Below are 228,700 nucleotides of genomic sequence, written 5' to 3'. Positions count from 1 at the left end.
CACAATATAATCTTTGGTTTCTTGCGATAATCTTTTTCTTGTTTGCTTTTCCATTTTCGACACGTCCTTTTTGTTCCTTCATCATAAGTCTCTCTTAAGTTCGTGTCCATTTTTTATACTAACAGCCAAGCCGCTCCAAGAGGTGAGAGCCCCCGCTCCAAAAGAGGGTGAAGCCGCTCCAAATGAGAAGGAACCCGCTCCCAGTAAGGAGAAAGCCGCTCACCTAATTCCGTAGTCAGCTTAGGCACGAGAATCAATTCTCCAAAAAGGAGCTAACATAAAATCTACAAAATAAGCCACCATCATTTAATTAGCATAATAAATGCATAGTTTCTCAGTAAAAAGGGAAGGAGGGATGTAGAAGTATTTACTAAAATACGAATTTTAGCAGCATCGTAAAAGGGAATCTAGTTGATTATTACTATTTTATGGCAGGGTTGTTTACTCTATAATAAAAGTTAAATCCTAGCAATTTTTTAGCAAACAAACATGGAAGACATCTAAGGGCGGTGTAGAACAATGAAAAAATTTTTACCCTTTGCCATCGTTTTGACGTTTATGATGTGCATCTTGGCAGGGCAACTTTCAGTAAATGCTGAAGGGTCAGTGGTGATTCACAAGGTAGTCAAAGATACGGTTATTTTTGAAGAAGCTTCTACGAATAGTGCGGAGATCGGGGAACTTTCGAAAGGTAGCTTTGTTTCAGTAACAAAAGTAAGTAAAGGTTGGACACATATTCAAACGCCAGAGCAGGAGGGCTATGTCACATCTGATGCTTTAGTCAAGTTGAAGTCTGAGGGATACCTAGTGATTCAAAAGGGTGGTACAACATTATTTACAGCCCCAAGTCAATATGCCCAGCATGTAGGACAGCTCTATGAAGGACGAATAATTTATGTATATGGCACAGCACCTGGTGGTTGGTCTTTCGTTCAATATGGCGAGGAGATAGGATATGTAGCAACAAACGCATTAAAAAAACCAGCTCCAACGAAGAAAAAAATTAATGCTGTTGCTGGTGCTGAAATGCGTTTAACAGCTAGTCCAAACGGAGAAGTTCTGGGTACACTTCCCAATAAAACAACTGTCCAGTATTACATAACACTTGCTGGTTGGGCTTATGTAGAAGCAGGCGACCTAAAAGGGTATGTCAAAGCTTCTGAGCTAGCCGATATTCAGTTAATAGATAATAAAGTTTATAATAAAGGTGTGCCAGTAGCGAAAGGCGCAAAAAAACGGGTAGCCTTAACATTTGATGATGGGCCAGATGCTAAGGTCACACCACAAATTTTGGCAACGTTAAAGAAATACGATGCCAAGGCTACATTCTTTATGGTAGGTAAAAATGTGTCAAGAAATGCTACAATCGTTAAACAAGTCTATGAAGCAGGACATGAAATCGGCAACCATACCTTGAGCCATAAAAAATTAACGACCTTATCAATAACAGGCGTTAAACAAGAAGTCAATGGCACAAGTAACGCTATTTATACAGCCATCGGGCAGTATCCAACTGTTTTCCGTCCACCCTATGGAGCGACCAATGACCAAGTACGTTCTGTCATGGCAATCCCCTCGATTTTGTGGTCGATTGATACACTGGATTGGAAACATCACAATCCAGATAAAATTTTAGCGTATGTCAAAGCCTCTGTAAAAGATGGGAGTATTATTCTAATGCACGATATCCATCAAACGACAGCCAATGGTTTAGAAAATGTTATTCTTTATTTACAAAAACAAGGCTATGAATTTGTTACAGTAAGTGAGATATTACAATAATAGAAAAGCTTTGCAATCGTCTACTCAGAACGAATGCAAAGCTCTTTTTTATTTAAATAAATTGATAGTTGTAATAATAATAGGAATCCCAAATACGTCAATTAAAAATGCGCCAACAATCGGTACGACAAGAAAGGCTTTTTTAGAAGGCCCGAAGCGTTGCACAACGGCTGACATATTGGCCATGGCATTTGGTGTTGCGCCTAGACCATGTCCTGCAAAACCTGCTACCATAACAGCAGCATCGTAGTTTTTGCCAAGTAATTTAAATAACACAAAAATACTAAATACAACAATAAAGAATACTTGCGCAAAAACAATGATGAATAATGGTAGTGCCAAATCAGCAATTTCCCATAATTTAATACTCATGAGTGCCATGGAAAGGAATACACCTAATGTGACATCTCCAATTAATGAGATGCTTTTCATATTAATGGCTTCAGGTTTGAATTTATCCATAATATTGCGCACTAATACAGCCACAAACATTGCTCCTACATAGCCAGGTAGAACGAAACCTGTTGCTTCTGAGAATAGTGTGCCGACATACGTACCAACAGCCATACAGAAAGTAATTAATAAGACTTGTGTAAAGAACGAATCCGATGTAATTTGCTCATTTTTATTTTCATATTCGACTTCTTCCGATTCTTGTTCATCTGGTGTTAAATTATATTTACCTACTAAATATTTGACAATTGGTCCACCAATTAAGCCACCAGCAACTAGACCACATGTTGCGGCAGCAGCACCAATTGTCATAGCTGAAGAAATCCCTAAATCTTCTAAGGTTTGGCCAAATGCAGCTGCAGCGCCATGACCACCCTCCATAGAAACGGTACCCGCCATCATACCGATTAAAGGATGGATCCCCATAAGTGAGGCCAGAGATACTCCAATGACATTTTGCATTAACGCTAGGAAGCCACATGCTAGCCAGTAAATAATCAGTAATTTACCACCGAGCTTTACAAGTTTAAAGCTTGCACCTAAGCCAATTGTCGTAAAGAAAGTAATCATAAATAAGCTTTGTAAAGAAGTATCAAGTGATATTTCTAAAATACCCGTTGTTTTTAAGATGGTAGCAAGAGCAGCGAACAATAACCCACCAACCACTGGTGCTGGGATACAGAAACGCTTTAAAAAGCCTATTTTATTGATAAGAAAGCTTCCAAATGCAAAGAGTGCAACAGCTAGGAATACCGTTGTAATTTGATTAATTTCGATCATGAACCTTGCCCCCTAAGTAAGTTGTTCAGTGCCTCATACACAAAATAGGCACCTAATTTCACTGTACGTCCGTTTTCATCTAATAACGGATTGACCTCACAAATATCAAATGAATAGGTGTGAGGGTGTGAAGTGACTTGTTGCAAAATTGAGCGTACAGTCGATGGGTCAAGCCCAAAAGGTGATGGAGCACTTACACCTGGAGCAAATGCTGCGTTCAATACATCCATACATAATGTTAAAAGAATATAATCATGCTTATCCATAAAATGGTGTAATGCATCCGTTAATTGTTGTTGATAGGCTACCGTCATTTGATCCTCATAAACATACTTCACGTTTAATTCATCAGCTTTTTCGAAAAGTTCTCTTGTATTGCCGTAGCGTTGAATACCCACAACAAAATAGTCAGCATGTGGATCCTGCTCTAAAATTTGACGGAACATCGTACCTGACGAAGGCTGTTCATCATATGGTCGTAAATCAAAGTGAGCATCTATATTGATGATGCCGATTTTAGCTTCCTTTGGTAGAGCAGAACGAACGCCTAAATAATGCCCATACAGTGTTTCATGCCCGCCACCTAGCACTACACATGATAAGTTTTTTTGTAGGATTGTTGCTACGACTTCACCAAGCTCACGTTGGGCCACCTCTAAAGCATGGTTTAGACAAACGATATTGCCAACATCAATAATTTGCTGATCGTCCTCAAATGTCCACGGTAAACTGGCTAAGCCTTCTCGTAGGGCGTTTGGACCATTTGCTGCCCCTATACGGCCTTGATTTCGACGTACCCCTTCATCGCAGATAAAACCAACGAGAGCTGCACTTTTCTTATCTGAAGCGCTTACATCATTAATCGCGACTCTTTTTACTTGTTGATGTAAACGAAAGCTGCTTGTATTTGTCGTTGAATCTATTCGGCCTTTCCATTGTTTTTGATCTGTCATTGTGTACATAAACTTATCAACCCCATTGTGAATATTATTGTAGTAAAAGTATTGTTGTAATTCATTATATATTCACATAATTATAATTACTAATATATAATTAATATTAATCTATAGCTTTTAGCTATAAATTTAGGAGGTATCTATAGGTGGACATTAAACAATTACACTATTTTATCGCTGTTTCAGAACAGATGAATTTCTCAAAAGCCGCAGAAAGACTGCATATTTCGCAGCCTTCGTTAAGTAATGCGATCAAAAAATTAGAACAAGAGATTGGCTCCCCTTTATTAGAGAGAAATACTAGAAATCTGCAATTAACAGAAGCTGGAGAATTACTTTTTGAACGAGCAAAAGTTATTGTAAAAAATATGGAAGTGCTAAAAATCGAAATGGATGAAGTGATTGTTCATGGCACAAGGGACATTACCATTGGTGTCATGGAATCTATTAAGCATTGGCTGCCAAAGGTAATCGCCAACTATAAAAAAGACTATCCTCACATGAAAATTCACTTAGTCGATATTTTAGGTAGTAAGCGGGTGAAAAAATCCTTGAAAAGCTATAAAACTCATTTAATCATCACCAATCAGCTAATGGATGATCCAGAGTTGGAAGTTCAAACTTTATATGAAGAACGGTTGGTCGCAGTATTACCTTTACAACATCCGTTAGCCCAAAAGGATACTTTAACCATTTCAGATATTTGTGAAGAACCATTTATTATTAGTACCGAGGGCTTTCAAACAAGACGAGATATCTTAACGTCATTTGAACAGGCTGGTAAAAACATCAATATTCAATTTGAAATTGAGCGTTTTGAAACCGCTGTATCGCTTGTACGAGAACATTTAGGAGTGACCATATTACCTGAAAATTACTTGCAAGGACCGACTGCCAAAACGATTGTAAAAAAAGAAATAGAGGGTCTGAATTTAAGTCGCAATGTCTATCTAGTGTACTTAAAAAACCGTCATTTACCATTAGCCATCCGACAATTACTGAAGGATATCGTACAGTTTTTTGAAAATAAAATGATGTAAGTCCATAGTAATGAATTTTCTCCTTTATTAGAAAATTCAAAAATAGAACATTGCTTTACTAGAAAAATAGCGGTAACATTTATTGTAAGAATGAAAATGAACATTCATTCATTTTGCGAAGTTCAAGCAAAGGGGGTATCTTCTAATGAATTTTTCCTATAGTGAAAAAGTTGAGAAGTTACAGGACAAGCTGAAGAATTTTATGGCGCAATACATTTATCCAAATGAAGCCGTTTATGCTGCACAGGTTGAGGCAATGGAGGATCGTTGGGGAGCGATTCCACCGATTATGGAGGAGCTGAAGCAGAAGGCACAACAGGCAGGTTTGTGGAATTTATTTTTACCAGATAGTGAATATGGGGCAGGTTTAACCAACTTAGAATATGCACCTTTATGTGAAATCATGGGCCGCTCACTTCTGGCCCCCGAAGTGTTTAACTGTAATGCACCTGACACAGGCAATATGGAAGTACTTGTACGCTATGGATCGGCACAGCAAAAAAAACAGTGGCTTGAACCATTATTACGAGGCGAAATACGGTCCTGCTTTGCGATGACGGAGCCAGCCGTTGCATCCAGTGATGCTACAAATATTGAGGCAAGCATTGAACGCGATGGAGATGAATACATTTTAAATGGCCATAAATGGTGGACAACTGGTGCTGGGGATCCTCGCTGTAGGGTGGCTATTTTTATGGGCAAGCATAAAGATACAACGGCCCCTATCCACGAGCAGCAGTCTATGATTCTCGTACCGATGGATACACCAGGGGTAAAAGTGGAGCGTATGCTAACGGCTTTTGGCTACGATCATGCACCAGAGGGACATGGTGAGGTTACATTTACCAATGTGCGTGTACCTGTGGACAATATTTTATGGGGTGAAGGAAAAGGCTTTGCCATTGCGCAGGGCAGACTAGGGCCAGGGAGAATTCATCACTGTATGCGTCTTATTGGTGCCGCAGAGCGTGCATTAGAGGAAATGTGTGTGCGTGTACAAGCACGGCAGGCATTTCATCGACCACTAGCAGATCAAGGGGTAATGCGGGAGCGCATTGCGGAATCTCGGATGGATATTGAGCAAGCAAGACTTTTAACATTGAAGGCTGCTTATATGATGGACACGGTAGGCAACAAAGAGGCAAAGGCTGAAATTGCCATGATAAAGGTAGTTGCTCCAAATATGGCACTCAGAGTCATTGATCGAGCTATCCAAGCATTTGGTGCTGCTGGGGTAGGGCCAGATACAACGCTTGCTGCACAATGGGCTAATTCTCGTACATTACGTTTAGCGGATGGACCGGATGAGGTGCATCGTAATACCATTGCTAAACTAGAATTGAAAAAGCATGCCAACAAACAAGAGGAGCTGGTGAAATGACGGTCCTAGAGTTATTTAGCTTAAAAGGTAAAACAGCGATTGTGACTGGTGGCGGACGTGGGCTCGGCGCACAAATTGCACAAGGATTTGCAGAGGCAGGAGCCAATGTGGTCTTATGCTCACGAAAGGTGGAGGCGTGTGAGGAGGTTGCCGCAGGACTCGAAAAGCTTGGTGTTCAAACATTAGCCCTAGCCTGTGATGTCACAAAGCCTGAGGATATTGCCAATGTGGTAGCCCAAACGATTACAACATTTGGTAGAATTGATATTTTAGTCAATAACAGTGGCGCATCATGGGGAACACCTGCCATTGATATGCCCTACGAAGCCTGGCAAAAAGTATTTGATGTCAATGTCAACGGAACATTTTTATTTAGCCAAGCCGTTGGCAAAATTATGCTAGAGCAGAAAAGCGGCAAAATCATTAATATTGCTTCTATTGCTGGGCTAGGTGGTACGCTACCAGCCTTTATGGATACGATTGCCTATAACGCGAGTAAAGGGGCTGTCATTACTTTAACGAAGGATTTAGCTGTCAAATGGGGGCCACAGGGAGTCAATGTCAACGCCATTGCGCCAGGTTTTTTCCCTACAAAAATGTCCAATGTCTTAATCGAACGTGGACAAGACTATTTGATGGGTGTTACACCGTTGAAACGATTAGGCTCCGAAAATGATTTAAAGGGTGTGGCTTTATTTTTAGCAGCACCAGCTTCGGACTATGTAACAGGGGATGTCATTGTAGTAGATGGGGGCATGAGCTCCATTATTTAAGGAGGGAAATAGAATGGATACGATGCAAGTAAGGTCAAGTGAACGTTTAGATATGGATAAACTACATGCCTTTTTAGACAGTTATGTCACTGAGCTTCCACAGGGTAAGCTTGAAATAGCACAATTTAGTGCAGGGCATTCCAATTTGACGTATTGTTTAAAAATAGCTGATTTTGAAGCTGTCCTACGTCGTCCTCCGCTTGGACCAGTTGCCAAAAAAGCGCATGATATGAAGCGGGAATTTACGATTTTATCGGCACTGCATCCATTTTTACCATCTGTTCCAAAACCATATGTCTATGTAGAGGATCGAGACATTATCGGTAGTGATTTCTTTTTAATGGAGCGCAAAAAAGGTATCGTCCTTGATACACATTTTCCAAAAGGCACAGAGCCAACAGAGGAGCTAGCACGTCAATTGTCTGAAATGATGGTCGATTCTTTAGTTGCATTACATGCTATTCCTTATCAGGACACACCGTTAAAGGATATTGTGAAGCCTGACGGATTTCTTGAAAGACAGGTGCATGGCTGGATTGAGCGTTATGAACATGCGAAAACAGCAGAACATGCAGAAGTAGCGGTTTTAACAGAGTGGTTAAAAAACAATCTTCCGTCCAATCATGAGGCAACCATTATTCATTATGATTATAAATTGAATAATGCAATGTTCTCCGAGGACTATACAGAAATGATTGGCCTTTTTGATTGGGAGATGGCAACAGTAGGGGACCCACTTGCTGATGTTGGTGTAGCAATGAGTTATTGGATGCAAGCGGATGACCCAAAAATGCTATTATATGCACTTGGTGAACCACCAGTAACTGTATTACCAGGCTTTTATACCCGACAGCAATTTATTGATCGTTATGCGGAGAAGAGTGGGCGAGATGTGTCAGCTATTCATTATTACTGCACATTTGCTTATTTTAAATTAGCCGTTATTTGTCAGCAAATCTATTATCGCTATGTTAAAGGGCAAACGCAGGATGATCGCTTTGCTCAGATGGATAAAATGGTCGCTGCCCTCATACAACAAGCCTCTAAATCAATATGATTTTATACAAAAACGGTTACTTTTAACAAAGTAGCTGTTTTTTATAGCTCATTATAACAGATTATCCGACATTAATTTATATAATTATTTATGCTAACTCGCACAAAATTAACTCAAAAAACATAGTAAATCACGTACAAGAAATTAAAGGATGGGGAACGTTTGTTCTCTTGGTCAGGAGTGTTAATCAATAATGATTTATTGTTTTTCAATAAAAAATAATTGACTTATAATAAAAATAACGCTATCATCAATACCCACAAGGATTTAATAATATGGAGGAAGAAATAATGAAAAAATATTTACTTGCCACAATTCCGATGATCATGGGGATCGTCTGTTTATTAATAAAAGGCCTTATAGGAGATGAGATACTAGCAGATGGGACGATCGTAGAGAAGAACTTCTTTTTAATACCATTGAGCTATTTATTTATCTTTAGCGGCATACTTACATTCGTGATTATGGCGTTATCTTCTACATTCAAAAAGCAAACTTCCGTATCATAATGCTAAAAACAGGCCCTGAATAGGAGCCTGTTTTTTTATAACCATGTTTGATCTAGCTTATCACTGTAGTCGTGAATAGCTTTTTTATAATCTTGAATGCCTTGATGTTTGGCTGTGCGTAATATAATCATACTTGCCTAGACCTACAAAAATTGGCTTGTTAACTTGTAGCATTTGTTGTAAAAGGTTCTGCTCCGCAAAAGCTACTCCCCATAGATAATCACTAATTTCCATATATATTTAGTAGCCCCTATCTCATTATGGGATGCAGTAGATCATATTCTCAATGTAAAGAAAGTCATTTTTGAAAAAAGTGGTCATAATCCTATGTTTGAAGAACCTGTATGTTTTAATGAACAGCTAATTCAATGGATAAACGAAGGGTAGTCGAATGGCTGGTTATGCTGTATAGCAATTAACCAGCCTATTTTAATAATGAAAAGAGAAAAGCCAGAGTATCAACTACCTCAACAAGTTTTACGTAATGCATCAATGTTTTGACAGTCCATAATGACAGGCCGTGCCCTATCATCGATTTGAAGGAAGTACCCGCAGCAACTTTGCGGAATAAGATGAATAAAGTATAATCCTAGAAATTGGCTACCATCTGAGAGGTATACATCTACTAAAGTCCCTGGTTCAAAACATTCTAAGTGACTACAAATACAGCTTTGACAATGCTTTTTAACTTGATTTTGTTTCTGATATTTTTTTTCAAATTGGGGACTATTATAATATTTTATTTTATAAGAATCTTCCTCAATAATAGGATGATCTACGCTGGGAGAGTGACCAAAGTAAACATTCTTTGATTCACAATAGCATTTAGAAAATTTATGATAATTGTTAAATTCCCAATTCATTCGTGTTAAATATCTGTTTCCATCCATTTCTAAAACGCTCCTTTATGATTACAATGTCATGCTAGCATGAGTCATCTATTTCTAGTCTATGTGAAAGAGCCCTTTAGGAGATGGTAAAATGTCCATTTATCTGTACAATATAAGAAAAGACTAAGCTCATTAGTAGAGTTTAGTCTTTCAAGTCGTAATCGCCTTTCAATAAGCCGTATATCTCTAAATCAACAACACCTTTGCCAGACCATAATGAAGCTTGTCTCAAAAGGCCTTCTTTTAAAAATCCATTTTTTATCAGAACCTTTTTCGAGGGTTCATTTAAAGGCATGACTTCTGCCTGTATTCGATTAACATTTACCTCTTCCAATAAAAATTTTACGATTGTTGCAACTGCCTCTGATGCAATGCCTTTTCCCCAGGATGCTTCAGCTAAATAGTAACCAATTGTTACCATATTTACTTTTTGATTAAAGTCCATTGCTTCGATAATCCCTACTAGTTTTTCACTTTGTGATTTTTCGAAGATTCCCCATTTAATCCTGCCTTTCTTTGTATAATCACGTTCAAAATGGCCAATCATTTTTTGAACGGTTTGAAGGTTGTGTTTTGGGATGATGCCACAATACTCAAATACCTTGTCATTATCATAAATAGCAAATAGCTCTTGTAAATGTGATTCTTCTATTTTTTTAAATTGTAAATTAGCTGAATGTAAGGTTGGGAATTGCTTAAATACTTTCTCAATATTCATCGACCTTGCTCCTTTATTATTCTTTAATGGGAATGTAGATTTTCATTTTCATCTCATGTGGATAGATAGATTGCATGACATCGGTTATTTCAAAATCAGGACCCGTATCGCGCTCATAATTAGAATTCGGCAACCATACTCCGTAAATGAAACGTCTTGTATTTTGAATTCCTTCCGCAGTGCCATTCAATGTAAACTCTGCATATTTACCAGCAGGAATTTCAAGGTGGGTGAAGCCTTCCTCTAAATGCTCCTCAAAGATTTCGACTTCCTCTCCTACAATAAAGGAAAACCGGCCATCCTCCTGAAAGTTTGTAGAAATGCCATACGCCATATTAGGGGCTACCTTATAGGAGATTCGCTCATAGTATTGCTGCTGACCAAAATCCAAATAAAAGCCTGGGATTTCTGTATAGAACTGTTCGTCTTGTAAGGACGTTTTGTATTCATAGCCTGTAATACGTTTTTTAGATAAGTGAAGTATTTCCGGTCGTTGCATAGGGAGTTCTCCTTCCAGTTTATAATCCAAAAAGTTTATTTTGGTTTGAAATGGTATGGAGTTGGCTCCTTTTCGGTATTTAGCAGGTGTGACACCAAAATACTGTACAAATGCCCGTGTAAATGCCTCCTGAGAACCATATTGAAAGTTGATTGCAATGTCAAGTATATTCTGCGTTGTTATTGCTAATAAGGAAGCTGCTTCAGAAAGCCTCCTGTTGCGAATATACTGTTGCACAGAAAAACCTGTAATGGCTTGGAAAAGCCGTTGGAAATGAAATGCTGAAAAGTAAGACTGAGAAGAAATATCTGTAATCGTTAACTTTTCATGTAGGTTTTTCTCAATAAACTCTATAGCGTTTTGAATTCTTTCAAAATAATCCATACCATCATCCTTTCTTAACTCAATGGTACCGCTGAATAGGAAGGGTTTTTTGATAATTTGTGCTAATTTGTACATTAAATTGTACTGTATAGGAAATCAATAGAAATATTGATTAAAAAGGAAAATAAATGTATAATTTATCTAAATATACAAGAAAGTGAGTGATAGATAATGATAGTCAGCTCTGTTTTCCCATTGAATATAATAAAGGTGCGGGAGAATAAATAGATTAGTTGATTTCTTCCGCAAACAATCGGAGGAGAATATATGTACAAAAATTACGGACCGTTAAGCACAGCACTTTATGATTTTACAAAACCAGTTGGATACTCGCTTGGTGGAGATATTGAATATTATCTAGAACGACTGCAAGGTGTAAAGGGGAAGATTCTAGAAGCAGGGGTTGGTTCTGGACGTTTCTATATTCCTTTTATGGAAAAAGGCTTTGATATAGAAGGAATTGATCATTCCCCAGAAATGCTAGCATCCTGTCGAAAAAGATGCCAAGAACGAGGATTGACGCCAGTGCTGTATGAAGGAAATATTTGCCAATTTACCTTAGGTCAACAATACGAAGCCATTGTTATGCCTACAGGCTCATTTTGTTTAATTGAAAATCATCAAGAAGCACTTTCAGCATTAACCTCTATGTATCAGCACCTTGTCCCGGGTGGGAGACTCCTAGTAGATTTATTACTTCCTACAGACTGGAAAACAGGAGAAATTACGACATCTTACCATCAAATTTCACAAGATGAAGGAATTGCCCTTGAAAGAAAATCGATTGCCATGAATTGGGTGGAGCAATATACGTTGATGGTTTTAAAATATGAGAAGTGGCAACAAGGTACATTAAGTGATACGGAACTGCAAAAGTTTTTATTACGCTGGTATGGGATTGAGGAATTTAAGCTCCTATTACAAAGTGTTGGCTTCTCTGCAATAACTTGTTCTGCGAATTATAAGTTCCTTCAACAACCAACTGAAGAAACGTCACTCATAACGTTTGAAGCGGTACGTTAATTAAAATGACCAGTACTCCTTAAAAGAGTACTGGTCATTTTTACGAATTAGTCAAGCTTTAATTTTGTTGCAGTTCCTATTCCTTTTGTATGCACATCGACTTCAATTTGAACTTCAAGATCAGGATAGAGGGTTAGCCAGTTCTTTTTAATTCGATTCCATGCTTGATAGTCCTCTCGGTGTAGGACATTGCTAAATTTTAATAAATCGGCTTGATAAGTTTGTTGAATCGTTTGAAGTGTACGTTCTAACCGTTCCTTGATTTGTCTGCTCGTTTCTTTATTTAAAGCATCGATGGTTTTTGATTTTGTTAAATCCAATGGGCAACTTATCTCTGCAACGTTTTGCTCAATCTCGAGTTTGATGGAAATCGAAGGTATATCATTTTGAAAATGACCTGTCACTTTAGTAGAAGAATTAATAATTTCTGTTGAGATTTTCCCTTCTTCAGGACAAGCAATAATTTCAAAAGTACTTTTTATATTATTATTTAAAAAATTATAGTCTCTGCTTTCTTGTTCTGTTAAATAGCCGATGAGTTTATAATTTTTAAAAATAGCCAGTCCACCATATTTTAATTGTGCAGGGCTATCAATTTTTTCTATATTCGAGCTAAAATCTCCAGCATCCGCATCACCATGTATATGAATAGAGGGTAAGACGGCACTATGATCAATACTGCCTAAAGATTGGATTAAATCATCAAGAATAACAGATTCTGTTGTCCCCCACACTGCTTCAGAAACCTTTAATGATTTAAACATTTTGCTAGCAGGCACATCCTCTAAAGGGGTTAAAACACTTAATATTTCTTGTGCAGTAAAATCATGAGAAACAATAAAGTTAAAATCACTTCGTCCTTCTGGGTCTCTTTGAAATAAATCTAAAACGCTATTCATACCTTCCTTAGCCATTTCTTCACCAATAATAATAATTTGGGCATGCGCATAATAAGGCTTTCTAGGTGTTAGTGCTGTTAATTTTCGAATGGCATCAAATAAAGATTTCCCTTTAGCATGGTAGGTAAAAACAGGGACTTGAATGCCAGTTGCTTTGTTCGAAGCCACTTGACTTGGATTAACAATCTGAACAGAAATTTCGAATAGCTCGTCCGATTTATCCACTCCAACAGCCGTAACAATAGCTAGTTCGTTTAACTCCCGCTTATTCCAGCATCCACCTAATAAAAGAAGTACTGACAGCAATAGGATGAATGATACCTTGTGTTTGATGGTGGACACCTCCTCTAGGTAAAGAAGACATTTCCGATACTATTAAGGATAAACAAAAGACATGCAAAATAATCAATAATAGAAATCTCAATGAATCTTTTTAAAGGAGAATAAAATGAAGAACACAAACTGTGAAAGGGAGGTAAGAAAATGAAACAATCCTTATTTAAAGGTGTAGAGGCCATTTTTATTCCAATAAAAGATCCCAAATTATCGGCTAAATGGTATGAGGAAATACTTGGATTTAAGCTTCTATATATAGAAGCGGGCGCAGCAGTTATGAAGATCACTGAACAATCTCCGACGGTCATTTGCTTAGTAAAAGCTAAGGAGCATCAGCCATGTCATTTTCCAGACAATCACTTTGGTGTGGGGAAATATGTGAACTTTCTCTCTCAAAATATTGAAGAGACTTATTTATTTCTAGTGGAACATCATGTTCAAGTCGAGGCTTTAGAAGGAGAAGAGGACACCAAATTTTTTACCTTCTATGACCCTGATGGGAATCCTTTAGGTGTTTGTCAATCATTATAAGCGGGTCACTGCGTTAACAGTGACCCTAGTAACAAATCTAGGAGGTGTAAGGCTAATTAGCTTTACACTACTATAGTATACTAATTCTCTATATTGAAATAGTTAATTGCCTGGGTAATAAAAAGAAAATTTAGAATTTTGGAAAATTAAATAGGGTGGACCTATTTTTTAACAATATGCATGTAGTGGATAGTTTCAAAAGCACACAAGTAATCTGTCCGATTTTGAAAATACAGCTCTTGAATCGCTGTAGGAGATAGATGTTCATATATAAGCAATCCTAATCGATCTAACATCCTCTCCATGTCCTCATAAGCATAGCATGATTTCATTGGTTCACCACCAAGTGCGACCATTTTGACCATGTTTTCTACTCTTTTGGAGAGTCCTTTTTCCGTGAAGAGAGATTCATCAGCATAATCCAAAACAATGGAACTACCTGCTGGAACTAAGGCAAATAGATGATTGAGTAAACTTGCTAATTCATCTTTTGTTAAATAATAAGAAACACCTAATAGACTAAAAAATGTTTTTTTAGATTGGAAGCCTTGCTCTGAAAATAATTGAGATTGAAATTGCTTTGTAAAATCCATCGGTACAAAATGCAAATGATTCAAGAGGGGGAGAGAGGCTTCCTGTAATCTTCTCATTTTCGATGCCTGCGTAGTGGGATAATCCACCTCAAAAATTTCTAGCCTGGATTGTCCTTGTTGCTGACGATACGGAAAAGTATCGAAGCCAGCACCTAAGATGACATATTGCTCGACACCAAGCTGTATTTCGCTATGCAAGACTCTTTCACAATAAGCAGCACGTGCCAAAGGAGTTGGTGAGAGTTGAACTTGTGTAATCCATTTTATTAATTCCTTTGAATTGTCTTTAAACTTTGTAGCGATATCTTTATTAAAAAATTCAATGCCTTGTATCATAGTAGCTTGAATATTTTGATATTCTTCTTGTGAAATCAATTCTTTGGCTATATAATCATCAAAAATTTTCGGTGTATCAAATTGGCTATGGTAGGCTCTACTAAAGGCAGCCACTAATGAAGTGATACTAGACTCCTGTTGATTCATACCAACACTCCTTAACAAAAAATAGGATTCTCCTGGCCAGGAGAATCCTATTATATATAATATTTATTTAAATGTAAATTTTAGCATAAAAACATTTTTTTGTCAAGTTTTTGATACTGAGAAAGAGGAGTAATATGAAAAAATTTATAATAGCCTTATCTTTACTCTTAGCAGTAATTGTTAGTGGTATGCTCATTATATGGAAAGAGCAAAGCTATTCTGCTACAGATCTGTTGGAAAATGCTAATTTTCAAGTGGAGAATGCCACTATAACGCTCCATCGTATAGATACAGATAAAGAAGATATCTTTTCTGAAATGAAAATATCAAAAGAAACACAGCAAGAATTGATACAGTCTTTTCAACATACAACATTCAAAAAAACAACTATAAAAACTATTGATTACGATTATCGAATGACAATTTCACTCAATACAAGCTATCCGATGTTCATTGATTCTAAAAATAAAATATTGGTTCTCCTTAACACAAATGAAAGCTTTGAGCTGATAAAAGATAATGCTTTTTTTAGTCTTTTAGAAAAAGCAAGGGAAGATTCACAGAAATTAGTTAGTATCCAACACAAGTTAAATGAGTAGGGATACTCCCTGTGAATTATGTAGATGGACCAATTGGGAATGGTAAATTTCACCTCTCCTTTTATAGTGACCATTCTGATGGAACTCGGTATCCGATAGGAAAATAAAGGCACACAATTATTTAGCTGGAGTGTCACAGAGTCAAAAAAATATGGGCTAAAGGTACAGTAGCTGCTGAAGAACAAACATCATTACTGGAAAAAGAAGCCTATATGAGTCTGAGGGAGCGTGTACTATTCAATTAGTTGGTAGATGGAGCTGACGGCGTGTTTGATTTTGCGATTTAATTTGTAGCGTAAAAAATTTTTAAGAATGTGTAACTTTTTAAAACATCAGCCGTCTAACTCATCAGTAGAATACAAAGAACTAAAGCAAACTAGTAACATTCACTTTTCACAAAAGGGCCAGGATTCACATTTTTTCGTGTTTCCTGGTCTTTTTGTGGTGGTGGTCCTATATTTTAAAGAAAAAATAAAGAATTTATGAAACCTTTAGCCTATTCATTCGTATTGTAATTTGAATCTAAAGCTAGACAAAAATTTAGTAAGATTCACTTTCACTTAAAAGACTAGAGCTTACATCATCATGTGAGAATCTAGTCTTTTTTGTATGGTTGTTTAGATATTGTTCAGTATAATATGTTAATCTATGAAAGAAGATTTTTCATAGTCTTCAACCTAAACGCAAAATGACCAGTTCTCTTTAAAAGAGTGACTGGTCTTTTTGTTTAATGTTCCTTTAGCAGACTGTGCTTCTTCAGCATGTTTTATTAATAGCACGAAAAAGTTATGAAAGGGAGAAATTAATTTAAGTATAGTTGCTTCACCTATCATAGTTAAGATCATAGAGACCTATATGTTTGTAACAGAGATGTCTAGCTTGTATTGCTTTCGGTATCACCATGCGAGAATAAAGAAGTAAATTTCATTAATTATTCAGTTAGAGTAGGGGGAGCATTGTTATCAATTTCAGTTTGTAGAAACATAATTTAAATTATGTGAAAATAGCAAACAGTCATCCACCTATTCAATGGGGCTGTCATTGGTAAATGACCATGTGTCATTAGCAAAGGTTAGTCATTTATGAGATTTCATTATTTCTTTTTTAATGAAAGTAAGAAAACTATAAAATTTGATAGAATGATTTATTTTCTCGAAAAAGCATTAATTTCCCCTAAAATCCTGTTGGAAAATATTTTAACTTGTTCAGCGCCTCAAGTTGTCGTAGTATTATAACGAATCAAAACTAAGTAAGTTAGTAAGATTCACTTTCACAATAAAACCAGATGCTCTCTTTTGGGGAGCACTTGGTTTTTTGTTTATATGTGATATTAGCGATACCCAATACATATTGCCTGAGCACACAGTGATTATTTTTTCTCTGCTGCAATGATTAAAAACATAGGTCTCCGTAGTTATCCTGCATGTCCGGAATATTTTTTAGCACTTCCTCTGAAGGCATAGGTTCCTTCACCGTACTTATCGTATAGCTAGCTTGTATTAAGACATTCATATAAGTAGACAGTGTGCGATGGTACTTAATAACATTTTCGGTAAGGTAGGTTGTTTCCCGAATGCCTTCTGTCTGATAGTGATCAACTGCCCAATGCAGGCGGTTGCCATTCTCATCGTAGTATCAAGTCTGGCTTTCCTTAGTAAACAGTATCAAAAAAGCTATTTTCTCGCCTGAATCAATGTGAACCAACTTTTTCCATTGAGTGTGCCAGAAACTCTGTATATGGGTTGATAGAAATCTTTTGTATCGTACATATAAGAGAGCTCTATTAAATCGACAGTAAGTTGATCGCCTTTTTTTATCAATAGTTCTTCTTCCGTTACAAGTGCATTATATTTTATCTGTGGAAATTCGCCATTCTTAATTCGCTCATACACCTCTGCAGGTGACAAAATATTTACTTCACGGATTAATTGATGCTCATGAATATTATACGATAATGAATACATACTACCATCTGATTTCAAACCGAGCTCTACTTCACCAAGCCAATAATCTTGGTTCAATTCAGCTTGGTCAGGAAGCGTCCATTCAAATACGCCATTATCCAAAGCTGTAAACGCCCCATCTTTAGGAAGGAGAGAAAGCTCATCCATCATGCTCTTTGCCTTCTTCACGAGTGTTTCTTGCACAGCTAAAGAAGGTTGCACTGGCGTATAAAGATCGTCTGTTAGCGACCAATTTCCCTCTGAATTAATAAATAACGTATAGGAGTTCTCTGCTTTATCTTTTAATAAAAGCTCACGATCACCACTAATATCCTGCTGATTTAACTCTGCTAAATCAAATTTCTTTTGCAACAAAGTCTCAACTTCATCTGTATGAATAATTTTTTTATACACGGGGGCAACGGTAGATGCTGTTTGTAAATCTAATGAGGTGGTTACATCAACATCCGACATATTTGATTTTGTGTAGGCGTTAATAGCTAAATGACCAAATTCCTGTTGAGCGTAGACAATCATCATGCCAATAAAAATCAAACCCATCATGAGTGGAATGGCTAGGTTTCCGATCAAGCTTTTCACTTTTATTTTTTTATGCTGAACAATAGAAGATCCTAGTCTATATAACTGGTATCCAATAATCCCCCCAAGCGAGTTGTTGATTAAGTCATCAAGCTCGAAAATCCCTGCTCCTGTAAGTGTTTGATACGTTTCAATGGATAAGGTTGCAATCACCACTACAGGAAGAAGCCATTTAAACAGTTTGAATTTAGAGAAAAGTAAAGGTAAGAAAACGCCTAGCGGTACAAACATTAAAATGTTGAAAATACAATTTTGAAGATCACGTAACGAGTATTTCTTCCATGCATCTATATAGCCACTAAATGGTTGAAGATTCATTTGCATGAAATGGGAAGAACCACGCCCAAAAATCGTGAGTTCACACACAAATACAATATAGCCGATAAAGAGTGCTACAAGTATCAGTTGCTTAAAGTTTATTTTTTTCCGATTTGACTGTTGGTTTTTATGATAGAGGAAATAATAAAGTCCAATAAGTAAGAACTCAGCACCAATAATAAGGATGACTGGCAACATTAAAATCCGAATGTTATTCATAATATCTGTAACGCTCAAGACAAGATGCTCCTAACTATGTTAATCTATTGTCGACTTTTCTTATTGTAAATGGTAATTATTAATAATTATTGAGAAAAATTATGAAGATTTCTTAAGATTTTGTAGCATATCTACTTGAGGGAAAGTGCTTATAGTAAATATGCTTTTATTTTCCGTAAAAAAAGGGGAGGAACAGTTTGGGGATTATCAACAAAGTTTGTGGAAATTGCACGTTTAGAGCCGTAGACAAAATAAATAAAACCTCTTGCTGTTTCGAATTATTAGCATAATTTTATGGGCAATAAAGTATAGATAGACGTTTTTTATAAGACTTCCGTTGTATTGTCTTGTCAGTCCTTGTAATCAAAATTGACATAAACAATTGTCAGAAAATATCAATATACCCTATAATAAATAAAAAAGCTGAGAATAAGAGGTGAACTTATGGGGAAACCAGTAGATTACAATCTATTTCCGGGTTATCAAAACACACTTGACTCCAGACTTGATGAACGTAAGGAAGAATTTATTGAAGAACTAGAAAGAGCAAAAGTTGATGGACATATACTTGAATTTGAGAAAACACCAGAAGAATTGCCCCAATAGTAAGATCAAAGCATCTTGAAAAGAGATGCTTTTTTCTTTTACTTGGAGCTTGTTTTTATATGTATAAATTGGGCTTTTCACTTCAAGGAGCTCTTCCTTTTTAAGCGATAATAATTGATAGAAATGTCTATAATCAATAGGATGTAAATTACACTAAATACATTTAAAGTTAACGAAGGCAGAGGGAAAATGACATCTCTGATCAATATTAACCAAATGGTGGTTGATATTAAAACAAAAGCATCCAATACAATAACCATAGTATGTTTGTAGGCTTTAAAAATAAAATTAAATACAATTAATCTTACTAAAATTGGTGTCGTGAAGAAGTAAAATGAATAGATCTGTGTAATTTCTTCTAGGCTCACATGCATCTTCCTTTGGTGTTATTTGTGTTAAATAAGCGGCAGCAAACAAAAATAGGACTATTAACAATAGTCCCATTTTAAGAGTATAGCATATAAATGTCTATTTTTCCATTTTACGTAAATAGGCGAGCTGTCCAATATGATAGGCATTATGAGTAGCGGCATTAGATATGATAGCCCACCATTGCGCTTTCACAGGGAACCCATTTACGATAGATAAAAGTCGCTCTTCCTCAATTAATTCTTGCCACTTAAGTAGAATATGTAATAACTTTTCTTTTAATTCATTGAAAGTTACCTTCTCTTTAACTAGAAACGTATTCGCATTATTTGTTTGCGAAGGGGCCTTCACTTGATTTTCTCGATACCGTATTTGCCAAATTTCATTCCAATAGATTAGATGCTGGACAATTTCAGCCATACTATGGCTAGAAGAATCGGGTTTCCAAAAGGCTTCTGCTTCAGATAGCCCTTCTACGACTTCAGAAAATGAGATATACCAACTTGGGTCATTTGCATTAGCTAAAAGTTGATCTAACAAAATGGTCTTAGCCTCCATCATTCACGTTTCCTTCCTCAAAATATTTTTTGAATAGTATAACATTTTAAGTTTGAATGTACGGATAAAATACTAGTTTGGTGCAACAATAAAAAAGCTGCAGCTTATTAGAGCTACAGCAAATATAGATGAGGATTTTAACACTAGTCAGTTAAAACAGGCAAATCAGCTTCTATTTTCAGCTTTTTTCGATTCTTCTTTTTTACTTCTAAGTAGTAATGCCATGAATAAGAAACTGGCCACCCAAAAGGCAAAGAATAAATTTTCTAGCAAAGCCCAATGACCATTTTTAATATAATTCCAAATGGTTGTAAATAAAAAAATGATGATAAAGAATGCGATATATAAGCATTTTCCGAATGTAGTCACTTCAAGCACCTCTGTTATTAATCATCACACATAAGAAATAAAACCCTCTGTTTCATTCATTATGGGTAATACACTCAAGGTTAGTGTGTGTAAATTTTGGTTACTTATACATCCACCGAAAAGATAGAAGGTAATACTTACCGAATAACAACTTTTTAATAAAATGTAAAAATTAGTGTATTCGCATTATGGTAGACTGAACATGAAGAAGTAGATGGAAGGGAGGGAAATAGAGTGAGACAGTATGCGAACAAAGAAGAATTAATTAGTACGATTGACGAAAAGTATAAAAAATATATTGCCGAATTTAATGATATACCCGAAATCTTAAAAAATAAACGGATTAAAGAAGTTGATAAAACGCCGTCTGAAAATCTTTCTTATCAACTTGGATGGATAAATCTATTGCTTCACTGGGAGCAAAAAGAACAAAAGGGAGAAGAAGTACATACACCTGCAGAAGGCTATAAATGGAATAATCTAAGTGGATTGTATAACTCTTTTTATAAACAATACGGAGAGTACTCTTTGAAGGAACAACAATCCATGCTTAATGAAGCTGTCAATCATTTATGTGAGTGGTTAAATACCCTTTCAGAAAAGGAGTTATTTGAAGTTGACCAAAGACGATGGGCAAAAACACAAGCTAATTGGCCTGTTTGGAAATGGGTTCATATTAACTCAGTTGCTCCATTTACAAATTTCAGAACCAAAATTCGTAAATGGAAGAAGATGAACCTTTAAAAAATTGAATATTCCTTACTATAACAAACCAAACGAATTTACTTTAGCCTTCCACAAATGGAAGGCTTTTTATTATCCACTATGACAACAAGTGATGAGCTATGGTACGTTTTACTGTATCTAGATACTTCATATGAAGGAGGAGGTAGGGAATGAGCAAGAAACAATCTTTCTGTATTTATGCTTGACGGAGCTGAGCAGGTACATTAGCGCTTTTATTCATACGAAAATGTAATTACATAATATAAAACTACTATTCTAATGACTATTGTAAAAGATTAATATGTACTATTTTACATAGAATTTAGAATATTCATATTAAATAACAAAGTATTTATTATTTTTCTGTTAAAATTACTATGTTAAACAATATTTTGGTATTGTTTGATAATTACAAGTAATTGTGTTAATAGGATTTAAAACTTATCTTTATTAAACAGGGAGGGATTACTCTAAGTATGAGTAAATGTATTTAAATGCATTAACAGCTTCAGCGGTAGTAGTAGCACCGATTACAAGGATGTACTGCGCTCGCCATAAGCTTATAAAAAGATTAATAATTTAATGATCGTCCATGATGGTAAATTTAAACTCGAAAAAATCTAATCATCTGTATGTTGGAGAAGCTTTAAATACGAATTTCTTTAATGTACAGGTACTATTTAGGGGGATTTAATCATTTATGCGCCAAATGTACCCTCTCTTTAAATGGGTTAACTGTTGAAGGGAATACAGTAATTGAATAATAACTTCCATGTAAAACCTAAGGAAAAGATTATTTTAGATTAAAATCATAAGGAGCTGAGCGAATGAAGAAATATGAATGTAATGTCGTTACTAAAATAGCGTTATCATTTTTACTTGTAATGTCTATGATTTCACCTTATTTCACAGTTGTAAAGGCCGAAACCACAGAAGCTATTGGTGTGGGGGAAGCGGTCAATCAATTTGTTCCTACTTCAGTTATTAGTAATGTTACTGTAGAAGGATATATAGTAGGGTTTGTCAAAAGTGAAACTTCTTATTCTGTGATAGCAGATAGTGATACAAATATTGCCATTGCCGATTCACCAGATGAAACAGATGTCACGAAAATGCTATATATTCAATTACCAAGCTCCTATAGAGCCAATTTCGGATTATTTACTAACCCAAGTAATCTTGGGAAAAAAGTTAGAATAACAGGTTCACTGGAAAAATATTTTGGCAACCATGCAGGGCTAAAATCGCCAACTTCAATGGACTTTGTTGGGGACGATACAACTGAACCAACTATTCCTTCAGTGAATGAAGTAACCATTGCCGAAGCTCGTGCAGCTGTTGGAACAGACAGCACAGTAAAAATTCAAGGGACGGTTACGACAACACCTGGTAGCTGGGGAGGCAAGGCCTTCTATGTACAAGATGAGACAGCAGGGGTATATGTCTTTTCAAGTTCTGCAGAAGCAGGGAGCTTAGCTGTTGGGGATATTGTCAGCATCACAGGAAAAACAAGTTTATATAGTGGAGAAGTTCAATTTAATTCGCCAACAATTGAACGGATTTCTACAGGGGCATCACCTGCACCGCAGACAGTAAATTTACCGATTGCAGATGATAGCACACAAGGTAGATTAATCACACTTGAAAATGTGAAGATTAAAGATTTAGCGCCATCTGGTACGTATGGTACATTTGAATTTAAAGCAGTCGATGCAGCAAATAACGAACTGTTAATTCGCCATGATAACCGCACAGGCTATCAGTTTTCACAGTTTGAAGCAGATGGCTTCAATAACAATGATGTCATTAATGTGACAGGAGTTGCTTCAATTTTTAACGGGGTTTATCAACTCAAAACATTAAGTACAGAAAGCTTCCAATTGGTACTAAACTATGAGCCAACACAAGTAGAGAAAGTTAAGGCTTTACCAGCAACAGGCGAAGTTTATGCAGGAACAAAAGTAACACTGTCTACAAATACCCCAAATGCAACCATCTATTACACAATCGATGGTTCTGAACCGTCATTAGCTAGTGAGGTTTATGATGCAGCAGCGGGGATTATTGTAAATGAAGCCATGACTATAAAAGCATTTGCTACCGCAACAGGTCTAGACGATAGTGACATTGCATCCTTTAATTATACAGTTAAAGAAGAGCTAACCGTTATATCCATTACTGAAGCTCGTAATAAAGAAATCGGGCAAATTGTTATCGTATCAGGGATCGTGACAGCCAAATTAGAAACAGCTACAGCGCACATTCAAGATGAAGATGGTGCGGCGATAGCCATTTATCCTGTGGATAGTCTTGCCGCAAATGTCGGTGATCGGGTGACGGTGCAAGGACGCGTAGATGAATATAGCGGTCTAAAGCAATTAACGAATATTTCACTTGTCGGTATGCCTGTTCCTTCGACAATACCAGAGCCACATCTTATTAAAAGTAATGAGGTCGCAGAAGACAATGAATCGAAACTAGTTACACTTAAAAATGTTACCATTACTGGTTCGGGTCAAAACTTTACAGGTACTGATGAAGTAGGCCCATTTGCTATTTACGATAAAACACGAGACTCTGGTTTAGTGAGTGGAAAAACGTATGGGGAAATTACAGGAATTGTTGGTCAATATACAAACCACCAATTGCTCCCACTTCGCGTTATTGAAGATGTAACAAAGGTGCAGGATATCAAAGCTTCTCACGTAGGGGGCGTAACAGCTGGCACGAAAGTCTCTCTTTCTACAATGACTGAAGGAGCTACGATTTATTACACAGTGGATGGCTCAACGCCAACAACAGCTAGTGCAAAGTATACAGAGGAAATCCTTGTTAATAAACCAATGACGCTTAAAGCGATTGCAGTGAAAGAAGGTTTAACGAACAGTGCAATTGCTACATTTGTTTATGAAATTATTGATACTAAAAATGCCAAGATTAGCGATATTCAAGGGGCAAGCCATAAATCACCATATGTCGATTTAACAGTAAATGATGTGGAGGGAATTGTAACCTTCGTTTTAAATTCAACTAGCTTTATTATGCAGGAAAACGAGTCGTCATTTGATGGCGTAAAATCAACTGCTATCAAAGTAAATAAGACAGGACATAATGTAGCAGTAGGGGATGTTATTAACGTATCAGGAAATGTAATAGAAGCTGGTGGCAACTCTCGATTGACAGATACACAAATTGCAGCAACAAATATTACAAAAACAGGTACAGCAGGAATTCCAGAAGCCCTTGTGATAGGGGAGGATCTGTTACCACCAAAAAAAATTATTGATAATGATAGTTTTGCAATTTTTGACCCACAAGAAGATGGCATCGATTTTTGGGAATCTATTGAGTATATGCTGGTATCATTCCAAGATGCGAGAGTGATAGGACCGATTTATAATAACGATTCGCCAATTGTTGTACCGAGCACAACAAATAATACATTTAATGTGAATGGCGGTTTAAATATAGCGGCCGATGATTATAACCCAGAAAAAATTATGCTTGAAGGGGTAGCTGGTAAAAATTATGATTCAGGTGATCGTTTTAATGATGCCCTTTTCGGATTTGTAGAAAATTTTACAGATGGCTATCGACTGAACACAAATAAAGTCTTCCCAGAATTAACAAAAGCGAATCTTCAGCAAGAGGTGACGCATCTTGAACCAGTAGCGGACAAGTTAAATGTCGCTTCCTATAATATCGAAAACTTTTCAAATAATCCTGCCAATACATCAAACGAAAAAGTAGCCAGAATAGCAGCGACATTTGTGAATAATATGAAATCACCAGATATTATTACATTAGTCGAAGTTCAAGATAATGATGGGCAAACTGATTCAGGAAATGCGGATGCATCGGAAAGCTACATGCGATTAATTCAAGCAATTAAAGCTGCGGGTGGTCCTGCTTATGATTGGATTGATGTCATGCCAATTAACAATACAGTAGGTGGTGCACCTGGCGGTAATATTCGTGTGGGCTACCTATATAATCCAGATCGTGTTTCATTAGTGTCAGGTATAAAAGGGATGGGTGACCAAACCAATACGTGGACAGCAGATGGAAGCCTTACTTTAAATCCTGGCTTTGTTGATCCATCAAAATTTGTAGATACACGAAAACCAATTGCAGCCGAATTTGAATTTCAGAAAGAACGTGTAGTGATTATCGGAGCTCATCTAAATTCTAAAGGTGGGGATGGTTCACTTTGGGGACCAACTCAGCCACCAGTGCTAGAATCAGTTAAGAAACGTATTCAACTTGCGCAAGCCATCAATGATTTTATGGATGAAGGACTTGCTATTAATCCAGATTTAAATATCATTGTAGCAGGGGACATGAACGACTTTGAATTCACACCAGCTCTTCAAACGTTAAAAGGTGATGTTTTAACGAATATGATAGATAAAGCCCCAGAGCAAGATCGTTTTACGTACTTCTTCCAAGGAAACAATCAAGTGTTGGATCATATTTTAGTTTCAAATAATCTTGCTGATGTTACAGAAATTGACTTGATTCATATAAATGCGAACTTTACAGAAGCACAAGGCCGTGCATCAGATCATGACCCAGTATTAGTTCAAATTGATTTGAAGGCAGACAATGAGGAAATACCCACACCAATAACACCTGAAAATGTATACAACTATGATAACTACAAAACAGGTAAATTAATAATGAATCGCCCAAGCATTTCGCTATCGTTAGGGAAAAATACGAAAATTAAAAATGGAATTGCAGTATTTAGTCAATATGCTGAATTCCATGGGGAAGGATTTGCAGATAAAACAGTAACGATTAGTCCCAAAAAAGGAAATACGATTATTGACTTTAAAGGTACGAAAATTGGTGAAATTATTATCGAAGGAAAAAATATAAAAGAAATACGAAATTTACCTGATGGAGCGACCATTACGTACACTAAAGGGGCTTCGGCAGAGGAAATTGAGTTTAAGTAGAATCTAAAAAACAACCCAGCACTAATCTATATTGGATTTGGTGCTGGGTTGTTTGCTAATTACCTATAACACTGAAAAGTTGTTGAATAATAAAAAATAACCAAGTGTTTATATGAATACTTGGTTATTTTTTACTTTTTATAAAGCCCAAATTAGGAAATAAAAATTTTAAACCGATAATTAAACTAACGAACCCTGAAATCTTTAATGTTATATTTGTAGATGTCTCTCCATTCTCAGTGATATTCATTAGTAAACTGCCAAAGGAAATAAAAATAAATCCAATAAAACCAGAAATATATTTCAATTTATCATCCCCTTATTTAAATAAGCACTAATTTTTACTCCACTCAAAAAGCAGTTTCTTTAAACAAAGAGTAGCATCCAACCTTTCTTTCAATACAATTATTTCAGTTGGAGTGAGGGACTCATTGTATGTATAAGAGTAACTACTCATGCTTACTGTATAAAACTATTTAAAAGTGTACCCCACTTAAAAGTATTTATAGAAGTTTAGATGGTAGTAAATATCATGTTAGAAAAATCGCTATTTATATTAACTATCAAGAAAAGCATCCCTCTATTTTTCACCCTTCCAATTTCCTTAGAGCAAAAACCCGACTGAATCATACTTTTGTGCAGATGAAAGAAGGGACTATGGCAAACGAAAAAAGCATCGCAACGAAGCAATGCTAAGTACGTGGGGTTTTTGACAACTTTACTACATAAAAAACAAAGCCTATAAATCCACAAATAAAGAAAATATATGCTACTAATATGGACATTGCTTCTAAGTTGTTAGTGAATATCCTATATCCTCCTAAAGTAAATAAAGCCAAACTGCCAACCGAACTAAGTAATATTCTATTTTTGTCAGTCAACACACACACCTCCAAATAATGGTATGTATATATGTTAACATAAAATTTATTTTTAGTTAACATATTATGTTTTCATTGGTGAGTGTCATAAAGTTCAATATATGATCATATATTCTCTTTTTTAATACATATTAGATTTATTAACTGGCACAGTTATAGCAAACTTTTATGACTATTTATTTCGAAATGAAGAAGTACAAAATGACATAATGGAAAAGTTAATGAAACAAGTGTTCACTGGAGGTAACAAACATTACAAAAGCTTCTTACACTATATTACTAAAGATAAGCCCTCCACAAGAAACGTACTTAATTTAAATGAACCACGTAAAAAAGTAAATACACTAAGGAAGGAACAAGCACAACAAGCAACTAAGAATATCCGAGATAAGTTCCTGATTCAATTGTTATATGAAACGGGATTTCGTATTGGAGAAGGTCTCGCTCTTTTCATGGAGGATTTCATTTTGATCATGGCAAGGGACATCGAATTCGTTTCGTGCTTTTTGGACGGGTTTATTAGCATTGTTTGTTGTTACTTAGTTCTACTTAGTTGGTGACTTAATTATAAAAATAGTTCTTCCAATGGCTTTATCAATTATATATCTTGTTGATTTAGTTTTTCGTTTTTAAAAAATAAAACGTATGAAAGTAGAGCTTTAAATTTGTTTGTTTATGCATGTCATTTAACAATAACGTTCCCAAATGAAAGTTTGAAAAGAGACCGAAACCCTTAACAATCGGGTGCGATTCTGTAACAAGGATCAGCGCTCGTTTTCATTAAAAGGCCAGATCGTTGAATATCTGATCAATCTTTTAATTGGATTTTTATGTTAAAATTAATAATTAACAATTAGATTAAAATATATATGATGTTGGAAGAAACCATGGGATACATTATGGATTTAAGAAATTTAGTGGGCAGTCGTCCTCTAATTATGGCTGGTGCATGTGTAATTCTTGTAAATAGTAAATAGGAATTACTGCTACAACTTCGTAAGGACAATAATTGTTGGGGATTGGCTGGTGGTTCCATGGAGGTCGGGGAAGCATTAGAACAAGTAGCCAAAAGAGAATTATTAGAAGCGACGGGTTTGCTTGCAAATGATTTGACCTTGTTCAATGTTTTTTCTGGACAAGAATTCTGCTATAAATATCCTCATGGTGATGAGGTACATAATGTAGTAGCAGCTTATTTTTGTAGAGATTATAAAGGGACATTAAAAAGAGAAGAAAATGAAGTTGAAGCCTTAAAATTCTTTAATATGACTGACCTTCCTTCGAATATCAGTCCACCAGATTTACCAATCGTTAATGAATATTTACATAAGTTTTTATAAAGCAAACGGGCGCATTTCTATAGTAAGGAATACGTCTTTCTTGATCTAAGGGCCAGATTGTTGAGGAACATTTTCAACGGAATTTGATATTGTTGTTAAAATTCAGAGTGAGATTGTGAAGTTTCTCACTTAAACTAACGGGTCAGGTTAGTTGAATAATCTTCGGCTCATACAGTTATAGCTGTATGACCGAAGATTAGTAGAGAATAAAGATGGAGACTGTTTAATTTAAGTCGTTTGAAAACGAATGGAAATATAAGGAAATGGAGGCTTGAATCTTGTTATGTTGATTAGCCTCTTTAAATAATGAATTTCTATCAAAGAAATCTATTGATTATTACTACTGTCTGTATGAACAATGATTTTCTGCTTCATTTTTTTTACTTCCGATTGACTATAAAAATAAAATAACAGCCAAACTAGTGCAAAAATTAATACATTAAATAGTAACAATAGAATCGTTAGTTTTATCGAAAATGTTGGAAGCCATTTTAAAGAAAAGGCGACAGCTATAAAGGTCCCTATAGCGATAAAAAAATGACAAGCACTTTGTTGTAAAAATGTTAAACGTTCTGTTCTATAGAGGTATGAAGGTAGTATACAGGCAATGCCAACAGTAACTGATCCGATAACTTGTTGTGGAAAATTAGATATAACAGCTTCTAAAAACAAATCCCCTTTCAACCAATATCCAATAAGATTTACAAAAACAAAAACTGTACAGCCCATACTTATTCCGAACCATAAATTCTTGAAAAAGTTCATGTACTTATACCCCCAAGCGCTCTTTAAATGATTTTTTATAATTGCGTGAAATGACTTCTTTTATTCCTAAAGTAAGCTCGATTTCCATTGTGCCATTAAAGGAAGCTTCAATATTTCTGATTTTTCTAGGATTAATGATGGCAGATTTAGAAATCCGAATAAATCCTTCTCCTAGTTGCTGCTCTAACTCATACAAAGGCTTATTCATAAGTACACGATTACCATCGTCGCTATATAGTACTAAATCTTTGCCTTCCGTCCTAATAGCTATTACAGAATTAGGCTCGATAATATGTACTTTATTGTTAGCGGTCCCTGTTAAAATTTGTTGTTCTTTTTGTTGTAAGAGTGAGATTGCAGCCTGTATAGTTGGCGTTAATTCAGAAACGCAGATTGTTATGTAGGGTTCATCAATTTGTGGATCAATTTTTATGTCTATCTTCATCTCTATCACCTCTCTATAAAAATATACCATAAATTACATATTGAAAAATGCAGGTTGTCTTTCATAAAAAGCATTTCACCTTTCAATAAAGACATGTTACATGTAGCGTATTGTTGCTAAACTTTGATGTCGTTATATTAAGCCTTAGAAACATAAATTTAATTTAAGGGGACAGTTAATATGAACGAGATCACAACGCTAAAAGAGCGAAGAAAGGCAGGATGGATATTAGCAAGCATATCAAGTATGCTTTCATTAAGTGTTATTTATTGGTATGTAACTAATCCTAAAAAATTTGTTGAGAATGGGTTGGGGTTGGGCAATTCACTGGAACTGCACCTGAACTTACCTATGTGGTTTTTCACTGCATTCATTGTAATCGGGTATATTTGCTATACAATGTCTGCAATACCTTTAGTAAAAAGCAATTTGTTTACATTTTCTTGGCTAAAATTGATTGGTATATGGGCTGCTATTGTAAGTGGGATAGTAGAAGAAGTCGTATTTAGACATTTGCTCATGGAGTATGTATTATCTATTGGATTTTCAAATCTTTCACAAGTAACAATCTCAGGAATTGCGTTTGGAATTGCTCATGGCACATGGGTGTTATTGCGAGGAGAGATGAAAATTGCGCTTCCAGCAATTCTTTCAACGACAATCTTAGGTTGTCTACTTGCGATGCTCTATATTTATACTGGAAGGAGCACCTTTGCACCAATTGTAGCCCATATTCTAATCAATATGGTAATAGAGCCATGGTTGATGCTAGCTGCCATTTCAGGGAAATGGCAGCTAAATAAAAAACGATGGTAATAATTAGGGATGATGGTGTAATTTAGCCTCTCGATATTAAATGATTTTATGGGAAAAGGCTATATAATTTACCTCTGTTAGCAAATTTGAAGTTTTTTCAGGATCTATGAGGTTCAGCTGTTTAATCTAAGCTCTTCAATTCCCATAAAAAAAACGGAGTAATCTTTCATTTTATGTGATGAAGCGTCGATTTTACCCGACGTGGATGGCTAACGGAGTGATTTATTTCAACAAGCTATAAGCGATTTTAGGAATAAGCCCATATTTTAGTTAGTCCATTAAATGGTGCTTTCCTAGAAACATGGAAAGTGCCTTTTATATTAATTAGAGTTCAAAATTATCACTATTTTTTAGGTTGTTGAATATCCTTGTATGAAAAAATCTTTCATTGAACATAATAGAATTTAGAATTAATAGATTTATAGATGGGAGAGTGAAAGACACATGTTATCATCCGAAGCATGGACCAACAGGATAAAAAAATCGAGGGATATTCATCGCTTACATTATAAACATATTGTTTTCAATACAATCTATTATTACGATTTTTGGTGATATTGATATGAACGAAATTAATATAGATAGATTAAAAGAATATTTATTACTTTCAGGAGACCACTTAAAGCCTTCTAGCTTAAGATATAGGGTTCGTTGTGTTAAATCATTATTTAGATGGTCACAAGATTGGAGAAGCCTCAAACAAATTAGAATTAATTAGCAAAGGAGGTGTAATAACTGTAAAATAAAAACTTACAATCTGTGTGGTTAAAAATAATGTTAAGACGAGAACTTGAACAACAGGGATCACATTTATCTACTGGGATTGATATTTGTGAGAGCCATTCTATCTGTCGTTATATAAAAAAACAATTGCAATTGTTGAATTAAAAAGTTGAAAAAAATCAATAAAATGCGGTCAGGTATTTGAATTCAAATAATATAAAGTAAGGGCCATATTGTGGAATAAAGGATGTACAGTTTATACCTGAAGAAAATCAAGAAGATAGAGCTGGATTCCTTTATGCTATTACCCTTTATGAAGATGAACAAATGAACTTTTATATTTACTGAAAATGAAGTAACTAATTTTTACTCCTATACAGAGCCTGATATTTATCCAATAGTTGATAGCTTTTATAAAAATCTTAAAGTTGAAGAAGAATAAGTATATCCTTGTGCAACTAATGATGGCTTTTGTTGAAGATTTGAATACTGAAATAAATTAAAATGGCTTGATTCTTTTAGTGAATCAAGCCATTTTCTTTGTCGAAAAAAGTAACAATACATATACTAATTGGGGTAATCTATTTACCTCGATTTACGTAATGTTGTGTGGTATTTCCTGCATTAAATTGATCAGTAATATATTGTACAGCCTCTTGTAGCGCTAATTTACTGTTACAAGTGAAGACATCTATTGCAGCATAGCCGTACTCTGGCCACGTATGAATCGTTAAATGTGATTCTTGTATAATGACTACACCGCTAACCCCGTAAGGTGAAAAATGATGGAAATGTTCGGTCACAATTGTTGCTTTTGCTTTATGGGCAGCTTGACACATAATCTTTTTAATGTGTTGTACGTCATTGAGCAATGCATCATTGCAATCATGCAACTCTAATAAAATATGATGCCCTAATGCGTGCTGGGATTGTGATTTTTTTACTGTTCGCTTAATTTGTGAAAACTTGTTATTTTTGCAATTTGGACAACCACTGGATTGAAGCTGTGTAATCGTAGTGTATTTGTTGCCAGTGCCTACTGTATGGGAGTTCTTACAATGATTACACTGATAAACAACAGATTTCTTCTCAACCTCTCCTGTGTAAATTGGTCGCGTAAATTTACGCTGATTAGGAATATAAGGAATCATTTGCTCTGTAGTTTGTAATACGAATAATTGACTTGTAGCACCTAAAATCTGCGCACCTTCATAGTTGTTTATGTCGTAATGAATATTATTAATCACAAAGCCCATAGCATATAAGCTTTGCTGTAGCTCCCAATGCTTTTGATAGCTACGTTTGGCATAGGAAAAAAACACATGCCGCATTGCTTCTGGCTTTAGTGCATTAATTGCACGTGATAAAAAGAGCTGTGCGCCAATCAAGGTATACGGTGTATCTGTATAAACGCAATCAAACTGGTCAGCATATGTTTCGGGCAAAGGCTCATGAACGTTATAATAATCTGTTGTAATCGAAAGCTCATAGTCTTTAGCTATTTTACTAATAGTACTTAAAATTCGTCTATCAATATCTAATACAACAATTTTAGTTGCAGAGTGTGGAGCGATTTTCTTTATTAAAAATGCTAATGCAATACTGATGAAATCATCATCGCCTAAACACAAAATACGCTTATTGAGTAGCATCGTATAGTCTAGTGCCAGCAATGCACGTTTTAAGGCAGTCTCAACTGTACATTTTGCTTGATCAATTGTCACGTCAGCTATAGGTCTAGCCTCATAAATAGTGCTTATTTCGCTTATATTTTGTGAAATCCATTCTATTCGAAATGCATCATCTGTCGTTAATTGTAGGTAGAGTTCAGCATCGGCACCTGAGAGTTGGAAATATTGCATAACGGCTAGCTGGCCTTTTTTCGTTAAGCTATGTTTACCCCAACCTTGTTTGGCAAATTCTTTCTTCATAGCTGAAACGATAGGTATTGGTAAGGCTGTCATATAAGCTAAAGATTTAGTTGTACAATTATTATGGAAATATAAAGTAAGTAGAGCTTTCTCTAATGTATGGTAATGTTCTTCAAGCTGCATATCAGCTGTAATTTGTTGTAATAGTTTTTGCATTGTAGATTCGTCCTCTCAATTTTAATAAGTAAAAAATTAAAATTGTCTAAATCAACGAACAGAAAAAGCGCGACTAAAATTAGTCGCGCTAAAGGTTTATAATAGCCTACTAATTCTAATCTTGCTTTTTTTTTGCACAACAAATAACACCCATATAAGGTGGTTTTGTTCAACAAAATTTAGCTATAACGTTGATTTAGATTAGAATTCTACAGTAACAAAAAGTTCACCCTTTAATAAAATATTACTTCAACTATAAAATAGACATAGTAATTTCGCAAGTTATATTTTTCGCTACCCCTTATTCAACAATGGCTGCGATTGTGGAAGAAGCGGCGCTGTTCTTATTAAACTAACGGAGTGCTTAAGTTGAACAAGAAAGGGCATAACATATTAGTCATATAAAATATGTTTTACCCTTTAATTTATTTGACTTTTCTCAATTTAGGTCTTGATAAGGGGAGATAGATTTACAATTTCGGATATGCATGGGGATAGAGAGGTTGAAGTAGTTCATAGATTGCTTGATGCGATAGCATACATGCTATTGGAAACCTCATGAAATTATCCAGTATGACAACAAATGATGAAGTAGCCGAGTGACTACTTCTAATAAGAGTATTTTTAAGAGGAATTAATTTATTTAGTATGAGATCTGGATAAAATTAAGTACTTTCAAATAAGGTCTTACAGTCTAAAAATCTGTCAGGTCCTTATTTTTTATGCCATTTCATTGTTTTTTTCAATATCTTCTACTTTGATAAATTTCAAGACAACAAACAAAAGAATAAATCCTAATACACCTGCCGTAATATAGCTGGCATTGAGATAATTTTTCATGACAAGTGACATAACAGGAGGGCCTGCTGCAACGCCTATAAATCGTGCTGAGCTATAAAAAGAGGATACGGTTCCCCTTAACTCTTTTCTAATATTGTCAGTAATAATTGTGTCAAGTGCAGGCAATAGTGCACCAATAGCAATCCCCACTACACTCGTGACGACTAATAAAAGAATCAGTTTTTTGCTTGTAAACCCAACAAAGATAATACTAACAGACATGGCAATCAAGGAGGCAATGATTATTTTTTTAATCCTACCTAAGTTTCCTTTAATTTTTCGACCAGATATAAATGAAGCTATACAAAGTAATAAAAGTGGGATGGCAAGGACAAACCCTTTTTTAATCCCTCTTATATCATGAACTTTTTCGAGGTTTTCTGACAAGAAAAATAGCATACTAAATAATATGAGCATCACAAGGACCCCGTTAAGGAATACGGTATATAGCCATTTTCCTTCCTCCTTGAAAACTTTTTTTGTATTACGTAAAAACTCTTTGAGCTTCAATGGTTCATCATCATCTTTAGGCGCTTTAACAAAGAAAAAAATAAGTGCAATCGAAATCAGACTAAGCGCTGAAATAGAAAAGAAGGGCAGGAACCATAAAAATGCAGCAAATATTGATCCTAAAATGGGACTTAACACTTTCCCAAACGTGTTAGACGTTTCAATTATCCCTAATGTAGAACTTATTTTTTCATCATCATCCTGGTAAAGGTCACCTACAAGAGGCAATACGATCGGCATTGCACCAGCGGCCCCAATTCCCTGAATAATTCTTCCGGCGATAATCATTGCGTATGGGTCATCCATTTTCCAGGAAGCAAATCCAGCAATCAGACCACCGATTAAAGCTAAAATTAAGCTTGGTAATATGACTATTCTTCTGCCGAAGCGGTCTGATAAATAGCCAGCTACTGGGATCAGAAAAATAGCTGCGACTGAATAGCTTGTTATGATCATGCTTGACTGAAATGATGTGATCCCTACCTTATCCTCCAGAATAGGGAGCACGGGAATAAGCATTGAATTTCCAAGTGTCATGATGAGCGGAATTGAAGTCAAACTTACAATACACCAGACACTTACATTAACCTTCTCTTGGTCCATTACCACACCTCGACTAATATTCTTTGAAAGGTATGGTTTCCTTTCGTGTTTATTTTATGCGCTGTTGGTGGGTTTATTGGAATAAGACTTGGTAAGCCTGCTTCCCAAAGTAGATCCCGAAACCAATCATTAATAAGGCTGAGATAAAAGAGACCGTTTTCAAAAGCTGTGTAGATAATAATTTTCGAGCGACACTGGATAAAAAGGCATAAATAAAATCTACAAGAATAATGCCCATCAAAATGGCGATACTTACCAAAATGATTTCATACCCTGTTGAGATACCAGCTGTTTTTGCGAGTATGGAGCCGTATATTCCTAGCCAGAAAAGGATGGTTAGCGGATTCAAAAAAGACATGAAAAATCCAGTCATGAGGGATTGTCTCAGTCGTGTTCTTTTCCCTGTTTTCGAATCCATCTCAATTTTATGTAGAGACAGTAAATTTTCGATACCGGTGTATAAAAGAACAAAACAGCCAAAGGACCAAAGGATTGTTTTCAACCAGATGGAATTGATAAATTGGCCAATTCCAAAATATACGATAAACATATAGATAATGTCAGTCGCTATGGCACCCAGACTAAAAAACCATGCATGAAAAAACCCATTTTTTAAACCTGTATTTAATAGAACAGTCTTAACAGGACCAATTGTTGCAGCCATTGATATGCCTAAAAAGATAAAGGTAAATATAGATCCCATAAAATAGCCTCCAATTATCAAATGTAATTGCATTTTATTCGAAGGCCATAACTTTTAGGACAATCTAAAAGGGCAAAGAAAACATGCTGGAATGAGGATATCTTTAAAACAAATAATTCAATCAAATTCGTTCATAATAATGAAAAGGATGTGATGACAATGCTAAATGAGAAGAAGATATCAAAGCTAAAAAATATGTTAATTGAGCAAAAACACTCGCTCCAACGAAGAATGGATACAGATGATGAATATTTAGAACGAGATAGTTTACGGGATTCAGTTGATGAGTTGTCAACAGTCGATAATCATCCAGCAGATCTGGGTACCGAATTATACGAGCGTGAAAAAGATATGGCGTTAAAGGTCCATGACAATGATGAGTTAGCAAAAGTAAATACGGCCTTACAAAAGATTGAGGATGGTACCTATGGCGTATGTGAAGTTTGTCAACAAGATATCCCATATGATCGATTGGTGGCACTGCCTTATACCTCTTTTTGTATTGAACATACTGCAAAAGACGTTCCAACAGATCGACCAGTTGAAGAGCAAGTGATGCTTCCTCCAGTAGACAATTCTTTTGCTGGCCGAGATGACAAGGATGATATTCATGATTATGAAGATATGTTTCAAGTTGTAGCGAAATATGGAACTTCTGAAACACCTTCCGATTTTGAAGGGGATTTTGAAGATTATGATGAATTATATGAGGACCCTGAAGAAATTGCCGTTAATGACGAATGGGATTCATACCATATCTCTGAAACAGATGAACTAACACGCCAAGTTTCCATTCAGGAAGTAGAACACGCGAGAAAATTTGATTATTTAGAGGATTAAATGTGGGATTCAAAAAGATAGGCACAATTGTTATAAATGAGTGCTTTAATAAAATGTTTAGAACGAATGTAAAACTTGCAGCATGTTTTGTAATAAGAAAAATAGGATGTAAACTCGGAGGTAGGTCCTTTGGTATTTACAATAACCTCAATGTTAGGGAAAAACAGACCAACGACCGACCTACATCCAAAATAACGTGGTGTCGCTCTATCGCGAGTTGCAAGTGAGCTCTCCACAATAGGATTACCATAATATTTAAGCTTTCATCTTAGGATGGAGGCTTTTTCTTTTGCTTCGAAAACTGCACCAAACAGCCAAAACACTATGAGTTGACAGGGCAGAGTTTGGTTAAAAGTTGAATATTTTCGGCAATTGCCGTGAAGTCACGTGTGATTATGTTGGCTACTAGAGATCGGTTTGCACTTGCGACCCTAGTAATAAGAGAAAAAAAGTAATTGATATGGGATTAAGGCAGTTAGAGCAACTTGAATAATATGCTGGACAAGGATTCCCAAGTAACTATAATTTCAGAAATTACGCAAACGGGTCTAAATACCGAAAAAGGAGCAAATAAAGCGTGTCGGAAATAGTGTGTGTGCCTCCTGACTTGCCAGAGGCTGTTGTATGAGGGAATTTACCAGAAATGTGTGCTAGCAGCAGTCGATATGCTGTGAATATATGAAAGAAAATGTGAAGGAGTAAATCAAATTAAAAAGTGTAAGAAGTGGGGGGAAAAGTGGTGGTTACAGGCGATATTATTGTGCTTGCAGATGGATATGAAATTGAGGAATTTAAGTGTAAGAAATGCGAAATCACTTCGAATTAGAAAGAATTTGTGCAGAAAGAAAAAAGGTGAAATTCTTGATTGCGGTAGTATTAGTCAATTTATATTCAAAAGATGCATTTGCCAGCGATGGATGATGAATTACTGGACGAAGCAATTGAAATTGTTCGTCATAGAAATGAAAAATTCAAAAGTGAACATTGTTACGTTCAACGGAGTATTGACTATGTAAGTAAAGAAGAAATTGCCAGAAAAGATTGATAAAACCGTAGCAGAGATTAGTTGAAAAGAAAGAAACGAAAAAGGGTCACTAGGTTGGAAGTGACCCTAAACAGAAGTTTTATGTGAATTTTTTAGGATTAGCAACTTTGAGTGATGCAATCTCTCCGCAGTTTTTGCAAAAAGTCATAAGAATTGGTGAACCAAAAGCCATTTTTGAACCAATCGGTCTTATATTACCCGAACTACTATTACCACCAACTTGACCGCTTATAAAGGAATCCTTACCACAAGTCTTACAAACTAATTTATTATTTTCCATAATATCACCTCTTTATGTAATGTATGTAAATTATAGCATAAAAAACCTGAAATATTTTACACGAATACAACAAACAACTGCACAATATGAACATATTACACAGTAACTAAAAAAAGCACAGCGTCATCACTCGCCACAGCTCAAATTGGTTTATGCCCTTTTAGGCTATTCAGATAAGTAATTATGACAAAGTTAAGAAAGAGGATTTACTTCAGTGGATTGTAAATTATCGTTGGATAGTGGAACAATCGAGGAAGCAAAGCAGCCAGTAGCAAAGGTAAATAACAATAGTTACATTGGGGTGAAAACGGCTATGTATGGGATTGAGGCAACATTACCAAAAGCTAGTGGTGGAATCAGTGATCCAGTGTATACAGCAGTACAATGCCGAGTGTATTCCCTTAATTATCGAATTAAGGGATATGAGCAAAAAATTGCAGAGGTTCAACATCGTATTCTGTAGTACAAGGTATTAGAGAAGTTGATGTGCTTCATAGATTACTTGATGGAGATAGCTTGCGAACAATTGGTAAGCACATGAAATTATCCAGTAAAACGATATTTAGGGCAAGAAACAACATATTGGAACAAATGATGAAGTAGTCTTAGGCTGCCCTTTTATGTTTATTCTAAAAGTAATGTTCTTTTAATTAATCGGGTAGGTTAGTGCAAGAAGGAATAGTAGAAAATAACGTTGAATTGAAAAAGTAGAATTCCAAAGTGTAAATAAATTATTAAAGGAGGAAGTATTGTGACTACACCTGACTATAGAACACCAATTAAAAACCAAATCGGCGGTGTGTTTGTTCCAGTTCGTAACCTAGAGAAAGCAAAAGAATGGTACAGAAAAATACTTGGTTTGGAAGGGGGAGAAGAATATTTTGGACATTTATTCGTGGCACCCATGAAAGGTACAGCTGGATTAATTTTAGATTCCATGCCAAAGTGGAGAAAAGATGATGGTGATATTTCCACTTTCCAAGTTCCATCAATTCAGCTTTTAACCGATGATATTGAAGCTGCTTATCAATTTATGAAAGAAAATAATGTTGAGCTTGTTACAAAGATTCAGGACAATTTTTATTTTGTGTTTAAAGATCTTGATGGAAATTTATTAATGATTTGCAAAGAAGTGTCTTAATATGTGAATGATTGAACTTCAATTAAAAATCTAAATATTAGGGAAAGACAGAACGAAGACCGACCTGCGCCTCACAAATGTGCGAGGCAAGACATACACATTCGGTCCATATTTTTTAAGAGATTAGGTATCTTAATAAATTTAAAGCTTAAATATTTACAATCATTTCCATAACTTCTTTTTTGTTATATGATATTTAAAGAGGAGTGGAATATTATGCTTAACATTTTACAAATTGTTTTTGCTATCATTACTGTCTCTCTTTCAGCTTACCTACTTATAACACGGGATTACGATCTGACTTTTTTAATGGTATTCTTCTCTGATGGACTAGAAAGAAAGGAATTGTTGTTACCCGAGTAGAAGAAAAAATTTAATGGTGAGGTGTAGTAAGACCCATATATAAATGATCATCTGTTGCTTCTTTCAAGGCTGTTCTTGCGATTATAAGTGAAAATAGTGTATTATAGCTTTCATGTTGTAAACAAAAAGGACGGATGTAATGAAATATAATAAGACAATAATGCTAAAGCTTATAAATGAACATCGAGCATTGCATGATGAATTAAAAAAACTAAAAACTGAAATGGGTTTAGAGAAAAATTTCGCAGTAAAGGCATTGTATCATTCGTTCGTTGCAGAAGATGGTCCTTATATGAAAGAATATCAGGATTTAGAGCGATTATAATAAATCGTAGTGCCACTAACAAAATTGTTGGCAAGATGAATAATAATTTTTAGTGCAAGAATTGAATACTAAGCTTGTGATTGAGCCATTCATTTTGAGTGGCTTTTTATTCTGTCTTTTTACTGGCAGACGCTATAAAGAACGATAAGAAATACACTTTTGAACAGTTTAGGAATTATTACAGATCACTAAATTGGGCAAGCAGGAAAATACAAAAGAATAAGTACTTGAAATGTATGAAAATGAAAAGGGTAACCGCCTGAAAGTTGAAAGGGAATTGGAAAACCTTAAAACAATGATTGGCTATGCGAAAACGCAGATACAAGGAGCATTGAACTCAATTGGTTAATGATCACTAGAAAGAAATTGTTCAGTAAAAGATGGGATTCCCATCTATAAGATAGTAGTGTTTAATTCGATTTGCTTTTTTCAAGTTCTTCGATACGTTTCTCTAATTTCTTAATCTTCATGTCATTAAGTAAAGCAATGATTAAAGCAATCATTGCAAAGGTAGAAGCAACGAATAAACTCATTCCGGAACCCCCTAATATTTGTTAATTATATTATACAATAGGTTGTTTAATGGAACAAATTATATTGCTGATATGAATTACTGAACATTTTGAGGAAAGTGTGCACTTAAAAACACTTAAAAACTTTTATCATAAGGTTGGTGAGCCGATAGTGACTGAAAAAACTGTTCAAAAATAAGTAAAAGAAAAAGCAGTAGCGTTTATAGACGCTACAGCTCGAATTGGTTTATGCCTTTCTAGGTTAGTCAGATAAGTAAATATAACTCAACTTAGGGGGGCTAACCTATGTTAAAGGGCAAAAGAGAATTTACTTCAGTGGATTGAGAATTATTGATGGATGGTTGAAATGATGGAGGAAGCACGGCAGCTGGTAGCGAAGGTAGAAGAAGTAGAACGTCGTGTATATTCACTAAATTATCGGATTAAGGAATATGAGCATAAGATTGCAGAGGTGCAGAACCGCATTCCATTTGTGGAAGGGGATAGAGAGGTTGAAGTCTTTCATAGATTACTAGATGGGAATAGCATGCGTGCAATTGGAAAGCAAATGAGATTATCTAGTACGACAATTTTTAGAGTAAGAAATAAAATTTTGAGTCAGATGATGAAGGAGCCAAGGAGTTATTTCTTTTTAATAACATATGTTCAACATTCGGGCCAGATTGTAGAGGAACGTAAAACATATATTAGTATATATAATGTTACTGAATTTTGAAAGTTTATACTAAACTAGCAGGCAGTTTAAATGAAGAAGCAACATAAAAAAGAACGTGTTTTGTAAAAAATTGATCAAAACACGCTCTTAATAATTAAATTGGTTCATTTTTTTATAAAAAGTTTAATCATTTCCTATTTATGTTACTCAACAACCTGATCCTTTAATTTAATGTCTAAATATTCATTGTGGTAAAATCAAGTGCTTACAAGGAATACTTAGCTAATTGTTCACCCCAAGATGATAATTCAGTCTCAATAAATCCTACCTTTTTATATACAAATTTTGCAGTAAGATTTTCAGGATCATATCCAATCATTATTAAAGAAACGTTTGCAGTATTATTTCGTCTTATCTCTTCAATAACCTGATATATTGCTTGTTTACCTATACCTTTACCTTGAAATTCTTCATCAATCATAAGTCTATAAATCCAATAATTATGGTCATCAGGGTCTATTCCAAACATAGTAAATCCTATCATTTTATTTTCAAGATAAATACCTTTTGCATAGAAATTATCTAGAAATTGAACTTCTGCAATAGAATAAAGATTGGATGCAATAAATGTTTGTTGTTCTTCTTTAACAGATAATCTAATTGCTTCTTCCCAATTACTTTTATCAATAGGCTTTAAATAAATTTTCTTCAATCTGGTACGCTCCCTTTGAAGGGGAATCACGTAGTTTATGGGCTATTGAAACGTTATCCCCTTGTTTTTTCGCCCAATCAAGTATAAATAATTTCTCATCGACAACGCCTCCTTAAAAGTACAAAAAACAAGTAATTATATTCAATATCTTACTGTAATTTAGTAAGTGCTATTCAATTAATTGGCCCATAGATGGAACAACTTATTGACACTAAACAGTTCCTTAAGCTTTTTCAATTTAAGATGTTCTTTTCATTTTCACACCAATGCTAGTTATCTGTTTTAATATAACACAATTGAGTTTACTCATTATCATCTTGCTTGATCGTCGTAATAGGCTTCATTTGCAGCCTTATGATTATTGCCTTTTAGATAAGCTAAAATCATACTAGGTCGTTTAAGTAAAATCCAGTCCCCATAATGGTCAAAGCGCCTGCAAGAAGTAATCATACCATTTTTTATTGTTCCGTATTTTTTACCATTTGTTTTACCCAATTGTTTTAATCGTTTTGCAAAATCAGCATCTTCAGCCATCAGCATCTTCTCATTAAAACCTTTTATTGCTTGAAAGTCCTTTCGATAGCACCAAAAAATCCCTACAGAAATCAAACCATATTTAAACAATAAGGGAACAATCAAGAGAAAGGTAGAAACAATGATTCCAAGCGAAATTCTTTCAAAATTTCCGTTTACGCCGCCTCCAATATATTGATTAGATGCTAGATGCTTTTCAGCTTCTGATAACAAGTGTTCAGTCATTCGAGTATCTGCATCAATTGTAATTAGAATTTCTCCTTTTGCTAGTGCTGCTCCTGCATTTCTAATTTTGGATAAATTTTTATCTTCATTAATCAATGTTACACAATTGTATGACTTTGCAATTTCCTCTGTTCTATCTGTACAACGATTAAGCACAACAATCACTTCTACTTGATCTTTATAAAGTTGTGCAGCTTTGACGATTGATTCTAGGCATCCCCCGATGTACTTTTCTTCGTTGTGAGCGGGTATTATTACGGAAAATTTCACATTATTTTCATTTATATCCTTAATAAATTGCTTGCTTTCGGACATAGCAAAATCCCTCTCTCCTATATAATTAGTACTTACAAAAAAAGTATATCATTTACATATAAATTATTTTATGGCAATTTCGTAACAATATATTCAAAATATAGCTACTTCATAACAGCTAAAATCGCTAATCAAATTGTAACCAGAACCAAAAGTGGCGTGGCTAGAGCCAAAGCCCTTGCAAGGTACACTATCTGGAGAAATCGCATTCTCTTGAATGTTAAGAATTGCATTGATAAGTTCAACAAAAATAATCAGGCGCTCATATAAAATTGAGTTCCTAGTATTTATTGTTTACTCGTCATAGGGTTTGTAATTGCCTGATAACCCTTTTGCTTCCTCTTTATTGAAAGGTGGATTTTATTGAGTAACAATAAAGTTGTTTCTCAATCGTGCGCGATTCTATAACAAAGAACAGCGCTCGTTTTCAATTAAGGTCCAGATTGTTGAATAACAAGCTCTTAAGAAATGTTTACCAACGACGCTTTGGGACATTTTTGCTTCAAAATAATGCAGCGTTTCAGTTGAGATTTGATCATTACAATTTTCCTAAAATAATTTATTATAAAGAAATAGAGTAATTAAAGGATGTGTAGCTATGGTAAATCTCGATAGATTAATTTATCCAGCTTTCATACAGCAAGATGATGAAGGAATATTTTGTGTTTATTTCCCTACTCTGTTTCTTGAAAATGGATGGGAATATCCATTAACAAGAAGAGAAACTAGACACAAAGCAATACAAGATGCCAAAAAGGATTTAGCTTACACTTTGGCTGGAATTCTTTATGACAATGAAGAGCTTCCTGAACCTTCCTATCTAAATAGAGATGACCTTTCCGAAGGAATGGAATTAGTGGAGATAGAGACATCATTTGAACCGTATGCTGAAGAAATAAAGGAGCATTTAAAAGGTCGTCATTGGCATATCACTTATTATGACGAAGAAAATGATGATTATATTGAAGCTATTGGGTATAAAAATGAACAAGGAATGTGGGACATTTATTTTGAAGATTATTCTACGAAAGTGGAATATGATAATTTTGATTCTCCCAATCAAAAAAAAATTAAATACCCTATGGACCCTTTGCTCTTTAGTGTCAAATGTTATTCCGATGCAGAGGAGAAATTCAGCCAATATGTTGAAAATGTAATACTAAAGCAACGTGGTAATAAATGATTCAATCTACATGGTTTTCATTGAACTAATAGGTACTCAATTCAACAAGGGAAAAGAAACAAAAGGAACAAATGTAAAACATGAACGATAGTTTGTGATTTAAAGTTTGTATTGTAAACTCGGAGGTAGGTTCGGTAGGAGTAAGGCTGATGTAAAGGAGTAGTGGCGGAATAGAATGTAGTGGTGTAGCTAATGGCTCTTTGTAGAGGGCGCTGAAGCTCAGCAAGATCGGGCATAAACTAGATACCACGAAAATTACCATACAAGGTGCAAATCTACTTTTACTTATTCCTGTCTAAACAAGAACTATAAAAAGCATTGTAATAGCTGTAAAAGCTTTATGATGCTTTTTTCTTTTGCTTTGAAAACTGCGTCAAACAGCCAAAACACTTCGAGTCGAGAGGGCAGAGTTTGGTGTGGTTTTGAGAGCAAACATATACCAATGATTAAAGTTGAAGTAAATGCTCATGCAGCTTTACTTTCGCATTTGGAGATTTCGACAAAATTTTTTTCCATTTAAAAGTAAAACACAATTTATTGTTAGAGAAAAAATCGTTAAACAAATTATTATCAAAACATCCTTCGGAGCAAAGTTTCCTCCCCTTTGATTCGTCAGTGTTCTATGAGCGTAGGTTATTATTATTGATTCATAACAACTACGTTTAAATGTGATTAGGTGAAAAGATTTACAAAATATTAATAACTAATTAAAAAACACATGTTATTTTGTTTAGATAAAAGAATTAATTACCTACAATGAGAGGAGAAGAAATAATGGAAAAAAACATTGAAGTTTTAAGAACAGAGGGGGACATTAATTTAACAAAAACTCGTTCTTTATGGCAAGGAAAACACTTGAGCAAAGAATCATTTGAGCTTTTAAACGATGATTCCAAGTATTATTTACATCAATCTCTTTCTACTCCTTGTTTAAATATTATTGAAAAAAGCTATGGAATTTACATAGAGGATATAGATGGAAGAAAGTATATGGATTTTCACGGAAATAATGTTCATCAAATAGGTTATGGTAATGAGTATGTTATTCAAGCAGTAAAAGAGCAGTTGGATATTCTTCCATTCTCACCAAGACGTTATACAAATAAAGTTGCGATCCAGTTGGCAAAAAAATTAGTTGACATTGCACCAGAAAGTTTAAATAAAGTACTGTTGACTCCTGGGGGAACTTCAGCTGTTGGAATGGCTTTAAAACTTGTTAGAAAGGTAACAGGTAAATTTAAAACTATATCTATGTGGGATTCATTTCATGGTGCATCTTTAGACGCTATTTCAGTTGGAGGAGAAGCACTTTTCCGTAACGGTATGGGTCCTTTAATGCCAGGGAGTCTGCATATAGCTCCTTACAATTCATATCGTGGTTTGTTTGATGATGACAATGGTAGATTTAAATCCCTTGATTATTTAGAATATGTACTTGAAAGAGAAAATGAAATCGGTGCAATTATTTTAGAGCCTGTTCGTTGTACAGACGTGCATATCCCACCAAAAGAGTACTATCAACGTTTACGTAATATTTGTGATAGGAACAATATATTATTGATTTTTGATGAAATTCCAACAGCTTTAGGTCGAACAGGTAAAATGTTCACTTTCGAAAATTTTGGAGTTATGCCAGATATTGTTTTATTGGGAAAAGGATTGGGTGGAGGCGTATTTCCAATGGCAGCGATGCTCGTAAAAGGAGAACTTGATGTTGCCCAAGATATTGCACTCGGTCATTACACTCATGAAAAAAGTTCATTAGGTTGTGCAGCAGCATTGGCTACTCTTAATTATATCGAGGATTTTAAATTAATTGATAAGGCTAATCAATTAGGAAATTATATGAGAATACGTCTTAAAAAGATGCAAGAAAAATATGAAATTATAGGTGATGTTCGAGGAATCGGTCTTTTATACGGAGTAGAATTAGTATTAAACCGGAATTCGAAAGAAAAAGCTATATCTGAAGCAGAGCAAGTAATGTATAAATGTATGGAAAAGGGATTAAGCTTTAAAGTATCCCAAGGAAATGTGCTTACTCTCACTCCACCACTTATCATTAATGAACATGAATTAGAACTGGCAATGGATATTTTGGAACAATCTATCCAGGAGGTTTTAGGACAGTAATATAGATTTATGAAGAATTTATACAATTTACTAGACTGAAGCAACTAAACATCTCATATGAGGTGTTTTTATTATATAAAGAAACTTGATGTAACCATTCCAAAACAAACAAAGGTCGATGGAGGTGGGGGTGTTCAAGGCTGTTCTTGCGATTATAAGTGAAAATAGTGTATTATAGCATTCATGTTGTAAACAAAAAGGACGGATGTAATGAAATATAATAAGACAATTATGCTAAAGCTTATAAATGAACATCGAACATTGCATGATGAATTAAAAAAGCTAAAATCTGAAATGGGTTTAGAGAAAAATTTCGCAGTAAAGGCATTGTATCATTCATTTGTTGCAGAAGATGGTCCTTATATGAAAGAATATCAGGATTTAGAGCGATTACAATAAATCGTAGTGCCACTAACAAAATTGTTGGCAAGATAAGTAATAACTTTTAGTGCAAGAATTTAAATACTAAGCTTGGATTGAGCCATTCATTTTGAGTGGCTTTTTATTTTGTCTTTTTTCTCCCAGACGCTATAAAGAACGAGAACAAATACACTTTTGAACAGTTTAGGGATTCTTATGGATAACTAAATTGGGCAAGGAGGAAATCATGAATGAAAAGTTAAAGAAGAAAATAGAAAAGTATATGGATTACTATAATAACGATCGAATTAAACAAAAATTGGCCGGCATGGGTCCGGTAAAATACCGAGCTTATGCCAGCCGATTAGCTGCATAAATAAAACTCTAACTTTAAGGGTTCACTTCACAGCTACATGCCGTCTTGGTCTATTTTCATTTTATTTAATATTTGTTTGCGTTCTAGAGTCAATTCCATAAACTCCTCTAAATCTTCCTCTAAAGCGTGGTTTTTAATAAAGCTACGCGCTCTTGATCGTGCGCTAATGTATTTTGCACGCTCTTTATTCTTCTCTTGCCAACGTTTATTAGCTTCAGTCTGAAAATTCTTCTCCATTTTAATCCTTCCTTTTTTTAAAATATACTATGATATTTAATATCACTAAGATTAAACAAAAAGAGTAAATAATAATCATAGATACATCGAAGAAGCCTGGTTGTTTCCAATTCACCATATTAATCAAAGCGTAAATAGCAAATGCAAAAGCTACTACATATCCGATATTTTTCATAATACAATGGATATGATAAGATTATAGGGAAGGAGTGGCTAACCTCCTTCGCTTTGGGTATTTGCGACGTTTCCTCTTGGTAGAGGGGCGTCGCTTTTTATTTTGCTTGCCTGTTCGCATGCCTTGAATATTTTTTACTGAGCCTTTCAGCAAATTAATTACAGTAGCGACTGCGACTAAATAAGCTAAAACCTTATCATAATCTACTTTGTTCACATCCTTTCTATACTTTAATTATACTAGTACTAGTATAAAAGGTTAATAAATATTTCATTTATTTTCCTTAAAATAAATATATTCCCTTGAAAAACAAGAACATCTGTTCTATAATGTAAACAAGAACAAATGTTCTTATTGAAGGGAGCTTTCTATAAAATATAAAGGGGATGATTTCTTTGACATTTACAGTCAAAACAGAAGCAGAAAAAATCTTTACTAACCTTATGGGAGATGGTGCAGTACGTTTGGCAGCAGATTCAGGATCAAAAACTAACTTCCATGATATTTTTGGTACATTAAAGAAATCAGCAGGAGTTACACGTCAACGTGCTGGAAGTCAATTGCTATTCTTGACATCACTTTACTCTAATGCATCTTCTGCGACAGTTCGTGGTCAAATCTTGACTCGTATTCACCGGATTTTAATCAACTATAAATCATTTATTAATCCAGCTAACCCAAACAATATTGGTCCAGAAAATCCAATTTTAGCTTTAGGAGCTTATGCAGCATTAGCTTTAGCAAAAGATGCTAATATGGTTTCATATACACAAGCTAGTTCTTCTAACCCAGTAACTCAAACTGAACTTAAATCATTACTTACTAGTTATGTTAGCAACTTCTACACTCGTATCACTGGTGAAGCTGGTTACAAAAATGTAAATCAGCCAAATGGTAAAGGAGTAACAGTTAGTGTTGGTTTATTAGCTGGGACTAAGCATTCTACTACGGCACTTAATGGTACAATCCTTGGTTTAGGAGCAGTTCACTTTATCAATGCTGCTATTAATGGTGCAGGTAATGCAATTTATTCTGATTTAAGTGCTTGGTTCACAAATATGTGTGCTCGTTTACGTGCAAATTACAGTAACTCTCGTGTAAACAATGGTTTAACTGAACTTTGTGTTAACATTGGTGCAGGTCGTGCTGGTGATAACGGTGGTAATATTGACCAAATGCGTGGATACTTCCCTTCTTCTGGTTACAACGCATTTGTTATCTGGGGGCTTAACCTAGCAGCTCGTGCTTACCGAATTGCTGAACTACGTTTAACTACACAAGTTCCTCAATTTAAAAATGCGGTAGCTTTAAGCTCTCATGTTTGTCAACAAACGGCAGCAGAAATCATGAACTACTACAATACTCAAATTTTAAACGAAGGTCGTTCGTTCGAAATTGGTCTTCCTAACTTTATGCAAGGTAGTCCAAACGCAGCTCCTGGTGGTTCAAAAGAACCGGGTAGTTCATCTGCTCCAACGTCTGGTTATGCTTTAGCGGGTTATCAACACTTCACTTCTAAGAGTATTCCTGAAGCAAAATATATTGCTAACTCTAATTTACAGTACAATATTCTCGTAGAACAAAACGGTGACCCAGCTTCAGTAACAGCTTATCTTTACACTGCAGCTTGGTATGGAGGTCACACTTTAGTAACCTCTGGTAAATTGACTTCTGCAATTGCTAACCATGCAGGTTCAGCAGCACTTCCATATAACATTGTTACAACTAATACTGGTGTGAAAGCAGAAGCTGGTGCATCACGTATCCTTCAAGGCTTAGCTGGAGCCATGAACAGTGGTATAACAACACTGAATTAATACAAAAATAATCACTAAGTTATAGAAGAAAGAAATTAAAAAATTTAAGCCCATTAGCTTAATTGGTAATGGGCTTATTCTATTAACTCGGTATTATTTTTTAGTATTTATATTTGGTTAATCCTTGAAAAATATAAAAGTAATAGTTTAAAGATTGAAAGGAGAATGTTTGATGAAACAGGTATTTATAAAACCAGCTGAAGGTATTTATACAAGCCTTTATGGCATGAGAAGTGGTTCAATGCATTATGGAGTTGACATTGCAAATAGTAGCGCCAATGTACCTATACACGCTTCTGCTGCGGGTGTGATTAACAAAGCCGTTGGTGGTTGTTCTAATAATGGCTCTATCGGTAATACATGTAATGGCGGTTACGGAAACTATGTGATAGTTCGACACAGTATTGATGGGAAAACATATGATACACTTTATGCTCATTTACAATCTATTAGTGTCTCTGTTGGTCAAACTATTAATCAAGGTGACAAAATTGGTGTTATGGGGAACAGTGGGAGTTCAACTGGTCAACACGTGCACTTTGAAATATATGAAAAAGCACGAGTGTCTCAATCGGAGGCGAAAGATCCTATGCCTTATTTAAACGGGGACAAGCCAACAGTTAGCTACCATACTTATGATGGAACTTGGGCAACGATTACAATTACTCAGAAAGCAAATGTGTTCAAAAATGTTGGATATGAAATTATCGGTCAACTTGAAGCTGGTGGAAAATACAAAGTGTATGGTCAAAGAGAATATGCAGCTGATGGAACTCTATACTATAATGTTGGATCTGGCTATATCCACAATGCTTATGGAACTATTGCTAATCACCATGCAACTGTTACAACTACTATTCATACGTATAGTTCTCCTAATGGATCATTTAAACGCCAATTAGCACCAGGAACTTATAAAGTACATGCAGCTAAAGACGGTTGGTACAATTTAGGTGCAGAATGGGTTAAAGCTGATCAAGTATTAATAACTAAAAACTAAACTCAAAAGATATTTTAATAAGATTAAAGACTAGCCAAGCAATGATGCAAGGGTAATCTTTTTTTACAGAGGTATTTTTAAAAAATAACCAGGCGCTCGAATGAGTACCTGGTTTTAATCATTTACATCAAATTTTTCTCGTGTAAAAATAGGTACCATTTCTGATTTACAGCACCTGCCCAGTATCTCTTTTATTTTTAAATTGTTGTACCCCAGTGTACCCCAATTAAGTGGGGGGGTACAACGGGTAAAAACGGAAACCAACATTTTTTACCAAATATATTTCTGAATCTAATTTCAAATTTTTGCAAAGTTAAATTTTTTAACCTTTTCTAATCAATAGAGCAAAAACCCCACCAAATCAACACTTTTACGCTATAATGTAGGACGAGGTGAAGAAAATGTTTGTGAGTGAGAAACAAATTGAAATACGGTACGCAGAGACAGACCAGATGGGCGTGGTGTACCATGCGAACTACATCATTTGGATGGAAATTGGGCGTACCCAGCTTGTAAGTGATGCTGGCTTTGAGTATGCTGCATTAGAAAAAGATGGCTATGTATCGCCTGTGATGGATTTATCGATTTCATATAAAGCAGCCATGCATTATGGACAAGTGGCGACGGTGCGCACTTGGGTAGAAAAGCATGATCGTTTACGAACTAAGTATGGCTATGAAATTTTACATGAGGATGGCACGGTAGCAGCCACAGCTCAATCCGTACATATTCTTGCGCATAAGGATTCATTGCGACCGGTATCTTTAAGTAAGATTGACCCTGCTTGGGATGCTAAATATAAAGAAATTGCCCTTGAGGCAAAATAGGAGAACAATAGATGGAAATGTTTCTAGCTTTAGGCGCTATTTTGGCAGCTCTTGGTGTTGTTTTAGGTGCTTTTGGTGCACATGCACTCAAGGATAAGTTTGCCTCGCCGCATTATGCAGCCGTTTGGGAAACGGCTGTGCAATATCAGATGTATCATGCTTTGGGGATTTTAGCCCTTGGCATTCTATCCAATGATGCATTTTTAGGAAGCTCTAGTCTACTTTCCTGGGCAGGCTACTTAATGTTTACAGGGATTGTATTCTTCTCTGGTAGTCTATATGTGCTTGCCGTGACAGGTGTGAAAAAGCTAGGTGCGATTACGCCAATTGGTGGCATGTTATTTATTGTTGCGTGGGTGCTTGTTATAATAGCTGCCTTATCCTGATACAGAAAAAGTAACGAGAACGTTCTGATGATTTATATCATAGGAGCTTCTCGTTTTTTAGTTGAAAGTAAGAAAATGAAACAATTTGTCTGATTTTGCGTATTACATAATATTAAGAGATGTTAAAATAAGCTAAACATCAATGTGAAGGTGGGAATATTTATGGGTTTATTGAAAGCAGGCGTTGGGGCATTAACAGGTGTTTTAGAGGATCAATGGCGTGAGTATTTTTATTGTGAGGCATTATCCTCAGATGTTCTAGTAACTAAGGGTGTTAAACGCACTTCTAAACGAGGTTCAAATAAAGGAAATGACAACATTATTAGCAATGGCTCCATTATTGCCGTCAATGAAGGGCAATGTATGATGATTGTTGAACAGGGGAAAGTTGTAGAGTTTTCTTCAGAAGCTGGGGAATATGTCTATGATACATCAACAGAACCTTCGATTATGTACGGCTCAGATTTATCCCAAGGCATAATAGAAACATTTAAACAGATAGGCAAGCGTTTTACATTTGGTGGGGAACCTGCTAAAGATCAGCGAGTTTATTATTTTAATAAAAAGGAGATTGTTGGGAATAAATATGGCACTCCTGCACCAATTCCATTCCGAGTTATTGATCGTAATATCGGATTAGATATCGACATTGCCATTCGTTGCCATGGTGAGTATTCTTATAGAATCATTGATCCGTTATTATTCTATACAAATGTATGTGGAAATGTAGAGCGTGAATTTACGCGAGAGGCCATTGATAGCCAGTTAAAATCAGAATTAATGACAGCATTACAGCCAGCTTTTGCACAAATTTCAGCAAGTGGCGTTCGTTATAGTGAAATACCCGCACATACGGTTGCGTTAGCAGACGCACTCAATAAGGTATTATCAGAAAAGTGGCTTGCTACACGTGGTTTAGCTGTTGTGTCATTTGGGATTAGTACCCTGAAGGCTTCTGAGGAAGACGAAGCCATGATAAAACAACTACAACGCAATGCGGTCATGCGTGATCCAGGTATGGCTGCTGCCCATTTAACAGGCGCTCAGGCAGAAGCGATGATTGCAGCTGCTAACAATGATGGTGGCGCTATGGCAGGCTTTATGGGGATGAATATGGCTGCACAAGCAGGTGGAGTCAATGCTGGTCAGCTTTATCAAATGAATGAGCAAAATAAGCAAGCGCAAATGGCTCAGGCTGCGATGCTAAATCAATCAGCCAAAGCACCTGGTACATGGACATGTGCATGTGGTCAAGACAACACAGGGAAATTCTGTTCAAATTGCGGCGCAGCAAAACCAGCGGAAGAGGGCTGGTCATGTACATGTGGAGCGGTGAATAAAGGAAAATTTTGTAGCGAGTGTGGCTCTAAAAAACCAGCTGATGCTTTACTCTACGCATGTGATAAATGTGGGTGGGCACCAGAGGACCCTGCCAATCCGCCTAAATTCTGTCCAGAATGCGGCGATGTTTTTGATGAAAAGGATGTCAAGTAAGGAGATGATGACCTATGTCAACGCAAGAAGTTGAACATGTCAAACAAGTAAAGCTTGACTTTGATGCGGAATGTCCATCCTGTAGTGCATCAATTGAGTTTAATCCTGCTACAGGTAAGCTGACTTGTCCGTATTGTGGATTTGAATCTGAAATTGCAACCCCTGAACAAGAAGAGGAAAAGGTTGCTCAGGAAATGGATTTCTTAAAAGCAGAGGAACGTGGGAATTTTAATTGGGGCGTGGAGAAGAAAACAGTTATTTGTAAAGCTTGCGCGGCCGAGACAATTTATGATGCTCTGCAGGTCGCTGACAGTTGTCCTTACTGCGGCTCAAATCAGGTCATGGAAGCGAGCGCTGAAAATACGCTTGCTCCCAATGGCGTATGTGCATTTGAAGTAACGGATAAGCAGGCAGGAGAACATTTTCAGAAATGGATCAAAGGTCGATGGTTTACACCAAAGGCTGCCAAAATAAGTGCAAAGCCTGATGCCTTTAAAGGGGTATACCTCCCGTATTGGACGTTTGATTCAAAAACAAGCTCTAGATACTCCGCAAGATATGGACGACATCGAACGGTTACGGATAAAGATGGTAAAACGCATACTGAAACAGATTGGTATTCAACAAGTGGTTTTTATCAGGAATTTATAGACGATCATTTAGTGAGTGCCACAACACGCTATGATCGGGACATGATGCGAAAAATTGAACCATTTAATCTTCTTAATAATAAGGCCTATAAACCCCAATATGTAGCTGGATTTTTATCAGAGCGTTACAGTGTTGGTTTGCAGGATGGCTGGAGCCAAGCAAAAAGTGAAATCCATGATCATCTCCATGCGCAGATTACGTCCAAAATTCGTTGGGAAAATAGTGCGGATGTAGTATCCAATCTACGTTTTTCCACAAACCATGATGATATTACATACAAATATTTAATGTTACCCATTTGGTTATCTTCTTTCCGCTATAAGGAGAAGGTTTACCGCTTTATGGTGAATGGACAAACGGGTCGAGTTGGCGGCAATGCTCCTATCTCGCCGCTTCGCGTAACAATTGCTGTTATTTTATCCTTAGCAGTAATCGCTCTGATTTGGTATTTCTTTATGTCTGAATAATAATAAACAGTATGCCAGTAGGAGCCTTTTGTTGTCCTTTTGGGATACTGTTTTTTCATAAAATTGTCCTTAAATACTGGGTAAATGACTGAATTAATTGGCTTATATAGGATAATCATCATCCATTATCACGGCTGTCATTGCGTCAAGTTGCATAGATTAAAGGGAGAGTAAAATATTAGAACAGCCTTGGATGGACAAAAGCATAAAGTTGCAAGATGGTGTAAAAAGCAACTTACTATGTAGGAAAATCGTTAGAATTGATAAAAATCAAATAATGCAATGGTGGTTAAAAATGAGGGCGGATTTGCCATAAATGATGAGAAGTGAAGTTGCGATTTTACTTTAAACAACTTATTATACAGTCAGAGAGCATTTTTTAAGCTAGTCATGATAAATGTAATGTTATTTTTGAATAACAACGAAAACGTTATTCATATTGGAGGTTTCGATGATGGACGCAATTGAAGTGTTAACAAATTTAGATCAAATACATGGGTATTATCAACCGATATTTAGCGCAGACGCGCATACGGTGATTGCCTACGAAATTTCCGGATATCTACAAATTCAAGGTCAGCAAATTAATTTAAAGGATTTCGTCAACAATGAAGATATTCCAGAAGAATATCGAATTGATATGGAACACAAAATTTTACATGCGGCATTAGCCAAAATTGATGAAATTGCACCAGAAATTGATATTTATATTCCAAGCAATCCAAATTTATTGATGCAAGATTTTGGTGAAAGTCATTTTAATATTATCCAACAATATATAGAGGAAAAAGATTTACAGCGTATCGTACTTGTCGTATCAGAGCATCGTTTTATAGGGGATATTAACAAATTACATCACGCCCTACGCTATTTTACGACGTTTGGAGTGAAAATTGCCGTACAGGAAGTAGGAGCCGAAAGTCACTTAGAGCATATTGCGCTATTGGCCCCACATATCTTAAAAGTCAATACACGTGATTTAAATTACGATTCTTGGTCCGCTCAATCGGACATGATTTCTGCCATTGGTAGCCTAGCTTATAAAATTGGAGCGAATCTATTATTTGAAGATATTGAAACGGTTTATCAGCTACAATTTGCATGGAAAAATGGTGGTAGATTTTATCAAGGGCCATACCTAGCTAATCCAGCTATGACTTTTGTTGATAAGGATATATTAAAGGAACGTTTTAAAAAAGAATGCCAGCAATTTATTACTTCCGAAAAGAAAATGCTGGAGGCGCAATATTTGCAGTTGAAAAAATTAAGGGAGGAATTAGAGGCGATTGTTCACCGTGTGAAACCAACAAGCGACAATGTCTCCCATTTAGAGTACTTAGCTGAATTATTGGATAACTACTCCTTCCGTCTCTATATTTGTAATGAGGACGGATTCCAGTTAACGCCTAACGTTATGCGAATTGATGGGAATTGGGAGCTACAGCCACGTGCCATCAATAAAAATTGGAGCTGGCGTCCTTATTTCCTTCAAACAATTATCAAAATGCGCAACGATCAAAGTGGGGAAATCTCTGAATTGTATCGGGATATAGAAACAGGAGAAATTACAAGAACATTCTCCATTGCGATCAACGAGCATGAATATTTGTTTGTTGACCTTTCCTATGACTATCTTTATGAGCACAAAATCTTTAGATAATATTAGTAATTTCTTTAGTGACAACATATCAGGAGTACAATTGCAATTCGATATATTTAGTGTACTAGGTATGATGGGAGAATCCTAAAAGCCTAGTAAAATACTGAAGTTGCCTTCTATTTTTGTAGAAGGCAATTTTTTTGATTTCAATCAGGAATGCTATTTAAATTCTCATAGAAAATTACCTACCTCTTTCGAAACAAAAATGGCAAGCAATACATTTGTTAAATTTGTATTGAATGATTTTGTTTTTTCAGTATTTTTTCATTTAGCTTAATTAAGATGGAAATAACATAAAGGAGCTGAAAAAATGAGGATTATCAAAATACTTCTAATTATGATTTTAATTTGGCCATTTGTTGATACCAAAATAGCAAAAGCGGATGATGAAAATGATTATAAAAAATACGAGGGTGATGTTCATAAAAAGCACGATGATGATTATGAAGAGGAAGATGAAGAGGAAGATGATGATTATGATTATGATTATGATTATTATAAAGAAGAGGATGAATACGATTATTATGATCAAAGATACCTTGAAACAAATAGTAATACATGGAATATTTGGACAAGATCGACTTATGTAAATAAAGGAGAGTTACCTTTGAAAGAAGCGAAAGAAATTCAGTTAAAACTAGAAAATAATACACTGTCTCTTTACTTGATTCCTTTAGATGGGGAAATATATGTGCCAGGTAAAATTATTGCTGAACTTTTAGGTGCAAAAGTAATTAATTATGATAATAGTAAAATATTAGAAATTAATAAAGGTGATACAGAATTAATTTTTCGTGCGGGGAAAAATGTTGTGTACTATAACGAGATAAAATCACCGATACCAGCTGTTACATTTTATTTGAATGATAATATATATGTTCCAATTAGTGTAATTTCAAATGGTTTGGGCTATGTGGCTGAATGGCAAGAAATGAATAACTCTGTTGTATTTAAGTTTTTAAAGTAAAAAAGGAGATGACTAAATGAAAGATCAAAAGAAAGCTAAATGGATATTAGGTACCTCTGGAGTAATATTATCTTCTTTACTATTAACGCAATTTAATAATGTTCCATCAGATACAAACATAGCTGATCTAAATTTGACAAATGAACAATCAAAAAAAATGTCAGACCGAGAAAGGGAACTTGTTCAATTGGATTGGACAAATTTTGAAATTGTGGGAGTGAATCAACTACAACAAAATAAAATCCGTACCGATCGAACTACCAAACGATCCTAGACATAGTTTGAAGTGGAGTTGAAGTTGCTTGGATACCCTATCATTAAACACGATGAATACAAACTTTTATATTGAAATTGCTGGAACACAAAAAAATGATTGGAAAGACAAAGTGGTGAAATGGTTGCAATACGTTGCAAGAGAGTGGTCAAGATTTGAGCCAAATAATGAGTTAAATCAAATTAATCAACTAAAGGTAGGAGAAATCGGCAGAATTTCTCCTGCATTATACGATTGTTTAAAAGAAGCAGATAACTATTATACATTAACTAATAATATATTTTCTCCGTATTTAAAATTACATTTAGAACAACATGGGTATGATCGATCCTTTCCTTTTCAAGAATCAACGTATAAGCCAATACAAATAGAAAAAAAGGCAAATAAGCCATTTCTTTTTTTGGATCACAATGAAGTTTTAAAAACGGATAATCAATTAATTGATTTAGGTGGATTTGCCAAAGGATACGTAGTTGAAAAAATAGCTGATTGGCTTAGACAGGTTTCTCCAGAGTTTGGAATTGTAGATGGTGGTGGAGATATGAAAATGTGGTCGTCAGGTAAAAAGACATGGACCATTGGGATTGCTCATCCATTTCATATACACGAAGAGATCAGTACAATTAGAATTCAAAATGGAGCAATTGCCACTTCAAATCGTATATTTAGAAGTTGGAAACAGCAGGGGAAAGAAAAGCATCACTTATTAGATGGAAGAACTGGAGAGGTAATCATTAGCCCTATCCTTCAAACAACAATAATAACAAACTCATTATGTCAAGCAGAAGTGGCAACAAAACTTGCCTTTTTATTAAATGAACAAGAATTACAAGTATGGTTTGACAAACTACAGATGCCTTGTGCTTGCTTGATAGCAAAAGATGATGGAAGTATATATTGGTTGAAAGGAGGAGAAAAGTTAGATGTTATTTAGTACTTGGGAATGGATTCGATTATTAGGGCTTTTAAGTTATTTTTACTTCAGTATGTCCATTTTTTTTGGTTTACTAAGGAAATCTTCTACTCTCAAGTCCAATAAAAACTTGTACTTTCAATTACATCAAATGAGTGGATGGATGGGATTTATAACTGTTATTGTACATTTACTTTTACTAATGATTGATCAATACGAACCCTATACTATTTCTGATATCGTATTACCTTTTAGCGCAAACTATCAGGCATTGTTGTCTGGGCTGGGAACCATAGCTTTTTATTTATTTTTAATAGTTCTTGTAACATCAGATATATGGATAAATAAAATGAAATTCTCACTTTGGAAGAAGATGCATTTTCTTGTTTTACCTGCTTGGATATTATCACTTATTCATGGGCTATTCATTGGTACTGACACTAATCAAATGTTAGTAATTTTATTTTATAGTAGTACGGTAATGGTTATAATTATCGCACTACTTGTAAGGTTGATGAGTGATGGGTTTAAGAAGAAAGATCAAAAGCAAGGGGTTAGCAAGTAAGCGTGCTTGAATGGAGGAAAGGCAGTTTCTCCATGTTAGCTAGGCTGCCAAAGTAGCTCAAAAAATAAACTAGTTGAATGGCACTACTGATTCATGTAATGCCATTCTATGGTTTATCCATCATGTAACGATAAATAGCCTACTATTTATTATAAAGAGGAAATTGAATACAAAATGTTGTACCTTTTTCCAACTCGCTTTGAACTGTTAATGTTCCTCCGTGATCTTGAACAATAGAATCAGCTATAGCAAGTCCCAGTCCTGTTCCGTTTCTGTTTCTCACAGCATCACTCCGGAAAAATCTATCAAAAATAAAAGGCAGGTCTTCCTTAGAAATCCCAATGCCTGTATCTTCAATGTAGATATATATCATTTTATCAGTTTGTAAAAGCTTTAGATAGATAGATCCTTTTTGTGTGTACTGGGCTGCATTATCTAATAATATATAAATTAATTCAGTTATATTATTTGAATTTCCAATAAATTCAACATTAGGTTGGATTTCTGTTTCGAAAACGATTGTTTTTGGTAACGCTCTTTTAAACTTCCTACTAATCGTTATTAGCAACTCTGTTAAGGAGATTTTTTCTTTAGTTGATTTAATACGATTTTTGTCATGTCGGGCTAAAAATAATAGTTTATCTAATAGCTCTTTCATTAACGCTGCTTCATGCTTTAAATCTTCGATTAATTCTTTACCGAAATCACTCATATTATTAGCTTCATCAGATTCTAAAATATCGAGTGAACTATAAAATACACTTAGCGGTGTTCTTAACTCATGAGAAGCATCTGAAACAAAACTTTTTTGTTTTTCAAGTGCATGTTGAATGGGGATCATGGCTTTTCCTGCCATGTAGTAACTTAAGAATCCAATTATGATCGTAAAAATTATAATTAAAACAATAAACAGTAAAATCATTTTTTGAAAAAAATGATATTGTGATGTGGTCGATTTGCCTATAACAATATATCCTAGGAATTCATCGTTAGTCTGAATGGGTTTCGATAAAATTAAAAGATGTTTATCGCGCCAATTTAAATTTTTTACAAAACGTTTAGAAGGATTTTCCGTTTGAATGATTTTTTCTAGATCTTTAAATAAACCTTGATAGTTTTCGTCACCGTGGACTAGTATCTGGTCTTTTGTATAAATATAGTAAAAATACATACCATTTGGGTTAAATTCTAATTTCCCTTCATTATCATTTTTGTGCTCAAAAAAGTCATGATATTGTTCTTCGTAATAAGTTTCTAGTTCTTCTACTTGTTGATAATTCATTAGTTGAACTAATGAAAAATAAAGAATAATAAGAAAAGCAAAGAAAAAGCCTATAAAATAAATGGAGTTAAATAAAGTTAATTTTTTACGAGTTTTCTTAAACATGCTACCTCACTCTGTATCCTATTCCTCTAATGTTTTCAATAATGGATTTTGATCGATTATAATCGATTTTTTTACGAACTAGTTTTACTAACGCATCAAGGTTGTTGTTAGTCATTTCATGATCAAATCCCCATACTTGTGTATAAATTTGTTCTCTAGTAAGAATGATGCCTTTGTTGATAAAAAGGTACTCTAACAATAAAAATTCGTTTTTAGTTAATAGTATTTCTTGATTATCTTTATAAAGTGTCCTGGAATCCAAATATAACTTTAAATCATCAATTTGAATTATTTGATGAATGGATTTATTTTTTCTTCTTAAAATGGCACGTATTCTTGCTAAGAGTTCTTCCATTTTAAATGGTTTAACAACATAATCATCAGCACCTGCATCTAATCCAAGGATGATGTCATTGCTATCATCCTTTGCTGTTAGTACTAAAATGCCACCTTCATAACCATTTCTTCTAGCTTCTTTGCACACATCGATACCGCTTAATTCTGGCATCATCCAATCTAGAATGACGAGATCGTAAGAATGAAACAGTATGTATTCTAATGCATGCTGACCATTATCTACAGCATCGACCTGATGAAATTCTTTTTGAATGATGTGAACAATGTTTTTCCTTAACCGATTATCATCTTCTGCTATCAGTATTTTCAACAAAGCTCCTCCTACCTTTTTTATATTCAATATAACTAATTTATAACAACATTATGAAATCCACCTGAATTTTTTGTGCGACCAATCTTCTACTTATTCTAAGCCAAAAAGAAATTTTAGTTAAATATCGTAATTTTTTCTAGTGCCGTTTTTCAGATTTTTTTCATATTGTTTGCTTAGACTAATGTTGAAACTCAATATGGAAGGAGATCTCCTATGCGATATTTAAAAATTTTTGGGATAGTATTGGTAGTTATATTTTTTATGTATGATGTAAATCCCATTTATGCAGATGATATTTTTGAAGGAAAAGATGAGTATGATTATGAGGATAACGGTAGACAACAACACGAGGAAGGACGTTATGAGGATATTGGTGAATTAATTGGTTGGTGTACATTTATAGGAATTGGTGCAGCTGGTATGATTTTTCCTATTCGAACCTTCATGAAGTCTGTAATTCGTACATTCCCACAATCTAAAGGGCTATATTTATCTGCAGCAAAGTTAATAGGTAGATATCATATTCTTTTTGGCACAATGGCATTGTTGTTAGGTATAGGTCATGGGTTAATCATGTACTTTAATGAGGGTGAATTGGAGAATGAAGGAATTATTGGCTTGATTGCAATTATTCTTTTGTCTATTACTGCTATCGCAGGAATGAATTTTTTCAACTATAGAAAAAATCGAAGCTTACGAACAATCCATATCTCCATAGCCGCATTAAGTGTTATTGCAGGAGGGATTCATATTTTTATCTCTTAGTCATGTAAACATGACTCGGCTCATAATTACTCAGCTTAACATTTTTGTTGCCTATTGTATTCTTTTCTATATTTGTTTTATAAACAATGTCTTAGACAAAGAATCTCTAGTATTTGAGCTAAATGCAAAAAGATCGCACTAGGGAAGTGTGATGTGTAATTATATTTAAGTTTATAGTTCTTGTATTGGTTAAGGTATTTTTCCGTATAAGAATTCTACACCTCAACTCGCTGTAGGTGGACAAAACTTAGTCACCGACACGACCCCAAAATAACGAAAAAACTAGGTACGCCAAAGAGGGGTACCTAGTTCTATTATGCAAAGGGACACTTGGGATGGAGTGACCCTAGTAACAATTTCGGAGGTGTAAGGCTAATTTAGCTTTACACTACTATATATATGTTGTGATTGCTATAGTTGAATAGTTAATTGCCTGAGAAATAATAAATGAAATGATAAATAGTTTGGGTATTTCATTGATTATCTAGGATAGAAATGGTAAAGTAAACATAACTTTAGGGACAAGGAGGAGAATTCACATGAAAAAAAGAGCTATTCGTTTTTTAAGCATGGGTATAGGGTTCTCCACAGCTGTTTTTTTCTAAAATCAACAAACGAGGGATAAGTCTGCCCTTTTTTAGAAAAATACGATCCTAAAGGAGAAAAGAATATGAAAACAAACATAATACGTAAAAATCCAATACAGGTACCTAGCCCTGTGGGGGAATATAGCCACATCACAATCATTCCGAAAGATGCAACATTGTATGCATTTTCTGGACAAATAGGGGTTGATCAAGATGATCAATTGCCTGTAGGATTAATTGAACAAACGACCAATACATTTAAAAATATTGAAACGCTTTTAGCAACTGAGGGATTGGATGCTTCTCATGTGGTAAAGGTGAATATATGGGCGACAGAGGAGATTGATTGGCATCATTTCGATCAGCAATGGGAAGTAATGTTTGGTCATTCCTATCCCTCTATGACTATTGCTTATGTATCAGCATTAGGGCTACCAGAATTAAAAATAGAGATTGAACTTTGGGCTGCTAAATAGCCTAAAAAACGACAATATCCATGTGGTATTGTCGTTTTTGTATAACATGGTATTAACGTAACATCCTTTTTAATTGTTTCATTTCATAATTTAATTCATCAATTTGCTTTTGTAGTTTGTCAATATCATTGCTATTACTTTCATTTTCCTTCAACTCATCTTCTAGCGCAAGACCAGCCGCAATGGTCGCTAGAGCGTCTCCAAGTGTTGTGATCGCCCCTGCAATGACAGCCAGCTTAGCTGCTTGACTCACGGATTCCAATCCCTCACTATTCCGATTATCTTTATTTTTCTTCAGATAATCCTCCCTACAAAAAAGGGTATTATTTGCATTGTATGCTTAGGATAAGTAACAGGTGAAGAATTTATGGGCATCAAAGTATGTAACAAGGGAAGTTGGTTTTTATAAGGCATTTTTCAGAAGTTTATGGTCTTTTCAAAGATGATTCCAATGACATTCAGAGGATAAATGAATATTTTAACTCATGTAAAAATGAGTTGTCAATAATAAATTTGTAATTTTATTAAAAAATGTTATAATAGTATTACGATAATTTTTTATAAACGTATTTCGAATTCCGATGTCCTATTTTGCAGAAAGAATTTGGATACGTTTTTTTATTTTTTAAACGGAAAAAAATCGAAATTGTTTAAAGAAGTTATTTGGAAAAAATTACTATCTAATAGTAACTTAATTTTTATTCCATAAGGAGGACTAGATGAATGAATCTAATTAATAAGAAAGTTACACACAAGCGTTTTGGCATAGGTAGTATAGTTAATCAAAATGATTCAAGTATTGAAATACATTTTGCATCAGAAAATAAAAGGTTTGTTTTTCCAGATGTATTTGGAAAGCACCTAACAATACATGATAAAAGTGATGCTAAGTTACTTGAGGAAATCATACAAAAAAAGGAAATTGAACGAAAAGAAGAAGAATCGCGGATGGAAGAGGTAAAAGAACTTCAACGGAAAGAACTCTTGCTTCGCTTGGAACACGAAAAACTTATGAGTAATCATAAACTTCATCCCGCATCCCAGATGGTTTTTTGGTGTGATTCAGAGGAACAGAATAGTTCTGTTTCAGAGTGGAATGTTTTTTCAGGTATATTAAAGAGTGGTAATAACAAAGGGAAGCCAAACAAGCCGAGCCGCTTGCACCAAAATAGCGCTGTCCTTTTAACAGCAAGAGATTCCAGCCAGCCTGAAAGTGATAGACGCATCTTAGGTATCTATATGGTGAATGAAAAATTCGTTGGCAAGCTGTGTGAAGATGGACATATTCCTGCCCATTCAAAATACAGAATTCAACTGACAGAGCAGGAATCGGATCAGCTGCTTTTCTGGCAATATTATATAAATGAAAAATTCCCTGAAAAAATGACATGGAAAACAGGGAAATATCGTTATTTTGAAAATTTATGGATGGCTCAAATTTTACTTGATATCATTTCATTAAAAAGTGACCCGAAAGAACGGGAGTTGGCACAACAATTCTTTAAACATTTTTGTAAAATGAATCAGATAGCAGTTCAAGAAATACCAAAGCCTACTGGCGCATTAACCCGCATTTAGAACAGTGAACCAATTTTCAAGATGAAGAGACATACTCGCTTGCAAGAGAAAAATAATGGCAATGAATACAAGTCACGGGATTTTATAATCCCGTGACTTGTATGTTTATGTCCCAGTAACTTTATTTGCTTTTAATACCTATTCCCCACAAAGTACCCCCAATGATTCACTTATTAGGTTTAATAAAAGTAAAAGAAACAGCGTTAACAATGGATTAACGCTGTTTTTAAATTAGTCACTTCGGTGACCAAATAAAATGGGGATGTGTTTCTTGCTGAAGATATGAGCAAAGATGGAAAGCGAGTAGGGTACATTACCAATATATGATGTTTACCACCAAGCTGATAGGTATTTATCCTTTACGATAAATAATCTTTCTTACTTTGTCGTAGGGGAGGAATTGTCCAATATGTCCCGATTCGCCATAGCCATTCCATAGGGCCAAAGCGGAAAAAGTATAGCCATAGCTTACTAAAGAGCAATTGGCAAACATAAATGCCTAAACAAATCCACAAAGATTCAAGATAGCGAAGTTGTCCGATTAAACCGAAAGCATGGCCAATTAAGAGAATGAGCACTGTTTGCCCCAAGTAATTAGTCAAGGCCATGCGCCCATATGCTTTTAACGGTGCCAATAGTCGCTGGAACAAAGTACTTTGTAATAATAGGATAATTGTTCCCATGTAAAAGGCAGAAGCAAATGGGCTAAACTGTAGTCCAATTAATGAAAATTGCTCGATATTTGTAATATGAGGCTCTAGCTGATCCTTGGGCAAATGTTGGATATTAACAAGAGGCTCAGGGACATACTGCCATTGATAAAACCAGCTAGCCATGCTTATAAAGCCCATTACAATCGTCACTAACCTGATTTTATTTCGATGTAACGAGATATTTTCAAATAAATGATATTGACCCGCAGCTAGACCAAGCAAAATCAGTGGAAATGGCATTAAAATTTTTAGACCAAAATAGGCGGTGATGGCTAGTAGGATGAATCCAAGGATGAGATTTATGTCTTTGCGCATTTTATAAAAAGGTAAGGCTACAAAGCCAAAGATAGCATAGACAGTTAAGGCTTCACCTGGTTGGAAATAAAAATGCACAAGCCCCATACACAGTAAAATCAAAAGTCTACGACTAAATAAGGCATAGGCTTTTTCGCCCCTTGCCTGAGCGCGTGAAATAAAGAGATAGAATCCTATTCCAAATAAAAATGAAAAAATGATAAAAAATTTACCCTCTACAAAAAGTGTTAGAAAGCGGCTATAGGCAATATCATTAGCCAATTCAGGTGGTTCAATCCACATTAATGAGGGGATATTGACTAAAATAATGCCTAGTAAGGCGAACCCTCTTAAATAATCTAATGTATCAATTCGTTTATTACTGTTGGTCGGTTGCAACGTATATCTCCTCCTTCAAAACCAATTATAAGGAAGATCTTTTAAAAGTAGTAACGATGAATGTTACGTGAATCTGACAAAATTGTCATCTTATAGAGGCTCTATTGGCTCAGGGTAAATCGCTAATAGCTCATGTGCATGCTGACGCATAAGCTGAATTAATGCTTGCGGTTCTTTAACAATCGCATGTTGTCCAAGGCGAAAGAATAGGGAGCTATTAAAGTGGAGCTCATGTTGATCGATGATCGTATCGATATAACCTGTTCCATCACTTTGATGAACAACCGCTTTTTCAAGATGGGGCTCACTTAAACATTGACGAACGCCCTCGCTTGATAATTCAACATATAAGCGAATAGGCTGCTGAGGCTCATAGTCATTTTCAAGCCATTGCTGCAAATTCATCGTCGTTTTACGGTTTGTTTCACTAACTTTTATGTTTTTAATTCGATCTACACGGAAGAGTAATATTCTTTCATTTGATAGTAGTAGCGCAGGCATATACCATAAGCCATCATGAGCGTACACGCCAATAGGCTGGATATGTTTAGAGGTGATACCAGACTTCGATTCATATTGGATATGCAATTGTGATTGGTTGATGATAGCCTCTAAAACGTCCGTTAAGAGTGGTGTTGTTATGGTTCTTTTAGGGTTCCAAAAAGCAATATAGGATTGCAGCGTATCCACCTTTTTCTTGGCTTCCTTCTGTAAGGATTCATACAGCTTGTGAGAGACAGACTTCATTTCAGTATTAAAAGGTAAATCACGATAATAGTGCAAAGACTGAAATGCAAAGAAAATGGCGACCGCCTCTTCCTCGGTAAATAATATCGGTGGGAGAATGGCATTTGATAGCACCGTATAGCCCCCATGTCTTCCTTGTTCCGCGTAAATGGGTAGCCCCATATCACTTAAATCCAAAAGGTAACGATGCACCGTTCGCACGGAAATATGGAAAGTGTCAGCAATTTCCTGCGCTGTAAATTTCTTTTGCGCACTGACAAATAGCAAAATATCAATTAATCGTTTAGCTTTGGTCATATTTTTTTCACCTTTTTATTTAATCATGCCAAGAGTTGTCATGTTTTATATTTAGTATAGAGATTGTAGAAGAGATTTTCAAAAGAAGAGGAGCTGACATGATGTCACGAGAAATACTAGTATTTATTGCAGGGAGTTTAGATGGATTTATTGCCAAGGAAAATGATGATCTACAGTGGCTAGAGGAAACAGAGGGAGAGGGTGATAATGGCTACGCTGATATGTATCAAACCATTGATACCGTCATTATGGGAAAACGAACATATGATTATATCCTAGAACATATGGAACCGTTCCCCTATCCTGATAAAAAATGCTATGTGTTCTCAAGAACTCGAACTGGGGAAAATGAGCATGTGACATTTATCCAAGAGGATGTCATCACATTTACAAAATGTTTAAAAGAGCAAGAAGGCACAAAGATTTGGATGGTAGGGGGAGGGGACATTTTGGATGCTTTTTTACAGGAGCGGCTAATTGATGAATGGATTATTACGATTACACCGCATTTATTGGGCTCAGGAATACCCTTGTTTAAATCGCCACGTCCATTCGAAAACTTAAGGCTATTGGAAACAAAGCGATATGGTCAAATGGTACAACTGCATTATGGGGTAAAGAAAGAGGCTTAAATCAAGCCTCTTCTTTATTTGATAAAGGAACGATAGATATCTCCTAAGAGACCTTGCATTTGATGGACGCCTGTATCGGTGTTAATCATGGCAACAAAGCCTTTGTCTAGGTGGGGGTAGGCCACTAGCATACATTGATAGCCAACGCCCCAGCCAAGCGAGGATATTTCTAGCTGCTCACCAGCACCGTCAAGAAATACACCAAGGCCCAGCCATTCTTTACAGCCCTGAGGACGAATTAGCTCATGGATTGAAGCTAAACCAAGTGTACCTTTTCCCTTTAAGGCCTGCATTACCTCTTGTAATAATTTTGCTAGATCTGACGGTGTTGTCCATAATCCACAAGCTGCATCATACGGGTAAATAGGGTATCTTTGTGCTGTTACGGTGCCATCTTTATGATGACCACTTGCTGTATTGGCAGTTGGAACTGCGGAAGAAAAAAAGCTATTTGTCATGGCTAGTGGTCGAAAAATCAGGTCAGTCATAAGTGTTGAAAAACTTGAACCCATTGTATCCTCAATTAGCAATTGAACAATACAAAAGCCAGCATCTGAATAGTGAAATTCTTGCTCGGCCTCAAAAGTACTATCGATTGGTATGGAACAATAAGGAGTTGTACCTTTTAATAAGTCGACCATCGAAGGCGTCTGCCATAGTGAATGTAAGGGAGAGAAGCTGCCTTTAGGGTCAATAATCCCCGCCTGATGACTTAACAAATGTCGTAATGTTACTTTTTTTTCCTGAGTGTAGCTATGATCTGGCATCTTCCAAGATGTAAGCTTTTGATTAATATCCTCATCTAAATCTACTATCCCTTGCTCGACCAGCTTCATCACTAAAATGCTTGTAACTAGTTTACTAATTGAACAGGCATTGAAGATGGTTTCGGTATTGATTCTGTTAGTTTTCCCGACCTCTAATAGACCAAAGCAATCTGCTTTCTGAAGCTCACCATCCTTTATATAGGCAATGCTGAGGCCAGCTATTTGTTGTTGCGACATTTGCTCAAGTATTGTCATGAATAAAGATCTCCTAGTTTTTCCTTCATCATACCATAAGTGGGAACGAATGTTCTTGGGAAACTATCGTTATGTAAGCTGAAATCTATTGTATAATAAAGGAATTATTTCTACAAAGGTACATCTAATGGAGGGGTTCTGTGACAAAAGCGTTTCCACAAAAAATACATATCATTGGGTCCGTTGGCAGTGGGAAAACGACATTGGCGAGGAAATTATCTAAAACCTTGCAGATTCCTTATTATGAGCTTGATAATGTGGCATGGATGCGAAAGGAATCAGGGGATATTCTAAGAACAGATGAAGAAAAAAGGAGCACTTACGAACCATTCTCCAAACGAACAGTTGGATTATAGAGGGGATCCATCAGGAGGAGTGGGTTGTTGATAGCTTCCAGCAAGCTGATTGCATTATCTTTCTCGATATGCCTTATAAAATTCGAGTCTTTCGTATTTTAAAAAGATTTATGAAACAGAAAATGGGCATCGAAAAAGCTCACTATCAACCTACTTTTTCGATCTTTTTTAAAATGTTTCGTTGGAATAAACGCTTTGAAAGGGTAGGAAAGCCTAAATTCTTTAAACAGCAACATGCTGTATTGGCTAAACTTTTAATGATCTAGCGCATAAAGGATTTAGATTCCTATTTTCGGCAATTCTAAAGCGTATCCCAATGTAAGGATACGCTTGTTCTTAGGCATTTTTCTTTGTCCGTGTTGTCCGTTTTCTTGTAGCGGGCTTTTTTGTTTTTTCTAAAGAGGCCTGTAGAGCTGTCATTAAATCCGTGACATTTTCAGGAATTGGACGTTGTTTATCGCTTGTAGATATCGTATTTGTAGCTTTCTTTTCTTCAATTAGTTCTAATAAAGCATTGCGGTAATCATCTGTATATTTTTCAGGGTTGAATGTAGTTGTTAGCTGTTCCACTAACATGAGGGCTGTATCGAGCTCCTTTTGTACTACATCCTGTTCACTTGGAATATTAGGTACATCGCCAATACTTCTTACCTCATCTGGATAGTGAATTGTTTCCATCACGAGGGCATTTTGATAAACACGCACGATGGCAAGCTGCTCTTTAGAGCGGATAATGATTTTGGCAATGCCAATTTTTCCTGATTGTTCTAATGTTTTTCGTAACAATGAATAGGCTTTGGCACCCGTCGAATCGGGTGATAAAAAATAGGTGCGTTCAAAATAGATTGGATCGATTTCAGTTAATTGCACAAAATCAATAATTTCCACAGCCTTATCTTCATTTTCCTTACGCAAGTTTTCTAAATCGTCTGGATCCAACACAACAAATTTATTTTTGGCATATTCATAAGCCTTCACGATATCCTCATCTTTTACCTCTTGGTTACAGCCCTCACAAACCTTTTTATAGCTAATCGGCGTATGGCAGTCTTTGTGAAGCTGACGCAATTTGACATCTTTATTTTCAGTAGCAGCATGTAGTTTCACAGGAATATTAACAAGTCCAAAGGAAATACTGCCTTTCCACACTGTATGCATTGTTGTCACCTCGTTTTTCTTACTATGATGTATTTTGAGGTTTTTTATGTATCTTAAAATGAAATCTTCAAACACTGAATATAAAAAGCAAAGTAGGTATAGCGGAATGAAACCAATGCTTTTATCGGAAACAAACGATATTCCTAGTGGAGATGAATGGCTATTTGAAACGAAATATGATGGTTTTCGCTGCTTATTAGTTTGGGATGAGGAGCCGAAGCTCATTAGTAGAAATGGGCGACAATTAAATCACCTGTTTCCCGAAATTTTAGCTTTTTGTCAGCAAATATATACATCCATCCAAACCTTTTTACCCCTAACCTTGGATGGGGAGTTAGTTTATTTACGCAATCATTATAAAAGTGATTTTGCCGTTGTTCAGAAGAGGGGAAGAATGCAAAATCAAGACGTGATTCAGGAACATGCTCATTCATTTCCTTTTCACTATCTAGCATTTGATGTTTTAACCCTTAAAGGAGAATCTCTCCAAAACCACTATTTAAAAACGCGTAAGGAGCAATTGGTCAAGCTTGCTGCGAAGTTCAAATGGCCAAGCGTTAACTATGAGAACCCAACCCCTATCCAAGTTATACATGGTAGTGAGGAGCATGAGAGCTTATGGCAGTCCATCAAGCTTTACAATGGGGAAGGCATTGTTGCTAAGAAGAAAACAAGTAAATGGCTTGAAAACATACGATCAAATCATTGGCTAAAGATAAAAAATTGGCGTTATGTCACAGTCATTGTCACACAATATGATCATAGCAATAGTTATTTTCATGGTGCAGTTTTTGAGAACAATCAATTACGAGAAGTTGTTACGTTTAAGCATGGTATGACAGAGGAAGAGCATCAAACACTTGTCAAATTCTTTCAGACTAATGGACTGCGTAAAAAGCAGTTATGGGTACTTGAGCCCTCTATTTGTGTTGATATTGCCTGTATTGATTTTGATGGTAGTAAGCTTCGGGAACCTAGATTTCATGCCTTTCGATTAGAGAAGTCACCTGAGGAATGTCATTGGCTGCATATGCAACGTCAACTGTATCCTATCCCTGAATCAGTTGCTATCACACATCCAGACAAGCCTGTATGGCCAAAAATGGGTATTACAAAGGATCAATACTTGTTCTATTTGCAAAATATCTCGTCCTATTTAATGCCATTTCTAAAGGATCGCCCTCTAACGCTAATACGCTATCCACATGGTGCTCCAGGTGAAAGTTTTTATCAAAAAAGTAGGCCAGAGAAAATACCTAATTTTATGGCAACAGCTGTGATGGATGATATTGATTATATCGTGTGTAATAACTTGGAAACGTTATTGTGGCTTGGAAATCAGCTGGCATTAGAGCTCCACATTCCATTTCAAACACATCATTCTCAATACCCGACAGAAATCGTTTTCGACTTAGATCCTCCCTCAGTACAAGATTTTTCATTAGCCGTTTCAGGAGCACTTGATTTAAAGAACATTATTGATTATTTTCAGCTACAGTCCTTTGTTAAAACATCAGGTGGAAAAGGTTTACAGATATATATTCCTTTACCAGAAAATACATTTACTTATGAAGAGGTACGTATATTTACAGAATTCGTTTGTCGCTTTTTATGTGAGCAAAAGCCAAATTTATATACAATTGAGCGTTTAAAGAAGAATCGTCATGAAAAATTATATTTAGATTATGTGCAGCATGCAGAGGGCAAGACCATCATTGCCCCGTATTCCACTCGTGGCAATGAAATGGGTTTAGTAGCCACACCGCTTCTGTGGGAGGAGGTTAATGAAAACCTAAAACCCACACTTTTTACGATTCCTTTTGTCATGGAGCGCATGAAAAAAATGAGCAATCCCTTTCAATTATTTCGTGAAGTAGGGGAGCAACAAAATTTTCAAGCAGTTCTAGATCAATTAAAGGAATGAAGACAAGGAAAAGCCTCTATATGTGGAACAGGGCATGGTCACTACTGATGAGATTTGGTGCGCTTTGATCAGAAAAGAGAGCGGGTTCACCTGAAAAAAGAGCACTTTGCGATAAAAAAAGAGCGGATTTTCCAAAAAAAAGATCGCTTCGGCCAATATTATTAGCGAATCTAAAAAAAGGTGTCCACAAAATCATTGGAGACACCTCTTTTCCTATTAAAGTGGAACCTGTGCATTTGCTTTTTCGAGGTAATCCAGTATTCCCATTGCGGACACAATGGTATCGAATGGGATGGTTTGATAGACAGGATGATCGGACGGAATGCCGTTTTCCTGTAGATAGTTGAATAAAAGTTCCTTTAAGCGAGCATCTAAGTAATGAACTTGTTCTTGGAACTGGCTGGATGACGCTTGCGCTTTTCTACCTTCTTCTAAAAAGAGCGGTGTCCAATAGCGCACCTGACGATAGGCTTCTGCTGGATTTTGATAAGCACCATAGTGACCGAAGTATAATTCACTTGCTTGTAGCTTTTCGTACAATTTTAAAGATTGTTCCATTGTTTCAGGGTTGTATTGATTTGGAGAGGTAGACGGAATGATTAAATCAATTGCTTCCTCATCCATTTCGGGATAGCGAACACCTGTTGTATCACCTACAAACAAGCCATTTGTAGCGGAATAAAGCATTGAAACATGATGCTTAGCATGCCCCTCAGTATGATAAAACGTTAAATGATGTTGACCTAGTTGCAAACGCTGTTCGTGTTGAATTTCAATAATTCTTGCAGCGTCAATGGGCACAATTGGATCAAAAAGGCGGTCAAATTCAGCGCCATAAACCCCTTTAGCACTGAGGATAAGACGACTTGGATCAATCATATGGGCTACGCCTCGTGGATGAACCACGAATTTAGCATTGGGACAGCTTTGCAAAAATAACCCTGCTCCGCCTGCATGGTCTAAATGAATATGTGTCACGATGACATAGTCTATATCCTCTACTGCAATATTTAATTTCTGTAACCCTTCCATAATATAAGGTACAGATGGGCTGGCTGAAGTTTCAATGAGAGCTATCTTTTCATCGATTAATAGATAGGAACTTGTTCGCTGCTCTCGACCTAAATCATGTGTATCGATACAGTAGAAATTTGGTGCGATTTGTTGGACGCTAGTCAATTTAATTTCCCCCTTTTATTTCAAAAATAAGCTAATTCTGCTTATAAATACAATATTTAGCTACAAAAAGTAGTTGTTATACTATATAATAATAGAAAATTAAACTGAATGTCTATTCATTTTTTTAGGGGGATAGTAATGGAGCATAAAATTCGTTATGATACACGAAAAGTTCATCGTGTAAATTTGGCTATTATCTCAATTTTGGCCATTCTAATATGTGGACCTATGATTCTATCAAAGGGCATACATTTTTTATTTATTGGGTTAGCTGTCATTGCCTTGGCGGTATGTAATTATTTTTTACCTATAAAAACGTATGTCAAAGGCTTTATTTTTGGCCTCATTCCATCAAGTGTTGTGTTTACCTTATTTTTGCTTGATAGCTTTTCATTAAATAAACATTATATTTTACTGTGTACAGTGGCTATTATTGCCCTGTATTTTAAAAAAGAATTGATTGTTTTCTTTGGGATTTTAACTAATCTTAGTTTTTTCATTTTATATATGGTCAACTCGGCATCCTTGTTAGGACCATTTGATGACACCATTGTCTTTGTGACACTTCTTGCAATCATGAATGGGGTCATTATTGCTTTTTATTTGCTGGCAAAATGGGGGAATGAATTGATTCAACATGCAGAAATCCAGCAAAATGAAGTGCAAGCATCCTTCAATCAACTACAAAATACATTTCAGGAAATCGAAAAGAGCAGTCAGGCATTGGACAAGCATGTCACACAATTCCAACAAACAATGCAAAAGATTTCTGGCTCTAGTAAGCGAATTTTAGTAGCAACAGAGGATATCTCTGCAAGTATTCAGCAGGAGGCATCGAGTTTACAAATGATCCACGGCACAATGGGTGACTCGGTTCATTTTGTCAATAAAACATTGACAATTTCGAAGGATACGGTCGTTAAATCTACTGAGCTACAACAAGAAGTATTAGCAGGATGGGATAAAATGCAGGATGCAATGACTCAAATGAGCGTTATGAGTCATGCGATGGGCTCAACTGCGGAAACTGTCAACGAGCTACAACATAGCCTACAAACGGTGGATAGTTTATTAAAGGGGATTACCCATATTGCAGAACAGACTAATTTATTGGCCTTAAATGCGGCAATAGAAGCGGCTAGAGCGGGAGAACACGGAAAAGGATTTGCGATTGTAGCAGATGAAGTGCGTAAGCTAGCAGAAGAAAGCGCTGCTATTACCGTCAGCATCACCAATGTAACAAAAACCTTGTTTGAAAAATCAACAGAGGCCCATAAACGTTCTGATGACGGTGAAAAGGCACTCCAGCATGGAGAACAGCTTTTACAGGATGTCAGTCATTTCTTTAATAGTTTAAAGGATTCTTTTACGGAAACGAATACAGATTTAACAAGAGGGATGCATGAATTAAGCAGTGCCATCTCACAATTCGAGGTAATCCAAAAGCAAATTGAAAAACTGAATCACATGACGGAGCAAAATGCAGCTTCTACGGGAGCTATTTTACATTCAGTGGAGGACGAAAATCAACTTCTTGTTAGCATGACAGATACCACCAACCACATTCAGGCTTTAAGCAACACGTTAAAGTCATTAGTGATGGCAAAGGTATAATAGAACCATTGATATTGAAATAAATGGTAGGGTAAAATAAGAGTAGGATTAACCTACCTAGATGGAGGGTATAGAGATAGTATTCATCTACATTGTTTTATCCATATCTGGTTATGGTGATTGTTTTTGAGTTTGTATGAGCCTCAGCACAATAACTTAAATACATTTGTAGTGTGTTTGCTGTGGTGAATGTCACCATTTATATAATAGCTGTAGATATATTCAGACTATAAGTCTGTTGTATGACTTGAAAAGGAGGAGGGATTCCATGAATATTCGTAGTGTACAGAGTTCAGATTACTATACTTTATCTCCATTGATTAATGAGTGGTGGGGCGGTAGGAATATGTCAGATAAGCTGCCTAAATTATTTTTTGATCACTTTACAAATACGAGCCTTATTATGGAGAAGGATGGCGAAATTATCGGCTTCCTCATTGGCTTTTTATCGCAGTCCAAAACGAATGAAGCGTTCATCCATTTTGTTGGGGTCCATCCTGATTATAGAAAACAGAATATTGCAAAAAGATTATATGATGTATTCTTTCATGTGGTGAAGCAATACCATCGAAATATTGTGAAATGTGTTACGTCGCCTATTAACGAAGTGTCCATCGCCTTCCATAAGAATCTCGGTTTTAGAATGGAAAAGGGTGACAAGGTGATCGATAATATGTCCATTCATAGTAATTATGGTGGTGAAAATCAAGATCGTGTGTTGTTTTATAAAATTCTACCGTAATTTACTTTAGATAATTGGCATATAGTCCCGAATAAGGGGGCTATACATGTTTATCAAAAGGTTATTTACGTTATGGTTTCTACTTTTAAGCATTGTTTGTGGTGCATTTTTCTTTTTTGCAAATGCACCTATTCAATATGCTGAAAAAACCAATGTTTCTATGTCACAACCTAGTAATGATGAATTATTGCGTTATATTCAGCAATATCAATTTTTAATTAGTGAGATTTCTTATACATTGCGCAAAGAATCCTATAGCTTTCTATTAGATTATGGAATTTTACCTAATGGAAAAATAGAGCTCCTTGTGTCATTACCCGAGAAGGTCGATCACAAGACAAAGCAACATATAGAAGAAACAATGCTGGACGTTATCAAAGCTAATGAATTAAACCCCATCTCTTTTCAAATAACATTAAAGCAACTCAATGAGCCAGCAGAAACGATCTCAACTCGGCTAAGTTATAATGATGTCATGGCCAATCTATTTGAGGCAATGTTTACACAAGATTTTGGCACTTTCAGCGTTGACCATAGTATGACGTCTGAGGAAATTCAAGTAAGGATTAATTTAACAGAAGAGAAAAATGACAAGGCTAAAAAGAAGGCTCAACAGTTAGCCGAAGATACGATAAAGCAACATCAATTTGATGTAGAAGCCTTTTCTATTGAAGTTCAAAATCAGATTAAAGTTTTAGATTAGAAAATTAACACGAATTTTGTTTGACTAGGTATGGTGGTCATTTCAAAGGATGTTCAGTGTAAGGGCTTTGATTTCTAAAAACGGAGCAGACCATTATGGTAATGCTCTTTTTTTATTAATAATCTCAATAACCATCAAAAAGCATGGGGGTAAAAAGAAATGAATAAAACAAAACGTAAAATAGCAATCATTACAGGTGCAAGCCACCCTCAAGATATTGGAACAGCTATTTGTAGAAGATTGGCTACAGACGGTGTCAATGTTTTTTTCGCACACTGGCATGCTGATCGTAAGTGGATAGGAGAATTCAAACAGGAAATTTTGAGTACGGGTGTTTCATGTGAAGAAATGTCAATTGATTTAGCAGATTCCCAAGCTCCAAAAAGGATACTCCAAACGGTTCGAAAAACTAGGTGTACCTTCTATTTTAGTAAATAATGCTGCCCATTCAGCACAAGATGGTTATTTAGCGTTAGATGCTCAAACATTAGACGAACATTACGCGGTGAATATGAGGTCAACCTTACTACTTTGTGTGGAATTTGCACGTCTTTTTGAAAAAGCTAATTTAAATTCAGGGAGAATCATTAATATGACATCTGGTCAAGATTTAGGTCCTATGATGGGAGAGCTAGCCTATGTAGCAACGAAAGGGGCAATTTCAGCCTTTACTAGATCATTAGCACAGGAGCTAGCACCACTGGGCATTACCGTCAATGCTGTCAATCCAGGGCCAACAGATTCTACATGGATGAATGATGAGATTAGGGGTTATCTGTTACCTAAATTTCCAATGGGTCGAATTGGGACACCACTGGATGTGGCCAAGGTGATTAGCTTTCTTGCTAGCGAGGAGGCTACATGGATAACTGGACAAATAATCCACTCAGAGGGCGGATTTCTACGAGGATAATTGAGATGAAAAGCCTTGCTACAGTTGTGGCAAGGTTTTTTACGTGCTTATAAGTACGTAAAAAGGGTCACACTCCCGAAAATGGAAATGACCAAGGTTTGTTAGGTGTGTTCGTTGGAGGAAAAAATCTTAAAGAACAGATACACTACTATTTTATTCGGTTAGTATAATAATTTCTAGGCTTTGAACCAGTATCTGAGTTTCTTCCTAAGGGCTTTATTTTTTCCCCTCATCAACACTTTTATATTCCTCCTACTTATGTATAGTAGTGCAAAAAGGTTGCTGTAGACCCACTCGATGTTGGGTTGTTATGATGATAATGTACGTAAGTGGGAGGTAAGTGAATTGGAAGCAGAAAGATATAATAATCTTAAATTAGGTGAACGTGGTGCCATCATCAGTATTATTGCATATATAATTTTATCCATCATAAAAGTTGGCATTGGTTACTTGAGTGGTTCAGAAGCTTTAAAAGCGGATGGATTGAATAATACGACAGATATTATTGCCTCTATTGCAGTACTCATTGGACTAAAGCTTTCACAAAAACCAGCAGATCATGATCATCGCTATGGTCATTGGAAAAGTGAAACCATTGCATCGATGGTCGCTTCCTTTATTATGATGGCCGTTGGTATTCAAGTATTGATCGGTGGTTTTTCTTCCATTTTTCAGGGTGGAAAAGAGTCGCCGGATATGGTTGCAGCCTATGTAGGGGTAGGATCAGCATTGGTGATGTATTTTGTCTATCGTTACAACAAACAATTGGCTGAAAAGATCAATAGTAAAGCCGTTATGGCTGCAGCTAAAGATAATTTGTCAGACGCTTGGGTAAGTATTGGAACCGCTGTAGGAATTTTGGGGTCACAACTACATATGCCTTGGTTAGATACGGTAACTGCGATCGTTGTAGGTTTCATCATTTGTAAAACAGCTTGGGAGATTTTCAAGGAAGCTTCTCATGAACTATCGGATGGATTTGATGAGAAAATTCTGCAAACATACAAAGAGATTATTTTAAAAATAGATGGCGTTAAAGGATTGAAAGAAATCAGAGGAAGAAATTATGGGAATAATGAGGTAATTGATGTCGTTATACTTGTAGATGCAAAGCTAGATATCACGAAAGCACATGATGTTGCTTCGGTTGTTGAAAAAAATATGGTGGAAGAGCAAGGAGTTTATGAAGTGCATGTCCATGTGGAGCCTAAGGAAGCATAGGGCAATTATGTCCTAAAATGTAATATTCAGCTTCAAAAAAATATACGGAATTAATGAGGTAAGGAATATCGCTATTGAAATACAAAAATAATTGCCTCTAGCTACGGGTTATCATACTGTTGGGCTAAAGGCTGACGGCACGATGTTAGCTGTTAGCAGGAATAATGAAGGCCAAGGTAATGTAGTTTCCAACTCCTCAATAAATAATCTGTAGCTACTTAATGGCGGTGAAATGACTAATTTTACCCCTTTAAATAAGTGGTATATGAAAGTTTTAGCCTTTCATTGATAAAAAATTTCACTTTACACTGGACTAATACGATTTTTTATCATATACTGTATGTAATAGAATCTTTCTTAAAGAAATAATAAATTCACATATTACAAAGAGTAATCGTGTTTTGTTAGTTACTTTTTGTAATATGTGAATTTTTTTCTTTGGAAGTTGTATGATTTTATTTAATAACATTATTGGAGGTCATTTAAATGACACAAGGTACAGTAAAATGGTTTAACGCAGAAAAAGGTTTTGGTTTCATCGAAGTAGAAGGCGGACAAGACGTATTCGCTCACTTCTCAGCTATCCAAGGTGAAGGTTTCAAATCACTTGAAGAAGGTCAAAAAGTTGAATTCACAGTTGAAGAAGGTCAACGTGGACCACAAGCTGCTAACATCGTTAAACTTTAATTTTTAAATGAAGAAAAACATTCTTAAATAGAGTGTTTTCAGTAGACAAAGTCGATTTTTTCGACTTTGTCTTTATTTTTTTCTCATTATTTTTCAAAACTTATGGTTTATTAAAAAAATAAATCACTAAAAACTAAACTTAATCATTGACCCATCCACATGTAAAGAATACATTTGTTACTTGCCTATCTCGAAAGAAGTGAGGATGTGAGGTTGTTTTACCAAGAAAGGTCTACCATCTAATAAAGGATGTAAAAGCAACAGGAGGGAGTTTGTTCAGTATGACCTGTTTACAAATCAAAACTACCTAAAACCATAAAATCTACAATAACGCCACTTACTGGATTTTCTGATCCTAATACACTAATTCCTAATACTGTCACACCACTAATATTTGTAATATTAGCAGAGACATATTTCCCACTAATATTCTTCTCTCTCATTTGAACCCTCGGTCTTAAGTTTATCGTTGAATTTGTCGAGTATACACTTGCCACTGCATAGTCAATGGTAGATAAGAGCGGATTGCCATTAGCTAATGCATTGTCTGTAAAATATAATGTGGCTATTCCATTTGCATCAGAGGTAGCTTGTCCATAAACAATGCGCTTTACTTTTTTTGGATTTGCATCTCCTGCTTTAAACACCTGCATGACTGTTGGGGCAAGTGTAATAAAATCAATGCTCATAGGCATTCTCCTTTGTTATTTTTAGCCCTAATTATGCTTGATATATTCTATGAACTGTTTGTTAGATTAGTACACTGTGTGAATAACAAACTTGACATATGTAAGCTTCCTACATATATGCTTCTATGCTACAAAGTAAGTAGTAAAAAAGGGTCACCAAGGTGGGAGACGACCCTTTGAACCTAGTATGAATATTTGAGGATATTAGAAGGTAAATATTAATGATATAAGAAAGTAGCGCCAGCAATAATTAAAAGAATAAAGAGGACAACAATTAGAGCGAATGATAAATTATCATGCTTGCCATAGTTTGAACCGTAAACTTCATATCCCATATGAAAGTCCCTCCTTTCGAGAAGCTAGAATATGTAAAGTATAGAAAGCTTCAAGCCAAATAATCGAATTTAAAACGAGATATAAATAAATGAATAAATATTGAAGGGTCACTCGGCTGAAAGTGACCCTAAGTAACAATTCGGGAGGTACAAGTTAAACTAGATTAGCTTAACACTACTATTAATATGAAAAGTTAACTCATTGTGCATAGTTTATTGCCTTTAAAATAAAAATAAGACTATAACGGTCAACCAACGTCACAGCCTATGAAGTGTGCGATACAAATATAGTCTATTTATACATTCAAAAAGCTGCAGCGTCGCAAACGCTACAGCTAAAAATATTTTATCTTTCAGGCCAGGACTATATTCATTTGGCATCTCTGGCATAACAGGTAATGGGAATCCTTCTGGTGGAGGGGACACATTTAATTCTCCACCATTTCTACTTGGAGTTTGTGCTTAGAAGTTTTCCCCTAATCTACCCCTAAAGCATATCCCATCTATACGTACGTATCTATGAGTACTGTACTAAACTAAGGGAATCTTTATTTTTCAGGATAATTAACATGTAATGGTGGTGGTACAAGCCAGCCTTTATTTTTGTTTAAACGTAAAAGTTTTGCACCAAGTTGAGCTTTAGCCATATGGAATTGCCCATACATTAATGCGATGTCTTCACGAGTAGAAGTACCCATTGCCTGACTACATGCAACTAATCCAGCTACTAGGTCAGCAGTAAGGGCAGCACTTATTTCTGGATCATTAAACTTAGCACCTGGAGGAATATCTTCAAGTCTTGCTACAGGTCTCTCAGGTGATGCAGGAGGTAGTGCAATCCCGTTTGTTTTTAGAATTTTTTCTAATTGCTTTACTTCTTCCCTGCATGTTTCGATGATATCTTCAATAATTTTTTTAAGATCTTCATCACCAGCATGATTATAAAATGTTTGATAGCCAGATATCATGCCATAGTCTGCAATTAAACCCGACCACACACTAAATACCTCACCATAATGCAACGGTTCATCTTTTGGATTTCCACCAAGAATACCCATCTGTACACATCCTTTTCTTATTTTTCGCCGTTAAAGCTAAGTTAGTATGGCTGAAAAAATAAGCAAAATTCACTTTTAATAAAATTTTTAATGTAAAAAATAAAAGAAGCCACAGAGAAAGAAATCTCTGCAGCTCTTTAAGTAGTGAGACACTACGCACTTATAGAATGGGTGTTTTTTGGTTATTTATGCGTTTGATAGCTTTGAAAAAAGTGAAAAGTATAGATTTTCTTAATAAGGCCACTTTAAAGCATATTGGAGGTGAGTGTTTTGTCAAAAGAAAAGCAAAAGAATGAAGCAGAGCAAGAAGAACTAGCAATGGAATTTAATCCTGAAGAATTAGAAGCGGTAAAAGAGGAACAAGAGCAAAAGAAAGAACAACCCTTCAATAAAAAAGAAAAGAAGTAAGGAAAAAACAAAGAAAAAGCCGCAGCGTCGTCACACGCTACAGCCATTGTCTTGCCAATTTAGTCAGATGATTCATTATATCATAAATTATCAAATTGCAACTGCAGAATGGACATATTTGAATGACAAGACACAATCAATGGCCAAGTAGTTAATAGGAGCCTGTTTTGATAATAGCTATCAAAACAGGCTCCTTCTATGTATTTGAATGCCATAGCTCATTTCACGGTAAAATTTCCTTTAAACCCAAAAAAGTGGTTGAACAAATTTTTTAATTGTGTATATAATGTTTATATAGTATATATACAATATAATGAATTGGTGGGGGGATTGTTTAAGTGGTAGGCACTGAAAAAGCGCATGAAAGTAATCTGTTAAAACGATGGATTATCACTATCTGTATATTTTTAATTGTTCAATTGATCTTTATTACGGTCGATGGGACTGCTCTGGAGCCGAACATGAACGATAGTAATAATTTAGTTGCCAGAATGGGAAGATGGATTTTGGATTCGAGGCTTTTCACCGAATGGATAACACCTTATTCCTTTCCTTTTTTTAATATGTTCATCACAATCCATGTTATTGCTATACTGATTGCAGCACTAGGGAGTATTTTTTCAACGATATTCTCAAAAAAATAAAGAAGAGGGATTGGCATGCAAATAATTATTTCGAACAGTTCAAAGGAGCCAATTTATGAACAAATTACGAATCAAATTAAATCACTTATTTTAGCAGGTGAACTACAGGAAGGCACAGCCATACCATCCATGCGTAACCTCGCAAAGGATTTACAAATTAGTGTAATAACAACAAAACGGGCTTATGAGGAATTGGAGAAGGCAGGCTTTATCTATTCCATTGTTGGCAAAGGATCGTTTGTAGCGGAGCAAAATTTGGAGGTTATACGGGAAAAGAAGCTGAAGGTTATTGAGGAACAGCTGAGTGCGGTCATTGCGAATAGCAGAGAAATAGGCCTGTCACTTGAGGAGCTAAAGGAATTATTGAAGATTTTATACGAGGAGTGAAAGGGATGGAAAATGTAGTCGAGTTAAAGAATGTAACAAAGAGGTTCAAAGGCTTTTCCGTAAATCATATAAATTTACAGGTAAAGCGAGGCTTTGTAACGGGTTTCATTGGAGCGAATGGAGCGGGTAAGTCCACAACGATAAAAACGATGATGAATCTATTAAGGCCAGATGCTGGAGAAGTTAAGCTGTTCGGATTGGACTACAAGACGCATGAGAAGGAGATTAAGCAGCGCATTGGGTTTGTATACGATGGCAATATATTTTTTGAAGGGTTGAACTTAAAAGATATAAAACGTATCGTTGCACCTGCTTACAAGCGATGGGACGATACATTATTTTATCAATACGTAGAACAATTCGAACTATCGCTTAACAAAGCAATCAAAACATTTTCAAAAGGGATGCAAATGAAGGCTTCATTGGCAATAGCCCTCTCACATCATGCAGAGCTAATCATTATGGATGAGCCAACAGCAGGATTAGATCCCATTTTTAGACGGGAGCTGTTAGATCTTTTACAGGAATTAATGGTTGATGGCAATCGCACCATTTTCTTTTCTACGCACATTACAACTGATTTAGATCGTATCGCAGATTACATAGCTTTTATACAGAAAGGGGAATTAGTATTTAATCAATCTATACACGATGTAGCTGAAAACTATGCCCTCGTTAAAGGCGAGTTGAATCTACTTGATAGAGACACTGAAAAAGCCTTTGTTCATGTACATCGTGCATCTACAGGATTTGAAGCATTAACGGATAATATCAAAGCAGCGAAAAATATTTTTGGAGACACAGTTATTATTGAACGTGCCTCTCTGGAAGATATCATGTATTACTTTAAAGGAGGCATCCATCATGCTTAACTTAATTAAACGCGATGTCATACTACAAAAAAGGCAGCTAGTACTTTTTATTCCTTTTATCTTAGTTTTTATTTTGGTGGGGACACCACCCGTTCTAATTTTTCTGGTCGCCAGTATTTTTATTCCCTTTAACACGTATGCATACGATGAAAAAGTTGAGACGAATATATTATTAAACTCCTTACCATACACACGTACAGAAATTATCGCATCCCGCTATCTTGGAGCGATTGCCTATATGATTTTATCCATAGGTGTTACAAGTCTAGCGCTTCTAGCTTTCAATAAACATTTTACGATATCTGACATTGCCATTGGTAGTGGCTTATTCTTACTATTTGCTGCGCTTACCTTCCCATTATTTCAGATATTTAAACAGGGTTATATTACAATTGTTATACTTATTAGCTTTATCCTCTTAACTTGGATTTCACGACCGATTGCATTGTATATGAATGAACACTTAACAACAATTATTGATTTTGTAGATCATACATCCGTTACAGTTTTATATACAGGGGCGACACTTTTCATAATGCTAATCTATATTATTTCTTGGGGGATTACACATATTATTTACCAACGAAAAGCCTTCTGATTGTGTGCTTTTGTTTACTCCTAGAAGATTACTTGAAAGTGGTCAATTTTAAAATTGTATGCAAGATGAATTTAAATGTCTTTATGCAAAAATTAATGAAGTAAAAAAGGTTATAACTGATAATCCTCCTTATGAAGAACCCTAGATACAGGACTGCAAGGTAATTTTTTTCACTCGATTGCTTAATATAAGGGAAAGAATAAAAGCCTCCTTAGTCCTACAAATCGACATATTTAGGCGTGTTTACTTAGTATTTCGTTAGTGATTTTATAGTAACATTTGGTATATATACTGTAGGAGGTTTGATATGCCTGATTTATTACTCATTCTTTTTTTATTTAACTTTTCTTTATTTCTTCTGCACGAAATGGATGCAATAAGACGCTCTGAGTGGCGATTGTTTATAATACTTAAAGATATGGAAGATTCAAAGGCTTATAAAGTATTCACTTTTATTCACCTGTTTCTTTACGTAATAATCCTTTCCTTACTTTTCAGTCAGTATCAAACCATCATTTTTTGGGTCCTTGATTTATTCTTCATTATTCATGCAATCCTGCATTTATTTTTTGAAAGGCATCCTCGAAATGAATTTAAAAATAGTTTTTCAAGATCCATTATTTATCCAATGGGGGTCCTTGCGGTAATACATTTAGCACTATTAATTAATATTTCGACTTAATTGTATTATAAACGAAGTTTTCAGCTAGTAATTTGCAGAAAATTATTCCAATTTGTTGGTTTTCTGCTTATTATAAAGATGGAGGTGATTATCAGATGTATAGTAATACGGCAAATATGTTGAAGCAAACGAACAATCTTATCAATGCATTGAAAAAATTGAAACAAAATCTATCTTTTGTGAAATTGTATATTAATAACGATAGAATACTGGCTATCTATTTTTTAAGTAATGCGTATAGTGATTTTAATTTATTTAAAACAATTTATTTATCTGTAACACCTGGTGATCAAACGATTGATAAGTTTTTACAGGAGTATGAAAAATTCTTTGTAGAAGTGAATAAATACTTAGAGGTCTTTAATGATGATAGCGTTGTCGAGGATAGACTTCATAAGGAAGTTTTGTTTGCGATTAATGAATTAGAAAGATATTTGTTAAATCTGTTAGATGTGTATAGATAAAAAGTTAGACATTCCTTATTTCTGAGGGGTGTCTTTTATTTTAAAGAAACTTCTTAGATAAAGCCTCTCTGGTTATAGGGATAGCGTTAGAAAATGAATAAGGAATGGTAAGGGATGAGAGAAAAATATGATTAGAAAAATTGAAATGGGCTTGTTTGTAATTGGAGTAGTCATGGCCTTAATAGGTATGCCTTATTTATTGGGGTATTCAACGAATGCATGTTTAAAATATCCTCTCTATCTAGGGTTAATATTAATGGTTGCCACTATCCCTGTAACCATATCCAAGAGAAAGTATAAGTAACAACAATGCCTAGGTACTCAAATTAATGTAGAGCCTAGGCATTTTTTAGGTGATTTATTTATCTAACGTACGTGTTTTTTTTTGAAATTTCAAATAAATGAATGACCACAACCTAATAAAGTGGTAAAGTATAGAAAAAGCGAATGGAGAATTATGTAATGGAAAAATTGAAGAAGGTTGAATTAAAGCATTTTTCAAGTGAATATATGCAAGAACTGAACGCTTTTGTCCTTACTGAAGAGCAACAACAATTTTCTGCACTGCCGAGCAATTTTGAGGAAATTAATGAAGGACAGCATCGCATTGTAATTCTAAGTGAAAATACACCTGTTGGTTTCTTTCTCCTAAATTCTAATGAACGAGTTAAGAAATATTCTACGAATAGAAATGCGATGCTCTTATCTGCATTATCAATTAATCATACGGAACAAGGGAAGGGCTACGCAAAACAAGGAATGACATTACTAGTTGAGTTTGTTAAAGCAGAATTTCCTAATTGCGATGAAATTGTTTTAGTTGTAGACAAAGATAATATACCAGCACAGAAACTATATGTAAAAGTAGGGTTTGAAGATACGAATGAAAGGCTAATAGGACGTATCGGCGAAGAAATCATCATGAGGCAATTAATAAAATAAAGATGGACCACAATCGTTACCAGAGTTTATGCTACATTTCGTAGATGAACTCTGGTTTTATGTTCTGGGGGAAATGTCGCATCCATTCTTGAAAAAGAGTTTCATCGTTCAAGGTCAGCAAAGGAAATTATTTAAAATAGCCTAATTAAAAATACACCAGCTATCATCACCATTAAACCAATTATTTGTAAAGGTTGAATTCGATTCTTTATCGAGTTAAACAATCCGAATTGCTGTACCAGTAGGCTACCAGTGATTTGACCGAATAAAGCAAGGACTACAGTTTGGCCATTTCCAATTTGATTGACAAGAAACACATTGATGAGAACATAAGATCCTCCTAAGATCCCGCCAATCCATATCCACCAAGGAGCAGATTGTTTAAAAGGCTCTTTAATATTTGTGTAAGAACGATCCTTTAACCCAACGATCATAATCAAGGTAATAGTACCAACAAAGAATGAAACAAGGGCTGCATGAGAAGAAGAGTGAAGAACTTTACCTAATTGCCCATTAACAGCAATTTGGATAGCTAGTAACATTCCTGCTAGAATGCCTACTATTCGCCAAATCCATTGATTTAACATCCTCTCCTTATTTATTTGAGGTGAATACTGGTCATTTTTCTTTCTTCGTATAGCTGTTGCTACAAAGACACCGATTAAGACTAACGATATACCAAAGATTCGATTCCATCCAAAGGAATATTGTGTGGAGTTAAACCATCCATTATGATCGATTAACATACTCATGAGAGTCATTCCAAAGATCGGTAGGATGGCCGTTTGCACACTTCCCAATTTAGGAAACAGAAGAATGTTAGTAGTTATCGCAATAGCGCCACCAATTCCCCCCAACCATATATAGATAGGTTGGTTCAACAATAAATCTAATGGAATCCCCAGTGATGAACCACTACTTACTAATGTAATAGTTAAGAAGATGACACCAATAGCGAAGGAGATCATGGAAGCTAAAAAAGGAGAAATCACAAACTTTCTTAATTGAGCATTAATGGCTGTTTGCACAGCAAAAATAGCTCCAATACTTATAGCCAAAAGTACTGCAAACATAAAAATTCATCACAACCTTTGTTGAAGAAATGTAAAACAACGCATGATTGATTATATCAAAGTACGTGTTGAATTTTATAAAGTTAAGCATTGAACGCTTAGTAGGAAATAGATTTTATTTATATGATGTGGAACTTCACCAACCACATTAAGATAACGATAAAAAATCAGTTTCTCAAAAAAGAAATGATTTTTCATGTATAGAAGCGGTTAAGAAATAGAGCTTTATGTTAATAAAGTATAGTGTAATCTCTTCATATTCTGTATATTGGTGTATGAGGAGGAGATTTAATGGCAAGAAAATGGATACTACCATTATTTATATTACTAGGTGTTTTGATCTCTGGTTGTAGTGAGGGCCAGGAAAAAGGTAGCAAAGATGGTGGGGATGTAGAAGTAACTATTCCAGCTATATTTTTTGAGGGTCAGGACATTGATTCTGTTATTTCAAAGGCAAAAAGCAGTGGGATGAAGGAAGTCAGTAAGAACGATGATGGTTCTTTAACTTATAAAATGTCTGAAACAGAACATAAAGAAATGATGAAAGGTTTAAAAGAAGGCATTCTAGCAAGTGTAGATGAGCTTGAAACAAGTGAAAAGTTCAAATCTATTAAAGATGTAACCTATGACAAATCTTTTTCAGAATTCACTTTATCTGTAAACAAAGAAGAATTTGATAATAGTCTTGACACAATGGCCTCATTCGGACTAGCTTTAACAGGTATGTACTATCAATTATTTAATGGTGTGGATGAAAAGGATTATAAAGTCAAAGTAATTTTTAAAGATGAATCAAATGGAGATGTAATTAACACGATAGTTTATCCAGATGATTTAAACAAGAAAAATTGATCGGAAGAACACCTAACGTGGGTGTTCTTTTTAAATGCTTTGAGTGCAATCGAGTTGTGCAGTAGTAGTTGTTCCTGATTCTTGATGGCTTTTTATTTTTGCAAAGGTTTTGTGTTCAAAGTAGAATGTCAGCAGCAAATTCTTAATGCACACATGAATAGGCATAAGAAAATGATAGAATTTTTTTGAAAAACGACTGACGATAGCATAGTTGTAAGTAGAGATAGACCTAAATGATTCCACAAAGCCTAGATACTCATTAATTTTGAGCCTGGGCTTTATACTTATTTAACTTGTAATCCCTTTTATTATTCTCAAGATCTGCTGAAGGAGCTATCTAAAGAAATTTTTAATAGCATCCATACGAATTTTGCTATAGCATTCTTCGCAACGGAAAATCTTATCGGTTCTTTCCTTTAACTGTCTGAATCTTAGTGACCCCTCATATACTTTGAATTTATTTCTACAACTAGAACAAATTACCTCATAGTAATGCATACCAATACCTATCCTCCTTAAGTCTGACATATTACTTTTTAGTTGATTTATCGAATATTGTAATTAGTTCTCTCGTATATTCCTCAACATTTAACTGGGGATTTCTCATTAATTCAATAGTGAAACCGTCAATGGAATTTCTTATCGCTAACGCCATTACTCTTGAACCCAATTTGGTGAATTCTCGGAAAACACCCGCGTGCATTCCTAGTGTAAGTATGTTTTCTATGGGAAGAAAAATAGCATCATCATGGTCCGCCGCAAATCGAAGTTTGCCATCAGCAGTTCTTTCATTAGAAACAATTTCAATGACAGTGAAAACATGTTGCCGATTTTCATCTATGAATCTAAGATTTGATTCAATATAAACGCTAAGCATATCTAAAGGAGATTTTTGATTTTCTATTAGAGGAGCAGTATAAGCTTGACATACCATATAGTAATCATAAATTACTTGCTCTAATAATTCCCCCTTGCTTGCAAAGTGATAGGAGATAACCCCCTTACTGATTTGTGCACGTTTTGCAATTTGACCTAAAGAAGCTTGAGCGTAACCCACCTCTGCAATGGTTTCAATAGCACATTCCACAATTTGAGTTCTACGAGCTTTTTCAATAAATGACTTTTCTTTTTGATTAGTTGTTTTATTTTTTTACTCATGCATTTATTTTAGCACGGTTGTACTAATCAATCGATTAAAAAAACATTTAGGGAGATTCCTAAATGGAGGCTTTTCTTTTACTTCGAATTTAAACCAAAGCTTGTTCAAGGCTGTTGACATGGAGTCGGCTCCATCTTTTAAGATGAATGAAATCAAAGAATGGAGTGATGGAGATGATAATTTTTACGATTATACTAATTGGGTTGTACGCAGTTTTAATAGGAGTAGCAGGGATAAAAAAATGGAAAGAAGTTGGATTTGAAGTACGAACATTCATATTTGTTATCGTATCGATAAGTATTCTCTTAATACTATGTATACCAAACAAAGGTTGGTTATTTATATTACTAATAATTGCATTTATCTTGTTACATATACTAGCAGTTACAGAAGGGAGGTTAACACATGGACGAATTACTTTCAGCCATCATATCATTCGTTTCATTTTCCATTGTATAATTGCCCTAATGGTTTATAAATTTATATTATAGAAGGGGATCATAATGAAAATTGGTGAATTTGCAATATGTACTGGTCTTAGTAAAGATACGATACGTTATTATGAAAAAATGAAATTATTGCATCCAGAAATTAAAAATAAGCACCGCAATTATAACAAGAAAGACATTGATACAGTGGAAGCAATCCTTAAACTTAAACAAACGGGATTTACTCTTCAAGAAATCAAAATGCTTTTTGATTGGTCGGGAAATATTGATCAAAATAAAAAACTGACAAAAGAAGAAATACAAAACCTGCTTGAAATAAAAGTTATATTCCAAGAAAAGTATGAGCAGATGATACAAAGAGAACATCAGATTAAACAAATTAAACAAGTTTTATTAAATACAGATAATAAAATAAAACAAATTTTAGAGAAAAATAAAGAAGAAAATTGTTGGTTTTAATGAGGTGTTTAGAAAATAAAGGATTAGAATATACCAATAACTAAAGCTGTTTGACGTTCTAATTGAACGTTTGAAACGAACGTCTGAAGATGAGAAACAATATTTTAAGCTGCTTCTATTTAGTTATTTCTAAAAGTGTTGTTCCTTCAACTTATCGAGAAGGTTAGTACAAGAAGGAATAGTAGAATATCACGTTGAAATAGAAAAAATATAGAGTTCCACAAGTAGAAATAAATTATTAAGGAGGATGTATTTGTGACTAGCCATGACTACAAATCACCAATAAAAAACAGAATTGGAGGTGTATTTGTTCCAGTTCGTAACCTAGAGAAAGCAAAAGAATGGTACAGAAAAATACTAGGTTTGGAAGGGGGAGAAGAATATTTTGGACATTTATTCGTGGTACCTATGAAAGGTACAGCTGGATTAATTTTAGATTCCATGCCAAAGTGGAGAAAAGAAGATGGTGATATTTCCACTTACCAAGTTCCGTCAATTCAGCTTTTGACCGATGATATTGAAGCTTCTTATCAATTTATGAAAGAAAATAATGTTGAACTTGTTACAGAGATTCAGGATAATTTTTATTTTGTGTTCAAAGATTTAGATGGCAATTTACTAATGATTTGTAAAGAAGCTTCTTAAAAAGATGTGAACATTGCCTTTGGGACTTACTAAATAAATCAAACCTTATTGAGTTGATCTACAGTCTGCTAAAACTACTGGAGGTATTAATAAAACAGAAAGATTACTGGAAAGAAAGTGGTGCTTCAATAGCAACTGAATATGCATTGTACAAACTGAGGTACAAAAGTGCGCGTACCGCAGTTAAATACATTTAGATACGCTTCGTTAGACAGGTATAGAAACCCCTTGATATCAAAGGGGTGGGGAGGTTCGGTGTAAACCGTACCTCAATTTGTACCCCACTTTTAATAGTTTTAGAGAGATTGATCAAAATGAAAGAATTGACGCATTACTTGCAACGGACCAGTCTGTGGAATTGCAGATTTATAAAAATTAGAAGATAGTCTATAACAATGAAAGCAAAACAACAAAAATATCCAAGATTTTATGATATTTTGTTCAGAAGTTGTACAGGTAGAAGTGTTAATCTACAAAAGCAATACTCCGACGACAAAAAAGCCCAGGTACTCAATTAATTTTGAGCCTGGATTTTTTTGTATTTAATATTTTATCATTAAAAAATTAACGAGTTATATATAAATCTTAGCTTTATAGTATTTAGAAGAAAGAATTTAATCACTATCAAATAACAAAATATTTTTATTTTCATAAATTTTACCTTGCTAAATAGCAAACACTTGTTCTATTATAAGTACAAACGAATGTTCTGAAAAAGGAGAGGTCAAAATGGCGAAAATATATAATTTTCCAACTAAAACATTTCGAGATATAACAAAAGAAAGAGTCGATGTTGTAACTATTGCTTCTGGTTTTATGGGTGGCGTTGTAAAGGTATATGAATGTGAAGGGACAGTCATTATTCATAGTGAAAATAAGAAATCTAGCCATGCTAGTATTTCAAATGATCTTGGTCAGGTTAAAGAATGGGAGATTAGATATACAATAGAACATATTTTAAAAAGAGGCATTACAGAGGTGAATATAAAAGTTAGTAATACAGGAGTTGTTCATATTCGTAATAAAGAAATTAATTTACTTTCTCAGTAAAGTCAGGTCACTTATAAAATAATATGAGTACTAGTTATATCGTTAATAGTCTTTTTTAAACGTAGATGGCAACTATCACTTCGACTGTTAGAGGCTTTTTAAATTGTTCCTGCTAACTCTGATAGCAAGTAATTATCAAATTGCTTGGAATGATCATGTACAAGAAATAACAGGTCAATTGGAGTTAAATATCTAAGAGATATTGTTCTGTAAAGTTATTTAACTTTTAGAGGTTTTACAAAGAATGAAATGAACATAACAGAAACCCCTATAGCAATGAGTAGTATTGCAATAGATTTATTTGAAATAAATGAATTGTATTCTAGGGCACCTGTTAATCTCGCTGATCCGATTGAAAGTATACGATGCCTAAAACAAATATGATATGTCCAATTTTAGAATGTGTTTTCATTTTATAACAACTCCTGATATTTAGGTAATGACTTACGAAATAATAACATGATTAGGTAATATTTGAAAATATGGTTTGGTTTGATTATTGCACAATATGAGTATTTGATGTTGATGGAGGAAGTACAAAATTGCGAAAGTCAATATGGGCTGTCAGTAAATTGATATGAATTGATAATAAAGGAGTATGTTTTATGAAACCATTTATGTTACGTCATAAGCTGGGTTGGCTACCTAGCAAATTAGAGTATTGCAGAACCTATACCATAGGTTTTAAAGTTGAAACATACGATAGTTATACTTTCAAGCTAACAAAGAATAGTAAGTATGTAAGATTAGTAAATAACAATAAAGAAATGGTGTTAAAATGGTGTTAGGAAAAGAGAATTAAAGAGATATTTCAAGGATGGTTGTTTACAGTTTCTAACTACACAATATGAGGAAGGTGCTTGAAAGATAGTAAACTATTAACCTTTTTCTTTTTTTGGTTTAACAAAGTAAGAAATGAACATTACAATAACGCCAATAGGTATGTATAGTAGTGCAACAGATTGATTTGGAATAACTGAATCATATTCAAGGAAACCAGATAATCTTCCCACTCCAGTTATCATCAAAGTAATACCGAAAATAAATATGATATATCTATTTGTAGAATGTATTTTCAACGCATAACAACCCCCGAGGCTTCCTAATAATTTATATAAGGATAACATAAAGTGGTAAATATTGCATTATTCAGATTGATTCAATTATACATTATGAATATGCAAAAAAAAACACGTTCACTTGTACGTGTAGAAACGAGCAATTGAGACAACTAATCATTAAGAGTTTCAAATCAAAATGACAATAATATTAGGATAATGCTCATGTGCGCCAAGTATTGCTTTCGTTTTGGCTGAAATTATAGGGAAATTTGCAGGGTTATTACATTTTAATCACCAACCATTTGCTGTCCTTTGGAATACAAATCAGTTGATAGAAAAAGAATAAATAATTCATTTCCAAGTGATCATACCATATTATTTTTTTCATTCTGTATGTCCCTTTGGTTATTGAAAAAAGGAAAATGGATTCTATGGATTTTGCTTGCTATATTAGTCGGAATTTCACGTATTTGGATAGGAGTTCATTATCCTTTAGAGGTAATTGTAGGTGCTCTTATTGGTATTATTTCTGCAATAATCATTTATTTTACACTTTCGAAATTAACACTAAGGGAGAGGAACTACAGGCTGTTAGAAAAGTTAGAGTAAGAACCACGCTAGAAGCGGCTAATGTTAACGATAAGCAAGGTGCAAAAAATAGAAGAAATGGTGCAGAATGTGCCTGAAATAGTGGATGAATCTGTCAAAGAACAAAAATATGAACAGCTGAGTTTGTTTTGAAATTAACATATACAAGTTTAGTTTTTTATAGCTCTGTAGTGAATTGAAAGTATTATTCATAAGTACAGTTAATAAATAAAAAAACCGACATTTAGTCGGTAATGTTTCTTTATCAATATTGGTTAATAAAGAATAAAAACCAAACTGCGTGATTCTGTTCGTCTGAAGCATTTGAACTAAATTGATTACTAATATAAGGAATATTATATTCTCTAGCAACACGGTGATAAAATTCAACTGCTTCTTGTTCATCTTTAAATGCAGTTAGGATACCACTCTTAAAATTCTGTGGTAATGTTTCGTTTATCTGTGGAGATGGTTGTTGACCAGTTAGGTAAGTATAGGTATAAACAAAACCTTGGAAATGTCTCATTTCATCTTTTCGTATTTCTAGTATACGATTTTTAACTTCTTCATTTGGAGCAAGTTGTGCTAAATGCTTATAAAATCGAATAGCATTATATTCGCCATTAATGGCTTTATTAAGGTCGAGAATTAATCTATTGTTTAAAGTTTGTTGTACATTGTATTGCAAATGTTTACCCTCCTTTTTACTTATTATTTTCAATGTCATTTTTAAAAGTATTTAGGAAAAATTAGGTTATTTCATTAATTTTTTTACTTGTTTTAGTTCGTTTATTAAATAATCTATTTGCTTCTGAAGATCTTCTACTTCTTTAGATTGGTCACTATTTTTGGCTTGAGGATTCTCGTTATTTGATTTTTCTAGAGCATTTAATGCTAAACCAGCTGCAACAGCAGAAAGACCATCGCCCAGAGTTGCAATTGAGGCCCCAATATAGGCAAGTCTTGCTATCTGAATTTCTGTAGTCACAGAAGGTTGTTGTGGATTATTTTTATTCATTTTAATTAATATCCCCTTTACTTTCATAGTGATGAATTACCTCAAACGTATTCTATGTATTTCAGTATAGAAAGGTGACGACAAAAATTGACTGTAGGGTTTTACTCAAAGCCTCGATCAGAGAGAAATTGAAAGGGGAAATGAATAATACGAAAAGCCTTATAACTGAGTATAAGGCTTCCTAGATTTTAATTGATAAAATCTGTTTATAAAATTAAAGAATCGGTGTTAATTCTGAGTTCACAAATCGTTGGGCATCGATGATTACACCTGATGCTGTTCGACCGTAAACGCTGTATAATCCACCTGTTTGATTAGGAACAATCTCAACTTCATATTGAGCAGATCCACCTACACTTGGCGTTACAAAAGTAGAAGCGTTGGCATTAGCAGCAAAAGGTGTTGTTGATAATAATTGTCTCGTGCCGTTTAGTCTGAAAACCCTTACTACTCCTGTTAATAAACCTCCAGTGAGATTAAGAACTTTGATACGAACGCTAGATGCATTAGCTGGTAGATTTCCTGTATTTTCAATTGGCCCAGTAGTTAAAGGCATGTAATTTTCACCTCCATTTAACGAAAGATTAATAATCTGCAGATTACCTTTTCATAATATGCATTACGCTTCTACATTCATTAGACTTATTAATCAAGTTTCTTTAAAAATAAAAGCAAAGTGTGAATTGTTTAGTAGAAAGTGTAATAGAAGTGAATCTGTAAACAAAGGTGAATCCATATACAAAGACAAAATACCGTAGTAGTAACACCTAATATTGTGTAAGCGATATTGAAAATTTTAAAGATTAAACGAAAATAGAATGATTATACATTTTTAGAAGATTTATTTGGTAAAATTATGTATCGTTTAGAAAACAAATTTTGAGGTGTCAAATGGATTTAAAATTAATGGAGCAGTATAGTTGAATAACGATATGGGTTTTTGTGGTAAAAAAGTAGACGGTAGGTGCATCTTAATCTTTACAGGAAAGAATAGCCAAACCAGAAGCAATAATCTTTGAGAAAGCAGCCTTAAACTAAGAGGCCCGATGTAGTTAAATTTATGAAATGTTACAAATGTGCCAAATGGAGGGGAGGTCGGACAGGTAAATCCTTCTTCACTTGGTATTTATAAAAGCCTAAATGCAAACAATATGTGCGGGTTGTGAGAAAAATCAATGTTTCTTTAGATTCTAAGCCCCATGTATATCAGAAAATGCAATCATAACTGGATTAGTTTTAAATGTACGTGATAATACACTAACAGCTGCAGATACAGTAACGGCTGAAGAAAGTTATTAGTAGAAGCTGTGGTTTTACTGACCCCATTTCAACAGGTGTTATTGCTTCAGTAACAGGGCCAAATACTGCCGCAAACCCCAATTGCTGTGGTTCAACAACAGCTAACTATGCTATAAATAAATGTGATTTATTATCTGTCAGAATTGTAACAGGTGATGGGGCTCTTCCATTTGGAGCAGCAGTGACAGTTATGTATGTACTTCCTTCATTAATTTACAAAGCCGTAACCAATAGGTGTGGCTTTTTTATTATGCAATTAACTATGAAAATGGTAATTTGTTAAATAAGTTAAACACCTTTATAATGGTGTTAATTAAATAGGATTTAAGAGGTGTTTTTATTCCATTTCCTAAGATGTTAATTAATATCTCATGTATTAAAAATATACATGGTAAAGATGACTTTATAGAGAGAAAGGAAGAGTCGTTAAATGATTAAAGACACAAACAATCAGGATGATATATTGGATACTGAAAAGATTTTAGAAAAATATATGGAGAATTTAGAATTAATTCAACAGTCATTAAAACAGCTTGAACTAGACACTTCTAGATTGCAAAGTCAGGGATTTGTTGAAATAGAAAAGTTGGCTAATGAGTTAAGTATGTTGCAGAAACTTTCAACAAGTATAGAATTTAAAGCTAAGCTTATTACATGTAATAAACATGATTCCATAGAGTCATTACCGGATGAATAAAATACAAAAGTTTATTTATACTTTATGTGTAACAGAGTTTTTTGATAAATAAATATAGCTTTCAGATCACGTTCATTCGAGCGTGGTTTTTTATTTTCATTGAATTAAGCAACTAGCATAATGGGGTGATTACAAAACAAAAAAATGAGATATGGCTAGAGCAAGGGATCCAAGACGTGACCAAGCGTATAATATTTACAAAGCACATAACGGTGATATAAAGCAAAAGGATATAGCTGAGAAACTAGGTGTATCTGATGGAACTATACGTGGGTGGAAAAACAAAGATAGCTGGTATGATCGTCTTGAAGCGGAATCGCAAGCAACTGTACAGTTTGATATTGTCCCAAGTGACGGTCTCAACGATAAACAGTTGCTTTTTTGTATGTATTACGTTAGATACTTCAATGCTACAAAAGCTTATCAAAAAGCATATCAATGCGACTAGATAACAGCTAATCGAAATGCTCATCGTTTGATGGTAATTGAAGGTATAAAAGAAGAAATCATGCGGCTAAAACAGCAATTAGCTGACAGTGTGATGTTAGATGCTCGTGATGTGTTGCAAAGGTACATTCATACTGAATTAATTTGTGATGTGCTCCAACGTGTGGTCGATGGTGAACAGTTATCTATATTAATAGAGATGCCACCACGACATGGTAAAAGTATGACGGTAACAGAATCGTTTCCGTCTTTTTGATAAGCGGGTAATAGCTGCTGCATATTCAGATGGGTTAGCAACCAAGTTTGGGCGTCTAAATCGTAATAAGTTTAAGTTTTCACATGATCTATTTAATGTGCAATTGTCCGAGTCCAATGCAATTTTGGTCTAAATAATTTTGCTAGAGTAGTAAAGTAATTTATGGATAACCATATTAATATTTCCTTTTTGTAATTAATCCGAATTCATATATAGCTTCTAACTTCCCATTATAAAATTCTAAACTTACCCTAGAATTTTCTTCTACACCGTTTTCTCCCTTATAATTAAGTTTATCTCCATCTTTGTGCAAGGCACCGTATCCTACGATTTCTTTTACGGTTTCTTCACTCATACCTACTTTGAGCTTTCGAAACTTTTCGGGCGTAATGGTTGAGATTTGTTTTATTGGCTTTTCTTCGTCTGAAAAAAACAATTCTATGGATTGTCCAATTACTAATAATCCTATTATACTAATCAAAATTAGTGCAATTTTTTTCGGCCATCTTGATGGAGTCACTTCTCTATAATAGTAGGTTCTATTTTCTGACTCTCTTACTGTTTCCGAATGATTAAATTCTATATGAGTTTCTATTGTATAATCTTCTGATACTGCACCACAATATTCACATACGTATATTTCAGTGTTTTCTTTGTGAAATTTTTTATATGAGTTTGTAGCTAAACAGTTAGGGCAATTTTTCATAAATACCCCTCCTTACCTTTTTATTTACCATTTTGGGAAACTTCGTTATACGTGTTTATAAAAAAGCACAGGTACTTAAATATTTGTGCCTGGGCTTTTTTCATTCTTTTAACAGAAAGATTGAGATAGCATAAATACCCTTGTTCATATAACAAACTTTTATTTTATAATTTAATATAGTTTAGATATCGTATCAATAATAAAATAAAGGATCATAAGTCCTATCCCAATTGCTAGAGCCTTACCTGAAGATTTTTCTTTTTGCACATCATTTTGGACTTCGTTTCGTACTCTCTCCGACACTTCTCTTGTTTTTCTCGTCGTAATATCTTCAAAAATCGTATTACAGTATTCACATTTCACAAATACTAAACCATCTCTATATACTTTCTTAAAAGGATTACTAGCTAAACAATTAGGACAATTATTCATTTGTATTCACCTCAATATATCTAACTACTATTTACCATTTTAGGTAATTAGATATGTTTTGTACATAGAAATAAAAGTCGGTCATCGGTTTTATGGAAGGGAATTAACCTAAAATGTAGGAATATCTATAAAAAGGGGTGAAGATTATGAGCTATGAAGTAATAGTGCCAGTAAAATTTTTATTCAAACGCAAGCCTGACAATGTACCAATTATAGGTTTATCAAGCTTACATTTAACACACGAAGAACATAAAGCACTAACAGACGATGTTGCTTTCAACCTTTTAAGGGCAAAGGGTTACAACGTAATCAGAATGGTCCGCAGAGATGAAAATATCATACCCGTTGTTACAAAGTAGAATGAAACAAAAAGAGCCAAAAAGTAGTTAATGAATAATGAAGCTGTTTAAATATGGAAAGTTCATTATCTGTTCGCTTATAATTAAATAAGTGAACAGATGTTTTTTTAAAAAGGAGAAAAAATTAGTATTCAATATAGGAAGGGAAGAAGGGTACGGAAAAAGCCGTATAGTTAGTAGAAACTCTTGAAAAAGTTAGTTCAGATAATTTCTAGTAGGAGCGTGTAAAATGAATTTAAAAGAAAAGTTGATAGTAATAAAAGAAAATGGGTACCAAGCATCTCCCGATAGATTTCAGTTGATACTAGAAATGATAAATAACATCGGTTCTTTGGATGCCCAACTACGTGATGAGCTAATTTATACAACCTTATCACACTGGATTCCTGATAATACTCTAACAGCAAACGAACTAGAACAACTTCTTCCGGTTGTTTTGGATAAAAACCATTTGCTTTTTAAGCTTGGTGAAACAAATACAGACTCTGTCTTCACTCGATCTTTCTCCATGCTAGTCATACCGCTCCTCTTCACGAGGCATAGAGAATCACCATTTCTCTCAAGTGAGCAAATTCATCACATAAAAGAGAAAGTATTTTACAGTGTACAAGAAGAGCGAGATTACCGTGGGTATGACGAAGAAAAAGGCTGGGCTCATGCCATAGCCCATGCAGCGGATACTTTAGATGATTTGGCACAATGTTCCGAACTGGATAAAAATGACCTCTTAACTATCCTCGATTTGGTTTACGAAAAGATGACCATAACAGATCGAATTTACTCCGATGGGGAAGATGAGAGAATGGTAACATCCATAATTAGTGTTTTAAATAGAAAAATACTTAGTCAGGCTCATGTAGAGCAATGGATTCAAAGTTTCGGTGATGTGGAGAAAAATTCAGAATTTCTCCCTGCCTTTAAGCAAAAAAATAATATAAAGAACTTTTTGAAAAGTTTATACTTTCGAGTTAAATTTTACAAAGTGGATGCCGTTCTCTGCTCGACTATCGAGCATACATTATATAAAGTAGAAAAAGTTTACTATTCTTAATTAAAAAAATGAGGGGAAAGCACCCCAAGTTGAAGAGATTATAGCCAGTTATTATGCTTATAAAGAAAGTCACTCATTCGAAAAACAGTGAGTGACTTTTTTTGCATTATTTTCAAGTGAGTACATATTCTCTATCACCGTTGCCTGAGTTAAGTGCTGCAGGCATGGAATTCGGAAAAAAATTAGAGGGTGATGAACTGTACTTTGGTGATTTTATGGATGATCGATATGAATGGGAGCTGAAAACAATGAAAGTTTTACTTGAGCCAGTGCCAGCTAAAGGACAATTGAGCTTGTGGAATTGGGATGATGGGAGCAAGTGAAAGAAATTGTTCAGTAAAAAAGTAACCAAAAAGAATAAATCTCTTAGGTTACTAGAAACGTAAATAATATGTTTCAACTTAATTTTTTAATACTAAGTTATTTGGAGAAGTTTTTATAAACTTATTAAATAAAAAACGTACAATTGGTCCCATAATAATAATTTGCAAAGGTAATGCTACAATAAAATTCCTACAAAACACAGAAAGGAATTCTTTAATAATCGAATTGGAATAAAATCCATTGTGAAAATAACTTGTTATCAAACCATAAATAGACATAAAAAAAGCCATTCCAATAACCATGCATGTAGATATTGTTAGAATCTTAAATAGAACATTTGATGTATTTGCTGTTAATTTGAAAGCTATTTTTTTAGCTATAGGTCCCACTAGGTACAAGTCAAGAATGATAGCAACAATAAAACCTATTAAAAAATTAGTAATTCCACCTAAGAAAGAAATTTGTCCAAATGTATCATTAAGGTAGAAGTTATAAAGGGTCATAAAAAGTACCATTCCAAAACACATTATTAAACCAAAATATAGACTTTCTTTTCTAGTAGTTGGCATACGTCAACACTCCTTTCGTTACTTGAGTAAGTATATAAATTTTATAAATACTTAGTAAGTGACAATTCTGTGAAGGTTTTTGTGGGAATTATAAATATATATTACTGCACAATATGAGGGTTAAATGAAAATAGAGCGATTATAATATCGCTCTAAAAAACTCATAAAATCCCATGTTCATTGGGATAGCCCAAATAAAGAATCCAAGAAGGGCAATTGGGCCAAGCAAAAAGTTGTAAACCTTCTTTGGCAAAATACTGCCCAATAGGATTTTATAAATTACGGCACATCCTATCATTACAACTGGCAGCAAGATCATTGGTGGTATAAAAAACCACAGACTTCCGCCACTCGATATATCTGTAAATATGTCCATTGATGATTACCTCGTTATGTATTTTTTGTAAATTGTAACACAAAAAAGCTACAGTGTCGTAACTGGTAAAGCAAACTAAAAAGGATGTAAGGAAATACGAAAAAAGGAAATAGACATAATCGTCTATTTCCTTTTTCATAGCTTTTAATTTTGCTTTATGTTTGGCTTTTGGAATCGAGTGATACTGCTCGTATCGGCACATTCTACATGAGCAATGAATTTTTCCTTTGCTTAATGTACCACGTACAGGCATGAACTCACTTTCACGTAACATTACATCTTTTAAAATTGACCATTTCTTTCGGATAATTCGCTCTCTCTGATGGCGAATATAGGCTTTAGAACGGTTTTTCATTAATATCAGCTCCCTTGAGAAACCCAAGCTTGCAGGGAGGTCAAGGGAAGAAACAGCACTCCCTACAAGCTTGGTTTGTAGCTGATATATTGAATTAATTGGTTCATATCATCATTCCTTTTTTTTGAAAAAGCCGCAGCGTCATCCCACGCTACAGCTCGAATTGGTTTATGCCCATTGATGGCTTGTTCGTTAAGTTATTATACCATACCTACCAGTGTGGGAATAGTAGGGCTAAACTATGTTAACAGGGCGAATTAAAGTTACAAAAGAGGATTTACTTCAGTGGATTGAGAATTATCGGTGGATGGTTGAAACGATTGAGGAAGCAAGGCAGCCTGTAGCGAAAGCTAATAACAATAGCTACATTGGGGCTAAGACGGCTATGTATGGCATCGATGCAACATTACCAAAGGCTAGTGGTGGGACAAGTGATCCAGTGTATACTGAAGTGCAACGCCGTGTTTATTCACTAAATTATCGAATTAAGGCATATGAGCAAAAGATTGCAGAGTTGCAAAAACGTATTTCGTTAGTACATGGAGATAGAGAAATTGAGGTACTTTATAGATTGCTTGATGGCGATAGCATGCGAGCGATTGGTAAGCACATGAATTTATCCAGCACGACGATATTTAGGGTCAGAAACAATATTTTAATTCAGATGATGAAGTAGCCTAAAGGTTGCTTCTTTTTTTTTAGTTATGAAAAGGATTGAATTCAAGTGTACTAAAATTTGATGTAAAAGATATTTGACATGCAATCGTTTAATTGGGTATTATTAGGATGTAAAAGATATTTTACACCTTAATAATATGAAGGTGGTTATATTATGAAAAATAATATTAAAGAACTAAGAGAAAAATGTAGCATTTCACAAGGGAAGTTGGCAGATCTGTGTAACGTAACTAGACAAACAATTAATGCTATTGAGAATAACAAATACGATCCAAGTTTAAAGCTCGCTTTTGATATTGCAAGAGTTTTAGGTGCCACTATGGAGGAATTATTTATACCACAGGAGAATGGGGAGAAAAAGAATGGATAAATCAAAAAAGATAATAGGACTTATTGTTTTTGTAGTTTTTTGTGGATTTGTAAGCTACACATTATACAGATGGATGCGATTCGGAACAATAGATGGGGGTTCTATAATTTTTAGTTTCATTGCCTTGTCTTATCTTTTCAACTGGATTAATTGGGGTAACCATAATGGTGTTAAAGATAAAGATGAATTAGATAGACATATTGAAACTCAGAGTGCAAAGCTTGGGTATTATGTTTTAATGATTATGGCATGTCTAATTTTGTTTATTTCAGAGGGTGTATCCAATTTAAATGACATGAAAAATTACCCTTTACTCATAGTTGTTGGGCTTACATTCGTTACATCTCCAGTAATTGAATTTGTATATTCAAGAAAATATAAATAAACGATAAGATTAAATACTTTGAATCTAATAAACCAAAAGTAAGTACAAAGGAACAAATGTAAAACATGTAGCATGTTTTGTAAGAGGAAAAATATGATGTAAACTGGGAGGCAGGATGGTGCGGTAAGGTTTTCCTCTCTTGGTATTTATAAAAACCTAAATATTAGGGAAAGACAGACCGACGACCGACCTGCGCTGAACAAACTTGTTCGGAGTATGACATACATGGCCGGCCCATATTTTTAAGGGATTAGGTATCTTAATTAATATAAAAGGCTAAATATTTACAATCATTTCCATGACTTCTCTTTTTGTTATATGATATTTAAAGAGGAGTGGAATATTATGCTTAACATTTTACAAATTGTTTTTGCTATCATAACTGTCTCTCTTTCAGCTTACCTACTTATAACACGGGATTACGATCTGACTTTTTTAATGGTATTCTTCTCAGGTTTATTCATGTTAACTAAAGGAATTGAAGCATTTCAGAGCGAGAGAAAAGTTTATGGTTGGTTATTAATCGGGCTATTTTTATTTGCGGTTTATTTATCAATGTATCAATTCACAGCTTTACTATGACCAACATTAAGGAGTGGTTTATATGTGAACTTCGTCCACTTTCCATAATTTCACTCAAACTTACTACATCAACAAAGTGCACGGAAATGCACTAAACACAATTCGTTACTTCACTAAGTATTTACTCCTGTCTAAACAGGAACTATAAAAGCATTGTAAAGGCTGTAAAAAGCTTTATGATGCTTTTTTCTTTTGCTTTGAAAAGTGAGCATCGAGCAGAGCTTCTTCCTTTTTATTGGATGGAACATTCTTATGCAAAACTAAATGGAAATTATTAAGAAAACTATTAGTAATTTGGTATAATTAGTTATTCATAAATGAAGGGAAGAGAATTATGTTTGATGTATTAGAACCAATTCTAACTACAAGTGGACTTGCTAGTATGTTTAAGTTGAAAGAAAGATATGACAAAACAAATGAATCAACACCGTGGGTAAAGTATAGTGTAAAGCCAAATTTCTATAAAATTAGAGCTTTTGAATTATGGGATAATGAACCAAAAAGATTTTTTAGAATTTATCATGCACCTGATATGAATGAATACTTAAAAAATACGTTAATGTCATTACCTGAAGTTGTTAAAAAAGGAACGTATTATATTGATTTTCAAGCAGCTGATTACTTACAAATAGCAACTAATATTGCTGAAATATTGGCTTCAGAAGAAATAATACAAGAAAGTAAAGCAACTAGTAGACTTGCACATACATCCAGGTTTGAAGGACTGGAATTACCTGATGTTGATGTATCTCAAGAAGAGGTGCTAGGACAAACATTTTCCTGGAGAGAGATTATTGCAATTTGGGAAGATAATTCAGAGCAGAATAATTTGAAAAAAGTTTTAAGTCAAAACGGAATTTATATTCAACGCTCAGAAGATGGCAAAAGTCGATATATTGGTAGTGCTTATGGTACAGGTGGGATTATAGGTAGGTGGATGACTCATTTAGGGTTTTTAGGTGATGCACATCATTTGAATTTATATATTTTAGAAAACGGCTATAATTCAATTACTTTTTCCGTCATTGAGTTTATGGAAGGGACGAATTCAGAAATAATCCAGAAGGAGTCTATGTGGAAAAAAACGTTTGGAACAATCAATAAAGGTCCCTACAATGGAATTCAGCTAAATAAAAATTAGAGTATTAATAAAGCACCCTCAGGGTGTTTTTCTTTTGCTTTGAAAACTACATTTAACAGCCGAAACGCTATGAATTGAGAGGACAGAGTTTGGTGTGGTTTTGAGAGCAGATAGTTATTACATATATTTCATCTGCTAGGTTATGATTGGGTGGGAGGTATTGAGGCGATGAAAGGATATACAAAGTGGATTAACATTATATTAGCACTGTTGTTGATATTTGTAATTTTAATACTAAGCATTTTAACGATATATATTGTTAAAAACTCATCATTCATAGAAAGTGAAACTGTCTTAGCTGGTTGTTTGGGTCTAGTGGGTGCAATAGTAGGAGGGGTAGTTACATATTTAGGAGTAAAAGAGACAATACAAGAAAACAGGAGAGAGGATAATGAAAATAAGTTACCTAAAAAGATTATTAGAGCCAATAACCTTATTGGGCAGTTAATATAGTACATTATCATTTGTTGAGTTCAATTTAAGACTAATAGAAGGAAAGTTATTAAAATTCCCTAGTTTAAGCAAATTGGATATAAGTGAAATTATTGAAACGCATCATAAAGTGTGTGACAAAATTAATGAATTAATAGGAAAAGTTTTAAATCAATCAGAGCTAGATATTAGTTACGAAAATTATGAAATTATTATAAATTTTTCAAATGAGTTTGAGAAAATTAAAAAGAACACCCTTAAGACTGTCTCGAATTATGAATATAATTTTAAGATGGGAGAAGGAGAGGAAGATGAAGATAATACAAAAGCAAAAATAAAAGAGAACATTGAACAATACATAGTGCAAATTAAAGAACTTATAACGAAAGTAGAAAAAGAAAGGGAATCAGATATTGTTGAATATAAGACAGCAATAAAAGCAAAGAAGTAAAACATCCTTCGGGGTGTTTTTTATTTTGCCCTGAAAAGTGAGTATCGAGCAGTTTCATCCCCTTTGACTGCTAGAGAACGGTACTTACTTTTGAGAGCAAAAAGTTATTACGTATATTTCATTTTCAGGTTTATTATTAGGTAGGAGGTGATTTTGATGAAACGAGATTTGAATTTAGTGAGAGAATTATTACTACTTATTGAGAGTAACGATGATAAAAAAGAGTTAGTTATCCCTGAAAACTGGGACAGAGAAGTGGTTGCGTACCATTTAGAAATATTAGATCAAGCTGGATATGTGAAAAATAGCACTCGATGGGCTGATAACAAACCTTTTTGGTTAATGGCATCAATGACTTGGGATGGACATGAATTTTTAGACTCAGTTAAAAATAACGGAATTTGGAATAAAACTAAAGAAGGTATATTGAACAAAGGGTTAGAACTTGGTTCAGTTCCTTTAGATGTTGTTAAGGAATACGCCTCTTTACAAATTAAAAGTTTATTTGGAATAAGCTGAGCATCCTTTATGGATGCTTTTTAATTTTTCCGAAGCATTTAGCATAATGGGGTGATGCCATTGGATATCGTAGTTACGATTCCTAAGAGCGAATATGTAAATGATGATAAAGAAACTGCTATGTATGAACAAGGTGGATATGAACAGTTCTGGCAACTATCCAGACAGCCTAAAAAGCTAAACATTGGTGATAGAGTGTATTTCATAAAAAACGGATGTATTGAGTCATCGATGAAAGTAATACGAATCAAAACTAAGGCAACTGCTGTATGCGAGGTAACTAATCGCACATGGAATGGTTGTCTTATTTTTATGGATGATTTAAGACAGGAACAGTTAGAACAAGTAAGAGGCTTCCAAGGCTTCAGGTATAGGTGGTGGTGATTATGCGATGGCTAGAGCGAGAGATCCAAATCGAGATAAAGTATTTGAAATTTATAAGGAACATAACGGTGATATTACAAATCGAGCAATAGCAGAAATGTTAGGAGTTCCAGAAAAAACAATCGGCTCTTGGAAATCAAAATCTAAAGACAATTGGAACGAAAAATTAAATGGAGTACTCCAAACAGACGAACGGAGTACTCCAATAAAAACTGTTAAGAGAGAAAGAGGCGCTCCTATTGGTAATGCTAATGCAAAAGGTAATAGAGGCAATAAAAATGCATCAGCTCCAAAACAAAACTCAAATGCCCTGACACATGGCTTCTTTCAAAAGTTCTTGCCAGAAGAAACACTCGAAATCATGGAGGCAATGAACGAACGTTCTCCAGCCGATTTAATTTGGGATCAAATACAGATTCAGTATGCTGCAATCATAAGGGCTCAACGAATTATGCACGTTGAATCGAAAGACGAAATCATAAAGGAGCTCAAAAAAAGCAAAATACGAATACTATCCGCGTTCTAAAGAAGATGGCGGAGGCGTAGAAAAGGCTGTAACAGAGGAAGAATATGAATTCCAATTCGCATGGGAACGACAGGCGCAACTACTCACTGCTCAATCGAGAGCAATCGGGGAGTTGCGTTCTTCTATTCGTCAGTTTGTTGAGATGGCAGACCAAGATGATGAGCGCAGACTTAAACTTGAACAGATGCAATTGAATATTAACAAAACGAAAGCTGAAATCAGTAAACTCGAAAACCCTGATAGTAATAAGCAAGAATCAGAAATTGCGAAAATGTTACGTCGCATGGCTGGTGAAGAGTAATGGCTGAATTAACAAAAAAACAACAGACCGTTATGGATTCTTATGTAAAAGAAAAACCTAAAATCATAGTCGCAAGTGGCGCAAAGCGAGCAGGGAAAACATTCGTGTTTATCTTGGTTTTTTTAATGCACATTGCAAAGTATGAAGGACAAGGGCTATCGTTTATTATCGGTGGTGCTACACAAGCGAGTATAAGACGAAACGTACTAGATGATATGGAAATGATATTGGGCAAAGAATTGAAGCTCAATAAGGCCAATGCTGTTACGATTTTCGGTAATAAGGTATACGTGTTTGATGGGGCGAAAGCAGATTCATGGAAAAAGGCACGTGGATTTACAGCAGCAGGGGCTTTCGTCAATGAAGGAACTGCATTACATGACACATTTGTAAAAGAAGTTATTTCACGTTGTTCTTACCCAGGAGCTAGAGTATTAATTGATACAAACCCAGAGAATCCAGCGCACAGTATCAAGAAAGACTACATTGACAAAGATGGTCAAACTTTAGAAAGTGGTCGTTTGAACATTCGCGTATTCAATTTTTCTTTATTTGATAACGATAAATTAGATGAGGAATACATCGAATCAATTGTAGCAAGTACACCTTCTGGTATGTTTACTGAACGCGATATTTACGGCCGTTGGGTAGCTGCAGAAGGTATTGTATATAAAGATTTTAAAGAGGAAGTACATTTTGTTTCTTTGGAGGAATTCGCCAAAAAGAATATCGTAAAATATTTTGCTGGCGTTGACTGGGGATATGAGCACTTCGGATCTATTGTTGTACTGGCAGAAGACGACCAAGGCGATGTGTATTTGTGTGAAGAGCATGCTCATCAATATTATGAGATTGATGATTGGGTAAAGATAGCGAAAGATATTAAAGTGTGTTATGGCAATATCAATTTTTATTGTGATGTGATACAGCTCGACCAGAACATATTGCACGTTTCAAACGCGAAAAAATACGAGGATTCAATGCAAAGAAAGCAGTTGTTGCAGGGATTGAAGAAGTAGCTAGACGTTTCAAACTGGAAAGGTTGTTTGTTGTTCGTGATAAAGTGAAACGTTTTGAAGATGAAATTTTTCAATACGTGTAGAATTCGAGCACAGGAGAACCAGTTAAATTGTGGGATGACGTACTGGATGCTCTACGCTATGCGATTTATACGCATTATTACAAAGAAATCATCACAGGAAAGAACCGATAAGGAGGTGGTACAGTGAACGAATACATAGCTTATATAGATGTAAAAGGTGTTACTCCTTTATTACTGAATAAGCTAGTTGATGAAACAAAGGCTGAACGTAACAAACGATTGCTCAATTACAATCGGTACAAAGCAGAATTATCGGCAGTACCGATTTTAACTCGTAAGCCAACTGATTATGCTCAAGGTAATGATCATGTGGTTCGTGTTGATGACAAGGTAAATAATACACTTAATAACCCTTTAGACGCTGAAATAGTAGATACCAAGGTTGGCTACATGTTCGGTAATCCAATTTCATACGTAGTAGACAAACAAGCTCAAGGCCTTGATAAATTATCCGAGGCGATTGAGCTTTTTAATTTGCGTAATTCTATTGATGATTTGGAAAGTGAATCCGGAAAGAAAACAGCAATTTGTGGCTATTCAGCACGACTGCTTTACATTGATACGGATGGAAATGAACGGGTTACGGCCATTGATCCATGGGAAAATCATTCTTTCAGAAACAGCAGACGTTAGTGAACCTAAATATGCTATGCGATATTTTAAAAGCGCTGAATTAGATGCTGAGGGTGAAAAAGTAGAAATTGAGCAGCTGGTCTTTTACGATGCAACCACTGAAAGATTGTACACTCGCACTGATACTGATTCACCTTTTGTTTTGAAAGATGAACGGAAGCACTTATTTGACTATTGCCCTTTATTCGGTGTTCCCAATAATGAGGAGCTGCAGGGGGATGCAGATAAGGTGTATAACCTGATTGATGCTTACGACAGAACTTTATCGGATGCATCGAACGAAATTGAACAGTTTCGATTGGCCTACCTGGTGCTTAAAGGTATGGGGATGGATGAAGAAGAGGCAAACAAGTTAGCTAGAACAGGTATCTTTGAACTGATGGGTGAGAATGACGACATTAAATATCTAACTAAAGATGTTAATGATCAAATGATTGAGAACCATTTAAACCGTCTTGAAGAGAACATCATGCGTTTAGCTAAGAGCGTGAACTTCAGTGATGAATCGTTTGCTGGTAATGCTAGTGGAGTGGCTATGAAGTATAAACTTATGGCACTTGAGAACAAATGCAAAACGATAGAGCGAAAGTTCACGACTGCTCTTCGCTACCAATTTAAAGTGCTATGTAGTGCATGGTCCAAAAAAGGTATTTGCTCAAAGGACGATTACTTGAAAGTTTGGTATGAATATAAGCGAAACATTCCTATTGATGCTCAAGCTTCTCAAGCTTCAAAAGTGTAGTGTCAGAACGTACTCGACTTTCTAAGCTGTCAATTGTTGATGATGTGGAGTATGAACTTGGAGAGATGCAGAATGATGAAAAATTGTTTGGTAATGGGCTTGAACCTTTGAACGAGGATGACGATGATGATACAAAAGAAGTTGATGACTCATAAATCAACAGGAAATCAATCGAATCGTAGATGATTTAGAAGCTAAAGCTGAGAGGGACATTGAGGTTGTTTTTGCGAGACGTTTAAAGTCTATTCTTGCCCAGATGTTAGACATGCATCGGAAGTTTGCCAGAAATGGCGAAGCTACTTGGACTGATGTTAATAAGTACAACCGATTCAACCAAGAAATGAAGTTAATTGCTCAACAACTGAACGCTGATTACAAAGAGATTATTAAGCTTATACAAGCGTCAGAGGAACGTCTCTACATTGAAAGATACTTATTGATGGCTTACCTCTTACAACAGTCTACAGGCGAGGAAATGGGCTTTAAAATACCATCTGCTGAGATGATTCATGTAGCGTTAACTAATCCTGTTGAGTTTCTTACTCTTCCTAAGATATTTGAAGTCCATAGGAACGAAATTATCAGGCGTTTGAATATTGAGATAGCACAGAGTCTACAATCTGGTGAAAGTTACACAGACATGGCTATCAGGATTGAAAACGCTATGGGATGGACAAAGAAAAAAGCAATCCTTGTTGCTCGTACAGAGGGTGGCCGAGTTAGATCACAAGTAGATTTAGCAATTGAGGAACAGGCAAGTAAAACAGCACGGCTTACTAAAGTATGGATGTCGTCGCTTGATACCAGAGTTCGTAAGTCCCATAGAAAGCTAGAGGGTCAGAAAGCTGATAAAGATGGCTACTTTCACTATGGCAAGTGGAAATCAAAAGCACCGAGGTTATGGGGCATTGCTTCAATGGATATCCAGTGTCGTTGTCATACGATATACATGATTAATGGCAAGCTTCCTGAATATCGAAGAGGTAGAGATTACATGGATGATACTTACCAAAAGCAATTGGCTGCACGTATTGATGCTTATATGTCTGATCAAGGGCTAACTTATAGATAAGCTTTTAACAAAGCGTATAAACAGGTTAAACCGCCGAGTGTAACGGTGCCATTTATGAGTTATGAAGAGTGGAAGAAAAAATTTAGCGCAAATTGAAGTTTGAAAGTTTCTCAAGGGTAATCAAAATTATTTTGTATTTAAGTAAGGAAAGTTATATAAGAATTTTAATCGTGTGGTAAAATAAACCATAATAACATATTGAAATAACAAAAAACATTTAATTGGGAGGTGGATTTTATGAATGATAAGAAGAATAATAAATTACAAATTTTAGCGATATTGCTGATGATATCATTATTGGTTGCGGCGTTTGTTATTTTTTACTCAGGTCATTACATGGTGGGTTCAGCCTTATTTGTAATTTTTATGCTTATTTTGAATGGTATTAGTAGTTGGAAGAAAATGAAAAATGATGAGTACATTCATTTGAAAAATTATAAAAATAACGAGAAATGGTAATTAAATTTCTTATTCTGCTTGTTCAAAACTTGGTTTTTTCTCATGATATTAATCAAAATTTGTTATAAACCTACACAAGTCATTCACTTTGAATGGCTTTTTATTTTTGTCTTTCCTCTCGAAGACGTTATAAAGAACGAGAACAAATACACTATTGAACAGTTTAGGGATTCATTCGAGTAACTAAATTGGGCAAGGAGGAAATTATGAATCAAAATCCATTCAATCTTAAAACGTTAATACCTTTAGATATTCAAATGCTTGCGGGAGAAGGAGATCCTAATCCAGAGCCAACGCCTGAACCTACACCGGAGCCAGCATCAGGAGGAAACGGTCAAGGGGCTACATTGACACTTGAATCGGTTAAATCATTTCTAAACGACGATGATGAGGGTAAGAAATGGCTTCAATCATTTGCTGATACTCGAGTAACTGATGCGATTAAAACGTACGAAACTAAAACTCTTCCAAAGAAATTAGAAGATGAGATTTCCAAGCGTTATCCACCAGAATCAGAGGAAGCGAAACAGTTACGTGAGTTAAAGGCACAATTTGAGCAATCTCAAAAAGAAGCTGCGCGTGAAAATTTGTTTAATCAAGCTTTATCTACTGCTACTGAAAAGAGCTTACCAGCAAAATTAGTAGAGTTCTTTGTAGGAGATGATGCAGAAAAAACAACTGCCAATTTAGGCATCTTAGAAAATATTAACTTTAAAGGAATTTATATCGTTCTTTCCTTATAAGAGAGTACCTGTCCAAACCTTCTTTATCTACATTTTTACGAACTGGGGCACCATTTTAAAAAAGTTACAGGTGCCCCAGCAAGTGCCCCAAAAAATACCCAGTTAAATACATTTAGATACACTTCGTTAGACAGGTATAGAAACCTTCATTAATACAAAACCTTGATATTATGCACATCAAAAAATTAAAAACATCAGGATAGAAACCAAGGTCATAAGTTATGCTTATCAACACTATCTATTGAAAACCCTTGATACCAAAGGGGTGAGGGAGGTTCGGTGTAAACCGTACCTCAATTCGTACCCCACTTTTAATAGTTTTAGAGAGATTTATCAAAATGAAGGAATTGACTCATTACTTGCATCGCTTGTTTTTCTCTTTCAGCGAAGGAATGTGCATATGTTTTCAAGAGGGTAGATGTAGTCATACCAAGAATTTTGGCAATCGTTGTAGGCGGTGTACCGGATGCAATTGAAATTGTAGCAAAGGTATGTCGTAAACCGTGTGGCGAAATCAGTTTTGTTTCATGTAACTCATGCATCCGTAATAAAGTTAATGTGGCAGCATTTTGGTTCAGCGGATGACATGTTTTACTAATGAAAACTAGATCATCCATTGTATGTTGTATACCATAGGCAAGCTTTCTTTCAATACACCATTTACGATACTGTTCCAGCTGTTGTGCCAAATCATCAGTCATATCAATTGTCCTGATACTATTTAGCGTTTTAGCTGATCGTTCTCCATGAACGTCTCGAGTGCGACTTATATTTATTAATTTATTTTTAAAATCAATTTCTGCCCAACGTAAAGCCCCGGCTTCGCCCCGTCGCATTCCTGTCGCCGCAAGAAGGGAAATTAAAGTATATCTAGTAATATCACAAGATTCTTTTACACAGCGCAATAAATATGCTAACTCTGTAGGTGTTAAATAATTTCCTTCTACTTCGTCAGTATTTTGTTTCTCCGCACGTGGTAAATCAGCCTTTGCAATTCGATTTTTTTCTATTATTTCATCTTCCACTGCGGCATTTATACAACCTATAAAAAAATTATGATATGTTACAATACTTTTTGGTGCAGCGATAGGTATTAATCTATCAATAAATTGTGATTGATAAATACTTTTGGTTAGACGTGAAAGTTTATGATGACCAATGAATGGGTGAATATAAGAATCAATGATATTACGATAAGTTTTAGGGGTAGTTCCTTTCCATTTTGATTTTTTGAGATCAAAATAAATTTCTACCCATTGTGAAACCGTCATATTATCATTTAAAGCAATCTTTTCTCCACCATTTAAAATGGTACTTTTAATAGCAATTAGAGCTCTTTCAGCGGCAAGGATTGTATCAAATTTATATTTTGATTTCTCTCTACGCTTACCTTTATGATCGTAATAATTGTAACGGTAAGCATATTTCTTTTCTTTATCGGCATCCATGTACCAATAAATATCCTCTTTTTTTGTAGCGTTTAATTGATATCTAGCCATTTTGTCCACTTCCTATCTAACTAACCCGGACAGGTACATTAGCGTATAGGACAACTTTGTACATCACTCCTTTCACAGTGGTAGCTAAAGCGGTTAACATCTCACTTATGACCTGTCCTTGTCACTCATCATCTCATATTTAGGAAGGCCATATTATGCAACCTCTGCATAATCTGCTTAATGTTATATTGTGTTAATCTCCTGAAAGCAAAATCGTATTCTACGTTAAAGATTTGCATTACTTTCATAATTGTTTGTGGTGTATGATCGTCTATTGACAAAGCCTCCAACATAAAAGAGGAATACAAGCGTGGTACATAAAATTGTTGGCCTTGAATTCCCGGTACTCACGAAATAGGGTATACATATGAAATTGATCACCTGTATGTAATAATACATGTGATAGTTCATGGCAAAAGTCTTGCCATTGTTGCTGTGGCGACTGATTTTCATTAAGAAAAATATAATGCCGTCCATTAATAAATAATGCCTGACTCTTGTCTGGCCAATAAAAAACTTTCAATCCCATTCTAAAAGCCACTTCTTCAACATGCAGCAGGGTAGAGTCTGTAATGCCCAGGCGAGTGTAGAACTGTTGGACATAATCTTCAAGATGTGTATAGTGCATGTAATCAACCCATAGGTTAAATACAAGAACGTATGTTCTTGTTTATTGTATAACAAAACCCTACTTTTTGGTAGTAGGGCTAATTGAAATATTTAATGTAAGTTGGTTTAGACAAAATATTTTTTAGTTGAATTTTAGATGACATATTTAATTGAGTGTCATTTAAATTATGTAACTTAGGGAAAAAGCTTAAAAGGTAAGTTTCTACTTTAATTGCTAATCCTTTTACTAATTTAATGTCTGATTGTGTAATAGAGTTATAAGCCTCTATGCATTCTATAACGGAAGATGCCTCCTTTAAATGAATATTATTAGAACTATTCCCGTATAAAGAGAAAAAATTATCTAATTGAATTTTGAATAGTTGAGTATTATATTCAGGTGAAGCTTTGATATTGTCTTTTAATATTCTAAATTGCATATTATTAATTTTATTTTGAGTTTCCTCTGTTTTTGGTGTATCAACAGAAGAATAAAGAGTTATTTTTAAAATCAATTCTGAGATACTTCTTTGTAATGATGCAAAGAGAAATGATGAATAATGTGGTAAATAGTATAAAGAAATTAATAACTGATTTTTTAATTCATTTAGTTTTAAAATAACCCATGAATCTAAAATAGCTGTTGAATTAGAAAATACATCGATAATCTCAATTGATTTAAACATCGATTGAAGTGTTTCGTTTGTAGATAAATTATCAAAATTCAAACGACTATATGGAAATCTATGGATAGAAAATTCTTTGTACTCTTTAATATATGAATCTATCAAGTTAATTACCTCTTTTAAATTGACCCAGTAAAGAATCAAAGTAATTTTCTTCATTTTTATTACCATTGTTTATTGTTTTAGAACCTTTAGACTCAAAAAAAGCAATTTCTTGTATTATTTTAAGTATGAGTTTTAAATCTTTTATATCAGCTTTTTCAACTATTCTAATAAATCTTCCAATTAATACAGTCCGGCTTTTAAAAAGATACTCTTTAAGTTCCATTTCATATTTTATTAAAAAAGAGTTGAATTCTGAGTTTTTTTCTAAAAACTCTTTAATATTAGGGTTATATGTGAAAATTTCAGTCGAAAGCAAAAATAATACAAAAATGCTATAAGATTCACTTCTGAAAATATCTTCATTTTTTATATTTTTGATGGATTGTAATAGGTGTCTTAATTTTTCTAAATCATCCAATTTCAGAAAACCTCCTTTCAAATTCATCTGCCAATACGATTAACTCATTTTTTGTATTACTACCAGAGTCACTAATAAAATATTCGGCTCTTTTTGGGATATAACTATTGTAAACGAAATGATTTTCAAAAAAATGAATATTTAAAGTTTGAGTTTTTTTAATTTCTTTTATTTGATCATAATAACCTTTACTGTATGGGGCTAACTCTGTGAAAATTACACCTAAAGATTTTAAATCTTTATTTTCAAAGTAAACTTGATGTTCTTCTTTTACACGACAAACTACTTCGTTTAACATTTCAATTCCTAAAACAGAGTAAGCATCCGGTTTACTAGGTGTTATATAGTAATCGCTTGTTATTAATGCCGAAATAGTATAATTAGAATATGTAGGGGGACAATCAATAAAAATAAAGTCAAATTCATTTTTCAATTTTGTTTGATTAATATAATTAAAAAGATGATTTTCAATATTACTATTTCTTTCTGAAAATATAGCTTTTAATGTACCAGGTATAATAGAAATTTTCTCATCTAATGCTAGAATACAATCATCTTTTTTTAGGTGTGATATTTTACCAGGTTTGAATAACTTTTGAATGGAAATATCACTACCAATTGTTTTTTTATTAGTGTTATTATTAATCGAATTTTCATTAGAATCTTCTTCAACGGTATTTTCATCTATATCTAATAGACTTTCCTGATGGTATCCGTATTTTCTAAAAAAGGATTGAGTTAAATTTGATTGAGGATCGAGGTCAATAAATAGAATTTTGTAATCCCTCTTTGTTGCTAAAAAGTACCCCAAATCTTTAGTTAATGTAGTTTTTCCAACTCCACCTTTCATATTAATAAAAGAAATTACTTTTGCGGGTTCTTTTCCATTCTCGATATGTGTCATAAATATTCCTCCTAATTTTACTATTAATTGAGACTACTAACAATCTAACACCTATATAATTTGTTTGAAAGATATAGTTAATTTTCGCGTTTTTGTTAAAAAAAATATATTGGAAGGGCAGTTTTGAGCCACTAAGTTAGTAAGAAGCTTATAAGAATATTGTCGATAATTTCAAAGTTAAAGCATTTTTTAATATAGATATTTGCAATATGTAAAATAGCCTCATTAAAGAGGCTACATTCTAATACTTGGACAGCTCTACTTTATAACCATTTTTATTTTTTTGATGGTTTGTATTTAAAAATACAGAACGATCATTTTTTAGTACGATAACTTCAAAAAATGGCTTAAACCGTTCTTCTGAAATACCAAAAGCATTTAAAAACTTTTTAAATAATTGTTGTTCTTCAATTTCAGCTTCACCGTCTGAAAGAGAGGAGTCAATTAGATTAACTAAAATACACATTTTCTGAGCATCAGTAAGTACATGTGCAGCTTCTCGTAAGAATTGATCTACTGAGTTCTTGTTTACATATTTTATTGCCTTCGACATTAGATCGTCGTTGTTTCCACCAACATAAATTTTATTGCCTTTTTTCTGTCCACCGATAACAGATAGTAGTTGGCCAATTTCTTCATGGTCATATTCTCCATCTGCACCCATCATATAAAGTAGAGATGTTACAAATGCAAAATGTGGATGCATCCCTTGCTCAGTTCCAGTTTTATCTCCCTTGAAAATATCAAATAAACCCATTAATAAAACCTCCTATTAATATATTAAATAATGAAAAACCAGACTAAGTTAAAGCAAAAATATATTTAATTCCAGATTAGTGATTAATAGTTCTTGCGTAAATATACCTATAATCACTATAAAAAATATATCATAAATAAATAATATTTCCAATAATGGTATTAAAAAAGGACATGCATAATCATGTCCTTTTTTTTAGATATCATTATGTTACTTTTAGAATTAATTAATAATCGTTATTTGACTAAAATTAACATTACAATTCACCATTATTCTTCAAAATCTCCCACATCTTAAGCAGCTTCTCCAAATCTTCTTCCTTCGACTTCGGCAATTCCTTGTACCAGAGTAGGGTTGTTGGCGAAAGCCTGGAACTCAGCTTCGTCTTTTTCTTGTTGAGAAAGGGGAGCAGTATTATCAGTACTTCAAAGTAGATAATCAACAATCACGTTGTATTTTTCTGCAAGTTATTTTATACCACTAATGGAAAATTCAAATCTTCCTGCTTTATAGTATCCATAAGCACTTTCTAAAATATTTAGATATCTGGCAACATCAATTTGTGTTAACTTAGTGAATGAGGACTTTTAATCTATTTCTAAAACCGTATCAACTTGTTTACATGACAGAATTTTATTAATTTGAATAAGTATTGGCTCTTTGCATAAATTAGGATCTTTTTCTTTACCAATTAATATAAAATTTTTACTTGGATTGTATATATAATAATTTTCATATATGTCGCCGTTCTCCAGTTTTATTACTACCATCATGGCTTTTGTCAATTTAAAATTTGTACCCATAAAGAGTGAAACATAAACAAAATATAGTTCAATAAATACAAATAATGAAAGTATAAAGATTTTGAGTTTAATTGCATTATTTTCAATAATTATAGAAGCATTCAGAGACCCAAAAATAATCCAAGAAAATACAATATATAAGAAAAATATTGTTGTTTCTACCTTTGAATGTGTAATAAAATTATATATTTTATTATTTAATTTTAATATAAATCTTTTTATATACTTTATTGTTAAGATTTTTCTAATATTTAATAATATAAAAATGAAAAAATATAAAAAAAGAATATATCCAAAATTATTGTCAATAATCTTTACGATTTTATAATGATCAAGTATAAAGAAATATAGTGTAACTGTGGGGAAAAGTATAAATAAAGTAATAATATTTATTAATTCATAAATAATTTTATTTTCTTTACTGAAAAGTTGTCTTTCTAATGGTTTGGAGCTAATAAAGGTGAAAAAACTTTTTAAACCAAACAACGAAATTATTAAGACAACAACTTCTTTATATTCTTTAATCAGTTTAAGTATTTCTTCCATTAAATCCTACCCTTTACAAATAAATATATTAATGAGTATTTAATTATTATAAATGGTTTAGAAGTAGTCATTAAATATCAATCTAATCAATTCAATCGGGATTTGATGTAAGGCAGCTATATCATATATTGTCATTTCTCCGTAATACTCAAATAAGTTTTCATCTGGTATTAGAAGATAAGCAGCGAATAAATTTGCTTCACGTTCAATTTTATCAACGGAAAACAAAGTGCTTTTCCGCATAAAAGGTGTATTTAATCTGGGGTGTAAAATTGCATGTCCCAATTCGTGTGCACAAACGATTCGCTTCCATTCATCGCTAAGGTTACTATTGATTACGATATATTTATTCCGCCGATCATACTTGTAGTATCCTCGAATCTCCTCGTGTAAATTCCATTTGATAATATATATATTTAATAAAGTTGCGAGCTCAAATGGATCACGTGTTGCATATTTGTTAATTAAATTTGCGACATATTCTTTTAGAAACATTCAATCACTTCATTTCCATCTTTAGTGCATTATCACATTCACTTGATTAAAATAGATTTAAATTCAATTTAGGAGTGATAGTGATGATTGTAAATGGTACAGATTTAATTAGTATTACCTTAAGTAAAGAAGAAGTAATTGCCATAGCAGAAGATTTACAACGTTCGCTTTGGTATTCTGAAGAAGGAAACCCACATGGTGATACATCAGCATTGAGTAGAAAATTACATGCTCAGTTTGAACTATTGTCTAATCAATTAAAACAAATAGGATAAATCTTCAATAACCGAATATAGATGATTAATTGTTGCTTTTTTTACTGGGTCTGAATTAGTATGGGCATTAGAATTTCTAATCGCCTTTAAGCTATCAGCAGAAGCCGCAAGTCGATTGGATAATACATTTTCACGTTTTAACACAGCTAAAGAATCTTTGATGTATGTATTTTGAGGTAAATTAGCCTTGGTCTTCGCTTGTATTAACAAACGTAAAATATTTTCTAAAGCGATGCCACCAGTTGCAGCTGCTGCTAAATAGAGTCCAGAATTATATGCTTTAACAGATTCCCCGAATTCATATTCAAATGTAGGATCATTTACCTTTTGTATAATTACATTTGTGTCAATATTCCCTAATTCTGTAGAAGGAATTATAGCTGAATTAAAAGCTTTGCTAAAACGATAAAGGTTTTCATGTGAATCAGCAAGATGTGTTCCCCAGCGGTAACTTAGATCAATTAGACTATCGCGGTTACCATTTGAGAATGCTATTCCTGCCCATTCACCTAGATTGTAAAAAGGGATATCAACATGGTATTCATCAACATTTAACAAGGATTTAATAAATCGTTTTTTTAATTTCTCAGACCCATTTGTTAGCAATGAAAATTCTTCATTTGAAATATGTGAACAGTCAATAAAAACGATTTGATCTTCATCACTTTCTGAGAAAAGTAGTTGAGTGTTTTTTTCGTATAAAAGCACGAAAAGTTTGACTGGGTCCATAAAATAAAATGAATCGCTATTTTTATGTTCTTCCATATACAGTTCATTTACACGACTTCTGTAACCTTCTAAATATGGTGGGAAGAAGACTCTAAAACCTTCTTTTAATTCTTCGATATCCATTAAATAATCCTCCTAAAGATTATTCATCCTCACGAAACTTTTTAGGCGTATACTTCTTATTAATCCTCTGCGTTTGTCTAAATACATGATCCATCGATTCAATAAGCGATTCTCTTGCTTCATCTGACATCGGTTCTCCATCAAAGGAAAGTCCGTCACTATTTTCAATCTCGTCTTTAAAGTTTTGAAGGCGTTTTGCTATGTCCTTTTCATTAGTTAGAAAAGTGTTAACTCGTTGAAGAACTTCTATTTCTACAATTTCATCTCGCGATTCAGAAGAACGAATGTCATCTAAAAGTTTTTTTTCATCTGGCAGTATTTTATTTTCAGCTTCTCTGGTAGTTAAAATTGCTTTAGCTTCATCAACAGGAGCTATAAATTTATTATTTATATCAAGTAAGGAAGTTGATTTTCCTAATAAATAATCAGTTGAGACATCAAGTACCTCCGATAACAAGACAAGCATTTCGTTTGAAGGAGTACTATATCCATTTTCGTAGTTACTTATTGTGCCTTTAGTTGTTTGGAGTTTATTAGCTAATTGTTCTTGAGTTAGCTTTTTTGCTTTTCGAGCAACTTTTAATCTAAGATTAATCATTATTTTCACCTCACAATGTACAAGTAAATTGTACTATTAAAAATAACAAATATATAATAAAAAACATAATGTACAAGAAATTCATACTTTTTGTTGACGTATGAGTATCTTGTTGTTAATATAGAAGTACAAGTTAATCATACATTAGGAGGTGGTTAGTTTGAAAAACTTGAACCTGATAAACGCAAGAAAAAATAAAAACCTTACTCAAGCAGAGTTAGCAGATTCCTTGAAATGTGTTACTAAGGCTGCTGTATCTAATTGGGAAACTGGTTATTCTAAACCACGTTTAGAAGTGGCATTGGCTGTATCAAAGATTTTAGAAAGAGATGTAGCTTTTTTATTTGGTTACAATGTACAAGATTCTTGTACTGAGCAATTAGCTTAACTGCCCCTAAATCTTCAATCAATCATTATAAAAAGCGAAAGGAGTGAGATATGAAAACATTCGACTCAAAAAAATAAATGTATCTTTGGTGCTGCAATTTTAGTTATGCAATTATTATCAGCTTTATCCTTCCTAATAAACATGAAACGGTAGGGACGCTAATTCAATGAAAGAGGTAGGAGATTTGGGTAGTCATCCTATGGGATGCAAATCGACTGGTTCCTAGTAGCATCAAGTTTTTTGCTCAATGTGGAGATGACCAAGAACAAATGGGTAAATTTTCTGAATTGCTTTATCAAGGATTTCAAAAAATGAGCTTGCAAATTCTTAGCCTCCGACAATCTTTTGTCTGCCGATTTATAACAAATTATAAAAGTTACAAAGGAGGTTTTATCATGAACCAATTAGTCGTCATTCAAAACCGCCAAGCTGTTACAACGTCTTTGCAAATTGCGGAATCGTTTAACAAAGAGCATCGCAATGTTTTACGGGATATAGAAGGGTTGCTCAAAAATGAGCATACCCAGAATTTATTCTTTGAAGGCTCTTATCAGCATCCGCAAAACAAGCAGTCTTACAAAATGTATTACATGAATCGAGATGGCTTTACGCTCTTAGCAATGGGCTTCACTGGGCCTAAGTCATTAGAGTTTAAATTGAAGTACATCCAAGCGTTTAATGCGTTGGAGGAACAGCTTCATCCAACGCCGTTATCAGAAAGAGAGCAGTTGAAAGCTTCGATGAGACTATCACTTGAGACATCAGAAGAGATCGAAACATTAAAGGTCGAGGTGAGCGAAGTGAAAGCAACCGTTCAATCACTCTATAAAACGATGCGTATAGATGGCAATCAAGAATCTCAAATCAGCAAACGAGGCCGAAAAGTAGTAATTGCCGCGTTAGGTGGCAAAGAATCAAATGCATATAAAAAAATAAGCCGTCAAGTGTTTTCAGCATTTTGGCGAGATTTCAAAAATCACTTTGAAGTCCCACGTTATGGAGAAATTCCTAAAACACGTTTTGCTGAAAGTATCAAATTTATCTCCATGTGGCAGCCATCTACTACGCTGAGAATGGAGATTAACGCATACAACCAACAAGCGTTAAAACTTGTTGAAGGTGGTGCCAAGTAACTGTGATTAAAAATGATACGGACATTACTCAATTAGTTCTGGAGAACGCTGGCGTTTCTAAAAAGGAATTGTTAGAAAGATACGACCAAATAGTACAAGCAACCGTTAGGCAACGAACACTTTATTGGGATATCGATGATCTAGTTCGAGAAACTAGATTTAGTAAAGCGTCATTAGAAAAATATATTCTTTGCGATCCTCGGATTAGGGAGCACCAAAGACAAATAGGTTCAAGATATAAGCGAGTTTGGTTAGCAGAGCCAACAGCAAAAGTAATTGATGAAATTCTCAACAATAATTAAAAATACAACTACCCGGACAGGTATGTATAAGAGATTGGGGCAAACAATCTCATATCTCAACTATAAAGATAACTTAATAAAGAAACCATGCGTGGTAAGCATAATATGCACTTTCTGCATAAGGAGGTGATTTCATTGCATGTAGATGTTGGAGAGTTAATCAGAAAGTGCCGCAAGAAAGCAAAATTATCGCAGGAAGCCTTTGCGGAACTTATGCATACTACGCAATCAACTATCAGTCGCATTGAGCAAAATATCATCGCTTGCGAAGTTAATTTTTTAGCCAGAACTGCCGCAATTACAAATTCACAGGACACAGTAGTAGCAGCGTTATTTAGTGCAGATGCAGCTATGCAGTTTTTACAGACAGTACCCATGTTTATAGGGGGAGGGATTTTCAATTGGATCATGTAAAGAAATTGGAGCTAGAGATAGCCGCAAAGAAAGCATGTATTGAGGATTTACAAGGAGCCATGGCATTTCATAGACAGCACAGTACATACCACTTAGCAGCTGAATGTGCTTGGCGGATTAAAAAGGCAGAACATGCAATCAGACGTTTAGAAGTCCAGCTACAAGATAACAAAAATTTTGGTGGGTTAATTCAAGATTTTAGTAGGCGAGGTATTTCCCTAAAGGTGGTGAAGAAACTTGCTAATGAAAATATTAAAAGTTAATAAATGGAGTAGTTTGTCATTGCAAGAACGCTTAGTGTCAGTAGGGAAGTGGTGGTCAGCATGGTGAAAAGGCTAGTGAATTATTTGTATATGCCAGATGACGGCCGTGATCAAAAACATAAGGAGTTCTGTGTGATATGCGGAATTGTCATGATTGCTATTGGCGTACCAATCATTATTGCTTGCTGGCAATAAAAAAGCTGCTTAATCGTTGGCGCGATTAAACAGCAGAACTATATTAGTCTCGATAATTATATCACAAAACTTGATGATTGCGAGTACGATACTCGCTCTCGTCAAGCAGTCTATAACCCGTTCCTCCCCTTGACGGATTGCTTTGCAGTTATAGGCTGCTTGATGGGATTCCATCAGAAAGTAGGTGATTGAAATGCGTATTGTTTACTTCAAGCGTTTATCAGATCAGAAAGAATTTCGATTTTTACAAGTCAAGAACACAGGCCTTGAAGGTGTCGCTAAAGATGGAGAAGTTGTGACGCTGAAATTTGCAGAACGTTCCACTCTTTATTCACAGGAATATACAAAGTAAAAAACCACTGTTTGCGGCAGTGGTCTGAAAAAATTATTTGCAAAAATAGTTACTCTGTATTTTACGCCCAAGACTTCAAAAAATCAACTAACTAGGGGGAAGAATATGCTTTTTTCCGAGAGTAATGTAAATATTTCGGCAGCATTAGCTAAAGCATGGGCTACTATTCAAACACCAAAACATAATGCAAAAGTAAATGTTCGTACCAAAAATGGCGGTTCATATACGTTTGAATACACGGATCTCAATGGCATTTTGGATGCTGTCAGACCTATATTTGTTCAAAATCATTTATCCATCATTCAGAACAGCTATACAACAGTTGAAGGTAATTTAACAATGGCTTGTGTAGAAACCATATTCCTGCACGAATCAGGAGAGTATGTGAAATCTTATCCACTCAAATTTCCAGCTGCCAATAGCATGCAAGATTTCGGGGGTCAGATTACTTACATGAAGCGCTATAGCTTGTCAGCTATGTTAGGACTGGCTACAGAGAAGGATGATGATGCAAATGGAGCGAGCGGAAACGATTATCAATATATGAATCAATCTCCTCCAAAACAGCCAAGTAACAGTGGTCATCCACAGCAACAAAAAAATCAACCTAGTCACACAGATTTAAGGACTCAGGAACAGTTCAATGAAATAGCAAAATTGTTGAGTGAAGTTGCCACAGCATATGGTTCCGATCCTAACACAGTTTATAACGGTGCTATGCAGAGATGCAAAATCCCTGATAAGAATTCAGATTTATTAACAATGAAAGAAGCGGATAGCTTAATACAATATTTACGCGCTATCAAGATGCAAGTGCCTCAATGAATTCTGTACCGCACAGAGTGTTGTTGCCACAATGGATTTTTGAACAGGCGGCAGGTGATGAAAAGGAAGTATATCGCCTTGTACGCCGGTACATATGGCAGGGCTACCCTGATTACAAGTTGATCGAAATCATAGGCAGTTTTGCCATTTGTAAGCGAACAGATGGATTTTTATAAGGAGGGCAAACCAAATGTTTACAACAGGAAATACAACAGTAGATGCGATTGGACAGATGCATTTAGAAGGGAATGTCATCCCACATACTTGGTATGAAAACATCCGATTAAGCACAGGTAAGCCTGATTTAATTGCTATCACATTGCTCAGTGAAATTGTTTATTGGTATCGCCCTACACATGTGAAAGAAGAGGCATCAGGGCGTTTACTGGGCATAAAAAAGAAGTTTAAAGCAGATGCGTTACAACGTTCTTACGATAGTTTTGTCGAGCAATTTGGCTTTAGTAAAAAGCAAGTAAGAGAAGCCATGGATCGTTTGGAACAACTAGGTTTAATTACACGTGATTTTCGGACAATCACATCCAATGGAACAAATTTATCTAATGTATTATTTATCGATTTAAACATAGGACTTTTAGAGGGTATTACCTTTTTGGGTAATAGGGTGTTACCCAAAAAGGAAAGAGGGTATTGCCCAAATGAGAAAGAGGGTGTTACCGATATGGGCAATAGGGTATTACCCAAACGGGAAACACCTATTGCCCCTGAGGGTAATACGTATACAGAGATTACTACAGAGATTACAAATACAGAGATTACTAAAAAGAATACTAGTCGCAAACGAGTTTACGACGAAACTTCTGTTGAATATCAATTAGCAAATAGGCTTTATGAAAGAATTCTTGCTAACGATGCCAATTTTAAAAAGCCAAATTTGAATAGCTGGGCTGATCATATTCGTCTCATGATGGAACGAGATCAACGGACTGCTCAACAAATTGAATACTTAATTGACTGGTCACAAAACAACAGCTTCTGGCAATCAAATATTCTTTCAACCAAAAAACTACGTGAAAAAGCAACCACATTAATCCTTCAAATCAAAGGGGAAAGGGAGAAAGCTAACGGAAGTATTCCTCCGCAATATCAACGGGTGCGGAGAGAGATTGTTCCACAATGGTTTAAAGAGCGGCAACTTGAAAAACCACAAAATGGAGAAATCATCGAATCATCACTACTTATTACGGATGTAGAGGCGGAGCCGTCGGAAGAACAGAAAGCTTACTTTGAAGGAGAACGACAAAAAATCTTAGCAACGTTAGGGAAGGTGGAAGAAAAATTTGAGCAGACATGAAGAGCATATGAAAATGCGTGACCATTTCGCCAAGGTTGCTCAGGCAAAAGGTACTTTTACTAATGGCACTGACCAAGCACTGGTACGGGCAGTGACACATGATGAAGTAGCGAAGCGTATTAACCAGCTTGTCAGTGAGTATCAGTTCCCGCTTCCAGTCCTACAAGACGTACAGAAGCGGTTAAGTGACAGCAACTGCTCCCATTATGCAATGCAACAACTTAGATATTTAGAAAACAATGTGCATGCTGGCATTGCCACAAAAAGGGAGGATTCAAACAAATGATTAATCGTGTCGTATTAGTTGGTCGTCTTACTAAAGATCCTGAGTTACGTTACACACCGAATGGTATTGCATCTTGCCGCTTTACAGTAGCCATTAACCGTACATTTGCCAATCAAAATGGTGAGCGTGATGCAGATTTTATTAACTGCCAAGCATGGCGTAAAGCAGCTGAAAATCTAGCAAACTATCAGCGCAAAGGGGCACTGATTGGTTTAGAAGGTCGTATTCAAACGCATAGTTACGAGGATCAGAATGGACAAAGGGTGTATACCACAACGGTTGTAGCGGACAGTATCCAATTTTTAGAGTCACGTAGTCAAGCTAGTGGTCAACAGCAGCCTAATTCATATTCATCACAACAGCAACAACCTCAATATGGCGGACAAGCTTACGGCAACAACCAGCCAAACTATGCCGGCGGGCAATCACAGCAACAATTCGGTGGTCCTATGCCAGGGCAAGGTGCTTATCAGCAAAATCAGCCGCCTATGAATCAATCTAGCTATACAAGAGTAGATGAGGACCCCTTTGCGAATAGTCGAGGACCGATAGAAGTGTCTAATGATGATTTGCCATTTTAGGAGGCTGATAGGATGAGGCGTTGTAAAAGATGCAACAGACCCTTAAAAAATGGAGAATCCATTGTACGACAGTATGGGGTTACTTGCTGGAAGCGGCACTTGAATGATCTTGAGCAAGAGTTTTTGAAGAACCAGCTCACCATTTTTGACGTGCTAGAGGCAGAAAATCATGAAGAAATGAGGGCGCAGAATGTTTTATAATCAATCAACTAAGCAGCGTGCGAAATCAGTAACACATGCTAACCGTGGCAAGTTTTTAGAACGTGTCATTGATATGGCCAACACAAAATATCGTAATGCGGGATTAGCTGACATTCGTAAAATTCCAACGCCTGTACAAATTACAAAAGATAAAGGCTCCCAAGTAGAAGGACGGAAGGAAAAGCCTGAATGGGTGGACTATGCAGGTGTCTGTAATGGACGAGCAGTGGTATTTGATGCAAAGGAAACGAAGGGCAAAAGTTTTCCGCTCCAAAACTTACATGATCATCAATACGAATTGCTCCGCTCCTGGTACGAAAAAGGCGCTATCACTTTTCTACTTGTGTATTTCAGCGAGTTGGATAAATACTATCGCTTACCATTTCCACCGCTTCAAGCAGCTTGGCATACAGCTCAAAGTGGTGGGCGTAAATCGATTCCACTGGCAACATTTGAAGAACATGCAAGCGAAGCTGTATCGATGGATGGCTATACATTGCACTACTTGCTGCCATTTATCGAAAGTAGGTGGTGAGGATGTTACAGGGAAAATGTGTTGATACGGGAGGTTCTATTAATCTCACAAAAGGTGAACTTTACTATCTTTTCCCACATGGCGGTCATGCATATTGTGCTAGCCGCTTCCCTAGACCTGGATCTCACTTTGGGGCCTACCAAAAGAATCACTTTGAACTAGTGGATGTTGCTATTGATGCGCCAGCTCAAGTACTTAATAAATATTTGGCTCGTGTAGTGAAGCGACCCTCACATTTTTATCAAATTGACGAGGAATACATCATTACGGAGCCAAGAGCAGATGGTTACTACAGTGTGTTTTTTAAGCATCGTCCAGATGGTCCTCCAATCGGCGCATATAAACGTACAGAATGTTTTGAGCGTATTGTGTCTTTTGAAGAATCAGCAACAGAAACCACTACCATATTTGAGGTTGGCGATATTGTAGAAATTGTGGATGCATCACTTATCAGGCATAAACATTATGAAAATGGTGTGCAGGCAACGGTGATAGAGAATTTTTATGGTTGCATATCAATTAAAAGAAATGAGCCTGTAGATAGGAAGGTCATAAGTAGCGTGCTTTTAATAGGAGATGAACTACAGGCTATTAGAAAAGTTGGATCTAGACCCGTACTGGAAGCTATTATGGTGAACGATAAGCAGGAAAAGGTGAACCAAACGACAACAATTGAGTGCGAAATATCTGAAATAGTGAAATTACCTGTCAAGAAGCAAAAATATGAGCAGTTGAGTTTGTTTTGAAAATGGGATAGACGTATTAAAACAATCATACTTAGGAAAGTTAAGTCAAATGGAGTGAAATAGGGAATAGTAGATAAACTTTGTTCAGTAAATGAGGTGTGAAAATGAGCATTATTATTTGTCCTTATTGTAAAGCTGAGGATGGATTCTATGTTAAGGAACGTATTACAGGAACAGCTACTATCCATTATACAGAACTAGGTGATTATGCTGAAGAGCAAAGCAGTATGTACGATTATTTGAACCATAGTGGTGGAAAAATTGCATACTGTGCAAAGTGCGAGAAGTCTCTTGGTAAGGCTGAGAAATTAAAATCAGGAATATCAGAAGAAGATAGACGTTTTAGTAATAATTCGTTAATGGACCAATAACAAATATCAGATAAATACAAGGGAGAAGTTTCTTTATGAAAAAATATAAGGATTATCAAGGGAATGAAATATCAGAAGGTACTTTGATTGTTTGGGAAGGAATGGATGGTGAAAGCGAAGCCAGTGCTGGAGTAGATAACGGTGGTATGTGGTCATGGAAACACACTCTTGTTGCAAAAGTGTGTGGAAAACGATTGATTTTCGAAGATATTGAAACTAATAAGGTTTACGAATGGGATGATATTGACGATAAAACATGCTATGCAAACTATATTTTAGTTAAGCAATAATTTAAAAATCTACTGAACAATATGTTGAAAAGGAGATAGTGGGTAATCACTCACTACTCCCAATAATTTATGGATTCCAATCACATGCCATACCATCGCCATCTCTATCTAAATCATGAGGGTCGTCATATGGCCCACCGTTAGCTTCAAAAAATAATTGAGCATTTTTCTGTGTATCAAAATCAGAACAGTCGTGATCAACGTAGCTCGATGAATATGGATTACTATACTCTGTCTCATATTCATAATTCGATTCAACTTGATCTTCGACTTCATCATCTTTACTGTCAAATATACTTATATACCCGCAAAGAAAAGCTATCACTAAAATAATAAGAATTAACAAACCACTATCAAAAAATTTACTTTTCATAGAATCAATTCCAATCTCGAATAATCTTCAAAAGATTATAGCACAGTTGAAGTGGTAGTTTAAGAGTATAAAAAAGCCGCAGCGTTTGCATACGCTACAGCTCGAATTGGTTTATGCCCTTTAAGTTCAGTCAGATGATTAATTATATCATAGGGGGCAAAACTATGACAAAACAAACATCTATCGAGCAAATCAACACGTCTGAAAACGGTATATACATTGTACAAGATGGAATAATTACACCGCTAAAACCCAAACCGTTTGGGCAAGATACAATCGTTTGGCACAACGGTCAAGTACTCGATATAGAGCGAGCAGAACGTATTCGAATTAAAAAAACAAAATAATCGTCCTTACGGAAAAACCGATGGACACTAATAGGATTGGCAATTATGTCAGCACTATTAGTGTCCTGTTTATTTTTACATAGAATAGAAAGGAAGATGGCCATGTACTTTCCAGATTTAATCGATGAATACAAACAATCACTCAAAGAGCTAAAGGCAGTTGGGGGATATCCAGGTATGGAGCGGGATATGTTGGAGGCTATTAAGTGGATGGAAACGGGCTATGATCCAGCCGAGTATAGAGCTACTACACGTACAGATGTTTATGTTATGGACCATCACTTAATGCAAGACTTAATTATGTATGTTGACAGCGTAAAAATGATCCCTGATGTACTAGCGGAGGTAATTGATTATAGTTACGACGATTCTGCAGCTAAAGAAATTGAGAGAATGATTAATGTTAAAGATACAGCTAATCAAGCTTTGGCCGGCTTAACGGAAAATGAACGTACCGCTTTCATTATGATACGAGCCGAGCAAATGACTTTTAGTAAAGCTGCCAAAATACTAGGGGTAAATCGTGGTACCGTGCAAAATTATGTGAAACGTGCAGAATCTAAAATTGCAAATAATATTAGAAAAGAAAAACTTTTTTTATTTGCAGTATAAGTTTGTCGTACAAATGCCTATATAGTGAGAAATATGATTTTTATATATGAAGAAGTATAGTAAATTATTTCAAATTTATTAACCTTAAATTATGATTAAATTTGGAGGGATAAACATGAAAAAAGAAATAAGTTTACTATATGACTACGGAAAAATTATTAAATATTTCAAGAACGCTCTTTACCTAGATATGGATGATAAACTGACAATGAAAAGCTACACACGAATATATGTGAAGGATTTGAACAAAAAGGAATTGAATGAAATTTTAAAGACAATCCAAAATAGCTTTCACCGTTCTATCAGTATTCAAACATATGTTAATTCTATTATCGCAACTGTCATGGCTTTAACTGCTATTGTGATTGCAATAATAATTCCGATAGCTGTGATTTTTCTTACTGATATGCTTAGTGCAGATAAAGATATTGATATGGAGAAGGATGTTTTTGATAAAATAGACAATCTAGTAAAATATCTTGCATGTATTTCAATTGTATATATATTTGGTGTAGGTATTAGTGGAATTATATCTATAATGAAATATTTTAAAGCACAAAAGTTATATAAAATTATAAAGATTATTAGAAATTTTAAATGATCGAATAATTTATTTTAATTGTTGGAGGTGGTGGTGATTATGAGATATGGCTAGAGCAAGAGATCCAAGACGTGACCAAGCGTATGACATTTACAAAGCCCATAATGGTAATATAAAGCTTAAAGAAATAGCTGAACAACTTGGTGTTTCTGAGGGAACCGTGCGAGGTTGGAAAAATAAAGATTCATGGGACGATCGTCTTGAAGCGGAATCGAATGGAACGTTCCAATCAAAACAGTCGAAAAATACGGAACGTTCCGTAAAAAAGAAAACGAAAAGAACGAAACGGAGCAAAGCAACGCCAGAAGCGGAACCACAAGCAACTGTACAGTTTGAAATCGTCCCCAGTGACGGTCTCAATAGTCAACAGTTGCTTTTTTGTTTGTACTACACAAAGTATTGGAATGCCACGAAAGCATACCAAAAAGTGTATGGATGTGACTACGCTTCAGCAATGAGTAACGGTAGCCGATTGATAAGAAATGATAAGGTTCGAAAGGAGATTCATCGATTGAAGGCAGAGCTAGCTAATGGCATTATGCTTGATGCCCGTCAAGTTTTACAAAAGTACATCGACATTGCATTTGCTGACATCACCGATTTTGTGGACTTCGGCATGCGTGAAGTGGAGGAGCCTATGTTAGATGGCATGGGGGGCGTAATCTTAGATGAAGATGGAAACCCACGAATGCAGACATACAAGGTAAATACAGTGCACTTCCACGATGCCACAGAGGTAGATGGCACGATTATAACCGAGGTCAAAAAAGGCAAGGATGGTATCAGTGTGAAGCTTGCTGACAAAATGGCAGCACTTGCAATGTTATCAAAGTACACCGATTTATTAAATGATGATCAGCTAAAACGGTTACGTGAAGAAAAATTAAAAGTAGACATTGCAAAAGTACGTTCTGAAACGAAAGGTGTTGGAGGTGGCAACACCACAGGCGTTGATTTAAGTAATTTAACGACGGAGGAGTTGAGAGCCATTGCTAATTCTAAGCGATGAGGAAATGATCGCATTGGAAAACGAAGCGGACAAAGAACTTGCACGCCGCTTCTACCGTGATTATGTTGAATATGTACATCACGGCCATTATGAGCACTTTCGTCATACTGAATTAATTTGTGATGTGCTCCAACGTGTGGCCGATGGTGAACAGTTATCTATATTAATAGAGATGCCACCACGACATGGTAAAAGTATGACGGTAACAGAATCGTTTCCGTCTTTTTATTTGGGCAAAAATCCTGATAAACGGGTAATAGCAGCTGCTTATTCTGATGGGTTAGCAACCAAGTTTGGTCGTTTAAATCGTAATAAGTTTAATGAGTTTTCACATGATCTATTTAATGTACAATTATCCGAGTCCAATGCAGCTACAAAGGATTGGGGAATTCAGGACAGACGTGGCGGCATGATTTCGACCGGTATAGGTGGTTCCATTACTGGCCAAGGTGCAGACTTAATGATTATCGATGACCCAATCAAAAATATGAAAGAAGCTATGTCACAAACAATACGTGATAGTGTCTGGGATGAGTGGGAGGCAACATTGTCAACTCGTTTACATGATGGAGCTTCTGTAATCGTTATTATGACAAGATGGCATGAAGATGACTTAATTGGCCGTTTACTTGCCCGGAGCCCCCGTAAGTGGGTGCGATTACGGTTACCTGCCATTGCAGAGGACGAACATGATCTATTAAACCGTAAAATTGGCGAGCCGTTATGTCCAGAGCTCGGCTTTGATGAGAAATGGGCTGAGTATAAAAAGGCAGAGGTTGGATCACGAACATGGGCGTCTCTTTACCAACAAAGACCCGCTCCTGCAGGTGGTAATATCTTTAAGCGTGAATGGGTTAAATACTATGTACGTGATGAGCAAATGAAACGGGATTGGGGTTTAAGTGATGATGTTATTGTATTACCGATTCACTTTGACAAAATGGCTCAATCTTGGGACTGTACATTTAAGAAAACAGAGAGTAGTGACTTTGTTGCTGGCCAAGTATGGTCACGTAAAAAGGCACAGTATTTCTTATTAGATCAGGACCACAAACGTATGAACTTCCCAGATACAGTTAAAGCAATTCGCGCAATGACTGACAAATGGCCAAAAGCTACAAGTAAATATATTGAGGATAAAGCGAACGGCTCTGCTGTCATAGATACATTAAAAGATGAAATCAGTGGCATTATTCCAGTTGATCCCGATGGTGGTAAGGAGGCACGTGCAAACGCGGTGTCTCCTTTATTTGAAGCGGGTAACGTTTATTTCCCTCACCCGAATATGTGTCCTTGGGTGAATGATGTCATAGAGGAAATGGTGAGCTTTCCTAATGGGGCTCATGATGACATGGTGGATGCATTGACACAAGCGCTGAATCAGCTATATACGAATAATTCAAGCTTGTTAGATAGAACAAAAAAATTGTTAGGTATGGGTAGGTGATGAAGATTGAGTGTTCTCGAAGTAGCCAAGCAGTACAAAGAGGATTTTATGCAAGGTCATGGAAAAGCAGGTGCTAAGGATAAGCTTACTAGACAAGTCCCTGGTATTCGCAGAAAGTTAACCCATGCTGAAATATCTGCCCTATATGCAGATAATCCAATAGTACAAAATATTGTCGATATTCCAGCGGAGGACATGACAAGGCACTGGTTTACATTACGTATGAAGGATGACCAGCTTGCACGAGATATAATGGCCCGATTAGCAGACCTTAAAGCGAAAGATGCTTTTAAGAAAATGAGGATGTACGAACGTATGCGTGGTGATGGATTTATTTCCTTAGGTGTCACACAGCGAAATAAGTTTGAGTTACAGGATCCATTAAAGTTAGATAATCTACTTTCTATAGATTACTTGCATCCATTCTCATCAATGAAAGTAAGCGAGCTTTTAATTAATGATGATGTATTTGATAAGAACTATGGTAAGTTGGAAAATTTACGAATTAGCCGTGCATCTAGGAGCGGAATTCAAGCCGTAGAGACTGAAACACTTGTTCATTATTCTCGTGTGTTGCATGACCAAACGAGACGCTTAGAGGATGAAGAACAGGGGATGTCGCTGTTAGAGTCATTATATGATGCTATTACAGTTCTTGATACATCCCTATGGTCCGTTGGCCAGATATTGCATGATTTCACATTTAAGGTGTATGAATCTGCCGACATTGATAACCTGTCGAAAGAGGAAAAAAAAGAGCTATCAATGATACTAGATTTTATGTTTAGAACAGAGGCACTTGCACTTATTGCTAAGGGAGAGTCTCTTACAAAGCAAACAACGCCAGTATCTGGAATGAAAGACTTACTCGACTTTGTATGGGAATATATATCCGCTTCAGCTCGAATGCCTAAGAGCGTCATTAAAGGACAAGAAGCGGGTACCTTGACAGGGGCACAATATGATGTGATGAATTACTATGCGCGAATTACCTCAGCCCAAGAAAATGAAATGAAACCGCTTCTTGAGCAACTAATTCGTATGTTGTTATGGGCAGAGAAGGAACCAGGTGGTCGAATTGATCCAAATACAGTTGAGTGGGAAATAAAATTCAATCCTCTTTGGTCAGTGGATTCTAAAACTGATGCAGAAATCCGTAAAATTGTTGCAGAAACCGACCAAATTTACGTGTCAAATGGAGTTATTGGTGCTGATGAAGTTAGAGAGACACGCTTCGGGCAGTTCGGTGTTTCTGATGATTTCAAGTTTAGCGGTGATGATGCACAATGGCAACGTATGGCGAGCGAAGTATACAGTGCATGGAAGGAAAATGGACAACATGGCTAAGCGTGTGCCACCTACTCGTTTTCCTGACGTTGTGGCTGCATCCTATTTCCGTTCTATAGATAAATTGGTTCAAGAAGCGGGCAAGGCAACCCTTTCGTTATACGATACTGCAGTAAAAAGCGAAATGCAGAAAGATGGCCGAGGTTATGTGCAAGATGGTCCATTTGATTTTTTAAAAAAATTGACAAGTCATATCAAAAAAGCTGTTTCGATTGTGTATTCACAACAAAGGGTGAATAAAGCTGCTTCTTCTTTTATGAAAAATTTAAATCAGGTGAATAAAACCAATATGGAACAGCAAGGAAGGGTAAGAGGCATAGAACTAACAGTTACCGAATCATGGCTTGCCCCTTTCATGAAAGAGAATATCCAGAAAAATGTCGACTACATTACAAATATCCGCGATGAGTATACTCAAAAAATTGAATCTATTATTTTAAATGGTTTAAGGGATGGTAGTAGTTACAAATCGATTCGTGAGCAATTGGAAGAGCAGATAGGAATGTCTCGAAACCGCGCTAAGTTTATTGCTGTAGATCAATCAGGTACATTATTTGGACAAATGACAGCCCAACGTCATCAGAATATGGGCGTTATGAAATTCAAATGGCGAACATCGAAGGATGAACGTGTCCGTGATTCTCATAAAATTCTTGAAGATAAGATATTTTCATACGATGATCCACCTTCTGTTGGGTTACCTGGTGAAGATTTTCATTGCCGATGTATTGCACTGCCTATTTTTGATGATGAAGAAGATTAATTTGTTTAAAACAGTAACACAAGAACAAAGTCGTAGTAATACGGCTTTTTATTATGTGGAAAGCAGGTGATTTATTGTGAATGGTTGGTTTCTATCAATAATTATTATACATGTATTGTCTTTAGGTATTACATTAGCTCAACATGGAAAACCGAGAGATGGTAAATATAACTTTTTCAGTACATTGCTTTCATGTGGAATTATTCTTACATTGATGTATTTTGCGATTAAAACAGGTTTTTAGGATAGAAGAAATCTTATATATGATTATTCGTTTGAGGGGAGGTGAAACATTGAAATTACAACGCTATGACCGCAGTTTAATAAACGATTATGCAGAAACACCAGAAGGGTATTTAACGGTACGTGTGCCGATTACTCGTCCTGGTGTTTTTCCTTATGCACGGCAGGATGGTACAGTGCAAATGGAAGCTAAGTTGCCTGATGAAATCTTTAGTGATCGCACTATGAATTCAGCCCGCTCCAAACCGATTACAGATGAACACCCTAATGAACCGGTTACTTTGGATAATTATCATGCTTATGCCAAGGGGATGAGTCATACAGACGCTCACGTGGAGGACTTGAAGCTTTATGTATCGATGACTATCACTGATAAAGATCTTATTCAAAAGGTTTATGATGGTAAACGAGAAATCAGCATCGGATTCATGAGTGATGTTGTGGCAGAAGCGGGGACATATAATGGGCAACCATATGAATATGTACAGCGAAACATTGAAATTAATCACATTGCAATTGTAGATCAAGGACGAGCGGGTCCAGAAGTGGCAATCCGCTCCGACTCAGACGCATGGCAAATAGATTCAGATGATGACAAAGGAGGAACTACTTTGGTTAAATACAAGATTAATGGGAAAGAATACGAAATTGATCCAGCAGTGAAAGCTCATATTGAAAGCTTAGCAGCTTCAAAAAATGGCGAGGACAAGGAAGAAGATAATCCAAAAGATAAAAAGAAAAAAGCTGATGCATTGGATGTTTTACAAGGTAGATTCGATGCTTTAGAAGTGAAATTAATTAATACTCAGCAAGAGCTTGCTAATGAAAAGGAAAAGCGAGTGTCAGAAGATGAGCTTGATAAAAAGGTAGAAGCACGTGTGCAACTCATTAGCACAACAAAGCCGCTTCTTGGCGATTCTTTCGACTTTACAGGAAAAACTGAACGTGAAATTAAAGAAGCAGTTATTGCAACAACTAAACAGGATTTTAAAGGCGATGGGAAGTCAGATGACTATATCAACGCCTTTTTTGATGCAACTATTGAACAAGTCGCTTCACAAGGATTTTCGTCTACCGGTGCCAATTCCATTATTACGGGTGATGCAAGACAAAATACAGATGTAAATGCAATGCGTGAACAGCGTTTAACCATGCGTTCTTAATTACTTTTTAAAAGGAGGGCTATTCCATGGCCATTACAGAATATGGACAGTACATGCCACTAGCTGGCAGTCCAGGACAATTAGCAAACTATCAAGAGTATGCAGCAGACAGCTATCCAGCAAAAGAAATTATTCCATTTGGTGCGGCCGTTCAATTAACTGCAGATGGGACAGGGGTTGTGCCAGTTAAAACGGATGGCAATCCGATTGGCATTGCTTTATCACGCGGTATCCATGATTACACGACAAATGCTGAGGACCAAAAATATTTAGTCGGCCAACCAGTGCCTATTGTTAAACGTGGCAATATCTTTGTTGTAGCGGGTGGCGATGTTACAAATGGCGTTGCTGTACAAGTGGATGCAACGACAGGCAAATTTGTTGCAAGTGGTGGAATCAATTTTTCTCGTGCTGTATTTCGAGGAAATGCTACTGCTGATTCATTAGTTCAAATTGAAATTAATTTACCTTAAAGGAGGAACATAATTTATGTCACAATTCCGTGAAGATGCACTACTACGCCCACAAGATTTAGAGGCAGTAGACAAGAAAATTTATGAGCCAAAAAAAGAAGAATTAAAGGCTCGTACCATTTTAAACGTCAAAACCGACGTACCTGCAGGTGCTGAAACTTATTCGTATGATGTCATGACACGATCAGGAGCGGCTAAAATTTTAGCACCAGGAGCAACAGACATCCCACTTGTTGATGCTGATTTAAAACGTCATACAGTCAATATTTATTCCATTGCTACAGCCTTCAATCTATCTGTGCAAGAAATTCGTAATGCACAAATGGCACGTCGTCCTGTTGAGGTGACAAAAGCTGATACGGCACGCAAAGCCATTGCAGAAAAGGAAAATAAACTCGTTTGGATGGGTGACAAGGACCATAATATTTTAGGTGTGGTTAATGCCACTGGCATTCAAGTTCTTGCGGTGCCAAACAATGAAGCGGGCACATCAACAAAATGGAAAGACAAAAAAGGTGTCGATATTGTAGAGGACATCAAAAAGGCGAAGAACTTAGTTAATAAGTTACCTGGTCATGAAGCAGATACATTTTTAGTAGCTGCAGAACAATATGAACATTTAGAAAAAGTCTACAATGAACATACCATGCAAACGTGCTTACAGTACATTCAGTCACAAAATTGGTTCAAACGTGTTGATTATACATCTGATCTTAATGAACAAGGCACAGGTGGGACAGATTGCTTTTTAGTATTTGATTCCTCACCAGATGTTGTTGAAATGCTTGTATCGATGGATATTACACGTCATCCACAAGAATACAAGTTCCCGAATTATAAGATTCCGCTTGAAGAACGCTGTGGCGGTGCAATTGTGCGCTATCCAATGGCTATTGTGCGTGGGGAGGGTATCTAATGCTAGTACACAACAAAGGTAATTACACACGTATTGCAAATGATGTAAAGGTTATTCCGGGGACAAATACATTACCAGAAGCTGAATATTTGGCTTTTATTATGCATCCAATCATTAAAAGCTTGATTAAAAGCGGCGAAATTGTGGTGCCAGAAGGACAAAACACAGCTTCTCTCAAGGATTTAGATGCAGATGAAGCAATTAAACTTGTAAAAGATACGTTTTCTATCGAATTTTTAGAGAAATTTAAAGAGGATGAGAAACGTAAAACAGTTCTAGCAGCTATTGATGCTCAAATTGCTGAAATTCAAGGGAATTAATATGAAAGTGAGGTATGGATCATGCCTGCTTTAACAACAATTGAACGTGTGCGCTTACTAGGAACCGAATTTGAGGCTATTTCTGATATGCGGTTGGAGTTATATATTGAGGATGCTTCATTGGAAGTGTCCTCTTTAGGCGTTCAAGAGGCACATCATGAGCGTCTTACACGTTATTTAGCTGCACATTTAGCTATTTTATCTGGGGAGCCAAAACAAGCTATTATTCGTGAAAAAGTAGATGTTATTGAGCGCCAATACAGTGATCCAAACAAAAATATTGGGCTATTGTCTTCTAAATACGGTCAAGAATACCAAAGAATTTTAGAAGATTTAGCTGAGCTAGAAAATAAGCCAAAAAAACACTTGAATTTGATGGTGATATAAATGGGAGTCCGTATTATTAGTCGGAATAACAATATTCCACGTGTGATTCAGTCATTGAAGGATTTGAAAAAGTATGATATCGAAGTAGGGATTTTCGGTAGTTCGGGCGCTGAATATGTCATGATCGCAGGAGTACAAGAATTTGGTATTACTATTCGTAAAGAAAGAGGTTCTATTGTAATTCCTGAACGTTCTTTTTTGAGGTCTACTTTCGATGATAAGAATAACGAATGGTTCAATTTTATTAGAAAACAAATGGAACATGTTATAAATGGTCGGATAAACGCTCAAATGTTATGTGAACGTCTTGGTGCCAAAATGGTAGGTGACATTCAGGAAAAACTAACGGATATAAACAGCCCACCAAATGCACCTGCTACAATTGCAAAAAAAGGGTCTAGTAACCCTTTGATTGATACAGGGGGGTTGCGTCAAAGGATCACATACAAGGTGGTGAGACGTTAATGCCTGAAAAAATGCTGTTTGGTTCTGTCATCCAATCACAAGGGGTGCCTTTTATTGCCCATATGCAAGGTAAAGGTGACTATGTTGACGGAGAATGGGTTACGGGGCAAGAAATACCTAAGGAAATGACAGGGATTATTTTGCCTCTCAGCAATGATGATTTAAAGTATGCGGAAAACGGCACATATACAGTGAAAGAAAAGAAACTACTAACCATAGATCAAATACCAGAAGGTACTAAGGTAGAGTACAGTGGCCAAAACTATACTCTTCAAGCTTTTAAAGACTATTCCGTATATACAGACGTCAATATATATTTGTTGAGGTGGCGTGAGAAATGAATTTAATGAAATTAATCCGCAACGAGATAGCAACTGATAGGTTTTTAAAAATTATTCGTGCTGACCAGACAGGAGATATACCGACATTACCATATGTTACTTATAAAATAATTGGTGATCGAAAAGGACAAGGAAGGGAAAATATTTCTCATGTAGATCAACCAGATTCTTTAATTGAAAAACGGACACAAGAACGCAATTTTACGATTTCATTTAATACGTACGGAACTTCGCATGATAACGCTTTTGAAGTGGCTTCACAGCTTCGAAAGTGGTTTGAAGGGCGAGGTTCTTTCTTTTTGGACGGATTAGGGGTAGCAGTTGTTAGTATTTCAGAAGTGGGAAATAGAACAACTTTTCTTGTGGATGCCTACGATGAAAAATGGGGATTCGATGTGATTATTCGATACAACGAAACAGAACAATATGAAATTGATTACTTCGATAAAGTCGAATACGAAATAACAATAGAAAGAGAGTGATGGTATGGCTGCATCCGATAAATCACGTTTTGTAGAGGTTAATATTACACGTGAGACCAAGCCAGTTGCAGAGAAAGGTTTTGGATTGCCTTTGCTTCTAGCAACAAATAAAGATTTAGGTTACAAGGTCTATACAGACATTTCCGAAGTAGCGGAGGATTTTGCAGAAACAACAAAAGAGTATAAATTAGCTACACGTATGTTTGGCCAGTCTCCAAAAATACGAGAGTTAGCTTGTTATGGAACCTCCTATGTTTCAGGTGCCGATGATGTTACAGCTTTGCCGTCCGCCTTAAACGATCTTGTGAAAACTAATAACGATTGGTTTTATCTTGTATCAGTAGAAAGCGGTGATGCAGAAATCAAGGCGTTATGTGAATGGATTTCAACACAAGAGAAAATTTATGGGGTTACGACAAAAAATATTGCGTTAACAGAAGAATTGAAAAATAAATATGAAAATGTTTTAGTGTCAGTGCACGATGATGAACATGCTTACCACGCCGAGGGTTTGATTGCTTATGGTGCTCCACAGGTAATTGGTTCTTTTGTCTTCAGTCATAAGCAAGTCAATGGTGTTAGTGCTGCTAAGTTATCCAATGCAGAAATTAATACAGTGATCGCAAACAATGCCACGACGTGTATAAATGAAATGGGATGGCTGATTAATGCAAGTGGTAAAGCAATTGGTGGAGAATATTTGGATGTTATTCAAGCAGATTATTTTTTACGTGCAAGACTCCGTGAGGATGTATTCCAAAAGCTTGCTAGCGTGAAGAAGATTCCTTATACAGACGCGGGTATTGCACAAATTGTAGCTGTAATGGACAGTCGATTCAAATCGGCTTATCGCCAAGGCATTATTGCAGAAGATGACAACGGCGAACCAGATTATCAAATTACGTTCCCACGCCGTAAAGATATTCCAAAGAACACAATTGCACAACGAATCTTACCAGATATTAATTTCCGTCTAGTGATCGCAGGCGGGGTGGAGAAAGTACAAATTAATGGTGTATTAACACTGTAAGGAGGCTTTTTAATGAGCGTACACAATTTTAAGAATACACAAGCTGTAGTAGCAGGCAATATTTTGACCGGCTTCGCAGATGGAGACGCAATTTCAGCAGAGCCAAACGAGGATAAGTGGACACAAACTGTCGGTGCGGATGGTAATGTCACATGGAATGAATCAAATAATGAGACTGGTACATTTACATTTAAATTGAAACCTGAATCGGCATCTGTACCTATTTTGTTGCAGCTTTATAAAAGTGGTGAATCATTTGATGTTATGTTACACGATACATCGTTAAACAAGCGTGTGACAGGGGAAGATTGTCGGATTCAAAAGTTGCCTCCATTTACTCGTGCAGAAGAAGTAGAGGCGTTAGAATATGTAATTTTAGCAGCACATTATAAGGAGGACTAAATATTATGGCATTTCAAGCAAAAACAAAAGAATATGAATCTAAAGCAGGCAACAAATACACATTTCAAAATGTGATGAACTCAAAGCAAGCTGAAATCATGGATGAAGGAACAAATGCAGTTGGGAAAGTTCTTAATACAAAAATGATGCCTTTGATGCTTCAACATGTTGTTGTTAACCCTGCAGGGCTCACAATGGATGATTTTGAAACTTGGACGGAACTGGAAGAGGTAACGAACGCAGCCTTTTCCTTTCTTCGAACAGGACAATAAAAAAATGAAATTTGCAGGGGTGAAAAACATCCCTGCTCGTTATATAAAAAAAGTGAAAAGTAATTTATGGCCATATATTGTAGCCAAAGAATATGGATTAGACCCACAAAGCGTTATGTCATGGGATAACGAGAGTATTATTGATGCCCTTGCAGCACTAAAGGTGATGGGGGCGATTAAATGAGTAACACTTTGCGTGAAATGTATGTTGGTATTAACTTTCGTGATGAAGCTTCTGCCACCTTACAAGCAATAAATCAAGCTATGGATAACATAGAAAATGAAATATTGGGTGTTGGACAAGGCTTAAATCATACAGCTCAAGGCTTTACTCATTTCGGGCAAACGGGTCATACTGCTTCACAACTTGTTTCAAGTGGATTAAATAATGCTGAATCAGAAGCTGGCCAATTAAATCAAGAAGTACAACATGTAAGCAAAACATTAGATGGTTTTAAATCTTTGATGCGTGGTCTGGTTGGAATTGTAGGTGGAGTATTTGCCGTTAATAAGGTGAACGAGTTTGGGTTGAGTGCGATTGAAGCAGCAGCTAGTTTTCAGGCAATGGATGCACAGTTTGAACAGGTTTTTACAGGTATGCAATCAACGTCAGAAGATAGTCTAGATAAGATTGCAAAAGACACGGGCATGTTACCAGAAAGGTTAAAAGGAAGCTTTACTCAAATAGCCGCCTTTGCCAAAACTACAGGAGCAGATACCGCAGCTGCTCTATCTTTAACAGAACGAGCTACATTAGCTGCTGCGGATAGTGCGGCATTTTACGATCGTTCTATCGAGGAAGTAATCGAAAACATGCAATCATTTTTAAAAGGGAACTTTGAAAATGATGCAGCATTAGGTATTTCAGCTACAGAAACTACACGTAATGCTAAAGCCAACGAATTGTATGGGAAGTCGTTCATTAAATTAAGTGAATCCCAAAAACAACTAACTTTAATGGCTATGGTAGAGGATGGGAACAAATTATCAGGTGCTTTAGGACAAGCATCACGTGAAGCAGATGCTTATGAAAACCAATTAGGTAATTTAAAGCAATCGTGGACTAATTTAAAAGGGAAAATTGGTGGCCCATTACTAGAGCCGTTTGTGCTATCTATGAAATCTGCATCACAATGGGTGGAAAATCTTGATACTGATAAGTTAGTTCAAAAAATTGACAAGGTAGTATCTTTTGCAGGGACTGCGAAAGATACCATAATGTCACTAGTGAATGATACCGGTAAAGTTTCTGTTTTATGGCAAAAATTCGGACTCTCTAAAGAAACGAGTGATAATATTGCTTCATTTGCTAACACTATGCGTAGTACAGTTGTTGTCGGTATTGATGCAGCAAGTGTAGCTTTTGATGGTTTTAAAACGGGTGTCAGTTGGGTGATTGAAAATAAAGAAATAGTGATAGCGGCTGTAGCTGGTATTGCTGGTGGATTTACGGTTATGAAGACAATCTCATTTGTAAAAACAGCACTAGATTTATTTAAAACAAGTACAATAGCATCTACTTTTGCGACACAAGGGTTTAATGCAGCTTTACGCGCCAATCCTATAGGAATGGTTGTTACTGCAGTTGGGTTACTCATTTCAGGTGGGGTAATGTTATATCAAAACTGGGATACAGTTAAAACAAAAGCCATACAACTGTGGCAAGTTATTGATAACAATCCTATACTATCTTTTTTAGCAGGTCCTATAAAAGGGTTGATTTCTGCAGGTATCACGATATATAAAAATTGGGATACTATTACTAGCAATTTTAATAAATTCAAAAATGCGATCACAAATTTCAAGTTACCCAAATGGGTTTCATCTATAGGTAGCACCATAGGTAAAGCAGCCGGCGCAGTTGGCAATTTTATTAGCGGTTCCCATGCTACAGGTCTTGAACGTGTTCCTTATGATGGCTATGTGGCAGAGTTGCATAAAGATGAATCTGTCTTGACTGCTAATCAATCAAATATGCTACGTAGAGCAGGGATATTAAGTCAGGGTAGTTCTGGTACACCTGAATTAAATCTTGATAACTCTGAATCCAGTGTAGGAACATTTAATTTTGATAAGAAGAATAATGCTCCAAGTAACAATGGTGGTCATCAATTTATTTTCCATATTACAGGAGATAATCCACTGGATATAGCTCAAAAAGTCCGTGAGGTAATTAGTGAAGTGTTGGGTGAGGAATTACAAATTATGTAGGTGGTGATGGGATGCCATATATTAAAGACGTATTAATTGATGTTATTACTAAGGTGTCGATGCCAGAATCGTCTACAACGACTGACCATGCGCTTGAAGATGGTGAGCAGGTTACAGACCATGTGAAAAGCAATCCTATTACCATTTCAATAACAGGGATAATATTGGATGACACCGAAGGGAAAGTGTTGAAACTACGAAAGTATCGTGAAAATGGAGAAATCTTTGAATTTGATTACATGACGGCTTTAAAACATTTGGTCATCACTGACTTCAACCGTGATTATGAAGCAAAAATTAAAGATGGATATGCTTTTACAATGACACTCAAACAAATAAAAGTAGCTAAGGTTGCTAAATTTGTTAGTGTTTCTATTCCTGTTAAAAAACAAACAAAACCGGTTTCGAAAAAAGGTCGTCAACAGACAAAAAAGACACCTACTTCCGCATCAAAAACAAATAAATCAAAATACACGACACCTCCTAAGAGTTCATCTGGTGGTGGTCAAGCTGGATTGGAGGGGCGTAAAAATTGAATGAATACATTGAAATTGATAAAGATGAAATTCCCTATTCTTTTGAGATAGAGCTTGCAGGGGAAGTGTTTGAAATAGAGGTTAACTACAATCAGACATATGATTTTTTCACTGTAGACTTATTTAAAGATGGAGGGGTTCTTGTTATTGGAGAAAAACTTATCATCAATCGCCCTCTATTCGAAAATCGTGTAAATATTGACTTACCTAAAGTACAAATAATTCCTAAAGACCGTGCTAATTCTGCCACTCGTATTACATACGAGAATATGAATGAAACGGTCTTTTTATATGTAGGTGATTCAGATGAGTAATTTATACATGCGTAAAACTACATTTTTAATTAGTGATCGAGAAATTACGGATCCGTTAACTATAAAATTTAGTGTACCATTCGGAGACAATGAAAAAGTAGATACGATTGATATTAGCGTGTATAACCTAAAAGACAGCACTATTAATGCCATTGCTACTAATAAAGTTGCTATTTTAAGTGCTGGCTATGTAGATGACAATGGCGTTATTTTTGCAGGTACACTCAAGAAAAAAGAAACAAAGTGGGAAGGGCTAGACAAAATCACTACTTTTAAGTGCATTGATTGTACTATGGACTATACAAAAACGGTCATCAAACGGACTTATGGCCGTAATACACATGCCTCTCTTATTTTAAGAGAATTAGCACGTGATGCAGGCCTTGCAATCGGTGATATTGATTTGCCAGTAGATTTTATATATCGTTCAGGGAAAGCACTGAATGGTAAAATTAAATTTTTAGTATCAGAGATTGCAAAAGACTGCAAAGCAAAACTGCATATCAATAAAGGACGTATGTATGTACGTGATCGAGCCAAAGGGGACAAATTAGGACTAGATATATCAAAAGAAACTGGTCTTATAAATGAACCAGAGGAAATCGAAGAGGAAGTAAAGGACGAGAAAAAGTCCAAAACTAAGAACCCTAAAAAAAAGCTTAAAGGCTACAAAATTAAGGTTTTACTAAATCATAAAATCACAACAGATGTCATTATCAAACTAACCTCAAGAAAAGTTAATGGGATTTTCCGTGTATCGAAAGGTGAACATAAGGGTGATACATCCGGCCAAGAATATTATACAGAATGTGAGGTTGTGCCAGTATGACGAAAACAACTATGACACAGTTTGTAAGTGAATCAATTGAAGAAAATTTGATGAATATGAATACATGCTTAATATGCGAAGTGGTTGAAGTAGACATGAATTTGTATAAAGCTGATGTCCAACCATTAAATGATCCAGAAGCGACTCCTATTTTGGATGTACCATTTAGTTTTTGGCAAACAGAACAATTTGTCATTCAGGTGCCATTCAAGAAAGGTGATATTGTGTTAGTTGTTTGTTCACAAGCTGATATTGACCCTCTCATGTTTGGAGGTGGCGAGGCAGCTAGCCGATCTTTTAGTGCAAATGATGCCTTGATCGTGGGTGGAGTTAATTTCTTCACCAAGCCTTTACAAAATGCACATCCCGATGATGTGTTAATTACTGATAAGCAATTTACAAATAAAATTCGCATTCAACCAGATGGTGAAATATTCATAGAATCTGATAACAAAATTACAGCTATTGCTCCAACTATTCATTTTAATCCTTAAATGTAGGTGATATTAATGGAAAAACTAGTTGCTAGGGTAACAGATCAGCACACCGGTACTTGCGACCATGGTTTACCATGTTGTCCTCATGGTGTAAGTGGGCAAATCGTAGAAGGGAGCACCAATGTATTTACAAATGGATTACCTCAAGCAAGGGATGGCGATTTAGTACGCCATAATTGCCCCCACTGCGGTATTGGATGGATTAAGGCTAGTTCGGAAACGGTACTTGTAAACGAAAAGAAAATTGCTCGACTTGGTGACACTGTGATTTATCCAGGAGGCAGCGGAAAAATCGTGCAATCTAGCCCAAATGTTTATTCAGGGTAGGAGGAGAGATGTATGCACACGTTTAAGTATAATGACGATGGCGATTGGGTGTTTAATGAGCTTGTACACGGTGATGAGCAGCTCGTACAGAATTTGAAGCATTTGTTACGCACAGTGGTTGGGGAATGGATGTTCAATGATAATCATGGTTTTAGACGCATAGTCATTGAACAAAAAATACCCAATAAAAAGCAAGTAGTACAAGCCATGCATGATTGCTTATACCAAGAACCGCGCGTTGCTGAGGTTTTAAGTGTTGACTATGAGTTTAATCGTATTAAACGACATCTTACAATAAATTTCAGGGTAAAAACTGTAGAAGGAAGAGAGATTGGAGGGGAGGCAAGTGTTAACCAAGTGGGGATTTAAGCGGCAAAGAACAGCGGATTATTTGCCAGTGATTGAGGAACAAGCACGGGATTTATATGGGGAGGATGCCGATTTATCAGATCGTACACCTATCGGTAAGATGATCCACCTACAGGCCCAACAAAGGGCAGAAGATAATGAACAACTTGAAATGGTGTATAATGCTCGCTTTGTTGATACTTCGGAAGGAGCAACGCTAGAGGCTAATGTTAAGCGTGTTATAACTCGTAAACATTGGATTAAAGCTAATGGTGAGGTCGTTGTCAATCTAGATAAAGGGGCAAAAGTCAATTTAGGTGATTTATTTAGAACACGATACAATGTGTATTTTAAAGCATTAGAGGCTATAGAAGCTGTAGAAGAGGGTAATTATCGTATCCCTGTAGAAGCATTAGAATATGGCGCTATAGGGAATGTAGAGCCTGGAGACATATCAATAATTGTAAATCCGCAAAGTGGCATCAATTCGGTAACGAATCCAGATGCTTTTTTTAATGGGCAAGATGAAGAAACGGACGCAGAATTGCAGGATCGTTACTATGCATCACTTGGAAAAGTTGGTGCTCGGCGTGTAGAATCCATCGAATCAAATGTTCTTGATGAAGTGGAGGGGGTACGAGCTGCAATCACAATTGAAAATGACACGAATGTTGAAGATGCAGAAGGACGGCCACCACACAGTATTGAAACGGTTGTACTTGGTGGTTTAGATGAGGAGGTAGCAATGGCTATATTCCGTAAAAAGGGCGGTGGTATTCGTGCATATGGCTCTACAATATATACATTTACTGATAATCGTGGAATCGTACATGAAATCGGTTTTACACGGGCTACAACAGTCAGTGTTTACGTAAAGGTATATATCAAAAAAGGTAATCAATTCCCATTAAACGGTGATGATTGGGTCATTGGTCAAGTAGTCAGATACATTGGTGGTACATACGATGGTGTGCTGCACCATGGCGTAGGTATGAGTAAAGATGTAGTTTGTACAAAAGCCGAGGCCCGTGTGTTATCTATAGATGGAGTTGAGGATGTTCGTGTAGAGTTTTCAACAGATGGTATTACTTTTGAACCGCAAAACATATCCATTGCATTTCCTGAAGTCGCAGAAACTGATGAATCCAAAATCGAGGTGTTGAACCTTGTCTAATCAACGATTACAAACTTTATTGGACCGTATGCCACGACATTTTACTCGAGCAAAAGATAGTAATAACTATAAATTACTTTCCATTATTGCAGAAAATGGTGTTGAAAATTTAGCTATACAGCAAACCATTTTGAAATATTGGGATGTAGATCAGGCAGAGGGATATGGATTAGATCGTCTAGGTAAAGATGAGGGAATTTCTCGTGGGGGTTGGGATGATGAAGAATATCGCAAAATGATTAAAATCCAATGCATACTCAATCTATCTGAGGGCGATATAGACACTATGAACCAGATTATGGACGCATATATGGGCAATGATTTCATTGGCTTTGAAGAAGGTTGGAAAGAATTTGAGCCAGCTACTCTATTACTCAACATTCGTGCTACAGCTAAGACAATTCCAGATACATTAGTGAAGCGTATTAAAACAGCAGGGGTAGGCATTTACATTCTTTTAAATGAATTGAACGAATTTATTTTATTACATGCCGGCACATATGCATGGCAGATAAATTATAAAATTTGTAGCCGTTTTAAAACAGCACCAACGCATGGAGCGTTAGGAAAAGAAATTATTAATGTTATTGATGGTATTTACGGCTTTAAAACAAATAGCCGTATTTGTGGTCGATTTAGAGCAGGGGGTACAAGTCAATGAATGAGATACAGCCAATAATGATTGAGTTAGTACAAAAATATTTAAGTGATATGGTTGCAGGCGCAAAAGTAACTATTGATGGTGTTGTTCATGATAAAGAAATTTATCATACAAGTACAAAATACGGCTTACGAAAGTATGTCAAATTATCAATGGAGCAAGGCTTGGTGAATCGTGCGGCATTAGTTGATAGCCATGGACGAGAATTGTATGTAAAAACCATGAACTATCAAAAAGGAGTTCAAGGGTATGTAATTGCATTTCCTCTACAAATTGAAACAAAGGAAGTGAAAGAAAATGCGTAATCTTATGAATGGTGAAATACCATTAAATTTTAAGAAGAATCCATATGACCGCACCCAATGGCATGATGATGTTACTGACCCAGTAACTAGTGAAGTTATTGAGGATGGAACACCATTCATGTCTGAATATGCAAACAATTTTGAGTGGGGAATTTATAATGCGTATCGCTTTTTAATTGAAATGTATCGTCAGATGGAGCGTATGCGCGTTCAGTTAGAACTTGATGGTCGTGTGCCTGGCAACAGTGGAACTTTTGCAGATGTGATAGATGGTAGTTCAAATAAAATCACATTAGACAAGGCATTAACGGATATTATTGAGCCTGTGGCAATTGGTACAATAACTTTAAAAGTGGCCAGTGTAGAAGGATTAGCAGCTTTCACACAGGTCACTATTTTTGATGATGTGCATAGTGAAGATGTTCTGATTACAGAAGTTGGAACAAACACTATCAAGGTGCAAGCTTTGAAAAATTCCTACAAAAAAGGTGCAAAAGTTGCTCGTAGTAATGTTGCAGTTGATACGGTCAACGCTGAAATGGGCGTTGGTATTTGGCAAACATACAGCGTTGAATTAGTGGAGGTGGTATAGGATGGTTCTATATTATTGGAATAAGTTTACTTCTGTGAAAGAAATGCAAGAGAAGTTAACCTATCAAACTACGGCAAGTGGATTTACAAATGGAGGGTATCCTGAAGGATTTTCAGCATATATAAGACACCCCGAATATTATTCTGTATCTGGTGGAATAAGTCAGTTAAAATTTCAAAGTCCGTTATATACTGTGCAGAACAATGGACGTGAGTTGACTATCCTCAAAAATTACCGAGAGACTGAACCAAATGTCAGGTATGATTATGATATACAACAATACACTTTAACTGAAACAGGAAAATATGTTAAAGGGTCGCTAGTTCAACAGAACATTCAAGCAGACTATAACGCCTATGAAAACAATGCAAGAAATAGCGATGGTTATTGGTACGAACGTGGTGCAATCGTAAATACAGCTCCAACCATGCCAGGAGCATTTACACAACCATCTGGGACAGTAGAGATTGGTGATTCCAAGGTATTTGCTGTAGGTGCTGCATCTGATGCAGAAGGTAATTTATCTAAATACATTTGGGAAGCATCTATAAATGGTGGGGCATTTTCGAAAGTTGGGGAAACTACAGCAAACAGTCTAGCGTACACTATTCCAACAGCAACTAGCCTTAAAATGCGTGTTAAAGCTGTTGATTCGGCAGGATTAGAAAGTGCATATCGTGAGAGTAGTTTGTATACTGTGCAACCGCCACAATATTATTATGACAAGTATACAGCTATCGAAAACAAACTATATAACGACGATGCTCCATGGACAAATTCCAGTGCAACCATCGGGCCGTTTTCATCGTATGCTAAGAGTTATAGTTTTGACAGAACTAATAACAAGTATATTTTAGGTCCGAAATGGGGCTATGATGGTGGACCTGTTAATATTGGTAGCATTGTTTATTCATTATCTGGTAATTTTTTATCTAGACATACAGCAAAAGAGTATACTTATGACCCAACAGTTACCGTACCTGTTAATTCTATTTATAAAGACGTTACGAAAAACACCTATTCTGTCGAAAGTTACTCAAAAGGTACATTAGTACAAACAGGTATCATTGGAAGTGCTACAGCATACCCAGTAGACGGACGACACACTGATGGTTTTTGGTATGTACGAAAATCACGTGTTAACCAATCAATTGCTCCACCAACGCCATTTACATCGCCAATGCAAGGCAAAAAATTTAAGCCTAATGAGGCTGCTACAATTACTTTCGGAGCTTCTAACGCTGCTAATCTATCTCTTTACGAAGTAGATTACAGATACAACACTACAGGTGCATGGACGCCATTACCATATAACAACACATTAACTCGTAGTTTGAGAATCACTACCGATAAGGCACTAAAAACGCTTGAATTAAGAGTACGTGCTAAAGATACAAGTAATGTGTATTCGGATTACGTATATTCGGAAACGTTTGAAATTGAGCATAATGTAGTACCAACTGTTACATTAACTGGTCCTGGCGAAAACACTACTTTGTATGAAAATGACACTTTTACTATCGCAGGTACTGCTTATGATGACGATGCCGATCAGTCAGTAACAGTGTATTACCAAATCAATAGTGAGCAAAGGAAAGTCTTAGCAACAAATCTAAGTAAAACTCAAATTACTTTATCCAAACAACTAATCTTTAAAGGTGGAAAGCTGTTTGATGGCGAGGTAGTATTAACAGATACATTAGCAGAAGGTGTACCACATACCTTGAAGGTTTGGGCGGTAGATAATGAGGGAGCACAATCTACAACGATAGAGCGAACATTTTATGTCGTTCCAAACAGAGCCCCACTATTAGCTATCGACGCAGTGGTGCCAAGCGGAATTATTAATACTGATAAATTTAAAATCAGTGGTACTGCATCAGATCAGGACGCTAATTCGAACATTAAAGTAAACTACCGAATTAATGGGGCTAATCCAGTTGAAGTTTACAACGGAGCAGGTGGTGCTTGGGAATTTGAGGTTTCTCTTGCCCAACTCGTAGTCAATGAAAATACGATAATTATTGAAGTAATCGACAATTACGATGCTAAGACAAGTAAAACGATAAAACTCAATAAAAATGAAGTGAAAACGCCTATTTTGCAATCTGTAGCGAGGTATAAGATTTCCCCTCCTAAAGGTTCAGCAAGAGGCGTTTTAATATGGGTTCAGCGTGACGAGGAATTGGATTTAAAAGTTGAATTATCAATGACATTACTTGGCGAGCAGGAGCAATATATATTACTTGAAGCAGACCCAGACAAAATAGTACCTGTTACTGATGGGATTGTGGAAGATGAATATTACCATGAAACGGTAGAACCAAAGGACAATATCATCCTTAAATTAACCACAACTAGACCCAACATAAGTATTGACAATAAAGTTTATTTAATTATGGGGGTGGTTGAATAATGCAAAGACGTAGAAGATTACCTGATGGCTCATGGGGTCCGCTTGAAAAAGTGGGTTCAATACCTACTACAGAAGATCAAGTAATGTCTTTAGGTGAACAATTGGCACAAGAAAAAATGAAGAATATACAAAAAGACCTCTTGATTAATAACTTAGGCTCGCAGCTAACACAACTGAAATTAGATGTAATTTCAATGAAAGGTGGTGGAGAATGATGGAGTTTTGGCAAATTGCTTTTATGTTCAAGTGGGTGACTGCTGAACAATTAAGAATTGCTGTAAAAACGAAGGGCAATCCATTTGGTGAGATTACGCCTGAACAATACAAAGAAATAACGAAGCAAGATTTCGAGGCGCAAGCAGAAGCTTAGCGTTATTTTTTATGCCTTCACAGTTTGAGAAGGGCTTTTATATTGATTTCCGAGGTGAACTAATGGATGAACAACGTATTGGGAAGTTAGAACATGATATGACTGATGTGAAAACTCGCCTAGCCGTAGCTGAATCAAATATCAGGGAAATTAGAGAAGATATTGGTGGAATTAAAGATAATACAACTTGGATTTTAAGATTAGTTATTGGTGGACTAGTGGGAGCATTGTTGACCTTTATTATAAAAGGAGGAATGATTTAATATGAAAATTAACTGGAAAGTACGTTTAAAACATGGGCCATTTTTAGTAGGTGCATTTTCATTGCTACTGTTATTAATTCAACAAATTGCGGCTTTATTTAGCTTTGATACTACGATTTACAATGAGCAAGTGACAGATATTTTTAACACTGTGCTTGCTTTACTAGTTTTATTTGGTGTAGTGAGTGATCCAACAACACCAGGACTAAATGATAGTGAGAGAGCAATGAGATATGACCGAAAGGATGGTGCGAAATGACATACACAATTGAAAAGCGTTTAATGTCAGGACTCCCTAATCAGGCGCTAATGGCAGTCAAATATGTTATTGCCCATGAATCAGGTAATCCAAATAATTGTGGTCCAGATGCTTTGGAGAATGAAATTGCATACATGAACCGCAATAAAGCTAATGCTTTTACGTCTCACTGGGTAGGCGGTGGAGGACGTATCGTTCAAATTGCGCCGGTTGGCAGGTTGCAGTATGGTTGTGGTCCAAAAGGTAATCCACTTAGCTATGCACAAGTTGAATTAGCGAGGACAGCAGATAAAGAACAATTTAAAAAGGACTATGCTGCTTATATTTGGTTGTTACGTGAACTAGCTAAAGAGGCTGGAATACCTGTTGTACTTGATGGGGCAGGTAACGGTATTAAGTCACACCGTTGGATTACGGATAATTTAAAAGGTACAACACACAGAGATCCGTATTCGTATTTAGCGAGTATGGGGATTACAGAAGAACAATTCAAAAAAGATATTTTGAACGGCTTTGCTAAACCACAACAATCTGAAAAGGATGATTATATTATGAAATTCACTAGCACAACCGCAAAAGCTGCAGTTCGAGATTATATTCAACAAGCAGTCAATAAAAAATTAATTGATAAATCTTGGTTGGAGAAATTTGATAATGGCGCTATAACAAGTGGTGATTTTGAAGGATTAAAAATTATCATTGCACAGCGGAATAGTAATTAAGAGAAAAGAGGGGCACTGAAAAATAAAATCTACATCAAGTGCCCTCATAAAAACTATTAATTAATTTCCTATTGCTACGGTATAACTGATACTCCATATAATTAAAATAAACGTAATTGTCATAACAGTTGCTTCGACATTTGTATCATTCTGTCCCTTTATTAATTTCTTTATTAATTTTATAAAATAGAAACAAAACAAAAACCCATATACTGGCATAAGAAAAAAGCAACTGAAAGAAAAAAATGCCTCCATTATCTAAACCTCCCTATCTATGTATTATTATAATAAACTAATATACTTCTGAAAAAACTAGTACTTTTTATTCAAATTTAAATTATTTATCCAAAAATGATAAAATATGTATATAATAAAAATTGTAAAAAAATTGGGAGGTAGGGAAATGAAGAAAAATAGTATTTTAATGTTTTTAGGTGTCATTTTTGCACTAACGTTGGGATTCAATCATCAAGTTGAAGCCGCAGAAGGTGAACCATCTTTAACCGATGCTGAAAAGAATTATTTATATGGATTGAATTTTAGTGAGACAGAAGTTGAGAATATGCCGTATGAAGAACTAAAGTTCTTAGTTGATAGTGAGGCTGAAATTTTAACAAGTTTCGAAGAGATTTATAGTTTTGATGAAGTAACAAACGATCCATCAGAAGTTACAACTTTTGGTGATATTCCGAGTGCAGATATGAGTTTTAAAGGTAATGTGTTAAAGTTGAATAATAGTAATGTTTCTGGTTACAATGCATTTTATGCACACGCAAACTTTAGATGGTTAAATAAACCAATTTGGGCTTTGACAGATAAAATAGCTATTGGTTTCCCATCAAGTCTTGGTGTTTACATGCCAGCTCAATCTGGTAAACTTCAAGGTTTTAACTCAACATATTCTTTATACAATACTTCAACAGGAGGAACTACGTTAATGTCAAGTAGTTCTACACCGTCAACGTGGGATCCATCTTTAGGAGTAGCAGGTTCGTTTGATCTTAATGGATCTTTAAATAAATTCCAAACTCATGAAGGCACAATTGCTCAAACTTTCTATATTAAGTCTTCATCTTCAGGTAAAGCAACAATTAAGTTCGAATATGGTCATAAGAAATTATCAGGTACAGTAGGTATCTCAATACTTCCTGTCGGAGTAAGTATTACACCTAATCAATCAAATGTTGATGTTAGAAGTTATGGTGCTAGCTTTAGTTATTAATTAAAACGAATTGAAACTTATCTAATGAATAGACCAGGTACTCAATTGAAAGTGAGTACCTGGTCATTTTTTATTATTCTTCATATGGTCTACACTTCGGTAGCTCTCTAGCTATTTCTTTTCTTTTGTAGAATATACAACTATGTTAAAAATATATAATATTATCAATTAAAAATGAGCGACTTTTTTTAATTTATTTTAATATAGCGTCATTTATCAATATACTAAATTCTTCAACTTGGCTTTTGTCTGAAAAGTTTTTACGTAAAATGAAATTTGAAATTGTTCCTTCGACTGTTATTTTTTGACCAACTGATAATTCAGCTTCTTGATCTAAATCAACAATGGCAAAGTTTGTTATTTCTTCTGGATAAACCCCAAGGAAAAAATCTTCTTTATTCTTATCTTTATCAAAGAGCTCATCGTAATCAATGAACTCGTAGTTTTCAATGTCTCTATTGCCCATATAGATAATAAACTTATCAGCACGTATAGCAGTAGTTGAACCTTCTCTTCTTCTTTTTTGACCAATATTTGAACTTTCAAATACAAATTCTGTGATTACACCAGAAGCAGTTGCTTTCCTACCAAGTAAATCAAAATCATCTTCAAATTGTTTTCCGTTTTTATGGCCAAGAATAATCATATCCACCAATTTTTCATCTTTTACAGTTAGTAGTTTATTTGTAAAATCCGCTATTGTTTTCCCTTCCAAGTTTTCATCTATAAATTGTTTGCTTTGTTCTTCTAATGATGCTTTCTTTACAGTTTCTTTTGGTTTTGAGGGATCACTTTCACCGCATCCAGTTAGTGCTATTGTAAGAATAAGTGATGCACTTAAAATGAGTTTCTTCATTTAAATATTTGCTCCTTGTATGAGTTGTAATAATAAAATTGTATCAATATTGGAAGGTGTTGTCAGTAATATAAATGTAGATTAATATTGTTTTTAAATAGCCATATTATGTGGGATCTTTTTGTTTAACTGCGAAGAATTTAATTATAATCCCAAAGTAGAAGTAAGTATTTCTAAATAATTTTTTGTTATGATTTCTACTATATAATATTTACCTGTCCGGGTGAAGGTTGTATTATTTTATACTGGGGTACACATTTTACAAAAATCCCGCGTACCCCAGTTTGTACCCCACATCGTACCCCAGTTAAATACATTTAGATACACTTCGTTAGACAGGTATAGAAACCTTCATTAATACAAAACCTTGATATTATGCACATCAAAAAATTAAAAACATCAGGATAGAAACCAAGGTCATAAGTTATGCTTATCAAAAAAGATAATATTAATGTAATTTACTTATGAATATAAATGCGCTATCATGGGTATTGGAGAAAAGATGCTACACATTTTTAAAGCCTTTTCAAAAAGATATATATTAGGGGGATCCGCAAATGGCACAAGGTAATTTACACAACAGCCGTGCATCATTCGAAGTGAATGGTAAAACTTACAATTACTATGACTTAGCTGCGATTGAAAAAGCTGGCGTTGCAAAAGTTTCAAACCTTCCTTACTCAATCAAAGTATTATTAGAATCTGTTTTACGTCAATATGATGCGTATGTAATTAAAGAAGAACACGTAAACGAATTAGCAAAATGGGGTAACGGTGCTGACCCAGAGGCAGAAGTACCATTCAAACCTTCTCGTGTTGTATTACAAGACTTTACTGGTGTACCAGTAGTTGTTGACCTTGCATCTCTTCGTTCTGCAATGAAAGAAATGGGCGGCGACCCAAGCAAAATCAACCCTGCTATTCCAGTTGACCTTGTTATTGACCACTCAGTACAAGTTGACAAATATGGTAATGCATCTGCATTACAAGCGAACATGGACCTAGAATTTGAACGTAACGCTGAGCGTTATAACTTCTTAAAATGGGCTCAAACTGCTTACAATAACTTCCGTGCTGTACCACCAGCAACAGGTATCGTTCACCAAGTAAACTTAGAGTACTTAGCTCCAGTTGTACACGTAAACGAAAATGCTGATGGCACATTCGAAACATTCCCAGATTCAGTAGTAGGTACTGACTCTCATACAACAATGATCAACGGTATCGGCGTTCTTGGATGGGGTGTAGGTGGTATCGAAGCTGAAGCAGGTATGCTTGGTCAGCCTTCATACTTCCCAATTCCAGAAGTTATCGGTGTTAAATTAGTTGGCGATCTTCCAAACGGAACAACTGCTACTGACTTAGCATTAAAAGTAACACAAGTATTACGTCAACGTGGCGTAGTTGGTAAATTCGTTGAGTTCTTCGGACCTGGCGTATCTAAATTACCACTAGCTGACCGTGCGACAATCTCTAACATGGCTCCTGAATATGGTGCTACATGTGGTTACTTCGCAATCGACGAAGAATCATTAAACTACATGCGTTTAACTGGTCGTGACGAAGAGCACATTGCGGTTGTAGAAGCTTACTTAAAAGCGAACCACATGTTCTTCGATCCAACATTAGAGCCAGTTTACACAGATGTTTTAGAAGTAAACTTAGCTGAAATCGAACCAAACCTTTCTGGTCCAAAACGTCCACAAGACTTAATTCCACTATCTCAAATGCGTTCTCGTTACAAAGAAGCAGTAGTGGCACCACAAGGTACACAAGGTTTCGGTTTAACAGAAGATGAATTCGCAAAAACTTCTGTAGCGAAATTCGCTGAAGGCGATGTAGAAATTCCAACAGGTGCTGTTGCGATAGCTGCGATCACTTCTTGTACAAACACTTCTAACCCATACGTATTAATCGCTGCGGGCTTAGTGGCGAAAAAAGCTGTAGAAAAAGGTCTAACAGTGCCGAAATGGGTAAAAACTTCTTTAGCACCAGGTTCTAAAGTTGTAACTGGTTACCTTGAAGATTCAGGTTTACAATCATACCTTGACCAAATCGGTTTCAACACTGTAGGTTATGGTTGTACAACATGTATTGGTAACTCAGGTCCATTATTACCTGAAATCGAAGAAGCAATTAAAGCAAATGACTTATTCGTAACTTCAGTTCTTTCTGGTAACCGTAACTTTGAAGGTCGTGTACACCCACTTGTAAAAGCTAACTACTTAGCTTCTCCACCACTTGTTGTTGCTTATGCACTTGCTGGTACAGTGGATATCGATCTACAAAAAGATTCATTTGGTAAAGACAAAGATGGTAACGAAGTATTCTTCGCTGATATCTGGCCATCAACTGAAGAAGTTAATGCAGTATTAGGTACTGTTGTTAACCGTGAGTTATTCCAAAAAGAATACGAAACTGTATTCACAGCGAACGAAAAATGGAATGCAATTGAAACATCAACTGAGTCTCTTTACACATTTGATGACAAATCAACTTACATCCAAAACCCACCATTCTTCCAAGGTCTTGCAAAAGAGCCAGAAGCTATTAAAGGCTTAGACGGCTTACGCATTATGGCGAAGTTCGGTGACTCAATCACAACTGACCATATTTCTCCAGCTGGTGCAATCGGTAAAGAAACACCTGCAGGTAAATATTTAATTGAAAACGGTGTTGCAATCCGTGACTTCAACTCTTACGGTTCTCGTCGTGGTAACCACGAAGTAATGATGCGTGGTACATTTGCAAACATCCGTATCCGTAACCAAGTTGCTCCTGGTACAGAGGGTGGATTCACTACTTACTGGCCAACAGGCGAAGTAGAGTACATCTATGACGCATGTATGAAATACCAAGAACAAGGTACTGGCTTAGTCGTACTTGCTGGTAACGACTACGGTATGGGTTCTTCTCGTGACTGGGCTGCGAAAGGTACATTCCTACTTGGCGTGAAAACTGTTATCGCACAATCTTACGAGCGTATCCACCGTTCTAACCTAGTAATGATGGGTGTTCTTCCACTTCAATTTATGCCAGGTGAATCCGCTGATACATTAGGCTTAACTGGTAAAGAAGAAATCTCTGTTAACATTACTGACAACGTAAAACCACGTGAAATCTTAACAGTAACTGCTAAATCTGAAGACGGCACAGTTAAAACTTTCCAAGCTTTAGCTCGTTTCGACTCAGAAGTAGAAGTAGACTACTACCGTCATGGTGGTATCCTACAAATGGTTCTACGCGCAAAAGCTGCTGAGTAATCATCATCATAAAAACCGATCTCTTAGGAGGTCGGTTTTTTTATTTATTAAGAGAGTGTTGGATAGAAGTGGCCAAAATATGTATAAATAGCACCAAATGACGGATTTAATGGATAATTATAATTTAATTTCCAATGAACCTAGCATTTTTCCAATTCTTTCGGTAAAATTAATAGGTAAGGATAAAATTTTTACATAAACGGGGGACGATTGATTATGACAAAGAAAAAACATAAGTTTTATACAGCGGCAACAGCTGCAATGGCGGTTACTGCTGTTGCTGTAGTACCTGTATCGGCGGCTAGTCCATTTTCAGATGTGAGCGAAGATTATGCACATTTTAATAGTATTTCCACATTGCATGCAGCAGACATCATTAATGGCTTTCCAGATGGTACATTTAAGCCCTCAAAGGATGTAACACGCGGACAGGCAGCGAAGATGATAGCAAGTGCATTTCATCTAACTACAACGGATACGGCTGTCGAGAATCCGAATTTTAAGGATGTCGACTCATCTAGCCCATACTATAAAGCGATTGTTACATTAGTTAATCTTGGCGTTGTACAAGGCTATGAGGATGATACATTCCGTCCAGATGACACAATTACTCGTGGTCAAATGGCGGTAATGGTAGCAGAGGCTGCAGGTTTAACAGCAGAAGGTAAAAGTCCATTCACAGATGTACAGCAAGATAGTCCATTTGCAGATGCAGTAACAGCCCTGTATGAGGCAGGCGTTGCGAAGGGTGTTACTGCCACAGAATTTGGTGTAGATAAAAATGTTACACGTGGTCAATTAGCAACATTTATTGTGAACGCATTAGGCTTAGCTGAGGATACACAGCCTACAACGGAAGTAAAAGAGGAAGAGCCTAAAGAGGAGCAAGTAACAGAAGAACAGCCTACTACAACACAGGATAGTGCTTTGTTAGAGGAAGTATTTACGAAAACATTAGCCAAGCAAAAAGAGCTAAAAAGCATGAAGGCTACCATGACGATCTCTCAGACAGTAGAGGCAAACGATGGTAAGGAAACCATGAAAATGGATTCTAAAGGCAACATGAAGATGGAAATTGTTACAGAGCCAATGCAATTCTTTGCTGATGGTTCAATGGCTTTAACAGATCCAACAAGCGGTGAAGCGATTAATTTGCCGATTAAAATGTATATGACGGCTAAAGATGGTATGTATATGTATGAGGCAGAACAAAAGGCCTGGGTAAAGTTCCCGAAACAATTATTTGAAGATGTACTGAGCCAAACAGGAATGCAGCCAGATGCAACTGAACAATTGGAAATGCTACAAGCATTTGCTGAAGATTTCACATTAGTAGAATCAGCAAACCGTTATGAGTTAACATTAAAAGGTTCTGGCGATAAATTCACAGAACTAGTGAAGCAGCAGCTTGGCGCAATGGATTTAGGAATGGAAGCCGATCTAGAGGCACAATTAGGCAATATTTCCTTTGATGGTCTCACATATAAATTATTGATTAATAAAGAAACATTCGATGTAGAAGAAATTGCTATGGATATGACATTAAAGATGCAAGTAGAAGGCAATTCGATCAAAACAAGACAGCAAACAACGATTAAATATCATGATTTCAATGCGGTAACGACAATTACGATTCCAAAAGATGTGCTAGACAATGCAAAGGAAATGGATTTAAGTGCATCAGAAACAGCACCAGTAAGTAAATAATACAAAAAGTAGGTTTATGCCAAGTATATTGGTATAAGCCTACTTTTTTTATGCTTTAGTGGAAGCCCATTAATTCTTTTACTTTCGCTGTGTTTGGAGCAGATGTTAGAGTTTCTAGTAAGCGAAAGGCAACATCAAAGGCTGTTCCTGGATTGGAGGAGGTGATGATATGATCAGTTTGCACAATACGCTCGTTGACAATTGCTGCGCCATAGCCCTTTAGCTGTGTTAAACGTTTACTTGTTGGATGATTATAGGTTGTTGCTTGACGATGCAGAAGAATCCCACTGTGGCCTAAAATAAGAGAAGCTACACAGATTGTTGCAATCGGTTTTTTCTGTTCATCAAAGTGACGAACGACTGCCTGGAATTCCTCGCTAAACGCATCCTCATAAAAACCGGCTTCCTCAAAGCCTCCAGGAATCGCTAATGCATCAAAATCCTCTAATACAATTTCATGGAGCAATTTTTCAGGAGTGACTTTAAAATTCCAGGTGCATTGCAGCTGTTCATGCAGGCCGACCGTAACCACATCTGTTGTACCATCTCCTTCCCACTTATTCCAGCCGAGCACATCAGTAAAGACGCTTGCCTCCACCGCTTCAAAGCCATTTGCTAATAGTAACAATATTTTTTTCATGTTTGATTTGCCTCCTTTATTGATATTATTGTAAACAAAAGGGAGAAAAGATTACATACCTTGTATAATGGATTTTAGGTAAAAAACTTTATTTGAAAAGGTATTATGTTATAAATAATTTATTTAGAAAGGTGATGGACCATGGATCATATTGATACACAAATATTACAGCAGTTACAGCAAAATGCCAAAATCTCTATGAAGGAATTAGCCACTACCGTTCATTTATCCTCTCCTGCCGTTATTGAAAGAATCAGAAAGCTAGAGGAGCAGGGTGTGATTGAGGGCTATCATGCAAAGGTAAATCTGAAAAAGATGGAGCGTACGATTGAAGCCATTATTTTATTTAAGTCCATTGATTGTAAAAGTCTTTCTTCATTTTGTAATGCTCATCCTGATGTTTTGGCATGTTATCGAGTGGCTGGGGAAATTAGCTATATTGTTAAATTAGCGACCTATTCAGTAGAAACATTAGAACAATTTATTGATGCGGCTATGCCCTATGGCACACCTTCTACTAATATCGTGCTATCTTCAACGGAAAAACAAGTGATTACACCATTTGCTGATAATGATTTGGGGTAATTGACAAAAAAGCAAACCTCGAAGCCGCGAGCTCCGTTTATAGGGTAGAGAGGAGGAAGAATGTTGCTAATTCATGAACTGGAAAGAATAATGGAACAGCATACAGAGAGGCTTATTCGTCTTGCCTTTTACTATGTGAGAGATTTACAAAGTGCCGAAGATATCGTACAGGATGTCTTTATTAAATTCTATGATAAACAGCAAAACTATGAGGAACGTGGGGAGCTAAAGGCGTATTTATCGAAATTAGTTAGTAATCGAAGTAAAGATTATTTACGCAGCTGGACCTATCGGAAAATTCAAGTGCAACAGAAGATTTTTCCGCAGCAAACCGTTATGAGAAGAGATATGCTTGTACAGCAAGATGAACGTACTTTGATTGAAAATGCGATTCTAGCTCTCCCTTTCAAACAGCGAGAGGTCATTATACATTTTTATTTTGAAGAAATGCCTGTGGTAGACATTGCAGAGCTGTTAACGATTCCTGAAAGCACCGTTAAAACAAGGCTACGTCGTGGGCGAGAGTTATTGAAGCTACAATTACAGCATGTTGAATGGGAGGTGCTCCTGCATGAGTAAAATGGATGCTCGCGTAGTAAGGGATTTATCAGAAAGTAAAAAGCGTGTGATGACAAATGTGGTTCAGCATTTACAGCAACGCCATGAAAAAAAATCGGCAAAACGCTGGCCATATGGTGTTTTGGCTATGATTTTAAGTGTCTGCATAGGGCTGTTTATATATCAGCAATATAATGAACAACAACAGCAAGCTTCTACTATTCCACCCGTATTAGATGAGCGGATTTTAGAGCTATATTTACAACTTGATTCTTTTATGAACGGAAAGAATCGTTTATATAAGGCAAGCTTTGATAATTTTTTATATTTTGAATCGACCTTTGCTTATGCGCAATCGAAAAAATTAGTACCTACACAAGAGCAAGTAGATAAGGCACTCGAACAGTTCATGCAAGAGTGGAGCTATGAGGATGATACTCGGCCAACTTATGATAAGCTTCTGCAAATGTTGCAAGTCACAAACGAAGGGTTTATAGAGAACTATGGCAAGCCAATTGCCTATAAAATGGCTACATTTGATTTATTATGGGAGGTAAGCCAAGCCGATTATAAGGATGTAAGTAATCCCATTCGTACATGGCTTGTTGAGCAAGCAGCCATGAATTATTTAGAACAACATTATCATAAAGACATTGCCTCCTTAAGAGAAAAATATAAAATCCCAGAAAAGGACAGCCAAATGAAGCTCATCAGAAGTGGAACGGTCTTAGCGATCAAGGAACATGAATTTTTAGTTGTCTCAGGCGTCTTGGCTAGCGAGGTTGGGCAAAAATCTGTAGATGAATTAGTGCAAAAACATAGTAATGGTACATGGTTCCCTCTAGTGGATGTTCCGCAAACACTTTCAGTTGGTGATCGAGTAGAAGTACAGTATAGACAGTCGATTGGGAACGATGACACTCAGCCATTCCTTGATTATAAGGATATCGTAGAGATGAAAATAGTAAAGGAATTTCACTAACAAGAAGCTAGACATTCAATGATTTTAGAATGTCTAGCCTTTTCTTTAGATTTGGATTCATATACAATAGTTGTAATATTTTTCTAAAATAGAGGTGTTGATTTGGTATTTGCTATATTAGATAATGCGACAGCGTTTTTCCTAAGCTTACCTCTTCTACTGATTTATTTAAAAAGTATGTCACGGGAAGAATCCTTTTGGCGTTGGTCAATGCCCTTATGGCTGTTGAATTACTTTTGCATTCGATATTTTGTCTCGGATGGAGAAATTTTTTGGGTTGTCCTCTTTTGGCAGCTACTATTTTTATGGCCAATTAGTCTAGCAATCTATATCTATTTATACAACAAGGAAAAGAAGTGGGCATTTTATATAGGCTTAAAGAAAAAGCATGTTGTGATTGTGGCAACATTGATGCTGCTATTTGGGAGCTCACTCGTTTATTCACTTTATCAGGCAAATCAGCAGGTGATTGCGTTCCATCAGCAAGTAATGCAGGAGCTTGAGGATAGTTCAGATCGACAGCTTTATTTGATGCACAATACAATGAAGCCTACGACGCTTCTTGAAGTAGCGGATGATATAGCTGATGTGCGAAAGGGGCAGGCGAATGCATTTACCTTTCCTTGGCGTAGTAAGGTGATTGTACACCAAGATAATTGGCAAAAGGAATTTACATATGTCCGTTTTAATGAGAGCTGGAAGTTAGATGGGATATACCGAGAGAGTGAGTATCAAAATAAATAAGCAAAGGGGAGTCAAAGAGTTGATACAAGATGTACTGAAGGAAGAAGAATTAAAGGATCGATTAAAGGCATTGAAAAAGGGGCAAGCAACAATGGAGCTAGAAAATCAAGAGCAGCTTGTGCATTCCATGTTAGCACATATCGGTTCTATTGATAGTGAGCTACGAGATACTTATATTTATGGCAGCTTTTATGAATGGATTTTAGAAAAAAACTTGCTAGACCATCGTTGCTTAACGGAGTTATGGGATTATAGCTTAAACCATTTAATAGTTAAGGGGATTGGAGAAAAGGAATCAGATTGGGTCTTTACTCGCTCCTTTACATCATTATTAGTAGCGCTTATTTTAGCAAGAGATCTACAGGATAATTTTTTGCCCAAGGCTAGCATAGAGGACTGTCAAACAAAGTTACTAAGCTATGTATCATCTGAAAAGGATGTAAGAGGCTATGTGCCTGGCAAGGGATGGGCACATAGCGTGGCGCATGTTTCAGATGCTATCGATGAACTAGTGAAAAATCCAAAATCATTGAAAACAGCCTATCCGGATATGTTACATGCATTATGGTCCATCTATTTACAACCGGATTACATTTTTATCCATGATGAGGATGACCGACTATTAGTGCCTATATTCGCGATGTTGGAGCAGGGGCTGGAACAAAATGAAGTCATCCATATAGTTCAGCAAATGCCATTAACCTTAGCCTCAATGAAGGAACATCTGAGTGAAGAACAATACAGAATAGTGCTATTCAATAGTAAAACATTGCTGAAGAGCTTTTTGATTCAAACCATTCAACAGCCACAATATGCTGATCTCCATCAAAGTATTGCCACTTGTCTCAACGAAATTTTTTAAGATTGTCCATTGTTGACAGACAATTGGTAATTTGCTAAGATGAAGGACAATAAAAGCATACAAATTCGTTGATGAGAAAGAGTAGTGTTTCACTTTGTTCTACAGAGAGCCGACATTTGGTGGAAGTCGGTGTGCAGGTGTTACATGAAAATCCTCTCTGAGAAGATTAGCTGAATGGAGTAAGCTAATCCGGGTGTCTACCGTTAAAAAGAACACGTATGATTGTACGTTGCTGAGTGCTATTGGCCATCGTGTCAATAGAATTAGGGTGGTATTCGCGGTTAACCCCGTCCCTTTTCCTTGGGACGGGGTTTTTTGTATGCCTTTTATACAAATTCGCTTGTATAGGAGGAACTAATATGCAGAAAGAACAAAAGAAAGAAACAACGGTTGAACGAGAAACAAGGATTCGTACATTATGGGCGCAAGAAGGGACCTTTGCCAAATCCGTAAGTAATCGCGCTGGACAGCAGCCCTTTGTATTTTATGAGGGACCCCCAACAGCAAATGGTTTACCACATGTCGGCCATGCCTTTGGTAGAACCATAAAAGATGTGGTGGCACGTTACAAAACAATGCAGGGCTATTTAGTTGAACGAAAAGCAGGTTGGGATACACATGGGTTGCCTGTGGAATTAGGGGTAGAAAAGGCATTAGGGATCTCAGGAAAGCAGGAGATTGAGAACTACGGGGTGGAGCAATTTATTCAAGCATGTAAGAAGAGCGTTTTTACCTATGAGCAAAAATGGCGTACCTTTACAGAGCAGCTTGGCTACTGGCTTGACATGGAAGAACCTTACCTAACATTAAGTAATGACTATATTGAAACTGTGTGGCATATTTTAAGCCACGTTCACAAGGAAAAACTGTTATACAAAGGACATCGCGTTTCACCTTATTGCCCTAGCTGCCAAACTTCCTTAAGCTCTCATGAGGTGGCACAGGGCTATAAGGATGTCAAGGATTTATCCGTCACTGCAATGTTTAAGCTAGAGGATCGAGACGAATATATCTTAGGCTGGACAACGACGCCTTGGACATTACCAGCCAATGTAGCCTTGGCTATGAATCCTGCTCTTCGATATGTCCGTGTAAGGCATGCAAACAGCATCTATATACTAGCCAAATCGTTGGTATCAAAGGTTTTTTCAGAGCCTGTAGAAATATTAAGTGAGCATGACGGACAGGAGTTTGCAGGTGTTTCCTATCGATCGCCATTTTCCTATGTAACCGTCCATAAAGGACATATCGTTGTCATGGCAGATTATGTGACAGAGCATAGTGGAACAGGAATTGTACACATAGCACCTGCTTATGGAGAGGACGATTATAAAACGGTGCAGGAACATGGCTTGTCCTTTGTCAATGTAGTTGATCTTAAAGGTTGTTATACAGAAGCGGTACCTGAGCTTGTTGGACGTTTTGTGAAGGACTGTGATGTCGACATCATTAAAATGCTTGCAGCAAAAGAGCTTTTATTTGCTAAAGAAAAATATGAGCATAGCTATCCACATTGCTGGCGCTGTGATTCACCATTATTGTACTATGCAACAGATAGCTGGTTTATCAAAATGTCGGCATTAAAAGAGCAGCTTTTACAAAATAATCAGCAGGTGACATGGTACCCTAGCCATATTAAGGATGGACGATTTGGCAACTTCCTAGAAAACTTAGTGGATTGGAATATTAGTCGTAATCGTTATTGGGGGACACCACTCAATGTGTGGATCTGTCAGGATTGCAATCATGAGGAGGCACCTAACAGTGTTGCAGCACTACAACAATTAGCCAAAGGAGCTGTCAATGAACAATTAGAGCTCCATAAGCCATTTATAGATGACATTGTCTGTACCTGTCCTGTTTGCCAAGGCGACATGAAACGTACGCCTGAAGTTATCGATGTTTGGTTTGACAGTGGCTCGATGCCATTTGCCCAACAGCATTATCCATTTGAAGATGTAGCGAACTTTCATCATCAGTTTCCAGCAGATGTGGTCATTGAGGGAATCGACCAAACGCGAGGATTTTTCTATAGCTTATTAGCAGTATCGACCTTGTTTACAGGAAAACCACCTTATAAAAATGTGCTATCGTTAGGGCATGTACTCGATGAGCATGGACAGAAGATGTCCAAAAGTAAAGGCAATGCATTAGAGCCTGTTGAGTTAATCGAGGAGTATGGAGCAGATGCTCTACGTTGGGCATTTTTAGTTGATAGCTCCCCATGGAATCCAAAGCGTTTTTCAAAGAAAGTTGTCTTAGATGCGAAATCTAAGCTGGTAGATACACTCGACAATACGTTTAGATTTTATGATATGTATGCCCAGATCGATGGTTTTACGTATGATGCTACAAATACAGGTACACGTTCACAGCTAGATCATTGGATATTGTCCCGCTTACATCACACTATCCAGCTTGTCACAACCTCCATGGATGATTATCAATTTACACAGGCTACACGGGAAATTGGTCAATTGGTGGAGGAATTAAGCAACTGGTATATTCGTCGTTCGCGTGCTAGATTTTGGGCAAATGGAATGACAGCAGATAAACGAGGTGCATTTAGCACACTTTATGAGGCACTGACATCCATTTGTCAATTAATAGCACCGTTTACACCATTTATAGCAGAGGATATCTACCGTCAACTATGTGGAAAAAGTGTTCATCTTGAGAAATACCCACTATTCGACGATCAACTAGTGGATGTGAGGCTTGAACAAGAAATGGCAACAGTCTTAACAGTTGTGGAACTTGGACGTAGCATTCGCAATAGTCAGGGAATAAAGGTCAAGCAGCCTTTAAGTGAACTCATTGTTGCCCTAAAAGGTGAACTGTCGGATTACCAAGCCTATAGCGAACTCATTCAGGATGAGTTAAACATCAAAGCTTGTAGATGGACACATGATTTTTCTGCCTATGAAAGCGTGCATTATAAGTTAAACTTTAAATCAGCTGGCGCGGCATTTGGTCCAAAGGTTAATCAAGTAAAAGAGTATGTGTTGGCATTAACAGATGAAGAGAAACAAAGGCTACAACACCATGGAACAGTGGATCTCATGATGGACGGTCAACAGCTAACATTATTAAGAGAACATGTAATAGCTGAATCAATCGTCAAGGACCATTATATTTTAGCAGAGGATAGCACTTGCCGTGTCTTGATGAATGTTCAACTCACAGAGAGCTTACTACAAGAAGGACAAATACGAGAATTAATTCGTACAATACAAGATGCACGGAAAAAATGGCAGCTACCAGTGGCGCAATATGTATCGATTGCCTTTATTGGTAGTGCAGAGGTAATTTTTAATATTCAGCAGCACGAAGCGTTATTACAAGAAAATGTATTAGTTAAAGCTATTCATTATGGTGAGGAATGGCCTCATGCAAAATCCATTGAGACGGCATTGTTTAATGAAAAGCTTACTTTATTTGTTTCTCTATAAAAGAAAAGCTCAGGGTTACCTCCTGAGCTTTTTCTATGTACGTTAAAATAAGCCACTTGCGAGATAACATGCTGTTGCCCAAATAAAGACAGCGGAGCATTTATTAAATACTCGCATCAATTTTCCAGAGCCGTCTAGTTTTTTGAACGAGGCGCCAGTCAAAGTGAGACCGAAAAACCATAGCCAGGAAATGAACACACAAGCAATAGTGAACATCATTTGCTCGGCTCCACTATATTTTAATGCGCTTGTACCAATAACACCGATTGTATCTAAAATAGCATGTGGATTTAGAAGTGACACAGAGAGGGCAAAGAGAATTTGTTTTTTAATAGGCAATGCTTCGCTATTTTCAGTGTTGGCTGGATTTGAACGCCAAATGCTATAGCCCATGTAAAGTAAAAAAACGATACCAATACCCATTAACGTGATACGCAGCCACTCAAACTGTAGAACAATTAATGACAGACCGAATACCGCAAGTAGAATAAGCAGTGTATCACAGATCGCAGCTGTCACACTCGCTGGCAAAGCGCGTAATAAATTTGGTTGTGTAGCACCTTGTGAAAAAACAAAAACATTTTGTACGCCTAATGGCAAAATGAGTCCAAATGCTAAAATGATCCCATGAAGAAAAGCTTCCAACGATCATTCCTCCTTTCTTTACTTATTTTAGATATGGTATAACTAAAAGAAAACGACCAATTGGTTGGTTTTTTATCCACCCAATTCTATAGCATGGAAGGAGAGGGAACATGAGCTGGCAGCCGAATAGACGAAGTGATAATACATTACAGCAGCAGATTGTACAGTGGGTAACGGCCAATGTGGAACGAGGAGACTGGGCAGCAGGGACAAAACTACCTACCCAAAGACAGCTGGCCATGCAGTTCAATGTGAATCGTAGCACAGTTCAGCAGGCTTTAGAGGAATTAAAAGCAATGGGCATTCTTGAAGCAAAAGTAGGCTCTGGTGTTTATGTTACGTACAATTCCTGGCATGCATTAATCCAACAAACACAGCCGAATTGGCAAACTTATATCGAAACAAGCATCCACAAGCCAAACTACCACACCATCCAATTAATTAACGAATACGAACAGCGTGAGGATGTAATACGTTTAGGAACGGGAGAGCTAGCACCCAGTTTGTTGCCTACCGAGGAAATAGAAGCTTCACTGCGAGAGCTATCCTTTCAACCCAAAGCATTAGGCTACTCTTCGCCACAAGGCAATGATCAGCTCCGTAAAGCTATTTGTAAATATGTTCAAAAAAGAGGCATTCCCGCTGAGCCTCAAAACGTCTGTATTGTCTCAGGGGCTCTTCAGGCACTACAATTGATTGCTGTTGGCTTATTAGAGCAAGGGTCTATTGTGTTTCAGGAGCCAACCTCCTATTTAAATTCTGTTCACCCTTTTCAGTCGGTTGGCATGCAAATGATTAGCATTGATCGTGATGAACAGCTTGCTCAAACATTGGCGCAAAGGAAACGAAAGAAACAAGCCGTGTTTTATGCCATACCTACTTTACATAATCCAACAGGTCATGTATGGACAACACGAGAAAAAGAACAGCTATATGAAGCCTGTCAGACATCACGCATTCCGATTGTAGAAGATGATGTTTATCATGAATTGCTTTTTGAAGAGGCATCACAGCCGCTTAAGGCCATGGATAATAGCGGACAAGTTCTTTATATTGGCAGCGTCTCTAAAACCTTAAGCCCAGGGCTACGCATTGGTTGGCTCATCGGTCCAACCACTGTCATTGAGCGGTTAGCTGATATAAAAATGCAAACAGACTATGGCTCAAGTGCCATTTCTCAAGAAATTGTCCTACATTGGCTGCAATCAGGAAAATATGAAAAGCATCTCGCAGGATTACGTCAACAATTACAGGAGCGAGCCGATTTTACGGAACAGCTTTTAAAGGAGACATTTACAGATGTGGCGAATTGGAGCAAACCAAGAGGAGGCTTTTATATTTGGCTCAAGTTTCATGAGCCGCTTGTAGATAAAGACTTCTTTATGAAACTGTTGCAGCAACAAGTATTAATCAATCCAGGCTATATCTACGATCCACAAGATCATCATCATATTCGTCTATCCTACGCCTATGCAACCTATGAAGAATTACAGGAAGGCTTACAAATCCTACATGAATGTGCGGTGGAGGCTATTGGACGAAAGAGTAAGTAAGGGTTTGTCCTGAAGTTAGGGAAACGAGAGAAGGTTGCTCTACATAGGTTGAGAAGTGATCAAAGAAGTGAGAAACCCGCTCTAAAGTGGTTGAGAAGTGATCAAACAAGTAAGGAACCCGCTCTAAAGTAGATGAGAAGTGATCAAACAACTGAAGAACCCGCTCCAAAACCAGTGAAAAGTGATCATATAGCAAGCTCCTCTCTCAATTAAATATCCAGGCTTAGCCACCCAACCCACTGATAGAAAAGAAAGTGAATAATCCAAGCCGTGTATCCATACATTTTAGAAGAATAGAAGTATTTTATTTTGATTACGAACATAAAGAGGTGAACGATTGGAAAATTTGCCACCGGGTTATTTTCAGGTGCCTCAGCCTATTCGAGGTGATGGGGCTGGAGGGGTGGATAAGGGGCCACGGGATATTATGAGGGACTTAGAAAATCCTGATATGCTGGTGCCACCAACGACTGATGCGGGTTTGATTCCAAATTTACGATTCTCGTTTTCAGACACGCATATGACCTTAAATCAAGGTGGGTGGTCACGGGAAATTACGGTTCGTGAATTACCGATTGCTACGACTTTGGCGGGTGTGAATATGAGTTTGGCACCAGGGGGCGTACGTGAGCTGCACTGGCATCAACAGGCGGAGTGGTCTTATATGCTGCTTGGTCATGCTCGCATTACGGCTGTCGATCAAAATGGTTGTAACTTTATAGCGGATGTGGGACCTGGTGATTTATGGTATTTTCCGCCTGGCATTCCTCATTCCATTCAAGGACTTGAGGACGGCTGTGAATTTTTATTAGTATTTGATGATGGGCATTTCTCTGATCTGAATACACTGTCAATTTCGGATTGGTTTGCTCATACGCCAAAAGAAGTGTTATCAGCGAATTTTGGGGTTCCTATCGATGCTTTCGATCACATCCCGAGTGAACAAGTATATATTTATCAGGATCGGGTTCCGGGGCCAATCGATTCTCAGAAAGTGCCATCTCCATATGGGGAGGTTCCGCAAACCTTTAAACATCGTCTGTTGGCACAGCCTCCATTAAAAACACCTGGAGGCAGTGTGCGCATTGTCGATTCGACTAATTTCCCAATCTCTAAAAATATCGCGGCTGCACTGGTGGAAATTGAGCCAGGGGCGATGCGTGAGTTGCATTGGCATCCAAACAACGATGAATGGCAATATTATCTGCAAGGAAAAGGCCGTATGACAGTTTTCACAGGAAATGGAACGGCTCGAACATTTGATTATCGGGCGGGAGATGTTGGCTATGTCCCATTTGCCACGGGGCATTATATTGAAAATACTGGAACAGAGCCATTATGGTTTTTAGAAATGTTTAAAAGTGATCGATTCCAGGATGTATCCTTAAATCAATGGATGGCGTTAACTCCTAAAGAATTGGTGCAAAGTAATTTGCAGGTTGGTCCTGAGTTGCTTGAGGTTCTCAGAAAAGAAAAATGGCCTGTAGTAAAATATCCTGGTTTTTCCTATTATCCGAAATAATCAAAGCAGGTGAGGAAGTTCTCACCTGCTTTTAGTTTAATATTGATATTTTTTGCGTGTCAGGAGCAAAATAGCGATGGCTGGTATTGTACAAATGAGCATGGCTGCGAAGGACAGACCTGGCGATATTTCGTATAAATAGCCACCTAAAAATGTAAGGATGGCGGTACTTAAGCCCATAGCTAATGCAGAGTATAAACCCTGTGCATTGGGTATTTGTTCCTTAGGTAGCGCTTTTGTTAAGTAGCGAATAAAGGCAAAATGGGCTAATGCAAAGGATAATGCGTGCAAGGTTTGTGAAGCGATAAATACCCAGACATTTGGGAACATAAAGATTAGTAACCAACGTAGGGAAGAGCCGCTCGCTGCTAAGAGTAATAAGGACGATGAGCGCCATTTCGTCAATAACGTATCAGCCTTCATAAAGTAAAGAATTTCACAAATAACAGCGATATTAATAATCATACCCATATAGAATGGATCAACCTGTAAATCTTCTAAATAAATATAACCATAGCTATAATAGGAGGCATGTGCACCCTGTAGCAAGATGACGATGAATAAAACAATGGGGTAGCCTTTGATAGTCCATAGTGTTTTCATCGACAATGATTTTGCACGCTGTTCTTTTGTTGGGACTACCAGTAATTCCTTTGGTGTTGCAAATTGCTGCATAAGTAACATGCCCATCAACCCTATAATCATGCTCCAAAAGATGATGTTCTTTCCAAAAACGCCTGTCAGCATACTAATAATTAACACAGCGATGACAAAGCCAAATGAACCATAGGAACGGCTTTTACCATAATGAATATTGCCATACTGGACAAGCGTAGCTGCACTGCTTTCCACAGCAGGTAATAGCGCTGGGTAAAAAACACTAAATAAAATGGTCACGATTAATAATGCTGTAAAGCCTGTGCTTGGAATATAGAGCAAGGCAGTTAGCAACGAGCCTATTGCTAAAATAGTAATGAGTCGTTTATTGTGTACATATTTTGCAAGTGTTGGGAAGAAGAAAAGATTGGATGTGGCACGAGCTAGGAGCCCACAGCCCATCACTACACTTGCCTGCGAGACGGTTAGATGTTTCGCATCCACCAGCCAACCTGTCCAGTAGGGTAAGAAAATGCCCCAAGTGATAAAAAATGTAAAGAAATTCTGAGAAAGCCATCGTTGATTGTTCATATAATTTCCGTACCTCCATTAACTATGTTGAATAATAGCATGTTCATCGCTACAATAATGTGAGATATCTCATATTTTTTATAGGAGAGAGTAAAAAATGCATATTTTAACAGCTGAAGCCCGTACCCATTATCTTGAAAAATATCCAATCGATGATTTTTTCTCATTTGATATCAATCCCTATTTAGAAGTCCGCCAGTTTGACAAGGGTGAGTGGATCTTCCAGGAAGGCTCATTTCCAGACACCGTGTATTACATGATAGAAGGAAAGGCGAAGCTCTATATGACACATAAAAATGGGAAGGTTTCACTTATTGAATACCTAGAAGCCCCTCTATTTATGGGGGAAATTGAATTGTTAAATGAGGCTAGGTATACAAAGGGGATACAAACCGTCACCAAAACAATTTGCTATTCGATTACACAGTCATGTAAGGAGAAGTTACTTGCGGATGCCTTATTTTTACGTAGACTTTGTGTATTTTTAGGTGAAAAAGCGACAAAAATGACATCTAAATATACACAAAATCAGGCATATCCATTGGAAAATCGCTTAGCAGCCTTTATCCAATTATCTGCCGACCAAGGTGTCTACAGGGAAAAACATACGGAAATCTGTGAGTATTTAGGAGTTTCTTATCGCCATTTATTATATGTTTTGGCACAGTTTTGTGAAGAGAAGATATTAGAAAAGCGGAAGACTGGCTACCAAATTATTGATAAAAAACGTCTCGCGCAGCTTGCACAGGAAATACTATAAAAACAACCAATCCATAAAGGAGGGTCTCAAAAATTATTTGAGATCCTCCTTTTTTTCTTTGAAGAGCAGAGCGTAATTGCCTAATTAAAAATAATTATTCTAGACAAACTAAGTATTCTTTCACTGTACAGAATTGAACTGTGATAAAACTCCTGTATTTTTCAAAAAGTAGAATAGTAAAAATTAATAGGACTTTTATAATGGTTCTTTAGAATTTAATTTGAACTAAAATCTTACATTTTATAGATTGTTTTTCTTAGTACCTGTGTTTATACTATTTTTAGTTATGACAGCTAAGAAAACACATGAGAAAAAATAAGAATAATAAAAAGGAGGGAGTTGCAACGCCTTTAGCCCATTTGCTAGAGCTATGCAGCGAGTGAAAAATGTTTTTTTCTAGGAAAGTAGCTGGAGATTATAATTATTTTTCTGCAATAAACTATTCAGATATAGAATCCAATGAGCGATTTAAAGAAAAGTTAGATTTTTTAGCCTTTTCGAAAAATAGGAGAGAGCTAGTTCGTTATTTACGTACTATCTATGAAAATAATCGAAAGGAAATTTTAGACAACCTAACTGAACGTTTATATGACGTACAGGACTTTGCAAAAATAGCTCAGAAGTACCCGGAGTTAGGAGGAGAAAAGCAATTAATCGATGACTATTTTGAGAGCTTGTTTGAGGACGAATTAAATCTTCAATATGTTTTTAAAAGAAGAAAATTATCATCCATACTTTTAAGTGTGGGGATATTACCTAATCAAATTATTGCTATCTATATGTTAATCAATCAATTGATGATCCCGCTTATCGTAAAAGAATTAGCTCGAAATCCTAAAAATATGCTGGATGTTTTGCTTGCATTCGAAAGCCTATTGAATATAGATCAGCAAATTATCTTTGAAACCTATATAGAAAACCAGGCTAATTCTGTTGTGACAGGATTAGGGGAAATTATTAAATATAATACACAACTCGTTTCAATCAAAGAACTAATTGAGTTTCAGGAGGTGCAGCAAAAAGAAATTATTGCCGCCAATCAATCGATGCAGGTTTTAGAAAACAGCATTGAAGAAATTGCTGTTTCTGTAAGTGATATTTCCGCTCAGACTAAAACAGCATTGTTTGAATTAAATGAAGATCTCGCCTCTTTAAAACATGTTACGTCTATTTTGCAGGTAACGGATGAAAACCAAAAATCAATGCAAGTAAATATCGGTCTTTTAGTAAACCATGTAAACAATGTGGCGAAGTTAATGGAGTTAATTAAATCGATTGCTGATCAGACGAATCTTCTGGCACTCAATGCAACAATTGAGGCAGCAAGAGCAGGAGAGGCAGGAAAGGGCTTTACAGTAGTTGCGGAAGAAATACGTAAATTGGCTGATGATACAAAATCGTCCGTACTTTCTATTCATACGGACATCAATGAATTACTGCTCATAACAGCAGACATACAAGACGTTACACAGCAGTTCGCCAAAGACTTGCATAAAGGCGTAGTCGATACAGCGATGATTACAGAAACACTTACAAATTTAAACGATACCATTCAGCAGCAAGGTATTCGTTTTGGGGAGATTGCAGAAACAGCTAAAAGTCAAGCTGCATCGGCTAATTATATTGCTGAGTGCAATCAAAATATCACTGAAAGCATGGAGAAAAGTAAGGAAATTGTATTTCATATGGGCTCCTCCATTTACCAACTAAGCAATATGATTGATGATTACCGTACCAAAACGATTTCAAATAATTACATCATTAGTCAGGAAGATATTATCGAATTAGCGATTACAGATCATTTGCTCTGGAGTTGGAAAATTTATAATTTACTATTAGGATTTGAAAAAATGTCCGAAGAAGAAATAGCCTCCTATCAAAATTGTCGTCTCGGTAAATGGTATTACGGGTTAGGAAAAACATTGCTTGGAGATAAAGTTATTTTCAAAGAGCTCGAAGAACCCCATATGCTCATCCATGAGCTGGCAAAAAAAGCTGTACAGGCATTCAACCATGGCTACAAAGATCAAACGGAAGCTTATCTTCGTGAAATTACCTTGGTTTCTCATAAAGTAGTGGATAAGTTACAGCAATTAAAAGATCTTTTAGTGAGTGAAAAACAGCAATATGAACGTTAAAAGGGTCTTAGGTTTTAAACATTTCTGGAGGAATAAAAATGGGCATAATTAAACTTAAATCAGTGCGTCAGAAAAATTTATTTGGTTTTTTGCTTGTCTTACTGCTAATGATTATTCTTTCTATTTTTACCATTGAATCGATGAAAAAAATTCATAGAGATACCGATCATATCATGCAAGAGCAGCTACCATTGCTTATGCTGGATCAATCAATGGCCTTTAACACAGCAGAAAAAATTGCATTAGCTAGAGGCTATATTTTGACAGGTGATAGTTCTTATAAGAATGAGTTTCAGAAATATGCTGAGCAAGCCAGTATTCTAGAAGAAGAGTTGCTACAACAAACGGAATCTCCAAAGACCGAGGAGCTTCTATTGTTAGGAAGAAAATGGAATGAAATGATTGTTGAAAATGTTTTTCCGCTTTTTGAGCAAGGAAAAATCGAACAAGCTGAAGCGATTTTAAATGGGGAGGCTCAAGACTACGCAAGAGAATTAATGAGTGGTTTTACAGCTATGGCTGACGAGCGTAAACAGGAGGTATTACAACAAGGTATCCAAGTGATTGAAATAGGTAATAAAAATATTCAATTCAACTCAATTTTCACTATTCTGATAGTTCTAACAGGAATTATTATTGCCCTATTTGTAACAAATGGTATAGTGAAACCTATCAAATTGGTTATGAAACGTTTACAAAAAATTGCTGAAGGTGATTTAACTGATCCACCATTAAAAGTTAAATTTCAAGATGAAGTGGCAGAACTGATGAAGGCATCTAATTTTGTTAGTGAAAATAATAATCAGTTATTGCAGCAGGTAAAAGTATCTGCGAAGGAATTACATCAACAAATTGGCTTTATTGCACAATCTGTAAAGGATGTATTTAATGGATCAGAGCAGATAACTGAAACGATGATAGAACTTGCCTCAGGCACCGAAGCACAAGCAAATTTAGCAAGTGAAATGGTTTCTAAAATGGAGGTGTTTTCCAAGAATATTTGCGAAATGAATGAAAATGGTCAGCATATATTTCAGAGGTCACATGATATCTTAGATATGACTGGTCAGGGAAAAGAGTTAATGGATCAATCCTTGTTACAAATGTCCATCATCCATGAGGTATTTGAGGGGACAGTAACGAATGTCAACAATTTAGAAAAGCAGTCTCAAGAAATTAATCAGCTTGTCACTGTGATTCGAGAGATTTCTGACCAAACGAATTTATTAGCATTGAATGCTGCAATTGAAGCAGCTCGTGCAGGTGATGCGGGAAAAGGCTTTGCTGTCGTAGCAGAGGAAGTAAAGAAATTGGCAACTCAAGTTTCCTATTCTGTAGTTGAAATTACAGGCATTGTGGAGAAAATTCAACAGGAAACCAACACAGTGACAGAATTTCTGCAAAAGGGGTATGTAGAAGTCGCGAGGGGATCAGAGCAAATGAAAATGACTGGGCATACCTTTGAAAATATTAATGAAGCCGTTAAAATGGTGACGATTACTATCCAAGATACATCTGAAATAATTGAAATCGTCATGAGGGATAGTGAAAGTGTAAGTAAAATGATTGAGGAAATAGCTGCTGTCACAGAGGAGGCTGCAGCTAGTGTGGAGCAAACCGCTGCATCCGCAGAGCAATCCAGTAGCTCGCTTCAAGTTGTTACGAGCAGTGCAGATCAGTTAACCCGAACAGCCGATCAACTAGAGGAATTAATCCAGTTTTATAAGTTATAAATTAAAAATGGGTTTGACTTCTTTAAATGAAGTCAAACCCATTTTTGTTGTATTCACTTTTTTTAATGAACCAGCGAGCGATATCCTTTCCACTATGGTAAAATTCCACTTCATTTACCTTGTTTTTTTGGATGGAGAGGTCAGGGATGTTTTCTAAAACGTCAAAAGGTAAAACACCGATACATAAATGATTATTTGTTAGATAATCTCCTTGTTGCTTACTGCCACTTTGTATCGATTCACTATGCTTGTTCATTGAGTTTTGTGTCATATGGAATGCAAGTAGTTCTCCTTGTGCCAATGCTGTGCTTGATGAGTAACCAGTACTTTTCATTCAACATGCCCCCTTTTGTCGTTACATTTATTGTACAAGACTAGATGGGAAAATAGCCGTTATTTACAAGGCTTTTACAATAACTTTAAGGTACATGGAAGATTTAGTAATTTGTAACCGTATTCATACCGTTGTGGGATATAAACCATAGAAAACTGATATAAATTCTTTTTAAAAAACTCATACTCAAACTATTGTGAATTTTTCTAACACGAAGTATTATTGTAATTAGATTTAACGTGAAAGTTTTCACAAAGTCGCGAAATCGTTAGGAGGAATTTTTAATGAGTGCAATTCGAGTAGGTATTGTAGGATATGGAAATTTAGGACGTGGTGTGGAGTATGCCATTTCACAAAATCCAGATATGGAATTAGTAGCAGTGTTCACACGACGTGATCCTTCAACAGTAAACGTAGCAAGCAATGCGAGCGTATATTTAGTAGATGACGCTGAAAAATTCCAAAACGACATTGATGTTATGATTTTATGTGGTGGTTCTGCAACAGATTTACCAGAGCAAGGTCCACATTTTGCACAATGGTTTAATACAATTGATAGCTTCGATACACATGCGAAAATTCCTGAATTTTTCGATGCTGTAGATGCAGCGGCACAAAAATCTGGTAAAGTATCTGTTATCTCAGTTGGTTGGGATCCAGGTCTATTCTCTTTAAATCGTCTACTTGGAGAATCAGTATTACCAGTTGGTACAACATATACATTCTGGGGCGATGGCCTAAGTCAAGGACATTCAGATGCTGTTCGTCGTATTGAAGGCGTAAAAAATGCTGTTCAATACACATTACCGATTAAAGAAGCGGTAGAACGAGTTCGTAACGGTGAAAACCCTGAACTAACAACACGTGAAAAACATGCACGTGAATGTTGGGTTGTATTAGAAGAGGGTGCAGATGCAACAAAGGTTGAACAAGAAATTGTCACAATGCCTAACTATTTCGATGAATATGACACAACAGTGAACTTCATTTCTGAAGATGAATTTAAAGCAAATCATACTGGTATGCCACATGGTGGTTTTGTCATTCGCAGTGGTGACAGTGGTGCAAACGATAAACAAATTCTCGAATTCTCATTAAAACTGGACAGTAATCCAAACTTTACATCTAGCGTATTAGTGGCTTATGCACGTGCAGCACACCGTTTAAGTCAAGCGGGTGATAAAGGTGCGAAAACAGTATTTGATATCCCATTCAGCCTGCTTTCGCCAAAATCAGCTGCTGAATTACGTAAAGAATTACTATAATCATAGCTAATGATCCCGATTATCATATAGTTGATAATCGGGAATTTTTTTAAGCCTAATTTATTTGCTAAAGTTCGTTGCCAATAAAACGGTACGGTTGTGTTATGATATTTCGTCCATCTTAGAAATTCATCTACATGTCGAATGCCAAATTCTAAGACTGCTTGATAAATAAAAATGGAGGCGTATTGTGTGGGAAGATGAAGTAATGCTTCCTTTATAGCAAGAATAGTTTTTCTAGTTGCCGCTGTTAAATTTTCTTTCATAAATGATACTAAGTCTTTGACATTGCCCCTTTTTGGCTATTGGAAAATAACCACATATCCATATTTCACTCAAGTTCCTCCGCTCGGTAAAGCAGTTTAAAATAATATCCATTAAAATAGGAACTCGTATAATCTCTATATTTAAGTTCAATGACGTTCTTATTCAGTGTAAGCATGGCTAATTCGCTCATTATGATGTGAGGATTAGGTACATCACAAAATGTTTCAAGGTCAATATCGGGGGAAACCATCAAATTATAAGCAGCTGCCCCTACTACAAAGCAATCGCCTACAGTGCGCCATTTCTGAATCAATTGTAAGTCAGTTAAAACTCTTTCTGCTTTCTGTTTCCTTTTCATTGCTCTATCAAGACTATTCATTTATCCACTTTTCTTCTAAATTTTAGTAATATAACAGAGTAAAAAAATTAGGAAGAAAATACAAACTAAATTCTACTTCCATTCCACAAACAAAAAATGGGGATAAAATCTATAAAAATACATAAAAAATATGGTAAACTGTCAATAATTTAATAATCTGAATTTTTGTAGAAATTTTTGTAACCTTACAAAATATGGAGGTTATGTTTATATGGCAGCAGATATTGTTATTCAATCAAAATGTATGGCGCCCAATCCATCCACGCATTGCATTAATAGAGCAACACTAATGCGAACGCTAAAGAAAACTCGTCATCATACTTGTACTTTTTTGCATAGCGGTGCAGGGTATGGTAAAACAACCATTCTAACTCAATTTCTTGCAACCGAATCAAGTACATTTTCTTGGTACAGTATTTCTGATGAAGATGATAATTTATTACCCTTTTTGAGACATCTCTTTTTTAGTATACAGCGCGTCGTACCGAAGTTTGGTCATACATTTGGTGGATGGGATCAATTATCACGCTTTCCTAAGATGGATGAGCTCAATCGTTGGTATAAGCTATTTATCAATTGCCTCTGTGATATAGAGGAGCCTCTTCTCATCGTGATTGACGACTTTCACCTAGTAGACCATGTTTTTCCTATTAATTATTTCATGGAAAAAATCATTGAATTTGCTCCACCTAGCATTCATTTTATTATTGCTTCAAGAACACTACCCAATTGGGATATTATGAGGAAATTAAGGCTGCAAAAAAAATGGTTGGTTATGAAAGAGGACGAACTGGCCTTTTCAGCTGAGGAAATTGCGGTGTTTTTCGAAGAATATGTAGATGTACATTTATCCGAAGCTGAAATAAAAAAGGTTTTAGAGATCACTGAGGGCTGGGCCATTAGCCTCTCTTTATTGGCAGAGCAATGGCATCATGCTTCGTTAGATCATTGGCTGAGGATTCCCACAAATGAGCTATTCACATATTTATCAGAGGAAGTTTATAGTAGAATGACTGCTACTGAGCAGGAGACTATCTTAAAATTAGCGATTTTTCCAACTTTTTCTGCGGAGTTATTGGAAGCGTTTTATGGCACTGAGATTGCGCAAATGCTAAATGCATTAACTCAGCGTCATTTATTTATTCAACCTGTGACAACAGATGGCTTATATCGTTTTCATGCATTGTTTAGTCGATTTTTAGAAATGAAATGGCGACAGTTTCCAACTCTACATGCGGATCTTCATAAACAAGCAGCTTTGTATTATGGAGAACTTCAAAATATTCAAGCTGTCCTGTATCATGCCTTTAAAACGAATGATCATCATTTTTGTGGAGAGCTACTACAGCTTCATGCAGAATCAATCGTACATGCTGGTCAATTTGAATGGTTGCTCGAAAAAATCAATCGATTTAGTGCACAGGAAAAAGATAAATTTTATAAATTATATTATTTTGAGGGCGAATGTCATCGCTACCGAGCTTATTATGAAAAAGCAAAACAATCCTATGAAAAATGTGCAATCACCGCACAGCAGCAGCGTGATCACCTATTTATGACAAAGTCTCAAGCTGGGATAGCCCATATTTACTTAGACACTATTCAACCAGCTTTAGCAGAGCCATATCTTGAGAAAGCATTAGAGCTTGCGAAACATACACCATTGCGCAAAGAGGAACTACTAGAACTTCAACGGCAATACGCTGAAAATTTAGTGAATCTAGGGAAGGCCAAGGGTGCACAGCTCTTTATGGAGGACGTTGCATTGCCAGAGAATGTCATACAACGAGCGAATGTCGATGTGCGTGTTTTACTACGAACAGGACAACTACAGGAAGCCAAGGAGTTATTAGCGCAGCGACTTGAATTACCGCCTCAGCTTGTTGCAACCCATCGCGAAAGTGAACTGCTGGCAGCTTTCGTTTATGCATTGTTAGGTCAGGGCAAAGAAGCCTGGTATGCTGCCCAACATGGAATTCGAAGAGGAATAAAGGAGAAGTCTATTTTCATAGAGGCGGTTGGGTATATCAGAAAGGCTCATGCACTGCTGTTAATGGATTATCCAGATCATCAGGGGGCATGTCAAGCCTATGAAAAAGCATTGACCCTCATGAATGCCATTAATATTTCTCGTGTGAAGGCTGAGCCATATATGGGGTTAGCCATTGTCAAACATTCGTTAGGAGATATGGTAGCGGCGAAGAAATACTTAGCACTAGGCTTACAGGAAACTGAGCAAGTTCAAGATGCTTGGATGACTGCGCTTATTCTTTTAGCAGAAGTAAAAATCATCCTTACTGAGCAAGAAATGGGGAGAGCGAAGCAATTATTAAAGAAGACACAGCAACTATTTCAGGAGTGCGGTGATCGCAATGGCTTGATGCATGTGTTATTTTATCAATCAATGATTGCCCTGAAAGAGTGTAATAAGAAGCCGTTTCAACAGTATTTTCAACAGTTTGCACAACTATGTGTTTCAAATGGCTATGAATACTTCTTACAAAGACCAACGATACTTGGTCCAAGCAATCGAATGGTTTTTTACGAGCTATTGCAATTTAGTCAAATATGTCAGATGGAGCATCCAGCTATCTTATCATTGCAAAGTCATTTTCAGGTCGAGGATAGTATTAGTTATCCGCATGATGAAGTACAGATGAATCTTTTTGGAAGTTTACATTTAATTCGTACACAACGAAAGCTGGAAGACAAAGAATGGCAACGTGATAAATCGAAGGAATTATTCGTGTACCTCTACTGCCATCGCCATCGCTTTACTCCAAAGGAAGAAATAGCACAGGCATTATGGCCCGAGCGTAGTGTCGAGTCCTTGGATCGAGATTTTAAGGTGGTCTTAAATACGTTACTCAAAGTGTTAGAGCCACAACGCCATGCAAGACAAGAGGGCTTTTTCATTCAGCGGAAAAATAATATGTATCAGTTACAAAATATTGCTTTTCTCCAAATTGATGTTGAACGCTTTCACTATTATTACAGCTTAGGAATGAACGAATTTGATCCACAGCTGTCCAATGAGTGGCTCTTATTAGCAGAAGCAAGCTATACGGATGTGCTCTATGCGGAAAAAAAGCAAATCGACTGGCTAACGCAGGACCGTGAAAAGCTACAATTTTTATATATCGAAGTTTTGGAACGATTGGCACAAAATGCAACAAGGCAACAGCAATATAAAAAAGCCATTTTTTTCGCAGAAAAGATGCTACGCGAGGATGCACTTTGGGAGGAAGCGTATCGCCTGCTCATGTACAGCCACTACCAGCTCCAAAATCGCTCTCTTGCCTTAAAATGGTATGAAAAATGTGTCCAGCAATTACAACAGGAGCTTAACACAACCCCAATGGAATCCACCATGTCAGTTTATGACTTGATAATGGGTTAGCCAGTGTTGTTTAGGCTAAGCGAAGTGATTCGAACTGCTCCTAAGTAGTATGAAAGTGCTCCTATTGAGGGGAGGCCCGCTCCTAAGAGTAGACAAAGCGCTCTAATTAAGGCTAGAGCCGCTTATAAACCGTGTCAACTCGCTCCAACAGTGGCGTAGTCTATATAAACTATAAAAAAATGTAACCTATTTGGAGGAACAACAATGCCATTTTGTCAGACGAAAAAAGCGAATATATACTACGAAATAATTGGAACAGGGATACCTATCATCATGCTACATGGTTTTTCTCCTGATCATCGTTTGATGAAGGGCTGTATGGAGCCTGTATTTAAAGAAAGTGAAGGGTGGAAACGTATTTATGTGGATCTTCCAGGAATGGGGAAGACAACAGACTATACATCGATTCAGAACTCGGATGAAATGCTAGAAGCAATTATCGAATTTGTACACACAATCATTCCGCAAGAATCGTACCTGTTGGTTGGTGAATCTTATGGTGGCTATTTAGCGCGCGGTATTATGAGGAAATCAGTGGATCAACTTTTAGGTACGGCCTTTATTTGTCCTCTCATCATTCCTGAAAAAGAACAACGTACGGTGCCACCGCATTGTATTGTACAAGCAGATACTGCTTTTTTATCAACATTAAGTCAGCAGGAGCAAGATGATTTTATGTCTAATCAAGTTGTCTTAGATGCCTATAATTGGGAGCGCTATTCAACCGAGGTGTTGGCAGGGTGTAATCTAGCAGATCAGGCATTTTTAGAAAAAATTCAGCAAAGCTACGGATTTTCCTTTACCGTTGACGAAAAGTCCTTTGATAAGCCAAGTCTCTTTTTGCTTGGTAAACAAGATTCTGTGGTTGGCTATAAGGACGCGTTTTCACTTCTAGAGAAGTTTCCCAGAGCAAGCTTCGCCATTTTAGATAGAGCTGGCCACAATTTGCAGATCGAGCAACCTGGATTGTTTACTGAGCTGATGAGTGAATGGCTGAGTCGTGTAGAGGGAGAGATGGATTAAAGTGATACTTGCAAATGATAAATTACTTTTAAGAGAATTCAGGCAGCAAGACTGGGTTGATGTGCATAAATATGCCTCCCAGGAGGTTGTTAGTAGGTATCAAACATGGGGACCGAATTCAGAAGAGGATACAAAAGAATTCATTCAGGATGCTCTCGATGAAGCCACACAAACACCAAGGGAACGATATGTTTTTGCTATTATTCATCAAGAAACGGTAATAGGTGCAGTAGAAATGATGATTAAGGATTTTACAAATAAAGTTGGGGAAATTGGCTATATTGTAAATCCAGACTATTGGGGTAAGGGAGTAGCAACGCAGAGTGCTAAATTATTGGTCACTTTTGGCTTTGAAACATTAAAGCTCCATCGTATTTATGCAACTTGCGACCCTCGAAATATTGGATCATCTAAAGTGTTAGAAAAAATAGGAATGTCAAAAGAAGGAGTATTACGTGAAAACATGTTAATGAAAGATGGCGTTTGGCGAGATTCATTATTGTATAGTATGTTGAAACAAGAATGGTTATCATGAAACGTACGATTAAAAGTCATCTTTACGGTATAAAGCTAGGCAGAAGGAAAAAAGCAATAAGAATCCAATGTATCACTGCAATAATGAGAAACAAATTATAAGAAATAAATGTGAACTCTAAAAAAGCAAGAATGTTGATTTCTAAACATTCTTGCTTTTTGTTTTAAGAAATGTTGTTTAGTTGCCATTCTGGTTCGCTGCATTTTCGGAATAGAACTATGTTTGTCCCTGTCGTTACGCTTCGCTACACTTTCGGGACAGAAAAATGCTCTGCACGAAATGGCATAATCTTAAAATCTTTTGTCCCTGCCGTTACGCTTCGCTACACTTTCGGGACAGAAAAAGCTCTGCACGAAATGGCATAATCTTAAAATCTTTTGTCCCTGCCGTTACGCTTCGCTACACTTTCGGGACAGAAAAATGCTCTGCACGAAATGGCATAATCTTAAAATCTTTTGTCCCTGTCGTTACGTTCACTACACTTTCGGGACAGAGCTAGGTGGCTCATATTTGAGCCATCTAGCTTGTAACTAATTTGTAACTGAACTTTTATATAGTGTTGTCATAGCAAGAAAGCGCTTTCTAGGTAGCTTATTTTGAAGGGGGATATGGGATGAGGAAGCAGTGGTATTGGTTTCTTTTAGTGATGTTGGCTGTGTTGTTGGTGGCTTGTAATGGAAAAACGAAAGACGGTGCAACGGAAGCGGATTCTTCTGATGGGGAGACGAAGGCGGTCACTGCGGAAGGCGGCACAATTAAGATTGGTGTGCTTGCATCGTTAACTGGGGCACTTGAGTCATATGGGAAGCAGACACAGCGAGGATTTGATTTAGGCATTGAGTATGCAACAGGCGGCACGATGGAGGTCAATGGTAAGAAAATAGAAATTGTATATGAGGATACAGAGACAAAGCCAGAGGTGGCTGTGCAAAAAGCGACAAAGCTTTTAGAAGATGATCAGGTTGATTTTTTAGTCGGCTCTTCAAGCTCGGGTGATACGCTCGCTGTTCTACCGCTTGCCGAGGAGTATGAAAAAATTATGGTGGTAGAGCCTGCGGTGGCTGACAGTATTACAGGTTCAGAGTTCAATGAGTATATTTTCCGTACAGGTCGTAATTCATCACAGGATGCCTATGCAGCGGCAGCGGCTATTGCAGGTAAAGGTGTGAAGATCGCTACATTTGCGCCAGATTATTCGTTTGGCTGGGATGGTGTGAATGCCTTTAAAACAGCAGCGGAGGAATTAGGGGCTGAAATTGTACTAGAGGAGTATGCAGATCCTGCTGCAACAGACTTTACTTCCAATTTGCAAAAGGTGATTGATGCGAAGCCAGACTATTTGTTTGTGGTATGGGCAGGGGCAAATTCACCATGGAATCAAATTGCAGATCTTAAAATTCAAGAAAAGGGCATTAAAATTTCGACGGGTGCGCCGGATATTATTGCGCTTCAATTTATGAACCCATTGGTTGGGATGGAAGGCTTCTCGGTGTATTATCATACACTTCCTCAAAATGATGTCAATCAATGGTTAGTAGATGAACATCAAAAACGTTTCAATGAAGTGCCCGACTTATTTACTCCTGGCGGCATGTCTGCGGCAATTGCTATTGTGGAGGCATTAAAACAATCGGATGGGGATGCAGACGCCAACAAGTTAATCGACGTTATGGAAGGTATGTCCTTTGAAACACCAAAAGGGACGATGACATTCCGTGAAGAGGATCACCAGGCTCTACAATCCATGTATTCGATTCGCTTAGAGCAACGAGATGGTGTGGATTATCCAGTACCAGTACTTATTCGGGAGCTAAGTCCTGAAGAAACAGCACCTCCCGTTATGAATTAAAGAATTGAGAGGCAGCATGGCTGTCTCTCTACATAAACGTGAGAAGGAAGGGAGTAGAGAATGGAGCCTATATTATATACAGATAATTTAACAATTCGTTTTGGGGGACATACGGCTGTGGATAGCGTTAATTTTCAAATGCCTGAGAAGCATTTAAAGTCCATTATTGGGCCGAATGGTGCTGGGAAAACAACCTTCTTTAATTTGATTAGTGGTGAGCTAAAGCCAACTGCGGGTGATGTGTATTTTAAAGGACAATCACTTGCCCAAAAGTCAGCCATCGAAAGAACTCGAATGGGATTGGGACGATCTTTTCAGATTACCAATGTATTTCCAAACTTAACAGTTCTCGAAAATGTTCGTTTAGCCGTCCAATCCAAGGAGAGAATTCGTTATCAGCTATTCCGCCATTACAAAAGCTATCAGGCGATTACGGACAAAGCGGAGGAGTTATTGGCACTTGTGCTACTCGACAATAAACGAGATGCCCAGGCAACAATGCTATCCCATGGAGAGAAAAGAAAGCTTGAGATTGCCATGCTACTCGCGTTAGATACAGAAATTCTACTGCTCGATGAACCAACTGCAGGGATGTCATTAGAGGAAGTACCTACGATTTTAGAAATTATTCGAAGCATAAAACAGCAGGGGGATAAAACCATTTTGCTCATTGAACACAAAATGGATATGATTTTGGATTTATCGGATTCTATTATGGTGTTGTTCAATGGTCAGCTATTAGCAGATGGTTCACCAGAGGAAATTATGAATAATGATACTGTGCAACATGCATATTTAGGAGGGCTGTACGATGACCACCTTACTGACATTAAATGAGGTTCACACGCATATTGGTCAATATCATATTTTGCAGGGCGTTAATTTTGAAGCGAAGGAGGGGCAGGTTACTGTACTGCTCGGACGCAATGGCGCAGGGAAAACGACCACCCTAAAAACGATAATGGGTTTAACGCCTGCAACAAAGGGTGATATTGCCTTTCGCTCCCAATCGATAAAAAAAAGCCCTACCTATAAGGTGGCTAAATTAGGAATCGGCTATGTACCTGAAAATCAAGGGATTTTTGCAGATTTAACGGTAGAGGAAAACATGAAGGTAGCGATGCGCAAGGAGGATTCAGCCACATTAGAGCGACAGCAATATGTGCTAGAGCTGTTTCCTGACTTAAAGAAGTTTTGGAAAAAGGCTGGTGGGCATTTATCGGGTGGTCAAAAGCAAATGCTGTCCATGGCAAGAGCCTTTATCAATGATAGCCAATTAATACTGATAGATGAGCCTTCCAAGGGACTTGCTCCGATAGTTGTGGAAAAAGTGATGGAAGCGATTGTGGAAATGAAAAAGAAAACGTCCATTGTTCTAGTGGAGCAAAACTTTATCATGGCTAGTCGAATTGGTGATACCTATTCATTAATTGATGATGGGAGAACAGTAAATTCGGGCAATATGCAGGATTTGATTTATGATGAAGAGCTAAAACGCAAGTATCTTGGTATTGGATAGAGGGGGGTGACTAACATTGGAGCTATTGGTCAATTTAATCATTAATGGTTTGGCCACTGGGATGTTAATTTTTTTGCTAGCAGCTGGTTTGACATTAATTTTCGGTTTAATGGATGTATTGAATTTTGCGCATGGTGGGTTATTTGTTTGGGGGGCCTATGCGGGCATCTTTACCTATATGTTGACAGAAAGTTTTATCGTTGGGATTATAGGCGCGATTGTGACTGGAGCGTTGCTTGGACTGCTGACAGAGAAATTCATTATTACGCCTGTTTACGGCAATCATATTCAGCAAATTTTAATTACCTTAGGGTTGATGCTCGTTTTGCAGGAGCTTATTAAGGTGGTTTTTGGTCCAAATGGGGTGGCAGTAAAAACACCAAGTTATTTAGCAGGAAGCTGGGAAATTGGTGATGTGATCATCATTAAATATCGTTTATTTATTATTGTCATAGGGTTTGTGATTTTTGGTATTTTCCAATATATGCTGAAGCGCACGAAGATTGGCTTGATTGTTCGGGCTGGTGTGCAGGATAAGGAAATGGCGCAGGCTCTCGGTATTCATATTAAGCGTGTATTTTTATATGTCTTTATGGTGGGCGCTGCTCTGGCGGCACTTAGTGGGATGTTGATGGCTCCCTATTCAGGTGTGATTTATGCAGAAATGGGCATGGAGTATGCCATTTTAGGCTTTATTGTTGTGGTAATTGGCGGTATGGGTAGTTTTTCCGGCTCCTTACTTGCAGCGATTTTAGTGGGGCTAGCAGGTAGCTTTATGGCTTATTATGTCCCTGTGCTGTCACTAGCGGTCAATATGATTTTAATGGCAATCGTTTTAATTTTCCGTCCTCAGGGGCTGTTTGCGATGCGAAAGGAGCGAACATCATGAACCACAAAATATCCTTACGCGCTTTCGCTTTTTTCCTGTTACTTGTCATTTTTATTATCCTTCCTTTTGTCAATGATTCAAGGACACTACTTATTTTACTCACACAAATCTTTATTTTTGGGATATTGGCAATGAGCTATGATATTTTACTAGGCTATACAGGCATCGTCTCCTTTGGGCACGCCATGTTCTTCGGTATTGGTGCCTACACAACAGCAGTCATGCTTAAGCAGATGGATCACACACTCTTGATTTTTGTACTGTCTATCGTGATAGGCATGATACTAGCAGGCTTCATTAGCTTTTTAGTAGGTTTATTAACCTTACGCTTAAAAAGTCATTTTTTTGCGATGCTGACGCTAGCTTTTTCGGGGTTATTTTTAGTCTTAGCTGAAAAGTGGCGCTCTGTTACGTATGGCAATGATGGCTTTACATTCAGAGCACCTGATCTATTTAGAGATCGAATGACCTTCTATTTCTTTGTGCTAGCAAGCTTGGTTGTCATCTTTTTGGCGCTCTACCGCTTTGTTAATTCACCAACAGGTCGTATTTTAATTGCCGTCCGTGAAAATGAACAACGGACGAAATCTTTAGGCTTTAACACGTTGCACTATAAAGTCATTGCCTCAGTTGTGGCAGGCATTGTAGCAAGTTTTGCAGGCTCCTTATATGCAGTGTCATTGCGCTTCGTTAACACGAGTGTCATGGCCATGGATATTACGCTGGATGCATTATTAATGACGATTATCGGTGGGGTTGGTACTTTAGTGGGACCGCTATTAGGCTCGGCGGTCATCGAATATGCGCAACATGCACTGTCAGGGCTTGCACGAGATTATCCCATTTTCGAACGTTGGATTATCTTCTTTGGGATTCTCTATATTTTAGCTGTTATCTTCTTCCCAAAAGGTATTATTGGCTCATTAAGATTGCTCTTTTGGATGTGGCGAGGAAGGCTAAAGCAACGAAAAACGACAGGTCCCCTGCCTCAGGAAAAGGAGCGATTTGAATGACAGTCGGTATTGTAAGTACGGGTATTTATCTACCCCAACAGAAGATGACATCGCAGGAAATTGCGGCTGTTTCCAATATTCCTGAGGCCATTATCCGTCAAAAAATGGGCATTCATGAAAAGCCAATTCCTGATAAGTCTGATCATACAGTGCAAATGGGTATCTGGGCAGCACAGGAGGCGATTCAAAAAGCGAATATAGACCCTAAGGATATTGATGTTGTCATCTATATGGGGGAGGAACATAAGGAATATCCACTCTGGACAGCCTCCATTAAAATGCAGGAGGAGCTTGGTGCAGTGAATGCATGGGCATTTGATGTGCAATTACGCTGCGGCACAACAATCATGGCGTTGAAAGTGGCGAAAAGCTTAATGGCTTCAGATGACACGATACGAACCATTCTGTTAGCAGGTGGTTATCGCAATGTTGATTTTATCGATTACAGCAATCCACGAACGCGCTTTATGTACAATTTAGCGGCTGGTGGAGGCGCCATGTTATTACAAAAAAACTATGAAAAAAATCTGCTACTAGAGACAGATATTATAACGGATGGTTCTTTCTCAGAGGATGTAGTCGTGCCAGTCGGGGGAACGAAAAATCCATTAACCCCAACCCATTTAACCGAAAATTTATATAAGCTTGACGTTTTGGACCCCATTGGGATGAAGGAGCGGCTAGAACAAAAATCTTTAAGCAATTTTTTGAAGGTCATTCGCAGTTCTTTAGCGAAAAGTGGATACAGTGACGATCAGCTAGATTATTTAGCGATGTTGCACATGAAAAGATCTGCACACGATTATATTTTAACGGAGCTTGGCTTACAGCAGGAGCAGTCTATTTATTTGCAAGACTATGGACATATAGGTCAGATCGATCAAATATTGTCCCTACAGCTAGCACAGGAGCAACATCAAATTCAAGCAGGCGATATTGTGACGCTTGTTAGTGCTGGCATTGGCTATGTATGGGGCGCTATCACAATACGTTGGGGATAAGGGGGAAATGGCATGGTAAAAACGATTCAACTAGCAAATGGAGAGACAATGGCCTATCGCAAGCGATCAGGTGGAGGTCATCCTTTAGTGTTAGTACATGGCAATATGACATCTTCTAAGCATTGGGATATTCTGATGGATGCTTTAGACGACAAATACACCATTTACGCGATAGATTTACGTGGTTTTGGTGAATCATCCTATCTTAAGCCAATCACAGCTATTAAAGATTTTAGTGATGATGTCAAGCTATTTGTGGATGCACTACAACTGCAAAGCTTTGATATGATTGGTTGGTCAACAGGTGGAGCTGTCTGTATGCAGTTTGCAGCCAATTATCCAGGATACTGTCAAAGACTGATTTTACTTGCGTCTGCTTCTACACGTGGCTATCCATTTTACACGGATTTAGGAACAGGCAATCCAGACTCCTTTAAGCGAGCCTATCATTATGAGGAGGTATTGGTGGATACATCCAAAACAAAGCTTATTCAAGGCTTCTACGATGCAAAAAATGCGGAAGGCTTACAGTCTATATGGAATGCATTAATTTATACGCATCATCGACCAAACGAAGGAAAATATGAAGAATATGTAGAGGATATGCTTACACAGCGCAATTTAGCAGAAGTATATCATGCACTTAATACATTTAACATAAGCGCTGTTGATAATGAGGTGGCAAAAGGCGCTCGGGAGGCCATGTTGCTTCATATCCCAATTTTAGTGCTACGAGGGGATCGTGATTTGGTGATTACAGAGGAAATGAATGCAGAGTTATTACAGGATTTAGGCAAAACAGCACAGTTTGTAGGTCTAAAAGACTGTGGGCATTCACCGTTAATCGATGATTTAGCACAATTGACAGCTGAAATTGAAGCTTTTTTAGAAATTGGAGGAAGACAGTATGCGTTTGAACAATAAAGTGGCTATCATTACAGGCGCTGCAAATGGTATTGGCTATGCGGCGGCTGAACGTTTTATCGAGGAGGGGGCATGGGTGTTTATCGCCGATTTTGACGATAAAGCAGGCATTCTAGCAGCACAACAACTAGGTGAAAATGCTGTATTTATACAAGTAGATGTTGCAAGTAGAGAGAGCGTTAAACAGCTGGTGACGGCAGTGATCGAACAGGCAGGACGGATTGATATTTTAGTGAATAATGCGGGGATTACACGAGACGCCATGCTGACAAAAATGACGGAGGATCAATTTCAGCAGGTGCTAGATGTCAATTTGACAGGTGTCTTCCATTGTACACAGGAGGTCATTCCCTATATGGCGGCAGCAGGTGGAGGCAAAATTATAAATACATCCTCAGTTAGTGGAGTATATGGCAATGTTGGTCAAACCAATTATGCAGCGACAAAAGCAGCGATTGTAGGTATGACAAAAACATGGGCGAAGGAATTAGGGCGTAAGGGGATTAATGTTAATGCAGTGGCACCTGGCTTTACAGAAACAGATATGGTCAAAAAAATGCCTGAAAATATTTTGGCTCAAATGCGATCAATCGTCCCCCTACAACGTTTAGGGACACCACGTGATATTGCCAATGCCTATTTATTTTTAGCATCTGATGAGGCTTCCTACGTTCATGGGCATACTCTGCATGTGGATGGCGCAATTATGATGTGATAGGGGGTAGTCAAGATGTTTGTTGAGCAAGAATGGATTTTAAAACGTGCAGCTTTAACACCTCACCACATCGCCTTGATTAATTTAACATCAAAGGAACAATGGACCTACCAGCAATTATCTGAGGAAATCGGCAAGTGGAGTCAATTTTTCGAGCGTCAGCAGCTACAAAAAGGAAGTAGAGTCGCTGTTTTTGCGAAAAATCATATCCAATTGTTTGCTGTTTTATTTGCCTGTGGGCTACGTGGGCTCATTTATGTACCGTTAAATTGGCGCTTAAGCAAGGAGGAGCTAACACAAATTTTGGAGGATGCGACCCCTGCTATCCTATTATACGAAGAGGATAGTCATTGTCCCTTGGTTTTAGAAAAAATGTTTTCACTTCATGTTAGCCAGCATGAGAAGGAGATACAACCAAGTAGGCAAGACGTGGATGTGGATGATCCGTGGTTAATGATTTATACAGGAGGCACGACGGGTCAGCCAAAGGGGGTAGTGTTATCCTTTTTGTCGGTCAATTGGAATGCCATGAATACTATTATTAGCTGGGGTTTACATGCTCAAGATCGGACATTAAATTATATGCCGATGTTTCATACTGGTGGCTTAAATGCTTTATGCATTCCCTTACTGATGGCGGGAGGAACGGTCATTATTGGCGATAAATTTGATGCAGAAGAGGCACTCCAAGCAACGAACCAATATCAAACGACCATTTCGCTTTTTGTGCCAACTATGTATCAAGCAATGATTGCTACGAAGTATTTTCAGGAAAATCAATTTCCTTCCATGAAGGTATTTTTATCTGGCGGTGCCCCGTGCCCTCATCCTATTTATGATGCTTTTTATAATAAGGGAATATTTTTTAAAGAGGGATATGGTTTAACAGAAGCAGGACCCAATAATTTTTATATTGACCGAGAGCGTGCCTATGCAAAAAAGGGGGCTGTCGGGAAAAGTATGCAATTCAATGAAGCGAAAATCATCAATCATACAGGAAAAAGTTGTGCACCTGGAGAAGTAGGAGAGCTATTGGTAAGAGGGAAGCATATGTTTCGCTTTTACTGGAATAACAAGCAAGAAACTGCCAATATCCTGCAAGATGGCTGGTTGAAAACAGGGGATTTAGCGATGATGGATGCGGATGGCGATTTTTATATTGTTGGGCGTAGAAAAGAAATGATTATTTCAGGTGGTGAAAATATCTATCCTCAGGAAGTAGAACAATGTCTACTACGGCATCCAGATGTGCGGGAGGTGGCCGTGATTGGTGTAGGTGATGACTATTGGGGTGAGATCGTGACAGCTTTTATTGTTTGTCCCCACCAGGTAGCCTCTCTATTAGATGATCTTAATGAGCTATGTCATCAACAATTAGGTCGTTATAAGATTCCAAAACAAATGATTTTCTTAGACGAACTACCGAAAACAAGCGTTGGTAAAATCGATAAAAAGGCATTGTATAGGCTTGTTGACTCAACTATCTGTTAAGTATGATGAGAAGGAAGAAACGCTCGTCTTTCTAATTCCGAAATAAGAGAGGGACACATAAATGGCCCACGCATTAGTTATTGGTGGAACAGGGATGTTGGCAGACAACCTCCCTATGGTTAGTGAATAATGGCTACCATGTCTCAGTAATTGGACGTAGTGCCCATCGAATGGAAGATTTGCGAAATAGAACAACCAAACCCGCCCTTCTAACGCCGATTTTAGTTGATTATTGTGATATAGCCTTATTAAAAGAGGAGCTAGAAGAAACGCTCGCGCATAATGGGCCCATTTGAATTGGTCGTTGCTTGGATTCATTCCTATGCGGACACTACATTAGAGAACATCTCCAATGTAATTTCAATAGAGAATAACGGGGAATGGAAACTGTTTCATGTGTTGGGGAGTAAGGCGAATTTAAGTGAAGTCCAAGAGAAATTGAAGCTCCATGCTCGTTCGCAATACAGACAAATCCAGCTAGGTTTTATGATGGAAGAAGGTCATGCGAGATGGCTGACACATGAGGAAATATCGCAAGGTGTCGTTTCTGCTATTCAACAGGATCAACCTATTCATATCGTCGGGACGCTACAACCTTGGGCAAAGCGACCGTTATAAACTAACTAACCTTCGTCTAACTAGATGGACGAAGGTTTTTACATATTTCCATTAGCAGTTTGTTTTAGATGTCTACATAATTGTGAGGGAATGTTAGGTTTGTGTGAAAAACGTCAGAATCAGCCAACTTTTTTCTCCTTACATTTTACTTAGTATAACAAAATCATTTCTATATAACTTATCCTTATTTATTCACATCTCTTCCCATCAGACCGACATATCAGTAAAATAGAGTAGGTTAGGGGGATTACATGTGAAAGATCAACGCTTTAAAATAGCGCATCGAGAGGCGCTTATCGGAATTGGACTCGTCCTTGTCAACTTTGCAATTTGGTTTGGCTTTGCCTATGGATTAGGTTCAGGAGATCCAAGAAATTATACGTATGTATTTGGTTTTCCTGCCTGGTTTTTCTATAGCTGTATCGCTGGGACAGGCTTTATGATCCTTCTTATCTGGATTGTGATGAAACTCTTTTTCAAAGAGGTACCATTTGATGATGAGGAGGTGGATCGCTAATGCATTGGCAAGTTGTATTTCCATTGCTATTATTTTTAATTATTATATTTGGAATCGGTATTTGGGCCAATAAGCATGTACGCTCCTCTAATTCATTCCTACAGGAGTATTTCCTAGGTGGTCGTGAAATGGGTGGTTTTATCCTTGCGATGACGATGATTGCTACATATGGCAGTGCGAGTAGTTTTATCGGAGGACCGGGTGTAGCCTATACAAAAGGACTTGGGTGGGTATTACTGGCAATGGCTCAGCTACCAGCAGGTTATTTTGTGCTCATGATTTTAGGGAAAAAATTCGCCATTATTGCTCGTCGTTACCAGGCCATTACGTTAATCGACTTTTTACGCGAACGCTACAAAAGCCATGTCATTGTTATTTTATCAGCCATTAGCATCATTGTTTTCTTATTTTCGGCTATGATGGCTCAATGGGTTGGGGGTGCACGCTTAATTGAGTCGTTAACTGGCTTAAGCTACACTGCAGCATTGTTTATTTTTGCGATTTCCGTGTTAGTATATGTGATTATTGGAGGTTTCCGTGCGGTTGCGCTAACAGATACGGTCCAAGGTTCCATTATGGTGATTGGTACAATTATTTTATTAATCGGCACGATTGTGGCAGGTGGAGGCATCGACAATATAATGGCCTCACTGGTTGCTGAAAATCCTGACTTTGTGTCACCATTTGGCGCACAAGGAGATTTAACACCTTTGTATGTCTCGACATTTTGGATTCTCATCGGTGTAGGGGTTGTAGGACTTCCGCAAATTGCGGTTCGTGCGATGAGCTATAAGGATTCCAAAAGTATGCATCAAGCGATTCTTATTGGCACGATTGCCATAGGGACAATCATGTTTGGCATGCATTTAATTGGTGTGTTAGCCCGACCTGTCATACCTGGCATTGAAATTGGTGATAAAGTTATGCCGCTCCTGACATTGAAGGTATTACCGCCATTTTTAGCAGGAATCGTTTTAGCTGCACCAATGGCTGCGACAATGTCTACGGTTAATGCTTTACTAATGCTTGTCAGCTCTACAGTTGTCAAAGACATCTATTTAAATTATATGAAGCCGAAAGCTAGTGATGCAGAGATTAAGCGTGCAAGCTTTATTGTAACAACAGTCATAGGCCTAGCGGTTGTCATCTTTGCACTCAATCCACCTGATTTATTAGTGTGGTTGAACTTATTTGCCTTTGGTGGACTAGAGGCTGTCTTTATTTGGACAGTCGTTTTAGGATTGTATTGGAAAAAAGCCAATAAATACGGAGCGATTGCGTCGATGATTTCAGGCATGTTGTTGTACATTATGATTGATCGGTTTTATCCTTCTGTCTTTGGTATGCATACAGTCACGATACCAATTGTCGCATCCTTCTTTATTTTTGTGCTTGTCAGTTTGTCCACTAGTCATAAATTTAAAAACGAAAAGCTTATGATTTAACGCTAAAACGCCACAGATTTCAAATTCTGTGGCGTTTATTTTAATGCATCATAAAATCATAGGCATTTTTCGCAAGTAATGTCATTGTAACGACAATAAATAGTGTGCGGACAAAGCCACTTCCATTCTTGATTGCCATGCGTGAGCCAAGCATAGCCCCACCAATTTGCGCAATGCCCATGACTAGACCATAAACATAATGAATTTGACCTAAGTAAGCAAACATACAAACACCAGCCACATTACTCGCCAAATTTAAAAACTTCGCATTACCAGCCGCCTTTAAAAAATCAAAGCCTACCAGTAAGAAGCTAAAGATTAAAAACGACCCTGTCCCAGGACCAAGAAATCCATCATAAAAACCAATAGCAAATAATAGCAGCATAAATAAAAACAAATGTTTTTTAGATAGATTTTTTACGGTAGAGACGGCACCCCAATCCTTTTTAAAGATCGTATATACCCCAACAGCCGCCAGCATAACAAGCATTAATGGCTTTAGTAATGCTGGATTAATCAGATGCACAGTCCATGCACCACATAATGATCCGATAAATGCTAGTGGAAAATATTTGAGGACAGAGCGAATGTCCAGCTGGCCAGAACGATAGAAAGAAATAGAGGAAGTGAGCGAGCCCATAGCTCCTGCTAGTTTGTTTGTGGCAACAGCAGCGGCTGGATTGAGCCCAACAAATAGTAGGGCTGGTAGTGAAATTAAACCGCCCCCTCCCACTACTGAGTCAATAAAAGCCGCCAGAAATCCAAATGAAATTAATAGTATGAGAATATGTACATCGATTTCAAACAACATATGACACCTCTTTATAATTAGTTACTACTGAAATAGTAACTAATTTTATTTACGCTGTAAACCCCATTTTTTCATTGGCAAATCTTCACAAAGGTAGCCTATAATAAAGATAATGGAGGGATTACATGGAGGAATTAATCACCCAGCTGAAAGAAATGGGTTTTACAGAATATGAAGCGAAGGCCTATACGGCACTTGTTCAGCAAAGTCATGTCAGTGCCTATCAGGTTAGTAAAAATTCTGGCATACCACGTGCAAGAGTGTATGATATTTTAAATATCCTTGTAGAAAAGGGCATCGTGTTAAAAGAAGAGACCGCAGAACAAACGACCTATTCGGCAATGCCTGTGTCTGTGTTCTTACAGCAAATGCAACAGCGCTGGGAGTCGAATTTTACGTCTATAAGCGGGAAGCTAGAGAAATTAGAGGAAAAAGTGCAGGAAGCTGAGCCTAAAGTGGTCATGCTGAAGGGCAGGGAATCTATTATCAATTATTGTCAGTCACTTCTAAAGAAGGCGAAGAAAAAAGTGATGCTGTCGATGTGGGAAGATATGTATGAGGTCTTACGTGAAGATTTGCAAGAGGTGGCGCTGCATGTTCCTGTTCATGGCATTACGTTATATGTAGGAGAGCATCTAGCCTCAATTGACCAGCATAGAGCCACACATTATACAAAAAAAGCGTCGACACCGCATTGGTTTATCTTATCGGTAGATGGTCAGGAAATGATTTATGGTCATTCTCCATCTACCCAAGAGACGGCCTTTATCACCAATGATTCCGTTCACATTTATTTGTTAGAGGATTATATATGGCATGATGTACTCATTAATCGGTTAGTAAAACGGGATGATCAGGAGTTAGAAGACTGGATTGCTAAGGAGCGGAAAGCTTTTTTCTTAGAATAGTCTTATAAGGGAAGGGGAGTAACTTGAAAAAATTCGTGTTGCTAGGTTTAATGAGCTTACTCATGCTAGGAGCCTGTAATGCTACACCACCAACCAATCCACCAACGATTCATGAGCTAACGGTTGTCCCAGATAATGTCCAAAAAAATATTGTTTCTAATGACAGAATACAACTATTACATGAAAATGATGCTCCATATTATCTTGTTTATTATTCAAAAGGGAATGTATTGGCAAGTATTACAGCTGAGGGAAATAGGCTTATCATCCAGTTAGAAGAAGGCAGCGAGCAAAGGAAAGAGGCTCAGCCCTATGTTTTTCAAATCACCGTCAAGAATCCTGAGCTTGATACCATTGATTTGCGAATAAACGGTCAGAGTACGCCCATTGATCGTATGACCATTATGTGATAAAAGAAACCGAAATCTTTAGATGAGATTTCGGTTTCTTTATGAGATGTCTAATAAAAGACTTTGTCTACGTTATATTTAGAGCGGAAAGTATTAATCGCGTATGTTTCGTAAATTTCACGTTCCATTGGATCTTCTACTTCATAGACTTCAATTTTGAACACTTCATCACGATGGTTTTTCATCGGAGATACATTATCCTCGAAATGTTTTTTAATACGTTGACGAATTTTACGTGCTTTCCCAACAAATAATAGCTCATTCTTGTCATTATAGAATAAGAAAATGCCGCCTTTATCACGTGTGATTTTATGGAAGTCAATAAAACCGAAGTAAGGTGTGATTGGCACATCACCTGGTTTTAAATCTTGTTCACGTTGACGGATTACTAGATCTGGTTTTGGAAATTCAATTTTAATCAAACTATTCACGTTCCTCTCTCTTACTAAAAGTATATGGTAACATAATTACGGCATGTTTACCATAAATTTTAAATGCAGAAACACCACATATAGCAAGCTTAGTGTACATCAATTGAGCAAGGAACATGCACATGAATCACAAAATATTCTATGAATTATTGATATTCTAACTAGTTCGTGTTACAATTCAAGATAATTAAATAATCTTATCAAGAGAAGCTGAGGGATTTGGCCCGATGACGCTTCAGCAACCTCTAACAATTGTTAGAAAGGTGCTAATTCCAGCAAAGGATTTTTTCCTTTGAGAGATAAGAGTGGACGTGAAAAAAATCCTTCTCATTCTATCTCGTATGGAATGAGGAGGATTTTTTAATTTCGTTGCATCCTATGCAAGCAAGGTTTGCTAAAAGAGAGTGATTATAGAGAGGGGAAAGCAAGATGCCAATTAATATTCCGAAAAATTTACCAGCTGGAGAACATTTACGTGAGGAAAAAATCTTCGTCATGGAAGAAGATCGTGCGAAAACACAGCAAATCCGTCCATTAAATATATTAATATTAAATTTAATGCCTGAAAAAGAAAAAACAGAGCTCCAATTATTACGTTTATTGGGGAATACACCATTACAGGTGAATATTACCTTTTTGAATACAGCCACACACGAGTCTAAAAATGTGAGTAAATCCCATTTGCAGCTTTTTTACACAACGTTCAATCAGATTCGACACCGCCGCTATGATGGTATGATTATAACTGGTGCGCCAGTAGAAAAAATGGCTTTTGAAGAGGTCAACTATTGGCAGGAAATTTCAGAAATTATGGATTGGTCTAAAAAGAATGTGACATCCGTGCTACATATATGTTGGGGGGCACAGGCTGCATTGTATCATCATTATGGCATTGGGAAGGTCGAGCTTTCTGCTAAATGCTCAGGTGTCTATTCCCATGTGATTACAGATTTAACTGTAGATTTGGTACGTGGCTTTAGTGATTTATTTACTGCGCCCCACTCACGCTATACATCTGTTTCGATTGACGAGGTTCGTAATCATCCAGATCTACGATTATTATCCTATTCAGAGGATGCAGGGGTATTTATTGTACAATCAAAAGATAATAAAAATATTATGATTACGGGGCATCTAGAGTATGATGCGACAACGCTAGCCGATGAATACAGTCGCGATGTGGCGAAGGGCATAGATATCGCTGTTCCTGTAAACTACTTCCCGAATGACGATCCGACACAAGTGCCGATGAATACATGGCGTGCCCATACGCATCTATTATTCTCTAACTGGTTGAACTACTATGTTTACCAAGAAACACCATATGAATGGGATTTTGTAGATGAAATCGAATATCATATTTAATTAATAAAAAGTCTAATTTCTTTTCTAGCTTTAAAAGAAATTAGACTTTTTGATTGTCATTTTCTGTTTCCTGCTGAGGTGTTTCGTTTTTTTGAGCTTTGGATTTACGATTTCGAATAACTACCACAATCAGCAATAGTATGGGTAATAAAATGGTGAAAATAAAGGAAAAGATTGGCCAAATTTCATTATTATAATTAGTAGAATGCACAATATCTGGATGAACAATTTGAGAAAGTCCAATAACAATTATCCCCATCGGTATAATGAGTGGGCGATGATCCTTGATCTTTAAAATTTGTGCGAGGCCAACAACGGTCGTATAGAAATACATAAATGTACGAATATAAATAGACGAAATCCACATAAATGCCATAATGATCTCTATACGCTGTAAAAAATTTCCTATAGATATTCTTTGTGCTAAGGCATAGCTAGGAAAAGTCCTTGATGCTGTGTTTTCAGGACCTAATACAAGAATCGATAGGACAATCAACGTAACTAAGACGATTCCACCAAAGATTGCCCCAATATATAGCCCTTTCTGTGCAGACGGCTGTACATTGACACCAGTAGGATAGAGCATCATTAATACAAGTAATGGAAAGGAAAAGATACTCATAAAGCGTGCAATACTATAAAACATAGATGTTTTGGTTGCTTCTAGTAGAGGCTGAATATTCTCAAATGTAATTTGAGGGGTAATACTAAGGACGAAAAAAATAAAAATAAAGATAAACAATGGGAAGAGGATTTCTGCCGAACGGGCAAAGGTCTCAATTCCTAAATAAGCGGCATACATAATAATGATACTGAACAGTAGGGCAAATGCTAATGTCGGTGTCTCTGGCATTACTTCCGTTTTCATGAAAATACCGATAAAATAGAGTAATTCTCCAGCCGAAAGAAAGGTCATAATCAGGAAACAAATTGCTGTGATTTTCCCAAAAAAACGCCCAAGAATTTTTTCATTAGCCTCGATAAAGTTTAGAGATGGTGTTTGATTGGCCAGTGTTAAAAATAATTTTAGTACCAGTAAACTAAGGAGAACACCAATGCTTGCTGCTATCCAAGCATCTTGCTTAGCGGCACCAGTAATACTCGAAGGGATAATTAAAATCGCTGTACCGATAGAATAGAGGAAGGTAACGATTGTAAACTGTCTTGAACTAATTATCTCTTTTTCCATCAAGCTACCCTCCGTTTCTCAGTCCATCTTTCTATTTTGTGAATGACACAATGTAATCCCTAATTGGTGTGAAGATAAAGGTAATCAAATCTAATGGGCTAGGAATATGGATTTTCAGGGCAATCCCCATATTTAAAGCCGTTCCAATAAGAAGCAAAAAGGAGAATACAATCATGGCTTTTCTATCCTGTTGCTTTTTTAGCTTTGGAATAAAAATAAGGGCAATGATTATCGCGATGATCAAGATAGCTACGGCTAGTACCATTGCATTTATTCCTCCTTTGGCTTGTTTAATAATGAATTTTGCATCGTACCTGAACCTTGGGTAGTTACCTTTACATGAACTACCACTGCTAAATCTGGAAAAATGGAAGTCCAATCATCCTTGATTTTTTTCCACTGCTTAGGATCTGCCCGATGTAGGGCATCCCCAAATCCAAAAACATCTACTTCATATTGCTGTTGAATTTTCTCTACTGTTTTTTCTATGCGTTCATCAATTCCCTGGGCTGTTTTTTTGTTAACGTAATCAATCGATTTATTTTTGGTAAGATCGATATCACATTCGACCTCTCCAACATTCTGCTCTACATTAATATGAACATCGATTTTCGGTTTCCCGTTTTTAAATGACCCTTTCACCTTTGTAGTGGATTGGGTAATTTCAGTAGACAAGGTCCCTTTATTAGGACAGGCAATGATTTCTATCGTACTTTGAATTTTGTCATTAAGAAAACTAACACTTTTGCTTTCACTTTCAGTCAGTAGCCCTATATATTTATCTCCTTTAAAGACTGCTAAACCTGTATAACCTAATAGCACAGGTGCTTTAACACGTTGCACATTTGTTTGATCTACCCCTAATTTCTTATCGCCATGAATTTCAATAGCAGAAATTAATGCCCCTTTCTGCTTATTGCTTAACGTATTGACTAATTCATCAATATTAACAGCTATTGTGGAGCCCCAAGCCTTTTCAGAGACATCCAGGGAATTTAACATTTTATTAGCAGGAACTTTTTCGATAGGTGTTAGTACATTTAATACTTCCTTCGCTGTTGCTTCGTGAGACATAATGACGTCGAAATCCTTACGAAATTCATGGTCCCTTACAATTAAATCAAGTGCATCACTCATGCCTTCTTTAGCAAGATCTTCCCCTAAAACAACCACTTGAAGGTGGGCAAAATAGGGCTTTCGAGCAGCGATGGTCGTCATTTTTCGAATCGCCTCAAAGATGGTTTCGCCTCTCGAATGATAGCTAACGACAGGTGAGCGTTGAGTGGAAGCTTGTCGCACTGAGACTTCACTAGGATCGACAATTTGAACTGTAATTTCATATTCCTCATCTATTTTGTCAATGCCTAGTGCTACGACAATGGCTAATTCATTTAATTCTCGCTTACTCCAGCAACCACTTAACAGTAAAGTGAGGATACATAGTAAGCAAATCCAGTTTAATTTTGCCATATTCTATTCCTCATTTATCCTGAAGTTATTTCCTGCCTTTTACATTGATATAGTTATGTCCTCTAACAATATTTTTTTGATTCACTAAACGAGGTCGTGTAAGTAATTTTCTACGCGGGAACAGCACAAATGCATCCTTCTGATCCTGTAGTACCAACGGTGCGAATGGACTTAAATAAGGTACACCAAATGAACGAATGCTACATAGATGAAGAATAATTAGCATAATGCCAAACATTACACCGAATAAACCAAACATAGCAGCTAAAATCATTAATGGGAAACGTAGTACCCGAATCGTATTCGATAAGCCATAGGCAGGGAATAGGAAGCTGCAAATCGCTGTTAGGGCTACGATGATTACCATTACAGCGGAAACGACCCCTGCATCAACTGCTGCCTGACCAATAACTAAAGTACCTACAATGGATACCGCAGGACCGATTGTTCGAGGCATACGAAGTCCAGCTTCCCTTAAGACCTCAAAGGCAACCTCCATAATAAGCGCTTCTACCACTGCAGGAAAGGGTACGCCCTCCCTTTGTGAAGCGATGCTAATTAACATGGGTGTTGGTAGCATTTCTTGGTGGAAGGTAGTAATCGCTACATACAAGGATGGTGCTACTAATGCTAGACTGATACCAAAGAAACGCAATATACGTACAAGTGAGCTAATCATCCAATGCTGATAATAATCTTCTGCTGATTGTAAAAAGGATGTAAATAGCGCTGGTACGACTAAGACAAAAGGTGTGCCATCAACTAGAATCGCCACTTTGCCATCTAATAATTCACCTGCGATGACATCAGGACGTTCGGAGTTATAGACGGTTGGAAACATAGAGTTTTTTGAGTCTTGAATAAAATCCTCAATATAGCCACTTTCCAAAATGCCATCAATATTGATACGATCTAATCGAGCCAATACCTCTGCGACGATTTTGTCACTGGCGATGCCATTTATATACATCACCGCTACATCTGTTTGTGTCACATCTCCAATTACACGGGACTTAATCCAGAGATTCGGACTTTTTATTTTGCGACGAATGAGCGCTGTATTCGTACGCAAGGTTTCCGTAAAGGATTCCCTCGGTCCGCGAATAACGGATTCCGTCGATGGCTCTGTGACAGCTCGATCCTTGGCACTTCTTGTACTTGTCACAATCCCCTCAGCAAAGCCATCTAATAAAATAACCGTTTCACCATTGAGAATAGCATTGTAGAGTGTTGTGAAATGCTCGATATTCGTGACATCGCCTACTGTTAAATAGGAATTCCGAACATATTGGTTAATTGTTGTTATTTCAATATCTTGTTCTTCTTCAATATTTGCCATCAGTTTATCGATAACAGAATCAGAAATAGTCGTTTTATCCGATAAGCCATCAATGGAAATTATGGCGAGGCTATGGGGGGCAGTCTCTCCAATCGCAATTTCCCGTATGATAATATCATTACTATGCCCTAGTGACTGTTGAATGATTTTTATATTTTTAGATAGGGAAGTATACAATAAATCGTTCGTTGTATGGGATGGGGAGGTCTCGTTATGGTTAGACATGGACATGTGTTTTCCTCCTCAATTGGTCGTTCATTACCTTTAGAATGGACAATTTTTTTGAGAGATAAACGAAAGAGATATGAAAAATCTAGCTATTTGTGGCAATATCAAATCCCTTGCGACTTTTGTGTGTCTTGTTTTGGAATAAATAAAAAACAGTCTGTCCTTTCATCTATTGAAAGGACAGACTGCTTTATGTACGATAGTCGTATTGTAATTCATCTTTACTTGTATCAACATCAACATGTAAATTGTGATCGTTAAAGAACCAAAGATCTTTCTCATCAATATAATAGATAACACCATCAATTTCTGTCTGCACACCTATGGCAATAGGTTCCTCACGTGTCATGCCTAGTGAAAAGCCTTCATGAAACGGACTTGAGCCACCATAACGTGCATAAAAACGGATTGTATCACCAGGTTCAACTTCCATTTCATGTTTGAACCATTGTAGGGCTTCATCTGTCAATGCAATATTCATTTCAAATGCTCCTCTCTTCCTACAGCCATTTTACCTTTGGTTCGGTGCCGTTTTTAATACGAGCAATATTGGCACGGTGACGATAAATAATAAAGGTAAATAAAAAGGCTACCAAGATGCCTAATGCAAAGTCACCTGTTATAAAATAATAAACGATTGCATAGATAAGCGCTACTAAAGCGGCTATCATTGATGTTAAGCTGACGATTTTTGTGATTTTTAATGTCACAATAAAGGTAATAAATAGTAGGACAAAGAGTGGCCAAGAATAGCCTAATAATACACCCGCTGACGTTGCCACAGCTTTCCCACCACGGAAGTTGGCGAAGATTGGGAACATATGACCGATTACGGCGACAAGCCCCAGTAATAAAGGGTGGAGTGTAGTATCAGAGAAAACGGGAAGTGTCACGAGTAAGACAGCGGCAGTCCCTTTTAAGACATCCATTATCGTAACAATAATACCAGCCTTTTTCCCTAATGTTCTAAAAGTATTGGTTGCACCAAGATTACCGCTCCCGTGTTCACGAATATCGGTATTATAAAAAATTTTGCCTATCCATAATCCAGAAGGTATAGAGCCGATTAGATAAGCACATAAAATAATAAGTCCATTGATCATAGTTGGACTCCTTTCATTCATAGTCCATCACTTGGTACTAATAGTTTGTAACAAGTATTTTACACTTTTTCTTGCTAATCTACAATGTTAGAAGGAGATTTCATCCGAAGTCTTGAATCAATACAAAAGAGAATCTATTAGCGAGGACTTGGCTTTTAGACATAAATTTGTAGGAAGCGCTAAAACCTTTATAAAAATATAGGCAAAATGGCAATTTTGTCAATCGCTCATTCCTTTGGTAGAATAGAAGTCTAACTTTATCCTGTTTAATCGCAAGGCACGAGGTAGTGTGCTTCTATTTGCAAGCATCACAACTATATTTTGCAACTTAGTAGGCTTCAATGCGTCAAATGATGATGGAAGCTAGAAGCAGTCTGTCTTGCTCAAATACCAATTTTAAGCAACTGTTGAAGATGTTTACTATTGATAAAAATAATCAAAACTGTGAGCAAATTTTAAAATTTTATTGGACCTGTCGCTAGCTATTGACAGGAAATGCTATTATTATTAGGATGAGAACATAAATAGAACATGTGTTTGTTTTTTGGAGGGGAATTTTTTTGACGAATAAACAGTCACCTAGCGTCTATAATGATGACGCTATACAAGTATTAGAAGGATTAGAAGCGGTACGCAAACGACCTGGCATGTATATCGGTTCGACGGATGGCCGTGGACTTCATCACCTTGTGTATGAAATCGTAGATAATGCGGTAGATGAAGCACTGGCTGGCTTTGGATCTCATATTATTGTCACAATTCATAAAGATCAAAGTATGAGTGTGCGCGACTTTGGACGTGGGATGCCAACCGGTATGCATAAAATGGGCAAACCGACACCAGAAATTATTTTTACTGTGTTACACGCTGGTGGCAAATTTGGTCAAGGTGGCTATAAAACAAGTGGAGGTTTACATGGTGTTGGTTCTTCCGTTGTGAATGCGCTCTCAACATTTTTAGAGGTGACAATTCATCGCGATGGTAAAAAGTATCGTCAACGCTTTGAGCATGGAGGACAGCCTGTCACAACACTTGAAAATATTGGGCAGACCAAGCAGACAGGAACGCTTGTTCATTTCCTACCAGATGAAACAATTTTCTCTGTCACAAAATTCAATTATGATACGTTAGCAGAACGATTACGCGAATCAGCCTTTTTATTAAAGGGCTTAAAAATTGAATTAATTGATGAGCGCGAGGAGGGCAAGAGCGATGTGTTCTTTTATGAGAATGGCATCGAGGCTTTCGTTGCGTATTTGAATGAGGAAAAAGATGTCCTTCATCCAGTAAAATATGTAGAAGGCGTACAGGATGAAATCGAAGTAGAGTTCGCTTTCCAGTATAACGATGGTTATTCAGAAACGATTTTATCATTCGTTAATAATGTCCGTACACGTGATGGTGGTACACATGAAACGGGTGCAAAGGCAGCATTGACACGTGTCTTTAATGAATATGCAAGAAAAATTGGCTTGTTAAAGGACAAGGATAAAAACCTTGAGGGGACAGATATTCGTGAGGGCTTAGCAGCGATCGTGTCTGTTCGTATTCCAGAGCATTTACTGCAATTTGAAGGACAAACAAAGGGCAAGCTTGGGACAAGTGAGGCTCGTTCTGCTGTGGATAGCGTAGTGTCTGAGCAAATTTTGTATGTGCTAGAGGAAAATGCAGAGTTATCAGCTTCTCTTGTTCGTAAAGCGATTCGAGCGCAGCAAGTGCGTGAAGCAGCTCGTAAAGCGCGTGAGGATGCACGAAATGGCAAGAAAAACAAAAAGGGTAGTACGATTCTATCTGGAAAATTAACGCCAGCTCAGTCACGTAATGCAGCAAAAAATGAGCTGTATTTAGTCGAGGGTGATTCTGCGGGTGGCTCTGCTAAACAAGGTCGTGACCGTACATTCCAAGCGATTCTGCCATTGCGCGGGAAAGTAATCAACACAGAAAAAGCCAAACTACAAGATATTATGAAAAACGAAGAAATTTCGACGATTATCCATGCGATTGGAGCAGGTGTTGGTACGGATTTTGCGGTGGAGGATTCTGCCTACGATAAAGTAGTCATCATGACCGATGCGGATACGGACGGGGCACATATTCAAGTCTTGCTATTAACATTCTTCTACCGTTATATGCGTCCACTTATTGAGTCTGGGAAGGTCTATATCGCACTACCGCCGCTTTATAAAGTCTCAAAAGGTACTGGAAAAAAAGAAATCATTGAATATGCTTGGACAGAAAGCGATTTACAAAAGGCCATCAAAAAGGTTGGCAAGGGTTACATATTACAGCGCTATAAAGGTCTTGGCGAGATGAATGCAGACCAACTATGGGACACAACGATGAACCCTGAAACACGGACATTGATTCGTGTCACAATCGAGGATGGTGCACGTGCGGAGAGACGTGTCACGACGTTAATGGGCGATAAGGTAGAACCACGTCGTAAATGGATCGAAGCCAATGTAGACTTCGGTATGGAGGATGATTCTAACATTCTAGAGAATGAATTCATCCAACAAGAGGAGGACCAAGCATGAGTAGTACAGAAAAGTTCCAAGATTTACCGTTAGAAGAAGTGATGGGTGACCGTTTTGGTCGCTATAGTAAATATATTATTCAAGACCGCGCGTTGCCTGATGCACGTGACGGTCTTAAACCAGTACAGCGCCGTATTCTATATGCGATGTTTACGGAGGGCAACACACATGATAAACCGTTCCGTAAATCCGCAAAAACAGTGGGTAACGTAATTGGTAACTATCATCCGCACGGCGATAGCTCTGTGTATGAAGCGATGGTACGGATGAGTCAGGACTGGAAGGCACGTCATATGCTCATTGAGATGCACGGGAACAATGGGTCAGTCGATGGCGATCCTCCAGCTGCGATGCGTTATACAGAGGCAAGACTATCTGCTATTGCTGCTGAAATGCTACGAGATATTGGCAAGAAAACGGTCGAGTTTGTACCAAACTTTGATGATCAGGATATGGAGCCAACTGTTTTACCAGCACGTTTTCCTAACCTTTTAGTCAACGGCTCTACAGGGATTTCCGCTGGCTATGCGACAGATATTCCGCCACATGCCTTAGATGAAGTACTGGATGCTGTGTTGATGCGCTTAGACAAGCCTAATGTTACTGTAGATGAATTGATGACAGTGATGAAAGGGCCTGATTTCCCAACGGGTGGCATCATTCAAGGTGTTGATGGCATTAAAAAGGCATACGAAACAGGTCGTGGTAAAATCATCGTCCGTGCACAAGCAGTTGTTGAACCAATCAAGGGTGGTAAAGAGCAAATTGTTATCACTGAGTTACCATATGATGTAAATAAAGCGAATCTTGTAAAAAAAATTGATGAGCAACGTGTAGATAAACGACTAGAAGGCATTGCGGAAATTCGTGATGAATCAGACCGTACAGGCTTACGAGTGGTAATTGAGCTGAAAAAGGATGTACCAGGACAAGGAATTTTACAGTACTTGTTTAAAACAACGGATTTACAGGTAGCTTATAATTTTAATATGATTGCCATTCATAATCGTCGTCCAACGATGATGACATTGCCATTATTGCTAGATGCGTATATTGCCCATCAAAAAGAAGTGGTAACAAACCGCTCCATTTATGATTTGCAAAAGGCAAAGGACCGTTCTCATATTGTAGATGGATTAATTAAAGCTCTTTCGATTTTAGATGAAGTCATTGCGACAATTCGTTCTTCTAATGATAAGAAGGATGCAAAGCTTAATTTACAAGAGAAGTTTGATTTTACAGAAGTACAGGCAGAGGCCATTGTAAGCCTGCAATTATACCGTTTAACGAATACGGATATTACAGAGCTTCGTCAGGAACAGGACGAGTTAGATAAGTTAATTGCGAAGCTAGAGGGGATTCTACAAAGTGAGGCTAAGCTTGTGCGTGTTATTAAACAAGAGCTGCTTGATATTAAGAAACGCTTTACAGAGCCTCGCCGCTCGAAGATTGAGCAAGAAATTGAAGAAATTAAAATTACATTGGATGTCCTTGTGCCAAGTGAGGAGGTTGTCGTAACAGTAACGAAGGATGGTTATATTAAACGCACATCCACACGTTCTCATGCCGCTTCAAATGGGCAAGATTTTGCCATGAAGGATTCAGATTATTTATTGTATGAAGCAAACTTAAATACACAGCACCATCTATTGCTGTTCACAAATCGAGGCAATTATATTTATCAGCCTGTTCATGAGCTGCCTGATATACGTTGGAAGGATCTCGGTCAGCATATTTCAAGTATTGTCCCAACAGGGGAAGATGAATCGATTATTGCGGTTTATGGCTTCGAAACATTTGAACAGCCAAATACGTATGTCTTCACAGCCACAAAAGATGGTCAAATTAAGCGCTCACCACTCGTAGACTATGCAGTGACACGTTATTCAAAGCCTATTAAAACGATGAACGTCAAGGCTGGTGATGCGATGATCTATGCATCGTTTGTAACAGATGACGTGGAGCTGATGCTCACAACGGATACAGCCTATGCAATTCGTTTCCCAATGGAGGAACTACCTGTGACAGGTGTGAAAACAGGCGGTGTGAAAGGGATCACACTAAAAGATGGAGAAGCCTTAGTTGGCGTCAATGTATTACAGCCTGATGTTACCCAATATGTAGTGATTGTGACACAGCGTGGGGCCGTGAAGAAAATGAATGTCGCTGAAGTTGAAGTAGCAGGTCGTGCAAAACGTGGACTAAAAGTATTAACAGAGTTAAAAGCAAACCCTCACCGAATTGTGGCAGTTGTTCAAGCAACAGACGGGGAGCAGGTTGTGATTGAAACTGAAAAAGGTGTTCAAGAGGTGATTGACGTGCAAGCATTGTCTCGTGCGGATCGCCATTCCAACGGTTCATTTAAAGTGGATATTGCAACAGATGGGGCAATCTCTCATGTTGTCACAGCCAAAAAAGAACAGAAACCAAGCTAAAAGAATGCCCAGTCTCTTAGGAGTGCTGGGCTTTAAGCTCATTTCAAAAATAGCACCTTGTCATTTAAGTGAAACTATGGGTATAATAATCATCGAAAAGTTCATAGCGAAAGAATGTAGGGGGGCTAGTAATTGCTAGCTGAGATTGTGTCCGATAGACGCTGACCCTTTGAACCTGATTTGGCTCGTACCAGCGTAGGGAACATCTATTCAAAAAAGCAAAGTTTTGAAGATTGATTGCAATACGTCTGGGAGGAATCCTAGGCGTTTTTTTATGTTTTCAAGCAACAGCTTGCCAACATTGTATACGCTTTCTTCTGGTGACAACATTCATTCATGAACACTTTCATATTACAAACTGGGAGGCTTTCACATGAAGAAATGGTTATTTATTCTAATGGTAGCACTATTAACATTAGCAGGCTGTAGTGACAAGGAGGATAAGCAGGCTGCTGACAAGCTGAAAAAGGTGTCTGTGGTACTGGATTGGACGCCGAATACAAATCATACAGGACTATATGTTGCAAAAAAACTCGGTTATTTTGAGGAACAGGGCTTAGATGTTGATATTATTATGCCTGGTGAGGCGGGTGCAGATCAGCTTGTTGCTTCTGGAAAGGCGGATTTTGGCGTGAGCTATCAGGAAGGCATAACACAGGCACGAGTACAGGATGTGCCGCTGGTCTCAATCGCAGCAATTATACAGCATAATACATCTGGCTTTGCTTCTATTGCTTCAAAGGGCATTACATCGCCAAAGGATTTTGAAGGTAAAACCTATGGTGGTTGGGGTGCGCCATTAGAGCAAGCCGTCTTACAATCACTAATGCAAAAAGAAAAGGCAGATATTAATAAGCTAGATATTGTCAATGCAGGGGATTTAGATTTCTTCACAATGATGGAAAAAGACATTGATTTTGCTTGGATTTATTATGCATGGACTGGTATTGAGGCTGAGCTGCGTGGGGAAAAGATTAATATGCTATATCTTACAGATTATAGTGATCAATTAGATTATTATACGCCCGTTTTAGCTACAAATGAAAAAATGATACAGGACAACCCCGATGTAGTCAAAGCCTTTGTGGCAGCGGCAGCGAAGGGCTATGAATACGCAATTGAAAACCCAAGTGAAGCGGCGGATATTTTAATCGAAGCGGCCCCTGATTTAGATAAAGCGTTAGTGCATAAAAGTCAGGAATGGCTGGCTGATAAATACCAGGATGATGCCAAGCAATGGGGAGAGCAAAAGCTTTCTGTGTGGGAAAATTATGCGAAATGGATGTCTAGCAATCAAGTACTAGAGGGCGAATTTGATGCGAAAAAAGCCTTTACTAATGAGTTCTTACCTAAAAAGGAGGCCAAATAAGATGGCAAATTCATTAATCAGTGTACAAATCATTCCGAAGACAGAGAAATATGAAGATGTGATACCGTATGTAGATGCAGCAATTGCGGTGATCGATGCTTCTGGGGTGAAATATGAGGTTCATCCATTGGAAACAACGATGGAGGGTGAGCTTTCAACATTGCTCCAAATCATTGAAAAAATGAATGAGAAGATGATCGAGCTTGGTGCCATCAATGTCATTACACAAGTGAAAATTTTATATCAGCCAACGGGTATTACGATGGATACATTAACGGAGAAATATCAGTAATGAAACGTGCATTACACAAGGGAAGGACGATAATTTTTATCGCCTTCCTCTTATTCATATGGGAACTAATCGTGCGGTTCGCTGAAGTTCCTCATTGGTTATTACCCGCACCCAGTAGTATTTTGTCGGAGTCCATCCGTTCGTATCAAACCTTTCTACCACATGCATTTGCTACGGTACAGCTAGCTCTACTAGGTTTGGCCATTGGCATCGCTTGTGGGCTAACGGTGGCAGTAGTGTTGCATCGATTTAATTTTATTCGAGAACTGTTTTATCCAATTCTTATTATGTCGCAGAATGTTCCTATTCTAGTCTTGGCACCGCTACTTATTATTTGGTTTGGCTTTGGCTTATTACCGAAGCTTATCATTATCTGTCTTGTGTGCTTTTTCCCGATTGTCATTGCAGCGATGGATGGATTTAGACAAACAGCTCTAGCATTAAAGCATTATTTTGCCATGGTTGGTGCTACAAAGGCACAAACCTTTTGGAAGCTGGAATGGCCTTATGCCTATCCTGCGATTTTTTCAGGCATTAAAATTGCGGCTACATATAGTGTGATGGGGGCTGTGATTGCGGAGTGGCTTGGTGCAAAAAAGGGTATTGGTGTTTACATGACCCTAGCCCAGTCCTCCTTCCGTACAGATCGCGTATTTGTGGCAATTTTTGCGATTGTTCTCTTGAGCTTACTATTGTTTAGCGGTATTCGTTTAATTGAAAAATTTATGGTGAAGGGAAGAGGCTATCATGCTCAGCATTCAAAACATCGCTAAATCCTTCGATGCACTAAAAGTACTTGATCAACTTTCTTTTGACGTAAAGGATGGCGAGTTTGTGGCCATTGTTGGTCCTTCAGGCAGTGGTAAGAGCACACTTTTTCAATTAATTGGTGGTGTTTCGCCAATTGATCAAGGAGCCATTTTACTAAATGGAGAGGATATCCAACGAAAAAAAGGAACGATTGGCTATATGCCACAGCAGCCATGTCTATTACCCTGGCGCACAATAGTAGAAAATGTCACGCTTGTAGAGGAATTACAGCATAAACCGAATGTTGAACGTGCCAAGGAATGGTTAGAAAAGGTTGGTCTTGCCTCCTTTATCCATGCCTACCCGAACGAACTGTCTGGAGGTATGCAGCAGCGTGTGTCCTTTATTCGAGCAATGGTCAGTGAAAAGCCGATTTTATGCTTAGACGAACCATTTTCTGCGTTGGATGAATTTACTCGACTGGAAATGCAAGCATGGCTTTTATCTATCTGGGAAGAGTATCGCAAATCCATTCTATTTGTTACACATAGTATTGAGGAAGCTCTCTTTTTAGCAGATCGCATACTTGTTTTAACCAAACGTCCAGCAACCGTTAAAAAGGAAATCATCGTGCCATTTGAGAGACCTCGGAAAGAGGAAATTCGACATTCTGCAGCATTCACAGCGTTAAAGCAACAATTATTTATGTATTTACAGGAGGAAAAGGGTGATATGTATGTTGATTGATGCGCATATTCATTTGGATCAGTACACCGATGAGGAAATTCCCTCCTTATTAGAAGAGGTGAAAGCTGTAATTGCGGTTAGTATGCAACTTTCCTCTTGTGAAAGAACGTTGCGTTTATCGAATAGCTATCAGCAAGTAAAGGCTGCTTTTGGCTTTCATCCTGAACAGCCTTTACTAAGTCCAAATGATGAGGCAGCATTATTCGATTGGATTCGTTCGCATCAGGATGACATGGTTGCTATTGGTGAGGTGGGTCTACCTTATTATTTAAGACAAGAGCAAGGGATTGATGAACGTCCCTATGTGGCGTTATTAGAGCGTTTTGTTGTATTGGCGAAGGAACTGAACATGCCAATTGTGTTACACGCAGTATATGAGGACGCCCATGTTGTGTGTGATTTGCTGGAAAAGCATCAGCTTCACGAAGCCCATTTTCATTGGTTTAAAGGGGATGAAGCTATTGTGAAGCGCATGATAGAGCGTGGTTATTTTATTTCCATAACTCCAGATTGCTTGTATGAAGAGGAAATTCAACAGCTAATTGATGCGTATCCGATTGATTTGATGATGGTAGAAACGGATGGTCCTTGGCCGTTTGAGGGACCGTTTACGAAGAAGCGTACATCTCCCTGGATGATGCACTCAACGATTGAGGTGATTGCCTCCATCAAAGGGCTATCAACACGGGAAGCGGCCAAAATTATTACGCAAAACACGAAAACATTTTATCGGCTTTAATAGGACAAAGCAGTATAGGTACGAGTTATTCGTCCTTATACTGCTTTTTATATTTCGTATAATCATGCGCTAATTTTTCGTTTTTTGTTTTCGTTAGACGTTCATGTGTACTAAAAGAGATAGATTGTCGATTTTTTTCAACATCTTTACCAACGGTGCGTTTAATGTGCATCCGCTTCTTTTTAGCTTTAGATTGTGACATGAGCATCGCCTCCAATTCATTTTTAATTCTATAGTAGCGAAAAGGGAAGAAAAAGTAAAACCTCGTAAGCAAGATACTTACGAGGCTGTCGAGTGTATTAGTGAGATACGTCCTGTACAGAAATACCTGTGTTTGCTTTAACGTCAACTTCACGATACTTCGCATCATCTGTTTCTTTAGAAATTAATGTGCCGATGAAACCACCAAGGAAACCAAGTGGTACAGAGATTATGGCTGGGTTCGTTAACATAATTAATGGATCACCAACGAAAATTGCCTTACCTTCAACTGGATTCCAAACGTTTGGAGACATAGCAACTAATACTAATGCAGAGATTAAACCTGTTAACATCGCAGTAACAGCACCTGTTGTATTGAAGCGTTTCCAATAAATTGTGTAAATAATAACTGGAAGGTTAGCAGAACCTGCAATACAGAATGCTAAAGATACTAAGAATGCCACGTTTAATGTTTGTGCACCAAGTGCTAATAGGATAGAAATAACAGCGATTGTAATCGAACCGATACGAGCTGCAAGAACTTGCTCTTTTTCTGTAATTTTACCCTTTTTAATAATTTGTCCATAAATATCATGAGATAGGGCAGATGCACCAGATAGTACAAGACCTGCTACTACCGCTAAAATTGTTGCGAATGCTACTGCACAAACGAATGAGAATAGAATGTCGCCACCAAGTGCTTCTGCAAGAAGTGGGGCAGCCATGTTACCAGCAGCGTTTGCTGCGATAATATCTTCTTTCCCAACGAATGCTGCTGCACCGAAGCCTAAGAAAATTGTTAGAACGTAGAAGATACCTACGATCCAAGTAGCCCAAATAACAGATGAACGAGCTGTTTTCGCGTCTTTTACTGTGAAGAAACGCATTAAGATATGTGGAAGACCCGCAGTACCTAATACTAACGCAATTAACATAGAGATTGTATCAAGTCCATTTGTATATTTAAGACCTGGGTTTAAATAAGCAGCGCCACTGTCAGTAACCGTTGTCATTTCTTTAAACATTGTAGAGATACTGAAGCCGAACTCTTTTAATACTAAGAACGAAATAATAACTGTACCCAACATTAAAAGACAAGCTTTAATAATTTGTACCCAAGATGTTGCAGTCATACCACCGAATAGTACGTAAGTTGTCATCATAAATCCTACGATTAATACGGCGATCCAATAGTCGATTCCTAAAAGTAATTGAATAAGTGCTCCTGCACCAACTAGTTGTGCAATCATGTAGAATAAAACAATTGTAATAGTGCTTAAAGCAGCTGTTCCACGAACTTTGGCGTTATCAAAACGCGCTGTAATCATGTCAGCTAATGTAAATTTCCCAAGGTTACGTAATGGCTCAGCAACGATATATAATACCACTAAGTAAGCTACTAAATAACCAATAGAGAAGAAGAATCCATCAAATCCAAATAATGCTACAGCACCAGCGATACCCAAGAAGGATGCTGCTGATAAATAGTCACCTGCGATAGCTAGTCCATTTTGCCAGCCTGTTAAGCCACCACCAGCAGTGTAGAAATCACTTGCTGAAGATGTACGTTTAGATGCCCACCATGTAATAACTAATGTTAAACCAACAATGCCTACGAAGAAGAATATGGCTGTAAAACTCATTCCGTTACTCATCGGCGGCCACCTCCGTTCTCGTATTCAGCGATAATCGCTTTTGCTTCTCTATCGAAGCTGTTTGCTTTTGCTACATATAAATGACATAACCCCCATGTCATGATGAAGAGACCTGCTGCATAGATCCACACCCAAGTAATTTCCCCAAATGCCTTTTGGTGTAGAATTGTCGTGTACGATGTCAGAATTGGTAACAACATGTATGCCGATAAAAATATGGCAGTTATAGACCAAAGAAAAGAGTTCTTTCTTCGTACAAGAGACTTAAATGATTCCTGATTTGCAATTGAATCATAGTCAATCACGATACCTTTTTTTGCTTGATTGTTCGCCATTAACATTCCCCATTTTGTGTATATTTTTTCTACCTCAAGACTTGATTTTGCTAGTTTAGTGAATTCACATTTTCATTTTATGAAACAGTTCACAAAATTGCAATACATTTCAGAAAAATTATGTAAAAAAAATTTTTCAGAAAATACTCCTAAGTGAGAAAAAATGGCGCAAAGCCAAGAATATAAAGGGTTTTAGAAAATTCAGATAAATAAATGAAGTGAAGAGAAATCTAGATTCTTGACAAAAAACCAAGGGTAAATTTACAAAAAAATCTTGTTTTTTCAATTGAAAATAAACACTATTTACCTAGTGAAAATTGGATTTTTTCTGTTTTTTGGAAGTAAAATAATATTGTTCGATAAATAAATTGGTAGATATTGAATAACAAAAAAGGCGAAAAACTCGACCAAAAATCGAATTTTTTGCCTATTTTTTTGCATTTTTTGAATTAGGATTCATTATGCAGGAGGTGTATAAATATTAATGTGAAATATCAGAGACAGACACACCTGTATTTGCTTTCACACGAATTTCTTTATAAATACGTTCTGCTTCTTCCTGTGGTACTTTGTTAGATGAAAGGACAGTACCTAGGTATCCAGCAATAAAGCCTAATGGAATTGTAATAATCGCTGGAACAGCAAGTGGCACAAGTGGTTGTCCAACAAAGATTGCTGCACCTTCAACAGGGCTCCACACATTTGGTCCCATTGCTCCTAAAATTAAACATGATACTAGCCCCGTTACCATCGCAGTTACAGCACCTGTAGAATTAAATTTCTTCCAATAGATTGTATAAAGGATCACAGGTAGGTTTGCTGATGCACCGATACAAAAGGCGAATGACACTAGGAATGAAACGTTTAAGTTTTGTGCAAACAGAGCAAGAATAATAGACACGATCGCAATGGAGATAGAGCCTGTACGAGCTGCTACTACCTGTTGCTTCTCTGTTAATTTACCACCCTTAATGATTTCTCCATAAATATCGTGAGAAATGGCAGAAGCTCCTGTTAGTACTAAACCAGAAACCACAGCTAAAATAGTCGCAAATGCCACTGCTCCGATAAACGCCATCAATACATCTCCACCTAAGTAATGCGCAAGAAGCGGAGCAGCTGTATTACCAGCCTTACTTTCAGCAAGAATTTGATCTAAACCTACAAAGTTTAATGCACCGAACCCTAAGAAAATTGTTAATGAGAAGAAAATGGCTGTAATCCAAGTTGTCCAAGAAATAGAGGCACGTGCTGTCTTTGCATCCTTTACTGTAAAGAAACGCATTAAAATATGTGGTAAACCAGATGTTCCTAAAACTAAAGCCATCATCATCGAAACCGAGTCGATTGTGCTTGTATACTTAATTCCAGGTACAAGGAACTTTTCGCCATGATCTACTGCAATCGTGTCGAACATCTTCATAAGAGAGAAGTCAAATTTCATTAGCACTAAAACAGCTAATAGACCTGTCCCGAATAATAATAGACTTGCTTTAATAATTTGCACCCAAGAAGTCGCTGTCATACCACCAAACAATACATAAGTTGTCATCATAACACCGACAATTAAAACGGCAATCCAATACTCAATACCGAATAATAGCTTAATCAATGCACCAGCACCAACTAGCTGTGCAATCATATAAAGAATTACGATAATAATGGTACCAGACGCTGCCACACCACGAATTCGTTTTTCATTGAAACGAGCCGTTAACATATCTGCTAACGTGTAGCGGCCTAAGTTTCGCATTGGCTCAGCAATGACATAAAGCAGTACTAAATTCGCTACTACATAGCCTACAGAGAAGAAGAAACCATCAAAGCCAGTTAAGGCAATTGCACCAGACACCCCAAGAAAGGCTGCTGCAGATAAATAGTCACCAGCAATCGCAAAGCCGTTTTGCCACCCCTTTAAACCACCGCCAGCAGTGTAAAAATCAGCTGCAGAAGATGTACGCTTTGCTGCAATATAGGTAACAACAAGTGTTAAGCCAACAATAGCTAAAAAGAAACCTATGGATACGATGTTCATTTATTTTCCACCTTTCGCCTGATACTCTGCAAGAACAGCAGCTGCAGCTTTATCGAATGAAGCAGCTTTTTTTACATATACTGTACAAAGCACAATGGTCATGATAAATAGTCCTGCAGAATAAACCCATACACCCGTTATATTTCCGAAGAATTTTTGTTGTAGTACAGGCTGGAAAGCAAGAATCGGAAGCAGGATATAAAGAATTAAAAACACTGCTGTAATCGAGAAAAGAAAGGTATTTTTCTTTTTTACAAAGCTATTAAACGATTCCATTGCTTCAATTGCATGATAATCAATTGATTGGGCCTGTTTTTTGCTTGAAACATTCGCCATTATTATTCCCCCTAAAGTTATATATTTCTGTTTTAAACGACATATTTCTTTTTCATTCGTCGTTATATTCACTTATTTTATGGGGGAGATTCCTATAATGCAATACTAAATTTTGAGTTTTTATAATTTTTAGTCACTTCTGTTTTGAGGAAATAACATAGAAATATTAAGGATTTATTAGAAAAATTCTGTTTAAAAGAGCGTGTGGTTTTCTGATGAAATAATATTGTTAAAATAGTTTGTTGTTGATAAAAATGAATGTAGGAGAAAATACAAACATAAAAGAGAATTTTCTGTATTTTATTATTCTGCTATTAAATTCCAGAGTAGCTAGTTAAGTAGAAATAATTTGTTATATAACAATAATCTGAGATTTTGGGAAATAACGAAAATGATAAAAAAAAGCTATGAAAAAATTTTTAAAAAGGATGTGTCATTTGGAAGAATTAGTGAGGCGGAATTCCAGAATCAGTTAATGTTCACATGTTATACAAATAGCCATCTGGGTGTAAGTCCATTGTCTTGTGTTTAGCTTCTATAATGAATAAAATAAGGTGATGAAATGAAGGGAAGTGGGCACCACTAATGACAAAGAAAAGTATATTGCTAGTTTTAGTTCTAGCATTTAGTAGCATTCTAGCTGCTTGCGGTAGTTACAAGTTTGAACCAACATTAAATCTTGAGGTTCAAGATTTCACAGTAACGAATCAAAAAAATGAACAAGTGACCCTAGATGATCTTAAAGGTAAGCCTTGGTTAGCCATGTTTATTTTTACAAACTGTACGACAATCTGTCCACCCATGACATTTAATATGACAGAAGTTCAACAAGCACTACAGGATGAAGGCCTTGAAGATTATCAAATTGTGGCATTTAGCGTGGATCCAGAAGTGGATAAGCCTGATGTATTAACAAATTACTTAAATACGTATAATGTTGTAGATGAAAGCAAATGGCAGCTACTAACGGGCTATCAACAAAAATTTATTGAACAATTTGCACGTAAATCATTTAATTCCTTAGTTAAAAACGATCCTAACTCAGACCAAGTCATACATATGTCGAGCTATTATTTAGTAAACGCAGAAGGCACAGTTGTAAAAGACTATGATGGCGCGACAAACGTACCAGTTGAAACAATCGTTGGAGATATGAAGGCTCTTATTAAGGAGAGCAAATAACACAGAAGTCCATGTGACTTCTGTGTTTTTTTATTGAAAGAGGGGAAAGTAGGGTGTACGCCTTTAAAAATCATTCGTCTCGATTTACTTTCCCAATATTGCAGCAAATACAGCAATATTATATCGTTATATGCATCAATGGTTCATTAACTTAAACTATTCAACTGATTAGTAAGAGGAGGGATTTAAATGAATAAACAGGACCAGCTTAACTTGATTAAGGATGACTTTATAAATTCTCAAAAGGTACTATTAGCAATTGGTGATGAAACCAGACAAGCCATTTTAATGGTTTTAATGGGCACAGATTGTCAAACGGGATTGCGTGTAGGAGAAATCACGGAACAAACACATCTTTCTCGACCAGCTGTGTCACATCATCTTAAAATTTTGCGAGATGCTGGTGTTATTTTAATGCGCAAAGAAGGTACAAAAAACTTTTACTATATAGATATACGGACAAAACTAGGTTCGTTAAAAAATCTTGTTTTGGATATTGAGACGTTGTTAACGGAATTTTATTGACAATATAATAGATTATCTGGAGGAAAAAACAATGAGAGCAATGGTGATCGATCAATATGGCAAAGCCCCAATGCGCTTGGCAGAAGTGCCTACACCTGAAATAAATGAATATGAGGTGCTTGCTGAAATCCATGCAGCAAGTATTAATCCAATTGATTTTAAAATCCGTGATGGGAAAGTGAAGCTGTTAATCCAATATAAAATGCCACTGATCCTTGGAAATGATTTTTCAGGGGTCGTCGTAAAGGTTGGCGAAAAAGTGACGCGATTTAAAGTAGGAGATGAAATTTATGCACGTCCAAGGAAAAGTAAAATTGGTACTTTTGCGGAATATATCTCGATTCATGAAGATGACATAGCCCTAAAACCTAAAAATTTGAGCTTTGAGGAAGCCGCATCAATCCCACTGGTTGGCTTAACGTCATACCAAGCTTTACATGACATCATGCAATTACAAAAAGGTCAAAAGATTTTAATTCATGCTGGTTCTGGTGGTGTAGGTACCTTTGCTATTCAACTAGCAAAGGTAATGGGCGCCACAGTGGCAACAACAGCTAGCGAAGCTGGTGCAAACTTAGTTACATCTTTGGGTGCAGATAAAGTGATTAATTATAAGAAAGAAAGCTTTGAAGCTATACTGAAAAATTATGATGCCGTCTTTGATACGCTCGGAGGAAAGACCTTAGAAAAATCTTTCGAGATTATCAAGAATGGTGGGAAAATTGTATCCGTATCAGGTTGGCCGAATGCTCGTTTCGCCAAAGAATATGGTTCAGGATTTTACAAAACATTGTTATTTTCAGTAGCCAGTCATAAATTGACCTCACTTGAAAAGAAATATCATGCTCAATATTCCTTCTTATTTATGAAACCTAGTGGCGAGCAATTACGCATAATCGCCGATTTAATTGAAGCTGGTAAAATCAAACCAGTCATTGATAGAACTTTTTCATTTGAAGATGCTCAAAAGGCGATGGAATATGCGGAGTCAGGTAGAGCAAAAGGGAAGATCATCGTAAAAATGAAATAGCCTTTATGTTGTATTTTAGCAAGGTTTAAGTGAAAAGTTCGTAATAACCACAAACCTCCAATAAAATAAGAGGCTTCTGCTTTTGAAGGATAGATGTAGTCCAATAGTGAAATGAGCGAAGGTTCACCACTTGCGTTCTTTGAAGGCAAATATAGCAAAGTTAGTCAGCCAATAAGCTTATAATTACCTATCTCCTAAAAAATAGAACCATCGTTTGAGCATTATTTGTTCGAACGGTGGTTTTGTCTTTGTTTTAAGTGGAAAATGGATTGCTTAATTGCTGTAGTTATGGACGTTTTTATTCAATCCAAAGGTTGATAAAATCACATCATACTACAAGTAGGAGTGATAACAATGGATAAGGTACGTTATAAAGTAAGAGAAGTGTTGGACAAGAACAAAATTGATGCATTTTTGCAGCAAGCTCGCATTGGGCATTTGGGTATGGTTGATGGTCATCTGCCATATGTTGTCCCCCTTAATTTTGTGTGGACAAATGGAGTGCTTTATTTCCATGGAGCCACTGGCGGTAGACGAAATCAAGTGATGGAAGAGAATCCAGAGGTTTGCTTTACGGTTTGTGATGAATATGGAACCATTACAAATCCAGTACCTGCAAAGACGGACACCGCTTATATGAGTGTCATGGTTTTTGGCAAGGCTCAGCCTATTTTCGATTTGGATGAAGCGACACACATGTTGCAAGAAATGATAAATAAATATGTACCTGGTTACTATAATCGCCCATTATCCCAGCAACACGTGGACAAATATCGATCAGCCGTTTTCGGAGGGCCTGTTCAAGTTTACCGTATTGATCCTCAACATATTACCGCGAAAGAAAATCCAATTGCCTTAGGGGAGATGTTCAATATTGAGAAAATCCCACATACATAGTATTGGTTTTCAGAAATTAGTACATCAAATCCCTGCAAGCACCACTAACTCTAGTCAGATATGTAGCTTTGGAATAAAGATGGATTAACAAATAGCCCTTAATCCTTATCTAATAGCAAATAGCAACATCAAAACCTCCATTTTGAAAAATTGATCAAAATGGAGTTACTCTCTTTAAATAAGTATGAGATTTTTATAAAAAAGTTTGATCATTTTTCAGCTATGTTGTTCCACAATTGCGCCCTATTATTGAATAAGCTATTGCATGATGTCCTCATATTGTTCTGTAGTTTTTGGATTAGTAAACTCGCTATGCAAATCTAAATTAATAATCGAAACCGTAATTATATGTTAAGATTGACTTATATAAAATAAAAGGAATGATCTGATGAAAAAAGCAGTCAAATTAGCTTCCTAAAATTATCTAGATTTTAAATTTTAGGAGGCTTTATAAGATGAGATTCAATAAAATTGATATTAATAATTGGGAACGAAAAGAAATTTTCAATCATTTTTTAAATCAACAAACGAGCTTTAGCATCACCAGAACTATTGATATTACCAAACTTTATAAAATTACAAAAGATAAGGGATATAAATTCTATCCTGTATTCATCTTTTTAATTACTCATGTAGCAAATTCAAATAAACATTTTAGAATGAACTTTAATTCTGCTGGAGAGTTTGGATACTGGGATAAGGTAGTCCCAATGTATACTATCTTTGATAAGAAATCAGAGTTATTTTCAGCCATTTATACAAATACAGATGAAGGTTTTAAAAAGTTTTATGAGAACTATATTTCTGATACTGAGAAGTTCAATGGTATAGGAAAGCTTTTTCCTAAAACACCAATCCCTGAAAATGTCGTCAATATTTCTATGATTCCATGGACTTCTTTTACTGGTTTTAACTTAAACGTGAATAATAGCCCAAATTATTGTTTGCCGATAATCACTGCAGGTAGGTTTATCAATAAAACTAGTAATATTTATTTACCTTTATCCTTGCAGGTTCATCATTCTGTCTGCGATGGTTACCATGCAGCACTATTTATGGATAGATTTCAGACTCTTGTAGAAAATAAATTAGAGTTTCTTGTATAAATTAAACACGAAACACTGACTAATTTCTTTTAGTTGGTGTTTTTTACTAACCTGCTCCTAAAACAAGGTAGTATATGTGCCTTATTTTGTATTCCTTGTATCAGATTATTGTCTATATGCTTTCCTCCTATGTCCCCTCAAGTTACTGAACAATTTCTTTCAAGTATGCAAAACCGCTTTTAAAGATGTTAACTAAAAAGACACAAATCCTTTTATAAGAATTGCGCCCGATTGTAGAAGGTTGTGATTCAACTAAAGCCCTCGTTACTTCCATATAACAAATTACTAAATGTCAGTTGATAGTTTTGAGCATATTTATTCCCGCTATTTCAAATCCGAGTTCCTCATATAGTTTCCTAGCCCCTTCATTACTTCCAAAAACATGAAGTTTGAAGTAATAAATTCCTTCCTGTTCTAACCACTCCTCAATATTTTTCATCACTCTAGTCCCGAAACCTTTACCTCTGTATTCTTCAAAAATAAAAATCTCATAAAGAAATGCACTTTTTTTTTCCTTTTCAACCTTTATCCAAACAAATCCAATTAACGAATCATCTTCATATATATTATATAAATGATGATTAGAGGTTTCTATTCCTTGAGGAAGTAGATTATATAACTGTTTACGTGCTTTTGAAAGAGGATCTTCGCTACTTACCTCATGGACATATTCTGATTGAACTTTGCTATATCTCTCTACCTTATCTTCTAAATAAATTGTAAATTCTTTTTCTGACATTTTCTTTAAGACAATATCCATTTTAATCTCCTATTTTGAATGACTTGTAAAAAAATTGATACACTGAACTGTTCAGTAAATTTATGTGAACTTTCTACAAATATATCTATATTTTAACATTCATACTAATTTATTTGTGTAGTATTACTCCACAATCTGGCTCTTTACTGATAACGAGCACTGATTCTTATTACAGAATCGCGCCCGATTGCTGAATATCAAGTCGGTGATTTGTCTTTTGCTTGTTAAAGTAAGCACGCCGTTAGTTAAAGAAGATTTATAATTAAAATAAGTGTTTTTGAATAGATAAGGTGCTTTCTTCATCAAATTCGAAGGCAGATGATCCATTTGAAAAAATGAACTATTTATAATGCTAAATTGTTACTTGTGTAGAAAACGGAAAAGGAGGTGGGAATATGGAACAAATTAGCGATGAAAGGGTCTTGTTTCAAACATATTATAAGGACGTCTTCAGAGCTTGCTATTACATGCTTCAAAATAAATACGATGCAGAGGACCTTTGTCAGGATGTATTTGCAAAAGCTTTGAGTGAAGATTTCCAATCTATACAAAATCAAAAATCTTGGTTACTTAGTATTTCTATGAATATGTCTCGAAATTATTTAAAAAAAATGAAAAGACTGCTATTAAAAGAAAATTTTGAATTCCTATCATTGAGACGAGTTGACAAATCCCAAAATATTGAGCGTACAATACAGCTCAATGAAAATAAAAGTGAGTTAGTCGACTTAATGAACAAATTGCCTGTTCGTATACGGAAGGTAATGATATTGAAATATGTGCATGACTGTAAAGATAGAGAAATCGCTGACATTCTAAAAATCCCTGAGGGAACGGTTAAATCGAGGCTTTTTAAAGGTAAAAAATTAACGAAAGAGTTTATCCAAGTAGATGAAAATTTGTTATTTGAATGGAGGGATCATCGTGAATAATATGGACGATTTAATAAAAGAAAAAGTGAAGTACGATCAAGTAGATTATCCTAATGAGAATGAAATGTGGAGTAAAATCATCCGTAAACAACAAAATCAAAATTATAAAACTAAAAAACATAGCTATAAAACACAAGTTATATTAACCGCCATTATGTTCACAATTGTTTTATCAGCCACACCTGTATTTGCTAAATATACAACAGAAATCTTGGATTGGATGCGAAATATGAATAGAACAGGCGTTATTACTTCTTTAGAAAATGGCTTTGGACAGGAAGTCAATAAAACTGTAGAAAACGAAGCTGGCGTATTAAATATCCATAATGTAATTTCAGATCAAAATGGTACTACTATTAACTTTAGCTTAGATATTGATCATGATTATCCAATCGATGCAGCAGATTTCGAACAAGCATCACTCAAAATAAATGACGGAAAAGAAATAAAGTTGGAGGCTAACGCAGTATATAATCAGGAAACGGATCAATTAGTAGGGATTCTACATACAGATGAGGGAATCCCGCACAACAGCAATGTTACACTTCAACTTGGAGGTGTAAAGGAGACACAGTTGAAAAGTGTAGAGTTAAAAGATGTGGTTCAATCGAACGCGTTCCCTGAAAAGATTACTATTAATCAAGATGGAATATCACATATAGAATTCACTTCAAATGGATATCAAAACGGGCAATATACATTGGATTATCTTATCGATCTGGAAGAGTCCAATAACATAGAAAACGCATATTTATCTTATAAAATTCAAGGTGAAAACATTGCGAGTTTTGGCGTTACTCATAAACGTCCAAAACCAAATGTCATTAAAAGTAGTGATTCACTAGAGATTCAAAAAGAAGTGGTAGAAAAATTAGGGGTATTTTTAAGTTATACTGATACAGTAAGTTATAAACCAGATACGTGGAGCCTGGATTTCCAATACAATCAGGATCTTGCTAAGAAATCTACATTTGTTATGGATATAGACGAAACAATTGAGATAGGCTCTCAGCAGCTTCAATTTAACGAGCTTGTTATTACACCGAGTGAGGTAAAGCTTTATTTTGAAGAAAAATATATAGATTCTAATTCTAATATAGCTCATTTCAACTATCGTCAGTTTAAATTACGAATTGGTGAACAGGAATTATCGGGAAATAATTTTAAAGATTATATTTCTTTTGAAACAATGGGGCTGATAAAGGATATTACGAATAAAGAAATTTCTCTTACTTTAAATGATGCGAAGATTTCTTATGAAGCTGGAAAGCAAGACAAAGTAGAGCTAAGAAATATTTCTGAAGTTCCAAAGACTATAAATGCAGAATTAAACGGGTATCCAATTGATATTACCTACTATACGAAAGGTAATGATTTAATTGTTGAATCAGAAAGTAAGAACGAGCAATTTGGAGGTATCACACAAAATGTTATTTATGAGAATGGCAAAAGAATCTTTGCTGAAACTCGTTCTAATGACGGAGTGTTAAGAACACACAAACAAGTAGAAACATTTAAAAATATAAAAGAAAAAGATATTACATTGAACTTCTTCCTTTATACTGTCAATGAGGATCGAGCTAAAACTATTGTTTTACAGTAAATCGTTTGCAGTATAACTTCTTTCAGCAAATGTTTTATGTAACGTAAGTGAAACGGCAGTTACAAATGTTTTATGTAACGTAAGTGAAACGGCAGTGACAAATGTTTTATATAAGTCTTTTCGTAGCGACAGTACACAACTGCTTGGTGTTTTATGGCAGATTAGGGAGATGCTCTAAGTCATCTAAAGGTAACGCTATTTTAAGGCACATGATAATAAAAGAATAATTCATTTGATTATAAAAAAAGCGTGTTTTGATTAATTCAAAATACGCTTTACTATTTCTTTGGTTGTTGTTTTCGAAAAGATTATTGCTTTTCAACGCTTAACGCATCTAAACGAACGATTTTTGTTTGCTCTGCTTGTGTTTATGTATCGTAAGCTTTGCCTCAAAAAGCTTTCCACGACCGCTAAATACAATACATCTGCATCTAATTGAGGAATTTTTCTCTTTAATTTGACTGTTCAACAAACCATCAGAATAGGTGCATTTGTTGTAATCAATATTCAGCTAGGATTAACTAAAAACGAACTAAAAACGAGACAAATAAAAACATCTTTCGTTATAAAAAGGTATTGAATAATCAATGAGGATGTATCTATAGGGACAAAAGTATGATTCAAACTATATGGCCCTTTCATGGAAAAGACGCATTCTTAATTAAAGAAATGCGCCCGATTGTGGAAGAAAGAAATACTCTACAAATTAGGTTTTCTTATCTTCAGTGCCCTATTTTAAAATTGTCTCGGCTGGGGTAAATGCTTCCCATTGATTATATTTCGTTATTATTGATGAAATAAACCAATACTCTTTAAATGGTTCTAAATTCTTCTCCACGATTATAATCTTCTCTCCACCACCAAAGTCTCCATATGATGCCCATAAATCGTATTTAACGGTGTACTGCATTTTTGATTGGCTGAGCTTTTCTACTTTAGGAAAACGAAAGTTACTAACCGAAGGACTTGACTGACCTGTTATCCAGTGAGTTTGCTCGAATTTACTCCTTGACTGCTTTCGAAGCGCAGGGGACAACATCGCATATTGAACAGCACCACTTCGATTAATTACTCCTGATATCCACAATTCTACAGCTTGTTTTGGTTCGGTTACCATCAAACCAGTCATAAAAGACATTAACTAGCTTTCTAAAGGGGTGAGTGGTTTGCCTTCATTAATCTTTTCCTCAAAGGAAGGGGGAGTATCGTTCGATTTTGCATTTACTGTTCCATAATACAAACCACAAATTAGTATACTAAATAAAACCAAAAGAAAAGGTTTACTTTTATTCTAAACTGTACCCTATAAGATAGACACTTGAAAAAGGTCATCTTATAGGGCATTTTTGTTTATAATTGAAAAAAACAAGATTCGGAGCCACTACTATGACTAAGAACTTTTTAACACCCCACCAACAA

253 protein-coding genes, 9 pseudogenes, 2 riboswitches and 1 other annotated feature are annotated in these 228,700 nt (G+C 36.4%); of the genes and pseudogenes, 188 read left to right on the top strand and 74 right to left on the bottom strand.

The features are described from left to right. Positions 1-519 precede the first annotated feature (519 nt). Positions 520-1,782: a polysaccharide deacetylase family protein gene (locus RCJ95_RS10720; protein WP_446722251.1), complete on the top strand. Its 1,263-nt coding sequence runs from the start codon at positions 520-522 to the stop codon at positions 1,780-1,782. Positions 1,783-1,830: 48 nt separating this feature from the next. Here the strand turns inward: RCJ95_RS10720 and gltS are convergent, their stop codons facing one another. Both gltS and hutG read right to left on the bottom strand, forming a co-directional pair. Continuing rightward, entirely contained in the window at positions 1,831-3,015 is a 1,185-nt protein-coding gene (gene gltS, locus RCJ95_RS10715; RefSeq protein ID WP_221680378.1) for a sodium/glutamate symporter, read from the bottom strand. Then, entirely contained in the window at positions 3,012-3,977 is a 966-nt protein-coding gene (hutG, locus tag RCJ95_RS10710; protein WP_369579017.1) for a formimidoylglutamase, read from the bottom strand. The genes gltS and hutG overlap by 4 nt, the downstream gene beginning before the upstream one ends. 140 nt (positions 3,978-4,117) lie before the next feature. Between hutG and RCJ95_RS10705 the strand changes: the two genes are divergently transcribed. The 6 genes and pseudogenes from RCJ95_RS10705 to RCJ95_RS10680 form a co-directional block, all read left to right on the top strand. Next, positions 4,118-5,011: a LysR family transcriptional regulator gene (locus tag RCJ95_RS10705; protein WP_274769303.1), complete on the top strand. Its 894-nt coding sequence runs from the start codon at positions 4,118-4,120 to the stop codon at positions 5,009-5,011. A gap of 145 nt (positions 5,012-5,156) precedes the next feature. Further along, complete coding sequence (locus tag RCJ95_RS10700; protein WP_257522371.1) at positions 5,157-6,392, top strand: acyl-CoA dehydrogenase family protein; 1,236 nt, start codon at positions 5,157-5,159, stop codon at positions 6,390-6,392. Beyond that, a complete protein-coding gene (locus RCJ95_RS10695) occupies positions 6,389-7,165 on the top strand; it encodes an SDR family oxidoreductase (protein WP_221680381.1) in 777 nt (258 codons plus the stop codon). The genes RCJ95_RS10700 and RCJ95_RS10695 overlap by 4 nt, the downstream gene beginning before the upstream one ends. Positions 7,166-7,178: 13 nt before the next feature. After that, complete coding sequence (locus RCJ95_RS10690) at positions 7,179-8,222, top strand: phosphotransferase family protein (RefSeq protein WP_337977065.1); 1,044 nt, start codon at positions 7,179-7,181, stop codon at positions 8,220-8,222. Between the two features lie 290 nt (positions 8,223-8,512). Beyond that, positions 8,513-8,731: a DUF3955 domain-containing protein gene (locus RCJ95_RS10685; RefSeq protein WP_446722250.1), complete on the top strand. Its 219-nt coding sequence runs from the start codon at positions 8,513-8,515 to the stop codon at positions 8,729-8,731. Positions 8,732-8,968: 237 nt separating this feature from the next. Beyond that, positions 8,969-9,118 (top strand): annotated as a pseudogene (locus RCJ95_RS10680) (alpha/beta fold hydrolase); the annotation flags it as partial. Between the two features lie 80 nt (positions 9,119-9,198). Here the strand turns inward: RCJ95_RS10680 and RCJ95_RS10675 are convergent. From RCJ95_RS10675 to RCJ95_RS10665, 3 genes are all read right to left on the bottom strand, one after another. Beyond that, positions 9,199-9,621 (bottom strand): hypothetical protein, encoded by a 423-nt coding sequence (locus RCJ95_RS10675; protein WP_446722249.1) that lies wholly within the window; start codon positions 9,619-9,621, stop codon positions 9,199-9,201. Positions 9,622-9,763: 142 nt separating this feature from the next. Next, positions 9,764-10,339, bottom strand: coding sequence for a GNAT family N-acetyltransferase (locus RCJ95_RS10670; RefSeq protein WP_274769295.1), 576 nt, complete (start codon positions 10,337-10,339; stop codon positions 9,764-9,766). 16 nt (positions 10,340-10,355) lie between these two features. Continuing rightward, a complete protein-coding gene (locus RCJ95_RS10665; RefSeq protein WP_446722248.1) occupies positions 10,356-11,222 on the bottom strand; it encodes an AraC family transcriptional regulator in 867 nt (288 codons plus the stop codon). A 267-nt stretch (positions 11,223-11,489) separates the two neighbouring features. On the opposite strand from RCJ95_RS10665, the gene RCJ95_RS10660 reads away from it, so the two are divergent. Beyond that, positions 11,490-12,245 carry a class I SAM-dependent methyltransferase gene (locus RCJ95_RS10660; RefSeq protein WP_257522366.1) on the top strand — a complete coding sequence of 252 codons (756 nt, stop codon included), beginning with the start codon at positions 11,490-11,492 and terminating at the stop codon, positions 12,243-12,245. 47 nt (positions 12,246-12,292) lie between these two features. On the opposite strand, the gene RCJ95_RS10655 is transcribed toward RCJ95_RS10660, so the two are convergent. Continuing rightward, on the bottom strand, positions 12,293-13,486 hold the full coding sequence (locus RCJ95_RS10655) for a Ger(x)C family spore germination protein (protein ID WP_312128762.1): 1,194 nt from the start codon (positions 13,484-13,486) through the stop codon (positions 12,293-12,295). 141 nt (positions 13,487-13,627) lie between these two features. Here RCJ95_RS10655 and RCJ95_RS10650 point away from each other — a divergent pair, with 141 nt between their 5' ends. Then, positions 13,628-14,011, top strand: a complete 384-nt coding sequence (locus RCJ95_RS10650) for a VOC family protein (RefSeq protein WP_221680388.1) — start codon at positions 13,628-13,630, stop codon at positions 14,009-14,011. Positions 14,012-14,172: 161 nt separating this feature from the next. Here the strand turns inward: RCJ95_RS10650 and RCJ95_RS10645 are convergent, their stop codons facing one another. Next, positions 14,173-15,087, bottom strand: coding sequence for a class I SAM-dependent methyltransferase (locus RCJ95_RS10645; protein ID WP_446722247.1), 915 nt, complete (start codon positions 15,085-15,087; stop codon positions 14,173-14,175). 134 nt (positions 15,088-15,221) lie between these two features. On the opposite strand from RCJ95_RS10645, the gene RCJ95_RS10640 reads away from it, so the two are divergent. After that, positions 15,222-15,686, top strand: a complete 465-nt coding sequence (locus RCJ95_RS10640; protein ID WP_446722246.1) for a hypothetical protein — start codon at positions 15,222-15,224, stop codon at positions 15,684-15,686. A 1,369-nt stretch (positions 15,687-17,055) separates the two neighbouring features. Here the strand turns inward: RCJ95_RS10640 and RCJ95_RS10635 are convergent. Continuing rightward, positions 17,056-17,321, bottom strand: a pseudogene (locus tag RCJ95_RS10635) (class I SAM-dependent methyltransferase); the annotation flags it as partial. Positions 17,322-17,359: 38 nt separating this feature from the next. Further along, positions 17,360-18,784 (bottom strand): VanZ family protein, encoded by a 1,425-nt coding sequence (locus tag RCJ95_RS10630; RefSeq protein WP_369354089.1) that lies wholly within the window; start codon positions 18,782-18,784, stop codon positions 17,360-17,362. A gap of 426 nt (positions 18,785-19,210) precedes the next feature. Between RCJ95_RS10630 and RCJ95_RS10625 the strand changes: the two genes are divergently transcribed. Then, positions 19,211-19,372, top strand: a complete 162-nt coding sequence (locus RCJ95_RS10625) for a hypothetical protein (protein WP_004225101.1) — start codon at positions 19,211-19,213, stop codon at positions 19,370-19,372. 468 nt (positions 19,373-19,840) lie between these two features. Here RCJ95_RS10625 and RCJ95_RS10620 read toward each other — a convergent pair whose 3' ends face one another. Beyond that, positions 19,841-20,302: a DinB family protein gene (locus RCJ95_RS10620; protein ID WP_221680391.1), complete on the bottom strand. Its 462-nt coding sequence runs from the start codon at positions 20,300-20,302 to the stop codon at positions 19,841-19,843. Between the two features lie 600 nt (positions 20,303-20,902). Here RCJ95_RS10620 and RCJ95_RS10615 point away from each other — a divergent pair. From RCJ95_RS10615 to RCJ95_RS10600, 4 genes and pseudogenes are all read left to right on the top strand, one after another. Next, the gene (locus tag RCJ95_RS10615; RefSeq protein WP_221680393.1) at positions 20,903-21,412 is read left to right on the top strand and encodes a ClbS/DfsB family four-helix bundle protein; all 510 of its coding nucleotides are present in this window, start codon (positions 20,903-20,905) and stop codon (positions 21,410-21,412) included. Between the two features lie 809 nt (positions 21,413-22,221). Further along, positions 22,222-26,355, top strand: coding sequence for a chitobiase/beta-hexosaminidase C-terminal domain-containing protein (locus tag RCJ95_RS10610; RefSeq protein ID WP_446722245.1), 4,134 nt, complete (start codon positions 22,222-22,224; stop codon positions 26,353-26,355). Positions 26,356-27,376: 1,021 nt separating this feature from the next. Further along, positions 27,377-27,753 (top strand): annotated as a pseudogene (locus tag RCJ95_RS10605) (tyrosine-type recombinase/integrase); the annotation flags it as partial. Positions 27,754-28,123: 370 nt separating this feature from the next. Beyond that, positions 28,124-28,576, top strand: a pseudogene (locus tag RCJ95_RS10600) (NUDIX hydrolase). 327 nt (positions 28,577-28,903) lie between these two features. Here the strand turns inward: RCJ95_RS10600 and RCJ95_RS10595 are convergent. Then, positions 28,904-29,341, bottom strand: a complete 438-nt coding sequence (locus tag RCJ95_RS10595; RefSeq protein WP_221680395.1) for a DUF3021 domain-containing protein — start codon at positions 29,339-29,341, stop codon at positions 28,904-28,906. A 4-nt stretch (positions 29,342-29,345) separates the two neighbouring features. Continuing rightward, on the bottom strand, positions 29,346-29,786 hold the full coding sequence (locus RCJ95_RS10590; RefSeq protein WP_036223011.1) for a LytTR family DNA-binding domain-containing protein: 441 nt from the start codon (positions 29,784-29,786) through the stop codon (positions 29,346-29,348). A 180-nt stretch (positions 29,787-29,966) separates the two neighbouring features. Here RCJ95_RS10590 and RCJ95_RS10585 point away from each other — a divergent pair, with 180 nt between their 5' ends. Beyond that, on the top strand, positions 29,967-30,602 hold the full coding sequence (locus RCJ95_RS10585; RefSeq protein WP_446722244.1) for a CPBP family intramembrane glutamic endopeptidase: 636 nt from the start codon (positions 29,967-29,969) through the stop codon (positions 30,600-30,602). Between the two features lie 1,304 nt (positions 30,603-31,906). Here the strand turns inward: RCJ95_RS10585 and speD are convergent. The 3 genes from speD to RCJ95_RS10570 all read right to left on the bottom strand — a co-directional run bounded on the left by speD (position 31,907) and on the right by RCJ95_RS10570 (position 36,068). Next, positions 31,907-33,412, bottom strand: coding sequence for an adenosylmethionine decarboxylase (speD, locus tag RCJ95_RS10580; protein WP_446722243.1), 1,506 nt, complete (start codon positions 33,410-33,412; stop codon positions 31,907-31,909). A gap of 720 nt (positions 33,413-34,132) precedes the next feature. Then, positions 34,133-35,365 carry an MFS transporter gene (locus RCJ95_RS10575; RefSeq protein ID WP_446722242.1) on the bottom strand — a complete coding sequence of 411 codons (1,233 nt, stop codon included), beginning with the start codon at positions 35,363-35,365 and terminating at the stop codon, positions 34,133-34,135. Positions 35,366-35,438: 73 nt separating this feature from the next. Continuing rightward, positions 35,439-36,068: a LysE family translocator gene (locus tag RCJ95_RS10570; protein WP_221680400.1), complete on the bottom strand. Its 630-nt coding sequence runs from the start codon at positions 36,066-36,068 to the stop codon at positions 35,439-35,441. Positions 36,069-36,227: 159 nt separating this feature from the next. On the opposite strand from RCJ95_RS10570, the gene RCJ95_RS10565 reads away from it, so the two are divergent. Continuing rightward, positions 36,228-36,908, top strand: coding sequence for a TraR/DksA C4-type zinc finger protein (locus RCJ95_RS10565; protein ID WP_221680401.1), 681 nt, complete (start codon positions 36,228-36,230; stop codon positions 36,906-36,908). Positions 36,909-38,032: 1,124 nt separating this feature from the next. Here RCJ95_RS10565 and RCJ95_RS10560 read toward each other — a convergent pair. Next, positions 38,033-38,233 (bottom strand): hypothetical protein, encoded by a 201-nt coding sequence (locus RCJ95_RS10560; protein WP_221680402.1) that lies wholly within the window; start codon positions 38,231-38,233, stop codon positions 38,033-38,035. A 214-nt stretch (positions 38,234-38,447) separates the two neighbouring features. Here RCJ95_RS10560 and RCJ95_RS10555 point away from each other — a divergent pair, with 214 nt between their 5' ends. The 5 genes from RCJ95_RS10555 to RCJ95_RS10535 all read left to right on the top strand — a co-directional run bounded on the left by RCJ95_RS10555 (position 38,448) and on the right by RCJ95_RS10535 (position 40,062). Next, positions 38,448-38,696 carry a hypothetical protein gene (locus tag RCJ95_RS10555; protein ID WP_320938670.1) on the top strand — a complete coding sequence of 83 codons (249 nt, stop codon included), beginning with the start codon at positions 38,448-38,450 and terminating at the stop codon, positions 38,694-38,696. A gap of 23 nt (positions 38,697-38,719) precedes the next feature. Then, on the top strand, positions 38,720-38,836 hold the full coding sequence (locus RCJ95_RS10550) for a hypothetical protein (protein WP_312128769.1): 117 nt from the start codon (positions 38,720-38,722) through the stop codon (positions 38,834-38,836). 148 nt (positions 38,837-38,984) lie between these two features. Then, positions 38,985-39,374, top strand: a complete 390-nt coding sequence (locus RCJ95_RS10545; protein WP_312128770.1) for a VOC family protein — start codon at positions 38,985-38,987, stop codon at positions 39,372-39,374. Between the two features lie 216 nt (positions 39,375-39,590). Further along, positions 39,591-39,737, top strand: a complete 147-nt coding sequence (locus RCJ95_RS10540) for a hypothetical protein (protein WP_446722241.1) — start codon at positions 39,591-39,593, stop codon at positions 39,735-39,737. Between the two features lie 139 nt (positions 39,738-39,876). Continuing rightward, positions 39,877-40,062 (top strand): hypothetical protein, encoded by a 186-nt coding sequence (locus RCJ95_RS10535; protein WP_274769273.1) that lies wholly within the window; start codon positions 39,877-39,879, stop codon positions 40,060-40,062. A 410-nt stretch (positions 40,063-40,472) separates the two neighbouring features. Here RCJ95_RS10535 and RCJ95_RS10530 read toward each other — a convergent pair whose 3' ends face one another. Further along, on the bottom strand, positions 40,473-40,595 hold the full coding sequence (locus RCJ95_RS10530; RefSeq protein WP_004230338.1) for a hypothetical protein: 123 nt from the start codon (positions 40,593-40,595) through the stop codon (positions 40,473-40,475). Positions 40,596-40,941: 346 nt separating this feature from the next. Between RCJ95_RS10530 and RCJ95_RS10525 the strand changes: the two genes are divergently transcribed. Further along, positions 40,942-41,310: a hypothetical protein gene (locus RCJ95_RS10525; RefSeq protein ID WP_221682964.1), complete on the top strand. Its 369-nt coding sequence runs from the start codon at positions 40,942-40,944 to the stop codon at positions 41,308-41,310. 205 nt (positions 41,311-41,515) lie between these two features. Here the strand turns inward: RCJ95_RS10525 and RCJ95_RS10520 are convergent, their stop codons facing one another. Both RCJ95_RS10520 and RCJ95_RS10515 read right to left on the bottom strand, forming a co-directional pair. Then, positions 41,516-41,962, bottom strand: coding sequence for a GNAT family N-acetyltransferase (locus RCJ95_RS10520; RefSeq protein WP_221682963.1), 447 nt, complete (start codon positions 41,960-41,962; stop codon positions 41,516-41,518). A 312-nt stretch (positions 41,963-42,274) separates the two neighbouring features. Beyond that, entirely contained in the window at positions 42,275-43,036 is a 762-nt protein-coding gene (locus RCJ95_RS10515) for a glycosyltransferase (protein ID WP_221682962.1), read from the bottom strand. Between the two features lie 598 nt (positions 43,037-43,634). Between RCJ95_RS10515 and RCJ95_RS10510 the strand changes: the two genes are divergently transcribed. From RCJ95_RS10510 to RCJ95_RS10495, 4 genes are all read left to right on the top strand, one after another. Continuing rightward, a complete protein-coding gene (locus RCJ95_RS10510; protein WP_221682961.1) occupies positions 43,635-44,219 on the top strand; it encodes a type II toxin-antitoxin system HicB family antitoxin in 585 nt (194 codons plus the stop codon). Between the two features lie 774 nt (positions 44,220-44,993). Continuing rightward, complete coding sequence (pbfA, locus tag RCJ95_RS10505; protein ID WP_257522352.1) at positions 44,994-46,352, top strand: (R)-1-hydroxy-2-aminoethylphosphonate ammonia-lyase; 1,359 nt, start codon at positions 44,994-44,996, stop codon at positions 46,350-46,352. Positions 46,353-46,562: 210 nt separating this feature from the next. Beyond that, positions 46,563-46,751 carry a hypothetical protein gene (locus RCJ95_RS10500; protein ID WP_004225125.1) on the top strand — a complete coding sequence of 63 codons (189 nt, stop codon included), beginning with the start codon at positions 46,563-46,565 and terminating at the stop codon, positions 46,749-46,751. Positions 46,752-46,959: 208 nt separating this feature from the next. Further along, positions 46,960-47,088 carry an IS3 family transposase gene (locus RCJ95_RS10495; RefSeq protein WP_004225126.1) on the top strand — a complete coding sequence of 43 codons (129 nt, stop codon included), beginning with the start codon at positions 46,960-46,962 and terminating at the stop codon, positions 47,086-47,088. Positions 47,089-47,121: 33 nt separating this feature from the next. On the opposite strand, the gene RCJ95_RS10490 is transcribed toward RCJ95_RS10495, so the two are convergent. Continuing rightward, positions 47,122-47,325, bottom strand: coding sequence for a hypothetical protein (locus RCJ95_RS10490; protein ID WP_221682960.1), 204 nt, complete (start codon positions 47,323-47,325; stop codon positions 47,122-47,124). A 561-nt stretch (positions 47,326-47,886) separates the two neighbouring features. On the opposite strand from RCJ95_RS10490, the gene RCJ95_RS10485 reads away from it, so the two are divergent. From RCJ95_RS10485 to RCJ95_RS10435, 11 genes are all read left to right on the top strand, one after another. Then, positions 47,887-49,317 carry a calcium-binding protein gene (locus RCJ95_RS10485; protein ID WP_446722240.1) on the top strand — a complete coding sequence of 477 codons (1,431 nt, stop codon included), beginning with the start codon at positions 47,887-47,889 and terminating at the stop codon, positions 49,315-49,317. 172 nt (positions 49,318-49,489) lie between these two features. Next, the gene (locus RCJ95_RS10480) at positions 49,490-50,317 is read left to right on the top strand and encodes a M23 family metallopeptidase (protein WP_446722239.1); all 828 of its coding nucleotides are present in this window, start codon (positions 49,490-49,492) and stop codon (positions 50,315-50,317) included. A 401-nt stretch (positions 50,318-50,718) separates the two neighbouring features. Beyond that, entirely contained in the window at positions 50,719-51,144 is a 426-nt protein-coding gene (locus tag RCJ95_RS10475) for an acyl-CoA thioesterase (RefSeq protein ID WP_446722238.1), read from the top strand. A gap of 11 nt (positions 51,145-51,155) precedes the next feature. Continuing rightward, on the top strand, positions 51,156-51,530 hold the full coding sequence (locus RCJ95_RS10470) for a DUF423 domain-containing protein (RefSeq protein WP_221682956.1): 375 nt from the start codon (positions 51,156-51,158) through the stop codon (positions 51,528-51,530). A gap of 162 nt (positions 51,531-51,692) precedes the next feature. Continuing rightward, positions 51,693-53,024, top strand: a complete 1,332-nt coding sequence (locus RCJ95_RS10465; RefSeq protein WP_446722237.1) for an SPFH domain-containing protein — start codon at positions 51,693-51,695, stop codon at positions 53,022-53,024. Positions 53,025-53,038: 14 nt separating this feature from the next. Then, positions 53,039-54,142, top strand: a complete 1,104-nt coding sequence (locus RCJ95_RS10460) for a hypothetical protein (protein WP_446722236.1) — start codon at positions 53,039-53,041, stop codon at positions 54,140-54,142. A 454-nt stretch (positions 54,143-54,596) separates the two neighbouring features. Next, entirely contained in the window at positions 54,597-55,802 is a 1,206-nt protein-coding gene (locus RCJ95_RS10455) for an EAL-associated domain-containing protein (RefSeq protein WP_036076413.1), read from the top strand. Positions 55,803-56,112: 310 nt separating this feature from the next. Next, on the top strand, positions 56,113-56,769 hold the full coding sequence (locus tag RCJ95_RS10450; RefSeq protein ID WP_446722235.1) for a copper amine oxidase N-terminal domain-containing protein: 657 nt from the start codon (positions 56,113-56,115) through the stop codon (positions 56,767-56,769). A gap of 16 nt (positions 56,770-56,785) precedes the next feature. Next, a complete protein-coding gene (locus tag RCJ95_RS10445; protein ID WP_221682952.1) occupies positions 56,786-57,043 on the top strand; it encodes a hypothetical protein in 258 nt (85 codons plus the stop codon). A 28-nt stretch (positions 57,044-57,071) separates the two neighbouring features. Next, positions 57,072-57,977: an FAD:protein FMN transferase gene (locus RCJ95_RS10440; protein WP_221682951.1), complete on the top strand. Its 906-nt coding sequence runs from the start codon at positions 57,072-57,074 to the stop codon at positions 57,975-57,977. Continuing rightward, complete coding sequence (locus RCJ95_RS10435) at positions 57,967-58,521, top strand: ferric reductase-like transmembrane domain-containing protein (RefSeq protein WP_221682950.1); 555 nt, start codon at positions 57,967-57,969, stop codon at positions 58,519-58,521. The genes RCJ95_RS10440 and RCJ95_RS10435 overlap by 11 nt, the downstream gene beginning before the upstream one ends. Before the next feature lie 142 nt (positions 58,522-58,663). Here RCJ95_RS10435 and RCJ95_RS10430 read toward each other — a convergent pair whose 3' ends face one another. Together RCJ95_RS10430 and RCJ95_RS10425 are read right to left on the bottom strand one after the other, a co-directional pair. Beyond that, the gene (locus RCJ95_RS10430; RefSeq protein WP_369354090.1) at positions 58,664-59,908 is read right to left on the bottom strand and encodes a sensor histidine kinase; all 1,245 of its coding nucleotides are present in this window, start codon (positions 59,906-59,908) and stop codon (positions 58,664-58,666) included. A 1-nt stretch (position 59,909) separates the two neighbouring features. Beyond that, the gene (locus RCJ95_RS10425) at positions 59,910-60,575 is read right to left on the bottom strand and encodes a response regulator transcription factor (protein ID WP_446722234.1); all 666 of its coding nucleotides are present in this window, start codon (positions 60,573-60,575) and stop codon (positions 59,910-59,912) included. A gap of 216 nt (positions 60,576-60,791) precedes the next feature. Here RCJ95_RS10425 and RCJ95_RS10420 point away from each other — a divergent pair, with 216 nt between their 5' ends. Beyond that, complete coding sequence (locus tag RCJ95_RS10420; protein ID WP_257522340.1) at positions 60,792-61,343, top strand: hypothetical protein; 552 nt, start codon at positions 60,792-60,794, stop codon at positions 61,341-61,343. Between the two features lie 670 nt (positions 61,344-62,013). After that, positions 62,014-62,406: a RidA family protein gene (locus RCJ95_RS10415; RefSeq protein ID WP_221682946.1), complete on the top strand. Its 393-nt coding sequence runs from the start codon at positions 62,014-62,016 to the stop codon at positions 62,404-62,406. A gap of 52 nt (positions 62,407-62,458) precedes the next feature. Here RCJ95_RS10415 and RCJ95_RS10410 read toward each other — a convergent pair whose 3' ends face one another. Beyond that, positions 62,459-62,704: a hypothetical protein gene (locus RCJ95_RS10410; protein ID WP_337977094.1), complete on the bottom strand. Its 246-nt coding sequence runs from the start codon at positions 62,702-62,704 to the stop codon at positions 62,459-62,461. A gap of 425 nt (positions 62,705-63,129) precedes the next feature. Between RCJ95_RS10410 and RCJ95_RS10405 the strand changes: the two genes are divergently transcribed. Next, complete coding sequence (locus RCJ95_RS10405) at positions 63,130-63,984, top strand: malate synthase (protein WP_221682944.1); 855 nt, start codon at positions 63,130-63,132, stop codon at positions 63,982-63,984. 359 nt (positions 63,985-64,343) lie between these two features. On the opposite strand, the gene RCJ95_RS10400 is transcribed toward RCJ95_RS10405, so the two are convergent. Beyond that, entirely contained in the window at positions 64,344-65,390 is a 1,047-nt protein-coding gene (locus RCJ95_RS10400; protein WP_257522337.1) for a DUF418 domain-containing protein, read from the bottom strand. Positions 65,391-65,480: 90 nt separating this feature from the next. Continuing rightward, entirely contained in the window at positions 65,481-66,434 is a 954-nt protein-coding gene (locus RCJ95_RS10395) for a helix-turn-helix transcriptional regulator (RefSeq protein WP_221682942.1), read from the bottom strand. A gap of 101 nt (positions 66,435-66,535) precedes the next feature. Here RCJ95_RS10395 and RCJ95_RS10390 point away from each other — a divergent pair, with 101 nt between their 5' ends. Beyond that, positions 66,536-67,066, top strand: coding sequence for a dihydrofolate reductase family protein (locus RCJ95_RS10390; RefSeq protein WP_446722233.1), 531 nt, complete (start codon positions 66,536-66,538; stop codon positions 67,064-67,066). Positions 67,067-67,080: 14 nt separating this feature from the next. Here the strand turns inward: RCJ95_RS10390 and RCJ95_RS10385 are convergent, their stop codons facing one another. Further along, a complete protein-coding gene (locus RCJ95_RS10385) occupies positions 67,081-68,088 on the bottom strand; it encodes a serine hydrolase domain-containing protein (RefSeq protein WP_313149785.1) in 1,008 nt (335 codons plus the stop codon). A 140-nt stretch (positions 68,089-68,228) separates the two neighbouring features. Here RCJ95_RS10385 and RCJ95_RS10380 point away from each other — a divergent pair. After that, positions 68,229-68,710, top strand: a pseudogene (locus tag RCJ95_RS10380) (AAA family ATPase). Between the two features lie 70 nt (positions 68,711-68,780). Here RCJ95_RS10380 and ku read toward each other — a convergent pair. Further along, positions 68,781-69,602, bottom strand: a complete 822-nt coding sequence (gene ku / locus RCJ95_RS10375; RefSeq protein WP_446722232.1) for a non-homologous end joining protein Ku — start codon at positions 69,600-69,602, stop codon at positions 68,781-68,783. A 106-nt stretch (positions 69,603-69,708) separates the two neighbouring features. Here ku and RCJ95_RS10370 point away from each other — a divergent pair, with 106 nt between their 5' ends. Then, positions 69,709-71,526 carry a DNA ligase D gene (locus tag RCJ95_RS10370; RefSeq protein ID WP_446722231.1) on the top strand — a complete coding sequence of 606 codons (1,818 nt, stop codon included), beginning with the start codon at positions 69,709-69,711 and terminating at the stop codon, positions 71,524-71,526. Between the two features lie 216 nt (positions 71,527-71,742). Here the strand turns inward: RCJ95_RS10370 and RCJ95_RS10365 are convergent, their stop codons facing one another. Next, complete coding sequence (locus RCJ95_RS10365) at positions 71,743-72,705, bottom strand: MBL fold metallo-hydrolase (protein WP_257522335.1); 963 nt, start codon at positions 72,703-72,705, stop codon at positions 71,743-71,745. Positions 72,706-72,843: 138 nt separating this feature from the next. Here RCJ95_RS10365 and RCJ95_RS10360 point away from each other — a divergent pair, with 138 nt between their 5' ends. The 7 genes and pseudogenes from RCJ95_RS10360 (at position 72,844) to RCJ95_RS10330 (ending at position 78,585) form a co-directional block, all read left to right on the top strand. Further along, positions 72,844-74,319 carry a methyl-accepting chemotaxis protein gene (locus tag RCJ95_RS10360; RefSeq protein ID WP_446722230.1) on the top strand — a complete coding sequence of 492 codons (1,476 nt, stop codon included), beginning with the start codon at positions 72,844-72,846 and terminating at the stop codon, positions 74,317-74,319. A 268-nt stretch (positions 74,320-74,587) separates the two neighbouring features. Continuing rightward, the gene (locus tag RCJ95_RS10355; RefSeq protein ID WP_004225188.1) at positions 74,588-75,061 is read left to right on the top strand and encodes a GNAT family N-acetyltransferase; all 474 of its coding nucleotides are present in this window, start codon (positions 74,588-74,590) and stop codon (positions 75,059-75,061) included. A 46-nt stretch (positions 75,062-75,107) separates the two neighbouring features. Continuing rightward, on the top strand, positions 75,108-75,764 hold the full coding sequence (locus RCJ95_RS10350; protein WP_446722229.1) for a hypothetical protein: 657 nt from the start codon (positions 75,108-75,110) through the stop codon (positions 75,762-75,764). Positions 75,765-75,923: 159 nt separating this feature from the next. Next, positions 75,924-76,677 (top strand): annotated as a pseudogene (locus RCJ95_RS10345) (SDR family oxidoreductase). Positions 76,678-77,022: 345 nt separating this feature from the next. After that, complete coding sequence (locus RCJ95_RS10340; protein WP_446722228.1) at positions 77,023-77,898, top strand: cation diffusion facilitator family transporter; 876 nt, start codon at positions 77,023-77,025, stop codon at positions 77,896-77,898. A 91-nt stretch (positions 77,899-77,989) separates the two neighbouring features. Continuing rightward, on the top strand, positions 77,990-78,112 hold the full coding sequence (locus tag RCJ95_RS10335; protein WP_341275683.1) for a hypothetical protein: 123 nt from the start codon (positions 77,990-77,992) through the stop codon (positions 78,110-78,112). Positions 78,113-78,384: 272 nt separating this feature from the next. Next, complete coding sequence (locus RCJ95_RS10330; protein ID WP_004225195.1) at positions 78,385-78,585, top strand: cold-shock protein; 201 nt, start codon at positions 78,385-78,387, stop codon at positions 78,583-78,585. A 290-nt stretch (positions 78,586-78,875) separates the two neighbouring features. Here RCJ95_RS10330 and RCJ95_RS10325 read toward each other — a convergent pair whose 3' ends face one another. The 4 genes and pseudogenes from RCJ95_RS10325 to RCJ95_RS10310 form a co-directional block, all read right to left on the bottom strand. Next, positions 78,876-79,274 carry a hypothetical protein gene (locus RCJ95_RS10325; RefSeq protein ID WP_004225196.1) on the bottom strand — a complete coding sequence of 133 codons (399 nt, stop codon included), beginning with the start codon at positions 79,272-79,274 and terminating at the stop codon, positions 78,876-78,878. A 218-nt stretch (positions 79,275-79,492) separates the two neighbouring features. Next, on the bottom strand, positions 79,493-79,609 hold the full coding sequence (locus RCJ95_RS10320) for a YjcZ family sporulation protein (RefSeq protein ID WP_004225198.1): 117 nt from the start codon (positions 79,607-79,609) through the stop codon (positions 79,493-79,495). 348 nt (positions 79,610-79,957) lie between these two features. Next, positions 79,958-80,068, bottom strand: a pseudogene (locus tag RCJ95_RS10315) (manganese catalase family protein); the annotation flags it as partial. A gap of 89 nt (positions 80,069-80,157) precedes the next feature. Then, entirely contained in the window at positions 80,158-80,667 is a 510-nt protein-coding gene (locus RCJ95_RS10310; protein ID WP_004225199.1) for a DUF3231 family protein, read from the bottom strand. A 270-nt stretch (positions 80,668-80,937) separates the two neighbouring features. On the opposite strand from RCJ95_RS10310, the gene RCJ95_RS10305 reads away from it, so the two are divergent. The 8 genes from RCJ95_RS10305 (at position 80,938) to RCJ95_RS10270 (ending at position 85,664) form a co-directional block, all read left to right on the top strand. Then, complete coding sequence (locus tag RCJ95_RS10305; protein WP_221682930.1) at positions 80,938-81,075, top strand: hypothetical protein; 138 nt, start codon at positions 80,938-80,940, stop codon at positions 81,073-81,075. 338 nt (positions 81,076-81,413) lie between these two features. Further along, positions 81,414-81,719, top strand: a complete 306-nt coding sequence (locus RCJ95_RS10300; RefSeq protein ID WP_221682929.1) for a YfzA family protein — start codon at positions 81,414-81,416, stop codon at positions 81,717-81,719. A 15-nt stretch (positions 81,720-81,734) separates the two neighbouring features. Continuing rightward, on the top strand, positions 81,735-82,106 hold the full coding sequence (locus RCJ95_RS10295; RefSeq protein WP_036076388.1) for a GntR family transcriptional regulator: 372 nt from the start codon (positions 81,735-81,737) through the stop codon (positions 82,104-82,106). Positions 82,107-82,111: 5 nt separating this feature from the next. Further along, complete coding sequence (locus tag RCJ95_RS10290; protein WP_313149783.1) at positions 82,112-82,978, top strand: ABC transporter ATP-binding protein; 867 nt, start codon at positions 82,112-82,114, stop codon at positions 82,976-82,978. Beyond that, entirely contained in the window at positions 82,971-83,576 is a 606-nt protein-coding gene (locus tag RCJ95_RS10285) for an ABC-2 transporter permease (RefSeq protein ID WP_312130328.1), read from the top strand. Before RCJ95_RS10290 ends, RCJ95_RS10285 begins: the two co-directional genes overlap by 8 nt. 307 nt (positions 83,577-83,883) lie before the next feature. Then, positions 83,884-84,258: a DUF6713 family protein gene (locus RCJ95_RS10280; protein ID WP_221682927.1), complete on the top strand. Its 375-nt coding sequence runs from the start codon at positions 83,884-83,886 to the stop codon at positions 84,256-84,258. 95 nt (positions 84,259-84,353) lie between these two features. Continuing rightward, positions 84,354-84,722, top strand: a complete 369-nt coding sequence (locus tag RCJ95_RS10275) for a hypothetical protein (RefSeq protein ID WP_237898097.1) — start codon at positions 84,354-84,356, stop codon at positions 84,720-84,722. A gap of 462 nt (positions 84,723-85,184) precedes the next feature. Continuing rightward, entirely contained in the window at positions 85,185-85,664 is a 480-nt protein-coding gene (locus tag RCJ95_RS10270) for a GNAT family N-acetyltransferase (RefSeq protein ID WP_257522325.1), read from the top strand. A 131-nt stretch (positions 85,665-85,795) separates the two neighbouring features. On the opposite strand, the gene RCJ95_RS10265 is transcribed toward RCJ95_RS10270, so the two are convergent. Further along, on the bottom strand, positions 85,796-86,737 hold the full coding sequence (locus RCJ95_RS10265; protein ID WP_221682924.1) for a DMT family transporter: 942 nt from the start codon (positions 86,735-86,737) through the stop codon (positions 85,796-85,798). Positions 86,738-87,028: 291 nt separating this feature from the next. Between RCJ95_RS10265 and RCJ95_RS10260 the strand changes: the two genes are divergently transcribed. Further along, positions 87,029-87,589: a hypothetical protein gene (locus tag RCJ95_RS10260; protein ID WP_221682923.1), complete on the top strand. Its 561-nt coding sequence runs from the start codon at positions 87,029-87,031 to the stop codon at positions 87,587-87,589. A gap of 333 nt (positions 87,590-87,922) precedes the next feature. Here RCJ95_RS10260 and RCJ95_RS10255 read toward each other — a convergent pair whose 3' ends face one another. Beyond that, on the bottom strand, positions 87,923-88,087 hold the full coding sequence (locus RCJ95_RS10255; RefSeq protein WP_257522323.1) for a DUF2197 domain-containing protein: 165 nt from the start codon (positions 88,085-88,087) through the stop codon (positions 87,923-87,925). Positions 88,088-88,118: 31 nt separating this feature from the next. Continuing rightward, a complete protein-coding gene (locus RCJ95_RS10250) occupies positions 88,119-88,679 on the bottom strand; it encodes a TetR/AcrR family transcriptional regulator (protein WP_312130343.1) in 561 nt (186 codons plus the stop codon). 572 nt (positions 88,680-89,251) lie between these two features. Here RCJ95_RS10250 and RCJ95_RS10245 point away from each other — a divergent pair. The 4 genes from RCJ95_RS10245 (at position 89,252) to RCJ95_RS10230 (ending at position 93,021) form a co-directional block, all read left to right on the top strand. Further along, positions 89,252-89,656, top strand: coding sequence for a helix-turn-helix domain-containing protein (locus tag RCJ95_RS10245; RefSeq protein ID WP_257522322.1), 405 nt, complete (start codon positions 89,252-89,254; stop codon positions 89,654-89,656). Positions 89,657-89,911: 255 nt separating this feature from the next. Further along, entirely contained in the window at positions 89,912-90,301 is a 390-nt protein-coding gene (locus RCJ95_RS10240; RefSeq protein ID WP_009370423.1) for a VOC family protein, read from the top strand. A gap of 729 nt (positions 90,302-91,030) precedes the next feature. Then, complete coding sequence (locus tag RCJ95_RS10235) at positions 91,031-91,351, top strand: DUF1827 family protein (protein WP_221682921.1); 321 nt, start codon at positions 91,031-91,033, stop codon at positions 91,349-91,351. A 1,454-nt stretch (positions 91,352-92,805) separates the two neighbouring features. Next, a complete protein-coding gene (locus tag RCJ95_RS10230) occupies positions 92,806-93,021 on the top strand; it encodes a phosphatase PAP2 family protein (protein ID WP_376781417.1) in 216 nt (71 codons plus the stop codon). A 244-nt stretch (positions 93,022-93,265) separates the two neighbouring features. Here the strand turns inward: RCJ95_RS10230 and RCJ95_RS10225 are convergent, their stop codons facing one another. The 3 genes from RCJ95_RS10225 to RCJ95_RS10215 form a co-directional block, all read right to left on the bottom strand. Then, positions 93,266-93,688, bottom strand: coding sequence for a ferritin-like domain-containing protein (locus RCJ95_RS10225; protein WP_221682918.1), 423 nt, complete (start codon positions 93,686-93,688; stop codon positions 93,266-93,268). 66 nt (positions 93,689-93,754) lie between these two features. Continuing rightward, on the bottom strand, positions 93,755-94,018 hold the full coding sequence (locus RCJ95_RS10220) for a translation initiation factor 2 (RefSeq protein WP_255601712.1): 264 nt from the start codon (positions 94,016-94,018) through the stop codon (positions 93,755-93,757). 214 nt (positions 94,019-94,232) lie between these two features. Then, on the bottom strand, positions 94,233-94,574 hold the full coding sequence (locus RCJ95_RS10215; protein ID WP_004225235.1) for a hypothetical protein: 342 nt from the start codon (positions 94,572-94,574) through the stop codon (positions 94,233-94,235). 1,173 nt (positions 94,575-95,747) lie between these two features. Here RCJ95_RS10215 and RCJ95_RS10210 point away from each other — a divergent pair. The 3 genes from RCJ95_RS10210 (at position 95,748) to RCJ95_RS10200 (ending at position 96,717) form a co-directional block, all read left to right on the top strand. Further along, positions 95,748-96,014 carry a hypothetical protein gene (locus RCJ95_RS10210; protein WP_221682916.1) on the top strand — a complete coding sequence of 89 codons (267 nt, stop codon included), beginning with the start codon at positions 95,748-95,750 and terminating at the stop codon, positions 96,012-96,014. Between the two features lie 151 nt (positions 96,015-96,165). Next, a complete protein-coding gene (locus RCJ95_RS10205) occupies positions 96,166-96,462 on the top strand; it encodes a phage terminase small subunit-related protein (protein ID WP_439778280.1) in 297 nt (98 codons plus the stop codon). A 27-nt stretch (positions 96,463-96,489) separates the two neighbouring features. Continuing rightward, positions 96,490-96,717, top strand: a complete 228-nt coding sequence (locus tag RCJ95_RS10200) for a hypothetical protein (protein WP_439778281.1) — start codon at positions 96,490-96,492, stop codon at positions 96,715-96,717. Between the two features lie 175 nt (positions 96,718-96,892). Here the strand turns inward: RCJ95_RS10200 and RCJ95_RS10195 are convergent, their stop codons facing one another. Further along, on the bottom strand, positions 96,893-97,423 hold the full coding sequence (locus RCJ95_RS10195; RefSeq protein WP_221682913.1) for a hypothetical protein: 531 nt from the start codon (positions 97,421-97,423) through the stop codon (positions 96,893-96,895). A 171-nt stretch (positions 97,424-97,594) separates the two neighbouring features. Further along, entirely contained in the window at positions 97,595-97,855 is a 261-nt protein-coding gene (locus tag RCJ95_RS10190; RefSeq protein ID WP_221682912.1) for a hypothetical protein, read from the bottom strand. A gap of 146 nt (positions 97,856-98,001) precedes the next feature. On the opposite strand from RCJ95_RS10190, the gene RCJ95_RS10185 reads away from it, so the two are divergent. The 3 genes from RCJ95_RS10185 to RCJ95_RS10175 all read left to right on the top strand — a co-directional run bounded on the left by RCJ95_RS10185 (position 98,002) and on the right by RCJ95_RS10175 (position 99,588). Continuing rightward, a complete protein-coding gene (locus RCJ95_RS10185) occupies positions 98,002-98,214 on the top strand; it encodes a hypothetical protein (protein WP_369354098.1) in 213 nt (70 codons plus the stop codon). A 229-nt stretch (positions 98,215-98,443) separates the two neighbouring features. Then, a complete protein-coding gene (locus RCJ95_RS10180; RefSeq protein ID WP_446722227.1) occupies positions 98,444-99,265 on the top strand; it encodes a DUF2785 domain-containing protein in 822 nt (273 codons plus the stop codon). A 101-nt stretch (positions 99,266-99,366) separates the two neighbouring features. Beyond that, positions 99,367-99,588, top strand: a complete 222-nt coding sequence (locus RCJ95_RS10175; RefSeq protein WP_313150867.1) for a hypothetical protein — start codon at positions 99,367-99,369, stop codon at positions 99,586-99,588. Positions 99,589-99,666: 78 nt separating this feature from the next. Here RCJ95_RS10175 and RCJ95_RS10170 read toward each other — a convergent pair whose 3' ends face one another. Both RCJ95_RS10170 and RCJ95_RS10165 read right to left on the bottom strand, forming a co-directional pair. After that, the gene (locus RCJ95_RS10170; RefSeq protein WP_221682908.1) at positions 99,667-100,158 is read right to left on the bottom strand and encodes a DUF2798 domain-containing protein; all 492 of its coding nucleotides are present in this window, start codon (positions 100,156-100,158) and stop codon (positions 99,667-99,669) included. Positions 100,159-100,297: 139 nt separating this feature from the next. Further along, entirely contained in the window at positions 100,298-100,534 is a 237-nt protein-coding gene (locus tag RCJ95_RS10165; protein ID WP_274769211.1) for a hypothetical protein, read from the bottom strand. A gap of 596 nt (positions 100,535-101,130) precedes the next feature. Between RCJ95_RS10165 and RCJ95_RS10160 the strand changes: the two genes are divergently transcribed. From RCJ95_RS10160 to RCJ95_RS10080, 17 genes and pseudogenes are all read left to right on the top strand, one after another. Continuing rightward, positions 101,131-101,565: a hypothetical protein gene (locus tag RCJ95_RS10160; protein ID WP_274769209.1), complete on the top strand. Its 435-nt coding sequence runs from the start codon at positions 101,131-101,133 to the stop codon at positions 101,563-101,565. Positions 101,566-101,721: 156 nt separating this feature from the next. After that, on the top strand, positions 101,722-101,937 hold the full coding sequence (locus RCJ95_RS10155) for a helix-turn-helix transcriptional regulator (protein ID WP_112118261.1): 216 nt from the start codon (positions 101,722-101,724) through the stop codon (positions 101,935-101,937). Next, the gene (locus tag RCJ95_RS10150) at positions 101,930-102,322 is read left to right on the top strand and encodes a hypothetical protein (protein WP_274769207.1); all 393 of its coding nucleotides are present in this window, start codon (positions 101,930-101,932) and stop codon (positions 102,320-102,322) included. The genes RCJ95_RS10155 and RCJ95_RS10150 overlap by 8 nt, the downstream gene beginning before the upstream one ends. Positions 102,323-102,667: 345 nt before the next feature. Further along, positions 102,668-102,904, top strand: a complete 237-nt coding sequence (locus RCJ95_RS10145) for a DUF3953 domain-containing protein (RefSeq protein ID WP_004230330.1) — start codon at positions 102,668-102,670, stop codon at positions 102,902-102,904. A 334-nt stretch (positions 102,905-103,238) separates the two neighbouring features. After that, the gene (locus RCJ95_RS10140) at positions 103,239-104,045 is read left to right on the top strand and encodes a GIY-YIG nuclease family protein (RefSeq protein ID WP_112118264.1); all 807 of its coding nucleotides are present in this window, start codon (positions 103,239-103,241) and stop codon (positions 104,043-104,045) included. Positions 104,046-104,213: 168 nt separating this feature from the next. Beyond that, positions 104,214-104,498: a hypothetical protein gene (locus tag RCJ95_RS10135; RefSeq protein ID WP_274769204.1), complete on the top strand. Its 285-nt coding sequence runs from the start codon at positions 104,214-104,216 to the stop codon at positions 104,496-104,498. A gap of 73 nt (positions 104,499-104,571) precedes the next feature. Beyond that, entirely contained in the window at positions 104,572-104,928 is a 357-nt protein-coding gene (locus RCJ95_RS10130; RefSeq protein ID WP_274769203.1) for a hypothetical protein, read from the top strand. Positions 104,929-105,084: 156 nt separating this feature from the next. After that, entirely contained in the window at positions 105,085-105,447 is a 363-nt protein-coding gene (locus tag RCJ95_RS10125) for a DUF2513 domain-containing protein (protein ID WP_274769202.1), read from the top strand. Positions 105,448-105,507: 60 nt separating this feature from the next. Next, positions 105,508-105,831, top strand: coding sequence for a hypothetical protein (locus RCJ95_RS10120; RefSeq protein WP_274769201.1), 324 nt, complete (start codon positions 105,508-105,510; stop codon positions 105,829-105,831). A 7-nt stretch (positions 105,832-105,838) separates the two neighbouring features. Continuing rightward, positions 105,839-106,658: pseudogene (terS, locus tag RCJ95_RS10115) on the top strand (phage terminase small subunit). Then, positions 106,658-107,871 (top strand): annotated as a pseudogene (locus tag RCJ95_RS10110) (PBSX family phage terminase large subunit). The pseudogenes terS and RCJ95_RS10110 overlap by 1 nt, the downstream one beginning before the upstream one ends. Positions 107,872-107,883: 12 nt before the next feature. Beyond that, positions 107,884-108,393: a phage portal protein gene (locus tag RCJ95_RS10105; RefSeq protein ID WP_274769196.1), complete on the top strand. Its 510-nt coding sequence runs from the start codon at positions 107,884-107,886 to the stop codon at positions 108,391-108,393. Further along, positions 108,350-109,135: a phage portal protein gene (locus RCJ95_RS10100; protein ID WP_274769194.1), complete on the top strand. Its 786-nt coding sequence runs from the start codon at positions 108,350-108,352 to the stop codon at positions 109,133-109,135. Before RCJ95_RS10105 ends, RCJ95_RS10100 begins: the two co-directional genes overlap by 44 nt. Continuing rightward, the gene (locus RCJ95_RS10095) at positions 109,135-109,290 is read left to right on the top strand and encodes a hypothetical protein (protein WP_274769193.1); all 156 of its coding nucleotides are present in this window, start codon (positions 109,135-109,137) and stop codon (positions 109,288-109,290) included. The genes RCJ95_RS10100 and RCJ95_RS10095 overlap by 1 nt, the downstream gene beginning before the upstream one ends. A 284-nt stretch (positions 109,291-109,574) precedes the next feature. Continuing rightward, positions 109,575-110,207 carry a phage head morphogenesis protein gene (locus tag RCJ95_RS10090; RefSeq protein WP_446722226.1) on the top strand — a complete coding sequence of 211 codons (633 nt, stop codon included), beginning with the start codon at positions 109,575-109,577 and terminating at the stop codon, positions 110,205-110,207. A 237-nt stretch (positions 110,208-110,444) separates the two neighbouring features. Continuing rightward, positions 110,445-110,666 (top strand): hypothetical protein, encoded by a 222-nt coding sequence (locus RCJ95_RS10085; RefSeq protein ID WP_446722225.1) that lies wholly within the window; start codon positions 110,445-110,447, stop codon positions 110,664-110,666. Positions 110,667-110,872: 206 nt separating this feature from the next. Next, a complete protein-coding gene (locus RCJ95_RS10080; protein WP_446722224.1) occupies positions 110,873-111,409 on the top strand; it encodes a DUF4355 domain-containing protein in 537 nt (178 codons plus the stop codon). Between the two features lie 320 nt (positions 111,410-111,729). Here the strand turns inward: RCJ95_RS10080 and RCJ95_RS10075 are convergent, their stop codons facing one another. The 8 genes from RCJ95_RS10075 to RCJ95_RS10040 all read right to left on the bottom strand — a co-directional run bounded on the left by RCJ95_RS10075 (position 111,730) and on the right by RCJ95_RS10040 (position 118,231). After that, positions 111,730-112,908: a tyrosine-type recombinase/integrase gene (locus RCJ95_RS10075; RefSeq protein WP_446722223.1), complete on the bottom strand. Its 1,179-nt coding sequence runs from the start codon at positions 112,906-112,908 to the stop codon at positions 111,730-111,732. A gap of 271 nt (positions 112,909-113,179) precedes the next feature. Next, positions 113,180-113,437: an ImmA/IrrE family metallo-endopeptidase gene (locus tag RCJ95_RS10070; protein WP_446722254.1), complete on the bottom strand. Its 258-nt coding sequence runs from the start codon at positions 113,435-113,437 to the stop codon at positions 113,180-113,182. A 178-nt stretch (positions 113,438-113,615) separates the two neighbouring features. After that, positions 113,616-114,308, bottom strand: a complete 693-nt coding sequence (locus tag RCJ95_RS10065) for a hypothetical protein (RefSeq protein WP_446722222.1) — start codon at positions 114,306-114,308, stop codon at positions 113,616-113,618. A gap of 1 nt (position 114,309) precedes the next feature. After that, positions 114,310-114,726 (bottom strand): hypothetical protein, encoded by a 417-nt coding sequence (locus RCJ95_RS10060; RefSeq protein ID WP_446722221.1) that lies wholly within the window; start codon positions 114,724-114,726, stop codon positions 114,310-114,312. Continuing rightward, a complete protein-coding gene (locus RCJ95_RS10055) occupies positions 114,719-115,630 on the bottom strand; it encodes a ParA family protein (protein WP_446722220.1) in 912 nt (303 codons plus the stop codon). Before RCJ95_RS10055 ends, RCJ95_RS10060 begins: the two co-directional genes overlap by 8 nt. A gap of 241 nt (positions 115,631-115,871) precedes the next feature. Then, positions 115,872-116,387, bottom strand: a complete 516-nt coding sequence (locus tag RCJ95_RS10050) for a TerB family tellurite resistance protein (RefSeq protein ID WP_446722219.1) — start codon at positions 116,385-116,387, stop codon at positions 115,872-115,874. A gap of 587 nt (positions 116,388-116,974) precedes the next feature. Further along, positions 116,975-117,736, bottom strand: a complete 762-nt coding sequence (locus RCJ95_RS10045; RefSeq protein ID WP_446722218.1) for a hypothetical protein — start codon at positions 117,734-117,736, stop codon at positions 116,975-116,977. 57 nt (positions 117,737-117,793) lie between these two features. Then, on the bottom strand, positions 117,794-118,231 hold the full coding sequence (locus RCJ95_RS10040; RefSeq protein ID WP_446722217.1) for an ImmA/IrrE family metallo-endopeptidase: 438 nt from the start codon (positions 118,229-118,231) through the stop codon (positions 117,794-117,796). An 83-nt stretch (positions 118,232-118,314) separates the two neighbouring features. On the opposite strand from RCJ95_RS10040, the gene RCJ95_RS10035 reads away from it, so the two are divergent. Beyond that, entirely contained in the window at positions 118,315-118,506 is a 192-nt protein-coding gene (locus RCJ95_RS10035) for a hypothetical protein (protein WP_446722216.1), read from the top strand. Here RCJ95_RS10035 and RCJ95_RS10030 read toward each other — a convergent pair. After that, on the bottom strand, positions 118,489-119,358 hold the full coding sequence (locus RCJ95_RS10030; RefSeq protein WP_446722215.1) for a DUF4145 domain-containing protein: 870 nt from the start codon (positions 119,356-119,358) through the stop codon (positions 118,489-118,491). The genes RCJ95_RS10035 and RCJ95_RS10030 overlap by 18 nt on opposite strands. A 19-nt stretch (positions 119,359-119,377) precedes the next feature. Continuing rightward, positions 119,378-119,956, bottom strand: coding sequence for a helix-turn-helix domain-containing protein (locus tag RCJ95_RS10025; RefSeq protein ID WP_446722214.1), 579 nt, complete (start codon positions 119,954-119,956; stop codon positions 119,378-119,380). Between the two features lie 160 nt (positions 119,957-120,116). On the opposite strand from RCJ95_RS10025, the gene RCJ95_RS10020 reads away from it, so the two are divergent. From RCJ95_RS10020 to RCJ95_RS09940, 17 genes are all read left to right on the top strand, one after another. Then, positions 120,117-120,344 (top strand): helix-turn-helix transcriptional regulator, encoded by a 228-nt coding sequence (locus tag RCJ95_RS10020; RefSeq protein ID WP_446722213.1) that lies wholly within the window; start codon positions 120,117-120,119, stop codon positions 120,342-120,344. Between the two features lie 395 nt (positions 120,345-120,739). Further along, positions 120,740-121,477: an ORF6C domain-containing protein gene (locus tag RCJ95_RS10015; RefSeq protein WP_446722212.1), complete on the top strand. Its 738-nt coding sequence runs from the start codon at positions 120,740-120,742 to the stop codon at positions 121,475-121,477. Positions 121,478-121,479: 2 nt separating this feature from the next. After that, positions 121,480-121,779: a hypothetical protein gene (locus tag RCJ95_RS10010; protein WP_312131000.1), complete on the top strand. Its 300-nt coding sequence runs from the start codon at positions 121,480-121,482 to the stop codon at positions 121,777-121,779. Positions 121,780-121,914: 135 nt separating this feature from the next. Next, a complete protein-coding gene (locus RCJ95_RS10005) occupies positions 121,915-122,193 on the top strand; it encodes a helix-turn-helix domain-containing protein (RefSeq protein ID WP_446722211.1) in 279 nt (92 codons plus the stop codon). After that, positions 122,181-122,456: a hypothetical protein gene (locus RCJ95_RS10000; protein WP_446722210.1), complete on the top strand. Its 276-nt coding sequence runs from the start codon at positions 122,181-122,183 to the stop codon at positions 122,454-122,456. The genes RCJ95_RS10005 and RCJ95_RS10000 overlap by 13 nt, the downstream gene beginning before the upstream one ends. Before the next feature lie 60 nt (positions 122,457-122,516). Beyond that, entirely contained in the window at positions 122,517-122,651 is a 135-nt protein-coding gene (locus RCJ95_RS09995) for a hypothetical protein (RefSeq protein ID WP_446722209.1), read from the top strand. Between the two features lie 193 nt (positions 122,652-122,844). Continuing rightward, positions 122,845-123,003: a hypothetical protein gene (locus RCJ95_RS09990; RefSeq protein ID WP_446722208.1), complete on the top strand. Its 159-nt coding sequence runs from the start codon at positions 122,845-122,847 to the stop codon at positions 123,001-123,003. Positions 123,004-123,108: 105 nt separating this feature from the next. Beyond that, entirely contained in the window at positions 123,109-123,828 is a 720-nt protein-coding gene (locus RCJ95_RS09985) for an ERF family protein (protein WP_446722207.1), read from the top strand. Further along, positions 123,825-124,004 carry a hypothetical protein gene (locus tag RCJ95_RS09980; protein WP_446722206.1) on the top strand — a complete coding sequence of 60 codons (180 nt, stop codon included), beginning with the start codon at positions 123,825-123,827 and terminating at the stop codon, positions 124,002-124,004. Before RCJ95_RS09985 ends, RCJ95_RS09980 begins: the two co-directional genes overlap by 4 nt. Before the next feature lie 14 nt (positions 124,005-124,018). Beyond that, complete coding sequence (locus RCJ95_RS09975; RefSeq protein WP_446722205.1) at positions 124,019-125,140, top strand: DNA replication protein DnaD; 1,122 nt, start codon at positions 124,019-124,021, stop codon at positions 125,138-125,140. Then, positions 125,127-125,426, top strand: a complete 300-nt coding sequence (locus RCJ95_RS09970) for a DUF6877 family protein (RefSeq protein ID WP_446722204.1) — start codon at positions 125,127-125,129, stop codon at positions 125,424-125,426. The genes RCJ95_RS09975 and RCJ95_RS09970 overlap by 14 nt, the downstream gene beginning before the upstream one ends. Further along, positions 125,423-126,007, top strand: a complete 585-nt coding sequence (gene ssb, locus RCJ95_RS09965) for a single-stranded DNA-binding protein (RefSeq protein WP_446722203.1) — start codon at positions 125,423-125,425, stop codon at positions 126,005-126,007. Before RCJ95_RS09970 ends, ssb begins: the two co-directional genes overlap by 4 nt. Before the next feature lie 12 nt (positions 126,008-126,019). Continuing rightward, positions 126,020-126,208 carry a DUF6011 domain-containing protein gene (locus RCJ95_RS09960; RefSeq protein ID WP_312130982.1) on the top strand — a complete coding sequence of 63 codons (189 nt, stop codon included), beginning with the start codon at positions 126,020-126,022 and terminating at the stop codon, positions 126,206-126,208. After that, entirely contained in the window at positions 126,198-126,743 is a 546-nt protein-coding gene (locus RCJ95_RS09955; RefSeq protein WP_446722202.1) for a Holliday junction resolvase RecU, read from the top strand. The genes RCJ95_RS09960 and RCJ95_RS09955 overlap by 11 nt, the downstream gene beginning before the upstream one ends. A 2-nt stretch (positions 126,744-126,745) precedes the next feature. Beyond that, a complete protein-coding gene (locus RCJ95_RS09950; RefSeq protein ID WP_446722201.1) occupies positions 126,746-127,489 on the top strand; it encodes a hypothetical protein in 744 nt (247 codons plus the stop codon). 104 nt (positions 127,490-127,593) lie between these two features. Next, complete coding sequence (locus tag RCJ95_RS09945) at positions 127,594-127,860, top strand: hypothetical protein (RefSeq protein WP_205443806.1); 267 nt, start codon at positions 127,594-127,596, stop codon at positions 127,858-127,860. Between the two features lie 35 nt (positions 127,861-127,895). Further along, complete coding sequence (locus RCJ95_RS09940; protein ID WP_446722200.1) at positions 127,896-128,150, top strand: hypothetical protein; 255 nt, start codon at positions 127,896-127,898, stop codon at positions 128,148-128,150. A gap of 67 nt (positions 128,151-128,217) precedes the next feature. On the opposite strand, the gene RCJ95_RS09935 is transcribed toward RCJ95_RS09940, so the two are convergent. Next, entirely contained in the window at positions 128,218-128,523 is a 306-nt protein-coding gene (locus tag RCJ95_RS09935) for a hypothetical protein (RefSeq protein ID WP_446722199.1), read from the bottom strand. Positions 128,524-128,687: 164 nt separating this feature from the next. On the opposite strand from RCJ95_RS09935, the gene RCJ95_RS09930 reads away from it, so the two are divergent. The 37 genes from RCJ95_RS09930 to RCJ95_RS09750 all read left to right on the top strand — a co-directional run bounded on the left by RCJ95_RS09930 (position 128,688) and on the right by RCJ95_RS09750 (position 154,189). Further along, the gene (locus tag RCJ95_RS09930) at positions 128,688-128,870 is read left to right on the top strand and encodes a DUF3954 domain-containing protein (RefSeq protein ID WP_446722198.1); all 183 of its coding nucleotides are present in this window, start codon (positions 128,688-128,690) and stop codon (positions 128,868-128,870) included. A gap of 45 nt (positions 128,871-128,915) precedes the next feature. Beyond that, entirely contained in the window at positions 128,916-129,482 is a 567-nt protein-coding gene (locus RCJ95_RS09925) for a sigma factor-like helix-turn-helix DNA-binding protein (protein ID WP_446722197.1), read from the top strand. 115 nt (positions 129,483-129,597) lie between these two features. Beyond that, positions 129,598-130,083 (top strand): hypothetical protein, encoded by a 486-nt coding sequence (locus RCJ95_RS09920; RefSeq protein WP_446722196.1) that lies wholly within the window; start codon positions 129,598-129,600, stop codon positions 130,081-130,083. 46 nt (positions 130,084-130,129) lie between these two features. After that, on the top strand, positions 130,130-131,092 hold the full coding sequence (locus RCJ95_RS09915; RefSeq protein WP_446722195.1) for a terminase small subunit: 963 nt from the start codon (positions 130,130-130,132) through the stop codon (positions 131,090-131,092). A gap of 4 nt (positions 131,093-131,096) precedes the next feature. After that, the gene (gene terL / locus RCJ95_RS09910; protein WP_446722253.1) at positions 131,097-132,539 is read left to right on the top strand and encodes a phage terminase large subunit; all 1,443 of its coding nucleotides are present in this window, start codon (positions 131,097-131,099) and stop codon (positions 132,537-132,539) included. A 6-nt stretch (positions 132,540-132,545) separates the two neighbouring features. Continuing rightward, positions 132,546-133,886: a DUF1073 domain-containing protein gene (locus RCJ95_RS09905; RefSeq protein ID WP_446722194.1), complete on the top strand. Its 1,341-nt coding sequence runs from the start codon at positions 132,546-132,548 to the stop codon at positions 133,884-133,886. Continuing rightward, complete coding sequence (locus RCJ95_RS09900; RefSeq protein WP_446722193.1) at positions 133,879-134,649, top strand: phage minor head protein; 771 nt, start codon at positions 133,879-133,881, stop codon at positions 134,647-134,649. Before RCJ95_RS09905 ends, RCJ95_RS09900 begins: the two co-directional genes overlap by 8 nt. A gap of 293 nt (positions 134,650-134,942) precedes the next feature. Then, positions 134,943-136,055: a DUF2213 domain-containing protein gene (locus RCJ95_RS09895; protein WP_446722192.1), complete on the top strand. Its 1,113-nt coding sequence runs from the start codon at positions 134,943-134,945 to the stop codon at positions 136,053-136,055. 26 nt (positions 136,056-136,081) lie between these two features. Continuing rightward, the gene (locus RCJ95_RS09890; RefSeq protein WP_446722191.1) at positions 136,082-136,528 is read left to right on the top strand and encodes a structural cement protein Gp24; all 447 of its coding nucleotides are present in this window, start codon (positions 136,082-136,084) and stop codon (positions 136,526-136,528) included. 16 nt (positions 136,529-136,544) lie between these two features. Next, positions 136,545-137,444: a DUF2184 domain-containing protein gene (locus tag RCJ95_RS09885; RefSeq protein WP_446722190.1), complete on the top strand. Its 900-nt coding sequence runs from the start codon at positions 136,545-136,547 to the stop codon at positions 137,442-137,444. After that, positions 137,444-137,764, top strand: coding sequence for a hypothetical protein (locus RCJ95_RS09880; RefSeq protein ID WP_446722189.1), 321 nt, complete (start codon positions 137,444-137,446; stop codon positions 137,762-137,764). Before RCJ95_RS09885 ends, RCJ95_RS09880 begins: the two co-directional genes overlap by 1 nt. 21 nt (positions 137,765-137,785) lie before the next feature. Continuing rightward, a complete protein-coding gene (locus tag RCJ95_RS09875) occupies positions 137,786-138,151 on the top strand; it encodes a DUF4054 domain-containing protein (protein ID WP_446722188.1) in 366 nt (121 codons plus the stop codon). Beyond that, positions 138,152-138,616: a hypothetical protein gene (locus tag RCJ95_RS09870; protein WP_446722187.1), complete on the top strand. Its 465-nt coding sequence runs from the start codon at positions 138,152-138,154 to the stop codon at positions 138,614-138,616. It abuts the gene before it with no gap. Next, the gene (locus RCJ95_RS09865; protein WP_446722186.1) at positions 138,616-138,957 is read left to right on the top strand and encodes a hypothetical protein; all 342 of its coding nucleotides are present in this window, start codon (positions 138,616-138,618) and stop codon (positions 138,955-138,957) included. Before RCJ95_RS09870 ends, RCJ95_RS09865 begins: the two co-directional genes overlap by 1 nt. Further along, entirely contained in the window at positions 138,954-139,439 is a 486-nt protein-coding gene (locus RCJ95_RS09860) for a phage neck terminator protein (RefSeq protein ID WP_446722185.1), read from the top strand. The genes RCJ95_RS09865 and RCJ95_RS09860 overlap by 4 nt, the downstream gene beginning before the upstream one ends. 4 nt (positions 139,440-139,443) lie before the next feature. Further along, positions 139,444-140,469, top strand: coding sequence for a DUF3383 family protein (locus RCJ95_RS09855; protein WP_446722184.1), 1,026 nt, complete (start codon positions 139,444-139,446; stop codon positions 140,467-140,469). Between the two features lie 12 nt (positions 140,470-140,481). After that, positions 140,482-140,871 carry a phage structural protein gene (locus tag RCJ95_RS09850; RefSeq protein WP_446722183.1) on the top strand — a complete coding sequence of 130 codons (390 nt, stop codon included), beginning with the start codon at positions 140,482-140,484 and terminating at the stop codon, positions 140,869-140,871. A 5-nt stretch (positions 140,872-140,876) separates the two neighbouring features. Next, entirely contained in the window at positions 140,877-141,143 is a 267-nt protein-coding gene (locus tag RCJ95_RS09845) for a hypothetical protein (RefSeq protein WP_446722182.1), read from the top strand. A 4-nt stretch (positions 141,144-141,147) separates the two neighbouring features. Further along, positions 141,148-141,327, top strand: a complete 180-nt coding sequence (locus RCJ95_RS09840) for a hypothetical protein (protein WP_446722181.1) — start codon at positions 141,148-141,150, stop codon at positions 141,325-141,327. Continuing rightward, positions 141,324-143,354, top strand: a complete 2,031-nt coding sequence (locus RCJ95_RS09835) for a hypothetical protein (protein ID WP_446722180.1) — start codon at positions 141,324-141,326, stop codon at positions 143,352-143,354. The genes RCJ95_RS09840 and RCJ95_RS09835 overlap by 4 nt, the downstream gene beginning before the upstream one ends. An 11-nt stretch (positions 143,355-143,365) precedes the next feature. Next, positions 143,366-143,890, top strand: a complete 525-nt coding sequence (locus RCJ95_RS09830; RefSeq protein ID WP_446722179.1) for a phage baseplate protein — start codon at positions 143,366-143,368, stop codon at positions 143,888-143,890. Then, positions 143,887-144,204: a phage baseplate plug family protein gene (locus RCJ95_RS09825; RefSeq protein ID WP_257522272.1), complete on the top strand. Its 318-nt coding sequence runs from the start codon at positions 143,887-143,889 to the stop codon at positions 144,202-144,204. Before RCJ95_RS09830 ends, RCJ95_RS09825 begins: the two co-directional genes overlap by 4 nt. 7 nt (positions 144,205-144,211) lie before the next feature. Further along, entirely contained in the window at positions 144,212-145,033 is an 822-nt protein-coding gene (locus RCJ95_RS09820; RefSeq protein WP_446722178.1) for a phage protein, read from the top strand. After that, the gene (locus RCJ95_RS09815; RefSeq protein WP_446722177.1) at positions 145,030-145,527 is read left to right on the top strand and encodes a Gp138 family membrane-puncturing spike protein; all 498 of its coding nucleotides are present in this window, start codon (positions 145,030-145,032) and stop codon (positions 145,525-145,527) included. The genes RCJ95_RS09820 and RCJ95_RS09815 overlap by 4 nt, the downstream gene beginning before the upstream one ends. Positions 145,528-145,542: 15 nt before the next feature. Next, positions 145,543-145,857, top strand: a complete 315-nt coding sequence (locus RCJ95_RS09810) for a PAAR domain-containing protein (protein WP_446722176.1) — start codon at positions 145,543-145,545, stop codon at positions 145,855-145,857. A 12-nt stretch (positions 145,858-145,869) separates the two neighbouring features. Next, complete coding sequence (locus tag RCJ95_RS09805; protein WP_446722175.1) at positions 145,870-146,226, top strand: hypothetical protein; 357 nt, start codon at positions 145,870-145,872, stop codon at positions 146,224-146,226. Continuing rightward, a complete protein-coding gene (locus tag RCJ95_RS09800; RefSeq protein ID WP_446722174.1) occupies positions 146,204-147,379 on the top strand; it encodes a baseplate J/gp47 family protein in 1,176 nt (391 codons plus the stop codon). The genes RCJ95_RS09805 and RCJ95_RS09800 overlap by 23 nt, the downstream gene beginning before the upstream one ends. Continuing rightward, positions 147,372-148,040, top strand: a complete 669-nt coding sequence (locus tag RCJ95_RS09795) for a DUF2612 domain-containing protein (RefSeq protein ID WP_257522266.1) — start codon at positions 147,372-147,374, stop codon at positions 148,038-148,040. Before RCJ95_RS09800 ends, RCJ95_RS09795 begins: the two co-directional genes overlap by 8 nt. Beyond that, on the top strand, positions 148,037-148,345 hold the full coding sequence (locus tag RCJ95_RS09790; protein WP_446722173.1) for a hypothetical protein: 309 nt from the start codon (positions 148,037-148,039) through the stop codon (positions 148,343-148,345). Before RCJ95_RS09795 ends, RCJ95_RS09790 begins: the two co-directional genes overlap by 4 nt. Next, positions 148,338-148,937 carry a hypothetical protein gene (locus RCJ95_RS09785; RefSeq protein WP_446722172.1) on the top strand — a complete coding sequence of 200 codons (600 nt, stop codon included), beginning with the start codon at positions 148,338-148,340 and terminating at the stop codon, positions 148,935-148,937. Before RCJ95_RS09790 ends, RCJ95_RS09785 begins: the two co-directional genes overlap by 8 nt. 1 nt (position 148,938) lies before the next feature. After that, positions 148,939-151,353 (top strand): hypothetical protein, encoded by a 2,415-nt coding sequence (locus tag RCJ95_RS09780; RefSeq protein ID WP_446722171.1) that lies wholly within the window; start codon positions 148,939-148,941, stop codon positions 151,351-151,353. Then, positions 151,353-151,568, top strand: coding sequence for an XkdW family protein (locus RCJ95_RS09775; protein ID WP_257522262.1), 216 nt, complete (start codon positions 151,353-151,355; stop codon positions 151,566-151,568). Before RCJ95_RS09780 ends, RCJ95_RS09775 begins: the two co-directional genes overlap by 1 nt. Further along, complete coding sequence (locus RCJ95_RS09770; RefSeq protein ID WP_446722170.1) at positions 151,568-151,723, top strand: XkdX family protein; 156 nt, start codon at positions 151,568-151,570, stop codon at positions 151,721-151,723. Before RCJ95_RS09775 ends, RCJ95_RS09770 begins: the two co-directional genes overlap by 1 nt. Before the next feature lie 62 nt (positions 151,724-151,785). Then, positions 151,786-151,986, top strand: coding sequence for a hemolysin XhlA family protein (locus RCJ95_RS09765; RefSeq protein WP_112116168.1), 201 nt, complete (start codon positions 151,786-151,788; stop codon positions 151,984-151,986). 1 nt (position 151,987) lies between these two features. Further along, the gene (locus tag RCJ95_RS09760; RefSeq protein ID WP_446722169.1) at positions 151,988-152,245 is read left to right on the top strand and encodes a phage holin; all 258 of its coding nucleotides are present in this window, start codon (positions 151,988-151,990) and stop codon (positions 152,243-152,245) included. Then, entirely contained in the window at positions 152,242-152,967 is a 726-nt protein-coding gene (locus RCJ95_RS09755) for a peptidoglycan recognition protein family protein (protein WP_446722168.1), read from the top strand. Before RCJ95_RS09760 ends, RCJ95_RS09755 begins: the two co-directional genes overlap by 4 nt. Positions 152,968-153,370: 403 nt before the next feature. Next, on the top strand, positions 153,371-154,189 hold the full coding sequence (locus RCJ95_RS09750) for a hypothetical protein (RefSeq protein ID WP_446722167.1): 819 nt from the start codon (positions 153,371-153,373) through the stop codon (positions 154,187-154,189). Positions 154,190-154,382: 193 nt separating this feature from the next. Here the strand turns inward: RCJ95_RS09750 and RCJ95_RS09745 are convergent, their stop codons facing one another. Further along, a complete protein-coding gene (locus tag RCJ95_RS09745) occupies positions 154,383-155,045 on the bottom strand; it encodes a hypothetical protein (RefSeq protein WP_446722166.1) in 663 nt (220 codons plus the stop codon). Positions 155,046-155,602: 557 nt separating this feature from the next. Between RCJ95_RS09745 and acnA the strand changes: the two genes are divergently transcribed. After that, positions 155,603-158,308, top strand: coding sequence for an aconitate hydratase AcnA (gene acnA, locus RCJ95_RS09740; RefSeq protein ID WP_004227840.1), 2,706 nt, complete (start codon positions 155,603-155,605; stop codon positions 158,306-158,308). A 216-nt stretch (positions 158,309-158,524) separates the two neighbouring features. Beyond that, positions 158,525-160,015, top strand: coding sequence for a DUF6612 family protein (locus RCJ95_RS09735; RefSeq protein ID WP_446722165.1), 1,491 nt, complete (start codon positions 158,525-158,527; stop codon positions 160,013-160,015). 55 nt (positions 160,016-160,070) lie between these two features. Here the strand turns inward: RCJ95_RS09735 and RCJ95_RS09730 are convergent, their stop codons facing one another. Next, complete coding sequence (locus RCJ95_RS09730; RefSeq protein ID WP_221682897.1) at positions 160,071-160,655, bottom strand: DJ-1/PfpI family protein; 585 nt, start codon at positions 160,653-160,655, stop codon at positions 160,071-160,073. Between the two features lie 141 nt (positions 160,656-160,796). Here RCJ95_RS09730 and RCJ95_RS09725 point away from each other — a divergent pair, with 141 nt between their 5' ends. The 6 genes from RCJ95_RS09725 to ileS all read left to right on the top strand — a co-directional run bounded on the left by RCJ95_RS09725 (position 160,797) and on the right by ileS (position 167,838). Beyond that, positions 160,797-161,240, top strand: a complete 444-nt coding sequence (locus RCJ95_RS09725; protein ID WP_221682896.1) for an Lrp/AsnC family transcriptional regulator — start codon at positions 160,797-160,799, stop codon at positions 161,238-161,240. A gap of 63 nt (positions 161,241-161,303) precedes the next feature. Then, positions 161,304-161,819 (top strand): sigma-70 family RNA polymerase sigma factor, encoded by a 516-nt coding sequence (locus tag RCJ95_RS09720; protein ID WP_221682895.1) that lies wholly within the window; start codon positions 161,304-161,306, stop codon positions 161,817-161,819. Further along, the gene (locus RCJ95_RS09715) at positions 161,812-162,780 is read left to right on the top strand and encodes a DUF3221 domain-containing protein (RefSeq protein ID WP_221682894.1); all 969 of its coding nucleotides are present in this window, start codon (positions 161,812-161,814) and stop codon (positions 162,778-162,780) included. Before RCJ95_RS09720 ends, RCJ95_RS09715 begins: the two co-directional genes overlap by 8 nt. 102 nt (positions 162,781-162,882) lie before the next feature. After that, complete coding sequence (locus RCJ95_RS09710) at positions 162,883-163,524, top strand: hypothetical protein (protein ID WP_446722164.1); 642 nt, start codon at positions 162,883-162,885, stop codon at positions 163,522-163,524. Between the two features lie 19 nt (positions 163,525-163,543). Further along, a complete protein-coding gene (locus RCJ95_RS09705) occupies positions 163,544-164,386 on the top strand; it encodes a DUF2785 domain-containing protein (protein ID WP_446722163.1) in 843 nt (280 codons plus the stop codon). 59 nt (positions 164,387-164,445) lie between these two features. Further along, positions 164,446-164,684 (top strand) — a binding site (T-box leader). A gap of 61 nt (positions 164,685-164,745) precedes the next feature. After that, complete coding sequence (ileS, locus tag RCJ95_RS09700) at positions 164,746-167,838, top strand: isoleucine--tRNA ligase (RefSeq protein WP_313150805.1); 3,093 nt, start codon at positions 164,746-164,748, stop codon at positions 167,836-167,838. A gap of 42 nt (positions 167,839-167,880) precedes the next feature. On the opposite strand, the gene RCJ95_RS09695 is transcribed toward ileS, so the two are convergent. Further along, on the bottom strand, positions 167,881-168,483 hold the full coding sequence (locus RCJ95_RS09695; protein WP_221682890.1) for a LysE/ArgO family amino acid transporter: 603 nt from the start codon (positions 168,481-168,483) through the stop codon (positions 167,881-167,883). Between the two features lie 110 nt (positions 168,484-168,593). Between RCJ95_RS09695 and RCJ95_RS09690 the strand changes: the two genes are divergently transcribed. Both RCJ95_RS09690 and RCJ95_RS09685 read left to right on the top strand, forming a co-directional pair. Continuing rightward, on the top strand, positions 168,594-170,036 hold the full coding sequence (locus tag RCJ95_RS09690; protein ID WP_446722162.1) for an aminotransferase-like domain-containing protein: 1,443 nt from the start codon (positions 168,594-168,596) through the stop codon (positions 170,034-170,036). A 337-nt stretch (positions 170,037-170,373) separates the two neighbouring features. Beyond that, a complete protein-coding gene (locus RCJ95_RS09685; RefSeq protein ID WP_369354106.1) occupies positions 170,374-171,558 on the top strand; it encodes an oxalate decarboxylase family bicupin in 1,185 nt (394 codons plus the stop codon). Positions 171,559-171,594: 36 nt separating this feature from the next. Here RCJ95_RS09685 and RCJ95_RS09680 read toward each other — a convergent pair whose 3' ends face one another. Further along, positions 171,595-172,746: an MFS transporter gene (locus tag RCJ95_RS09680; RefSeq protein ID WP_312129664.1), complete on the bottom strand. Its 1,152-nt coding sequence runs from the start codon at positions 172,744-172,746 to the stop codon at positions 171,595-171,597. A gap of 97 nt (positions 172,747-172,843) precedes the next feature. Here RCJ95_RS09680 and yeiL point away from each other — a divergent pair, with 97 nt between their 5' ends. From yeiL to RCJ95_RS09665, 3 genes are all read left to right on the top strand, one after another. Then, positions 172,844-173,506 carry a transcriptional regulator YeiL gene (yeiL, locus tag RCJ95_RS09675; protein ID WP_221682886.1) on the top strand — a complete coding sequence of 221 codons (663 nt, stop codon included), beginning with the start codon at positions 172,844-172,846 and terminating at the stop codon, positions 173,504-173,506. A gap of 386 nt (positions 173,507-173,892) precedes the next feature. After that, the gene (locus RCJ95_RS09670; protein WP_446722161.1) at positions 173,893-175,644 is read left to right on the top strand and encodes a methyl-accepting chemotaxis protein; all 1,752 of its coding nucleotides are present in this window, start codon (positions 173,893-173,895) and stop codon (positions 175,642-175,644) included. A gap of 38 nt (positions 175,645-175,682) precedes the next feature. After that, positions 175,683-177,377 (top strand): methyl-accepting chemotaxis protein, encoded by a 1,695-nt coding sequence (locus RCJ95_RS09665; RefSeq protein WP_446722160.1) that lies wholly within the window; start codon positions 175,683-175,685, stop codon positions 177,375-177,377. A 22-nt stretch (positions 177,378-177,399) separates the two neighbouring features. Here the strand turns inward: RCJ95_RS09665 and RCJ95_RS09660 are convergent, their stop codons facing one another. Next, positions 177,400-177,711 carry a hypothetical protein gene (locus RCJ95_RS09660; RefSeq protein ID WP_257522250.1) on the bottom strand — a complete coding sequence of 104 codons (312 nt, stop codon included), beginning with the start codon at positions 177,709-177,711 and terminating at the stop codon, positions 177,400-177,402. Between the two features lie 284 nt (positions 177,712-177,995). Between RCJ95_RS09660 and RCJ95_RS09655 the strand changes: the two genes are divergently transcribed. Beyond that, the gene (locus tag RCJ95_RS09655) at positions 177,996-178,976 is read left to right on the top strand and encodes a diaminopimelate dehydrogenase (protein WP_009371727.1); all 981 of its coding nucleotides are present in this window, start codon (positions 177,996-177,998) and stop codon (positions 178,974-178,976) included. Between the two features lie 331 nt (positions 178,977-179,307). On the opposite strand, the gene RCJ95_RS09650 is transcribed toward RCJ95_RS09655, so the two are convergent. Continuing rightward, the gene (locus RCJ95_RS09650) at positions 179,308-179,622 is read right to left on the bottom strand and encodes a hypothetical protein (RefSeq protein WP_312129658.1); all 315 of its coding nucleotides are present in this window, start codon (positions 179,620-179,622) and stop codon (positions 179,308-179,310) included. Positions 179,623-179,833: 211 nt separating this feature from the next. Between RCJ95_RS09650 and RCJ95_RS09645 the strand changes: the two genes are divergently transcribed. The 15 genes from RCJ95_RS09645 to panF all read left to right on the top strand — a co-directional run bounded on the left by RCJ95_RS09645 (position 179,834) and on the right by panF (position 196,561). Continuing rightward, positions 179,834-183,022 carry a BTAD domain-containing putative transcriptional regulator gene (locus tag RCJ95_RS09645; protein ID WP_446722159.1) on the top strand — a complete coding sequence of 1,063 codons (3,189 nt, stop codon included), beginning with the start codon at positions 179,834-179,836 and terminating at the stop codon, positions 183,020-183,022. A gap of 204 nt (positions 183,023-183,226) precedes the next feature. Then, a complete protein-coding gene (locus tag RCJ95_RS09640; RefSeq protein WP_257522248.1) occupies positions 183,227-184,045 on the top strand; it encodes an alpha/beta fold hydrolase in 819 nt (272 codons plus the stop codon). A 1-nt stretch (position 184,046) separates the two neighbouring features. Next, positions 184,047-184,580 (top strand): GNAT family N-acetyltransferase, encoded by a 534-nt coding sequence (locus tag RCJ95_RS09635; RefSeq protein ID WP_221682880.1) that lies wholly within the window; start codon positions 184,047-184,049, stop codon positions 184,578-184,580. A gap of 613 nt (positions 184,581-185,193) precedes the next feature. Further along, on the top strand, positions 185,194-186,429 hold the full coding sequence (locus tag RCJ95_RS09630; RefSeq protein ID WP_221682879.1) for a substrate-binding domain-containing protein: 1,236 nt from the start codon (positions 185,194-185,196) through the stop codon (positions 186,427-186,429). A 60-nt stretch (positions 186,430-186,489) separates the two neighbouring features. Further along, entirely contained in the window at positions 186,490-187,266 is a 777-nt protein-coding gene (locus tag RCJ95_RS09625) for an ABC transporter ATP-binding protein (RefSeq protein WP_221682878.1), read from the top strand. After that, positions 187,241-187,948, top strand: a complete 708-nt coding sequence (locus RCJ95_RS09620) for an ABC transporter ATP-binding protein (protein WP_221682877.1) — start codon at positions 187,241-187,243, stop codon at positions 187,946-187,948. The genes RCJ95_RS09625 and RCJ95_RS09620 overlap by 26 nt, the downstream gene beginning before the upstream one ends. Before the next feature lie 16 nt (positions 187,949-187,964). Then, entirely contained in the window at positions 187,965-188,837 is an 873-nt protein-coding gene (locus tag RCJ95_RS09615; RefSeq protein WP_004227888.1) for a branched-chain amino acid ABC transporter permease, read from the top strand. Further along, positions 188,834-189,850, top strand: a complete 1,017-nt coding sequence (locus tag RCJ95_RS09610) for a branched-chain amino acid ABC transporter permease (protein WP_446722158.1) — start codon at positions 188,834-188,836, stop codon at positions 189,848-189,850. Before RCJ95_RS09615 ends, RCJ95_RS09610 begins: the two co-directional genes overlap by 4 nt. Continuing rightward, positions 189,847-190,851: a 3-oxoacyl-ACP synthase gene (locus tag RCJ95_RS09605; RefSeq protein WP_446722157.1), complete on the top strand. Its 1,005-nt coding sequence runs from the start codon at positions 189,847-189,849 to the stop codon at positions 190,849-190,851. Before RCJ95_RS09610 ends, RCJ95_RS09605 begins: the two co-directional genes overlap by 4 nt. A gap of 12 nt (positions 190,852-190,863) precedes the next feature. Next, positions 190,864-191,775 carry an intracellular short-chain-length polyhydroxyalkanoate depolymerase gene (gene phaZ, locus RCJ95_RS09600; protein ID WP_274769068.1) on the top strand — a complete coding sequence of 304 codons (912 nt, stop codon included), beginning with the start codon at positions 190,864-190,866 and terminating at the stop codon, positions 191,773-191,775. Further along, entirely contained in the window at positions 191,759-192,490 is a 732-nt protein-coding gene (fabG, locus tag RCJ95_RS09595; RefSeq protein ID WP_004227896.1) for a 3-oxoacyl-ACP reductase FabG, read from the top strand. The genes phaZ and fabG overlap by 17 nt, the downstream gene beginning before the upstream one ends. Before the next feature lie 15 nt (positions 192,491-192,505). Beyond that, positions 192,506-193,981: a class I adenylate-forming enzyme family protein gene (locus tag RCJ95_RS09590; RefSeq protein ID WP_446722156.1), complete on the top strand. Its 1,476-nt coding sequence runs from the start codon at positions 192,506-192,508 to the stop codon at positions 193,979-193,981. 282 nt (positions 193,982-194,263) lie between these two features. Then, positions 194,264-194,599: a short-chain dehydrogenase gene (locus RCJ95_RS09585; RefSeq protein ID WP_337977122.1), complete on the top strand. Its 336-nt coding sequence runs from the start codon at positions 194,264-194,266 to the stop codon at positions 194,597-194,599. Between the two features lie 253 nt (positions 194,600-194,852). Next, positions 194,853-195,116 carry a YhdT family protein gene (locus RCJ95_RS09580; RefSeq protein WP_004227902.1) on the top strand — a complete coding sequence of 88 codons (264 nt, stop codon included), beginning with the start codon at positions 194,853-194,855 and terminating at the stop codon, positions 195,114-195,116. Then, positions 195,116-196,561: a sodium/pantothenate symporter gene (panF, locus tag RCJ95_RS09575; protein ID WP_004227903.1), complete on the top strand. Its 1,446-nt coding sequence runs from the start codon at positions 195,116-195,118 to the stop codon at positions 196,559-196,561. Before RCJ95_RS09580 ends, panF begins: the two co-directional genes overlap by 1 nt. Before the next feature lie 40 nt (positions 196,562-196,601). Here the strand turns inward: panF and RCJ95_RS09570 are convergent, their stop codons facing one another. Then, on the bottom strand, positions 196,602-197,372 hold the full coding sequence (locus tag RCJ95_RS09570; protein ID WP_446722155.1) for a TSUP family transporter: 771 nt from the start codon (positions 197,370-197,372) through the stop codon (positions 196,602-196,604). 125 nt (positions 197,373-197,497) lie between these two features. Here RCJ95_RS09570 and RCJ95_RS09565 point away from each other — a divergent pair, with 125 nt between their 5' ends. Further along, on the top strand, positions 197,498-198,280 hold the full coding sequence (locus RCJ95_RS09565) for a TrmB family transcriptional regulator (RefSeq protein WP_221682870.1): 783 nt from the start codon (positions 197,498-197,500) through the stop codon (positions 198,278-198,280). A gap of 23 nt (positions 198,281-198,303) precedes the next feature. Then, positions 198,304-198,690: a hypothetical protein gene (locus tag RCJ95_RS09560; protein ID WP_257522240.1), complete on the top strand. Its 387-nt coding sequence runs from the start codon at positions 198,304-198,306 to the stop codon at positions 198,688-198,690. A 50-nt stretch (positions 198,691-198,740) separates the two neighbouring features. On the opposite strand, the gene RCJ95_RS09555 is transcribed toward RCJ95_RS09560, so the two are convergent. Beyond that, positions 198,741-199,112 (bottom strand): nucleotide excision repair endonuclease, encoded by a 372-nt coding sequence (locus tag RCJ95_RS09555; RefSeq protein ID WP_004227912.1) that lies wholly within the window; start codon positions 199,110-199,112, stop codon positions 198,741-198,743. 203 nt (positions 199,113-199,315) lie between these two features. Then, a riboswitch (SAM riboswitch) is annotated at positions 199,316-199,427 on the top strand. Between the two features lie 123 nt (positions 199,428-199,550). On the opposite strand from RCJ95_RS09555, the gene metA reads away from it, so the two are divergent. Further along, positions 199,551-200,486: a homoserine O-acetyltransferase MetA gene (metA, locus tag RCJ95_RS09550; protein ID WP_004227915.1), complete on the top strand. Its 936-nt coding sequence runs from the start codon at positions 199,551-199,553 to the stop codon at positions 200,484-200,486. A gap of 40 nt (positions 200,487-200,526) precedes the next feature. Here metA and RCJ95_RS09545 read toward each other — a convergent pair whose 3' ends face one another. The 6 genes from RCJ95_RS09545 to plsY form a co-directional block, all read right to left on the bottom strand. Next, positions 200,527-201,675 (bottom strand): GerAB/ArcD/ProY family transporter, encoded by a 1,149-nt coding sequence (locus RCJ95_RS09545; RefSeq protein ID WP_221682868.1) that lies wholly within the window; start codon positions 201,673-201,675, stop codon positions 200,527-200,529. A gap of 31 nt (positions 201,676-201,706) precedes the next feature. Continuing rightward, complete coding sequence (locus tag RCJ95_RS09540) at positions 201,707-201,940, bottom strand: hypothetical protein (RefSeq protein ID WP_221682867.1); 234 nt, start codon at positions 201,938-201,940, stop codon at positions 201,707-201,709. Positions 201,941-201,945: 5 nt separating this feature from the next. Next, entirely contained in the window at positions 201,946-203,145 is a 1,200-nt protein-coding gene (locus RCJ95_RS09535) for a Ger(x)C family spore germination protein (protein WP_221682866.1), read from the bottom strand. Between the two features lie 25 nt (positions 203,146-203,170). After that, entirely contained in the window at positions 203,171-204,715 is a 1,545-nt protein-coding gene (locus RCJ95_RS09530; RefSeq protein WP_221682865.1) for a spore germination protein, read from the bottom strand. 187 nt (positions 204,716-204,902) lie between these two features. Beyond that, on the bottom strand, positions 204,903-205,193 hold the full coding sequence (locus tag RCJ95_RS09525; protein WP_004227919.1) for a HesB/YadR/YfhF family protein: 291 nt from the start codon (positions 205,191-205,193) through the stop codon (positions 204,903-204,905). 19 nt (positions 205,194-205,212) lie between these two features. Beyond that, positions 205,213-205,815, bottom strand: coding sequence for a glycerol-3-phosphate 1-O-acyltransferase PlsY (plsY, locus tag RCJ95_RS09520; protein WP_221682864.1), 603 nt, complete (start codon positions 205,813-205,815; stop codon positions 205,213-205,215). Between the two features lie 560 nt (positions 205,816-206,375). Here plsY and parE point away from each other — a divergent pair. The 7 genes from parE to RCJ95_RS09485 all read left to right on the top strand — a co-directional run bounded on the left by parE (position 206,376) and on the right by RCJ95_RS09485 (position 214,684). Then, on the top strand, positions 206,376-208,352 hold the full coding sequence (gene parE / locus RCJ95_RS09515; protein WP_004227922.1) for a DNA topoisomerase IV subunit B: 1,977 nt from the start codon (positions 206,376-206,378) through the stop codon (positions 208,350-208,352). Then, positions 208,349-210,787, top strand: coding sequence for a DNA topoisomerase IV subunit A (parC, locus tag RCJ95_RS09510; RefSeq protein ID WP_221682863.1), 2,439 nt, complete (start codon positions 208,349-208,351; stop codon positions 210,785-210,787). The genes parE and parC overlap by 4 nt, the downstream gene beginning before the upstream one ends. Before the next feature lie 108 nt (positions 210,788-210,895). Continuing rightward, positions 210,896-211,006, top strand: a riboswitch (TPP riboswitch). Positions 211,007-211,160: 154 nt separating this feature from the next. Next, entirely contained in the window at positions 211,161-212,156 is a 996-nt protein-coding gene (locus RCJ95_RS09505) for an ABC transporter substrate-binding protein (protein WP_320940640.1), read from the top strand. 1 nt (position 212,157) lies between these two features. Continuing rightward, positions 212,158-212,448, top strand: a complete 291-nt coding sequence (locus RCJ95_RS09500; protein WP_004227928.1) for a thiamine-binding protein — start codon at positions 212,158-212,160, stop codon at positions 212,446-212,448. Then, positions 212,448-213,221 carry an ABC transporter permease gene (locus RCJ95_RS09495; protein ID WP_446722154.1) on the top strand — a complete coding sequence of 258 codons (774 nt, stop codon included), beginning with the start codon at positions 212,448-212,450 and terminating at the stop codon, positions 213,219-213,221. Before RCJ95_RS09500 ends, RCJ95_RS09495 begins: the two co-directional genes overlap by 1 nt. Next, positions 213,196-213,945: an ABC transporter ATP-binding protein gene (locus RCJ95_RS09490; RefSeq protein ID WP_221682860.1), complete on the top strand. Its 750-nt coding sequence runs from the start codon at positions 213,196-213,198 to the stop codon at positions 213,943-213,945. Before RCJ95_RS09495 ends, RCJ95_RS09490 begins: the two co-directional genes overlap by 26 nt. Further along, positions 213,935-214,684: a TatD family hydrolase gene (locus tag RCJ95_RS09485; RefSeq protein ID WP_446722252.1), complete on the top strand. Its 750-nt coding sequence runs from the start codon at positions 213,935-213,937 to the stop codon at positions 214,682-214,684. The genes RCJ95_RS09490 and RCJ95_RS09485 overlap by 11 nt, the downstream gene beginning before the upstream one ends. A gap of 25 nt (positions 214,685-214,709) precedes the next feature. Here RCJ95_RS09485 and RCJ95_RS09480 read toward each other — a convergent pair whose 3' ends face one another. From RCJ95_RS09480 to RCJ95_RS09460, 5 genes are all read right to left on the bottom strand, one after another. Beyond that, positions 214,710-214,886 carry a hypothetical protein gene (locus tag RCJ95_RS09480; RefSeq protein WP_221682859.1) on the bottom strand — a complete coding sequence of 59 codons (177 nt, stop codon included), beginning with the start codon at positions 214,884-214,886 and terminating at the stop codon, positions 214,710-214,712. A 97-nt stretch (positions 214,887-214,983) separates the two neighbouring features. Next, the gene (locus RCJ95_RS09475; protein WP_221682965.1) at positions 214,984-216,528 is read right to left on the bottom strand and encodes a solute symporter family protein; all 1,545 of its coding nucleotides are present in this window, start codon (positions 216,526-216,528) and stop codon (positions 214,984-214,986) included. Between the two features lie 8 nt (positions 216,529-216,536). Next, the gene (locus tag RCJ95_RS09470; protein WP_004227943.1) at positions 216,537-216,875 is read right to left on the bottom strand and encodes a DUF485 domain-containing protein; all 339 of its coding nucleotides are present in this window, start codon (positions 216,873-216,875) and stop codon (positions 216,537-216,539) included. Between the two features lie 481 nt (positions 216,876-217,356). Continuing rightward, positions 217,357-218,910: a solute symporter family protein gene (locus tag RCJ95_RS09465; protein ID WP_004227944.1), complete on the bottom strand. Its 1,554-nt coding sequence runs from the start codon at positions 218,908-218,910 to the stop codon at positions 217,357-217,359. Continuing rightward, positions 218,911-219,246 carry a DUF485 domain-containing protein gene (locus tag RCJ95_RS09460; protein WP_004227946.1) on the bottom strand — a complete coding sequence of 112 codons (336 nt, stop codon included), beginning with the start codon at positions 219,244-219,246 and terminating at the stop codon, positions 218,911-218,913. It abuts the gene before it with no gap. Between the two features lie 585 nt (positions 219,247-219,831). Between RCJ95_RS09460 and RCJ95_RS09455 the strand changes: the two genes are divergently transcribed. From RCJ95_RS09455 to catA, 5 genes are all read left to right on the top strand, one after another. Continuing rightward, the gene (locus tag RCJ95_RS09455; RefSeq protein WP_221682858.1) at positions 219,832-220,428 is read left to right on the top strand and encodes an SCO family protein; all 597 of its coding nucleotides are present in this window, start codon (positions 219,832-219,834) and stop codon (positions 220,426-220,428) included. A 189-nt stretch (positions 220,429-220,617) separates the two neighbouring features. Continuing rightward, complete coding sequence (locus RCJ95_RS09450) at positions 220,618-220,953, top strand: ArsR/SmtB family transcription factor (protein ID WP_221682857.1); 336 nt, start codon at positions 220,618-220,620, stop codon at positions 220,951-220,953. Positions 220,954-220,984: 31 nt separating this feature from the next. Continuing rightward, positions 220,985-221,983, top strand: coding sequence for an NADP-dependent oxidoreductase (locus RCJ95_RS09445; RefSeq protein ID WP_312129626.1), 999 nt, complete (start codon positions 220,985-220,987; stop codon positions 221,981-221,983). Between the two features lie 354 nt (positions 221,984-222,337). After that, positions 222,338-222,880 carry a pyridoxamine 5'-phosphate oxidase family protein gene (locus RCJ95_RS09440; RefSeq protein ID WP_004227952.1) on the top strand — a complete coding sequence of 181 codons (543 nt, stop codon included), beginning with the start codon at positions 222,338-222,340 and terminating at the stop codon, positions 222,878-222,880. 455 nt (positions 222,881-223,335) lie between these two features. Continuing rightward, entirely contained in the window at positions 223,336-223,986 is a 651-nt protein-coding gene (gene catA / locus RCJ95_RS09435) for a type A chloramphenicol O-acetyltransferase (protein WP_221680405.1), read from the top strand. A 292-nt stretch (positions 223,987-224,278) separates the two neighbouring features. Here the strand turns inward: catA and RCJ95_RS09430 are convergent, their stop codons facing one another. Further along, positions 224,279-224,746 carry a GNAT family N-acetyltransferase gene (locus RCJ95_RS09430; RefSeq protein WP_221683340.1) on the bottom strand — a complete coding sequence of 156 codons (468 nt, stop codon included), beginning with the start codon at positions 224,744-224,746 and terminating at the stop codon, positions 224,279-224,281. A 395-nt stretch (positions 224,747-225,141) separates the two neighbouring features. On the opposite strand from RCJ95_RS09430, the gene RCJ95_RS09425 reads away from it, so the two are divergent. Both RCJ95_RS09425 and RCJ95_RS09420 read left to right on the top strand, forming a co-directional pair. Further along, a complete protein-coding gene (locus RCJ95_RS09425) occupies positions 225,142-225,678 on the top strand; it encodes an RNA polymerase sigma factor (RefSeq protein WP_221683339.1) in 537 nt (178 codons plus the stop codon). Between the two features lies 1 nt (position 225,679). Then, complete coding sequence (locus RCJ95_RS09420; protein ID WP_313150934.1) at positions 225,680-227,281, top strand: DUF4179 domain-containing protein; 1,602 nt, start codon at positions 225,680-225,682, stop codon at positions 227,279-227,281. A 730-nt stretch (positions 227,282-228,011) separates the two neighbouring features. Here RCJ95_RS09420 and RCJ95_RS09415 read toward each other — a convergent pair. Further along, positions 228,012-228,419 (bottom strand): hypothetical protein, encoded by a 408-nt coding sequence (locus RCJ95_RS09415; protein ID WP_221683337.1) that lies wholly within the window; start codon positions 228,417-228,419, stop codon positions 228,012-228,014. Between the last annotated feature and the right edge of the window lie 281 nt (positions 228,420-228,700).

This window comes from Lysinibacillus sp. BSL11, from assembly GCF_052928325.1.
The sequence above is the reverse complement of the archived record's forward strand: the minus strand, read 5'-3'. Positions and strand labels throughout refer to the sequence as shown.

Bases quoted from the DNA above. Each gene is read 5' to 3' on its own strand.
- RCJ95_RS10720 (WP_446722251.1), top strand. From the start codon at position 520: ATGAAAAAATTTTTACCCTTTGCCATCGTTTTGACGTTTATGATGTGC.
- gltS (WP_221680378.1), bottom strand. From the start codon at position 3,015: ATGATCGAAATTAATCAAATTACAACGGTATTCCTAGCTGTTGCACTC.
- hutG (WP_369579017.1), bottom strand. From the start codon at position 3,977: ATGTACACAATGACAGATCAAAAACAATGGAAAGGCCGAATAGATTCA.
- RCJ95_RS10700 (WP_257522371.1), top strand. From the start codon at position 5,157: ATGAATTTTTCCTATAGTGAAAAAGTTGAGAAGTTACAGGACAAGCTG.
- RCJ95_RS10695 (WP_221680381.1), top strand. From the start codon at position 6,389: ATGACGGTCCTAGAGTTATTTAGCTTAAAAGGTAAAACAGCGATTGTG.
- RCJ95_RS10690 (WP_337977065.1), top strand. From the start codon at position 7,179: ATGGATACGATGCAAGTAAGGTCAAGTGAACGTTTAGATATGGATAAA.
- RCJ95_RS10685 (WP_446722250.1), top strand. From the start codon at position 8,513: ATGAAAAAATATTTACTTGCCACAATTCCGATGATCATGGGGATCGTC.
- RCJ95_RS10675 (WP_446722249.1), bottom strand. From the start codon at position 9,621: ATGGATGGAAACAGATATTTAACACGAATGAATTGGGAATTTAACAAT.
- RCJ95_RS10670 (WP_274769295.1), bottom strand. From the start codon at position 10,339: ATGAATATTGAGAAAGTATTTAAGCAATTCCCAACCTTACATTCAGCT.
- RCJ95_RS10665 (WP_446722248.1), bottom strand. From the start codon at position 11,222: ATGGATTATTTTGAAAGAATTCAAAACGCTATAGAGTTTATTGAGAAA.
- RCJ95_RS10660 (WP_257522366.1), top strand. From the start codon at position 11,490: ATGTACAAAAATTACGGACCGTTAAGCACAGCACTTTATGATTTTACA.
- RCJ95_RS10650 (WP_221680388.1), top strand. From the start codon at position 13,628: ATGAAACAATCCTTATTTAAAGGTGTAGAGGCCATTTTTATTCCAATA.
- RCJ95_RS10645 (WP_446722247.1), bottom strand. From the start codon at position 15,087: ATGAATCAACAGGAGTCTAGTATCACTTCATTAGTGGCTGCCTTTAGT.
- RCJ95_RS10640 (WP_446722246.1), top strand. From the start codon at position 15,222: ATGAAAAAATTTATAATAGCCTTATCTTTACTCTTAGCAGTAATTGTT.
- RCJ95_RS10625 (WP_004225101.1), top strand. From the start codon at position 19,211: ATGGGGAAACCAGTAGATTACAATCTATTTCCGGGTTATCAAAACACA.
- RCJ95_RS10620 (WP_221680391.1), bottom strand. From the start codon at position 20,302: ATGATGGAGGCTAAGACCATTTTGTTAGATCAACTTTTAGCTAATGCA.
- RCJ95_RS10610 (WP_446722245.1), top strand. From the start codon at position 22,222: ATGAAGAAATATGAATGTAATGTCGTTACTAAAATAGCGTTATCATTT.
- RCJ95_RS10595 (WP_221680395.1), bottom strand. From the start codon at position 29,341: ATGAACTTTTTCAAGAATTTATGGTTCGGAATAAGTATGGGCTGTACA.
- RCJ95_RS10590 (WP_036223011.1), bottom strand. From the start codon at position 29,786: ATGAAGATAGACATAAAAATTGATCCACAAATTGATGAACCCTACATA.
- RCJ95_RS10585 (WP_446722244.1), top strand. From the start codon at position 29,967: ATGAACGAGATCACAACGCTAAAAGAGCGAAGAAAGGCAGGATGGATA.
- speD (WP_446722243.1), bottom strand. From the start codon at position 33,412: ATGCAAAAACTATTACAACAAATTACAGCTGATATGCAGCTTGAAGAA.
- RCJ95_RS10575 (WP_446722242.1), bottom strand. From the start codon at position 35,365: ATGGACCAAGAGAAGGTTAATGTAAGTGTCTGGTGTATTGTAAGTTTG.
- RCJ95_RS10570 (WP_221680400.1), bottom strand. From the start codon at position 36,068: ATGGGATCTATATTTACCTTTATCTTTTTAGGCATATCAATGGCTGCA.
- RCJ95_RS10565 (WP_221680401.1), top strand. From the start codon at position 36,228: ATGCTAAATGAGAAGAAGATATCAAAGCTAAAAAATATGTTAATTGAG.
- RCJ95_RS10560 (WP_221680402.1), bottom strand. From the start codon at position 38,233: ATGGAAAATAATAAATTAGTTTGTAAGACTTGTGGTAAGGATTCCTTT.
- RCJ95_RS10540 (WP_446722241.1), top strand. From the start codon at position 39,591: ATGCTTAACATTTTACAAATTGTTTTTGCTATCATTACTGTCTCTCTT.
- RCJ95_RS10535 (WP_274769273.1), top strand. From the start codon at position 39,877: ATGAAATATAATAAGACAATAATGCTAAAGCTTATAAATGAACATCGA.
- RCJ95_RS10530 (WP_004230338.1), bottom strand. From the start codon at position 40,595: ATGAGTTTATTCGTTGCTTCTACCTTTGCAATGATTGCTTTAATCATT.
- RCJ95_RS10525 (WP_221682964.1), top strand. From the start codon at position 40,942: ATGATGGAGGAAGCACGGCAGCTGGTAGCGAAGGTAGAAGAAGTAGAA.
- RCJ95_RS10515 (WP_221682962.1), bottom strand. From the start codon at position 43,036: ATGTCCGAAAGCAAGCAATTTATTAAGGATATAAATGAAAATAATGTG.
- RCJ95_RS10510 (WP_221682961.1), top strand. From the start codon at position 43,635: ATGGTAAATCTCGATAGATTAATTTATCCAGCTTTCATACAGCAAGAT.
- pbfA (WP_257522352.1), top strand. From the start codon at position 44,994: ATGGAAAAAAACATTGAAGTTTTAAGAACAGAGGGGGACATTAATTTA.
- RCJ95_RS10500 (WP_004225125.1), top strand. From the start codon at position 46,563: ATGAAATATAATAAGACAATTATGCTAAAGCTTATAAATGAACATCGA.
- RCJ95_RS10495 (WP_004225126.1), top strand. From the start codon at position 46,960: ATGAATGAAAAGTTAAAGAAGAAAATAGAAAAGTATATGGATTACTAT.
- RCJ95_RS10490 (WP_221682960.1), bottom strand. From the start codon at position 47,325: ATGGAGAAGAATTTTCAGACTGAAGCTAATAAACGTTGGCAAGAGAAG.
- RCJ95_RS10485 (WP_446722240.1), top strand. From the start codon at position 47,887: ATGATTTCTTTGACATTTACAGTCAAAACAGAAGCAGAAAAAATCTTT.
- RCJ95_RS10480 (WP_446722239.1), top strand. From the start codon at position 49,490: ATGAAACAGGTATTTATAAAACCAGCTGAAGGTATTTATACAAGCCTT.
- RCJ95_RS10475 (WP_446722238.1), top strand. From the start codon at position 50,719: ATGTTTGTGAGTGAGAAACAAATTGAAATACGGTACGCAGAGACAGAC.
- RCJ95_RS10470 (WP_221682956.1), top strand. From the start codon at position 51,156: ATGGAAATGTTTCTAGCTTTAGGCGCTATTTTGGCAGCTCTTGGTGTT.
- RCJ95_RS10465 (WP_446722237.1), top strand. From the start codon at position 51,693: ATGGGTTTATTGAAAGCAGGCGTTGGGGCATTAACAGGTGTTTTAGAG.
- RCJ95_RS10460 (WP_446722236.1), top strand. From the start codon at position 53,039: ATGTCAACGCAAGAAGTTGAACATGTCAAACAAGTAAAGCTTGACTTT.
- RCJ95_RS10455 (WP_036076413.1), top strand. From the start codon at position 54,597: ATGGACGCAATTGAAGTGTTAACAAATTTAGATCAAATACATGGGTAT.
- RCJ95_RS10450 (WP_446722235.1), top strand. From the start codon at position 56,113: ATGAGGATTATCAAAATACTTCTAATTATGATTTTAATTTGGCCATTT.
- RCJ95_RS10445 (WP_221682952.1), top strand. From the start codon at position 56,786: ATGAAAGATCAAAAGAAAGCTAAATGGATATTAGGTACCTCTGGAGTA.
- RCJ95_RS10435 (WP_221682950.1), top strand. From the start codon at position 57,967: ATGTTATTTAGTACTTGGGAATGGATTCGATTATTAGGGCTTTTAAGT.
- RCJ95_RS10430 (WP_369354090.1), bottom strand. From the start codon at position 59,908: ATGTTTAAGAAAACTCGTAAAAAATTAACTTTATTTAACTCCATTTAT.
- RCJ95_RS10420 (WP_257522340.1), top strand. From the start codon at position 60,792: ATGCGATATTTAAAAATTTTTGGGATAGTATTGGTAGTTATATTTTTT.
- RCJ95_RS10415 (WP_221682946.1), top strand. From the start codon at position 62,014: ATGAAAACAAACATAATACGTAAAAATCCAATACAGGTACCTAGCCCT.
- RCJ95_RS10405 (WP_221682944.1), top strand. From the start codon at position 63,130: ATGAATCTAATTAATAAGAAAGTTACACACAAGCGTTTTGGCATAGGT.
- RCJ95_RS10395 (WP_221682942.1), bottom strand. From the start codon at position 66,434: ATGACCAAAGCTAAACGATTAATTGATATTTTGCTATTTGTCAGTGCG.
- RCJ95_RS10390 (WP_446722233.1), top strand. From the start codon at position 66,536: ATGTCACGAGAAATACTAGTATTTATTGCAGGGAGTTTAGATGGATTT.
- RCJ95_RS10385 (WP_313149785.1), bottom strand. From the start codon at position 68,088: ATGACAATACTTGAGCAAATGTCGCAACAACAAATAGCTGGCCTCAGC.
- ku (WP_446722232.1), bottom strand. From the start codon at position 69,602: ATGCATACAGTGTGGAAAGGCAGTATTTCCTTTGGACTTGTTAATATT.
- RCJ95_RS10370 (WP_446722231.1), top strand. From the start codon at position 69,709: ATGAAACCAATGCTTTTATCGGAAACAAACGATATTCCTAGTGGAGAT.
- RCJ95_RS10360 (WP_446722230.1), top strand. From the start codon at position 72,844: ATGGAGCATAAAATTCGTTATGATACACGAAAAGTTCATCGTGTAAAT.
- RCJ95_RS10355 (WP_004225188.1), top strand. From the start codon at position 74,588: ATGAATATTCGTAGTGTACAGAGTTCAGATTACTATACTTTATCTCCA.
- RCJ95_RS10350 (WP_446722229.1), top strand. From the start codon at position 75,108: ATGTTTATCAAAAGGTTATTTACGTTATGGTTTCTACTTTTAAGCATT.
- RCJ95_RS10330 (WP_004225195.1), top strand. From the start codon at position 78,385: ATGACACAAGGTACAGTAAAATGGTTTAACGCAGAAAAAGGTTTTGGT.
- RCJ95_RS10325 (WP_004225196.1), bottom strand. From the start codon at position 79,274: ATGAGCATTGATTTTATTACACTTGCCCCAACAGTCATGCAGGTGTTT.
- RCJ95_RS10320 (WP_004225198.1), bottom strand. From the start codon at position 79,609: ATGGGATATGAAGTTTACGGTTCAAACTATGGCAAGCATGATAATTTA.
- RCJ95_RS10310 (WP_004225199.1), bottom strand. From the start codon at position 80,667: ATGGGTATTCTTGGTGGAAATCCAAAAGATGAACCGTTGCATTATGGT.
- RCJ95_RS10295 (WP_036076388.1), top strand. From the start codon at position 81,735: ATGCAAATAATTATTTCGAACAGTTCAAAGGAGCCAATTTATGAACAA.
- RCJ95_RS10290 (WP_313149783.1), top strand. From the start codon at position 82,112: ATGGAAAATGTAGTCGAGTTAAAGAATGTAACAAAGAGGTTCAAAGGC.
- RCJ95_RS10285 (WP_312130328.1), top strand. From the start codon at position 82,971: ATGCTTAACTTAATTAAACGCGATGTCATACTACAAAAAAGGCAGCTA.
- RCJ95_RS10280 (WP_221682927.1), top strand. From the start codon at position 83,884: ATGCCTGATTTATTACTCATTCTTTTTTTATTTAACTTTTCTTTATTT.
- RCJ95_RS10275 (WP_237898097.1), top strand. From the start codon at position 84,354: ATGTATAGTAATACGGCAAATATGTTGAAGCAAACGAACAATCTTATC.
- RCJ95_RS10270 (WP_257522325.1), top strand. From the start codon at position 85,185: ATGGAAAAATTGAAGAAGGTTGAATTAAAGCATTTTTCAAGTGAATAT.
- RCJ95_RS10265 (WP_221682924.1), bottom strand. From the start codon at position 86,737: ATGTTTGCAGTACTTTTGGCTATAAGTATTGGAGCTATTTTTGCTGTG.
- RCJ95_RS10260 (WP_221682923.1), top strand. From the start codon at position 87,029: ATGGCAAGAAAATGGATACTACCATTATTTATATTACTAGGTGTTTTG.
- RCJ95_RS10255 (WP_257522323.1), bottom strand. From the start codon at position 88,087: ATGCATTACTATGAGGTAATTTGTTCTAGTTGTAGAAATAAATTCAAA.
- RCJ95_RS10245 (WP_257522322.1), top strand. From the start codon at position 89,252: ATGAAAATTGGTGAATTTGCAATATGTACTGGTCTTAGTAAAGATACG.
- RCJ95_RS10235 (WP_221682921.1), top strand. From the start codon at position 91,031: ATGGCGAAAATATATAATTTTCCAACTAAAACATTTCGAGATATAACA.
- RCJ95_RS10230 (WP_376781417.1), top strand. From the start codon at position 92,806: ATGTCCCTTTGGTTATTGAAAAAAGGAAAATGGATTCTATGGATTTTG.
- RCJ95_RS10220 (WP_255601712.1), bottom strand. From the start codon at position 94,018: ATGAATAAAAATAATCCACAACAACCTTCTGTGACTACAGAAATTCAG.
- RCJ95_RS10215 (WP_004225235.1), bottom strand. From the start codon at position 94,574: ATGCCTTTAACTACTGGGCCAATTGAAAATACAGGAAATCTACCAGCT.
- RCJ95_RS10210 (WP_221682916.1), top strand. From the start codon at position 95,748: ATGATTAAAGACACAAACAATCAGGATGATATATTGGATACTGAAAAG.
- RCJ95_RS10205 (WP_439778280.1), top strand. From the start codon at position 96,166: ATGGCTAGAGCAAGGGATCCAAGACGTGACCAAGCGTATAATATTTAC.
- RCJ95_RS10195 (WP_221682913.1), bottom strand. From the start codon at position 97,423: ATGAAAAATTGCCCTAACTGTTTAGCTACAAACTCATATAAAAAATTT.
- RCJ95_RS10190 (WP_221682912.1), bottom strand. From the start codon at position 97,855: ATGAATAATTGTCCTAATTGTTTAGCTAGTAATCCTTTTAAGAAAGTA.
- RCJ95_RS10185 (WP_369354098.1), top strand. From the start codon at position 98,002: ATGAGCTATGAAGTAATAGTGCCAGTAAAATTTTTATTCAAACGCAAG.
- RCJ95_RS10180 (WP_446722227.1), top strand. From the start codon at position 98,444: ATGAATTTAAAAGAAAAGTTGATAGTAATAAAAGAAAATGGGTACCAA.
- RCJ95_RS10170 (WP_221682908.1), bottom strand. From the start codon at position 100,158: ATGCCAACTACTAGAAAAGAAAGTCTATATTTTGGTTTAATAATGTGT.
- RCJ95_RS10165 (WP_274769211.1), bottom strand. From the start codon at position 100,534: ATGGACATATTTACAGATATATCGAGTGGCGGAAGTCTGTGGTTTTTT.
- RCJ95_RS10160 (WP_274769209.1), top strand. From the start codon at position 101,131: ATGTTAACAGGGCGAATTAAAGTTACAAAAGAGGATTTACTTCAGTGG.
- RCJ95_RS10155 (WP_112118261.1), top strand. From the start codon at position 101,722: ATGAAAAATAATATTAAAGAACTAAGAGAAAAATGTAGCATTTCACAA.
- RCJ95_RS10150 (WP_274769207.1), top strand. From the start codon at position 101,930: ATGGATAAATCAAAAAAGATAATAGGACTTATTGTTTTTGTAGTTTTT.
- RCJ95_RS10145 (WP_004230330.1), top strand. From the start codon at position 102,668: ATGCTTAACATTTTACAAATTGTTTTTGCTATCATAACTGTCTCTCTT.
- RCJ95_RS10140 (WP_112118264.1), top strand. From the start codon at position 103,239: ATGTTTGATGTATTAGAACCAATTCTAACTACAAGTGGACTTGCTAGT.
- RCJ95_RS10135 (WP_274769204.1), top strand. From the start codon at position 104,214: ATGAAAGGATATACAAAGTGGATTAACATTATATTAGCACTGTTGTTG.
- RCJ95_RS10125 (WP_274769202.1), top strand. From the start codon at position 105,085: ATGAAACGAGATTTGAATTTAGTGAGAGAATTATTACTACTTATTGAG.
- RCJ95_RS10090 (WP_446722226.1), top strand. From the start codon at position 109,575: ATGGCTTACCTCTTACAACAGTCTACAGGCGAGGAAATGGGCTTTAAA.
- RCJ95_RS10085 (WP_446722225.1), top strand. From the start codon at position 110,445: ATGAATGATAAGAAGAATAATAAATTACAAATTTTAGCGATATTGCTG.
- RCJ95_RS10080 (WP_446722224.1), top strand. From the start codon at position 110,873: ATGAATCAAAATCCATTCAATCTTAAAACGTTAATACCTTTAGATATT.
- RCJ95_RS10075 (WP_446722223.1), bottom strand. From the start codon at position 112,908: ATGGCTAGATATCAATTAAACGCTACAAAAAAAGAGGATATTTATTGG.
- RCJ95_RS10070 (WP_446722254.1), bottom strand. From the start codon at position 113,437: ATGGGATTGAAAGTTTTTTATTGGCCAGACAAGAGTCAGGCATTATTT.
- RCJ95_RS10055 (WP_446722220.1), bottom strand. From the start codon at position 115,630: ATGACACATATCGAGAATGGAAAAGAACCCGCAAAAGTAATTTCTTTT.
- RCJ95_RS10050 (WP_446722219.1), bottom strand. From the start codon at position 116,387: ATGGGTTTATTTGATATTTTCAAGGGAGATAAAACTGGAACTGAGCAA.
- RCJ95_RS10045 (WP_446722218.1), bottom strand. From the start codon at position 117,736: ATGGAAGAAATACTTAAACTGATTAAAGAATATAAAGAAGTTGTTGTC.
- RCJ95_RS10040 (WP_446722217.1), bottom strand. From the start codon at position 118,231: ATGTTTCTAAAAGAATATGTCGCAAATTTAATTAACAAATATGCAACA.
- RCJ95_RS10035 (WP_446722216.1), top strand. From the start codon at position 118,315: ATGATTGTAAATGGTACAGATTTAATTAGTATTACCTTAAGTAAAGAA.
- RCJ95_RS10030 (WP_446722215.1), bottom strand. From the start codon at position 119,358: ATGGATATCGAAGAATTAAAAGAAGGTTTTAGAGTCTTCTTCCCACCA.
- RCJ95_RS10025 (WP_446722214.1), bottom strand. From the start codon at position 119,956: ATGATTAATCTTAGATTAAAAGTTGCTCGAAAAGCAAAAAAGCTAACT.
- RCJ95_RS10015 (WP_446722212.1), top strand. From the start codon at position 120,740: ATGAACCAATTAGTCGTCATTCAAAACCGCCAAGCTGTTACAACGTCT.
- RCJ95_RS09995 (WP_446722209.1), top strand. From the start codon at position 122,517: ATGGTGAAAAGGCTAGTGAATTATTTGTATATGCCAGATGACGGCCGT.
- RCJ95_RS09990 (WP_446722208.1), top strand. From the start codon at position 122,845: ATGCGTATTGTTTACTTCAAGCGTTTATCAGATCAGAAAGAATTTCGA.
- RCJ95_RS09985 (WP_446722207.1), top strand. From the start codon at position 123,109: ATGCTTTTTTCCGAGAGTAATGTAAATATTTCGGCAGCATTAGCTAAA.
- RCJ95_RS09980 (WP_446722206.1), top strand. From the start codon at position 123,825: ATGAATTCTGTACCGCACAGAGTGTTGTTGCCACAATGGATTTTTGAA.
- RCJ95_RS09975 (WP_446722205.1), top strand. From the start codon at position 124,019: ATGTTTACAACAGGAAATACAACAGTAGATGCGATTGGACAGATGCAT.
- ssb (WP_446722203.1), top strand. From the start codon at position 125,423: ATGATTAATCGTGTCGTATTAGTTGGTCGTCTTACTAAAGATCCTGAG.
- RCJ95_RS09960 (WP_312130982.1), top strand. From the start codon at position 126,020: ATGAGGCGTTGTAAAAGATGCAACAGACCCTTAAAAAATGGAGAATCC.
- RCJ95_RS09955 (WP_446722202.1), top strand. From the start codon at position 126,198: ATGTTTTATAATCAATCAACTAAGCAGCGTGCGAAATCAGTAACACAT.
- RCJ95_RS09950 (WP_446722201.1), top strand. From the start codon at position 126,746: ATGTTACAGGGAAAATGTGTTGATACGGGAGGTTCTATTAATCTCACA.
- RCJ95_RS09945 (WP_205443806.1), top strand. From the start codon at position 127,594: ATGAGCATTATTATTTGTCCTTATTGTAAAGCTGAGGATGGATTCTAT.
- RCJ95_RS09940 (WP_446722200.1), top strand. From the start codon at position 127,896: ATGAAAAAATATAAGGATTATCAAGGGAATGAAATATCAGAAGGTACT.
- RCJ95_RS09935 (WP_446722199.1), bottom strand. From the start codon at position 128,523: ATGAAAAGTAAATTTTTTGATAGTGGTTTGTTAATTCTTATTATTTTA.
- RCJ95_RS09930 (WP_446722198.1), top strand. From the start codon at position 128,688: ATGACAAAACAAACATCTATCGAGCAAATCAACACGTCTGAAAACGGT.
- RCJ95_RS09925 (WP_446722197.1), top strand. From the start codon at position 128,916: ATGTCAGCACTATTAGTGTCCTGTTTATTTTTACATAGAATAGAAAGG.
- RCJ95_RS09920 (WP_446722196.1), top strand. From the start codon at position 129,598: ATGAAAAAAGAAATAAGTTTACTATATGACTACGGAAAAATTATTAAA.
- RCJ95_RS09915 (WP_446722195.1), top strand. From the start codon at position 130,130: ATGGCTAGAGCAAGAGATCCAAGACGTGACCAAGCGTATGACATTTAC.
- terL (WP_446722253.1), top strand. From the start codon at position 131,097: ATGATCGCATTGGAAAACGAAGCGGACAAAGAACTTGCACGCCGCTTC.
- RCJ95_RS09900 (WP_446722193.1), top strand. From the start codon at position 133,879: ATGGCTAAGCGTGTGCCACCTACTCGTTTTCCTGACGTTGTGGCTGCA.
- RCJ95_RS09890 (WP_446722191.1), top strand. From the start codon at position 136,082: ATGGCCATTACAGAATATGGACAGTACATGCCACTAGCTGGCAGTCCA.
- RCJ95_RS09885 (WP_446722190.1), top strand. From the start codon at position 136,545: ATGTCACAATTCCGTGAAGATGCACTACTACGCCCACAAGATTTAGAG.
- RCJ95_RS09880 (WP_446722189.1), top strand. From the start codon at position 137,444: ATGCTAGTACACAACAAAGGTAATTACACACGTATTGCAAATGATGTA.
- RCJ95_RS09875 (WP_446722188.1), top strand. From the start codon at position 137,786: ATGCCTGCTTTAACAACAATTGAACGTGTGCGCTTACTAGGAACCGAA.
- RCJ95_RS09870 (WP_446722187.1), top strand. From the start codon at position 138,152: ATGGGAGTCCGTATTATTAGTCGGAATAACAATATTCCACGTGTGATT.
- RCJ95_RS09865 (WP_446722186.1), top strand. From the start codon at position 138,616: ATGCCTGAAAAAATGCTGTTTGGTTCTGTCATCCAATCACAAGGGGTG.
- RCJ95_RS09860 (WP_446722185.1), top strand. From the start codon at position 138,954: ATGAATTTAATGAAATTAATCCGCAACGAGATAGCAACTGATAGGTTT.
- RCJ95_RS09855 (WP_446722184.1), top strand. From the start codon at position 139,444: ATGGCTGCATCCGATAAATCACGTTTTGTAGAGGTTAATATTACACGT.
- RCJ95_RS09850 (WP_446722183.1), top strand. From the start codon at position 140,482: ATGAGCGTACACAATTTTAAGAATACACAAGCTGTAGTAGCAGGCAAT.
- RCJ95_RS09845 (WP_446722182.1), top strand. From the start codon at position 140,877: ATGGCATTTCAAGCAAAAACAAAAGAATATGAATCTAAAGCAGGCAAC.
- RCJ95_RS09840 (WP_446722181.1), top strand. From the start codon at position 141,148: ATGAAATTTGCAGGGGTGAAAAACATCCCTGCTCGTTATATAAAAAAA.
- RCJ95_RS09835 (WP_446722180.1), top strand. From the start codon at position 141,324: ATGAGTAACACTTTGCGTGAAATGTATGTTGGTATTAACTTTCGTGAT.
- RCJ95_RS09830 (WP_446722179.1), top strand. From the start codon at position 143,366: ATGCCATATATTAAAGACGTATTAATTGATGTTATTACTAAGGTGTCG.
- RCJ95_RS09820 (WP_446722178.1), top strand. From the start codon at position 144,212: ATGCGTAAAACTACATTTTTAATTAGTGATCGAGAAATTACGGATCCG.
- RCJ95_RS09815 (WP_446722177.1), top strand. From the start codon at position 145,030: ATGACGAAAACAACTATGACACAGTTTGTAAGTGAATCAATTGAAGAA.
- RCJ95_RS09810 (WP_446722176.1), top strand. From the start codon at position 145,543: ATGGAAAAACTAGTTGCTAGGGTAACAGATCAGCACACCGGTACTTGC.
- RCJ95_RS09805 (WP_446722175.1), top strand. From the start codon at position 145,870: ATGCACACGTTTAAGTATAATGACGATGGCGATTGGGTGTTTAATGAG.
- RCJ95_RS09790 (WP_446722173.1), top strand. From the start codon at position 148,037: ATGAATGAGATACAGCCAATAATGATTGAGTTAGTACAAAAATATTTA.
- RCJ95_RS09785 (WP_446722172.1), top strand. From the start codon at position 148,338: ATGCGTAATCTTATGAATGGTGAAATACCATTAAATTTTAAGAAGAAT.
- RCJ95_RS09780 (WP_446722171.1), top strand. From the start codon at position 148,939: ATGGTTCTATATTATTGGAATAAGTTTACTTCTGTGAAAGAAATGCAA.
- RCJ95_RS09775 (WP_257522262.1), top strand. From the start codon at position 151,353: ATGCAAAGACGTAGAAGATTACCTGATGGCTCATGGGGTCCGCTTGAA.
- RCJ95_RS09770 (WP_446722170.1), top strand. From the start codon at position 151,568: ATGGAGTTTTGGCAAATTGCTTTTATGTTCAAGTGGGTGACTGCTGAA.
- RCJ95_RS09765 (WP_112116168.1), top strand. From the start codon at position 151,786: ATGGATGAACAACGTATTGGGAAGTTAGAACATGATATGACTGATGTG.
- RCJ95_RS09760 (WP_446722169.1), top strand. From the start codon at position 151,988: ATGAAAATTAACTGGAAAGTACGTTTAAAACATGGGCCATTTTTAGTA.
- RCJ95_RS09755 (WP_446722168.1), top strand. From the start codon at position 152,242: ATGACATACACAATTGAAAAGCGTTTAATGTCAGGACTCCCTAATCAG.
- RCJ95_RS09750 (WP_446722167.1), top strand. From the start codon at position 153,371: ATGAAGAAAAATAGTATTTTAATGTTTTTAGGTGTCATTTTTGCACTA.
- RCJ95_RS09745 (WP_446722166.1), bottom strand. From the start codon at position 155,045: ATGAAGAAACTCATTTTAAGTGCATCACTTATTCTTACAATAGCACTA.
- acnA (WP_004227840.1), top strand. From the start codon at position 155,603: ATGGCACAAGGTAATTTACACAACAGCCGTGCATCATTCGAAGTGAAT.
- RCJ95_RS09735 (WP_446722165.1), top strand. From the start codon at position 158,525: ATGACAAAGAAAAAACATAAGTTTTATACAGCGGCAACAGCTGCAATG.
- RCJ95_RS09730 (WP_221682897.1), bottom strand. From the start codon at position 160,655: ATGAAAAAAATATTGTTACTATTAGCAAATGGCTTTGAAGCGGTGGAG.
- RCJ95_RS09725 (WP_221682896.1), top strand. From the start codon at position 160,797: ATGGATCATATTGATACACAAATATTACAGCAGTTACAGCAAAATGCC.
- RCJ95_RS09715 (WP_221682894.1), top strand. From the start codon at position 161,812: ATGAGTAAAATGGATGCTCGCGTAGTAAGGGATTTATCAGAAAGTAAA.
- ileS (WP_313150805.1), top strand. From the start codon at position 164,746: ATGCAGAAAGAACAAAAGAAAGAAACAACGGTTGAACGAGAAACAAGG.
- RCJ95_RS09690 (WP_446722162.1), top strand. From the start codon at position 168,594: ATGAGCTGGCAGCCGAATAGACGAAGTGATAATACATTACAGCAGCAG.
- RCJ95_RS09680 (WP_312129664.1), bottom strand. From the start codon at position 172,746: ATGAACAATCAACGATGGCTTTCTCAGAATTTCTTTACATTTTTTATC.
- yeiL (WP_221682886.1), top strand. From the start codon at position 172,844: ATGCATATTTTAACAGCTGAAGCCCGTACCCATTATCTTGAAAAATAT.
- RCJ95_RS09670 (WP_446722161.1), top strand. From the start codon at position 173,893: ATGTTTTTTTCTAGGAAAGTAGCTGGAGATTATAATTATTTTTCTGCA.
- RCJ95_RS09665 (WP_446722160.1), top strand. From the start codon at position 175,683: ATGGGCATAATTAAACTTAAATCAGTGCGTCAGAAAAATTTATTTGGT.
- RCJ95_RS09660 (WP_257522250.1), bottom strand. From the start codon at position 177,711: ATGAAAAGTACTGGTTACTCATCAAGCACAGCATTGGCACAAGGAGAA.
- RCJ95_RS09655 (WP_009371727.1), top strand. From the start codon at position 177,996: ATGAGTGCAATTCGAGTAGGTATTGTAGGATATGGAAATTTAGGACGT.
- RCJ95_RS09650 (WP_312129658.1), bottom strand. From the start codon at position 179,622: ATGAATAGTCTTGATAGAGCAATGAAAAGGAAACAGAAAGCAGAAAGA.
- RCJ95_RS09645 (WP_446722159.1), top strand. From the start codon at position 179,834: ATGGCAGCAGATATTGTTATTCAATCAAAATGTATGGCGCCCAATCCA.
- RCJ95_RS09640 (WP_257522248.1), top strand. From the start codon at position 183,227: ATGCCATTTTGTCAGACGAAAAAAGCGAATATATACTACGAAATAATT.
- RCJ95_RS09630 (WP_221682879.1), top strand. From the start codon at position 185,194: ATGAGGAAGCAGTGGTATTGGTTTCTTTTAGTGATGTTGGCTGTGTTG.
- RCJ95_RS09625 (WP_221682878.1), top strand. From the start codon at position 186,490: ATGGAGCCTATATTATATACAGATAATTTAACAATTCGTTTTGGGGGA.
- RCJ95_RS09620 (WP_221682877.1), top strand. From the start codon at position 187,241: ATGACCACCTTACTGACATTAAATGAGGTTCACACGCATATTGGTCAA.
- RCJ95_RS09610 (WP_446722158.1), top strand. From the start codon at position 188,834: ATGAACCACAAAATATCCTTACGCGCTTTCGCTTTTTTCCTGTTACTT.
- RCJ95_RS09605 (WP_446722157.1), top strand. From the start codon at position 189,847: ATGACAGTCGGTATTGTAAGTACGGGTATTTATCTACCCCAACAGAAG.
- phaZ (WP_274769068.1), top strand. From the start codon at position 190,864: ATGGTAAAAACGATTCAACTAGCAAATGGAGAGACAATGGCCTATCGC.
- fabG (WP_004227896.1), top strand. From the start codon at position 191,759: ATGCGTTTGAACAATAAAGTGGCTATCATTACAGGCGCTGCAAATGGT.
- RCJ95_RS09590 (WP_446722156.1), top strand. From the start codon at position 192,506: ATGTTTGTTGAGCAAGAATGGATTTTAAAACGTGCAGCTTTAACACCT.
- RCJ95_RS09585 (WP_337977122.1), top strand. From the start codon at position 194,264: ATGGGCCCATTTGAATTGGTCGTTGCTTGGATTCATTCCTATGCGGAC.
- panF (WP_004227903.1), top strand. From the start codon at position 195,116: ATGCATTGGCAAGTTGTATTTCCATTGCTATTATTTTTAATTATTATA.
- RCJ95_RS09570 (WP_446722155.1), bottom strand. From the start codon at position 197,372: ATGTTGTTTGAAATCGATGTACATATTCTCATACTATTAATTTCATTT.
- RCJ95_RS09565 (WP_221682870.1), top strand. From the start codon at position 197,498: ATGGAGGAATTAATCACCCAGCTGAAAGAAATGGGTTTTACAGAATAT.
- metA (WP_004227915.1), top strand. From the start codon at position 199,551: ATGCCAATTAATATTCCGAAAAATTTACCAGCTGGAGAACATTTACGT.
- RCJ95_RS09545 (WP_221682868.1), bottom strand. From the start codon at position 201,675: ATGGAAAAAGAGATAATTAGTTCAAGACAGTTTACAATCGTTACCTTC.
- RCJ95_RS09540 (WP_221682867.1), bottom strand. From the start codon at position 201,940: ATGGTACTAGCCGTAGCTATCTTGATCATCGCGATAATCATTGCCCTT.
- RCJ95_RS09535 (WP_221682866.1), bottom strand. From the start codon at position 203,145: ATGGCAAAATTAAACTGGATTTGCTTACTATGTATCCTCACTTTACTG.
- RCJ95_RS09530 (WP_221682865.1), bottom strand. From the start codon at position 204,715: ATGTCCATGTCTAACCATAACGAGACCTCCCCATCCCATACAACGAAC.
- RCJ95_RS09525 (WP_004227919.1), bottom strand. From the start codon at position 205,193: ATGAATATTGCATTGACAGATGAAGCCCTACAATGGTTCAAACATGAA.
- plsY (WP_221682864.1), bottom strand. From the start codon at position 205,815: ATGATCAATGGACTTATTATTTTATGTGCTTATCTAATCGGCTCTATA.
- parC (WP_221682863.1), top strand. From the start codon at position 208,349: ATGAGTAGTACAGAAAAGTTCCAAGATTTACCGTTAGAAGAAGTGATG.
- RCJ95_RS09505 (WP_320940640.1), top strand. From the start codon at position 211,161: ATGAAGAAATGGTTATTTATTCTAATGGTAGCACTATTAACATTAGCA.
- RCJ95_RS09500 (WP_004227928.1), top strand. From the start codon at position 212,158: ATGGCAAATTCATTAATCAGTGTACAAATCATTCCGAAGACAGAGAAA.
- RCJ95_RS09495 (WP_446722154.1), top strand. From the start codon at position 212,448: ATGAAACGTGCATTACACAAGGGAAGGACGATAATTTTTATCGCCTTC.
- RCJ95_RS09490 (WP_221682860.1), top strand. From the start codon at position 213,196: ATGCTCAGCATTCAAAACATCGCTAAATCCTTCGATGCACTAAAAGTA.
- RCJ95_RS09485 (WP_446722252.1), top strand. From the start codon at position 213,935: ATGTTGATTGATGCGCATATTCATTTGGATCAGTACACCGATGAGGAA.
- RCJ95_RS09480 (WP_221682859.1), bottom strand. From the start codon at position 214,886: ATGTCACAATCTAAAGCTAAAAAGAAGCGGATGCACATTAAACGCACC.
- RCJ95_RS09475 (WP_221682965.1), bottom strand. From the start codon at position 216,528: ATGAGTTTTACAGCCATATTCTTCTTCGTAGGCATTGTTGGTTTAACA.
- RCJ95_RS09470 (WP_004227943.1), bottom strand. From the start codon at position 216,875: ATGGCGAACAATCAAGCAAAAAAAGGTATCGTGATTGACTATGATTCA.
- RCJ95_RS09465 (WP_004227944.1), bottom strand. From the start codon at position 218,910: ATGAACATCGTATCCATAGGTTTCTTTTTAGCTATTGTTGGCTTAACA.
- RCJ95_RS09460 (WP_004227946.1), bottom strand. From the start codon at position 219,246: ATGGCGAATGTTTCAAGCAAAAAACAGGCCCAATCAATTGATTATCAT.
- RCJ95_RS09455 (WP_221682858.1), top strand. From the start codon at position 219,832: ATGACAAAGAAAAGTATATTGCTAGTTTTAGTTCTAGCATTTAGTAGC.
- RCJ95_RS09450 (WP_221682857.1), top strand. From the start codon at position 220,618: ATGAATAAACAGGACCAGCTTAACTTGATTAAGGATGACTTTATAAAT.
- RCJ95_RS09445 (WP_312129626.1), top strand. From the start codon at position 220,985: ATGAGAGCAATGGTGATCGATCAATATGGCAAAGCCCCAATGCGCTTG.
- RCJ95_RS09440 (WP_004227952.1), top strand. From the start codon at position 222,338: ATGGATAAGGTACGTTATAAAGTAAGAGAAGTGTTGGACAAGAACAAA.
- catA (WP_221680405.1), top strand. From the start codon at position 223,336: ATGAGATTCAATAAAATTGATATTAATAATTGGGAACGAAAAGAAATT.
- RCJ95_RS09430 (WP_221683340.1), bottom strand. From the start codon at position 224,746: ATGGATATTGTCTTAAAGAAAATGTCAGAAAAAGAATTTACAATTTAT.
- RCJ95_RS09425 (WP_221683339.1), top strand. From the start codon at position 225,142: ATGGAACAAATTAGCGATGAAAGGGTCTTGTTTCAAACATATTATAAG.
- RCJ95_RS09420 (WP_313150934.1), top strand. From the start codon at position 225,680: ATGGACGATTTAATAAAAGAAAAAGTGAAGTACGATCAAGTAGATTAT.
- RCJ95_RS09415 (WP_221683337.1), bottom strand. From the start codon at position 228,419: ATGTCTTTTATGACTGGTTTGATGGTAACCGAACCAAAACAAGCTGTA.